Genomic DNA, 222,206 nt, shown 5'->3' on the forward strand with positions numbered 1-222,206 from the left:
AGTCGCGTAGGCGGCCATGGCGTTCTGGGCATTGTGCGTGCCACGCAACGCGCCGACGCGGCCCACCGAGAAGCGATGGACGACGGCGCCGGCCTTCATGCGGACGATATCCGCGCCGTCGAGGTGGAGACCATCGGACAGCGGATTGCGGATTGATATGCGCACGACGGAGCGGCCCGCCCTTTCGGCGCGGTCGGCCATGGCCTGACTGTGGCGGTCATCGATACCGATCACCGCGGTCCCGCCCGGCTGAACGCCCGCGATCAACCGTTCCTTGACCGCGGCGTAGTCATCGAGCGTGCCGTGGCGGTCGAGATGGTCCGGCGTGACGTTGAGGCAGAGCCCGACCGAGGGGTCGATGGATGGCGTCAGGTCGATCTGGAACGAGGAACATTCGATGACGTGGAAGCGGCCCCTGGCCGGCGGTTCCAGCGACAGGATGGCCGTGCCGATATTGCCGCCCATCTGTGCGTCGCGGCCGGTCTTTTCGAGGATATGCGTGATCAGCGCCGTGGTGGTCGACTTGCCGTTGGTGCCGGTGATGGCGACGAAGGGGGCTTTCGGGGCGTTGGCGCGGCGCTCGCGGCAGAACAGTTCGATGTCCCCGACGACCTCCACGCCGTTCGCCTGAGCGAGGCCGACGCTCCAGTGCGGGGCGGGATGGGTCAGCGGCACGCCGGGAGCGAGCACCAGCGCCGCGACCGACGACCAGTCGATGCCGCGCAGGTCGGCGGTCTCGTAACCGGCGGCCGCCGCCTTCTCGAGCGAGACGGGGCTGTCGTCGAAGGCGATGACGCGCGCGCCGCCCGCCTTGAGCGCCGCGCAGGTGGCAAGGCCCGAACCGCCCAGCCCGAAGACGGCGACATTGGCGCCCTTGAACGTCGCGACCGGAACCATGTCAGCGCAGCTTCAGGGTCGAGAGGCCCGCAAGCGCGAGAACGAAGGCGATGATCCAGAAGCGCACGACGACCTGTGGCTCCGACCACCCCTTCTTCTCGAAATGGTGGTGGATCGGCGCCATGCGGAAGACGCGCTTGCCGGTCAGCTTGAACGACACGACCTGCACGATGACCGAGACGGCTTCGAGCACGAACAGGCCGCCGACGACCAGCAGCACGATCTCGTGCTTCACCGCGACCGCGATAGTGCCGATGAGGCCGCCGAGAGCGAGCGAACCGGTATCGCCCATGAAGATGTGGGCGGGCGGCGCGTTGAACCAGAGGAAGCCGAGCCCCGCCCCGATCAGCGCGCCGATGATGACGACGATCTCGCCGGTGCCGGGCACATGGGTGATCTGGAGATAGTTCGCGAAGACGGCATTGCCCGAGAGGTAGGCGATGACGCCGAAAGTGCCGGCGGCGATCATCACCGGCACGATGGCGAGACCGTCGAGACCGTCGGTGAGGTTCACCGCGTTGCCCGAACCGACGATGACCAGCGCCCCGAAGACGATCATCAGGTAGCCGATATTGATCGACAGGTCCTTGATGAAGGGAAAGAAGACCTGGGTGCCCAGCGGCTCGCGGGTGATGGACATGACCGCGGTGACGGCGAGGCCGGCGATGACGAATTCCAGCGCGAGGCGCGCCCGGCTCGAGAAGCCGGCATGGGTCTGCTTCGTCACCTTGAGGTAGTCGTCGTAGAAGCCGATGGCGCCGAAGCCGAGCATGACGAACAGCAGGATCCAGACATAGGGGCTGCGCAGGTTGGCCCAGAGCAGGGTCGAGACCATGAGGCCCGAGAGGATCATCAGACCGCCCATCGTGGGCGTGCCCTTCTTCGCCTGATGCGATTCAGGACCGTCGGCGCGGATCGGCTGGCCCTTGCCCTGTTTCAGGCGCAGCAGCTGGATCAGGCCCGGCCCGAACAGGAAGACGAAGATCAGCGCCGTGAAGATCGCCCCGCCGGTGCGGAAGGTGATGTAGCGGAAGACGTTGAGCGGGGAGAAGACGCTCGAATATTCGGCGAGGAATGCGAACATCGGTCTCAATCGTCCTTCGGGTCGTCGGTGCGCTCCCGGGCCGGCCGGGAGCCGGCCCGCCGTGCGAAAACACACGCGACAAGAAACTCTTGCCGTTTCCAGAGGTGGAAACGACCTATGCCGCGCCCTGCTGCTCGTCCGGAGCGATGGCCGGGAATTTCGCCTTCAGCGTCTCGACCAGAGGCGCCATGCGGCTGCCGCGCGAGCCCTTGACCATGACGACGTCGCCCGCCTTCAGCGCGCGGATCACCTGCGGTTCGAGCTCGGCCGCGGTGGCGGCATAGGCTCCCCGGCGGTGCGCTGGCAAGACCTTCCAGAGATTTTCCATCAGCGGACCGGAGCAGAAGACGAGATCGATACCCGCCTTATCGAGTGGCTCGGCGACCGCCGCGTGGAGCGCCGCACCCTCGCTGCCGAGCTCCAGCATGTCGCCGAGGACGGCGAGGCGACGGCCGGACGCCGCCTTTGGCGTGGTCGCGAGAACCGAGATGGCCGCGCGCAGCGAAACCGGATTGGCGTTGTAGCTCTCGTCCAGCAGCGTGAAGCTGCCGGTGCCGAGGCGACGCTGCGAACGCTCGCCGCGTCCGGCCACCGCGCGCGTCTCGCCGAGCGCCAGCGCCGCGACCGCGAGATCGACTCCCGCGAGCTTCGCCGCCGCGAGAACGGCCAGCGAGTTCATGGCGAGGTGCTTGCCGGGCGAGCCGATCTTGTAGGTGACTTCGGTGCCCATCACCCGCGCCGAGACGGTGGAGCAATTGGCGGAGAGGACGAGGCGCAGGAGCCTGACATCGGCTTCTTCGTGCTCGCCGAAGGAGACAATGGTGTCGATGCCGGCCGCGCGGGCCGCCTTCGCCAGCCGGTCGAAATGGCGGGTATCGCGCGGCAGGACGGCCGCGCCGCCATGTTCGACGCCGACGAAGATTTCCGCCTTGGCGTCGGCAATGGCCTCGATCGTACCAAGGTTCTCGATATGCACCGCCTCGATCGTGGTGATGACCGCGATGTCCGGCTTCACCATGCGCGTCAGGGGCGTGATCTCTCCGGCATGGTTCATGCCGATCTCGAAGACGCCGAACTGGCTCGCCGCCGGCATGCGCGCGAGCGTCAGCGGCACGCCGATATGGTTGTTGAAGCTCTTTGGCGGGGCATGCGTACGCCCCTCTCTCGCGAGCACGTGCGCGAGAGCCTCCTTGGTCGAGGTCTTGCCGATGGAACCGGTGACCGCGACGATCTTCGCGGCCGTGCGGGCGCGCGCGACGATACCAGCCTTTTCGAGAGCCTTGAGCGGGTCGGCCACGATCAGGTAGGCGCCAGGCGGCGCGCTCACCGCCCATTCCTCGGAGACGACGGCAACGGCCGCCCCCTTGTCGAGGGCGCTCAGCACGAAGGCATGGCCATCATGGGCATGGCCCTTGATCGCCACATAGGCCTCACCGGCTTCGAGCGTGCGGGTATCGATGGAAATGTCGGCGATGGTCGCGGCCGGCTTGCCGGTGAGGCGTCCACCCATGGCGCGCGCCAGCGCTTCGGTGGTCCAGAGAGGCTGCTGGCTCATGCGGCAGGCCCTTTCGAGGGGGAAGAGGCTGAAAAATCGCGGATCGCCTCGGCGGCGACCTCGTGATCGGAGAAGGGGAACGTCTTGGAGCCGATGATCTGGCCGGTTTCGTGGCCTTTTCCGGCGATCACCAGCAAATCGCCGGCCTCAAGGTCGCGGACGGCGGTGCGGATCGCCTCGGCGCGGTCGCCGATTTCTTCTGCGCCCCGCGCCCCGGCGAGCACTTGCGCGCGAATGGAGGCAGGGTCCTCGGAACGCGGATTATCGTCGGTGATGATGGCGCGGTCGGCCTTCTCGACGGCGATGCGGCCCATGATCGGGCGCTTGCCGGGGTCGCGGTCACCGCCGCAACCGACCACCACGACCAACTTGCGCGAAGCGAAAGGACGCGCCGCCTCCAGCACCTTTTCGAGAGCGTCGGGCTTGTGGGCATAGTCGACGACGACCGGCGCGCCATCCTTTGAGCCGACGAATTCCAGCCTCCCCTTGGCGCCTTCGAGATGTTCGAGCGCGGCGAAAGCCCGGTCCGGCGCGACGCCGCAGCCGATGGCAAGCCCCGCCGCGAGCAGGGCATTGTCGACCTGGAAACTGCCGAGCAGCGGAATGCGGACCTGCCAGTCCCGGCCGAAGGCGGCGAGGCGGACCACCTGCCCCGCTCCGTCGATCGCCTCGGAACGGATGGCGATGCCACCGACCTTGTCCTCGTCGCCACGGCCGACGGCAATGACGCGCTGTCCGCGCGCCTTGGCGGCAGCGATGAACGGGGCACCCTCCGCGCCGGCCATGATCACGGCTGTCCCGTCCGAAGGCAGCAGGTCAGTGAACAGGCGCAGCTTCGCCGCGCGATAGGCCTCGACCGTGTGGTGATAATCGAGGTGGTCGCGCGACAGGTTGGTGAAGCCTGCCGCCCTGATCCTGACACCGTCCAGCCGGTGCTGGTCGAGCCCGTGGGAGGAAGCCTCGAAGGCGACATGGGTGACGCCCTCGCCGGCCAGCGTGTCGAGCGTTGCGTGAAGCGTCACCGGGTCCGGCGTCGTCAGGCCGCCATAGACCTCGCCGGAAGGGCGCACCACGCCGACCGTGCCGATGGAGGCGGCCGGGTGGCCATCAGCCTGAAAGATCTGGCGCAGGAAGGCCGCGACGGAGGTCTTGCCGGAGGTTCCCGTAACAGCGGCTATCGTCGCCGGCTGGCGCGCGTGAAAGCGGCTGGCCGCCAGCGACAGCGTTCGCCGGGCATTGGCCACCCTGACCACCGGTACACCGGCGACCTCCGCCGGCGCATCGGCCTTGTCGGTGACGATGGCGGAGGCTCCCGCTCTCGCGGCGGCTTCGGCATAGGCCATGCCGTCCACCTTCTCGCCCTTCAGCGCGAAGAACGTCGTGTCTTCGGCAACCACGCGGCTGTCGGCGGTCAGGCCGGAAACCGGACGGCTGGCAAAAGCGGCGGGTGTTTCGTCGGCGAGGATGGTCGAAAGCTGCATGGCGGGCATTGCGAGGTGAGGCTCACTGGCATGAGCAGCAGGCACTGCGGATGCGTATTCGGACAGGCACTTCCGGCGGGCGTTGGGCGGCCTTGAGGCCGATCAGCGTCCGGGCATGCGGTAGCCGGCCTGGATCGCCTGCATGGCGGGCGGCATGTCGAAGCGCGGCTGGAGGCCGAGCAAGGGGGCGGCACGGGCGATCACCCGGCCCGCTGTCGGCGCGGCGTTGAAGCCGGCGGTGGCGAGGCCGTGCGTTTCCGGGATGCCGCGCGGCTCGTCCAGCGTGACGAGCAGGAGATAACGCGGCTGATCGGCGGGGAAGATCGCCATGAAGGAGTTGAGCAACCGGTCCTTGGCATAGCGTCCGCCGATGACCTTTTCCGCGGTGCCGGTCTTGCCGCCGACATAGAAGCCGTCGACATCGGCGCGACGGCCGGAGCCGCGCTCGGAATTGAGTCGCATCAGGAAGCGCATGGCGACCGAGGTCTCGGGCCGGATGACCTGGCGACTGGCGGCCTCCACCTGCTCCGGCGTGCGGCGCAGGAAGGTCGGCTGGATCAGCCGGCCGCCATTGATCAGCGCGGCCGTGCCCATCACCGCCTGTAGCGGGGCGACCGACAGGCCGTGACCGAAGGAGACCGTCGCCGTGGTGATGTCCGCCCAGCGGCGCGGCACCAACGGCGCGGTCGAAGGGCCGATTTCGGTGTTGACGCGGTCGAACTGACCGAGCCGGCGCAGGAAGTTGCGCTGGTGCTCGCCGCCAAGCGTCAGGGCCATGCGGCTGGTGCCGATATTGGAGGAATAGGTGAACACCTCGGGCAGGGTCAGCACGCGGCGCTGGGCGTGGAAATCCTTCACCTGATGCCGGCCGACCGACATCGGAAAGCGCGCATCCAGCGTCGAATTGATGTTGAAACGGCCGGAATCGAGCGCCATGGCGGTCGTCAGCGCCTTCATCACCGAACCCATCTCGTAGACGCCCGTCGTGATGCGGTTGGCGCGGTCGAAGCCGGCGGCGGTGGCGGGACGGTTCGGGTCGTAGTCGGGGATCGAGGCGAGGGCGACGACCTCGCCGGTATTCACGTCCAGCAGCACGCCCGACGCCGCCTTTGCCCGGAATTTCTGATGCGCCTGGATCAGCTCGTCGCGCAGGACATGCTGGATGCGCAGATCGATGGAGAGCTGCACCGGCGCCTGCGAGCGGTCGGTGACGAGGCCGGCGCGATGCAGTTCGGCGAGGCCCTGACTGTCGATGTAGCGTTCGATGCCGCCGAGGCCCTGATTGTCGACATTGACCATGCCGAGCACGTGCGACAGCGTCGAGCCGTTCGGATAGGAGCGCTTGGCCTCGCGCAGGAAGCCGACGCCGGGAATGCCGAGACGATGGATCTGGTCGCGCTGCTGCGGCGTGATTTCCCGGCGCAGCCAGACGAAGCCCTTGCCGGAGCGCAGGCGCTCGCGGACCTCGCGCTGGTCGAGATCCGGGAGAACGGCGGTCAGGAGTTCCGTCGCCTCGTCGACGTCGAAGCTGGCGACCAGCTTCTTCGGCTCGGCGAAGAGGGAGATGGTGCGCACGTCGGTCGCCAGAACCTCGCCGTTACGGTCGAGGATGTCGGGCCGCGTTGCGGAGACAGCCTCGGCGCTGCGCACGCCGGCCGCCTGGCTGCGATCATAGCGCACGACATAGAGGATCATGCTGGTCGCGATGACGGCGTAGAGCGTGCCGAAGGCCAGCATGGCGAGGCGGATGCGCGACTTGGCCTTGCGCAGGCGCCCGGATTGCGGGCCCGCCAGCACCCAGGCGAAGAACAGCCGCGCCCGCATCAGGAAGGAGAGCTTCGGCGCCATCAGCGGCCTCCTGCCGGGCGGCGCTGTGGCAGCGGCGCGCTCCCGCCGGTTGCCGGACGGACCGAGCCGGTCGCTGTCGGATCGGCCGTGCCATCCATCGCCTCCAGCATCGAGCCGATCGGGTCCGGATCGATGAACGGCTTGTCCGGCAGATTGGCGAGATCGTGCATCTGATTGATCTGCAGCGGCTTCAGGCTCAGGTGCCGCTCGGCCAGCGCCTGCAGGCGGTCGGGGCTGTTGAGATGGGCCCACTGGGCCCGCAATTCCGCAATCGCCTCGCGCTCGCGATTGATTTCGAGGCGCAGCCTGGCGACCTGTTCGGCGTGGCGCGTCGCCTCATACTTGACGCGATAAACCACCACGGCCGCCACGATCAGCGCCGCAACGACGACGATGTTGATGAAGCGCATCATCGGCGCACGCTCCTCGCAGGCGCGGCGGTTCGTTCGGCGGCGCGCAGCTTGGCCGAGCGCGCGCGCGGATTGACGGCTGCCTCGGCGGTGGAGGCTGCAACCGCCTTGCGGCCGATGAGGACGAAGGTCGGATCGGGCACCTCCGCCGCCGGCGCGTGGCGCGAGCCGCCGGCCGTCCGCGCGGAACGATCCGCCATGAACTGCTTGACGATCCGGTCTTCGAGCGAATGGAAAGTGACGACCACCAGCCGCCCGCCGGGCTTCAGGATGCGCTCGGCAGCCTCAAGCGCCGTCTCCAGCTCGCCGAGCTCGTCGTTCACCGCGATGCGCAGCGCCTGGAAGGTGCGCGTCGCGGGGTGAATGTCGCCCGGCTTGGAGCGCACGACCTTCGCGACGATCTCGGCGAGACGCTTCGTCGTGATGATCGGCGCTTCCGTCCGCTCGCGGACGATCGCCTTGGCGATGGGACGCGACAGGCGCTCCTCGCCATAGGTGTAGATGAGGTTGGCGAGCGCCGTTTCCTCGAGCCGGGCGACGAGATCCGCCGCGCTCTCGCCGGACATCGCCATGCGCATGTCGAGCGGTCCGTCGAAGCGGAAGGAGAAGCCGCGCTCGGCCTGGTCGAGCTGCATGGACGAGACGCCGATGTCGAGCACGACGCCGTCGACAGTCTCGCGGCCGTGATCATGCGCGATCTGGTCGAGCCGGGAGAACTCGCCTTCGGCAAGCATCAGCCGACCGGCGGACGAGGCCACCAGCGACGCCCCGCCGGCGATGGCGGTCGGGTCGCGGTCGATGGCGATGATATCGGCCCCGGCATCAAGAATGGCGCGGGTATAGCCGCCGGCGCCGAACGTGCCGTCGATGATCGTCTGGCCGGCCTTCGGCGCGAGGGCGGCGAGAACTTCGGCGAGCAGCACGGGAACGTGCCGGGCCTCGCCCGCCGCACCTCCGCTGATCTGTCCGCTCGCCATATGCCGCCTCTCCCGAACGGCCGTCAGAGGCCGCCGGCGGGCGCATGGGAAGCCCCGAATCGCCAGCCGCGCGAACAGATCGCGCGACGGAGGCGGCGGGACGGGCTCAGCGCTGCGAACCGGCATGGCATCACGGACGTCGTGACGATCACGCCCGCAAAGGCCGCTTCGCGAACCCGTGTCGTCAACGTCTCATTAACGCGACACGCCGTTAAGAAACGGTTTCCGTGAACGATTTGGTGACCATGAGCCGGCGGTCAGGCCGCCGGCTTCGGATGCACCCCGTCGAAGGTCGAGCGGATCGCCCGGGCGACGAAAATGTAGGTCCAGCCCTGGAAGATCAGCTCGATGGCGAGGAAGGTGCCGAGCACCCAGGTCGCAGCTTGCGGCAACTGCACCATGATGAAAATGCCCAGCAGCAGCGACAGGATGCCGGAGGCGAGCACCCAGCCCCAGACCACCAGCTCGCGCATCTGGAAGGCCATGACGATGCGCAGCGCGCCGGTCGCGACCAGCATCGCCGCGCAGAGGATGGTCAGCGCCACCACGGCCTGCAGCGGGTTGTAGAGCACCAGCGCGCCGGTCGCGATGTAGAGCGCGCCGATGACCAGCACCGCGACCCGGCTCTTCCAGCCCTCGCGCCGGAAGGCATCCGCGATCAGCACGCCGCCCGCGATCAGCATCATCGCGCCGAAGGACAGCACCGAGACGACGGTGAACAGGTTGGCCGCGACGAGCCCGAATATGCCGAGCAGGACCAGAATGATCCCCGCCCCCATCAGCCAGCCCCAGTTCTTGCGGAGCGGAACGAGATGCGAGGCCAGGGAATGGCCGGTCCTCGGCGTTGGGGGAGTGGCAGGGGCTTGCGTGGCATCACTCATGGCGGTTCCTCCGACTGTCCGGACCATGACAATGCGCCAACCGCCCACATGTTCCAAGGGTTGCAGGGACGGCCTGATCAGCGCGAACCGCGCGGCGGGATCGGGAAATCGAAGGACTGTCCGGGAAGGGGCTCGTCGCGCAGCTGGAAATGCCACCATTCCTTGGCATAGGCGCGGAAACCGTGACGCTGCATGAGGCCTGCGAGCAGTGTCCGGTTCGCCGCCGCATCGCGGCCGATGCCGGGCGCCCGGACATGCGACAGCGTGTCGAAGCAGTCGTAGGCCGTACCGAAGTCGAGGACGCCGTCGTCGATCCGCGTGCCGTACGGAGCCGCGCAGTCGCCGGTGCCGCCCGCCGACGGTGTACCGCTGCGCGCCATGCCGAGATCGACCGTCGAACCGCGCGAATGGGTGGAGCGGGACGACAGGTAGCCCCGCACGCTGAGGTCGCGCTTGTCGACGCGGGGGTAGTAGATCGCCCGCATGCGCTGGTCCGTCTCGTCGCGCGTCCAGGTCATGAAATCGGCGACCGCGCGCTGCGGCCGATAGCAGTCCCAGACGACGAGAGTCAGGCCGCGAGGCGCGATCTCTGCCTGTGCGCGGGCAAGTGCGTCGGCCGCACGGCGCGTCAGCACGCATTCCGCCGCATGATAACCCGCCGCCGGCCGGCCCATGAAGTTGCGCGAACCGGCATAGCGGATGTCCTGCCGGATCGTTGGAGCCACATCGGCTAGGTGGACGAAGCCCTGCGGCAGCGGCTGCGCCGAGGCGGCGATGGAGCAGAACACGGCCGCAAACGCTGCCGGAACCCACATGCCATCGCGGCGCTTCATCGCGCCGCCAGCAGGTCGCGCAGGGTGCGCAGCGTCGAGGCATCCGCCACGCCGTCCACCCGCTCCGGTCGCCAGTGCCGCTGGAAAGCGGTCACGACCGCCGCCGTCAGCGCATCGTAAACGCCGGTGACCTGGACGCCGTAGCCAGCCATGGCCAGCAGGGCCTGCAAGGCCTGGATCGGCGGGCCTTCCTCTCCCTGCCGGTAGGACGGGCCATCCATCAGCGGGACCGGGGGCACCCACAGCCCGAGCCCCATCTCCGCCAGCCGCTTCCAGGGAAACAGTTCGCCGGGGTCCTGCTTGCGCGTCGGCGCCGTGTCGGAATGACCGATGACGCCCGCGGGCGGGATGGCGTGGCGCGCGACGATGTCCTGCGCGAGCGCGATGACCGCCCCGATCTGCGTCTCGGGAAAGGGCCGGTAGCCGAATTCATGGCCTGGATTGACGATCTCGATGCCGATGGAGCGCGCATTCACGTCGTCGCGCCCATGCCACGAGCCGATCCCGGCATGCCAGGCCCTGCGCCGCTCGGCGACGCACTGGACGATCTCGCCGTCCTCGAAGACCACGTAGTGGCAGGAAACACGTGGCGGATTCGGGTCGCACAGGCGCTTCAGCGCCGCCATGCCGTCCCGCATGCCGGTATAGTGCATGATCAGGAGGCTCACCGGCTCCGCGCGCGCGTCGTGATTGGGCGAGGGCGCCAGCGAACGGACGAGCGGCGAATCCGGGCCGTCCATCTCGCCGTCGTCATGGTGATGGTCGTGGCCGTCGCAAGCGTCGCTCATGAGGCCGGCACCAGGCCCGTCCGGAGGCTCGGCGCAAGCGCCGCGATAACGCCCGATCTTGTCTGCATTGTCATGAATCCTGTGTAGGCCCTCGGCCGTCGCAAGCAAACCCTCGAAGGTCCGCGTCACTCCCCTTGCGCGCGCGATCGCGGCGCGGCACACGGTTCATCGTCCTCGTTCCTGCCAAGGAATCACACAATGTCGGGCCACGGCCATATCGACCCCTCCAACAAGAAGATCGCGCTGCTGATCGCCGTCCTCGCGCTGTTCCTGGCGCTGGCCGAGACGGCGGCGAAGAGTTCGCAGACAGACGCCCTCAACGCCAATGTCGAGGCATCGAACCTCTGGGCCTTCTTCCAGGCCAAGACCATCCGCATGACGGCGGTGACCACCGCCGCCGAGGACATGACAATCACCCGCGATGCCATGACCGACGCGGCGGTCAAAGCCGCCATGACCCGGCAGATCGACCAGTGGCGCGCCAACGCCACCCGCTGGAACACCGAACCGGAGACCAATGAGGGCCGGCGCGAACTGGCGGCTCGGGCGACCGCAGCCGAGAAGAAGCGTGATCTCGCCTACAAGCGCTACCACGACTTCGAGATTTCCTCGGCGGCGTTCCAGATCGCCATCGTGCTGGCCTCCGCGGCTGTCATCACCAGCGCCATGGCGCTGGCCTGGCTCGCGGGCGGGCTCGGCCTGATCGGCATCGGCTTCTCGGCCATTGGCCTGCTGAAGCCCGGCCTCATCCACCTGTTCTGACGCCGGGAGCCGTCCCATGAGAATGTCCGACATCGCCTTCAACACCGTGGACTGGGCATCGGTCGCGCCCACCCGCCACGAGGGCGATGCCGGACATGCGCTCTGGCGTACGCAGCATTTCGGCCCGGCGGAGAACCGCATCCGCGTGCGGATGGTGGACTATTCGCCGGGCTATGTTTCCGACCACTGGTGTTCCAAGGGACATGTCCTGCTCTGTCTCGAAGGCGCGCTTGAGACGACGCTGGCCGACGGCCGCGTTTTCGTGCTGAAGCCCGGCATGAGCTACCAGGTGGCCGATGGCGCGGAGGCCCACAGGTCCCGCGCGCCGACGGGCGCGAAGCTGTTCGTCGTCGACTGACACGATCCGCTCCTTCAATCCGAACCGGATGCACCGCGCAGCATTGCGAGCGCACGGTGCGCGCTCGCCCAGACGTCCGGTTTTCTCCGCGCTGGCGCTGATCGCGACAGGATATTAAGACTTTCGTATTATAGACTTTAGTCTCTAGCCTGATCGGGCTGCCGGGCGCCGCGATCGAACCCTTTCCCACCCGGACACGACAGACCCGCTTGGCAGGCATTCGCGGTTCTATGTTGCGATGCGACATTGGAAATGGTGCGCTGCGTCAGTCCATTTGCCGCATCCGGACCGAAGGAGGTCGCGATGGAAATGATCCGGCTTCGCGCTTTTCAGTCGGCGGCGCGCGACTGCGCCCTCGCGGCGCTGGCTGCACTGGCGCTGATGTATCACTGGGCCGGCGAACCGGTCTCGGCCATGAAGGCCGGCGGCGTCGGCTTCACACTGGTAGCGGTGTTCATGGTCCTGCGGGCCGTGCAGAACGCCCTGCAGGATGTCGAGTACAACGAGATCTGGATCAATCTGAAGCGCGACGAGCGGCCGCCCCGCGCCGTCGCCAAGCGGATGATCTCCAGCGCCAGCCGGCAGGCCTGCTACACGTTCGGCTGGTACGCGGCCGGCGTCTCGGTTTCGCTCTGGGCGCTGACCATCGGGGTCGGCCTCACCGGCCTCTGAGCGCCTCAGCCAAGCGCATCGCCCTTCACCAGCCCGTAGAGCGTGTGGTCCATCCACGTGCCGTTGATACACAGATATTGGCGCGCAAGCCCCTCGCGGGTGAAGCCAACCCGCTCCAGCAGGCGGACGGAAGCCTCATTGGTCGGCACGCAGGCCGCCTCGATGCGGCGAAAGCCCAGCGGCCCGAACGCATAGGGGATCAGGGTCCGGACGCCGGCGGCCATATAGCCCTTGCCGGCGAAGGCCTCGCCCATCCAGTAGCCGAGAGACACCGTCTGCGCGACGCCGCGCCGGATATTGGTCAGCGTGATGCCGCCGACCAGCGCGCCGTCCTCGTTGCGGTAGACGAACAGCGCATAGCCCTGGTCCTCGCGCCAGTCCTGCCGATAGCGCGCGACGCGGCGGCGGAAAGCGGGCTTGGTCAGGTCGTCCGGCGGCCAGGCCGGCTCCCACGGCACCAGAAACGCCCGGCTGGCGCCACGCAGACGTGCCCAGCCCTCGAAATCAGCCATGTCGGGCACGCGCAGGGTCACCTTGCGACCGACAATGGGCTCCGGCGGATCGTAGGCAAGGCCCACCGCCCGAAGCAGCGAAAGCGGTTTCGCGGCGGGCGGCCTCTGTGGCGGGGCCTTGGTCGAAGCGTTCATGTCGAACGGAATTGTTCCGCCAGCTTCGCCACCTTGTCCAGCCCGCGCTTCGGCCCGATGGCCGCGAAGGTCATCGGCGACGAGCGCACCAGCCTTGCGCCAGCCGCACGGGCGTCCTCGACCGTCACGGCATCGATCTTCGCGGCGATTTCCTCGAGGTCGAAGGTGCGCCCGAAAGCCAGCACCTGCCTCGCCATCTGGTCGGTGCGGGCGGAGGAGCTCTCCAGCGCGCCGAGCAGCCCGACCTTCATCTGCGCCTTGGCCCGGCCGACCTCGGCCTCCGTCGCGCCGTCCACGGTGGCGTGGAGCACGTCCATGGTCAGTTTCATCAGTTCGACCGCGTCGCCGGGATCGGTGCCGGCGGAGATGCCGAATATGCCGGTATCGCCATAGGACCAGTGGAACGAGTGGATCTCGTAGCAGAGGCCCTTGTCCTCGCGGACGTCCTGGAAGAGCCGCGACGACAGCCCGCCGCCGAGCAGGTTGTTGAACACGCCGACGGCATAGATGTCGGGGTCGCGGTAGCTCATGCCCTCGTAGCCGAAGACGAGGTTGGTCTGTTCCAGCGGCCGGGCAATGGTGGCGCCGCCGCCCTTGTAGACGCCCGGTTCGACATCGGGCGGCACCTCGCCGTCGAGCTTGGCGAATTTCTCGGCGACAGCCTCGACGACGCGGTCGTGATCGACCGCGCCGGCTGCCGTGACCACCGCCTTCGGGGCGCGGTAGCTGCGGCCCATATAGGCGCGCAGCTTGTCCGGGGTCGCCGAGCGCACCGCCTTCGGCGTGCCGAGAATGGAACGGCCGAGCGGCTGGTCGGGGAAGGCCGACGCGATGAACTGATCGGTGACGACATCGTCGGGATCGTCCTCGGCGGCGCCGATCTCCTGGACGATGACGTTCTTCTCCTTGACCAGTTCCTCCGGGTGGAACTGCGGGTCCGTCAGGATGTCGGAGAGGATATCGAGGCCCACGGGCAGATCCTCGGCCAGCACCTTGGCGAAATAGGAGGTGTTCTCCGAGGCCGTCGAGGCATTGAGGTCGCCGCCGACAGCCTCGATCTCCTCGGCGAGACCGCGCGGCGTGCGCTTGGTCGTGCCCTTGAAGGCCATGTGCTCGAGCAGATGGCTGATGCCGTGCTCGTCGGGGCGCTCGTCACGGCCCCCGACACCGAAGGTGACCTGGATCGAGGCGGTCCGCAGGTGCGGCATGGAATCGGTGACCACCGTCAACCCGGAGGGCAGGCGGGTCAGGCGGGTGGAGGATGGCGCGGCGGCGGGTCGGGTCATGGCCCGAACATAGTGGCCCGCCGCCGGAACCGGAAGCGGGGAGCCTCAGCCGCGCGGATCGATCGGCTTCACGGTCTTCAGGCCGAGGATATCCTCCATGATCTTCGCGCCGGCGAGAATCCGGTCCTCGCCATGCGGCCGCGCGGCGATCTGCAGGCCGATCGGCCGGCCGTCGCTGGTGAAGCCGCAGGGAAGCGAGACGGCGGGGCAGGACACGGTCGTCAGCGCATAGGCGATGGAAAGCCACTGCACATAGTCCGGGAACTTGAAGCCGTCGCATTCGGCGACGAAGCGCTGCTCGACCGGATAGGCCGCGACGATGGTGGCCGGCGTCAGCAAGAGATCGTAGCGGTCGAAGAAGGCGAGCGTCCGCTGGAGCATGGCCTGACGCTGCGCCTCGGCGCGGGTCAGTTCGTCCATGGTCAGCTTCAGGCCCTTCTCGATGTTCCAGATGACCTCAGGCTTCAGCTTGTCGCGATGGGTCTTCAGGAGCTCGAACTTGGTCGTGGCGAAGGCGTAGGCGCGCAGCACGCCGAAGCATTCGTGGATCTCGGAGAAATCGGGATGGGCCTCCTCGACGATGACGCCGGCCTCCTTGAAGCGTTTCGCCGCCTTCTCGGTGATCGCCTTCACCTCCGGATCGACCGGGGTGATGCCGAGATTGGCCGACCACGCCACGCGCTTCGGCTTCCAGCCGCCGGAGAGCGCCATGCGATAGCTGCGCTTTGGCGCGGGCAGCGAGCGCGGGTCGCGGTGATCGTCGCCACTCATGGCGTCGAGCAGCAATGCCAGGTCGGTGACGGTGCGCGCCATCGGTCCCTCGACGCCCATGGTCGAGTCGATCTTCGTGCCGGGCGTCGAGGCGACGCGGCCCGGCGAGGGGCGCAGGCCGACAATGCCGCAGAAGCTCGCGGGATTGCGCAGGCTGCCGCCCATGTCCGAACCATGGGCGAGCCAGGCCATGCCGGTCGCCAGCGCCACGGCAGCGCCGCCCGACGAGCCGGCCGCTGACAGCTTGGTGTTGTAGGGATTCACGGTGGCGCCGAAGACCTCGTTGAAGGTGTTCGCGCCCGCGCCGAATTCCGGCGTGTTCGACTTGGCGTAGACGATGCCGCCCTGGGCTTCGAGGCGTTCGACGAGGATGTTCGAGGTCTCGGGGACGTTGTCCTTGAAGATCGGCGAGCCCTGCGTCGACAGCACGCCGGCGACATCGGTCAGATCCTTGATCGGCACGGGCATGCCCTGAAGCAGGCCGCGGCCCTCTTTCGGCTTCTTCATCAGCGCGCGGGCATGTTTGCGGGCGCGATCGAAGCACAGGGTCGGCAGCGCATTCACCTTTTTGTCGACAGTGGAAATACGCTTCTCCAGCGTGTCGAGCAGGTCGAGCGGGGAGACCTCCCCCTTCTTCAGGAGCTTCAGGATGTCGGTTGCGCTCTTCTCGATCAGCGACAGATCGGCGGCCATGGATGCGTCTCCCCTCTGCAAGAGGCCGCACCGTGGCACCGCAGCGAGCGATCCGGCAAGCCAGGGTGGCCGACAGAGCGCCATGCGCGGAGCGAATGGATGAGCGCGGGCTATCCTGGCCGCGCGGCGATGGCTAGAACCGGAGGCGTTCGATCGGAGCGTACCGAGACCCGCATGACCGCCGACGACACCATTCCCGATGCCGCGCTCGACGCCGAACCGCAGGTGCGCGTCCGGCGACTGAACAAGCGCGATCTCAACCGCACCTGGGAGTTCATCAAGGCGGTGTTCCGCGAGGTGAACCGCTCGACCGTCGAGTACCAGCGGCCGAAATCGAAGAAGCGCTTCCTCGAGGTCTATGACGAGAAGGGCATCGAGCAGCTGCTGTTCGTCATCCGCCTCGGCAACAAGGAGCGGATCGTTGGCTATGCCGAATGCGCGCTGACGATCATCGGCACCGACAACTGGATGAACGAGCGCTATTTCCGCGCTCGGGAAATGCGCCCGCTCTTCGTCGAGGAACTCGCGGTGGACCCGGAATTCCAGGGGCGCGGGCTCGGCAGCTTCGTGCTGGAGCAGCTCGAGCATCTCGCCCGCCTGCGGGGGTGCACGCATCTCGTGCTGGAAGTGGCGGAGAACAACGACAATGCGCTGAAATTCTACCGGGGCCGCAGCTTCACCAAGCTCGATGCGGCGATCTTCCTCGCCAAGAAGGTCGTGTCGGACCCAGACATCCTGCCGCCGCGCCGGCTGAAGCGCCGCCAGAAGGCTGCATCTGCCGAAACCGAGGAAAGCACGGCGACATTGCCCGCGGACCCGAAGGATATGCCGCCGGAGGGGTGATACCTCGTGTTGCTAGGCTTTTCTGCTTGACACCTAGTGACACGAGGTATAGCGTTCCGAGGCATGGACCCGGAAATGCTCAAAGGCCACCTCGACACCATCGTCCTCGCCGCGCTGGAGGCGGGGCCGGCCCATGGCTACGCGGTGATCGAGGCGATCCGCTCGCGCAGCGACGAGACGTTCGATCTGCCGGAGGGCACCCTCTATCCGGCGCTGCACCGACTTGAGGCGGCCGGGCTGCTCCAGAGCGAATGGACGGTGCCACCGACGGGACGCAAGCGGCGCGTCTATGCCCTGACGCCGGCCGGGCGCGATGCGCTGGCCAAGCGCCGGACGGTGTGGGAACGCTTCTCGCAAGGGGTCAACGCCATCGTCGGAGGACGGCCATGGCCAGCCTGATCGACAGCTATCTCGACGAGCTCTCGCGTCATCTCAGCCACGATCCCGCGCTGGCGCGGCGCATGCGCGCCGAACTCGCGGACCATTTCGCCGAAGCGCTCGGTGACCGCCCGTCGGAGGCGGAGATGCAGCGCGCCGTCCAGCGCATGGGCCCTGCCCGCGCCGTTGCCGCGACACTTGCCGCCGACGGCGCGAGCCGGCAGGTGGACCGCACCTGGATCACTCTGCTTGTCGCCCTCGTTGCGACCTTCATCGCCATGCGTCTGCGCGCGCTCTGGCTGCCGCCGCTTGCCACGGACGGAACCTTCGCCGGCTTTGCGGCGCCGCTGATCGACCGCTGGGCCTTCGTCGCTGCCATCGCGGCGGCCGCGGCCGGCTACTGGGCCATGCGGCCCTCCCCGGCCGCGCCCGTTCTTGCCCTCGCCGCGCTCTGTGCCTCGGTTGCCGCCGGCATGCTGCGCATTGCGCTCGCTGCGGACTGGTCGGCCGCGCCGCTCGCCGTGGCCGCGGCAACCGTCGGCGAATGCGCCCTCGTCGGGCTGCTGCTCGCGCAGATCCTGGCACTGCGCAGAAGGCGGCGACAGGCCACGCGCCTCTCTGCCGGCTAGCCGGCGAAACGAACCCCTTCAGCCATCCGAACTTGCTACCGATCCCGGAGGGACGGCATGACCACGCTTGCCTCGCGCACACTTTCCGTCCGCCTCGCCGAGGGCTGGACGCTGACCGGCACGATCACGCTCGCCCTGCTCGCCGCATCGGCGCTCATCCATGTCCAGGCCGGTGGCGGCACGGACGGTTTCCGGGCCGTGATCCGCTTCACCGCCCGCACATCGCTCGTGCTGTTCCTCATGAGCTTTGCCGCGTCATCGCTGGTTCGACTGGCGCCATCCCGGCTGACGCGATGGATGATGCGCAACCGGCGCTATCTCGGCGTCTCCTTCGCCATGTCTCATGTCATCCACGCGGCGGCGATCATCGCGCTGGTCCGCGCCGACGCGGCGCTGTTCTGGCAGCTCAGCAACCTCGGTTCTGTCGTCACCGGCAGCACCACCTATCTCGTCATCGCGCTGATGACCGCGACCTCCTTCGATGCGGCGGTGCGCTGGGTCGGTCCCCGCGTCTGGCGCTCGCTGCACTGGTGGGGCGCGTGGTACATCTGGGTCAGCTTCGTCTTCACCAACGGCAAGCGCGTACCGATGAGCCTCTGGTATCTCGGTCCGGTCGCCCTTCTCGGCCTTGCCATGGCGCTTCGCTGGATGGCCTCACGGCGAATGGCCTAGCGATACAGATGCATCGCATTCCAGCCGTGCTTTGACACCTGCCTGTCTGATCGGCTTCATTCGCGGCATTCTCATGCTCCGGAGGCCGCCATGGCGCTGACGAACCTGCAGGTCCGCGACGTCGAAACCGTTCTGCATCCCTACACGAACCAGGCGACCGTCCGCGAGACCGGCACGCTGATCCTCGAAAGCGGCAAGGGGATTCATGTCACGGACGTCGACGGCAAGTCCTATATCGAGGGCATGTCGGGGCTGTGGTGCGCCTCGCTCGGCTACGGCAACCAGGAGCTTGCCGAGACCGCCTACGAGCAGATGAAGAAGCTGTCCTTCACGCATCTGTTCGGCGGCAAGAGCCACGATCCGGCCATCGAACTGGCCGAGAAGCTCAAGGAGAAGGCCCCCGTGCCGATCTCCAAGGTGTTCTTCACCTCCTCGGGCTCGGAGGCCAATGACAGCCAGGTCAAGATGATCTGGTACATGAACAATGCGCTGGGACGTCCGCAGAAGAAGAAGATCATCTCGCGGATCAAGGGCTATCACGGCGTCACGGTCGCCTCGGCCTCGCTGACCGGCCTGCCGGCCAATCACATCGATTTCGACCTGCCGATCTCTGGCATCCTGCACACGTCCTGCCCGCACTATTACCGCTTCGGCAAGGACGGCGAGACCGAGGAGGAGTTCTCCTCCCGCATGGCGCAGGACCTCGAAGACATGATCCTGCGCGAGGGGCCGGACACGGTCGCCGCCTTCATCGCCGAGCCGGTGATGGGCGCGGGCGGCGTGCTCGTGCCGCCGAAGGACTATTTCCCGAAGATCATGGCCGTCTGCAACAAGTACGACGTGTTCATGATCTCCGACGAGGTGATCTGCGGCTTCGGCCGGCTCGGCGAGTGGTTCGGTTCGCCCGCCCTCGGCTACAAGCCCCACTCGATCTCGATCGCCAAGGCCCTGACCTCGGCCTACATGCCGGTCGGCGCGATCATGATCCCCGAGGACATGTACCAGGCGACCATCGTGGAATCGAAGAAGGTCGGCACGTTCGGCCATGGCTTCACCTATTCCGGCCATCCGGTCGGCGCTGCAGTGGCGCTGAAGACACTGGAAATCTACGAGCGCGAGAAGATCATCGAGAAGGCCGCGGCCAAGTCGCCGCAGTTCCAGGCGCACCTGAAGGCGCTCGGCGACCATCCGCTGGTCGGCGAGGCCCGCGGCCTCGGCATGGTCGGCGCCATCGAGGTGGTTGCCGACAAGAAGACCAAGAAGGCCTTCGATCCGAAATCGGCCGTCGGCGCCCGCGCGGTGAAGATCGCCGAGGAGGAAGGCCTGATCGTTCGCGCCATGGGCGATTCCATCGGCATCTGCCCGCCGCTGATCATCACGCCGGAAGAGACCGACGACCTGTTCGACCGCCTGTCGCGCGCGCTCGACAAGACGCTGGACTGGGCGACGAAGGAAAAGCTGCTCGGCGCGTGAGCGAAAAAGACGCCACCTTTCCCCGGCGGGGAGAGGTGGCGGCTCCCCCTCCCCGCGATCCATCGCTTCATTTCTTGCGCCGCAGCGGCTAGCCTTGGAGCAGACGCAAAAGCCCGAAGAGTGCCGATGGCCCGCGATCTCGACCCCTTCAAGGTCTCGTCTCCGCGCATCTTCCTGTTCCGGATGCTGGTGTTCCTGGCGCTGGTCGGACTGATCGTCTTCGTGCTCCAGCGCGAGGTGCGCATCGCCTTCATGGCCAATCCCGGCCTCAACGGCGTCATCGTCGCGGTCGGGCTGATCGGCGTGATTCTGTCGTTCCGGCAGGTGATTCGCCTGTTTCGTGAGGCGCGCTGGGTCAACTCGTTCCGCCTCGCCGATCCCGGTATCGTCGTGGACAAGCCGCCGGTGCTGCTGGCGCCGATGGCGACCATGCTCGGCGACCGCGCCGGCCGCATGGCGATCTCGACCACCACCATGCGCTCGCTGCTCGATTCGCTGGCGACCCGCCTCGACGAGGGCCGCGAGCTCGCGCGCTATCTCACCGGCCTGCTCGTCTTCCTCGGCCTGCTCGGCACGTTCTGGGGCCTGATCGAGACGGTCACCTCGGTCGGCCGGGTGATCAACGGTCTGTCGACGCAGGGCGAGCTCGGCACCATTTTCGAGGACATGAAGCGCGGCCTCGCCGAACCGCTCGGCGGCATGGGCATCGCCTTCTCGTCCTCGCTGTTCGGCCTTGCCGGCTCGCTGGTTCTCGGCTTCCTCGACCTGCAGGCGAGCCAGGCCCAGAACCGCTTCTACACCGAGGTCGAGGACTGGCTGTCATCCACCGTGCAGGACATGGCGGTGATCAGCCCCGGCGCGGCCGGCGATGCCGCTCCCCAGGTCAGCGTCGCCGATCTCCAGCGCGCGTTCGACCGGCTGCGGGAGGCCATCGCCGAGGGCCCCTCCAACCAGCGCGCCAGCGCCGCCATGGCCAACCTTGCCGAGGGCATACAGGGCCTCGTCACCCACATGCGCTCCGAGCAGCAGCTGATCCGCGACTGGGTCGAAACCCAGGCCGGGGAGCAGAAGGAAGTGCGCCGCCTGCTTGAGCAGGTCCTGCGCGAGCGGAGCCGCACCTGATGGCCCTCTCACGCGCCCGCCGCGGCGAGCGCGGCATCGACTACTGGCCGGGCTTCGTCGATGCCCTGTCGACCTTTCTGCTCGCCATCATCTTCATGCTGTCGGTGTTCATGCTGGCGCAGTTCTTCCTGTCGCGCGACATCGCCGGCAAGGATGAGAGCATGGTGCGCCTGCAGCGCCAGATCGCCGAACTCGGCGAGCTGCTCCAGCTCGAACGCGGCCAGCGCCAGACGCTGCAGGAGGGCCTTGCCGCGATCACCGCGACGCTCGGCACCTCCGAGCAGGAGCGCGCGCGGCTTCAGGGCCTGTTGACCGATGCGCAGGGTCAGGCGGGCAGCGCCGGGACCCGGGCGACCACGCTCGAGGCCCAGATCGCCCAGCACCGCCAGACCGCGCAGGCGGCGCTCGCCCAGATCGAGCTTTTGAACCAGCAGATCACCGCGCTGCGCCGCCAGCTCGCCGCGCTGGAGGACGCGCTCGGCGCGAGCGAGGCCCGTGACCGGGAATCGCAGTCGCGCATCACCGATCTCGGCCGGCGCCTGAACCTCGCGCTCGCCCAGCGCGTGCAGGAACTGTCGCGCTACCGCTCGGAGTTCTTCGGCCGTCTGCGCGAAATTCTCGCGGAGCGCGCCGACATCCGCGTGGTCGGCGATCGCTTCGTCTTCGGGTCGGAGGTGTTCTTCGGGTCAAGCCAGGCCGAGATCGAGCCCGGCGGGCGCGCCGAGCTGGACAAGCTGGCCGCTGCCCTCCTGCAGCTCGAGAAAGACATTCCAACCGACATTCCCTGGGTGCTGCGGGTCGACGGGCACACCGATGCCCGGCCGATACAGGGCGGCCGCTTCCGCTCCAACTGGGAGCTGTCGGCGGCGCGCTCCATCGCCGTCGTCCAGTACCTGATCTCGCGCGACATCGCGCCCGAACGCCTCGTCGCCGCCGGCTTCGGCGAGTTCCAGCCGATCGACCGCGGCGACGGCCCGGAAGCGCTGGCACGCAACCGGCGCATCGAGCTCAGGCTGACCGATCGCTGACAGAGCGCCGTCAACGCCGCACCTCGTCGTGGCCGAACTTGTCCCGGCCACCCACGGCATGAACGCGCGACGCGCAGAAAGAAGGCGTGGATGTCCGGCACGAGGCCGGGCACGACGTTTAGGGCAACGGCAGAAACTCAGCTCGCGGCCGCAGTGGCCAGCTTGCTGCCGTTGAACTGGAGATCGGCGAGGCGGGCATAGAGCCCGCCGGCCGCGACGAGCTCCGCATGGGTGCCCTGCTCCACCACCTGGCCCCCATCCATGACGACGATGCGGTCGCAGTTGAGGATGGTCGCGATGCGGTGGGCGATGACCAGCGTCGTGCGTCCCTCCATCAGCCGGCCCAGCGCCTCCTGCACCAGCGTCTCGCTCTCGGCGTCCAGCGCCGAAGTCGCCTCGTCCAGCAGCAGCAGCGGCGCATCGCGCAGGATGGCGCGCGCGATGGCGAGGCGCTGGCGCTGGCCGCCGGACAGCGTCACGCCCCGCTCGCCGATGAGGCTGGAATACCCCTCCGGCATGCGTGCGACGAACTCGTCGGCATGGGCCATTCTCGCGGCCGCCACTACCTCTTCGTCGGTCGCGTCGGGGCGGCCGTAGCGGATATTGTCGGCGACCGAGGCCGCGAAGATCGCGACATCCTGCGGCACCGTCGCAATGCGTGCGCGGAGCGCCGCGGGATCGACCTCGTTCACCGGCACACCGTCGAAGCGGACGACGCCGCCCTGCGGATCGTAGAAGCGCAGCAGCAGGGCGAACAGGGTCGACTTGCCCGCACCCGACGGGCCGACAATGGCGACCTTCTCGCCGGCCTTCACCTCGAAGGTAACGCCGTCCAGCACCTTCACGTCGGGCCGCGCCGGATAGGCGAAACGGGCCGCGACGAAGGCGACCTCGCCGCGCGGCGGCTCGGGCAGCGCCAACGGCCGTTCGGGGGCGGCGACCGCCGGCTTGGTGGCGAGGATCTCGACCAGCCGCTCCGCCGCGCCGGCGGCCTGCGAAATCTCGCTCCAGACCTCGGAGAGCTGCGACAGGGAGCTTGCCGCAAACACCGCGTAGAGCACGAATTGCGACAACCGGCCGCCTGATATCGTGCCGGCCAGCACCTGCTGCGCGCCGGCCCAGAGCACCGCGACGACGCTCGCGAAGGCGAAGAAGATGATGACGGCGGTCAGGATCGCCCGTGCCTTGTTGGCGTTGCGCGCGCTGGCATAGGCCTCCTCTGCGGCGGCGGCATAGCGCTCCGTCACCAGCCGCTCGGCGGTGAAGGCCTGCATGGTCCGCACCGCCTGGATGTTCTCGTCGGCATAGGCGGTGGCGTCGGCCAGCCGATCCTGCGCGAGACGCGAACGGCGGCGAACGTTGCGGCCGAAGGCGACCAGCGGCAGGACGAGAATCGGGATCGCGCCGACGACGTAGAGCGAGAGCTGCGGGCTGGTGAAGACCATCATCGCCACCGCGCCGGCGAACATGATCAGGTTGCGCAGGGCAATCGAGACCGAGACGCCCATGGCCGACTTGATCTGCGTTGTGTCGGCGGAGAGCCGCGAGACGAGCTCGCCGGTGCGTGCCGTGTCGAAAAAGGCCGGCGACAGCGTCGCGAGATGGCCGAACACCCTGGCGCGGATATCCGCCACCACCCGCTCGCCAAGGCTGGTGACCAGGTAGAACCGGGCGGCGGAGGCCAGCGCCAGCACGGCCGCGATCACCACCATCATGGCGAAATACTGGGTGATCATGCCATCGGCCGAAAAGCCGAAATCGATCATGCGGCGGATGGCCAGTGGCACGGCCAGCGTCGCGAGCGAGGCAATGACCAGCGCTACCGCGGCCCCGGCCAGCATGGCCGGATAGCGCGTCATGACGGGAATAAAGGTCAGGAGGGGGCGAAGCTTCGGCCGGGGGGTCGTCTGCGAGGTCCCTTCCGCGGCGGGCGCGGCGATGCTCATCGGTGGAATGCTTCCCTTGTCGCAGGCGCTTATCGGACTGCCGTCACGTCTTGAAAAGAGCCGGAACTTCCGTTAATAGCGCGGCTTCTCGTCACAGGACGCACCATTTTCCTGCCGGCTTTCATCGACCCGGCCCCTTATCGCTTCGAGGACGACCATGAAGAGCGGCATCCATCCGGACTACCACACGATCAAGGTCGTGATGACCGACGGCACCGAGTACACGACGCGCTCGACCTACGGCAAGGAGGGCGATGTCCTCCAGCTCGACATCGACCCGAAGTCGCACCCGGCCTGGACCGGCGGCTCGCAGCAGCTGATGGATCGCGGCGGTCGCCTGTCGCGCTTCAACCAGAAGTTCGGCGGCATCGGCGCGCTGAAGAAGTAAGATTCTTCGCTCATCAGGGCGATGCGAAAACCCCGGCCTCGGCCGGGGTTTTTGTTTGTCCGGAAGGATCTGGTGGGGTCAGCGCGCCATGGAGACGGGCGCGCCGGTGGCGGTCGCGCCCGAATAGGCGCCGCCGCCCTGCGGCGAGAGGCGGGCCGCGACCCGGCCGCCCGGCTGCAGCAGCACCACCTCGGAGCCGCGCTGCTCCCATGCATTGATGCGCGCGAGCGATGGCGCGCGGCAGTTCTGCGGGCTTGCGCGGTAGAACTCGAACAGCGGCGTCGAGGTCAGCGTGATGCGGCAGCGGTCGCCGGCATCGGTCACAGTCCAGGTGCCCGCGATCGAGGTGGCGGAGGAAACGGTCGGGCGCTCCTGGCGAGGCATGGCGGAGACGACGGGAGGCTGCGCGGCCGGAGCGCCGCCCCGCTGCGGCTCCGGCTGCATGATCTGCGGCTGGGCGCCGGGTTCGCTCGGCCTCAGCGCCGGTTCGATCGCCGAGGGGCCGACATCCGAGCGCCCGGCGACGGTAGGCGGCGCGATCTCGCCGCTCTCGACCGTCCCTGTCTCGCCCTGCTGCCCGCCGGGAATGACGTCCTGGTCGGCTGCCGAGGGGCGGCGCTCTGGCGCCGGCGGCGGAAGATCGGAGCGACCGAAGCCGCGATCGATCCGCTCGGAGCCGCTCGGCGGCACCGAGGCGGTGGAAAAGTCGCCGAAGCGCGCGGACGAAGTGCATCCGGCGAGCGCGACGGAGGCAAGGACGAGAATGGCAGGGCGCATGGCCATGGACGGTGTCACCGGATAGGAAGCCGCGCGAGAGACGCGAACCTGCCAAGTTTCGCCGCAACCGGCGGCAATTCCGTGGCGGGCCCGGGCCAATTCGCGACGATGTCGCCCATCTGGTTAACCGATCGTTGAGGCTTCCGCAGCCGGTTTCTCGCGGCTCTCGCCACCGAATGACGACCAGTCGGTCCTCACCGTCGCCAGCATCACCGCGGCCAGCGCGGCGAAGACCACGACGGAACCGGTCAGCAAGGCATAGTCCTCCGATGCGAGCACCACGTAGAGCAGGCCGTAGGCGGCCGCGAGCTCGACGCCGACGACCAGCCCCTCCCGCGCGCGCCGGAAGGCAAGACCGACATAGAGCGAAACGAGACCCGCCACCGCAGCCGTCGCCAGTGCATAGGCCGACGCGAAACCGATATGCTCGGCGAAGGAGAGCAGCAGCAGGTAGAAGACCGTCAGCGCCGCGCCGACCATCAGATACTGGACGGGATGGAACGAGCGCCTGGTCGCGACCTCCATCAGGAAGACCACGACGAAGGCCGCGCCGATCACCAGGATGCCGTATTTCAGCGCGCGCTCGACGAGATGGTAGATGTCGACCGGCTGGAAGAACCGCACGCCCGAGCGGGCATTGACGAGCCGCTGGAACAGGCCGGCCTCGGCCAGCGCGACCTGTGCCACCGGCCGGGCGTAGTGCGGGATCGTCCAGTTCGCGGTGAAGCCGTCGGCGCCGAGATCGCGGGCATTCGGCAGGAAGGCGCCGAAGAAGCTCGGATGGCCCCAGTTGGATTTCAGCGCGACGGTCGAGGTCCGGCCGATCGGCGCGACGCCGAACGAGCGCGAACCCTTGAGGTCGAATTTCGCGGCGACGTCGAAGGGCTGGGCGCCGTCCACGCCCGCCAGCGGCGCCGACAGAACCGGCGCCTGGAACGGAATGGCGCTGCCGGGCTCCAGGGCCACGGCGCGATCGCCCACGCGCACCTCGATCTCGCGCTCCAGCCCGCGCGGATCGGCGACGTGGAAGACCAGCGTGGCCTCCTCCCAGACCGGCGCGATGGCCGCCGCATCGAAACGGGCGAGGTCCACCATGCCGAACCGCGCCTGGATCGCCATCTCGCCGCGCCAGACCGGCACCTCGAAGATGCCGCGCCGGCGATGCTCGACATTGATGTCGCCGGTCTGGCGGTAGGTCTCCGGCAGCACCGAGACGACGCGCCTGACGGTGCGGACCACACCGTTCTCCTGCACCCGCGTCACGTAGGGCAGCAGCAGGATGGGGCCGACGACCGTCTGCTCGCCGGCCCAGGCGCCCGCGACCTCCCGGACCACCTCCGCCGCGCGCTGCGAGCGCTCCCCGCGCAATACCGACAGCGCCAGCAGCGGCACCACCAGCGGCATGGTGAGGATGGCGATGCCGATGAGCTTGGCGACGGGCGAACGGACGAGCGAGGGGCCTGGCGGCATGACCTGATCTCCAATGGCGATGCGTCAGGTCACGCGGCCGCGACGGCACCCGAGAGGTCGCAAGTCGAATGGCGCGAGGATTTTTCACGGCGGAACCATGGCACGCGGAAAGCGCGTCAGGTCATGGATACAACTCGGGTCCGCGTCGCTTCAATACGCAATGTTCCCTATTTGTTCTCAAGAATGTTCGGCATATTCTGACATCGCTCAATGCCGCATTCACGGGAGGTGCCAATGGCGAAGAACGAGCGAACGGGCAAGTCGGCGGCGTCGACCGCATCCAAACTGCTGCGGGATCCAAAGTCCGCGACCCCGGCTCAGATCAAGAAGGTCGCGGCATCCGCGCTCACGCAGGCGCCGAACAAGAAGAAGTAGGCCGTCAGACCTGGCGGGCGACCATCATCTTCTTGATCTCGGCGATGGCCTTGGCCGGGTTCAGGCCCTTCGGGCATGCCTTCGAGCAGTTCATGATCGTGTGGCAGCGATAGAGGCGGAACGGATCCTCGAGATTGTCGAGGCGCTCGCCGGTGGCCTCGTCGCGCGAGTCGATCAGCCAGCGATAGGCCTGGAGTAGGATGGCCGGCCCCAGATAGCGGTCGCCGTTCCACCAGTAGCTCGGGCAGGAGGTGGAGCAGCAGGCGCAGAGAATGCACTCGTAGAGGCCGTCGAGCTTCTCGCGGTCTTCCTTCGACTGCCGCCATTCCTTCTCGGGCTGGGCGGTGGTCGTCTTCAGCCAGGGCTCGATCGAGGCGTGCTGCGCGTAGAAGCGGGTGAGGTCGGGAACGAGATCCTTGACCACCGGCATGTGCGGCAGCGGGTAGATCTTCACCTGCGCGCCCTTCACCTCGTCCATGCCCTTGGTGCAGGCCAGCGTGTTGGTGCCGTCGATGTTCATGGCGCAGGAGCCGCAGATGCCCTCGCGGCACGAGCGGCGGAATGTCAGGGTCGGGTCGACCTTGTTCTTGATCCAGATGAGGCCATCGAGAACCATCGGACCGCAATCGTCGCGGTCGACATAATAGGTGTCGATGCGCGGGTTGGCGCCGTCGTCCGGGTTCCAGCGGTAGATGCGGAACTCGCTCAGCCGGTTCGAGCCCGCCGGTTTCGGCCAGGACTTGCCCTCGGTGATCCGGGAATTCTTCGGAAGCGTGAACTGAGCCATAGGATATCTTTTGCAGTGCCGAACCGATCAGGTCCGCACTTCCCTTCAAGCCTCGGGGCTGGCTTGTCAATCGGGTCTTTTGTCGGGACGGCGCTGCGGGCGTCAGCCGCGCATCCACCAGATGACGGCAAGGCCCGCCACCGCGGCGATGAGGCCGACGATGCGCAGCTGCTGATCGGGCGTCAGGCGCATGGTTTCCAGCGCATCGCGGACGCGGTTCGGGAAGGCCGCCAGAATCAGCCCCTCGATGACGAGGACGAGGCCGATGGCGACGATGAGATCTTTCATGTGCGGAACAGTCGTGGAAACGAAAAAGGCCGCCGCAGATGCTGCGGCGGCCCGGAAGGCGCGTCAGTTGCCGGATGGCGCGGGTTGGCCCGGAGCAGGCCCGGCGCCGCGGCGACCGGACGGATCGCCGAAGAAGCGGAAGAAGTCCGAGGTCGGCGAGATGACCATGCGCGTGTCGCCCTGGCGCATGCTCTGCTCGTAGGCCTGCATGGAGCGGTAGAACGAGAAGAAGCCAGGATCCTTGCCGAAGGCCTCGGCGAAAATCCGGTTCCGGTCGGCATCGCCGGCGCCGCGCAGCTCTTCCGAGCGGCGGTTGGCCTCGGCGAGGATGCCGACGACCTCGCGGTCGGCGCGTGCGCGGATGGTCACGGCCTGCTGGTTGCCGGTGGCGCGCAGGTCCGCGGCCTCCTGGCGGCGCTCCGTCTGCATCCGGTTGAACACCGCTTCCTGGTTCAGCTGCGGCAGGTCCACGCGGGTCAGGCGCAGGTCGACGATCTCGACGCCCAGCGTGGTGGCCTCGCGGTTCACCTCTTCCTGGATGCGGTTCATCAGCCGGTCGCGGTCCGTGCGGATGAGCTGCGACAGCGTCGCGCCGGCAATGACGTTGCGCAGCGAGGCGTTGACGAAGCTGACCAGGCGGGTGTTGGCGTTCGGCACGGTCCGCACCGTCTGGAAGAAGCGCAGCGGCTGGGTGATGCGGTAGCGCGCGAAGGCGTCCACGTCGAGGTTCTGCCGGTCGGTCGAGAGCACCGTCTGCACCGGCAGATCGAGGTCGAGAATGCGCTTGTCGACCACCACGACGTTCTCGATGAACGGCACCTTGAAATAGAGGCCCGGTTCGCTGATCGGCTGGCGGGTGACCTCACCGAAGCGCTGCACGATGGCGTGCTGGGTGATCTGGACGACGAAGAACGAGTTGGCCAGCGCAAACAGCGCAGCCGCGACGATGATGCCGAGGGCGAGCTTGAAGGAAGAGTTCATCGCTGGACCCTCGGGGTGGTGACGGCCGGAGCCTGTGCCGGCTGCGGCGGCTGCGTCTGGCCGCGGCGCATCAGCTGGTCGAGCGGCAGGAACGGCTGAACGCCCGGGGCGCCCGGCTGCTGGTCGATGATGATCTTGTCGGTCGAGCCGAGGACGCGCTCCATGGTCTCCAGGAACATGCGCTCGCGCGTCACGTCGGGCGCGCGGCGGTATTCCTCATAGACCTGGCTGAAGCGGCTCGCCTGACCGTTGGCCTCGGCGACCACGCGGTCGCGGTAGGCCTCGGCCTCCTGCAGGATCTGGGCGGCGCGGCCGCGCGCTTCCGGCACGACCTGGTTGGCATAGGCGCGCGCCTCGTTCTGTACGCGATTCTGGTCCTGCTGGGCGGCGTTGACGTCAAGGAACGCGCCGCGCACCTGCGCCGGCGGCAGGGCCGACAGCAGCTGGACGACGCGGATATTGATGCCCGAACGGTAGTCGTCGAGGATGCGCTGCATGATCTGGCGCACCTCGGTCGCAACCGCCGCCTGCTCGGTGGTCAGCACGTTCTGGATGTCGCGGCGGCCGATGGCCTCGCGCAGCGCGCTTTCCGCCACCGCCTTGACCGTGCCTTCCGGGTTCTGGAGCTGGAACACGAAGTCGGCGACGCGCGCCGGGTTCACGTCCCACTGAACCTCGAGGTCGATGTCGACGATGTTATTGTCGCCGGTGAGCATGAGGCTCTCTTCGAGCACCTCGCGGTTGCCGCCGCGCGGCCCGCCGCCGGAGCGGTAGCCGATCTCGGTGCGGCGAACGTCGGTGACCGGAACCCGGTAGACCGCGCCGAACGGCGACGGCGGGTTCCAGTTGAGGCCAGGCGCGGCATTGCCGACATGGCGGCCGAACACCGTGTTCACGCCGACCTCGTTCTGGCTGACCGTGTAGAAGCCGGTCAGGCCGTAGATGATCAGGCCGAGGACGGCGATGAGCGCGATGCCCTTGGCGCCGATATTGCCACCGCCGCCGGGAAGCACGTTCTTCAGGCGCTCCTGGCTCTTGCGGATCAGTTCCTCGAGGTCCGGCGGCTGACCGCCGCCTCCCCCGCCGCCGCTCCCGCCACCCTGCGGGCCCTGCCCCCAGGGACCGCGCGGGCCGCCGCCACCGCTGCCGCCGCCGCTCCCGCCGCCCCACGGGCCGCCGCCTTGATTGTTCCACGGCATGAAGTTCGTGTCCCTACTGACTGCGCCCGGCCGGGCACCGAGAGGCGCCATCGGCGCCGCAACTGCCGTTGGGATATAGAAGAGGCGAGGCCCGCTTTCAACGCGGGGGCCGCGTGAAACGGCCCGGCTTCACCGGCTTGGTGAACGGCAGAGGGGTGAAATCGCCCTTCGGGCGGCCCGGGAAGGTCTGTTACGCGGCTCGTCACGTGCGGCTTTCAGCCGCTGGCGCGCCGATAGTCGATAATGCGGAACGGGTGGCGGTCGTCGGGCCCGGCCGGATGGGTGGCAACCTGCATTCCCGTCCATACGGCCTGGTCGATGGTCGGAAAGAAGACATCGGCCGCCGGAGCGGCATCGACATGCGTGATCAGCAGCCGGTCCGCGAGCGGCATGGCGAGGGCGTAGATCTCGGCGCCGCCCATGACCACGATCTCGCCGACACCGGTGCGCAGGGCCTCGCCATGGGCCACCGCCAGGGCGGCGTCGAGCGAAGGCGCAATCACGACGCCCGGAATGGCAAGATCCGGTTGACGCGAGATGACGATGTTGAGGCGCTTCGGCAGCGGTTTCGCCAGACTTTCAAAGGTCTTGCGGCCCATGATGACGGGCTTGCCGAGCGTCGCCGCGCGAAAATTCGCCATGTCGGTCTTGAGGCGGAACAACAAGGCATTGCCGTTGCCGATGCCGCGGTCGGAGGCAAGCGCGGCGATGAGGAGGATCGGGCTCACGATGCAGCCTCGTGGCGCATCCATTTGGCTTCCAGCGCCGCCTCCGCGTCGATGCCGAGGCGCTCGGCAAGCGCCAGCGCGAAGCCCATGACGTCCGCCAGTTCCTGCGCCATGGCCGTATGGGCCCCGTCGCCGGCGAGCTTGCGGCGAGACCGTCCGCTTGCCGCGAGATAGGCCTGAACGAACTCGCCCAGCTCCTCCTGAAGCTTCAGCACCAGCCAGTCCTCGCCCGGAGCGATGCCGAACGCAGCCTCGTAACGTCGGGTGATCTGCTCACATCTGGTTTGAAGGCTGGCCAGTTTCACTGGTCACACCGCGACCGGAGCCTTGATATGAGCGTCGGGCTCATAGCCGGTCAGCGTGAAATCCTCGAACGCGAAGCCGAACAGATCCGTCACCGCCGGATTGAGCGTCATGGTCGGGAGGGGCTTCGGTGCGCGCGAAAGCTGCAATTTCGCCTGTTCGATATGGTTCGCGTAGAGATGCGCGTCGCCCAGCGTATGGACGAAATCGCCGGGCTTCAGGCCGGCGACCTGGGCGATCATCAGGGTCAGCAACGCGTAGCTCGCGATATTGAAGGGCACGCCGAGGAAGATGTCGGCCGAACGCTGGTAGAGCTGGCAGGAGAGTCGGCCGTCCGCGACGTAGAACTGGAACAGACAATGGCAGGGCGGCAGCGCCATGCGGTCGACATCGGCCGGGTTCCAAGCCGAGACGATCAGCCGGCGGGAATCCGGGTTGCGCTTCAGCATGGCCAGCACATTGGCCATCTGGTCGATGGTCTGGCCGTCAGGCGCCGCCCAGGAGCGCCACTGCCGACCGTAGACCGGGCCCAGGTCACCGTTGGCGTCGGCCCATTCATCCCAGATGGAGACGCCGTTCGCCTTGAGATAGGCGATGTTGGTGTCGCCCTTCAGGAACCACAGCAGCTCGTGGACGATGGACTTCAGGTGCAGCTTCTTGGTCGTGACCATCGGAAAGCCTTCCGACAGGTCGAAGCGCATCTGGTGGCCGAACACCGACAGCGTGCCCGTGCCGGTGCGGTCTTCCTTGCGCGCGCCCGTGTCGAGCACGCGCTGCATGAGGTCGTGAAACTGGCGCACCGTCGCACCTTCGGGCGGGAGGCGATTCTCTGGACGCCCATCATATAGCGACTGCGCCGACAGTTGGCAGCATCGCAGCCGGCAGGCCCACAGCTTTGCGCCGGCCCAAACAAAACCGGCGCGGACATTGGCCCGCGCCGGTCGAGACTTGCCTGCCGGTTGGACCGGCCGGTCACTCCACGAAGACGGTGTCGCGCTTCTTGGTGATCGACGGCAGCAGGGAGAGCACCACCAGGATCACCGCGATCGCGATCAGCGCGGCCGAGATCGGCCGATTGACCACGTCGACGAAGACCGACCAGTCGCCGCGCGACATCAGGATGGAGCGGCGCAGGTATTCCTCCATCAGCTTGCCGAGCACGAAGCCCAGCAGCAGGGGAGCGACCTCGAAGCCCATCTTGAGGAAGGCGTAGCCGACCAGGCCGAAGAAGGCCGTGATCATCACGTCGAACGGGTTGTTGTTCACCGAGTAGATGCCGATGCAGCAGAACATCAGGATCGAGGGGAAGAGCATCCGGTAAGGCACCTTCAGCAGCTTCACCCACACGCCGATCATCGGCAGGTTGATGATGAGCAGCATGAGATTGCCGATCCACATCGAGGCGATCATGCCCCAGAACAGATCGGGCCGCTTCTCCATGACCTGCGGGCCGGGCACGATGCCGTGAATGGTCATTGCGCCGACCATCAGGGCCATCACCGCGTTCGGCGGGATGCCGAGGGTGAGCAGCGGGATGAACGAGGTCTGCGCGCCGGCATTGTTGGCGCTCTCGGGACCGGCGACACCCTCGATGGCGCCCTTGCCGAAGCGCGAGGGGTCCTTGGCGATCTTCTTCTCGAGCGTGTAGCTCGCGAAGGGGCCGAGCACCGCGCCGTTGCCGGGCAGGATGCCGAGTGTCGCGCCGAGGCCGGTGCCGCGCAGCACAGGCATGATCGACTGTTTCAGTTCCTCCCAGTTCGGCAGCAGGCTGCCGATGCGGTTCCTGAGGACGTCGCGCGTCTCCGGGTTCTCGAGATTGCGGAGGATCTCGGCGAAGCCGAACATGCCCATCGCAATCGTCGTGAAATCGATGCCGTCGGACAGTTCCGGCCAGCGGAATGTCATGCGGTCCGCGCCCGTCTCCAGATCCTGGCCGACGGTGGAGAGGATCAGACCGCAGAGCACCATGGCGACGGCCTTCACGACCGAACCGCGGGCCAGCACGACCGCGAAGATCAGGCCCATGACCATCAGCGAGAAATATTCCGCCGGACCGAACAGCAGCGCGACACGGGTCAGCGGCGCGGCCAGCGCGGCAATGACGATCGTCGCGACACAGCCCGCAAAGAAGGAACCGATGGCCGAGATGCCGAGGGCCGCGCCCGCGCGCCCGTTGCGCGCCATCTGGTGGCCGTCCAGCACGGTGACGACCGACGTCGCCTCGCCCGGGATGTTGACCAGGATGGCGGTGGTCGAACCGCCGTACTGCGCGCCGTAATAGATGCCGGCCAGCATGATCAGCGCGCCGACCGGATCGAGCCCGAAGGTGATCGGCAGCAGCATGGCGATGGTGGCGATCGGGCCGACGCCCGGCAGCACGCCGACCAGCGTGCCGATGAGACAGCCGAGCAGGCAGAGGCCGATGTTTTTCAGGGTGAGCGCTACGCCGAAGCCCAGCGCCAGATTGGCGAACATATCCATGACGTCACCACCCCGCCCACGGCGCCACGGGGATCGGCAGGCGCAGCGCAACCTTGAACAAAAGGATGCAGAAGGCCGTCATGCTCGCCGCGAAGACGATGGTCTGGAACCAGTTGCGCTCCGTCGTGGCGAGGCTGGCGAGCACCAGCGTCAGCGGGCCGGCCACGATCAGGCCGAGCGGCGGGATGAGATCGGTGCGGCCGATACCGGGAATGTTCAGCGTGGTGCCGCGGATCGTCGCCGCGAACACGAGGACCGAGCCGAGCACGAAGACCGGTCCGCGGATCGACCAGGCCTCGAGCCGCGGGCCGACCACCGTCAGCGCCTGCACGATGATGATCGAGCCGACCGCCATCAGCAGGAACGACAGCCCGCGCGGAAACGATCCGGGCCCCAGATTGGCCCCGCGGCCACCCGTCAGGTTCGACGACGCCCAGAGGCAGAACAATCCGAAAGCGACGATGAAGAGCCCGGCGAACATATCCTGCGGACTCTTGACCAGACCACGCGATTCCGCAGCCGTGTTGACCTTGTCTTCCTGCATCTGCTCCCGCTCCCAGCACCCTTGCAATCGGCCGTCCCGGCCCGGTGCTTTCCGCGCGGGGATGACATCACGCACATCGGCCGATGACAAGCGCCAACAGCATGATCGGATGGGGAAAAGGTGGACGGAAGGGCCGCCGGCCCGCTCCGTCACGCAGGTCGTGCGGGCCGCGAGCGGTAGTGATCAAGCACGAAAAGCCGGATCGAGGACGACAGATTGCCATGCGTCCGGTCGCCGTCGATATGACTGACGACCTCGGATAGCGTCTCGCGTCGCTCGGAGGCAATCTCCTTGAGGGCGTTCCAGAACTCGTCTTCCAGGCTGACGCTGGTTTTATGGCCCTCTACAACGATGGACCGCTTGACTACATGGCTCTTCATACCGGCCGTCACTCCGAACGCTTGTGAGCATCGAGGCGCCGCGCCTCCAGCTCTTCGCGGGCTTCATCCAGCTTGCGCTCCGCCGACGGCCTGCCGAAGCGCAGGCGATTGGCCTGTGCCTCGGACTTTGCGGTTTCCCCAACCCTCTGCTTGCGCGCTCGCCGGAGATTAACAACGTCACCCATCATTCGGTTCCATAGCGAAATACCGACTCGCGCATTGACCATCGGAGAGGCGGGCGGAGCATCCCGCCTTGCCGGCGGATCCGCGCACGACCTTTCCCAAAATGTGTAATCATCACGGCCCCGCGAGAAAACCTTCCCGAGATACCGTTACGTCAGGTCGTCCTTGGAGGCCGACCTGTGAAAGACTGGCAAATGAAATAGGCGCAATTGTCCGCAGACGCCCTGCCCCGCAGAATCCAAGCCCGCTTGCGGGCGGTCCGCCGGTTACTTCTTCCGGAATTTGTCGAGGCTGACGACCTCGGCCCCGCCGGTTTCCGGCTCCCGCGCAGCCTCCTCGCCGGTGGCCTTCGGCGCACGTTCGGCACCGACCTCGCGGGGGGCTGACTTCTGCGGCACGGCGGCTTCGACGGTGGCGAGGCTTGCGGCGGCCGGCGGCGCGACCTCCCGCACCGTCGCCTCCCCCTGTTCGCCGTCCTCGGCGCCGGCGACCTCGAACTGCAGGCCGAACTGGACCGACGGATCGAAGAAGCCCTTCACCGCCTCGAACGGGATCAGCAGTCGCTCGGGAATGCCGCCGAAGGACAGGCCGACCTCGAATGTGTGCTCGGTGACGACCAGGTCCCAGAACTGGTGCTGCAGAACGACCGTCATCTCCTGCGGATATTTCTCGCGCATACGGTTCGACAGCCGGACGCCGGGCGCCCGCGTGTCGAACGTGATGTAGAAATGGTGGTCGCCAGGCAGGCCTTCACGCGCTGCATCGACGAGCACGCGCTTGACGACGCCGCGAAGCGCATCCTGAGCCAGAAGGTCGTATCGGATAAGATCGGTCGGCATGTCTTGATCGGGCCGAGCGCCCTGTTGCCCCTGCCGCGCCCTGCATCACCTGTCTGCCGCGGCGCGGATCGCGGAAGAAGTGGAGGCTTCTGTTGCCAGGTGCCTCCGAACCCCGCCTTACAGTGCTACCCGCAAGGACTTTGATTTCGGTACCATTACCGCATTACGCGGCAACGGCCACCGGAGCATAGTTGTCGTTGGCAACTATTGAGACGGCCCGATAACGGCGGAACCATGCCGAGCAAAAGTCCACCCTTTACACCCTCGTCGATCCTGTTTCGCCCCCATCACCAACGCCGCCTGGGCGGCCCTGATGGTGGAGGCGCCGGGTACTGCCCCCGGGTCCGAAAGGCTTATTGCGATGGCCGTTTATCGCCATAGCCGGGTTGCCCCGGCGCACTGAATATAGGCGAGCCGGAGGCGCGGCGAAAGAGCATCAGCGACGCATGCCGGGCGCAGGACCAACTTCGACGGGTGCCGGCAGCGGCGGGAGGATCGACATCGGCGCGCCGGCATTCGGCGCCCCGGCACTGGGCGCGGCCGGCGGGCGGGCGCCGTCGAGCGCGCGGCGCACCACTCCGGGCAGGTCGCTGCCGGCCTGAGGCGCGGCGGGCCTCGCCGGGCGATGCGCTTCCGCCGGTCGGCGGGCCGGCACGGGAACGCCCTCGCGTGACGGCTCCGGCTCGGCCGGCGTCGCCTGTTCGGCCGGCGGCAGAAGGTCCGGCGACAGGTCCGGAACCGGCGGCAGGGGCACCACGACCGGCGGCGGCGGATGCGCGGTGAAACGGCTGAAGGCCCGCTGGCGTGCACGTTCGAGCCGGTCCGATTCGGACATCTGGATGCGCAGGGCGGCACGGTCGACGAGCCGCAGGCCGAGCCAGCCGGAGACATCGTCGGTATCGATCCGCCTCGTCGCCTGCCCGGCCGTGCCGTCGAAGCGCACGACGATGGCGGGAACGGCCTCATCGTCCCGGCCGCGATCCGGCGTGACCCTGACGACCGAGGCGAGGCGGCCTTCGGCGAGGTCGAGGCTGCCGCTCCAGGCGAGACGGCCGCCGGGTCCGGGAAAGATCGTCTCGGCAAGGCGCAAGGTCACGCCCGACAGCGTCAGCCGGGAGGTCGCGGCTGCGATATCGACAGGCGCCTCCAGCGCCTGCGCCAGCACGGCGCCGAAGGCCATGTCGCTCAGCGGCCGGCCGAGATCCTGCGCCACCTCCGCCTGACGGGTGGCGCGGGCCAGTGCCCCGAGGCTGACGCCGCTCGCACGCATGGCCGACCACGCGATGCCGCCGGTGCCCTGCAGGCTGGCGACCAGAGCCGCCGGGCTGGCGCCGTCACCGGCAAGTTCGATGGCGAGCCGCCCCTGCCCCGCGGCTCCCGGCCATCCGAGGCTGGCGGGCACGCCGTCCAGCGTCAGGTTGCCGGCAAGGATTGAACGCAACGGGCTGCGGTCGAGGCTGAGATTGCCGGACAGGCGGGCCGGTCCCATCGTCGCGGCCAGCTGGGTCAGGCTGGCGCGCGCGCCCCGGCGCGAGAGCCTGGCCGCAAGGCCGGTCATCGGCGGCGCATCGCCCATGAGCACGCGCTCGACAGTGAGGTCCAGTTCGGCGGCGATGGCGTCGGTGGCCAGCATGCCGAAGGCGGCATCCGGAAAGCTGCCGGAGGCAGTATCGATCAGCCAGGCGGGCCCCGAGACCAGCGCGGCCAGCGCCTCGCCCGATAGCGTGCCGAGGCGCAGTCGCCCGGCGGCCTCCAGGCCATTGCCGCGCAGTTCGGCCTCGACAGTGGTCGGGCCCACCTGCCCGCGCAGCGTCTGTGTCTGCCACGCTGTCCCCCGCGAGGTCGCCCGGAGATCGAGGCGCGCGGGCAGGCGGCCGGCGAGCTCGGCCGGCACGCCCAGCAGCGGCATGACCGGAGCAAGGTCGGTCGAGGCAAGCGACGCCGTATGGACGCCGCGCGCCGTGCCGGCAGTCTCGCTCGACACGGTGATTTCGGTCCCGGCGGCGGATGCGGCGCCCGAAACCTTCAGGCTTGCGGTGTCAGGACGCTCGACCGTGACCGAGAGGCGGGCGGGCGCGCCGGGCGTCGCGCCATGAGCGGTTCTGCCGGCGATCAGCGCATAAATCTGGTCGGCACGGGGAGACGAGACGTTCAGTTGCACCCGGCCGAGCAGCGTCTCCGGGCGCTCGATCTGTCCGGAGCCCGCGGCATCGACGGTCAGCGTGCCGCCGCCGACCCGCCCGTCCAGCCGAAGGCCGAGCGCGGAGCGTCCGCCCGCCGCGAAAGTCATGGCGAGGTCGGCATCCGCTAGCGAGGGCGCCCGCTCGCGCAGCCATGCCGCCGCCTGCGCGGTCACCGGGCTGCGCGAGAGAAGCACGACGAGACTGTCGACATTGGCCGCCCGGAGCCGACCGGACAGGCGTCCGACCAGCGGACCGCCGATGCCGTCAAGCCGGCCGGCCATGTCCATGCCGAAACCGGCGAAATCGGCGATGCGGATGCGCTCGGCGTCGAAGGTCCGCCCGTCCGTCGCGACCGACAGATCGAGCCCGCGCGCCGCCAGTCCGGCGAGGCGCACCTGTTCCGCCCGAAGCTGGAGCCGGGTATCGGTGGCCGGGTCGAGCCTTGCGCCCGCGCCGCGCGCGAGCCTCAGCAGCAGGTCGAGGTCGAGCGCGTCGGCCGCAAGGTCGAGCGCCAGCGCGTGGCGGCCGAGCGCCGGCACGTCGAGGGTGATGCGCCCGCGCGCGGTGCCGGCCGGCGACGAGAGTTCAAGCTTATCAAGGGAAAGTCTGCCGGGCTCCGCGACGACATCCGCTGCCAGGCGGACCGGATCGTCCAGCGTGCCTTCCGGGGTCGGCAGGGCGTCGAGCCACGACATGAGCGCGGCCGGCCGCATCGCCTGCACGGCCATGACGCCCGAGAAGCCGAGATCGGGAGCAAGCATCGCGCGGCCCGACGCCTCGAGGCTCGCGCCGCCCGGCAGGCGCGCGGCGAGGCGTTCGACCCGCCAGCCGCCGTCGTCGGAGCGGAGATCGCCGCGAAGGTCGGCGAGCTGGCCGCCCGACAGCACAAGCCCGGCAATGTCGAAGCCGACCGAAACCGGCCGCGACGTCCGCCCCAGCCCCGGCGCCTCGCGCACCAGCGCGGCGATGACGTCGCGCGGCGTCGTGGCGGAGCCGGGCGCCGGCTCCGCGAGCCGGTCGAGATCGACCTGGCGGGCGGAAAGCACCATCTCGGTCTCGCCCGCGCCGCCGAGGCCGATCCGCAGCGAGCCCGTCGCCCGCACGGCACGGTCGTCGGCCCCCACCTGCGTATCCATCTTTTCGAAGACCACCGCATCGGCGGTCGCCGCCGCCTTGCCCGACAGCCGCCAGGGCAAGCGGCCCGCCATGCCGGCAAGAACGATATCGCCGTCGAACCGCGGGCGCTCCTGCGTGGCGACCAGCCCCTCCGCATCGACCGTCAGGCTGGTTTCCCTGTCGGTGGCGCGCAGTCGCATCGCGAGAGAGCCGGCATCGGTCAGCGCGGCGGTCAGATGGACTGCCACGGCGCGCTCGCCGGTGACGACCGAGCCTTCGAGCCGCAGCGGCCCCTTCACCCCGCGCGATTCGCCGGTGAGCATCATGCGCTCGGCGATCAGCGTCGGCGGCGCGCCGGCCTGCGCCAGCGACAGCCGGGCATTCTCGACGAGAACCTCTTCCGCAGGCAGGAAACTGGTGGCTGCCTGCGATCCCGCGACCACGATATCGGCATCGCGGACATGGACCGAAGTCAGCGAGACATTGCCGCGCAGCAGCGGCGCGACGCGCAGTTCGGCGCGCAGGCGGCCGATGCGCGCCCGCCCCGATGCATCGTCGAGGGCGATGTCGCGTGCGTCGATCTGGATCGTCGGCAGGAGGCGGATCGACAGCTCGCCGCCGATCGTGACCGGCCGCCCCATCAGGCGTGAGGCTTCGGCCTCGACCTGCGGGCGATAGGCGTTCCAGTCGATCAGCAGGGGCGCCGCGAGCGCCGCCACGATGGCGGCGATCAGCGCGAGACCCACGGCGAGCAAGGTGTTCTGCAAACCGGCGCGCTCCCCGGAGACGGCGTCAGCCCCGAATTTAGGACTTGCCAGGGCTCACGGAAACCCTCGTTCGCACGGATCAGCGGACGAAAGTGCCCTGCCGGCCGAAACCCCAGCCGAAATTGCTGCTGGGCGAGGCCGGCTGCAGCATCTGGACGGTTTCCGGCCGTGGCCGGCAGACCCGGCGGGTCCAGCGCGGATCGTGGCGGGCGAGGTCAAGGTGGAAATGGTCGTAGTGGAAGGCGTCGGAGCCCGGGCCGAGAACCGTGGTGAAATGGTCGCAGGCACGCACGAAGATCTCGCGCAGGAAGCCGGACTCGGCGGTCTCGCCGCGCCAGTGCTGACGGATCACGACCGTATGGCCGCTGGACAGGACGAAAGCGAAGACGTCGAGCGCGTTGCCGAAGGAATGCTCGGACATGCGGCCCGAGCGGCCGCCGCGTATGCCACGGCAGGAATAGGAACCGGCCCTGACCTCCACGACCCCGGCGCCGAACCAGCGCTGCGCCGCCGGCTGCACGACATTGTCGATCCAGCGGTCGACGGTCGGCACCATCTGGCAGGCGAGAGTCTGGGGGCGATTGTAGGACACCTGCCCGCGCGCCTGCGCGGACACGCGCAAGGGATAGTCCATCCCGCATGTGCCCGGACCGTTGATCGTATTGGCCCGCTGGACGAACTGCGTCATCTGCACCGCGCCGGACGACATGCAGCGGCTCTCGAGGTCCGATCGCCACTGCTCGCGCCGCTCATAGGCATAGCGTCCGCAGGCGGCGATGGTGATCCCAGCAACCGCAACGGCAAACCATTTGAGGGCCCGGCGACCACGGCCCTGTGTGCCGAACGCAACACTCATCGGCAAATTCCGAAAAATCGGGGGATGTCCCTAATACGGCGTTCATCATGGCGGCCGGGGGTTAGCGCGAGCCGAAGAAACGCGGTGAACGGGAGCCGAAGAAACGGCGTGAGCGATCGGTAAACGCCGCGCGCCGCGCCGGGACGCTTCCCACGCGCGGGGCAATCGCCTAGTCAGGTCGCATGCCCTCCCGCTTCAACGATGCCGCCCTCGTCGATGCCCTCGGCTCCCTCGCCTCGGAGGCGGGCCGGCGGATCATGAGCCATTATGGCGGGGCCGCCCGGATCAAGAGCGACGGCTCGCCGGTGACCGCCGCCGACCACGAGGCGGAAGAGGTGATCCTCGAGGGGCTGGCGCGGCTGCTGCCGGGCGTGCCGGTGCTGGCGGAGGAATCGGCCGCCGCCGGCCGGCTGCCCGACAGCACCGACCTCTTCGTCGCGGTCGACCCGATGGACGGCACGCGCGAGTTCATCGGCGGCAATGGCGAGTTCACCGTCAATATCGCGCTGATCGCGGGTGGTACGCCGGTCGCCGGCATCGTTGCGGCGCCAGCGCTCGACCAGTTGTGGCTCGGGCTCGGGCAGACCGCCGAGGCGATGCGGCTCGCGCCCGGCAGGCCCATCGCGGATGCCACCGACCGGCGCCGGATCGCCACCCGCCCCCTGCCGCCGGAGGGCCCGCTGGCTTTGGTCAGCCGCTCCCATCCCGACCTGGACAGCGAGGGATACCTCGTCAGCCACGGCGTTGCCGGTCGCCTGCCGGTCGGTTCGTCGCTGAAATATACGATGATCGCCGAAGGCCGCGCCGACCTGTCGGTGCGGTTCGCTTCGATCAGCGAATGGGACATCGCCGCGGCCCACGCCGTGCTGCAGGGCGCGGGCGGCATCATGCGCCGGCCGGACGGCGCGCCTCTGGTCTATGGCCGCGCGGACAGGTCGTTCCGCACCGACGCCTTCGTGGCGAGCAGCGCCGCATTCCGGGAGCGCTGGCCGTTTCCCGATGCCTGATGCGGCACCCTGCCACACGATTTGATCGCTCCCGCGCAGCCGGCGAAATCGGCGACGGCGGCGGCAGGCGTGGACGGCGGATCGATAAGCTGACTGGATCACTCAGCAATTCACACCGATTGCAATCGTTCTAATTGTTGTTTTGACGAATTCTAATGTTTGCCCAAGAGCTTGCGGCATTTTCGGACCAAGATAGGATGCCGGCAATCGGATCAACCCGTCCGGTTCCCGTCATTCAGACGTTGCGCCAGCCGCCGGGATGCCGTCGGCACCGCGCGCGCCTCGTGTCCCGAACCATCATCCCCAAGCGCGGAGTTTCACCGTGACGCCGACCTTCAACCGCCGCACCTTCCTTGGCAGCACCGCACTGCTCGTCGCTTCGCCAGCCATCCTGCGCGCTCAGGCGCGGACGCTGAACCTCTACTCGTCGCGCCACTACGACACGGACGAGGCGCTCTATTCCGACTTCACCAAGCAGACCGGCATCGCGGTGAACCGCGTCGAGGCCGGCGAAGACCCGCTGCTGGCGCGCATGCAGAGCGAAGGCGCCAATTCGCCCGCCGACGTGCTGATCACCGTCGATGCCGGGCGCATCGAGAAAGCGCGCGGCCTCGACCTGCTGCAGCCCTTCGCGTCGGAAGCGCTGGCCAGTCGCATCCCCGCGCATCTGCGCGACCCCGACGGTCACTGGTTCGGCTTCTCGACCCGCGCGCGCGTCCTGCTGGTCGCCAAGGACAAGGTAGCCGACGGCGCCATCCGCACCTACGAGGACCTCGCCGACCCCAAGTGGAAGGGCAAAGTCGTCATCCGCTCGTCCACCAACGTCTACAACCAGTCGCTAACCGGTTCGATCCTCGCCGCCCACGGCGCGGAGAAGACCGAGGCCTGGGCCAAGGGCGTCGTCGCCAATCTGGCGCGCCCGCCGCGCGGCGGCGACACCGACCAGATCCGCGCGGCCGCGGCCGGCGAGGGCGACATCGCCGTCGCCAACACGTACTACTTCGCCCGCCTGGCGCGGTCCGAGAAGCCGGAAGACAAGGCCGTCGTGGAGAAGCTGCGCGTCGTGTTCCCCAATCAGGGCGACCGTGGCACGCACGTCAACATCTCGGCGGCCGGCATCGCCCGTCATTCCAAGAACATCGACGGGGCCAAGGCGTTCCTCGAATATCTCGCGACGCCCTCGGCGCAGCGCTATTTCGCTTTCGGCAACTCGGAATATCCGGTGGTCGCGGGTCTCGAGCCGCCGCCGCAGGTGGCCGCCTGGGGCGCGTTCAAGCAGGACCAGCTCAATGCCCGCGTCTTCGCCCGCAACAATGCGGAAGCGCTGAAGATCATGGACCGCGCCGGCTGGAAGTGATGGCTTGACCGACGCCGCCCTCCCCCCTCTTTCGGGACCGATCGCGCGCCCGGCCGTCACGGCCGGGCGTCGCGCGTTCATGGTGCTCGCCATGGTCGTCGCCGCGCTCGTCGCCGCGCCGATCGTCGCGGTCGCCCTGAGCGTGTTCCAGCCCTCGCCCGGCACGTGGTCGCACCTGATCGACACCGTGCTGGCCGAGATCGTCTGGAACACGATCCTGCTGATGGTGGTCGTCGGCGCCGGCACGGCGCTCATCGGCGTCGGCACCGCCTGGCTGGTGACGCTCTGCCGCTTTCCGGGCTCGCGCGCGCTCGAATGGCTGCTGCTCCTGCCGCTGGCCATGCCGGCCTACATCATCGGCTATGCCTATGCCGATGCGCTGGCCTTTGCCGGCCCGGTCCAGAGTGCCCTTCGCGCCGCCTTCGGCTGGTCGCGCGGCGACTACTGGTTCCCGGACATCAACAATGTCGGCGGGGTCGGCGCGCTGCTGACGCTGGTGCTCTACCCATATGTCTACCTGCTGGCGCGCGCGGCTTTTCTCGACCAGTCGACCTGCGTGCTGGAAGCCGCCCGCACGCTCGGCTCCGGCCCCTGGGGCGCCTGCCTGCGCGTCGGGCTTCCCATGGCCCGCCCCGCCATCGCCGCCGGCGTGGCGCTGGCGCTGATGGAGGCTCTGGCCGATTTCGGCACCGTCCAGTATTTCGGCGTCAACACGTTCACGACCACCATCTACCGGACCTGGTTCGGCATGAGCGAGCGTGCCGGCGCCGGGCAGCTGGCGACCGCCCTCCTCGCCTTCGTCCTGCTGTTGGTCGCGATCGAGACCCTGGCGCGACGCAACCGCCGCTTCGGCACCAGCGCCCGCCGGCACCGCCCGCCGGCGAGGCTGCATCTCGGCCGGCTTGCCGCACTCGCCGCCTTCCTTGCCTGCCTGCTGCCGATCCTCCTCGGCTTCGTCCTGCCGATCGCCGCCCTTGTCCGGCTGCACGCCGAGGGCGGCGACGCCCTGTTCGGCGAACGCTTCCTCGTCTATGCGCGCAATTCCTTCATCCTCGCCGGCTTGGCCGCCGCGATCATCGTGACTGCCGCCGCCGCGATCGGCTACACGACGCGCCTCGCGCCGGGACCGGCGACGCAGACCGCCGTGCGCATCGCCAGTATCGGCTATGCCGTTCCTGGCACTGTCATCGCGGTGGGCGTACTGATCCCGCTCGGTGCCCTCGACAACCTGATCGACCAGACCACCCGGGCGGCGTTCGGCACGGGCACCGGCCTGGTCTTCTCCGGTGGCGTCATTGCTCTCATCTACGCCTATCTCGTCCGCTTCCTCGCCGTGGCGATGGGTCCGGTCGAAGCGGGCCTGCACAAGATACCCGGCACGTTCGACGCCGCGGCGCGCACGCTTGGCGCGACCACGCGCGAAGTGGCACGGGTGATCCATGTTCCGCTGATGCGCCGCTCGCTTCTGACGGCCGGGCTGCTCGCCTTCGTCGACGTGCTGAAGGAACTGCCGGCGACCGCCATCGTCCGCCCGTTCAACTTCGATACGCTGGCGGTCAGGGTCTACAATCTCGCGTCCGACGAGCGGCTGGCGCAGGCATCCACCGGCGCGCTGGTGATCGTCGCCGTCGGGCTCGTGCCGGTGATCCTGATCACGCGCATGGTGGCGAAGGAACAGGCCACCGGCGGGCGTTCCAGTGGCACGAGCTAGCGACGCGCGCGAAAGAACTCCCTGAGGAGTTCCGCGGCGGCCGTCTCCGACATGCCGCCATAGACCTCGGGCCGGTGATGGCAGGTCGGGTCCGAATAAAGGCGCACGCCGTTCTCCACCGCGCCGCCCTTCGGATCGGCGGCGCCGTAATAGAGCCGGCGGATGCGCGCGAAGGAGATCGCGCCGGCGCACATCGGGCAGGGTTCCAGCGTCACATAGAGGTCGCAGCCGGGCAGGCGCTCGCTGCCGAGGGCCTCGCAGGCGGCGCGGATCGCCACGATCTCCGCATGGGCGGTCGGGTCGCGATCCGTCAGGGTCCGGTTGCCGGCAGCGGCGATGATCCGCCCCTCGCTGACGATCACCGCGCCGACCGGCACCTCGCCGCGCGCGGCAGCCGCCTCGGCCTCGCCAAGGGCGATCGCCATGGGCTTTCCGGCCGAATCGGGGGCATCACTCGCCATCGGGGATCGTTCGTGCTACATCGCGCCATTCCTGCCGGGGCGCCCGGCCGCGCACGCCGGATGGCGCCGCGATAACCCGATCCCACGAGATACCCATGCCCCGCAAGAGTGACGATGATCGTCCGGCCACCAGCCGGACGCGAAAAACCGATTCCGACGCCCCGAAAAAGACCGCCAAGGCCGCTGCCGTCGAGGTCGTGACCGAGACGCCGAAGCGCGCGAAGAAGGCCGCTGCCACGGAGGTTGCCGCCGAGAAGCCGGCGCGTGCCAAGAAGGCCGCCGTCGCGGAGGCCGCTGCCGAAAAACCGAAGCGCGCGAAGAAGGCCGCGGCGGAGCCGGTGGTCGAGACGCCGAAGCGCACGAAGAAGGCTGAGGCCGCCGAGGCGCCGGCCGTAGCGGAAGCGGCGGAGGCCGCTCCGAAGGTCAAGCGCAGCCGCAAGGCCGAGGCCCCCACCGTCGCTGCGGCGGAGCCGGAAGCCGCTCCCGCAAAGCCGGCCAAGCGCGCGAAGAAGGCCGCCGAGCCTGTTGAAGAAGCCCTGCCCGACGATATTCCCGCCTTCCTCGACGATATCGACGAGGACCCGGTGGTGAAGGCGCTGGCCGCCGAAGCCGGCATCGAGAAGCCGAAGCGCGCACCGCGCGACCGCGACGAGGACGACCGCCGTCCGCGTGGCCGCGATGACAAGCCGCGCCGGTTCGAGGATCGCGAGCGCGGCGACCGCCCGCGCTTCCGCGACCGCGAGGACCGCAACAGCGTGCCGCGCGAGCGCGACCGTTCGTTCGAGCCGGTCAACCGCGGCGAGGAGCGCATCGCGCGCGTGCTGGCGCGCGCCGGGCTCTGCTCGCGCCGCGAAGCCGAGGAATGGATCGAGGCTGGCCGCGTCAGCCTCAACGGCGAGATCCTGACCTCGCCCGCGACCAACGTCACCGAGCGCGACGTGATCCTGGTCGACGGTGAGCGCCTGCCCGAGCGCGAGCGCACCCGCCTCTGGCTCTACCACAAGCCCGCCGGCCTCGTGACGACGACGAGCGACCCGGAAGGCCGCGACACGATCTTCGACGCCCTGCCGGAAGACCTCCCGCGCGTCGTGACGGTCGGCCGCCTCGACATCAACACCGAAGGCCTGCTGCTGCTGACCAATGACGGCGGCCTCGCGCGCGTTCTCGCCCTGCCCGCCACTGGCTGGCTGCGCCGCTACCGCGTGCGCGCTCACGGCACCATCGATCAGGCGACTCTCGACCGCCTGCGTCACGGCATCGAGGTGGACGGCATCGAGTATGGGCCGATCGAGGCCGAACTCGACCGCATCCAGGGCACCAATTCGTGGCTGACCCTGTCGCTGCGCGAAGGCAAGAACCGCGAGGTGAAGAACGTCCTTGGCGCCATCGGCCTCGACGTGAACCGGCTGATCCGCGTCTCGTTCGGGCCGTTCCAGCTCGGCGAACTGCCCGAGGGCGAGGTCGAGGAGATCCGCACCCGCGTGCTGCGCGACCAGCTCGGCGAGGAGCTGTCGGAACTGGCGGGCGTCGAGTTCGACCGTCCGGTCTTCGAGCGCGTCGGCGAGCGCGACGAGCGCGGACGCGGCGGACGGCAGCAGCGCGACGAGCGCCCGCGCCGGTTCGAGGGACGCGACGAGCGGCCTCGCCGCTTCGAGGATCGCGGTGACCGGCCGAAGCGCTTCGGCGACCGGGACGAGCGACCGGGCCGCTTCGGCGACCGGGACGACCGGCGCGGCAAGTTCGGACGCGACGATGACCGTCGGGGCTCGTTCGGTCGCGACCGCGAGGACGGCGACCGGCCGCGCGGCAAAAGCCCGGAGCACAAGTTCGGCAACCGCGCCCGCATCTGGCGTGACGGCGAGGCCGTGCAGTTCGGGCCGCGCAACAAGGCGCGCCCGGGCTACAAGGGCGGCCGCGACGCCGAGGGCGGTGAGCGCGACTTCAAGCGCGGCGCTCCGGTGACCGATTCCAAGGGCCGGCGCGTGCGCGTCGAGAAGGTCGGCGGCGACGATCAGGCCGTGCGCGAGGAGCGTCGCTTCGACGAGCGCCCGCGCCGCTTCGACCGGGACGAGCGCCCGCGCGGCGACTTCAAGCCGAGGGGCGACCGCCCGTTCGGCGACCGTCCGCCGCGGGATCGCGACGGCGACGAGCGTCCGCGCCGCGATTTCAAGCCGAGGGGCGACCGCCCGTTCGGCGACCGTCCGCCGAGGGATCGCGACGGCGACGAGCGTCCGCGCCGCGACTTCAAGCCGAGGGGCGACCGCCCGTTCGGTGATCGTCCGCCGCGCGATCGCGACGGCGACGAGCGTCCGCGCCGCGATTTCAAGCCGAGGGGCGACCGCCCGTTCGGCGACCGTCCGCCGAGGGATCGCGACGGCGACCGCCCGCGCGAGTTCAAGCCCTGGGGCGACCGTGATCGTGGCGATCGGCCGGAGCGCGGCTTCAAGCCGAGGGGCGAACGTTCGTTCGGCGAGCGCTCGTCCGACGACCGAGGCGGCGACCGCCCTCGCGGCAAGTCCTTCGGCGACAGGCCGAGTGGCGGCAAGTCCTTCGGTGGCGGCAAGTCCTTCGGCGGTCGTGGTGACCGGCCGGGCGGAGACCGTCCGCGCGGCGGCAAGCCGTTCGGCAAGGGCCGCCCCGGCGGCGGTCGGGACCGCTAACCCTTGCGGGTTGTCGGGGGCAAATATCGCGGCCGCGTACTGGCCGCGCCGAAGTCGGACGCGATCCGCCCGACTTCCGATCGCCTGCGCGAGAGCCTGTTCAATGTGCTCGCCCATGGCTACGGGAATGCCTGCGAGGGAGCGCGCGTGCTGGACCTGTTCGCAGGCACCGGTGCGCTCGCCATCGAGGCGCTGTCGCGTGGCGCCATCTATGCCGCGATGGTTGACCAGAGCGCGGAGGCCCGCGGCCTGATCCGCGCCAATGTCGATGCGCTCGGCCTGTCCGGCGTCACCGGCCTGCTGAAGCGCGATGCGACGAAAATGGGACCGCTCGCCCCGTTCGAGCGCTTCTCGCTGGCCTTTCTCGATCCGCCTTACCGCAAGGGGCTCGCCGAACTCTGCCTCGGCAGCATCGCCGGCGGCGGCTGGCTCACGGCCGATGCTCTTGTCGTGGTCGAGGAGGCGGCGGACGTCGCTGTCGCAACGCCCGCCGCGTTCAGTCTCGTCGAGAAGCGGGAGGCCGGCGACACGCAGCTTCTGTTCCTGCGGCCGGCCTGAGCCAAATTCCTTCTCTATCGCCTTTTCTTGACGCGAACCGGTTTCCGCTTCGCTCGAAAATGCGCTTGCCCTATTTCTTCAGGAGATCCCTGATCTCGGTGAGCAGGGTCACCTCGGCCGAGGGCGGCGGCGGCACGGCCGGCGCGGCCGCTGCTTCCGCCTTCTTCAGCCGGTTCATGGCCTTGATCACCATGAACAGCACGAAGGCGATGATGATGAAGTTGATCGCGATGGTGATGAACTTGCCGTAGGCGATCACCGCGCCCTGCTTCTGCGCATCGACCAGATTGGTCGCGTTCACCGCGCTGGAGAGCGGCAGGAAATAATTGGTGAAGTCGAAGCCGCCAATGGCGCCGAGGATCGGCATGAACAGATCGCCGACGACCGATTCGACGATCTTGCCGAAGGCCGCGCCGATAATCACGCCGACCGCGAGGTCGACGACATTGCCCTTGAGGGCGAACTCCTTGAACTCCTGCAGCATCGCCATGATTCGACTCCTGTCCCTGGCAGTGGCGGGCCGATGACGATCCGCGATACGGCGTGGCTTGGCAATGGCGCGCGGGTTCGCCCGACCGGCCCATGGACAGCCAAGGGGCCGCGTGGGAACGTTGCGGCCGCCAGGGAGGCACGCCGACACCCGCCATGAGCATGGGTTTCGTCATCATCGTCACGGCGCTCGCCTATCTCGGAGCGCTGTTCCTCGTCGCCTATTGGGGCGACCGCCGGCGCGCGCGCGAACAGGCGCTGCGACAAAGCCAGGCCTGGATCTATCCGCTCTCGCTCGCGGTCTACTGCACGTCGTGGACCTTCTTCGGTTCGGTCGGCCTCGCCTCGCGCAACGGCTTCGATTTCCTCGCCATCTATGTCGGCCCGATGCTGCTGTTCGCGGCCTTCTGGCCGCTGATCCTGCGTGTCGTGCGCATCGCCAAGACGCAGAACATCACCTCGGTCGCGGATTTCATCGGCGCTCGCTACGGCAAGAGCCAGGCCGTGGCCGCCATGGTTTGCCTGATCGTCACCGTCGGCACGATCCCCTACGTGGCGCTGCAGCTGAAGGCCGTCTCGGCCTCGCTGATGACCACGATCAAGCCCGACGAGATCGTCAACGTCACCCACGAGCTGCCGTTCTTCGGCGACATCGCGCTGGTGGTGGCCATGGCGATGGCGGCCTTCGCCATGCTGTTCGGCACGCGCCATGCCGATGCGACCGAGCATCAGGACGGCCTGATCCTCGCGGTGGCGGCCGAGTCGATCGTCAAGCTCATCTGCTTCCTCGCCATCGGCATCTACGTCACCTACGTGATGTTCAACGGTTTCGGCGACCTGTTCGGGCGCGTGGCGGCGCGCGCCGACATCATGAACGCAGTGATCCGCTGGCCGGACGCCTCGACTTTCCTGACCATGAGCGTGCTGTCGTTCTGCTGCGGCATCCTCCTGCCGCGCATGTTCCATGTCGGCGTGGTCGAGAACCATTCGGAGGCGGAGATCAGGCGGGCGAGCTGGCTGTTTCCCGCCTATCTCATCCTGATCAATCTCTTCGTCATTCCGATCGCGGTCGCCGGGCTGCTGGTCTTCCCGGCGGGCACGATGGACAGCGACATGACGGTGGTGGCGCTGCCAATGTCGCGCGGCAATGAGATCATGACGCTTGCCGCCTTCATCGGCGGCCTGTCGGCGGCGACGGCCATGGTCATCGTCGCCAGCGTCGCCCTGTCGATCATGATCTCGAACGACATGGTCATTCCGGCGCTGCTCAACCTGCGGGGACGGCTGCCATCGGCCCAGGGCGGCGCCGACGAGCGCAGCGACCTCGGGCCGACGATCCTCAAGATTCGCCGGACGATCATCCTCACCGTGCTGATCGCGGCCTATCTCTACTATCGCGTGGCGGGCGAAGCGCAGCTCGCCTCGATCGGCCTCCTGTCCTTCGCCGCCGTCACGCAGCTGGCGCCGGCCTTTTTCGGCGGGCTGTTCTGGCGGCGGGCGACGGCACGCGGCGCGGTCATCGGCATGGCGATCGGCCTCGCCATCTGGACCTATACACTGCTCCTTCCCATGCTGGTCACCACCGGCGCGCTGCCCGCAAGCCTCGTCTCCGACGGACCGCTCGGCATCGGCTGGCTCCGGCCGCAGGACCTGTTCGGCCTGACGGGCCTGCCGCCGCTCGCCCATGGCGTGTTCTGGTCGCTGCTCGCCAACGTCCTGCTGTTCGTAGGCCTGTCGCTGCTGCGCCGCCCGTCGAGCATCGAGACGTTGCAGGCCAATGTCTTCGTCCCCGTCGAGCAGGCCGACTACGCGCCCTCGTTCCGGCTCTGGCGCTCGGCCATCACCGTCGACGAGGTGCGCAACACCGTCGCGCGCTATCTCGGCGCCGAGCGAACCACGGCGGCCTTCGAGAGCCACGCGGTGGAGCGCGGCGTGCCGCTGGAAGGACAGGCAGAGGCCGATATCGACCTGCTGCGCTATTCGGAGCGGCTGCTCGCCTCGGCCATCGGCACGGCGTCGTCGCGCCTCGTGCTGTCGCTGCTCCTCAAGAAGCGTTCCGTCTCGACCACGGACGCGCTCAAGCTGCTCGACGACGCCAATGCCGCCATGCAGTACAACCGCGAGGTGCTGCAGACGGCGCTGGAGCATGCCCGCCAGGGCGTCAGCGTGTTCGACAGCGACGGGCAGCTGATGGTGTGGAACCGGCCCTTCGCCGAGGTGCTCGCCCTGCCGCCGGAGACTTTGCACATCGGCGCGGGTTTCGACCGCATCCTGCATGCCCTCGCCGTGCGCGGCGAGTTCGGCCGGGGCAATATCGACGCGCTGGTGGCCGACAGGGTGCACCGCCTGCTCAATGCCGACGAACCACAGATCGAGCGCCTCGTTCGCCTCGGCCTGGTGCTTGAGATTCGCGCGGCGCGCCTGCCGGACGGCGGCGTGGTCACGACCTATACCGATGTGACCGCCTCCGTCGCCGCGGCGGAGGAACTCGGCCGCGCCAACGAGACGCTGGAGCGCCGCGTGCGCGAGCGCACCGAGGAACTGACCCGGCTCAACGGCGAACTGGCGCAGGCCAAGGCCGAAGCCGACGAGGCGAACCTGTCGAAGACGCGCTTCCTCGCCGCCGCCAGCCACGACATCCTCCAGCCTCTCAACGCCGCGCGCCTCTACACGACCAGTCTCGTGGAGCGCGGCAACGAGGGCGACGAGAAGCGCCTGATCGAGAATGTCGACGCCTCGCTCGAAGCGGTGGAGGAAATCCTCGGCGCGCTGCTCGACATCTCGCGCCTCGACGCCGGCGCGATGAAGCCGGAGATCGCCAGCTTCCGCATCGACGAGCTGTTCCGCCAGCTCGCCGTGGAATTCTCGCCCATCGCCCAGCAGAAGGGGCTGAAGCTGACCTTCGTGGCGTCGTCGCTGGCGGTCCATTCGGATCGGCGGCTGCTGCGCCGCCTGTTGCAGAACCTCGTCTCGAACGCGATCAAATATACCGGGAGCGGCGGCGTTCTCGTCGGCTGCCGGCGGCGCGGCAAGCGCCTGTCGCTGGAGGTCCACGATACCGGACCGGGCATTCCGCAGAACAAGCAGCGCATCATCTTCCACGAATTCCAGCGGCTGGAGGCGGGCGCCAAGACCGCGCGCGGCCTCGGCCTCGGCCTGTCCATCGTGGAGCGTATCGCCCGCGTGCTGGAACATCGCCTGACGGTGAAGTCGAAGGTCGGCAAGGGCTCGTCCTTCTCGGTCGCGGTGCCGATCGCGCCCGCCTTGCCGGCCGTGGCGCCGGGCCCGGCCCCCGCTCCGCTCGCCGCCGCGCCACTGGACGGGCTGATCGTGCTCGCCATCGACAACGAGCCGAAGATCATCGAGGGCATGAAGGCGCTGCTGCGCGGCTGGGGCTGCCACACCATTCCGGCCTCCGGCTGGCGCGACGTTCACGACGCGCTGAACGAGAGCCTTGTCACCCCCGACGTGGTGATCGTCGACTACCACCTCGACGAGGGCAACGGCCTCGACGTGGTGACGCAACTGCGCTGGCGCTTCGGCAATTCGCTGCCCGCGATCCTGGTCACCGCCGATCGCAGCCAGGAGGTGCGCGAGCGCGCGCAGGAGCGCAACGTCCATCTCCTGAACAAGCCGCTGAAGCCGGCGGCGCTCCGCGCCCTGCTCACCCAGTGGCGCGTGCAGAAACAGGCCGCCGAATAGTCCTCAATCGGCGCAGGCTGCAGCCATGAAAGCTTCGATGCGCGCCATGCACCTGTCGGTGTTCGTGCCCGGGAAACCGATGAAGACGTGGCAGCCGGCCGGATAGGCCTCAAGTTCCGCGCCGTTGCCGGCAGCCGCCCAGCGCTGCGCCATGAACAGGCTGTCGTCCGCGAGCAGGTCGCGTGTCCCGACCGTGAACAGCGCCGGCGGCAGGCCCTTCAGGTCCGCATGAATCGGCGAGATGTCGGGATCGCGGACATCTCCTCCCCGGAGCAGAAAATGCCGCACGAACATCTCGATGTCGCGCGTGGTCAGAACCAGCTTCTCCGTGCCCCAGCGGCGCGCCGACGGCGTCATGGCGAGGTCGTAGCAGCCGGCATGCAGGTTTGCCCCGCGGAACGGCATGATGCCGTGGCGGTCGCGCAGCCTGAGCAGCGTCACCGCCGAGAGATGCGCGCCGGCACTCTCGCCGCCGATCACCAGCCGGTCGGTGCCGAAGCGCGCCTTGGCCTCGCGGGCGATCCAGAGCGCGGCGTCCTCGCAGTCGTCGGGACCGTGGGGATAGGGAAATTCCGGTGCGAGGCGGTAGTCGACCGAGACGCAGGCCATGCCCGCGCGGTCGGCGAAGCGCTCCAGCCAGGCATCCTGCCCGTCGGCGGTGCCGAGAACCCAGCCGCCGCCATGGATGTGGAGATAGACACCCTTCGGATCGGCAGGCGCGATGATGCGCAGACCGATCGGCCCATGCCGGCCCTCGATGGTCAGCGTCGTCGCGCGCGGCGACAGGATCGGCGCCGGAAAGGCCCCCCGTCCCTCGCGGCGCATCTCGCGGATGACGGCGGGCGGACGCGTCCAGTTGTCCCAGTTCTCCAGCCGCTTGAGGATCGCCGCGTTGACGGCGAGCGCGTCGGCCGACGCGTTGGCCGGATCGAAGGGCGAGGGATCGAAGACAAGGGCACTGGATGCGAACGAGTTGGACATGGGCACCGCCGGTTGCAGGGCGGTGATCAAAGCGCGCCAGCGGCCGCGCCGCAAGGCGACCAGCCGACGGAGCGTCAGCGCCGTCCGAACAGCCGCTCGATATCGGCCAGCGACAGCGATACCGAGGTCGGTCGGCCGTGGTTGCACTGGGAGGAGCCGGGCGTCGCCTCCATCTCGCGCAGCAGGGCATCCATCTCGGCGGGCTTCATCAGACGCCCCGCGCGCACCGAGCCATGGCAGGCCATGCGCGAGGCGACCGCGAGCAACCGCTGCTCCAGCGGATCGGTCGTGTCCCATTCCGCGAGATGTTCGGCGAGGTCGCGGGTGAGCGCCTCGGCATCCACCTCGCCCAGCATGGCCGGCGTCTCGCGCACCGCGACGGCTCCCGGCCCGAACCCCTCGATGACGAGGCCGAAGGCGGCGAGATCGTCGGCGCGGGCAAGCAGCCGCGCCGCGTCGGCGGGGTCGAGCTCGACCACGACCGGGATCAGCAGGGCCTGTCGCGCGATGCCGGCCTCGGCCATGTGCCGCTTCATCCGCTCATAGACGAGCCGCTCGTGCGCGGCGTGCTGGTCGACGATGACAAGGCCGTCGCGCGTCTGGGCGAGGATGTAGGTGCCGTGCAACTGCGCGCGGGCGGCACCGAGCGGCAGGTCCGCGACGATCTCCGGCACGGGACCGGCAGCCGCGCGGGCATCGGCGGCCGGGGCCATGTCCATGGCGAAGGCCGGCTGCGCGCCCTCCGCGAAGCCACCCGCGAAAGGTCGGAAGGCGCTGGCGCGCCAGTCGCGCAACGGCGCCTGCGATCCGCCATGAGGCGCGCGCCCGGCGGGCTGGCGAAAGGCGGTGACGGTCGCCGCACCGAGGGTCGAGGCGGTGGTCGGGGCGGCGCGCGCAATGGCGTCGCGGATCGCCCCGACGATCAGGCCGCGCACCAGCGCGGAATCGCGGAAGCGCACCTCTGTCTTGGCGGGATGGACGTTGACATCGACCTCGTGCGGATCGAGTTCGATGAACAGCACGGCCGCAGGATGCCGGTCGCGCGGCATCACGTCGGCATAGGCGCCGCGGATCGCGCCCAGCACCAGCCGGTCGCGGATCGGCCGGCCGTTGACGAACAGGAACTGGCTGGCGGCTGTCGCCTTGTTGAGGGTCGGCAGTCCCGCGAAGCCGTAGAGCCTGACACCGTGCCGCGAAACATCGACGGCCATGGCATTGGCGGCGAAGTCGCGGCCGAGGATGTCGCCGATGCGGGCGAGCAGGCCGGCCTCGCCGAAGGGCTGGGCCGGCCATGTGCGCGTGCCGCCGTCATCGTCGGCCAGCGACATAGCGACGGTCGGATGCGAGAGCGCCAGCCGCTTCACGACATCGGCGATGGCGGCCGCCTCGGCACGGTCGCTCTTCAGGAATTTCAGCCGCGCGGGGGTTGCCGAGAACAGGTCCTCGACATCGATCCGCGTGCCCTTCGCGAGCGCCGCCGGCATGGCCTCGCCCTTGGCGCCGGCATCGACGGTGAGCGCCCAGGCGTGCGGCTCCCCGGCATGGCGCGTGGTCAGGGTGAGGCGGGCGACCGCGCCGATGGAGGGCAGCGCCTCGCCGCGGAAACCGAGGGTCCGGATGTCGAGCAGATCGTCGCCGCGCAGCTTGGAGGTCGCGTGCCGTTCGACGCAGAGGACGAGGTCGTCCCGCGTCATGCCCGAACCGTCGTCGCTGACGCGGATCAGCCGACGCCCGCCACCGCCCGCGACGATGTCGATGCGCGATGCGCCGGCATCCAGCGCGTTTTCGGTGAGTTCCTTGACGACGGCGGCCGGCCGCTCGATCACCTCGCCGGCGGCGATGCGGTTGACGATGCCTTCGGGAAGCTGGCGGACGATCATCGTCTCATCCTAGCGGCACGGCCGGCGTTCGTCAGGAACGGTCGCGGATCAGCGCCCTGAGGCCCTGGCCGAGACCCGGCTTGCGCGGTTCGCGCGCGGCGGCCCCTGCCGCCAGAACCGCAGCGCCGAGGGTCTGCGGCGCGGCGGCCGGCTGGCGAACCTCCGGCTGACGGATATCGGGCCTGGTACGCGCGGCGGGCGTTGCCTGCGCGGCCTGCATCCCCGCGGGTTCGGCGCCCGAGAGCACATCGGCGCGCACGGGGCGCGGCGGCGAGAACAGCAGCCCCTGGGCGAAGCGCACCTCGTAGTCGAGCACGTCGACGACCATGGCCTCGGTATCGATGCCCTCGGCGATCAGGTCGAGCCCGTAGCGCGCGAACAGGCCCGCGAGATCGGCGACGTGAATCTCGGCGCCGGCATCGATCGCGCGCGAAATCATCAGGTCGGCCGGCACCTTCACATAGCGGAAGCCCTTGTCCGCAAGATCGCGCGGCTCGATCCGGAGATCGCGGACGCCGTCCATCGAGAAACGGAAGCCCTTGTCCGACAGCCCGCGCAGCGTTTCGACGTCGAGCGGCGACAGCGAGCGAACGGCCTCCTGCTCGACGCCGATGACCAGCGAGCCGGCGATGGAGCGCGCGGCCTCCAGCGAGGCGACAAGCTCCGTGGAGAAGGCGGCATCGGCCAGCGACGATCCGGCGACGTCGCAGAACAGGCTGACGTCGCGGTTGCGGGCCGTCAGGCGGCGGACCACCTGGATGCAGCGGCCGAGGATTTCGGCGTCGAGCGCCGGCATCAGCCCGGATTCGTCGGCCAGCCTGCGATAGTCGGCCGGCGCGAACACCGCGCCCTCGGCGCTGCGCAGGCGCACGGAGGCCTGATAGGCGCGGACCTTGCGCTGCGGCAGGGTGACGATCGGCTGAAGGAACAGTTCGTAGCGGCGGGCGCTGATCGCCTCGTCGATGATCGCGATGGCGTCCGGTCGCGACAGGCCGGCAAAGGCCGCCGGCAGGTCGTCGGCGCGATGGGCGGGCGCCTTCTGGCGGTCGATCTGGCGCTGAAGCGCCTCGGCCTCGCGGCGCAGCGCCGGAGCGCTGGCGGACGGCGGCGCGGCAGCCGGGGGAACCGGCGCGGCGACGCGGCGCGGCTCGGCTGCGGGAGCCGGCTCGCGCCGCTGCACCGGAACAGGTTCCGCCTCCATCGGCACGGTGACGCGCAGGATGGCCGCCTCATGGATCTGCAGCGTTTCGGCGAACTGCTTCACGAGATGACCGAGTTCCTTCATCTCCTCGGCGATCGGCTGGGTCGCGGCCCTGGCCTGGTCCGGTCCGGAGGTCTCGACCTTCTCGATGCGGCTGGCCATGTCCTCGACATCGCGGGCAAGACCGGTGGCGGAACGCGCGAGATCGACGAGCCTTGCCTCCATCGCGAGGCGGTCGGCGGAACGTTGCGCGCCGAACTGGCCGATCACCATCGCAAGCAGCAGGCCGAACCCGATCGCCGCCGACGCACCGGCCTCGAGGGAGGCGGCGGCGTAGGCCAGCACGGCGGCCGAGGCGGCGATCGCCACCATGCAGAGCGCGATGAAATGGGAACCCGAGCGGGGCATGGCAGGGCGGGACGGTCGTTTCCGGTTGGACTTCCGGCGAAGCTTGCCCCGAATCCGTCTGATTCGTCTCGCCCGCGCACGCCATTGCCGCCGGATATCCAAGGCCATAGCCTCGCCTCGCCATACCGGAGTCGAGCCATGCCGACCTTTTTCGATCCGCCCACCGTCCACGCTCCCGCGCCGAGCTACCGCCACGGGGCGCTGCACGCGCTTTCAGGCCGCCGGCTGGTCATTTCCGGGCAGGTGGGCGTTCGCCCCGACGGCACGACCGCCGAGGGGCTCGAGGCCCAGTTCGAGCAGTGCCTCGACAACCTCATCGCAGTGGTCGAGGCAGGCGGCATGACCATCGCCAACCTCACCAAGATCGTCACGCTGGTGACGGTGCCGGACGCGCTGGCGACCTTTCGGGCGGTGCGGGCACGCAAGCTCGGCGATCATGTTTGCGCCGCAACCTACATTCAGGTCGCGGGCCTCGCACGTCCCGATCTGCTGGTGGAAATCGAGGGCGAAGCCGTTCAGGACTGACCAGAATATAGGACAAGTCCTCCGTCTTTGGTCCTATTGCGCTGCAGCATGAACGCCGGAACAGTGTCGGCCCTTTCCCGAGGAGGCACGCCGATGCCGACGCGTTCGATCCGCTCCCTGGCCTTCGAGGACCTGTCGGTCGGTCTGTCCGAGCTGGTGTTCAAGACGGTCACCGATCAGGACGTCGTCGGTTTCGCCGACATTTCCGGCGACCAGAACCCGATCCACCTGAACGAGCTCTACGCCTCGAAAACGCGGTTCGGCCAGCGCATCGCCCACGGCCTCTACACCGCGAGCCTGATCTCGGCGGTGATCGGCACGCGGCTGCCGGGACCGGGCGCGGTCTATCTGTCGCAGACGCTGAACTTCAAGGCGCCGGTGAAGATCGGCGATGTCGTGCGCGTCCATGTCGAGGTGGCCGAGCTGATCGACGCGCGCCAGCGCGCGCGTCTCGTGTGCGAGTGCGCGGTGGACGCGACGGTGGTGCTGGACGGCGAGGCCATCGTGCGCGTGCCCTCGCGCGCGGAACTCGTCGCCGCCGCTTGACGCGCCGGACGGCGCTCGGCAGGGTCCGGCGGCCTTTCGACCGGACAATTCTTGCCAAGACCGCTCCATGCCCCTGATCCTGCCGCCTCCGCGGCCGCGCGCTGATTTTCCGGTCGTCACCCGCGACCGCCGCCTGCCGGACCCGCTGCGCGGCGGCGTCGTGGCCGTGGGCAATTTCGACGGCGTGCATCTCGGCCACCGGCATGTCCTAGCGGAAGCACGGGCGCTCGCGGCGAAGGCCGGCAGCCCGGCCGTGGCGCTCACCTTCGAGCCGCATCCGCGCGCCTTCTTCCAGCCGGCGCAGCCGATGTTCCGGCTGACGAGCCCCGAAACGAAGGCGCGCCTGCTGGCAGCCGAGGCCATCGACGCCGTCGCCGTCGCCGCCTTCGACGCGCCCTTCGCCGCGCTTTCGGCCGACCAGTTCGTCAGCGACGTGCTGATCGACTGGCTCGGCGCCTCGCACGTGGTGGTGGGCCGCGACTTCCACTATGGCGCGGGCCGGGCCGGATCGCCGGGGATGCTGCGCGAGGCGGGGAGCAAGCAGGGCTTCGCGGTCACCGAGGTCGGCGCCCTGCTGCGCGAAGGCGCGCCCGTATCCTCGTCATCGATCCGCACCGCGCTGTCCGGCGGCGACCTCGCCACGGCCCGCGACCTGCTCGGCCGCGACTGGTTCGTGACGACCGAGGTGATCCACGGCGACAAGCGCGGGCGCGATCTCGGCTATCCCACGGCCAATCTGCGTCTTGCCCCCGGCACCGACCTGCGTTTCGGCATCTATGCCGTGAAGCTCGGCATTGACGGCGTCTGGCGCGACGGCGTGGCGAGCTTCGGCCGCCGGCCGACCTTCGACAATGGCGCACCGCTTCTGGAGGTCCATGTCTTCGACTTCGCCGGCGATCTCTACGGGCGGAGCGTCGATGTCGTGTTTGCCGGCTTCATCCGCGACGAGCTGAAGTTCGACGGGATCGAGGCGCTGGTGGCGCAGATGGACCGCGACAGCCTCGCCGCTCGGGACATCCTGAAAAGCGCGTGACGCGACGGGATCCGTGCGCGCCGCCGGGCCAGGCGACGGCTGGCCGGAGAGGCCCCGCGCCGGCCTGATCACGGCTGCGAATAGCCCCGATCAAAAGCCTCCATTGGAACGGCCGGAGCGTTTAGGATAGCGCTCAAGCCGTTATCTCCGGAGCGGCGCGGCTTTTCCCTAATTGGCTGAACCGCTCTGGACCGTTGGTTGGTCGCATTGTCTTCACGAGAACGGGTATCCGCCTCGTTCGACAATGCGCTAGCGGGAGCCCGCCATGTATGTGCCGCCGCTGTTCGCCATGGACAATGACGAGGAACTCCTCGCCTTCTGTCAGGCCTTTCCCTTCGCCGCGCTGGTCACGTCCGGCGCAGACGGCCTGTTCGCGACCCATCTGCCGGTCGTCCTGAAGCGCGGCGCGGCGGGCGTCGGCCACGCCTTCTTCGGCCATCTGGCGCGGGCCAATCCACACTGGCAGCGCGCGGCCGCAGGCTCCGAGGCTCTGCTGATCTTCTCGGGACCGCAGGCCTATGTAACGCCCTCCTGGTATGCCACCAAGAAGGAGACGGCGAAGGTGGTGCCGACCTGGAACTATGCCGTGGTGCACGCGCGCGGCACGGTGTCCTGGCCGACCGACACCGCTTTTCTCCGTGAGAATCTCGCCGACCTCACCGACCAGCACGAGGCGAAGTTCGAGCACCGCTGGGCCCTGTCCGATGCGCCCGACGACTTCGTCGCCATGCAGATGCGCGCCATTGTCGGCATGCGTTTCGAGATCACCGCGCTCGAGGGCAAGGTCAAGATGAGCCAGAACCGGCCGGCGGCCGACGTGGACGGCGTGGTCGCGGGCTTTGCCGGAGCGGCGGACCCGATGGAGCAGGAAGTCGGGCGCTGGGTGGAAAAGAACCGGCGGCGCTGACGGTAATAATTCTTGTCGTGCGATTTTTTACCTAGACTAGCGTAACGCTGCATGCTATCTGTTGTGGCATGTTCCCGGAGTTGGGTTCACGGCCGGATCGGCCTTTCCCGCCCCAACGACTGTCGCCAGCACGCCATTCCCGGCCGAGCAAAGGGAAGGGAATCCAGACTTGTCCCGCCTCGGGGCCGCGAGATGACCTTCTCCTGTGGGGAGAAGGTGGCGCCGGATGAGAGGTAGGGCTCTCCTGACGGCCGCCAGCGCCATGCCGCTCATGGCGTGACGGAGCATGTCGAGGCCCGAACCCCTCACCCGCTTGCTCCGCAGGCACCCTCTCCCCATGGGAGAGGGTCCGGTCGCGCTGTGCCAAGCGCCCGCCGCGGTCAGCCCAGCCCGAAGGCGCGCGTCAGCGAAGCCGCGACCAGGCCGGCGAACAGGATCAGGCCGGCATACTGGTTCGACTTGAACAGCCGCAGGCAAAGGTCGGGATCCGCGATGTCGAGCCGGCCGACCTGCCAGACGAGATGCGCCGCGAAGGCGGCAAGCCCGACATAGGCGACCACAGGCGCGCCGAGCGACCAGAGGGCCATGGCGAACAGAAGAGTGGCGCCGGCATAGAAGGCGGCGAGGATCGGCCGGGTCCGCTCGCCGAACAGCAGGGCGGTGGAGCGGACGCCGACAATGGCGTCGTCCTCGCGGTCCTGATGGGCGTAGATCGTGTCGTAGCCGATGACCCATAGGATCGAGCCGGCATAGAGCAGCAGGGCCGGCGGATCGAGTCGGCCGAAGGCGGCGGCCCAACCCATCAGCGCGCCCCAGGAGAAGGCGAGGCCCAGCACCGATTGGGGCCAGGACGTGATGCGCTTCATGAAGGGATAGATCGCGACGATGGCGAGCGAAGCGATGCCGACCATCCACGCGAAGGGGTCGGCGAGCGCCAGAAGGACCAGAGCGCCGACCACGACCTGCGCGACGAGGAAAAGCTTGGCCTGGCCGGCGGTGACCTGCCCGGCCGGCAACGGGCGCGAGCGCGTGCGCTCGACCATGGCGTCGATGTCGCGGTCGACGAGGTCGTTGTAGGTGCAGCCAGCGCCGCGCATGGCGACCGCGCCGATGGCGAAAAGCGCGATGTGCCAGAGGTTGGGCAGCGGCTTGCCCATGGCGATGGCGGCAAGCGCCGACGACCACCAGCAGGGCAGGACGAGCAGCCAGAAGCCGATGGGGCGATCCGCGCGGGCGAGCCTAAGATAGGGACGCCAGCCGGGCGGCGCCCAGCTATCGACCCATGAGCCGCTGACGGCATCGGCAACGCGGCCATCGGCGGCGGACATGGCGGCTCAGAGCGCGCCGGGCGTGCGCAGGTCGAGCTGCGGCCTGCGGCCGGCATTGGGCGCGAAGGGATTGGCACCACCGCCGCCGGCTTCCGCCTGCCGCCGCTGGCGCTCGAGCTGGGCCACGCCGTTGCAGGCCTGCGTGCGGTTGCGCGACACGTTCGTCACGCCGGTATTGACGTCGTTGACGATCTGCTCGGGCAGGCGGCAGAAATCCGCGTTGGTCTGCACCCACTGCTGCAGCCGGCGGAACGAGTTCTGGGCGTTGGTCAGCGCCTGACAGGCGCGCTGCGCATTGGCGCGAGCCTGCTCGTAGGAGGTGGGACGGCCGCGCGGCATGGCCGCCTGCGTTTGCTTCATCACCTCCTGATGGGCGGCGATGAGCGGCTGGAACTCCGACTGGCAGATCTCGTTCGCCATGGCGGAACCGCCGGCGAGCATCGCGGCGGCGAACACGGCCAGAGGAATGCGATTTGGCAGGCGACGGCTCATCGTTCGGCCCCCGAGAAAACGTCCGCAGCGCGACGAAGGTTGCGTGAAATCGGCAGTGTTCATACCAATCGGCCGACTTCGTGGCAATGTGACGATGGGCCCCGCGCACCGCTGCCACATCTGGCGGGCGGCTCGCGGCGCCGAAATGGACGGGCAGAACCGATGGCTTCCTACGATTTCACCTCTGTCCGGCTGTTCGTGGAGGGGCCTCTGGCGGCGGGCGGCGAGATCGAGACCGGGCGCGACCAGGCCAATTATCTCCTGAATGTGATGCGCCTCGCCGAGGGCGACGCGGTTCTGCTGTTCGACGGCGCGAACGGCGAATGGCGCGCGCGCCTGCGCAGGGACGGCAGGAAGGCCGTGCGGCTGGTGCCGGAGGAGCAGATGCGGCCGCAGCCGCCGGCGGGCGACCTCTGGCTCCTGTTCGCGCCGCTGAAACACGCGCGCTTCGACTATCTGGTGCAGAAGGCAGTCGAAATGGGCGCATCGCGGCTCCAGCCGGTGATCACCCAGCACACGCAGGTCGCGCGTGTGAACACGGAGCGGATGCGCGCCAACGCGATCGAGGCGGCGGAACAATGCGGCGTTCTGGCCGTTGCCGAGTGCCATGATCCGCAACCGCTTGCCAAAGCCCTGGATGGATGGTCGCCCGGCCGGCTGCTCGTCTTCTGCGACGAGGGAGCCGCCTCGGCCAATCCTGTCGAGGTTCTGGCCCCTTTCCGGGGCCGGAGCGGCGGCGTCGCGGTGCTTGTCGGCCCGGAGGGCGGTTTTTCGCAGGACGAGCGCGCCATGCTGCACAAGCGGGCCGATACGGTCGCGATTTCGCTCGGACCGCGCATTCTGCGCGCCGATACGGCTGGTGTCGCCGCCCTCGCCGTGGTGCAGGCGACACTGGGCGACTGGCGCTAGTTCGCCAACAGGGAAGCTCGGCATGCCGCGAAGCATGCGGCGATGCTCAAAGGGGCAGTCCGGTCAACGAATTTAAGTTCACGCAATCTTTCAAAGCGTTACAGAAATGCGGCGGCGCGTGTCCGGATCGGGCCACATTTTCGCCCGCCGCCGCTTCAGCCTGTCGCTCGCCGCGGCCCGGTGTGACTGGGGTCGGCCACGGCCATGCACAACCGTCTCCTGGCGGTGGATATCAATAAATTTAGCCATGGCATCATGGAGATAGGTCATGACGGATACTCGTCGATTCGGGATCGAGGAAGAATTTTTCGTGGTCGATGCGGAGACCAAGGCGGTCATGCGGCGCATGCCGCAGGGTTTTTTCTCCACGGCCAAGGATCGGCTCGGCGACCGCGTGACGAGTGAGATGCTGCAGTCGCAGGTCGAGCTGACCAGCTCGGTTCATTCGACCGCCTCGGCGGCGCGCAACGAGATCCAGGCGATGCGCGGCACGCTCGGCGAGGTCGCGGCGGCGCACGGTCTCGCCATCCTCGGCTCGGGCACCCACCCCACCGCCATGTGGGCGACGCAGCGGGCGAGCGAGGCCCCGCGCTACGACAATGTCATGCACGATCTGCAGATGCTCGGGCAGCGCAACATTGTCTGTGGCCTGCATGTCCATGCCGAGTTCGACGACCTGTCGCGCCGCGTCGACGTGATGGGGCGGATCATGCCGTTCATCCCGCTGATCATCGCGCTGTCGACGTCCTCGCCGTTCTGGCAGTCGCGGGCGACCGGGCTGATGGGCTACCGCCTCGCGGCCTATGACGAGCTGCCGCGCACCGGACTGCCGGAGCTGTTCAAGTCGCAGGCGGAGTACGACGACTACGTCGCGCTGCTGGTCGAGGCGCGGATCATCGAGGATTCGAGCTATGTCTGGTGGGCGGTGCGTCCCTCGCGCCGCTTCCCGACGCTGGAACTGCGCGCGCCCGACAGCTGCACCCATGTCGAGGACACGCTGGCGATCGCCGCGCTCTACCGTTCGCTGGTGCGCCACCTGCTGCGCAATCCCGAGCTCAACGGCGCGCTGTCGCCGGTTTCGCGCGCCATCGCGCAGGAGAACAAGTGGCGGGCGCAGCGCTACGGCATTCACGGCTCCTTCGTCGACGAGGTCAGGCGCACCACCATCGCGGTGCCGGACCTCGTGAAGGAACTGACGGGACAGATCGCCGAGGATGCCGAGGCGCTCGGCTGCGTGGACGATCTCGCGCGGTGCATCGACATCTGCGAGCGCGGCACCTCGGCCGACGGCCAGCTCACCGTCTGGAAATCGGCGCTGAGCCTTGCCGAAACGCCGCATGACGCGCTGCGGGCGGTGAAGACCTGGATCGCCCACCAGACGCTGCAGTGATCGACGTAGGGGAATGCCGGTTCGCTACCAGCGTTCCCCGCATCGCCGGAAATGCGGACCGCGTGGCGCGGGATCAGACCAGTTTCCCGTCGGCGAGACGCCGGCGGCCCGCGCGGCTGACCGGCAGGGTCGGTCCGCGCGCGAGAACGATGCCCGCCCGCCCGAGGCGTGCGGAGCCATCGGCGAGCGCGGCATGGGCGATCCAGTGGGAGCGATGAACCTGAATGCCGGCCTCGGAACCAAGGGCGGCCATGCCAGCGGCGAGGCTCATGAGCACCAGCGCCTCGCCTCGCGCCGTATGGACGCGCAGATAGTGGTCCTCGGCGCTGAGGGCCACGATGGTCGCGCTACGCAACGGCAAAGGCAGCTTGGCCCGCAAGGGATCGTCGGCGATGGCGGGAGAGGGTTCCGGTTCCCGAAGCGCCGGCAAGACAACCGCGACCGGCGCCGGCGCGGTCATCCAGTTTCGCACGGCGTGAACCAGCAGGCTCGCCACCACATTGATCAACGCGGCCTGCACGCACAGATCCGCGAAGGTGACGTGCGGCAGAACCTGCGGCGCCCATAGCTGGAGAAAGCCCGAGACGATCAGGGCCGCGGGAGGCCCGAGCACGACGGCGATCGCCAGCGCCCCCCATAGCGGAACAGGACCACGGAAGACGAAGCGCGCCACCAGCCCGTTGGCGATCACGGCCAGGGCGCTGATGGTGATCATGCTCGCGGTGTAGTGGAGGAGCCTGACGGGCAGGCCCATGCCCAGATAGGAACCGAACGGGCCGAGGACGCCGAGCAGGATGCCGAGGGCAAGGATGGCAATGAACAGGCGAGAGCGGAGCGGGGCTGCTGCGCCGTTCGTCCGGGAGGCGGTCGCATCGGTCATTGGCGAAGAAATCGTGCCGTTCGCGAAGTTGGCGCAGACTAGGGCCGGGGTCGCGGCTAGGCAATCGCGACCTGCCCACCGGACCCCTCGCCCATGCGCTTTCTGATCGCCCTCCCCCTTGCCATCGCCCTTCTCATCGTCACGGGCCTTGCCGCCGTCATCGCACTGTCGCGACCGAAAGCGCCGCCGCCGATGCCGGCCATGGAGGCGGCGGGACAGATCATCGGCCGCCAGATCAACGACCTGCCGCCCTATGCCTTCCTCACCGCCCGCGACGGCACGCGGCTCGGCTACCGCTTTTTCGAGGGACGCCCGGGCGGCGGCATCGCCGTGGTGGTCCACGGCTCGACCGGCCTGTCGGCCAGCATGGGCAGCGTCGGCCGCGCGCTCGCCGCAAAGGGCATCGCCTCCTACGTGCTCGACCTGCGCGGCCACGGCGAGAGCGGTCCGCTCGGCGATATCGGCTATCGCGGCCAGCTCGAGGACGACATGGCCGATCTGCTCGCCATGATCGACCAGCGCCACCCCGGCGAGAAGCGCATTCTGGTCGGGCACTCGCTGGGCGGAGCCTTCGCCTTCCGGATCGCCGCCGGACCGCTCGGCGAGCGCTTCGATGCCACGGTCGCGACCTCGCCCTTCCTGTCGCCGGAGACCTCGGTCAGCCGGCCGAATTCGGGAGGGTGGGCGGATGCGGCGGTCCCCCGCATCCTCGCGCTGACGCTTCTGGACGCCGTCGGCATCTCCGCCTTCGGCGGCCTGCCGGCCGTCGCCTATGCCGTGCCGCCCGACGCGCCGGGCAAACGCGCAAGCATCTATTCGCACCGGCTGCTGGCGAATATGAGCCTGCCGCGCGACTGGCGGGCGATGCTGGCGACCATCCGCAAGCCGGCCGCGATCCTGATCGGAGCCGATGACGAGCTGTTTCGCGCCAGCGCCTATGCGGCCGCCGTGACGGCAGCCAATCCGCGCATCGCCGTCGAGGTTCTCCCGGCAACGGACCATATGGGAACGACGTTGCAACCGGGGCCGCTGACGCAGCTGGCGGAAACGGCGGCGAGGCTCAGGGATGCCGCGCCGGCGCGATAGGGATCAGAACAGACTGCCCTGCCCTTCCGGCTTCTTCTTCACCGGGCGCGGCTCGGCGGACTTCACCGGCTTTGGAGGCGCATCGCCGTCGGCGGTCGCCGCCACCCGGCCATCGGTGAACTCGATGGTCAGCGCCTGCCCCGACGCCACGGCCGACGCCGTCCTCAAGGGCTTGCCGGCCGCATCGCGCACCAGCGCGAACCCCCGGCCGAGCACGCCCTGATAGGACAGCGCGGCCAGCAGCTTGGCGGCGGCCTCGAGCCTGTCCGTCCGGCGCTTCATCAGAAGGTCGAGCGCGCGGGGCGCGCGGGCGAAGAGCTGGTCGAGCCTCTCGCGCGAACGGCCGAGGCGGTCGGTCTGGGCGCGGGCATAGACGCCGAGCGAGCGCGACAGCCGCGCCGACAGCGTATCGAAAAGCTGGCGGCGGGTATCCGTCCGGCGGGAGAGCGCCGCCGCAGCGCGGGCACTGAGCGCGTCGATCCGGTCGCGGGAACGGTCGATGCGAAGCTTCAGCAGGCCCGGCGCGAGACGCCCTGCCGCGCGGACCAGCCGCATGCGATGCGCGCCGGCATTGGCCGCAAGCGCATTGGGCAGGCGCTCGGCGGCGGCATCGAGCCGCTGGCGGGCCGCTTCGAGCAGCCGCTCGGCATCGGGCAGCGCGCGCGTGGCAGCCCGCAACTCGGTGCGGCGGCCCTCCATGCCGCGCGCGACCGCCGTGACCATGCGGCGGCCGAGACCGGATGTTTCCGCGATCAGGTCGGAGCGCACAGGCACCGCCATTTCCGCCGCCGCCGTGGGGGTCGGCGCGCGCCGGTCTGCGGCGTAATCGATCAGCGTCGTGTCGGTCTCGTGGCCGACCGCCGAGATCAGCGGGATGGCGCTCTCGAAGGCGGCGCGCACCACGATTTCCTCGTTGAAGCCCCAGAGGTCCTCCAGCGAGCCACCGCCGCGCGCGACGATCAGCACGTCAGGGCGCGGCAGGTCGTCGTCCGGCTGGATGGCGTTGAAGCCACGGATGGCGGCGGCGACCTCCGCCGCGCTGCCCTCACCCTGCACGCGCACCGGCCAGACCAGCACGGTGCGCGGGAAACGGTCCTCCAGCCGATGCAGGATGTCGCGGATGACGGCCCCGGTCGGCGAAGTGACGACGCCGATCACCTCCGGCAGGTAGGGCAGAGCGCGCTTGCGGGCGGCATCGAACAGCCCCTCGGCGGCGAGTTTCTTCCGCCGCTCCTCCAGCAGCGCCATGAGCGCGCCGACGCCGGCCGGCTCCAGGCTCTCGATGACGATCTGGTATTTGGACGAGCCCGGAAAGGTGGTGACGCGGCCGGTGGCGATGACCTCCAGCCCCTCCTGCGGCTTGATCGGCAGCCGCCCGTAAGTGCCCTTCCAGATCACCGCCTCGATGGTGGCGCGGTCATCCTTCAGCCGGAAATAGGCGTGGCCCGAGCTGCTCGGACCCTTGAAGCCGGACACCTCGCCGCGCAGGCGCACATAGCCGAAAGCGTCCTCGACCGTCCGCTTGATGGCGGCGGACAGCTCCGAGACGGAGACCTCGCGCATATTGGAGGGTGCGATGTCGGACATGGGCTTGAGCGAATCCGTTGCCGGGCGCGGCAATCCTGTCTAGACGCTGGCGCAACGACGGTGAAGCGGGCGAGGGCGGAGCAAGACATGAACGTGCTTCTGATCGGCGGCGGCGGCCGCGAACATGCCCTCGCCTGGGCGCTGTCGGCGAGCCCGCTCCTGACCTCGCTGCATTGCGCCCCCGGCAATCCCGGCATCGCCGAGTTTGCGACGCTCGCGACGATCGATGTCGCCGACCATCCGGCCGTCATCGCCTATTGCCGGCAGCACCAGATCACCTTCGTCGTGGTCGGGCCGGAAGCGCCGCTGGTCGCGGGCCTCGCCGACGATCTCGGCGCAGCTGGCATCAAGGTGTTCGGCCCGTCGAAGCTGGCGGCGCAGCTTGAAGGCTCGAAGGGCTTCACCAAGGACCTCTGCCGGGAGTTCGGCATTCCGACCGCCGCCTATGAGCGCTTCACCGAGGCCGGGCCGGCCAAGGACTATGTGAGGCGCATGGGCGCGCCCATCGTGATCAAGGCCGACGGGCTCGCCGCCGGCAAGGGCGTGGTCGTCGCCATGACGCTCGACGAGGCGCTCGCGGCGGTCGACATGATGTTCGACGGCGGGCTCGGGGAAGCTGGCGCCTCCGTGGTGGTCGAGGAGTTCATGACCGGCGAGGAGGCCTCGTTCTTCGCACTCTGCGACGGCGACCATGCGCTGGCGCTGGCGACCGCGCAGGACCACAAGCGCGTCGGCGACGGCGATACCGGACCGAATACCGGCGGCATGGGCGCCTATTCGCCGGCCCCCGTGATGACCGAGGCGATGGTGGCGCGGACCATGGCCGAGATCATCCGGCCGACGCTCGCCGCCATGAAGGCCAGGGGCTGCCCGTTCAAGGGCGTGCTGTTCGCCGGGCTGATGATCACCGCCGAGGGGCCGAAACTGATCGAATACAATTGCCGCTTCGGCGATCCCGAATGCCAGGTGCTGATGATGCGCCTGAAGGACGACCTCCTGACCCTGCTCCTCGGCGCGGCGGACCGGCAGCTCGCGACCATGAGCGCACGCTGGTACGACGACGCCGCGCTCACCGTGGTCATGGCCGCGAACGGCTATCCCGGCACGCCTGAGAAGGGCACGGTGATCCGTGGCATCGATCGGGCAAGGGCGCTGGAGGGGGTCGAGGTGTTCCACGCCGGCACGGCGGAGAAGGACGGCGCGATCGTCGCCAATGGCGGCCGCGTGCTGGCGGTGACCGCGACGGCCAAGACGGTGACCGAGGCGCAGCGGAAAGCCTATGCGGCGGTCGATCTCATCGACTGGCCGGGCGGCTTCTGCCGCCGCGACATCGGCTGGCAGGCGGTGGCGCGGGAGAAGGCGGCGCTCGGTGAGCGCTGACAGTGGCCCTCACGGGCAGCGCACGTAGAGCACACTGTCGTTGGCCGGCCCCCGGTAGGTGATGCGCAGCGAGTTCCCCTCGCGCCGCAGGACGATGCGGTCGCGCTGCGTCATGCCCTCGACCTGGCAGGTTCTGGCGACCCGCCATTCCGGCGAGGCCCCCTCGATGCGGGTGAAGCGGCAGGAATTCTCCATCCCTTCCATGCCGCGAGCGGTCAGCCGGATCGGCAATTCGTCGGTCGTGCCCGGCCGGTTGCGGCACCAGCTGGCCTCAGCCGCCCAGCGGCCGACATAGCCGGGCGCGCTGGCGGGCTGGGCCAGGGCATCGCTCGAGCCGCCCGGAATGGCGGCCAGCGCCGCGATTGCAATCGGAAGCGCTTTCAGGGGCACGGAGATCTCCCTTCGCTGACATTGCACAGTGACGTTACGTAATATGCGGCCCTCCGCACAGTGGCCGATGCCGGACGGAACGTCGCATGGCACCATTGCCGGCGATGTCGGTTATGGTTTCGACACCACGACCAAGGAGCGCGCATGTCCACCGCTGACCTCTTTCCCGGTTTCGAATCGCACTGGATCGACACCTCCATCGGCCGCATCTTCGCGCGTTCGGGCGGGTCGGGCCCGCCGCTGCTGCTGGTCCACGGCTTCCCGCAGACCCATGTCGAATGGCACCGGATCGCGCCGGAACTCGCCAAGCACTTCACCCTCGTCCTGCCGGACCTGCCGGGCTATGGCTGGTCGGTCGCACCGCGCGGCGGGCCGGATCACTTCCCCTATTCCAAGCGCGCCATGGCCAAGGTCCTGATCGAGGCGATGGAACAGCTCGGCCATATCCGCTTCGCGGCGGTCGGCCACGATCGCGGCGCACGGGTGACCTACCGCATGGCGCTCGACCATCCCGGCCGGGCGGAGCGCGTCGCCCTCATCGATATCGTGCCGACCTATGTCATGTGGCAGCGCATCCGCGCGGCGCCCTCGCCGAAAACCGAACACTGGCTGTTCCTGTCGGGCCCGGAGGGCGTGCCCGAGGCGGAGATCGGCAAGAACCCGATCGCCTATCTCGAATCAAAGCTGGCGCTCTGGTCCAAGGACGGCACGCTGGCGGCCTACGACTGGCGCGCGCTTCAGCACTATCGCGACTCGTTCAACGATCCCTCGCGCATCCACGCCTGCTGCGAGGACTATCGCGCCGGCGCGACGGCCGATCTCATCGCCGACGAGGCCGACATCGCGGCAGGCCGCACCATCGACGTGCCGGTCCATGCGGTGTGGGGCAGCGCCGGCATCCCCTCCGCCGGGGCGAGCCCGCTGGAGGCATGGAAGCAGCTGGCGCCCAGGGCGACCGGCCAAGCGGTGGATTCAGGGCATTTCGTGCCGGAGGAAAACCCGGCGGGCTGCCTGAAGGCGCTGCTGCCGTTCCTCAGGGAAACGAGGCTAGAACCGGGTTAGGGTTTTGTTTTTCGCGGCCTCTTCACGCGAACGGGTATCCACTTCGCTCGAAAGCGCTCTAGCCGAGGCCGATGCCCTTCCGCGCCCGCGCGCTCACCTGCGCGCGGAAGAGATGCCCTTCCGCGCCCGCGCGCTCACCTGCGCGCGGAAGAACGGCGTCCAGCCGAGCAGCCAGCCCGGCGTGCCGAGCGCCTGCCGCGACCATTTCCAGAAGTCGAACGCGTCGCGGTGATCGACGATCAGGCCGTTCCGGCAGGTCATCGCCGCCGTCACCTCGTTGACCACCGGCCGGCCGGTCTGACCGAACGTGTATTCGGCGGTCCACCTTGTGGTCACGGTCGCGGCGTCGTCTGCCACGATGTCGTAGGAGATCGCGAGGTCGGTGGCCCGCCCGACCAGCACGCGCCACATGAAGCGCGCCTGCCGCGCGTCGAGCCGCCCGAAGACCGGGTCCTCGAAAGCGGCGTCGTCCGCGTAGAGTTCGCCCATGGCCTTGGCGTCGCGGGCCGCGAAGGCCTCGTAGAAGGCTTCCGCCACCGCGCGGGGCGTCGTGCCGGTCATGCTCGTCCTCCCGTTTCGCGCGAGCCTGACGCGGAAGCGCGCGCCCGGCAAGCGGCACCTGAAGCGCTGGTCGCGCTTGACCCGCCTGCCCTCGCCGCTTAACCCGCAGGCCATGAACGACACCGGCGCCCCGCAGCTCGCTTTGCCCCCCGTCATCGACGGCCTCGCCGCCATTGCCGGCAAATACGACCTCGTCTTCACGGACGTCTGGGGCGTGCTGCACAACGGCATGAAGGCGCATCCGGGCGCCTGCGAGGCACTGGTCAACATCCGCAAGGCCGGCGTGCCGGTGGTGCTGATCACCAATGCGCCGCGTCAGGCGCCGGTGGTGGTCGGCCAGCTCGACCGGCTGGGCGTGCCGCGGGCCGCCTACGACGCCATCGTCACGTCGGGCGACATTTCCCGCGACTATATCCGCACCCGGCCGGGCCAGCCGGTGCACCATGTCGGGCCGAAGCGCGATCTCGTCGTGTTCGAGGGCCTCGACACGCGCCTCGTGGATATCGAGGAGGCGGCCTATGTCGTCTGCACCGGCCTCGTCGACGACCGCACCGAGACGCCCGACGACTACCAGGAACGTCTGGAGCGGATGAAAGCGCGCGGCCTGTTCTTCCTGTGCGGCAATCCCGACAAGGTGGTCGAGGTCGGCCACGACCTGATCTTCTGCGCCGGCGCCATCGGCGACCGCTACCAGTCGATGGGCGGCGAGGTGCTCTATGCCGGCAAGCCCTACGAGCCGGCCTACGAGGCCTGCTGGCGCTATGCCGAGCGGATCGTCGGCAAGCGGTCGGACGCCTCGCGCGTGCTCGCCATCGGCGATGCCATGCGGACGGACGTAGCGGGCGCGGTGAGGATGGGCATGGACTGCCTGTTCCTCGCCGAGGGCATCCATGCGGAGGTTCTGCTCGGCCCTCAGGGGATCAAGCCCGAGGGGCTCGCGGCGCTGATCGCCGAGACCGGCCAGCACCCGCGCTACGTGATGCGCAAGCTCGTCTGGTGACGCAGCGGCCTATTTGAACAGCGCGTCGATGTCGTCCTGCGCGGTCTTGGCCTTGGCCGGCTTGTCGAACAGCGCGTCGACATCGTCCTGATCCACACCCTCCCCGGCCAACTGGGGGCCATGCAGGATGTTCTTGATCTTGCGCTCTTCGCGCCGCTTTTCCTCGTCCGACATGTAGCCGTCGGCATCGGCGGCGTTGATCGCTTCGGCGAAGCGCGAGACGCGGCTCTCGATGTGCTTCAGCGTCTCGATCACCTTGGCGACGCGCTGGCCGGTAATGTCCTGGAACGAGCAGGCCTCGAAGATCAGCATCATGCGCTCGTCGACCATGGCCTTGTAGCCGGGATCGGCGGCATCACCGGCCATGACCTCTTCGGCTGCTCCCATGATCGAGTCGGTGGCCTTCTCGGTCGCCTTGACGATGGCGTCCAGTTCCTGGCCGGCAGCCGGGATGCGGCTCTGCTTGAGGTCGTTGGGCTGCAGGCGGCCGATTTCCTGCTTCATGTTGGTGATGAAGGAAGCGATGTCGGACAGCTCGCGGTAGACCGAATTGTCGATCGCGCGGAAGAAGGTGGAGAGCGATTCCACCGTGACCTCGGCGAGCGCGACCACGTCGGCGAGCGACACGTCGCGTTCCCGCTTGGTCCGGACGAATTCGACGATCCGGTCGAGATGCTCAGTCGAAACGCTCTTCATGGCGCCGATGGTTCCCTGGGGCGGCAAAGCGACGTGCCGCCCGGTCGTCTCGGGGCATCGGTTCGGCACGCAGCCAGCCTCGCCCCATCCCGTCCGGCCGCCCCCGCGAAACCGGCCATCCCCTCATGCGCGTCCGTCGATCAATCCGCGAAGACGGCGTCGATCTTGGCCTTCAGCGTCTGGGCGTTGAACGGCTTGACGATGTAGTTGTTCACGCCGGCCTTCTTGGCGGCGATGACGTTCTCGGTCTTGGATTCCGCCGTCACCATGATGAAGGGCGTGCGGGTCAGGCCGGAATCGGCGCGAACTTCCTTGAGCAGCTCGTAGCCGGTCATCGGCTCCATGTTCCAGTCGGAGATGACCAGGCCGTACTTCTTCTCTTTCATCTTGGCGAGCGCGGCCGAGCCGTCCGACGCGTCATCGATGTCGTCGAAGCCGAGCTGCTTCAGCAGATTCCGGATGATGCGGATCATCGTGTTGTAATCGTCGACCACGAGGATCGGCATCGAAAGATCAACGGCCATCAAACAGCTCCAAGACCGCGGCGCCGCATCCTGCTACGCCGTTCCCGAAATTCGCCAGCACCGCAAAAAGCGCGGCTTCCGGCGGTAAAATGCTGTGCCAGCCTTGAAGAAGCGGTTAACGGGCGGTGCCGCGATGCCCGAAAAACGGCGGCAATCCGGCGCGCCGGCAGCACATTGCCTTCAGGGTTACGGAATGGTTGGCGCGGCGTGGATGCTCGCCTCGCTGGCATCAGGGGGCTATAGGAACCTGATGACCCACTCCGACGACCAGCCGCTTTCAACCGGACTGAAGGGCCGCTGCCAGCGCTGCGGCGAGGGTCGGCTTTTCGACGGCTTCCTGACCGTGCGGCCACGGTGCGAGGCCTGCGGCCTCGACTATTCCTTCGCCGATTCCGGCGACGGGCCCGCCGTCTTCGTCATTCTCTTCGCGGGCTTCATCATCTGCGCCATGGCGCTGGTGGTGGAGGTGAAATACCAGCCGCCCTTCTGGCTCCATGCGGTCATCTTCGGTCCGCTCGTGCTCATTGTCTGTCTTGGCATGCTGCGGCCGCTGAAAGGCCTGATGATCGCGCTCCAATACCGGCACAATGCCCGCGAGGGACGGCTCGACAGGGACGGACCGGCAGGCGGCTGACGACATGACCCCCTCGGATCCGGCTCCCCTCGCCTCCCGCCTGCGCGGCCTCGCCGCGCCGGGGCTGGCCGCGCTCGCGGCGCTCGCCATCCTGCTGTCGCTGGGCACCTGGCAATTGTCGCGGCTCGCCTGGAAACAGGGGCTGATCGCGCAGGTCGAGGCGCGGGCGAGGGCCGCGCCGGTGCCGCTCGCGGCGCGCGCCGGCTGGCCGCAGATGACGCCGGAGCGCGACGAATATCGCCGCGTCACGGTGACCGGCACGTTCCGCCACGACCGCGAGGCCTATCTCTACCATGTCGCCGGCGACAGCCGCCGGCAGGATGCGGGCCGGCCACGGGGCCAGGGCTATTTCGTCATGACACCGCTGACGACGGCCGATGGCGCGACCGTCATCATCAACCGCGGCTTCGTGCCGACGGAGCGGCGCGACCCCGCCACGCGGCGCGAGGGACAGGTGGAGGGCATGGTCGCCGTCACCGGCCTGATCCGGTTTCCCGAGCCGCGCGGCACGTTCGCGGCGACCGACGACGATTTCCGGCGCATTTTCTATACCCGCGATCTCGCGAAGATGGCCGGCGTGATGAGCGCCCGGGACGCGGCGCCCTTCTCCATCGATGCCGACGCGACGCCCGTGCCGGGCGGATGGCCGCAGGGAGGCGAGACGCTGCTGTCCTTCCCCAACCGGCACCTCGAATACGCCCTGACCTGGTACGGCCTCGCGCTGACGCTGATCGGCGTGTTCGCCGCTTTCGCGCGCCAGCGGCTCAGGGGCCGCCCCTGAACGAGGCCGGCCTTTACGACGCCATTACGGCTTCCCGCCCAATCGATATGGCGGCCAGACGCCGGCCAGACGCATATCCCGTGGCGACCCGAAGGAGGTCGTCATGCCCTACATTCCCGTCCGATCCAGCCCCGCCAAATGCCTCCGGCCGCATATCGCCGCCCGCGCCAACTCTCCCGCGCGGCCCGCATGGGGCTGGGCGCTGCCGCTGATCCTGATGGTCGCCGCGCTGATGGTGCCGGTGCTTGCCGGCCTGTCGCTACGCGCCGCGCTCTTCACGCCGGGCTGAGGGAGGTCGCCATGGGACAGGCCTGCCCGTTTCCCGCCACCCGCCTCTTTCTCGTCTGCCCGTCGGCCGATGGGCTGTGGATCGCCCGCGAGGCGAACGGCCTTGCCGAAGGGCTGTTCCGCAGCCGCAAGGATGCCGTCCGCTTCGCCCTCGTCGAGGGCGGGCACGACAATGTCGTCTGCTTCTCCGACGATCCCGGCGTCTCGTCCTTCGCCGCGCGGCCATGACCTTCGGCATCATGCCGGCCGCGGCAACGACGCCGCGGCAGAAGGCCATCGCGAACACGGAACTGACGACGGCGATCTTCGAGGCCTTCGTCGAGGCCGTGGAACCGCTGATCCGCGACCATCTCGCGCGCGGCCTGCGCGACCACGGCGCGATCGCGTCGGCGCTCAACCGGCGCGGCATACCCTGCTGGGGCCGCGACCGGTGGTGCGCGACCGACATCCGCATGGTGCTGAGCCATGCCGGTTCCGGTCCCGATGCGGCGGGGGCGACGCCGCCGCGCGGCTGACTACATGCCCTGCGGCTTGCCGACGACGACGACCAGAAGCTTCGGATCGCCCAGCAGCCGCTTCGCCACGCGCCTGACGTCCTCCAGCGTCACCGCCTCGATCAGATCGTTGCGGCGGTCGAGATAGTCGGGCCCGAAGCCGTCGAGCTGGATGCGGATGAGGTTGGAGGCGATCTGGGACGAGGTCTCGAAGCGCATCGCCCAATTGCCGATCAGGAAGCGCTTGGCCTGTTCGAGCTCGATGGTGGTCGGCCCCTCGGCACCCATGCGCCGCAGTTCGGCCTCGATGACGGACAGGCTCTCGGCGGCGCGGTCGCTGCGCGTCGAGGTGCCGCCGCTGAGCAGGCCCGTGCCCTCGAGCGTGATGAGGCTGGACGAGATCGAATAGGCGAGGCCGCGCTGCTCGCGCACCTGGGTATAGAGGCGCGAGGAAAAGGAGCCGCCGCCGAGGATGTGGTTCATGACGAAGGCGGCGATGAAGTCGGGATCGTCGCGCTTCAGGCCCGGCAGGCCGAAGGCGATGATCGCCTGCGGAATGTCCATCGGCACGACGCGCCGCTCGCCGGCCGCGGCCATCGCGATATCGGGGACCGGCGTCAGGCTCGTTCCCGCCGGCAGCGCGCCGAACACATCGTCCAGCAGGGGACCGAGTTCGGCGGCCGTGATGTCGCCGACCACCGCGACCTTCAGCCGGTCGCGCGCGACGATCCGGCGATGCATGGCCCTGAGGTCGTCGGCGGTGATGGCCCCGACGGCCTCCAGCGTGCCGGTGTTGCGTCGCCCGTAGGGATGGTTCGGGAAGGCGGTGGCCGAGAAGGTCTCGCTCGCCAGCGAATTGGGATTGGTCGAGGCGCGGCGGATGCCGGAGAGGACCGATTCGCGCACGCGCGCCAGCGGCGCGGCGTCGAAGCGCGGCTTGCCGAGCGCCAGCTTCAGCAATGCGAAAGCCTCGGCGCGGCTTTCGGTGAGCGCGCGCACCGAGCCGGTCAGCGCGTCGCGGCCGGCCGAGAAGCTCATCTCGATGGCGCGCTCCTCCAACCGCCGGTGGAAGGTCTCGGCGTCGATGTCGCCGGCGCCCTCGTCGAGCATCTGCGCCATGAGACTGGCCGTGCCGGGCCGGTCGGCGGGGTCCTGCGCCGTGCCGCCGCGCATGGCGAAGGACAGCGCAAGCATCGGCAGATGCGTCTGGCGCACGAGCCAGGCCTCGATGCCGCCGGGCGAGACGACGCGCTCGATGCGGCTCGAATGGCTTGCCGGCTGCTGGGCCGCCGCGGGGGTGGTCGGGGTCAGGGCGGCCATGGCGACGATTCCGAGGACGAGGGTGCGGGCGGCAGCGAACATCAGCTCCGTTCCTCGCGGACCAGCTCGCCCGTGACGGCGCGGCTGAAGTCGAAGGCGCGCCGGGCGACGGCGTCGACCTCGGCGCGGGTAACCGCGGCGATGCGCTGCGGCCATTGCTGGATATCGGCGATGGAGGCGCCGCAGGTGAGCGAGGCGCCATACATGCGCGCCATCGAGGCCTGGCTGTCCTGCGAATAGACGGATTCGGCGATGAGCCGCGTGCGGGCACGCGCCAGTTCCTCGTCGGTGACGCCGTGGTCGGCGAGGCGGACGGCGACATCGGCCATGGCGGCCTCCAGCCGTTCGAGCGGCACGCCCGGACGCGGCGAGGCATAGACGCCGAAGCGGCCGTCGCCGAGGGCCGAGCCGGAATAGAAGCAGCCGGCGCCGACGGCGAGCCCCTGATCGGTGACAAGCGCCTTGTAGAAGCGGCCGTTTGGACTGGAACCGGCGATCTGCGCGAGGATTTCCAGCGCCTCGGCCTCGCCCGGAGCGGCGGTGCGGTAGGACCGCACAATGCTGGTCTTGGAGAGGCTCGGCTGGCGCACGCGCGCATCGGCGAGCCGCACGCGATCCCCGGCTTCGCGCGCCGGCCCCGGGGGCCGGGAGCGCGGCTGGATGGCCGGATTGGCGTCGACGCGGCCATAGGTTTCCTCGGCCATGCGGAAGACCTCGTCCGGCGTCACATCGCCGGCCACCACGAGGATGGCGTTGTTCGGACCGTAATGGCGGCGGTAGAAGGCAAGCGCATCCTCGCGGGACAGGGCGGCGATCTCGTTCGCCCATCCGATGATCGGGATGCCGTAGGGATGGCCCTCGCCCCAGAGCCGGTTCAGCAGGCGCTCGGAGAGCCGTGCGCCGGGATCGTTGTCGGTGCGCTGGCGGCGCTCCTCCTGGACGACGTCGCGCTCAGGCAGGACAACCTCGTCGGTCAGCACGATGTTGGCGATGCGGTCGGCCTCGAAATCCATCATGACCGGCAGCTGGTCCGCGACGACGCGCTGGAAATAACCGGTATAGTCGTAGGAGGTGAAGGCGTTCTCGTTGCCGCCGGCGGAGGTCACCGCGCGCGAGAACACGTCCTTCGGATTGCGCTTCGTGCCCTTGAACATGAGGTGCTCGAGGAAATGCGCGAGCCCGGACTTGCCGTGCACCTCGTCGGCCGAGCCGACGCGGTACCAGAGCATGTGGGTCGCCACCGGAACGCGGTGGTCGGGAATGGCGACGACCTCAAGCCCGTTCGCAAGCCCATGCCGGAAGACGCGCTCGACCGGCACCTGGCCGAGAGCAAGACCGGGCACCAGCGCCGGAGCGGCGGCAAGACCTGTCGTGAAGGAGCGTCGCGTCATCAGCATCAACAGACCCTGGAGGTGGCATGCGCCGGCACGCACGCCGTCGCCGAAAAGGCACCGGAGCGAAGTGAGCCATGGATGCGGATCGCCGCATCATGACAAGAGCGTGATGATGTCGGTGCGAACAAGGGCCGAATCAAGACCCAATCGCGTGCCCGGCAAAGCAAAGGGGCGGCCGAAGCCGCCCCTTCAAGGCAAGACCGCCGGGAGCGCCGGGGTCAGTGGCCGGCGCCAACCGCGCCCGCGAGCGCCCGGCCGGACCAGTCATAGGCCCAGACGTAGATCGCCGCGAACAGGAACAGCCAGACCACGTCGACGAAGTGCCAGTACCAGGCGGCCGCCTCGAAGCCGAAGTGCTTTTCCGGCGTCAGGTGCGTGTCGCGATAGAGGCGCAGCGCGCAGATGAACAGGAAGATCGTTCCGACGATGACATGGAAACCGTGGAAACCGGTCGCCATGAAGAAGGTGGCGCCGTAGATGTGGCCCGAGAAATTGAAGTGGGCGTGGCTGTACTCATAGGCCTGGATGCAGGTGAACAGCACGCCGAGCAGCACCGTGAACCACATATACATCTTGGCCTGCTCGCGCTCGCCGGTGACGATGTAGTGGTGGGCGGCGGTGACCGTGGTGCCCGACAGCAGCAGGACCATGGTGCCGAGCAGCGGCAGCTGCAGCGGATAGAAGGTCTCGATGCCCTTCGGCGGCCAGTGGCCGCCGGTCAGCTCCGTGCGCTGGAACTGATGGACCTCGCCGGGGAAGAGGGCGGCGTCGAAAAACGCCCAGAACCAGGCGACGAAGAACATCACCTCGGAGGCGATGAACATGATCATACCGTAGCGCAGGTGCAGCGAGACGACGCGGGTGTGGTCGCCCTGCTGGCCTTCCTTGATGACGTCCGCCCACCAGCCGTACATGGTGTAGAGCACGCCGATCAGGCCGGCGAAGAAGACCACCGGGCCGAGCTTGATGCCCGCCAGCGGCATGGCCTTCATCCACATGACCGCGCCGATCGCCATGACGAAGGCCGACATGGAGCCGATGAACGGCCAGGGGCTGGGCGGCACCAGGTGGTAGTCGTGGTGTTTGGCGTGGGCCTCGGCCATCGCAGGTCTCCGTATCCTTACTCGCCCGGCGGGCTGCCGCCCGCCGACCCTTGTTCTTCTCAGTTCGTTCGCGTGCCACCCGCGGCCGCGCCCTGCTGCTCGGCGAGGGGCCGCGGCGGCTGGTTCTGGCGGAAGAAGGTGTAGCTCAGCGTGATGGTGTTGGTGGCCTTGGCTTCTGCGTCGTCGGCGATGGCCGGATCGACGAAATAGACCACCGTGAATTCGCGCGACTCGTGCGGTTGCAGCGTCTGCTCGGTGAAGCAGAAGCATTCCAGCTTGTTGAAGAAGCGGCCGGTCTCGGCGGGCGCGACATTGTAGGTCGCCATGCCGGTGACCGGCTGATCCGAGGTGTTGGTGACCGTGTAGGTCATCGTATGCGTCTCGCCGGCACGCACGGTCTGGCGCGCGGTATCGACGCGGAAGCGCCAGGGCAGGCCCGGGCCGACATTGGAATCGAAGCGGATGTCGATGGCATGATCGACGATGCGGTCGGCCGGACGCTCCGCCCGCATGGTGGTGCCGCCGAAGCCGGTGACCTGGCAGAACAGGTTGTAGAGCGGCACGGCGGCATAGGCCGCGCCGAACATGAAGACGCCGAAACCGAAGGCCGAGAGGCCGACCTTGACGTCGCGCTTCCAGCTGCGGGGGGTGGCGGCCACGGGTTCGCTCATCGCAGCCTCACATCGGACGCTGGAGCATGGCCGGACCCTTTACCAGGGTGATGACCCAGAACATGACGCAGAGGCCGGCAAGCGCGATGGCGATGGCCACATTGCGCTGGCGCTGGCGCTTCTTTTCCTCGGGGGTGAGGACGATGCCGGGCTCGCGGGACTTGTCGGACATGGCGGCCACCGCTCAGAACAGCCGCGCGACCACGCCCTGCTCGACGAGCAGCACGGCGAAGAGCGCGAACAGATAGACGATGGAGAAGGCGAACATGCGACCCGCGGCCTTGCGGGCGGGAACGCCCTCGCGCTTGCGGAAGATCTCGACCGCCAGCCAGAGCATGGCGAGGCCGCCGACCAGCGCGGTGGCCGCATAGGCCACGCCGGCAAAGCCGAGGAACCAGGGCGCCATGCCGAGCGGCGCGAGCAGCACCGTATAGATCAGGATCTGGCGGCGCGTCTCGGCCTCGCCGGCGACGACCGGGAGCATCGGCACCCCGGCGCGGGCGTAATCCTCGGACTTGATCAGCGCCAGCGCCCAGAAATGCGGCGGCGTCCAGAAGAAGATGATCAGGAACAGGACGATCGATTCCACCGAGACGGAGCCCGTCACCGCGGCCCAGCCGATCATCGGCGGGAAGGCGCCGGCCGCGCCGCCGATGACGATGTTCTGCGGCGTCCAGCGCTTCAGCCAGATCGTGTAGACGACGGCGTAGAAGAAGATGGTGAAGGCGAGGAGACCGGCCGCGAGCCAGTTGGCGACGAGGCCGAGGACCAGCACCGAGAAGGCCGACAGCACGAGGCCGAAGGCCAGCGCCTCGCTCGGCGAGACCCGGCCGGCCGGGATCGGGCGGTTGGCCGTGCGGGTCATCTTCGCGTCGATGTCGGCGTCGTACCACATGTTGAGCGCGCCGGAGGCGCCCGCGCCGACGGCGATGCAGAACAGGCTGATGGCGGCGAGAATGGGATGCAGCGAGCCGGGCGCGACGACGAGGCCGGTCAGCGCGGTGAAGATCACCAGCGACATGACGCGCGGCTTCAGGAGTTCGATGAAATCGCGCGGCTCGGCCTGGCTGACGAGCGCCGCGCGGTTCACCGGGTTCGTGTCATCGACGAGGGACAAGATCTTGCTGCGTCTCGTTCGGCGGCCCCGAGGGCTGCCCTTTCAGGGATGAAGCCCGGGGCCTTGGCTCCGGGCTTCGGGGAATGTCGTCTGCGGCTCAGCGGATGCGCGGGAGCTGCTCGAACTGGTGGAACGGCGGCGGCGAGGTCAGCGTCCATTCCAGCGTCGTCGCACCCTCGCCCCACGGATTGTCGCCCGCGAGCTGCTTGCGCGAGAAGGCGTGGAAGATGCCGAACAGGAAGATCGCGACGCCGACGGCTGCGATGTAGGAGCCGATCGAGGACACGTAGTTCCAGGTCGCGAAGGCGTCGGGATAGTCGACGTAGCGACGCGGCATGCCCTGCAGGCCGAGGAAGTGCTGCGGGAAGAAGATCAGGTTGACGCCGACGAAGGTCACCCAGAAGTGCAGCTTGCCGATGAACTCGGAGTACATGTAGCCGAACATCTTCGGGAACCAGTAGTACCAGGCCGCGAAGATCGCGAACACGGCGCCGAGAGACAGCACGTAGTGGAAATGCGCCACGACGTAGTAGGTGTCGTGCAGCGCGCGGTCGACGCCGGCATTGGCCAGCACGACGCCGGTAACGCCGCCCACCGTGAACAGGAAGATGAAGCCGACCGCCCAGAGCATGGGCGTCGTCATGCGGATGGAGCCGCCCCACATGGTGGCGATCCAGGAGAAGATCTTCACGCCGGTCGGCACCGCGATGACCATGGTGGCCGCCACGAAATAGGCCTGCGTCGTGACCGACAGGCCCGCCGTGTACATGTGGTGGGCCCAGACGATGAAGCCAACCACGCCGATCGCGACCATGGCGTAGGCCATGCCGAGATAACCGAAGATGGGCTTGCGCGAGAAGGTCGAGATGATGTGGCTGACGATGCCGAAGCCCGGCAGGATCAGGATGTAGACCTCGGGGTGGCCGAAGAACCAGAACAGGTGCTGGAACAGGATCGGGTCGCCGCCGCCGGCCGGGTCGAAGAAGGTGGTGCCGAAATTGCGGTCGGTCAGCAGCATGGTGATCGCGCCAGCGAGAACCGGCAGCGACAGCAGCAGCAGGAAGGCGGTGACCAGCACGGCCCAGGCGAACAGCGGCATCTTGTGCAGCGTCATGCCGGGGGCGCGCATGTTGAAGATCGTGGTGATGAAGTTGATCGCGCCGAGGATCGACGAGGCGCCGGCAATGTGCAGCGACAGGATCGCGAAATCCATGGCCGGACCCGGATGGCCGATGACCGAGGACAGCGGCGGATAGGCCGTCCAGCCGCCGCCGAAGCCCTGGGCGCCGGCCGGACCCTCGACGAAGAGCGAGATGATCAGCAGGCCGAAGGCCGGGGGCAGCAGCCAGAACGAGATGTTGTTCATGCGCGGGAAGGCCATGTCCGGCGCGCCGATCATGATCGGCACGAACCAGTTGGCGTAGCCGCCGATCAGCGCCGGCATGACCATGAAGAAGATCATGATCAGCGCGTGGCTGGTCGTGAACACGTTGAACGTGTGCGGATTCTTGAAGATCTGCATCCCCGGCTCCATCAGCTCCATGCGGATGCCGATGGACAAGGCGAAGCCGATCAGGCCGGCGAAGATCGCGAAGACAAGGTACATCGTGCCGATGTCCTTGTGATTGGTCGAATAGACGTAGCGCCGCCAGCCGGTCGGGATGGCGTGATCGTCATGACCGTGATGGTCATGAGCATGGTTTTGGCTGTGGTCGGCGGTGGCGTGAGCCTGAGCCATATCGTCAAGTCCTCGACAAGAGTCGTCTGCTGTGCGGTGCGCCGGTGTGTCAGCGCGCCTGCGTGATCTCGTTGGCCGCGACCTGCGTCGGCTGCGGCACCGATGCGAAGCGCTTCTTGGCGTCCTCGACCCAGGCGGCGAAAGCCTGTTCGGAGACGACGCGCACGGCGATCGGCATGAAGGCGTGGTCCTTGCCGCAGAGCTCGGAGCACTGGCCGAAATAGATGCCCTCGCGGGTGGCGCGGAACCAGGTCTCGTTCAGGCGGCCCGGCACGGCATCGACCTTGATGCCGAAGGACGGGACGGCAAAGGCGTGGATCACGTCGGAGGCGGTGACCTGGACGCGCACGACCTTGTTGACCGGGACGACGATCTCGTTGTCGACGGCCAGGAGGCGCGGAACCTCGCGGGCCGGGGTGCCGCGAGCGATGCGCTCGGCGCGCTCGGCATCGGTCTGCATGATCGAGACGAAGGAGAAATTGCCGTGGTCCGGATAGTCGTAGGACCACTTCCAGGTCGACGCCGTGGCCTTGATGGTCAGGTCGGCGCGCGGGATCACCTGCTGCTGGTAGAGCAGGCGGAACGAGGGAATGGCGATGATGATGAGGATCAGCACCGGGATGACGGTCCAGGCGACCTCGATGCCGACATGGTGCGTGGTCTTGGACGGCACCGGATTGCGCTTCTCGGAGAAGCGGTAGAGGCACCAGCCGAGCAGGCCGGCGACGAGAATGCAGATCACGGTGATGATCGGCAGCAGGAAGCCGTTATGGAACCACTCGATGAAATCCATGATCGGCGTGACCGATTCCTGGAAGCCGATGCCCCGCGGCACCGGCTGCCCGAGGCCCTGCTGGGCGAAAGCAGGATCGAGAACCGCCACCAGCGCCGCGACGGCGGCGAGCGCGACCGCTCCGCCCTTGACCGCCGACGCGCCGTTCCGCATCGCCAAACGCATCTTCATCCGCTCCATAACCTCGGCCCGTGGGCTGCTTTGGCCCCGGACCGGCTCGTTCTTGTCCGCCCGGCCGATCGCGACCTTGCGGGCCCTTCGCGTTCCGGCCGGGCGCCGGTCACAAACGACCGCGCCGCAAAGGCTGCCGGGAGGGCTTTCGGCCCCCTTGAAACACAAAAACGCCATGCTCGCAATGCGACCGTTGAGAGCCGTTCCAGACAGAGGAGCGGCCTCAGCTTGAAGGCGTTATAAACTCCTGGTGCACTGCGTGAAATCCGCCGAAAGGCGACGCAGCCGCTCGTATTCGGCATGACGCATCGGCATTTCGCACATAATCTTGACAGGTTCGCGGGGGAATGGTCCGTCCCCTATCGGCTGGCGCCTGCGCGGCGGCCCGGCGATTCGTCCGCCGGCCGGGCGGAAGCGCCCGGTCGCGGCGGGCAGGCGGCCCGAAATTGTCTGCGGGCCCTGGCGGGCGATCCCCTGGAGTGACGGATGACCAACAGGACCATGCGGCAAGGCGCAGCCCGGCTCGGGGCATTCGGACTGGCGGTCGCCCTGGCGACCGGCATCGGCGCGGGCGCGGCCCTCGCCCAGGGCGCGGTGCGCGCCACCCACGGCGACTGGCAGGTGCGCTGCGATACGCCGCCCGGCTCGCGGGCCGAACAGTGCGCGCTGGTCCAGAACGTCGCCGCCGAGGACCGGCCCAACGTGGCGCTGACCGTCATCGCGCTGAAGACCGCCGACGGCCGGGCCCGGCTCCTGCGCGTCCTCGCCCCGCTCGGCGTGCTGCTGCCCTCGGGCCTCGGCCTCAAGATCGACACCACCGATGTCGGCCGCGCCGGCTTCGTGCGCTGCCTGCCCTCGGGCTGCGTCGCCGAGGTGGTGATGGACGACAACCTGCTCGGCCAGCTCTCCAGTGGCCAGACCGCGACCTTCATCATCTTCCAGACGCCGGAAGAGGGCATCGGCGTGCCGGTGTCGCTGAACGGCTTCAAGGCCGGCTTCGAGGCCCTGCCCTGACGAAGCCCGCCGCCGGGCTCGCATCGGCCATGGTTAGGCACTAGATAGCCCGGACCACATCCATTCGTCCGGAGCCGCCATGGCCGACCATTCCCTCCTCGCCCGCGCCGAGCTCGACCCGGCAAAGGCGCGCGCCATCCTGGCCGAGGCGCTGACCGGCGCCGACGACGGCGAACTGTTCGTCGAATACAAGCAGTCGGAATCGCTGGTCTTCGACAATGGCCGGCTGAAACAGGCGGGCACCGACAACAGCCAGGGTTTCGGCCTGCGCGCCGTGAAGGGCGAGGCGGTCGGCTATGCCCATTCCTCCGACGTCTCCGAAGCCGCGCTGAAGCGCGCGGCCGAGACCGTCCGCGCCGTCGCCGGCGGCTATTCGGGAACGCTGGCGCCCGGGCCGATCCGCTCCAATGTCCGTCTCTACGGCGATGAGAACCCGCTCGATGCCCCCGCCTTCGCCGAGAAGGTCAGGCTGTTGGAAGCGATCGACGCCTATGCCCGCGCCCGCGACCCGAAGGTCCGGCAGGTCACGGCCTCGGTCGCCGGCTCCTGGCAGGTGGTCGAGATCCTGCGACCGGACGGCGAGCTCTATCGCGACGTGCGCCCGCTGGTGCGACTCAACATCACCGTGGTCGCCGGCTCCGGCGAGCGGCAGGAGGTCGGCTCGCACGGCTTCGGCGGCCGGGCCGGCTATGCCGAGTTCATTGCCGAAGGGCGCTGGAGGCATGCGGTCGACGAGGCCGTGCGGCAGGCGCTCGTCAACCTGGAAAGCGTCCCCTCGCCCGCCGGCGAGATGGATGTCGTGCTGGGGCCGGGCTGGCCCGGCGTCATGCTGCACGAGGCGGTGGGCCATGGCCTCGAGGGCGACTTCAACCGCAAGGGCCAGTCGGCCTTCGCGGGACTGATGGGCGAGATGGTCGCGGCTAGGGGCGTCACCGTCGTCGACGACGGAACCATAGCCGACCGGCGAGGCTCGGTCTCCATCGACGACGAGGGCACGCCCTCGAACCGGACGGTGCTGATCGATGACGGCCGCCTCGTCGGCTACATGCAGGACCGGCAGAACGCCCGCCTGATGGGCGTCGCCCCGACCGGCAACGGCCGGCGCGAAAGCCATGCTCACGTGCCCATGCCGCGCATGACCAATACCTACATGCTCGAGGGCAGCCATACGCGCGACGAGATCCTCGCCAGCGTGAAGAACGGTCTCTATGCCGTGAACTTCGGCGGCGGGCAGGTGGATATCACCTCCGGCAAATATGTCTTCGAGTGCACCGAAGCCTACCGGATCGAGAACGGCCGGATCGGCGCGCCGGTCAAGGGCGCGATGCTGATCGGTTCCGGCCCTGCCGACATGAAGCGCGTCACCATGGTCGGCAACGACATGAGCCTCGACACCGGCATCGGAACCTGCGGCAAGGCGGGCCAGTGGGTGCCCGTCGGCGTCGGCCAGCCGACGCTGAAGATGGAGCGCATCACCGTCGGCGGCACGGGCTGACGGCGCGTTGCCGCGTCGGTCATGCGCATGTATCCTGCGCATGACCGGGCCAGAAGGGGAGCGAGGCATGCTGGATCGCCTGCATCGCAAAGTGCCGTCGGCCAAGCGCGCCGTGAATCTCTCGCTCTCGGCCGATCTCGTCGAGGAGGCGAAGGCGCAGGGCCTCAACCTGTCACAGTTCGTGGAAGAGAAACTGTCCGAGGCCGTCCGCGCGGAACGAGCCCGACGCTGGAAGGAAGAGAACCGCGCGGCGATCGAGGCGCATAACGAGGAAATTCGGAAGAACGGGCTCTGGGCCGAAGAATTCAGGCCCTGGTAGCCTGCCGTGGCCAATCAGTTCGACGTCCTCCCGAATCCGGCAAGCTCGCGCGGCACGCGTCCCTATATCGTCATATTGCAGGCGGACCTGATCGACGACACCGAACTCGTCCTTTGCGCGCCGTTGATACCGGCGGGAGATCTGGCCCAGACATTGATCCTGCACCCGCGCGTGCACGTGAAAGGCCTGCCGTTTCATGTCCTCATGGATGAACTGGCACCCTTGCCGCGCCGCCGCCTGAAGTCTCCGGTCGGCTCGCTCGCCGCCGACCGCGGCTCCATCGCCCGCGCAATCGACCTGTTGTTTTTTGGCATCTAGTCGCGGCCGACATCGCACGCTTGAGAACTTGCGGGTGTTGCATCGAAAAGTGCGGCATAGATTAAGAGAGCTATCTCCTCCGACCGTTCCGCGAGCGCATGGCCGACGTTCACTCCCCCACCGCCTTCGTCGTCCCCGCCGTCACGCTGCTTGCCGCGGCCGTCGTCGCCGTCCCGCTGTTCAGGAAGATGCAGCTTGGCTCGATCCTCGGCTATCTCGCCGCGGGCCTCGCGGTCGGCCCCTTCGGTCTGGCGCTTGTCAGCGACGCCTCGACGATCCTGCACGTCGCCGAACTCGGCGTGGTCATGTTCCTGTTCATCATCGGGCTGGAAATGCGACCGTCGAAGCTCTGGGGCCTGAGGAAACAGATTTTCGGGCTCGGCCTGTTGCAGGTCGGCGTCTGCGCGGCGCTGCTGACGCTGGTCGGCGTCGCAGGCGGATTTCCCCTGACGGTGTCCTTCGTGGCGGGCGCCGGCTTCGTGATGACCTCGACCGCCATCGTCATGCAGACCCTGGAGGAGCGCGGCGAGCTGAACACGCCGCCGGGCCAGAAGATGGTCTCGATCCTGCTTCTGGAAGACCTCGCCATCGTGCCGCTGCTGGCGCTGGTCGCCTTCCTCGCGCCAGCCGTCACCGGCGGCGCCGGCTCGGACATCGTCTCGCGCCTGACGGCAGTGGCGGTCGGCCTCGGGTCCATCGCCGCGCTGGTCCTCGCCGGCCGCTACCTGCTCAATCCGATGTTCCGCTTCCTCGCGGCCTACGGCGCGCGCGAGGTGATGACGGCGGCGGCGCTGCTGGTCGTGCTCGGCTCGGCGCTGGCGCTGCAGGTCGGCGGGCTGTCCATGGCCATGGGCGCCTTCCTCGCCGGCGTGCTGCTGTCCGAATCGACCTTCCGCCACCAGCTCGAGGCCGACGTCGAGCCGTTCCGCGGCATCCTGCTCGGCCTGTTCTTCATGGCGGTCGGCATGTCGCTCGACGTGTCGGTGGTCGCCGCCAACTGGCGGCTCGTCGCCGTCTATGTCTTCGCCTACATGATCGCGAAGGCCATCGGCATCTATCTGGTCGCTCGCGTGCTGCGCTCCAGCCACGCTGAGGCGCTGGAACGCACGATCATGATGGCGCAGGGCGGCGAGTTCGCCTTCGTGCTCTATTCCGCCGCGCTTGGGACCGGCCTGATCGACGGACAGGCCAATGCGGTGCTGACCGCCATCGTCATCATCTCCATGGTGCTGACCCCGCTCGCGCTGATCGGCCTCAAATACGTCCTGCCAGCCGAAACGCCATCGGCCGACGGCCTCGAAGTCGCCGACGGTCTCTCCGGCGAGGTGCTGCTGATCGGCTTCGGACGGTTCGGCCAGGTCGTGTCGCAGGCGCTGCTCGCCGAGCGCGCCGAAGTGACGATCATCGACAATGATGTCGAGATGATCCAGGCGGCCGGCAATTTCGGCTTCCGCATCTATTATGGCGACGGAACGCGGCTCGACGTGCTGCGCGCGGCGGGGGCCGGCCGGGCCCGTATGATCTGCGTCTGCGTCGACAAGCCGGAAGCGTCCGGGCACATCGTCGAGCTGATCAAGGCCGAGTTCCCCTTCGCCAAGCTGTTCGTGCGCTCCTTCGACCGGCAGCAGACGCTCAAGCTGCGCGAGGAGGGCGTCGATTTCGAGATCCGCGAGGTGGTCGAAAGCGCGCTGATCTTCGGCCGCGAGGCGCTGGTGACGCTGGGCATCGACCGCGAGATCGCGCGGCAGATCATCGCCGATCTGCGCAAGCGCGACGCCGCGCGGCTCGAACTGCAAATGCACGAGGGCATCCAGGCGGGCCGCCACCTGATGCACCAGCAGGTGCAGCCGGCGCCGCTGACCCAGCCGGTGCGCAAGGCGACGGCGCTCAATGCCGAGGCGGAAGACGTGCTGTCCGACGAGACGCGGTATTCGGGATGAACCGGCCAGCAGCCGGCGGCGTGCCGGCCAAGTTCACCCAGGGCTCGACGATGCGCCATGTCATCGTCATGACCGCGACCGGCTCGATCGGCCTGGTGGCGATCTTCGTCGTCGATCTCCTGAACCTGTTCTACATCGCCCAGCTCGGCGAGCAGGAGCTGGCGGCGGCCATCGGCTATGCCGGGACGCTGCTGTTCTTCCTGACTTCCTTTTCCATCGGCCTGTCGATTGCCGGCACGGCGCTGGTGGCCCGCGCTCTCGGCGCCGGCGACCGCGAGAAGGCCCGAAGGATCGGCACGTCGAGCCTGTTGCTCGTCGCCATCAGCATGACCGCGCTGTCGCTCTGCCTCCTGCCGTTCTCGGCGAAGCTGCTCGGCCTGATCGGCGCGACCGGCCGCACGCTCGCTATCGCCGACCGCTTCCTGTGGTTCGTCATGCCGGCGACCGGCTTTCTCGGCCTCGGCATGATGTATTCGTCGATCCTGCGCGCGGTCGGCGACGCCCAGCGCGCCATGTGGGTGACGCTGGCCGGCGGCGTGGTGACCGCCATCCTCGATCCGATCCTGATCTTCGCCCTCGGTCTCGGCGTGGACGGCGCGGCGATCACCTCCATCATCTCGCGAATGGCCATGGCGGCGATCGGCCTGCATGGCGTGACCTATGTCCACCGGCTGACCACGCGCCCGACGCTCGCCGGCATCGCCGCCGACATCCGCCCGCTCGCCGGCATCGCAGTGCCGGCCGTGCTCACCAACATCGCGACGCCGGTCGGCAACGGTGTCGTCACGGCGATGATCGCCCGCTACGGCGACAGCGCCGTGGCCGGATGGGCGGTGCTCGGACGGCTGGTGCCGGTCGCCTTCGGCGCCTTCTTCGCGCTGTCCGGCTCGGTCGGCCCGATCATGGGCCAGAATGTCGGCGCGCGGCTGTTCTCGCGCGTCCGCCAGACGCTGGTCGACTCGCTGATCTTCCTCAGTCTCTACGGCATAGCGGTCTGGCTGGCGCTGATGGCGCTGTCTCCGCATATCGTGGCGCTGTTCGACGCGACCGGCGGCGCGGCGGCGGTGATCAGCTTCTTCTGCGTCTATGCCTCGCTCGGCTGGGCTTTCAACGGCGCGGTGTTCGTCGGCAACGCCGCCTTCAACAATCTCGGATTTCCGACCTACTCGACCGCGCTCAACTGGGGGCGGGCGACCGTCGGCACCATCCCCTTCGCCTATGGCGGCGCCTGGCTGATGGGTCCGGCGCGCGGCGCGGAGGGCATCATCGCCGGGCAGGCGGTGGGCGGCATCCTGTTCGCGATCCTGTCGATGATCGTCTGCTTCCGGGTGATCGACAGGATCGCCCTGCGCGCGCCGGACGAACCGCCTCTGCCGCCGGCCTCGCCCTCGGCGCAGTCGCCCTTCACCTCCGGAAAGGGGGCCACCGCCGGCTCGTGACGGGCCGGCGACGGCATGGTTAGATGCATTCCAAGGGCTGAAGAATCGGCCGGCGGGCCGGCCGGCCCGAAGCGATGGGAGCGCCGACCATGTTCAATCTCGCCGATATCCTGGCGCAGGCCCAGAATAATCAGGGTTTCGACGCCCTCTCCCGCCAGCTCGGCATGGCGCCCGACCAGATCAGGACGGCGATGAACGCGCTGCTGCCGGCCTTCTCGCTGGGGCTCAATCGCGCGACCCAGTCGCCGGCCGACATGGCGAACCTGTTCGGCCTGTTCACCAGCGGGCCGAACTACGCGCAGATGTTCGAGAACCCGCTGGCCGCCGGCCAGTCGATGATCACGGCGGGCCAGCAGGCACTGACGCGCATCTTCGGCTCCCAGGACCTCACCCAGGCCATCGCCCAGCAGACCGCGATGGCGACCGGCATGGGCCAGGAGATGATGAAGCAGGTCATGCCGATGATGGCCTCGCTGTTGATGGGCGGCCTGATGAAGGGGGGCATGAGCGGGCAGAACCCGCTCGGCGACCTCATCACGCAGACCATCGCGCGGCTGATGCCGCCCATGGCGCCGGGCACGGCCGATCCCGTCGGCGGGATGATGGGCATGTTCACCAATTTCTTCGGCGGCGCGGCCAAGCCAGCGGCCGGCATCGGCGGCCTGCCCGGGCTCGACCAGCTTGTCGAACTGTCGCGCCAGATGCAGGCGGCCAATCCACTGCTCAACGGCTCGCTGACCAATCCGCAGCCGGCGGGCGAGGCCTCTGGCCCGAGGACGATCGGCCAGCAGGCGGCCGACACCTGGACGGCGACGATGGGACGCCTGTTCGAGACCGGGCGCGACATGCAGGACCAGCAGCTGGCGCAGCTCGAGAAGCTGTTCGCCGATTTCGGCCGCAAGCCGCAGGCCGGAGCCTGAGGGCCGGGCCGGCGGCCGCCACATGAACGAAGTTTAACTCGGGTTCCGGCCAGAGCCGGCGTAGATTCTCCCGACTGCTGTTCGGGGGCGAACGCTTTTCCGGAGACCGACCCATGAGGACCAAGATCATTGTCGCGGGCGTGCTGGCCACCATGGTCACCGCCGCCGTCGCCGTGGCGCAGACGCCGCCGCCTCCCGGCCCCGGTGGCCCGCCCGCAGCAGGCAACCCCGATCGCCCGGGCCGGTTCGGCCGCATGATGCAGATGTCGCCGGAGGACCGCGCGGCCTTCCTCGATGCCCGCATAGCGGGGCTCAAGGCCGTGCTGCGGCTGACGCCCGAGCAGGAGCGTCACTGGCCCGCCTTCGAGGCGGCGCTGCGCGAGGGCGCGGCCCTGCGCGCCCAGCGGATGACCGAGCGCATGCAACGCTGGCGCGAGATGCGTGAAAACCGCGACGCGGCCCGTCCCGACCCGATCCAACGCCTGCGCGCGGCCTCCGAGCGAATGACCGCCCAGGCCGCCGTGATGAAGAAGATCGCCGATGCCGGCGCGCCGCTCTACGCCTCGCTGGACGAGAGCCAGAAGCGCCGCGCCGAGCGCATCCTGATGCGGCGCGGCGGCATGATGGGCGGACCGGGCATGATGGGTGGTCCGGGCATGATGCATCGCTGGGGTCGCGGCGGCGATGACGGCCAGCGGCGCGGCCCGGGCGGCGAGGGCGGCCGGCTCTGACCGGCACGCCGACTCGAACTGCCGCCGATTACCACTCCACGGGCCCGCCACGCGCGGGCCCGTTTCGTTTCGGGACGTTTCCGAACACTTTGGAAGGATTGTCGAAACCCGGCATTTACCCTGTTCGCGCACAGTCAGCGGCCACATATCCACGGTCCGCGTGAGGGGTCGCCCGGCCATGCCGCATGAATTGGGTCCAGAAGGACCAGCGCGTCGCGTTCTCGTCATCGATGCCGATCCGGCCGCGCGGCGCATGGCCCTGCAGGCGCTTTCGGGGTTCGCGCGCTGCATGGAGGCGAGCGACGAGGATGCGGCGCTCGCGGCGCTCGACCGCTCCGAACCCGACCTCGTCGTCGCCTGCCTCGACCAGGGTCCCGCGACCGACCCCGGGCTCATCGAGACCATCCGCTTTTCCGGCTATGAGGGACCGATCCTCGCCACCAGCGCGCGCGGGTCGCTCACCGTCGCCGTCGAGGCCATGCGCGCGGGCGCAAGCGACGTCGCCGTGAAGCCTGTCGCGGGGGCCGACCTCGTCCGTCGCGCAACCCTGCTGATCGAGAGCGAGGCCAAGGCCCGCCCTGTCGTGCCCCAGCGCCGGACGCAGCCCGATTTCGAAGGCTTCATCGGCGCCTCCGGCCCGATGAAGGCCGCCTACGAGCAGATCCGGCGCATTGCGCCGTCGAAGGCCCCGGTCTTCGTCACGGGCGAGAGCGGCACCGGCAAGGAAGTGACCGCGCAGGCGCTGCACGCCCGCTCCGGCCGGCCCGCCGCACGATTCGTCGCGCTGAACTGCGGCGCGATCCCGAAGGACCTGATCGAGAGCGAGATTTTCGGCCATGTGAAGGGCGCCTTCACCGGCGCCACGGAGGACCGCGCGGGCGCGGCCGAGCTCGCCGACGGCGGCACGCTGTTCCTCGACGAGATCTGCGAGATGGACCTCGCGCTCCAGACCAAGCTGCTGCGCTTCATCCAGACCGGCGAGGTGCGCCGGGTGGGCGATACGCGCATCCGCAAGGTCGACGTACGCTTCGTCTGCGCCACCAATCGCGATCCGCTGGCTGATGTCGCGGCGGGGCGGTTCCGCGAGGACCTCTATTACCGGCTCTGCGTCCTGCCGATCCACCTGCCGCCGCTGCGCCAGCGGGGCGCGGACGTGCTGGCGCTGGCGGAAGCCTTCCTCGCCCGCTTCGCGCAGGAAGAGGGCCGCCATTTCCACGGCTTCGACGAGGCTGCCGCGCGGATCGTCGCGGCCTTCCCGTGGCCCGGCAACGTGCGCCAGCTCCAGAACGTCATCCGCCGCCTCGTCGTCATGCATGACGGCGACTGGGTGACGGCGGCGATGCTGCCGCTGGCGCTGGCCCATGGGTCGCAGCATCAGCCGCGCGCCGCCATCGCGGCCGTGCCGGTCGCGAAGCCGGCGGTCGAGCCGTTCTGGCTGCAGGAGCGGCGGATCATCGAGGACGCGCTGGCCGCCTTCGACGGCAACCTGTCGCGCGCGGCGGCGGCGCTGGAGATCAGCCCGTCGACCATCTATCGCAAGCGCGAGGGCTGGGCGCGCGAGGGCCTCGCCAAGGCAGGCTGACCCGGCCCCGGAGCATTTCCGCTCTTCTCCGGATCGCGGAAAATCTCCGTGCTATTGCCTTGTTGCGTTTTGCACGCTGATCGCGCGCTTCTCTTCACGCGAACCGGCGCCCGCGTCGCTCGAAAACGCTCCGGGGGTTGCCGGAGGGAAGCCGCCGCGTTTAAGTCGGGGCGATGCAGAACCGATCGATCCGATATGCGGCGCTGATCGCCGCGACCGCCGGCCTTGCCAGTCTTGTTTTCGTCGATGCCGCCGAAGCCCAGCGCCGCCGCGAACCGGCGCGCCCACGCCAGCCGACGCGCGCCGAGATCATGCTCTACCAGCGCTTTCCCGTCGGCACGCGCCTCGCCGTCGTGTCAATCAACGGCCGCCGCCCCGTGGCGACCGACCGTCCCGCCTTCACCTTCACGAGCGGCTTCCGCATGACCGGTTTCGGCGGCTGCAACCCGGTCAATGCCGACTATCGCCGCGCCGGCCCGAGCGACATCCGCTTCGGCCCGCTCAATTTCATCGAGCGGCGCTGCGGCGGCGAGATCGACCGGCAGGAACGAGCGATCTTCTGGGCGATCCAGGGCGCGCGCGCATGGCGTCCGCACGGACTGCGCGGCATGACCTTCACGGGCCTGCGCGGCACCGTCACCTTCGAGCCGGCGTTCTGATCAGGCATCGACCAGGCCCGGCCGTCCCGCCTCGACCACCAGAGACTTGCGGGTCAGGACCGGCGAACCGGCGACGCTGACCTTCGGAACGACCCGGAAGTCGGCCTGCCATTGCCGGGGCGTGACCCGGTGCAGAGAGTAGCCGCGCTCGTTGCCGGCGAATTTCAGATGAGGGTTGTCCGCCCGCAGCATTCGATCATTGCGGAGCAGCGCCCGACCATCGCCCCCCGACGATATCGATGTCGCAAGGAACTCGACGCCGATGCAGGGGGATGCGGGATCGCGACCGTCGCGGTGCAGGTCGAGGGCCAGGCCAATATGAGCATCGCCGGTCAATACGACCGGATTCGCCCGCTCGACGCGCCGCAACATGGCGAGGACACGCTCCCGCCCGGCCGCAGCTCCGTCCCATTTGTCCATGTCGCCGGCATGGCGCTCCTGTGTCGTCGAACGCCCGAAGGACCTCCAGTCCATGGCGGCGAACAGCACCTGCTGGGCGAGAACCTGCCAGACGGAGCCTCCCGCGCGCAGCACGCCGTCCAGCCAGTTTTCCTGCGCCGCTCCCAACAGGGTTCGAGAGTCCTCCAGCGCCTCGTCGCACCCGGCGCGAATGCCATCGCCGCAGGGTTGCGGCGTGCGGAAGCTGCGGGTGTCCAGAACCGCCAGGGTCGCCAGCCTGCCGAAGCCGAACGCGCGGTAGGCAACGAGGTCGGGACCCCGCGGGAGGGCGCGACGACGGACCGGCATATGCTCGTACCAGGCCTGAAAAGCCGCCGCCCGACGGATGAGGAACCTGTCGGAGGCCGTGCCGCGCGGGCCGCTGTCGCCGGCCCAGTTGTTGGCGACCTCATGATCGTCAAAGCTCGGCAGGAACACACAGGAAGCGTGAGCCGCCTGCAAATCCGGATCGGTCTTGTAGAGCCCGTAGCGCCTCCGGTAGTCCGCCAGCGTCCGGCACGGTCCGAAACCATCCGGCATGGCGCGTATCACGGGCCGGCCGCCGGGCTCCGCGGCGACGCGGCCATATTCGTAGATGTAGTCGCCGTAGTGGAAGACGAAGGCGATGTCCTCCTCGGCAATGCGCCGCCACGCCGTGAAGAGCCCCTGCTCCCAGCGCTGGCAGCCGGCCGTGACGAAGCTCAGCGCGGAGAGATCATCGCCACGACGTGGCAGCGTCCTGGCCCGCCCCACCGGGCTGTCGATGCCGGCGACCCGGAAGCGGTAGAAGCAGACGCGTCCCGGCGGCAGGCCCGCCACCTCGACATGGACGGCGTGGGCCAGTTCCGGCACCGCCATCGCCGTGCCAGCCCTCAGAACACGGCGAAACTGCTCGTCCGCCGCGACCTCCCACGATACCTCGACCGGCAGGTTCGGCATGGCGCCATCCGCGTTGAACGGCTCCGGCGCCAGTCGCGTCCAGATGACGAAGCCGTCGTCCGACGGCTCGCCCGAGGCAATGCCAAGCGCGAACGGATAGGCGGAGAACCGCACCTGCGCCGACGCCTCCCGCGCCAGTCCGGCAACGCACAGTCCCGCGCCGACGGCTCTGGCCATCATGTCGCGCCGGTCAAGCCGGGATGAGGCTCCGAACAGCCAGTCCATCAGAACCGCGCCTCCGGGGCCGCCGGCGACACGGCGCGCCTCAGGCCTTCGCCATGGCCATCAGCGGCGCGTCGGCAGCGACATGGACGCCGTCCTCGCCCCTGGCGAGATGGACGCGCCGGTCGTGGAAATTCGCCAGCGTCGAGCGGTGACCGATGGAGACGATAGTGGCGTTCGGCAGCCACTCGCGGATCGCGGCGTAGAGGTTGGCCTCGCCCGCCTCGTCGATGGCGGCGGTGGCCTCGTCGAGGAACAGCCAGTCCGGCTTCGACAGCAGGGCGCGGGCAAGCGCGAGGCGCTGCTGCTCGCCGCCCGACAGGATCTGGTGCCAGGCGGCCTCCTCGTCGAGGCGCGAGCCGAGGGCCGCGAGGTTCACCGCCTCCAGCGCGCGGACGATGTCGGCATCGTCATAGGCACCGCGCTCGGCCGGATAGGTGACGGCATCGCGCAGGCTCGCAACCGGGAAATAGGGCCGCTGCGGCAGCAGCATGATGTCCGCGCCTTCGGGCGTCGCGACCCTGCCCGAGCCATGCGGCCAGATGCCGGCAATGGCGCGGAACAGCGTCGACTTGCCGGAGCCCGAGGGGCCGGTGACCAGCACCCGCTCGCCGGGATTGACGGTGATGTCGGGGGCGGAGACCAGCACCTTGCCCTCGGGAAGGGTGACCGACAGGCCGGACAGGGCCAGCGCCCCGCCCGCCTTCCCGGTGGCGATCGACGGCGCGGGCGCGACCCTCGCCGACGCGGCAGAGGCCTCGAAGCCGGTGAGGCGGTCGATCACCGACTTGTAGTCGGCAAGCGAGGCATAGAGGTTGGTGAAGATCATCAGCGCGGATTCCACCCGCCCGAAAGCGCCCGCGGTCTGGGTCAGCGAACCGAGCTGGACCGCGCCGGAGAAATAGGCCGGCGCCAGCATCACGAACGGGAAGATCACCGAGGCCTGGTTGACGAAGGTCGTGAACCAGGTGAGCCGCTTGGTGTATTTCATATAGTCGAACCAGTTGGCGACCACATTGGCGAAGCGGCGGGCAAGGCCCTGACGCTCGGCGGCCTCGCCCTTGAGCAGGGCGATCTGCTCGTCGTTTTCACGCACCCTGACGAGGCTGTAGCGGAAATCCGCCTCGTAGCGCTGGCGCAGGAAATTGATGCCGATCAGCGCGCGGCCGATGAGATGGGCGCAGACCGTGCCGAACACGGCGACGGCGAGCGCGGCCCAGACGAGATAGCCGGGAATCGATTCCAGGTTCACGCCGAAGACCTGATAGCGGAAGCTGGCGGAGAGACCCCAGAGGATCAGCACGAAGGCGTAGAGTGACAGGATCGCCGAGAAGAAGCGGATGACGAGGGCCAGCGTGTTGTCGGTGAACATGCGGATGTCTTCCGCGATGCGCTGGTCGGGGTTGTCGGCCTGGCTGCCCTTCAGCCGCATGCGGTAATGGCCGCCATCGGCCAGCCAGTGGCTGGCGAGACGCGCGGTCATCCAGCGCCGCCAGCGCATCTGCGTCCACTGGGTCAGGTAGAGCTCGTAGACGGCGAGGATGACCCACAGAAACGCGACGATGGTGAAGTAACGCAGTTCGATCCAGAAGGTCGCCTCCGCCCGCTCCTGAAGCGCGGTGTAGAAGCGGTTGTTCCACTGGTTGAGCAGGACGGTCGCCAGAACCTGCGCGATGTTGATGGCGAGCAGGATGAACAGCAGCGCATGGGCGACATAGCGCTCCTGCACCCGGAAGGAGAGGCCGAAAGGCAGTTCCACGGTGCCAAGGTCGCGCGCCTCGAAGAAGGGATCGGCGAGCCGGGTGATCTGGCGGATCGTGGCGAGGAAGGAAATCCCGTAGACGACCAACGCGAAGATGACGGACAGCAGGATCGAGGCGCGGGTCGGCAGATAGGGGCCGAGATAGTCCGGCAGCGCGCCCGCTTCCTTGACCAGCAGCAAGGCCAGCGCGGACAGGTGCCAGACGACGAGGAAGCCGATGATCGCCCGCACCATGGTCGAGGTCGAGCGCGCGAGGAAGGCCACGGCGCCGGCGACCAGCGTCAGGCAATAGACCCACCAGGGCAGATCGAGCCGGCCTGCGAGGGAACTCGCGCCGACGAGAGCGCCGGCAAGTCCTGCGACGATGGCGATGGGCAGCATGGGCGTTACCGGGAGCGGTTCGGGTCGGGAAATCGGGCGGGACGCGGCAGCCACTATGGATCACGCGGCATGCGGGAAGGAAAGGCCGGACTCAGGCGGGCGCGGCGGCCAGAGCCTGCCGCAGATCCTCCTCGGTGACGAGGCGCATGGCCTTCAGCACCTTCACCGCCTCGGTGGCGCGGCCGAGGCGCATGATCAGCACCACCGTCTCGGCATCGCCGCATTCGGGATGGGAACAGGCGATCTCGCTGACGGTGACGCCGTCGTCCTCGGAAAGGGCGAGATGGGCGCGGACCATCGCCGACAGCCGGCGCGATGCATCGGCCGTCTCGGGATCTGCCCCCCTGCGATTGAAGAAGAAGCGCGCCATGACACCGCCTTGTCGGGGCGAGTTATGGCCGATCCGTGGCGTCGCGCCAAGGTCGTTGTGGCGTTGCAACAATCGCGGGCAGGTCTCACGGGGTGTTGATGGCGCGCAAGCCGAGCGAAAACCCGGCGGCCGCGAGGTCCTGCGGGAAGGCGTCGCCGGCGAGATAGGCGAGTTCCCTCTCGCGGGGTTCATGAACGGGGTCGACGCGCTTCAGCGCCGCGTCGACATGGCCGGGATGGACCATGACGAGGCTGCCATCGGGCAGCGCCGGCAGGAAGCCGCGGAAGATGGCCGGAAACGTCCCGGCCCGCGCGAAGTCATAGGCTCCCGAAAAGGCAGGATTGGTGGCGATGCCGCGCGCGGCGGCGGCCCGCGCCAGCCCGCCGGACAGGCCCGCGATGATCCGGCCCTTGAGGCCCTGTCCGGCGCCGTGAGGACCGCGGCACTGACGGACCCAGGCATAGGGAGCGTGACGCTTCGCGGCATCCAGCACGAGATCGCGGATACCGGGCAGGAGATGGGCGTGCTGGTGGCCGTCGACGAAGTCGGGCGCCCGGCCGAGGGCCGACCGGAACGCGCCGAACTGCGCCCCGATCTCGGCGGCGACGGCCGCGCGGTCCAGACGGCGCAGGAAGGCGGCGGCCATCAGCGGCGCGATGGAAGGCCAGAATGCCGGCAGGTCCGGTGCGGCGAGCGGCGTCAGGCCGCCGGTAAGGGTGACGTGCAGGCCGATCTGGAAGCCGGGCGGCGCGGCGGCCAGCAGCGCCTCCGCCTCGGCTGCGAGGTCAGGCCCCGGCGTCATCACCGAGGTCGCGTTGAGGCGGCCGGCGGCGACAAGCTCGCGGATGGCGCGCGAGACGCCCGGCGCGAGCGCGTAATCGTCGGCGCAGAGGATCAGGCGCTTCATCGGGTGACGGACATGGTCTGGTCGGTCAGTCGCCCTGCGCCAGCGGGCCGCTGTCGCGCGCGCCCGGCTGGTCGGCCGCCCGCTTCAGTGACTGGTCGCCAACGAGATAGACCGGGCGCCCCTTCAGCTCCGACAGGATCTTGCCGATATATTCGCCGAGCACGCCGATCATCAGCAGCTGAACGCCGCCGATGAAGGTCACGGCCACGAACAGCGAGGGATAGCCGGGAACGGCATGGCCGAAGACGAAGGTCTCGACCACGATGGCCAGCGCATAGAGCAGCGAGGCGGCGGCGAGCAACGCGCCGAGCAGGCTGGCGATGCGCAGCGGCACGATGGAGAACGAGGTCAGCCCCTCAAGCGACAGGGTCATGAGGCCCCAGAAACTCCACTTGGCCTCGCCCTGCTCGCGCGGGGCAGGCTCGTAGGGAATGCCGATCTGGCGGAAACCGACCCAGCTCGACAGGCCCTTGAAGAACCGGCCGCGCTCCGGGAGCATGCGCAGGGCAGCAGCAGCGCGCGGGGACAGCAGGCGGAAGTCGCCGGCATCGGCGGGTATCCTGTGCTTCACGCCGGCATTGACCAGCCCGTAGAAGGCGCTGACGAAGAGCGTGCGCAGGCGCGGCTCGTCGCGGCGGTGAGCCTTGTAGGTGAAGACAACGTCGTAGCCATCGTCCAGCCAGCGCGAGATCAGCGTCTCGGCGACCGAGGTCGGGTGCTGGCCGTCGGCATCCATGAAGATGACCGCGCCGTAGCGGGCATGATCGAGGCCGGCGAGAAGCGCCGCCTCCTTGCCGAAATTGCGCGAGAAGGACACCACCTGCACGTCCGCGCCGTCGGGCTTGAGCCCCTGCGCCACCAGTGCCGTGCCGTCGCGCGAGCCGTCGTCGACGTAGAGAATCTCGACAGCGAGCCCGCGCGTCTCCTTCAGCTTGCGCGCGAAGGCGGTCAGCTTGGCGTGGGTATGGGGCAGCGCCTCGGCCTCGTTATAGGCCGGAACGACAATGGTGAGGCCGAAGGGAGGCTCGGCCCCGGGAAAGGCAATCACGCGCCTGTCACTGGTCATGTGGTCAACGGCTTCGCGCCGCTCCCGGAAAGGTTCACCATGATGCACCGTGTTCACGGCCGCGTGAAGGGTTGCCAGACCGGCTCGGCTGATTGATGACCGAAAAGCGTGTAGACGACGACCGCATGATGAACGACGGACAACAGAATCGCAGCGAGCGCCCCGGTCTTGCGGCCCGGCTGGTCAGCGAGGCGCGCAAGATCGTGTCCTTCGGGCTGATCGGCGCCGTCAACGGGGTGGTCAATTACGCCGTCACCGTGGGGCTGACGCTGTTCGTGCTGGCGCGTTTCGGGCTGGCGACGGACGATGTCGCGCTCGGCGTCGCCAAGGCGCTCGGCTGGGCGGTGGCGGTGACCAATTCCTACCTGCTCAACACCATGATCACCTTCGCGGCAGAGAGCGGCCGGCGGTTGAGCTGGCGCACCTATGGCAAATTCGTCGCGTCCGGCACGCTGGGGCTGACGGTGGAGGTCCTGAGCTTCCTCGTCGCCGTGCGCTACCTGCCGCTGACGCTGGCGGCGATCGTGCCGATCGGCTTCGCCTTCGTCGCCAATTTCGCCATGACGCGCTTCGTCGTCTTCCCCAATCGCTGACGCCAGCCGGAGCGCGCAACGCCATGGCGATGGACACGCCGCAGAAGACGTTTCCGCCCTTCGCCGACGAGGCTGCCGTGACGGCCGTCATCGAGGGATTCCGGGCGCGCAGCCTGCCCTTCGCCGACTGGAGCCATCAGGCCCATCTCGCGGTCGGCCTCTGGCATGTCGCGACATTCGGCGAGGAAAGGGCAAGGCCGCAGCTGCGTGACGGCATCAGCGCCTACAACGTCGCGGTCGGCCGGGTGAACGACGACATGCGCGGCTATCACGAGACGGTGACGTTCTACTTCGCCTGGGCCGCGGCGCGACACCTCGATAACGATCCGCCCGGCAGCCTGGTCGAGCGCGTCAACCGCTTCGTCGCCAGCCCGCTCGGCGGCAAGGAGGGCATCTTCCGGTTCTGGAGCCGCGAGAGCCTGTTCACGCCACGGGCAAGGCTCGGCTGGCTGGAGCCGGACCTCCGTCCGCTCGATGCCGCGGTGCTGATGGCGCCCGCCGGGAGCTGAAGGCTTTTCAAAAGCTGCCGGATCGGTTCTGGTCGGGCCATCGACCGCAAGCGAAGCCGGAGAGCCATGTCCGCCCGTCCCCTGCCCCGTCCCCGCAGCGATTTCCGCTGGTTCGCCCCGATCCAGACCCGCTGGTCGGACAATGACCAGTACGGCCACGTCAACAATGTCGTCTATTACTCGTATTTCGATACGGTGGTGAACGCCTTCCTCATCAACAAGGCGGGACTGGTGCCGGTCACGGGCCCCTGGATGGGCCTCGTCGTGGATACGCGCTGCTCGTTCTTCGCGCCCGCGAGCTATCCCGAACCGCTCGAAGCGGGCCTCGCCTTCGCCGAGCGCGGCCGGTCGAGCCTGCGCTACGAGATCGGCATTTTCCGCGCCGGCGGCCCGGAAACGCTGGCGCACGGCCATTTCGTCCATGTCTATGTGGATGCGGCGAACCGCCGGCCGATCCCGCTCCCCGAGAGCCTGACGGCCGCCATCGACGCCGCGGCGGCCGGCTGAGGCGACCTGACGTTCAGGAATTGTTTGCCTTAATTGCGCTAAGGATAACGGCTAGAGTGCCTCAACCCACAGGAAGCATTCCCCTCGGTCATGATCTCGTCTCTCGCTCCCCGGCTCGTTCGCGCCGCGCTGTTCAGCGCCGCGGCATCGTTCGCCATGGCCGATGCGATGGCGCAGACACAGCCGCAGGCCGAGCAGACGCCGGCCGCGCCCGCCGCTTCTGCCGAGCCGCCGCCGGCGCTCGCGCCTTCCATCCCTGCCGCTCCGCCGACAGCGGCCGCTCCCGACGGCCAGCAGCAGGCCGCTCCGGTGCCGCAGCGGCCCCGCCCGCAGCGCCCGCCGCCGCCCCCGCGCGTGACGGCGATCTCCTCCGATCCGCAGCCGACCTATGCGCCGCAAACGGTCACGACGACCCAGCGGGCGCTCGAAAGCTACCGCCGCATCGCCCAGGCGGGCGGCTGGGGCGTGCTGCCGGCTGCGACCCGCCTCGCCAAGGGCGCACGCGGCGCCCCTGTCGCCCTGCTGAAGCAGCGGCTCGCGATCGAGGGTGATCTGAGTGCCGGAGCCTCGCCGGGCGAGACCTTCGACGAGACCACCGCCGAGGCGGTGAGGCGCTTCCAGCGCCGCGTCGGCCTGCTGCCGTCCGGGGTGGTGGCGGCGGCGACCATCCGCCAGCTCAACATCCCCGCCGAGGCCCGCGTGCGGGCGCTCGAGAAGTCGCTGGAGCGGCTCGCCGACAGCCGCTTCGCCTTCGGCCAGCGCTACGTGATCGTCAACATTCCGGCCGCCGCGGCCGAAGCCGTCGAGGGCGGCGTCGTGCGCCGCCGCCACGTCGTCATCGTCGGCAAGACCGCCCATGCCTCGCCGATGGTCGAATCCCGCCTGACAGTGGTGAACTTCAATCCGACCTGGACGATCCCGACCTCGATCATCAAGCGCGACATCATCCCGCGCATGCGGCGCAATGCGGCGACGCTCGCCAACATGCGCGTGCGCATCCTCGACCGCTCCGGCAACGAGGTGAACCCCGCCTCCATCGACTGGACCACCGAGCGGGCCGTCAACTACACGCTCAGGCAGGATCCCGGCCCCGGCAATTCGCTGGGACGCGTGCGCATCGACATGCCGAACACGGAAGCGGTGTTCATGCACGACACGCCCTCGCGCGGGCTGTTCCAGTCGGACAGCCGCTCGCTGTCGTCGGGCTGCGTGCGCGTCGCCGACGTCTCGGACTTCGTGACCTGGCTGCTGACACCGCAGGGCTGGACCAAGGAACAGGTGGTCGAGGGCATGACCGAGACGCAGCGCCGCGACGTGCGCCTCGCGCAGGCCGTGCCCGTCTCGTGGGTCTATCTCACCGGCTGGGCCGCGCCCGACGGCACCGTGCAGTTCCGCGACGACATCTACGGCTGGGATGCGCCGGGCGCGCCGCCGCAGCGCGTCGTCAGGCCGGCCGAGCGCCCGCCGCAGGCCCCGGCGCAGATCGCGCCGCAGGTGCAGCAGGCGCCGCCGCCGCAGCGCAATTTCCTGGAAGGCCTGTTCGGCGCGCCGCCGCAGCCGGGACGCCAGCCCTCCGCCGACATCCGCTACTGAGGCCGGCCGTGCCGCTCACCAATCGCGTCGATCCCTTCGGTGCGATTGCGGCTGTGCCCGATCGCGGGCTGATGTACGGCAACCGGGGCGGCCGCTTCCACCGCGACGACAAGACCATCGGGGCTCGGCCGTGGGCATCCCGGCAATGGATTTGCTGCGTGCTGTCGTTCAAGGGCCGTAGGCGCGCGCCGCTGATGGGCAGCGGCTTCACCGAACTGTTCTTCCTCGACGAGGTGACGGCGCTCGCGAGTGGCCATCGCCCCTGTTTCGAGTGTCGGCGGGCGGATGCGACGCGCTTCGCGGCGGCATGGGCGAGGGCGAAGGGCTTGCCAGCACCGCCGAAAGCGCCGGAAATGGATGTCGTGCTCCATGCCGAGCGGCTGGACGGGCGGGACAAGCGGGTTCACGCCGCTGATATCGGGGACTTGCCGGACGGCGCGATGATCGCGCGGGATGGCCGGGCGTGGGCGGTGCGCGGCGATGTGCTCCTGCCCTGGTCGTATGGCGGCTATGGTGCCCGCCAAGGGCGAGGATCGGGATCAGCTGCGGTGCTGACCCCACCAACGATGATCGCGGCGCTGCGGAACGGGTTTGAGCCGGTCTGGCACCCGAGCGCAGGCTAGAACAGTCCCTCGATCTGGCCCTGTTCGTTGAGATGGATGCCCTCCGCCGCCGGCAGTTTCGGCAGGCCCGGCATGGTCATGATCTCCCCGCATATGGCGACGACGAAGCCGGCGCCCGCCGCGAGCCGCACCTCGCGCACCGGCACGACATGGCCGGACGGCGCGCCGAGCAGGGTCGGATCGGCGGAGAAGGAATATTGCGTCTTGGCCATGCAGACCGGCAGGTCGCCGTAGCCGGCGGCCTCGAAAGCGGCAAGGTCCGCCGCCGCCTTGGGCGCGATGGCGACCTCCGCGGCACGGTAGATGCGCGTCGCGATGGTCAGGATCTTGCCGGCGAGCGGCATGTGATCCGGGTAGATTGGCTGGAAATGCGCCTTGCCGCCCTCGCAGAGCTCCACGACCTTGCGGGCGAGTTCCTCGGCGCCGGCAGCGCCATCCGCCCAGTGGCTGCACTGCACCGCCTCGACGCCGAACTCGTCGCGGCAGATGTTGGCGATGAGCTGGTGTTCGGCTTCGGTGTCGGTGGTGAAATGGTTGATCGCGACGACAACCGGCAGGCCGAAGGCGCGGACGTTCTCGACGTGGCGACCGAGATTGACGATGCCGGCGCGGAGCGCGTCGAGGTTTTCGCGGGCGAGGTCGATCTTGGCGACACCGCCATTCATCTTCAGCGCGCGGACGGTGGCGACGACGACGGCCGCATCGGGCTTCAGGCCGGCCTTGCGGCACTTGATGTCGAAGAACTTCTCCGCGCCGAGATCGGCGCCGAAACCGGCCTCAGTCACCACGTAGTCGCCGAGCTTCATGGCCGCGCGGGTGGCGATGACCGAGTTGCAGCCGTGCGCGATATTGGCGAAGGGGCCGCCATGGATCAGCGCGGGCGAACCCTCGATGGTCTGGACGAGATTCGGCCGGATGGCGTCCTTGAGCAGCACGGCCATGGCGCCGGCCGCGTTGAGGTCGCCGGCGGTGATCGGCTTCCTCGCGCGGGTATAGGCGACGACGATGCGGGAGAGCCGCTCTTCGAGGTCATCGAGGTCGTTCGCGAGGCAGAAGCAGGCCATGACCTCGGAGGCGACGGTGATGTCGAAGCCGTCCTCGCGGGCATAGCCATTGCCACCGCCACCGAGGCCGTTGGTGATGGCGCGCAGTGCGCGATCGTTCATGTCCATGACGCGCCGCCAGACGATCTTGCGCGTGTCGATGCCGAGCGAATTGCCCCAGTAGACGTGGTTGTCGACGAGCGCCGCCAGCAGGTTGTGGGCCGAGGTGATGGCGTGGAAATCGCCGGTGAAATGGAGGTTGATCGCCTCCATGGGCAGGACCTGCGCCTTGCCGCCGCCGGTGGCGCCGCCCTTGGTGCCGAAGACCGGCCCGAGCGAGGGCTCGCGCAGCGCGATCACCGTGCGCTTGCCGATACGGTTCAGGCCGTCGCCGAGACCAACCGTGGTGGTGGTCTTGCCCTCTCCCGCCGGCGTCGGATTGATGGCGGTGACGAGGATCAGCTTGCCGTCCGGCCTGTCCTTCAGCGACGCCAGATAGTCAGCGTCCAGCTTGGCGATGTGGCGACCATAGGGCTCCAGCGCGTCGGCGGGAATGCCCGCGGCCCCGGCGATCGCGGCGATGGGCTTCATGGTCGCGGCGCGGGCGACGGCGAGGTCATGAGACATGAGCGATGATCTGCGCTGTGGAAGGGCCGGCTTCACGATAGTTGCGGGCGGGATTAAATCGACGCGCGCCGCCCATGCAAGGGGACAACCCATAAGAGCGGCCGGATGACGCGGCAGAGGCGGAATGAGCGGGGGACAAGCATGGGCAGCGCGGCAGGGATCGGCGCCGGGATCATTGGCGTGGATTGGGGCACGACCTCGTTTCGCGCCGCATTGATGGACGGGACCGGCGCGATCCTCGACCGGATCACCGGCAAGCAGGGCCTGCTCGGCGTCGAGAACCGCGATTTCGAGGGCGTGCTGGAACGGGCGCTGGCCGGCTGGGACGCGGACAGGACGCTGTCCGTGGTCGCCTCCGGCATGGTGACGAGCCGCACGGGCTGGCTGGAAACGCCCTACCTGCCCTGCCCGGCCGGGCCGGCGGAACTGGCGGCGGCGCTCAGCCGGTTCGATACGAAGGGCGGACGGCGCATCGCCTTCGTCACCGGCATGAGCTTCCGCCACGCGGACGGCGCGCCCGACGTGATGCGCGGCGAGGAAACGCAGATCGCCGGTCTCGGCATTGCCGGCGAGCGGCTCGCGGTCATGCCCGGAACCCATTCGAAATGGGTGAGTGTGTCGGGTGGGCGCATCATCGGCTTCAGGACCGCGATGACCGGAGATGTCTTCGCAGCGGTCAAGGACCATACGGTGCTGAAACTGACGACGGCGGAATCGACGGGCTCCACGGAAGCCTTCGCGGCTGGCGTGCGAACAGGCGCGGCGGATGACGGGGCGGGCCTGCTTGGCAAGCTGTTCCGGCAGCGGGCCGGCTCGCTGCTCGGAGACTTCCCGGCCAACGAGACGGCGGAGCGGCTGTCCGGCCTCCTCATCGGCGCGGAGATCGCCGAGGCGCGGTCGTTTGCTCCCGGTGTCGGCGGCCCCGTGCTGATCGTTGGCGGTGAGGAACTCGCGGCGCGCTATCGGGCGGCGTTCGAGGCGCTCGGGATGGCGAGCGAGGTGGCGGCGCCGGACGCGGCCTTTGCCGGGCAGTTCAGGATCGCAAAGGCGGCGGGACTGGTGTGAGGCCTAATCCATTCCCGGCTTGCCCTGCCGCATCTTCTTGACGCCGGAGCGCTTCTGCTTGCCCTCCAGCCGCCGCTCCTTCGAGGCTCGCGTCGGCCTGGTCGCGATGCGGCGCTTCGGCCGGACGGCAGCCTTGGCGACCATCTCGACGAGCCGCGCCAGCGCATCCTCGCGATTCATGTCCTGCGAGCGGAAGCGGTCGGCCTGGATGACGATGACGCCGTCCTTGGTCAGCCTCGATCCGGCGAGCGGCACGAGCCGCGCCTTGACGTCGGGCGGCAGGGCGGAGCCCGCAAGGTCGAAGCGCAGCTCGCAGGCTGTCGCGACCTTGTTGACGTTCTGGCCGCCGGGCCCGGAGGACCGGACGAAATTGTAGGCGATGTCGTCCGGGTTCAGGTCGAGGAAGGGCGTCACGGCAATCATGGCGCCCTCCCCCGTTCGTTTTGCGCGGTAAAGCCTTACGCGGCCTTGGCGCGGGCGTCGAGCTTCGACAGGCGGTCGAACAGATAGTCGACCTCGGCACGCGCCTTGGCGGAGAGCGGCGCGCCCGGCTTGCGCTGGGCTTCCGAGGCGATGACGCCGCGCTTCTTGAGGAGGTACTTGCGCACAGCGAGGCCCGCGCCCGGCTGCTGCTCGTAGCGGATCATCGGCAGATGGGCGTCGAACAGGTCGTGGGCCTGATCGCGCTTGCCGGCCTTCTGGAGCTTCACGACATCGACCAGCATGTCGGGGAAGGCGTAGCCGGTCATGGCGCCGTCGGCGCCGCGCTCGCATTCGAAGTCGAGGAACAGGCCGCCATTGCCGCAGAGGATCGAAACGTGGCGCTGCGAGCCGTCGGCCTCGAAGCCGCGCAGCGTCGAGATCTTCTCGAGACCCGGCCAGTCCTCATGCTTGAGCATGACGCAGGAGGGCAGTTCCTGAATGATCGAGCGGATGACCTTCGGGCTCATCTGCACGGAGAAGGTCAGCGGGAAATCCTGGATGCAGAAGGGGATGTCGTCGCCGATCGCGTCCACCGCCTGCTTGTAATAGGTGAGGATCTGGTCGTCGGTGCGCAGCGTGTTGGGCGGCGCGATCATGACGCCGGCGGCGCCGGCGTCCATCACCGTGCGCGCGAGCGACTTCATGGCCGCGAAGCCCGGCGCGGAGACGCCGACAATGACCGGCATGGACGGGCCGGCGCGCTTGATGATCTGCTTCGAGATCCCGACCGATTCCTCACCGGAGAGCTTCGGCGCCTCGCCCATGACGCCGAGAATGGTCATGCCGTCGCAGCCGCAGGCGCGATAGAAATCGACCATCGAGTCCGTCGATTTCTCGTCGATCCGCCCGTCCTCGTGGAACGGCGTCGCCGCGATCACATAGACGCCGCTCGCGATGGAAAGGTCGATGCCGTTGGCCTTCATGGCTGCTTCCTCGGATGGGTGGGCAATTTTCGCGCTGCGGATCGCATGAACGGAGGCCGGGGTCAAAGGCCGCCGCCGCAGGGCTGGCCTGATGCGGGATGCATCAGGGCTTGTAGGAATGCTCGGCGCGAGCGGCCTCCGCCTGCACCTCCTTCAGGAAGGCGCGCACGACGCGCTTCATCGGCTGATGCCGTGCGGTGAGGGCGAAGGCCTCGATGGGCACGCGCGGCGACAAGGGCCGCGCGGCGAGCTGGTAACGGCCGCCGACGACGGCGAAGGAATCGACCACGGCGATGCCGACGCCGCTCTCGGCGAGCAGGCAGGCCGTGGAACTGTAGCGCGTCTCGATCATCGTCCGCTCCTGCAGGGCGGGCGTCCAGAAGCCCTGGTGGAGCGCCACACCGAGCGGCGTGCCCGGCTCGAAACCGATCAGCGGATAGTCGGCAAGGTTGCGGGCGGAGACTTCCGAGCGGTCGGCCAGCGGATGGTCGGGCGGACAGACGCAGACCATCTGCCCCGACGAGATCGGGCTCGCCTCGGTGCCGGCGCGCTGCTGCGGCGCAAGCGAGAAACCGACATCGGCAAAGCCGGTCTCGACGCCTTCGACGACGCCCGGCGTGCGACGCACGTCGAAGAAAACGTGCATGTCCGGCCGGTTGCCGAGGAAAGCCTTCAGCGCACGCGGCACGAGGGCATTGGCCAGAGCCGGGGTGGACAGGACGCGCAGGCTGCCGGTCCGCGTGTCGCGCAGATCCTTCAGCTTCTGCGAGAAGGCCCGGTAGAGCGAGAAGATCGGCTCGGAACCGCGCATCACCTCGCGTGCCTCGTCGGTCGGCACGAGGCGATTGCCGACGCGGTCGAACAGCGGCACGCCGAGCTGGGCCTCGATCTGCCGGATCGCATTGGAAACGGCGGGCTGGGAGATCGCCAGCGCCTCCGCCGCGCCGACCGTGGTCTGGCAGCGGATCACCTCCCGGAAAATTTCCAGCTGTCGCAGATTCAGCATGCGGCGTTCCTCGTGCCCGCGCGGCAGGCAATATAATCTCTAATTATATTCGACCGTCCATTTTTCATTGTCGCTGATATTGAGGCCTCTCCCCACCCGTGATTTCGTTGCGGCTTCCGCCGACAGAGCGGTGTTACCGGACAGAGGGGTTCGTCACATGATCCGCCACCTGATCGCCGCCGCAGGCCTCGCGGCCCTCATGGCCGCGCCCGCCCATGCTCAGGCGCCGATGCGCACCGCCGTCGACGGCACCTTCGCGCCGCACGCCTTTCCGAACCTTGCCGGCGGCGGCGTGCAGGGCTTCAACATCGACCTCGCCCGCGAGATCGCCAAGCGCCTGAACCGGCCGATCGAGATCACCGCGACGCAGTTCTCGGGGATCATTCCGGGTCTCAATGCCGGCACCTACGACTTCGTCGCCGCCCCCGTCACCGCCACCAAGGAGCGCGCCGAGAGCATGCTCTTCACCGAGGGCTATCTCGACACCGACTTCCGCCTCGTCACCCGCCGCGGCGACGCGCCGATCACCGACCTCGCCTCGCTGCGCGGCAAGACGGTCTCGGTCAATCGCGGCTCGGCCTACGAGATCTGGGCGAAGTCGATGGAAGCGACCGTCGGCTGGACCGTCGAGGCCTTCGGCACGCAGACCGACGCCGTTCAGGCGGTGATCGCCGGGCGCGCCGTCGCCAATGTCACGGCCGAGACGGTCGCGGCCTTCGCGGTGAAGAACAACCCGCAGATCAAGCTCGACTACCTGCACAAGACCGGCCTCGTCTGGGCCATTCCGGTCCGCAACGGCGACACGGCAATGCGCGACTCCATCGAGAACGCCATCGAGTGCATGAAGAAGGACGGCACGATGGCGACGATCTTCGAGCGCTGGTTTGGCATCAAGCCGCGCCCGGACTCGGCCGCCGCGACCATCTTCCCGGGCTCCGGCATTCCCGGCATGGCCGGCTATGTCGCCACCCCGCGCGAACCGCGCTGCTGATGTCCTCCCTGCTTGAGGTCCGGGGCCTGAGAAAGAGCTTCGGCGGCACCGAAATCCTGCGCGGCATCGACTTCTCCGTCGCCGCGCAGGAGCTGGTCTTCGTCATCGGGCCTTCGGGCTCGGGCAAGTCCACCATGCTGCGCTGCTGCAACCGGCTGGAGGAGCCGACGGCCGGCCACGTCCTCGTCGACGGGGTCGACCTGATGGCGCCCTCCACCGACATCAACGCGATGCGGCGGCAGATCGGCATGGTGTTCCAGGCCTTCAACCTCTACCCGCACATGACCGCGCTCGGGAACGTGACGCTGGCGCTGCGCAAGGTGCTGGGCAAGCCGCGCGAGGAGGCCGAGGCCGTCGCGCTCGCCGCGCTCGACCGCGTGGGCCTCAAGGAGAAGGCCGGCAACTACCCCTCCGAACTCTCCGGCGGCCAGCAGCAGCGCGTCGCCATCGCGCGAGCGCTGTCGCTCGAGCCGAAGATCATGCTGTTCGACGAGCCGACCTCGGCGCTCGATCCGGAGCTGGTCGGCGCCGTGCTCGGCGTCATGCGCGACCTGAAGGCGGCGGGGATGACCATGGTCGTGGTCAGCCACGAGATGCGCTTCGCGCGCGACGCGGCCGACCGCATCGTGTTCATGGCGGACGGGCAGATCGTCGAGCAGGGCACGCCGGCCGAGGTGTTCGGCAATCCGCAGCACCCGCGGGCGCGCGAGTTCGTGGCGGAGCTGTCGCGGTGACCGGGCTCGACCGTTTCCGCGACGCCTTCCTCAAGCCGGAACTGATCGAACGCTACCTGCCGGACATCCTGTCGGGCATCGCGGTGACGTTGCAGATCGCGGTTGCCGTGGTCATCACCGGCCTTGCTCTCGGCCTCGTGCTGGCGATCGTGCGCAGCTACGGCTACCGGCTCGCCAACGCGCCGATCATCGTCTTCGTCGACGTGTTCCGGGCACTGCCGCCGCTGGTCGTCATCCTCATCGTCTATTTCGGCCTGCCCAATCTCGGCGTGAACATTCCGAGCTTCGCGGTGCTGTGGCTGGTCCTGTCGCTGGTGCTGGCGGCCTTCGCCGAGGAAATCTTCTGGTCGGGCCTCATCTCGGTGCGCCGGGGGCAGTGGGACGCGGCGCGCTCCACCGGCCTCTCGCACTGGCAGGCGCTGACCTCCGTGGTGCTGCCGCAGGCGATCCGCATCTGCGTGCCGCCGCTGACCAACCGCACCATCGCCGTGACCAAGAACACCGCGCTCGGCACGGTGATCGGCGTCGGCGAGATCATGAACCAGGGCACCTCGGCCATGTCGCTGTCGGGCAATGCGACGCCCCTCATGATGGCCGCCATCGCCTATATCGCGATCTTCGTGCCGGTGGTCGCGCTCGGCTCGTGGATCGAGCGGCGCTTCGCCTGGAAGAAGGCGTGACGCCATGGACATCTTCCTGTTCCAGTTCTTCAACCTCGACATCATGCGGCAGGCGCTGCCGCTGATCCTCGACGGCGCGAGGATGACGCTGCTGCTGTGCCTCGCGGTCATCCCACTCGGGCTCGTGGGCGGCCTGATGGTGGCGACCGGCTCGATCTCGACCTCGCGCATCACCCGCATCCTGACCAAGGGCTATGTCGATTTCTTCCGCGCCGTGCCACCGCTGGTGCTGCTGCTGGTGATCTATTCCGGCCTGCCCTTCGCGGGTATCCGGCTGTCGCCGTTCATGGCGGTGTGCATCGCCTTCTTTCTCAACGCGTCGAGCTTCTACGGCGAGATCTTCCGGGCCGGCGTCGAGTCGGTCGGCAAGGGGCAGTGGGAGGCGGCGCGTTCGACCGGCCTCACCTGGATGCAGACCTATCAGAGCGTGGTGCTGCCGCAGGCCAGCCGCAACGTGCTTCCGGACCTCGTGTCGAACACGGTCGAGGTGATCAAGCTGACCTCCATCGCCTCCGTCGTCTCGTTCACGGAACTGCTCTACGCGGCCGACATGGCGCGCTCGGTGACCTACAACACCTCGCCCATCGTGCTGGCCGCCATCCTCTACCTCGCCGTTCTCTGGCCCGTCGTCCGGCTCGTCAGCCGGCTGGAGCACAGGCTCGGTCACTGACCCCCGATCTGCCCCGCAGGAGTGCCGCCATGGCCCGCATCGTCACTGTCGCCGCCGCCCAGCTCGGCCCCATCCAGCAGGCCGAGGGCCGCCAGAGCGTCGTCGCCCGAATGATCGCGCTGATGGAGGAGGCGCATGCCCGAGGCGCCAACTTCATCGTCTATCCGGAACTCGCGCTGACCACCTTCTTCCCGCGCTGGTACGAAGAGGACCGGTCCAAGATGGACCACTGGTTCGAGGCGGCGATGCCGAGCCCGGCGACGCAGCCGCTGTTCGACAAGGCCAGAGCGTTCGGCATGGCGATGAGCTTCGGCTATGCGGAACTGACGCCGGAGGGCCGGCACTTCAACTCGTCGATCCTCGTCGATCGCAACGGCGCCATCGTCGGCAAGTACCGCAAGACCCACCTGCCCGGCCATGTCGAATACGACACCGAGCGCAGCCACCAGCATCTGGAGAAGCGCTATTTCGAACCGGGCGACACCGGCTTCCCCGTGTGGAACTTCGAGGGCGGCCTGATGGGCATGGCGATCTGCAACGACCGCCGCTGGCCGGAAACCTACCGCGTCATGGGCTTGCAGGGCGTCGAGATGGTCGTGCTCGGCTTCAACACGCCCTCGGTCAACTCGCAGCGCGGCGCGGAGGGCCTGGATGACCGGCTGTTCCATCATCGCCTGTCGTGCCAGGCCGGCGCCTACCAGAACGCCACCTGGGTCGTCGCGGTGGCGAAGGCCGGCACCGAGGACGGCAACCACCTGATGGGCGGCACGCTGATCGTCGATCCCAATGGCAAGATCGTCGGCGAGCTCGACCATGAGGACGACGGCATCCTCGTCCATGCCTGCGACCTCGACGATACCGTGTTCGGCAAGGAGACGATCTTCGATTTCAAGCGCCATCGGCGGGTCGAGCATTACGGCCTGATCACCGAGCGCACCGGCGTCGGCGCACCGCTGGGGCGCTGACTGCCGCAACGGCAGGCATGCCCGCGATTTCGGCAGACTGCGGGGATTCCGGTCACCGTCAGCGGAATTTCCCTGTCGAAATGGCAGCGATCTGCGGGGCTAGCCGTGGCACGTGAATTGTATGCAACGCCTCCAGGTCACGAATCCGGAGGCTCGTCATGGCTCGCAGTGCCCTTTCCCGTCGCACCGTCCTGAAAGGCGCGGCACTCGCCGCCGGAGCCGCCTCGCTGCCCGGCATGGTGGCCGGTCAGGCTGCCGCGCCGCTGCGCATCGGCATCTCGCTCTCCGACGTGCCGCGCATGTGGGGCGGACCGGAAGGCGGCTTCGAGGGCATCCGCTTCGGCGGCTACATGGCGTTCGACGCGCTGATCAACTGGGACCTGTCGAAGGCCGACGCGCCTTCGACGCTGACGCCCGGGCTCGCGACCGCCTGGGCCGTCGATCCCGCCGACAAGAAGCGCTGGCTGATCACGCTGCGCGAGGGCGTCACCTTCCACGACGGCACGCCCTTCGATGTGGACGCGGCCATCTGGAACCTCGATTCGATCTTCAAGGCCGATGCGCCGCAGTTCCACCAGCCGCGCGTCGGGCTGGTGCGCTCGCGCCTTTCCTCGCTGGCGGCCTACGAGAAGGTCGATGCCAAGACCATCGCCATCACGACCAATGTCGTCGATGGCATGTTCCCCTATCAACTCTCCTTCATGTGGTACGTCTCGCCCGCGCGCTGGAAGGAACTCGGCGGCGACTGGCAGAAATTCACCCAGCGGCCGGCCGGCACCGGCCCCTACAAGGTCGTCTCGGTGACGCCGCGCGAGCGCGTCGAGCTAGAAGCCAACACCGCCTACTGGGATGCGAAGCGCGTGCCGAAGACCGGGCGCACCGTGCTGCTGCCGATTCCCGACGGCAATGCCCGTATCGCCGCGCTGCGCGCGGGTACGATCGACGTCGCCGAAACACTGCCGCCGGACGCCATCCCCTCGCTGAAGGCGGCGGGCATGCAGGTGGTCCAGAATTCCTATCCGCACATCTGGTCCTGGCGGCTCAACGTCAACCCGGGAACGCCCTTCGCGGACGTGCGGGTGCGCAAGGCGGCCAATCTCGCCATCGACCGCGAGGGCATGGTGCAGTTGCTCTCCGGCACGGCGCGGGCCGCCAAGGGCAAGGTGCTGCCGGGCGATCCCTGGTACGGCAATCCGACCTTCGACATCCGCTACGACGTGGAGGCGGCGAAGAAGCTGATGATCGAGGCCGGCTACGGCCCGAACAAGCGGCTGGACGTGGTCGCGGTCATCGCTTCCGGCGGCGGCGGGCAGATGGTGCCCATGCCGATGAACGAGATGATGCAGGAGAACCTGAAGGACATCTTCATCGACGTGAAGTTCGAGGTCGTCGATTTCACCACCATCATCAACATGCTCAGGGGCGGCACGCGCTCCGACCAGCAGAAGGGCTTCCACGCGCTGAATATCGCCATTCCCTCCATCGACCCGACAACCGGCTGGGTGATCTACGATTCCGCGCTGACCAATCCGCGCGGCGTCAACTGGGGCTGGTACAGCAACCCCGCAGTCGATGCGGCCATCAAGGCGATGCGCGAGGCTTTCGAGCCGGGCGCGCAGAACGAGGCCATGGGCAAGCTGCACACGCTGCTGGTGGACGATGCGGCGGCGCTGTTCGTGGTCCATGACCTCAACCCGCGGGGCCTGTCGCCGCGGGTGAAGGGCTTCGTGCAGGCGCGCAACTGGTTCCAGGACTACACGCCGATCACCATCGGCCCGGCGGCGTGAGCCTCAGGCGCGGGTGCGCACGGTGAGGCTTACAGCCGCTTGAACCGGTGGCCGACCTCGACGGTCTCGAAGACGACGCGGTGGGGCCGCAGCCCCTCCGGCAGCAGGCCGCGAAAATGCGCCGACAATTCCTGCCGCGTGACCGAGGCACCCTCGCGCAACTGCACCCTGACCTCGATATGCTCGCCGGTGATCGGATTGGCGCCGGCCATGGCCTTGGCCAGCGCGACGGCCGGGTGCAGCAAAGCGGCACGCTCGATCTCGCCGGGCAGGATCTTGCGCCCTCCGACATTGATCACTTCGCTGGTACGGCCGACGACGCGGATGAACTCGCCGCGCGCCTCGACCACGTCGCGGGTGTCGTACCAGCCGTCCGCCGCGAACGGTGACGGGGCGTTGAGATAGCCGAGCATGCGGCCGGCCGCCCGTATCTCCAGCACGTTGTCGGCGTCGCGGATGCGGGTCTCCACGCCCTCGCCGCCGACCTTCATGAACAGGCTGTCGCGCGCTTCCGACTTCACGCGGAGGATGCCGAGTTCGGACATGCCGTAGGTCTGGCGCAAGTCGATGTCCGGCAGGCCCGCGCACAGGCGCCCGAGCGTCGGCTCGTCCATGCGCTCCGTGCCGTAGGTGATCACCCGCAGCGAGCCCCCTGCGAGCCGCGGCACGAGCCCGCCGATGAGGAGCATGCGCAGGAAGGTCGGCGTCGTCGGCAGAAGCTCGACGCCATGGGCGAGAATGTCCGCCGCGACGGCCTCTGCAGTGCGCCGGCTCGGCACCACGACCTGGCCGTTGTTGAACAGGGTGTGCAGCAGCGTGTTGATGCCGCCGATATGGTCGAACAACAGGAAACTGAGCGTGACCAGCGCCTCGCGCGGCGTGCGGAACCGGGCGAGGAACAGTTCCAGATCATGCAGGATGGCCTTCGGACGGCCTGTCGTGCCTGAGGAAAACAGCACGAGGCCGGCATGGCCCGCATCGCGCAGCCGCGCCAGCATGGGATTGTCGAGGCCCGATTGGGATTTGCGCGTCACCTCGCCGCCCTCGATCACGGCATTGACCGCGGCCGCTTCGTGGAAATAGGCGTGATCGGCCTTCGTCTCCGACGTCAGGGGCACAAGAATGGCCTTGCGGTCGATCAGGCCGAGCAGGGCCGCGATGCTCCGGGGATCGAAATCACCGACAAGGGCGACGACATCGCCGGGCGCGATCGCCGACAGGTCGATGCGATCGGCCGCCGCGATGTCGGCGAAAGTCAGGTCGCCGGCCGTCGAGCGCAGGATCGGCCGCTCCGGATCGGCCTGCCGGCTCCGGATCTCCGCGATCAGCCCGCTGTCCCCGTCCCGCGCCATAGCCTTGTCCGTCACGCCCCGCCGATGCGGACGACCTCGCCCGACACCATGGCGGCGGCATTCGAGAGCAGGAAAGCGACGACGTCCCAGACATCGTCCGGCGTGCCCTTGCGCCTGATGACCTGCCGCTCGACCAGCGCGTCGATGGCGGCCGGCGGGACCTTGGCAATGAGATCCGTATCGATAGGTCCCGGTGCGACGCAGTTCACGGTGATGCCGAAGCCGGAGAGTTCCCGCGCGAAGGTGCGGCTGAAGGCCTCCACGCCGGCCTTGGACGCGACATAGACCGACTCCCCGGCCAGCGCGAGCGGCACGGCGATGGTGGAGAAATTGACGATGCGCCCGCCCTTGCGGCGCACGAGCGCGGGGGCGAAGGCCTGCCCGACATGGATGGTGCCGAGCAGGTTCGTGCGCACCACCTTCTCGGCGGTCGCGGCGGGGGTCATCAGCGTGAGGTTCATGGCCGCGATGCCGGCGGCATTGACCACGCCCCAAAGCTCCACATCGCGCCCGACGGCCGAGGCCGCAGCCTTCACGGCGGCGGCATCGCCGATGTCGCAGGCATGAATCGGAAACGGTGCCTCGACGGAATGGCGGGCGAGCCCGATGACGCGATAGCCGGCGGCGAGCGCACGTTCGGCAATGTGGCGGCCGAGGCCGCGGCTGGCGCCGGTCACGACGAGCGTGCGGCTCACGGGCCGGCGCCCTCCATCTGGCGCTCCATGAAGGCGGCGAGAGCGCCGATGGTCTCGAACGGGCTGCGGGTGGCGGAAAAGGCCTTGTCGTTCATCCAGTCGAATGGCTTGCCGAAACGCTCGGCGGCAAAATCCTCGAGCGCCAGCATGATCTCCAGGAGGCCACCGGAATCGACCAGCGCCGCATCGCCGACCAGCGGAGCGGCATCCGTCAGGTCCGCGCCGTCCCCGCCATTGATGTCGACGATCAGTTCCTTGATCCGCGCCGTGATCTCCGCGAGCGGCGTGGCCGGGGGATTCTCCTCGATCACGGATTCCTCGATTCGCTCATCCGACGGTGCGAGGCAGATGTAGCCTGCGCCCGATCACGCGGCAACGACCCGCGCGGGCGAGGCCCGGTTCAGACCCTGAGCTTGCCGAGCTGGCCGAGAAGCCCGGCGGTGGAGCCGTCGATATCCGCGCCCGGCTGCGCCCGACCGGCGACCACCGGCTCGAGCGCGGTTGCCAGTTCCTTGCCGAGTTCGACGCCCCACTGATCGAAGGCGTTGATGCCGAGCACCGCGGCCATGACGAAGACCTTGTGCTCGTAGAGCGCCACCAGCATGCCCAAAGTCGAGGGGTCGAGCTTGCGGTAGAGGAAGGTCGTCGACGGCCTGTCGCCGGGGAAGACCCGGTGCGGGGCGAGTTCGTCCGCCTGCTTCCCGGAAACGCCCTTGTCGAGAAGCTGCGCCCGCGCCTCCTCCAGCGTGCGCCCCCTCATCAGCGCCTGGCTCTGGGCGAGGCAGTTGGCGATCAGGAGATCGTGGTGCTTGCGGCCGCGCTCGTGTGGCGAGGCGGCGATCAGGAAGTCGCAGGGCACGACTTCGGTGCCCTGATGGATGAGCTGGAAGAAGGCGTGCTGCCCGTTGGTGCCCGGCTCGCCCCAGATGACCGGGCCGGTGGCGCGATCGACCGCCGCGCAGGCCAGCGTCACGCCCTTGCCGAGGCTTTCCATATCGACCTGCTGAAGGTGCGCGGGAAAGCGCGCGAGGCGCTGGTCGTAGGGAATGACGGCATGGCTCGCATGGCCGCAGACATTGCGGTGCCAGATGCCGATGAGGCCCATCAGAACGGGAAGGTTGCGCGCGAGCGGCGCGGTGCGGAAATGCTGGTCGACCCGTTCGGCGCCGGCGAGAAAGGCCGTGAAGTGCCGGGGGCCGATGGCGATCATCAGCGCGAGGCCGACCGCCGACCAGACCGAATAGCGGCCGCCGACCCAGTCCCAGAAGCGGAACATGCTGGCCTCGGGAATGCCGAAGGCCTTCACCGCCGAAAGGTTGGTCGAGACCGCCGCGAAATGATGGCCGACCGCCGCCTCGCCGAGCGCCTGCGCCAGCCATGCGCGCGCCGACGTGGCGTTCGTCATGGTCTCGACGGTGGTGAAGGTCTTCGACACCACGACGAACAGCGTGCGCGCGGGATCGAGCCCCTTCAGCGTGTCGGCGATATGCGCGCCGTCGACATTGGAGACAAAACGCACCGCGAGCCCGCGTTTCGCATAGGGGCTCAGCGCCAGCGCCGCCATGGCCGGCCCGAGGTCGGAGCCGCCGATGCCAATGTTCACCACGGTCGAGAAGCGCTTGCCCGTGGCCCCGCGCAGGGCGCCCGAGCGCACGGCATCGGCAAAGGCGAAGCAGCGCTCGCGCTCGGCGGCAACCTCGGGCATGACGTCGCGACCGTCGGTGGGCATGGGCGCGCCGGAGAGATTGCGCAGCGCGACGTGGAGGACGGCGCGGTCCTCGGTCGTGTTGATCCGCTCGCCCGCGAACATGGCGTCGCGCCTCGCCTCCACACCGGTCGCGCGCGCGAGATCGGCGAGCAGGCGGACCGTCTTCGCGGTGAGATGCGTCTTGGAATAGTCCATCAGCACCGGACCGAGCTTCGCGGAGAAGCGCGCGAAGCGCCTGGCGTCCTCGTCGAACAGCGATGCTATCGGCTTGCCCGCCTGCATGCGGCGATGCTCTTCCAGGGCCTCGAAGGCGCGGGCGACGACTTCGGTGGCGACGGCTGCGGTCATGGGGTTCGGATTTCCGGTCTCAGACAAATTGCGGCGCGACCATCGTCAGCCATCGTGACCAGATGATGATCGCCGATGCCCGCCGAAAAGGCGATCATGCCGGCCGCGCAAAAGCCGCGAAGGCGACGGCGATCTCCAGATAGATGTGCCGCTTGTATGGCACGACCAGGTCCGCGACCCGGTCGAGCCGCTCCCACCGCCAGATGTCGAATTCGGGCGCCTCCCCGGCAGCGGGGCTCGCCAGGTCGATCTCGCGCTCGTCGCCGGCGAATCGGAAGGCGAACCACGTCTGCGCCTGCCCGCGCCAGGCGGTAAGGGGATGCGGAGGCCCGCAATAGGGCGGCCAGTCATAGGTGACCTGCCGGCCGAGCGTAGCGATATGCGATACGGTCTCCATGCCGGTTTCCTCGCGAAGTTCGCGCCGAACCGCAACCGCGGGGTCCTCGCCAAAGCCGATGCCGCCTTGCGGAAATTGCCACTCAAAGCCCGGGAAAATCACCTCCGGACCGTCATCACCGAGCCGCCGCGCCAGGAATACAAGGCCGCGCCGGTCGAACACGACAGCGCCAACATTCGGCCGGTAGGGTGCGTCATCGGGGCGCATGCGCGACATTCCGCGGACTTGAGCGCAACGTCCCCATGGACAAGGAACGCGACCTGCTTACTTTCCGTGCAGCGTCAACAGGCATTCGATGGCAAGACCTCTCGCAATCAACCGTCATGATCGCATTCGCGACTATCTGGACGAAACCGGCTCCGTGACCGTCGCCGAACTGGCGGACGAACTGAACGTGTCCCGCGAAACGATCCGACGCGACCTCAAGCTGCTGTCCGACCGCAGCGAGCTCGATATCGTCCACGGCGGCGCGGTCCGCCGGCAAGGCCCCGCGGATGCACCCTCGCCGCTGCGCGCCGCGGACAATAGCGGCGGCAAGGCCGCCATCGCGCGTGCCGCGGCTGCCCTCGTCGAGGACGGCATGGTGGTGCTGCTCGATTCCGGCGCGACGGCGCTCGCCGTCGCCGAGGCACTGACCGCCAAGACGCGGTTGACCATCATCACCAACGGTCTCGCCAATGCGGTGCTTCTGGCCCGCGTGCCGGGATTCCGGGTGGTCATGCTCGGCGGCGAGGTCGATGCCAGCGACGAGGGTTCGGTCGGCATCGATACGATCGAGATGCTGAAGAACTATCGCGTCGACGTAGCCTTCGTGGCCGCGGGCGGCATCGCGGCCGACGGCCAGCCGACCGATTTCACCCGCGTCTGGGCCGAGCAGCGCCGGCGCATGGTCGCCGCCGCCAAGCGGGCCTATTTCATCATCGATTCCTCGAAATTCGAGCGCGAGACGCCGGTCCGCATCGAGGGGATCGACAGCGCCACCGGCATCATCGTGGACCAGTCGCCGGAGCCGCCGCTGGTGACGGCCGTCACGGCGCGCGGGCTGGAAATGCTGGTCGCCTGAGGCATTTTGCGGCAGCCCGCCGCTTTCGGCCGCCATCACGGTCAATTGCGCGCGGTCAGGTCGGCCGCGCCGAGTTCCGCCGACAGGTAAAGAACCAGCAGCGCCAGCAGGATCTGCCGGCCGCAGGACCGGCGGAAGGCGTCGCCCGCCAGCACATCGCCACGCTGCATCAGCCGCACGTGCCGAAAGCGGCAGGCGAAGGCGCCGAGCAGCATGACGGCGACCAGCGCGGACTTGGCGATGACCACCACGCCATAGCCGGACTGATGCAGCCGCAGGGGCGGACCAGCCATGGCGAAGGCCGCCCAGACGCCCGTCGCCAGCGCCAGAACCGCGAAAATCATGGCCTGCCGCGACCAGACGAGCAGCGTCTCCGCAGCCGAACGCGGGTCGCGGCGCAGGGCGATGTTGCGCAGCGGGAACAGACAGCCGAACCAGAAGGCGACCGCCGCCAGATGCACGGCCATGAGCGCCACGGCCTCCTGCCGCTGGCGGAGAGCCGGAGCATGGCCGGATAGCGCGAGGGCAAGCACGACCAGCGCGACACCGGCTGTCGCGATACCGGCTCCCCAGGTCGTCCGGACCCGCGAGAACAGCAGCAGAACGAGCCCCGCCGCCTTGATCAGCGCGGCATCGCCGAAGGCCGAGCGCAGCATCTCGCCATAGAGCGGCCAGCGGGCCGCGCCGTCCCTGATCCCCGAGAGTTCGATGGCGCGGAACGGCCAGAGCGCGGCAGAAGCGAGCACAGCCAGAAGCCAGAACAGGATCAGCCAGCGCCGCGCCGCGCGCGCCTCGTCGGTGGTCAGATGCTCGCTGAGAAAGACCAGGAACAGCGCCGTGCCGCAGGCGCCGAGCGCACCGACAAGCGCCAGCCAGCGCACCGCCACGCCCAGCGCGCGGAGCGGATCGCCCGGCCCCAGCAGCAGTTCCAGAATCATCGCCCCGTTTCCCCCGCTTCAGATTGCGGGACGACGGAACCTCCAGGCAAGGGCGAGCGTCGCTCCGAACGAGATCAGCGATATCGCGAAGAGCAGCGCGAAACCCCAGACTGGTCCGACGAGATCGAGCACGGCTGCATAGGCCGTGGGGGCCGCAGCGGTGACGATCAGGCCCGGCGTCGCGATGGCGGCCAGCACGCCCGCATAGCCGTGGCGGCCGAACAGGACCAGCGGCACCGCTCCCTTCACGATGGTAACGAGGCCGAGCGAGACGCCGAACAGGATGTTGAAGGCCAGGAAGGCGGGCACCGCGACGCCGCCAGCCGCGAGCGGCGCAAAGGCCAGCACCATGATGCCGGTGGAGATGTTGGCGAACAGGAACGGGTCGAGGTTCTTGCCCCAGAGGATCTCGGCAAGCCGGCCGAGGGTCTGGAACACGCCGCGGATCGAGGCGATCCACACGGCGGTCGCGGCCACCATGCCGAGGCTGACCGCCGCGGGGATGAGATGGACCGACAGCGCCGTGGTGATGAAGGAGTTGCAGGCCATGGCGATGGTCAGCATCAGCACGGCGAAGGCGCGCTTTTCCGCCGGGACAAGCGGCTCGGGATCGGGCGCCGTGGCTTCGCCGCCATTGACGCCGCCCGCGACCGCCGCGCCGGGCCGGGGCAGCAGCATGTGCAGCGGCGTGCAGATGACGAGGACCGACAGCGCACAGACGAGCCAGGCGCCGCGCCAGCCGATGGCCTCGTTGGCATAGTGGCAGATCGGCCAGTAGATCGAGGAAGCAAGACCGCCGAACAGCGTCAGGATCGAGATCGGCCGGCGCGCCTTCATGCCGTAGATCTCGACCAGCGTGGCGAAGGCGGCATCGTAGAGGGTCAGCCGCGAGGCGAGCCCGAGGATGACCCACGCGGCGACGTAGAGCACGGGGCTGGTAACCTGCGACAGGAGGCCGAGGCCAACGCCGCCAACCAGCGAGCCCAGCGTCAGCGTCACCCGGCCGCCGCGCTTCTGGATGAAGGCGGCGACGGGCCTGGAGACGATGCCGCCGACCAGCAGCGACACCGAGAAGCCGGCGAAGACGAAGGTCATGCTCCAGCCGAGCTCCTGCGCCATCGGTTTCGCGAGAACCGAGATGCCGTAGAAGATCGTCCCCCAGGAAATGATCTGGGTGAGGCCGAGGGCGGTGACGATGGTGGGGAAGGACTGGAGCATGAAGGGCCGATCAGGACTCAGCGAGCCAATAGGTATAATAATCTAGACGACTCGGCAATCGCCGTTCCACCGAACTTCCGTGCGTCGCGAGCGGAGCGTCAGCATCCATGGAAGCCGGCGCCGGGGATCGGCGCGAACATGACGATGCCGAGCACGCGCGGCGGCGTCGCCGGCTCCAGGACAATGGCGGCCCCCTCCGGGAGCGCGCGGCCGCCGACAGCCTCGCCCAGCACCATGATGGCCGGCGTGCGATGGCCCACGAGCACGCGGTTCGCGCCGGCGCCGACCGGCGCGGACAGCAGCCGCCGATGCTCGCCAAGGACCCAGTCGAGCCGGCTTCCCGAGAAATCGTCCGCCGTCAGCGCGTCGGTGATCCGGACGCGACCGCCGCCGAACGCCTCCGTCGCGGTGTCGGCGGCGCGGAACACCGGGCCGGCCAGAACCGGCCTCTCGACCCGCACGCCGAGCTCGGTCATGGCTTCGCCGATGCGGCGGGACTGCGCGCGGCCAGCTTCCGAAATGTTGCGCTGACCGTCGCGGTCGCCGATCCGGAAGGAGCGGTCGCAGGGCATGCCGGTCGTGTCCGCGTGGCGGAAGAACAACACCAGCCCGCCGCGCCGCAGAGCTTCGAGCAGCGGCCGGGCTTCCGGCGACGTGGCCGCGACGGGCACCAGTTCGCGCGCCGGGGCCGGCCCGGTCGCGACAGCGAGCAAGGCAAGCGCCAAGCCGATCCATCCCGCCCGCATATCGCCCCCTTGCCGCCGCTACGTAGGTTCCGACACCGGCCCATGCGGCGCAAGCGCCGGGAACCGGGTCGCCGCGCATGACGGCGCGACCGCGCGCCGCCTTGGCCTTCGACCCGTCAACCGATAAACACGCTGCCGACACCAGGCGCATGACGACGCCCGGACCGCCAAGGGGAAATCGCAATGCCGCGCACGGCGCCGACACGCAGGACCATCAATCTCTGGGCCGCAGCAGCGCTGACGGGCGCCGCGGCCATCGCCGGCATGGCGGGCCGCGCCGAGGCGCAGGCGCCCTACCCGAACCGGCCCATCCGCGCCATCGTGCCCTTCGCTGCCGGCAGCGCCACCGACATCGTCGCGCGCACCTTCGGCGACCAGATCTCCAAGACCCTCGGCCAGTCGATCGTCATCGAGAACCGCCCGGGCGCCAACGGCATGATCGGCGCCAATGCGGTCGCGAAGGCAGATGCCGACGGCTACACGATCCTGATCGGGACGAACTCGACCAATGCGGCGGCGCCAGCGCTCTACAACAACGTGCCGTTCGACATGCACAAGGACTTCCAGGCGGTGTCCTTCCTGTGCTCCGTGCCGCTCATCGTCGCGGTCTCCAACGAGACGCCCGCGCGCACGCTGCGCGAGTTGATCGACCTCGCCAAGAGCCGGACGGACCTCACCTTCGCCTCGGCCTCCGCCTCGCAGCGCGTCTCCACCGAGATGCTGCTGACCATGACCGGCATGAAGATGACCCACGTCTTCTACCGGCAGGGGCCGGCGGCGATGCAGGATCTGATCGCGAACCGCGTCACCCTGTTCACCGCCGATCTCGGCGTGATGCTGCCGCAGGTGCGCGCCAATACGGTGCGGGCCCTCGCGGTCACGTCGCAGGCACGCTCGCCGCAGATGCCGGACCTGCCGACCGTCGACGAGGCGGCCGGCACCAAGGGCTACGAACTCATCGCCTGGTTCGGCATGTTCGTGCCGGCCGGCACGCCGCCAGAGGCCGTGCGGAAGCTGAACGCCGCAGTTCGGCAGGCCGCGGTCGCCCCCGAACTGGTGCGCGCCCTGTCCGACAATCTCGGCATGCAGATCGCGCCGTCCTCACCCGACGAACTGACCCAGCGCGTGCGCGTCGAGGCCGACAAATGGGCCGAGGCCGTGCGCGTCGCAGGCATCGAGAAGCAATGATCCGCGTCGCGACCAGGGCCGATCTGCCGCGCATCTCCGCAATCCGCATGGCGGTGAGGGAGAACGTGCTGTCCCGGCCGGAGAAAATTACCGCCACGGTCGAGCATCTGATCGACCGCGACGGCTTCTGGGTGTTCGAGGAGGCCGGGGCGATCCTCGGCTTCTCCTCGGCCGATCCACGCGACGGTTCGATCTTCGCGCTGTTCATCGATCCCGCCCACGAAGGGCGCGGCGCGGGGCAGGCGCTCATCGCCGCCGCCTGCGCCTCGCTCGCACGAGCCGGTCACGCCGTCGCCAATCTCTCGACGGAGGAAGGCACGCGCGCCGATCGCTTCTACCGGCAGAACGGCTGGACCGATGTCGGGCGCACCGACAGCGGTGAAGTCATCTTTCAGAAGCCGATCGGCTGATCGTGTCCGGCGACTGGCGGCCTGTCCGTGACAGGGCTATCCTTGGCGCATGAGCCGTCACGCGGATGACCTCGCCCACGCCATCACGCCCGAGGTCGTGCTGAAGGCCTATGCCTGCGGCATCTTCCCCATGGCCGAGGGCGCCGACGATCCCGGCCTCTACTGGGTCGAGCCGGAACATCGCGGCCTCATCCCGCTGGATGGATTGCAGGTGACATCCCGGCTTGCGCGCACCGTGCGCTCCGGCCGTTTCGACATCCGCATCGACCATGATTTCGACGCGGTGATCGACGCCTGCGCCGCGCCGGCCGAAGGACGCGGCACGACCTGGATCAACGGCCGCATCCGCAGCCTCTACGGCGCGCTGTTCCGGGCCGGCCATTGCCACACGGTGGAGGCCTGGCGCGACGGTCGGCTGGTCGGCGGGCTCTATGGCGTCAGCCTCGGCGCGGCCTTCTTCGGCGAGAGCATGTTCCACCGCGAGAGCGACGCCTCCAAGGTGGCGCTGGTCCATCTGGTGGCGCGGCTCATCGCCGACGGTTTCCAGTTGCTCGACACCCAGTTCGTCACCGAGCACCTGCGCTCGCTGGGCGCGATCGAGGTGCCGCGCGCCCGCTACCAGCGGCTCCTAGAAGCGGCCGTCGTGCAGCGCGCGGACTGGCATGCCGAGCCGCTCGATCCGCCGGCGGCGCTCGAACTCATCCGCATCCACACCGAAGCGTCCGCATGACCATCAGACCTGCCACGGACGGCGACGGCCCCGCCCTCGCGCGCCTGATCGCGACCGTATTCGCCGAGTATCCGGGCTGCCTGTTCGTGGATGCGGAATTTCCGGAACTCGCCGCGCCCGCCAGCCACTATGCCGGCCGGGGCGGCCGGCTGATGGTCGCCGAGCGCGACGGCGAGGTCATCGGCTCGCTCGCGGTGGTCATGACCGGGGTCGCGGGCCTCGCGGAACTGTTCAAGGTCTATGTCGCCGCCGACGCGCGCGGCTCGGGTCTGGCGCAGAGGCTGTTCGAGGCGGGGCTTTCCCACGCGAAGGCCCGCGACGCGAACGCCATGATCCTGTGGACCGACACCCGTTTCGAGCGCGGCCACGCCTTCTACGAAAAGCTCGGCTTCCGGCGCGAGCCGGTGATGCGCTATCTCGCCGACGAAAGCGCCAGCTGGGAATATTGCTTCCGCATGCCGCTCGCCTGACCCTTGCGGGACGGGCGCGGCGGACCTGCGCCGCATGCGCTGGACGGGGCGGTGGACGACGGGCAAAGCGTAGATATGCCGCCGTCCTCCACGGATTCCCGCAAACCCGCGCCGGTCACGCTTGCCGGCATGATCGAGGGCGCGCGCCTTTGCGTGCCGCTTCTGCCGGGGATCCTCATCTTCGCCGCCGCCCTGGGGGCGGCCTCCGCCGAGAAGGGCCTGACGCTCGGCGAAGCGACGCTGATGAGTTTTGCCGTCTATGCGGGCGCCTCGCAGCTTCTTGCCCTCCAGCTCTGGCCGCAGACCTTCACGCCCGCGGCCATCGCCGCCATCGTGGTGGTGACCATGGCGGTCAACCTGCGCTTCCTGTTGATGGCGGCCTCGCTGCATCCCTGGCTGTCGCGGGCGCCATCGGGCCCGGTCCATCTCGGCCTTGCCTGCCTGACCGACGCGAACTTCATCGTCGGCTCGCGCTATCACGCCAATGGCGGCGAGGATGCCGGCGTGTTCGTCGGCGCCGGCCTGTTCATGTGGGTGATCTGGACGCTGGCGACCGTCCCCGGCCACCTGCTCGGCTATCTCCTGACCGATCCACGGCTGCTCGCCGTCGACATGATCCTGCCGCTGACCTTCACGGCCATGGCGGTCGGTCTGTTCCGCCTGCGCCGCGACCGGATGGTCTGGCCGATCGCGGCGGTCTGCGCCTTTCTCGCCGAGCGGCTGATCAGCGGCTACTGGTTCATCATCGTCGGTGCCATAGCCGGTTCTCTGGCAGCGGGGTTCCTGCGTGACCGCCGCTAGCTGGGCCGGGCCCGTCACCGCGATCCTCGCCATGGCGGCGGCGACCTATCTGGTCCGCTTCGCCGGCTACTGGATCATGAGCCAGGTGCCACTGACGCCGTTCGTGCGCGCCGCACTCGAGGCCCTGCCCGGCGCCATCATTGTCTCGACGGTGGTGCCGCTGGCCATGCGCGAGGGGATCGACGCCTGGCTCGGCATCGCGGCGGCTGCGGCGGCGATGATCCTCATCCGCAAGGATGTCGCGGCGCTCGGCCTCGGCGTCGCGGCTGTCATCGCCGCGCGGCAGTTCGGCTTCTAGAACCGGGGACGCCGCCGCGGCATCCTACGGCTTGACCCCGATCAAGGAGCGGCGCCCGCGCCGCCTCCATCATGGGTGGACTTTTCCGGAAGAGGCAATCTTCGATGGCAACGCTCCCCTCTGGTTTTCACCGCATTCGCCTGAACCTCGCGCGTTCGCCCGGCTTTCCGGAAGGCTCCAGGCAGCACGGGTATGAGTTCATTGCCCCGCTCGGCTCCTCCGGTCACATCGATGCCGATGCGTGGAAGGGCCACCGCGCGCTGTGCAAGGTGCGTCGCTTCTGGGCCGGCGAGGACGATCTGCACGGCCTGCTCGTGCGCAGGGCCGGCGGCTCCAGGGGCGCGACCTGGACCTTCGACTACGATCCCGAGGCGGACGACGATGACGAGGCTGGCTTCCGGTTCGGCGACCATGCATTCCAGATCGGCGAATATGTCTCGATCCGTGACGACGACGGCGAGATGCTAACATTCGTCGTCACGTCGACCGATGCCGTCTGACGCTCAGCGCAGGGCCGCCAGCAGCGTCTCGTAGAGCGGATTGTCCCTGGCGAAGACATAGTCCAGCTCCGTCACCGAGACCGTCTCGGCACCCTTCTCGCGCAGGAAGCGGGAAAGGGCGAAGATCGTTTTCGGCGGGCAGTGCAGCGTCAGCATGCCCGACGAGGTCGGGCCGCCGAACGGCGTCTCGACGCCGAACCGCTCGCGCGCCTCGGCCAACAGCCGGTCATCCGCCGCGCGGAAGCGGGTGCGGACTTCCTTGACCTTGCGCGCGCGCGCCTCGGAGGCGATGCGGTCGAGCATGTCGGCGGCGCTCGCCAGCGCGCGGTCGCTCCACTGGGCCGTGCGCGAGGCGACGAGATGCGCCTCCGACTTCATGATCACGCCGTCATCCAGCACTTTCAGTGCATTGGCGGCGAGCGTCGCGCCGGTGGTCGTGATGTCGACGATCAGCTCGGCGGCACCGGCCGCCGGCGCGCCTTCGGTGGCCCCCGCCGACTCGACGATGCGGTAATCCGCGATGTCGTGGCGGTCGAAGAACGAGCGGGTGAGGTTCAGATATTTCGTGGCGACGCGCATGCGCGTGCGGTGGCGCGCGCGGTACTGGCTCGCGACATCGTCGAGATCGGCCATGGTGCGGACATCGATCCAGGCCTGCGGCACGGCGACCACGACATCGGCGCGCGAGAAGCCGAGGGGCGTCAGGGAGACCAGCCTGTCCTCGGGCTCCGGTGTCGCCTCGTGCATGAGGTCGAGGCCGGTGAGGCCGAGATGGACATTGCCGGCGACCAGTTCGCGGGCAATGTCGGAGGCCGAGAGAAAGGCGACCTCGACATGGTCGAGGCCGGGAATGGTGCCACGATAGTCGCGCACGCCGCGCCCCTGCATCGGCTTCAGGCCGGAACGGTCGAGGAAGCCCTGTGCCGCCTCAAGAATGCGGCCCTTGGAGGGAATGGCGAAGACGAGCGTGGGGGAGATTTGCGTCATGCCCGCCCCCCGGCGACCGCGAGGCGCTCGACCCAGAAGGCACAGCCGACCGCCGGCACCTTGAGGTCGAGCCCGAGCTTGGCCGTCATCATGTCGGTGAGCCGGTCGTAGCGGCCACCGCCCACCAGCGGCTTGCCGGCACGGCCGCTACCGTCGTGAATCTCGAAGACGAGGCCGGTATAATAGTCCACGTCGCGGCCGAACCGCGTGGAGAACTTCGCCGCCGACAGATCGACGTCGGCAGCCGCAAGCAATGCGTTGCGCTCGGCGAGACGGTTGATGGCGGCCGCCATGTCGAGCCCCGCCCTGCTCGCGATCTCCCGCAGTTTCGCCTCGGCGGAAACGGGGTCGGTGTCGAGGCCAAGCACCTGCTCGACCACGGCGACCTTGTCCGCCGCGAGCCCGCCAGTGCCGAGCGCCGCCTGTTCGAGGAAACGCTCCGCGATATCGGCGGCCGAACGCCCGCCGACCGTCGTGATGCCGGCGATCGACAGAAGGTCGGTGACGAGTTCGCGCGCCGCCTTGGGGTCCGAGCCCTCGAGCGCAGCCAGGAGGCCGGCATGGGTCGGCCCCTGCGAGGCGGGCTCGGCAAGGCGCCGGAGGTCGTCGGCCAGCATGCCGGAGCGGCGGAAATCCTTGGCGAGGCGCCGCCGCCAGACGGCGGGCAGGCCCAGCGCGCCGATCAGGCTAAGGAAGATGCCGACATCGCCGAGAACGAGCTGCAATGGCCCGTCCGTATAGACGCGCGCCGCCTTCAGGGCGATGGCGATGACCTCGGCGTCGGCCGCCTCGCGGTCGGCCCGGCCGAGCAGTTCGATGCCGGCCTGATTGAATTCGCCGGCCATGCCGGCGCGGTGGCGGAAGACCGGGCCGAGATAGGAATAGGCGGCGGCCTCGCGGGCTTGCGGACCTTCCAGATGAGCCTGAACGACCGGGATGGTGTAGTCGGGACGCAGGCAGAGTTCGGCGCCGTCGGCGTCGGTGGTGAGATAAAGCCGGCGCGCCAGCGCCTCGCCGACGAGATCGCGGACGAGATCGGCCGGCATGAGCAACGGCGGCTCGGCACGCACGAAACCGGCCTCCGCCAGCAGGGCGGCGAGGCTGATGTCGAGGGCGGAGAGAGATGTCGTCGCGGTGGGCATTTCCGGCGGGTTCTAGCGAGTATTTCTTTCGCTTGTGTAGCGCGAGGATCGGGAATGGTTCGCGCAACGGGATTTCGGCATTGCTGTAGCGGGGTCAGGCGGGAAGGTCGAGCCCCTCGTCCCAATAGGGCACCGGGCCGTAGAGGGTCGCGAGCCAGTCGACGAAGACGCGCACCTTCTGCGGCAGGAAGCGACGGGTGGGATAGACGGCGTGGACGCCGACACGGCGCGAGGCGCGCCATTTCGGCAAAACCGCCGTCAGCCGGCCGTCGCTCAGCTCCGGCCCGACGTCCCAGGTCGACCGAAGCGCGATGCCAATGCCGGCGAGCACGGCCTCGCGCACGACCTCCGAGGAATTGGTGCGCAGCGGCCCGTGCAACCGAACGATCTGCGGCCCGTCCGGGCCTTCCAGACGCCAGGTGTCGGAGTTGTGCGAGAGCAGCGCGTGGGAGGAGAGATCCGCCAGCGACTGCGGCGTGCCGCGCGCCTTGAGATAGCCGGGCGTTGCGACCAGCAGGCGGTGATTGGGCGCGAGCCTGCGGGCGACGAAGGAGGAATCGTCGAGTTCGCCGATGCGGACGGCGACGTCGTAGCCCTCGCCGACGATGTCGACGAAGCTGTCCGAGAGTTCGAGATGGACGATGAGATCGGGATTGGCGTTGAGGAACGTGCGCAGATGCGGCGCGATGTGCAGGCGGCCGAAGGAGGTGGGCGCGGAGACACGCAGCATGCCGCGCGCCAAATTCGAGCGGCGCGTGACGAAGGCCTCGGCCTCGTCGATGGAGGCAAGGATCGCCGCGACCCGCTCGTAATAGCCCTGCCCCGCCTCGGTCAGCGACAGCTGGCGCGTGGTGCGCTGAAGCAGCCGCGTGCCGAGCCGCTCCTCCAGCCGCTTGATCCGCTTGGAGATGACCGCGGGCGACAGGCCAAGCTCGCGCCCGGCCGCCGACATGCTGCCGGCGGTGACGACGCGCGCGAACACGTCGAGATCGGCGAAAGGCGTCACGGCAGGCCCCGCATCTTTTCCCCAGTGGAAACAATCTTGCCGCCGCTTGCGCCATTCCGCCAGCCCCGGCGCGCGCTATAATCACTCCAAACGCCACCCCCATGGATCTGTGGCAAGAGGGCGGAGAGCCATGACCATCGCCTTTCCGGAACCGCGGGCGGACGTGCTCGCCAAGCGCGACAAGGTGATCGCCGCGCTCAAGGCGATCGTGCCCGGCGAGGGCGTGATCACCGAAGAGAACGAGCGCCGCGCCTTCGAGACCGACGCGCTGACCTCCTACCGCCGCATACCTATGGTGGTGGTGCTGCCGGAGACCACCGAGCAGGTCGCGGCGATCATGAAGCTATGCCATGCCGAGGGTGTGCCGGTGGTGGCGCGCGGGGCCGGCACATCGCTCTGCGGCGGCTCGATCCCGCAGGAGGACGCGGTCGTCCTCGGCGTCGCCAAGATGAACCGCGTGCTCGATACCAATTTCGCCGACCGCACCATGCGGGTGCAGGCGGGCATCACCAATCTCGCGATCTCCGGCGAGGTTGCCCATGCCGGTTTCTTCTACGCGCCGGACCCCTCCAGCCAGCTTGCCTGCACCATCGCCGGCAATGTCGCGATGAATTCCGGCGGCGCGCACTGCCTGAAATACGGCGTCACCGCCAACAACATTCTCGGCCTGAAGCTGGTGACGGTGGAAGGCGAGGTCGTGGAGATCGGCGGTGCAGCCCTCGATTCCCCCGGCTATGACCTGATCGGCCTGTTCGTGGGGTCGGAGGGCCAGCTTGGCGTCGTCACCGAGGTCACCGTGCGCATCCTGCGGTCGGCGGAAGGTGCCCGGCCCGTGCTGTTCGGCTTCAACGAGATCGCGGCGGCGGGCCGGACGGTTGCCGACATCATCGGCGCGGGCATCATCCCGGTCGCCATCGAATATATGGACCGCGAGGCGATCCACATCTGCGAGGCCTTCGCCAAGGCCGGCTACCCGCTCGACGTCGAGGCCATGCTGATCATCGAGGTCGAGGGCTCGGACGCCGAAATGGACGCGACGCTTCAGCGCATCGTCGAGATCGCCAGGCGCCACGGCGTCTCGGTGATCAGGGAATCGAAATCGGCGATGGAGACGGCCGCCATCTGGAAGGGGCGCAAGTCCGCCTTCGGCGCGACGGGACGCGTTGCCGACTACATCTGCATGGACGGGACGATACCCACCGGCCGCCTGCCGGATGTGCTGGAGGGCATCGACCGGATCGTGAAGGGCTACGGCTTGCGGGTCGCCAACGTCTTCCACGCCGGCGACGGCAACCTGCATCCCCTCGTCATGTTCAACGTCAACGACCCCGCCGAGCAGGTGAAGGCCGAACATGCCGGGGAGGACATCCTGCGGCTGTGCGTGGAGGTCGGCGGCTGCCTGACCGGCGAGCATGGCGTCGGCATCGAGAAGCGCGACCTGATGCGCGAGCAGTTCACCGAGGTCGATCTGCTGCAACAGACGCGGATCAAGACGGCGCTCGACCCGAAATGGATCCTGAACCCGGCCAAGGTGTTTCCGCTGGATGCGCCGCGAGATCTTTCTTCGAAGGAAGCGGCATGACCGTGCATGTGCCTGCTTCGGCCGACGAGCTCGCCGGGATCATCACCGATGCCCGCGCGACCCAGACGCCACTCGCCGTCGCGGGCGGCAAGACCCGCACCGGCCTCGGCCGGCCGGTGCAGGCGGCGGCCGAAATCTCCACCGCAAAGCTGGCCGGCATCACGCTTTACGAACCTGCCGAACTGGTGATCGCCGCAAAGGCGGGAACGCCGCTGCGCGAGGTCATCGAGACGCTGGACGCGCGCGGGCAGCGTCTGCCGTTCGAGCCGATGGACCACCGCCGGCTTTACGGAACGACGGGCGAACCGACGGTCGGCGGCGTCGCGGCCGGCAATGTCTCGGGACCGGCGCGGATCAATCTCGGCGCGGCGCGCGATGCCATGATCGGACTGAAATTCGTCAATGGGCGGGGCGAGGACATCAAGTCCGGCGGGCGGGTGATGAAGAACGTTACCGGGCTCGATCTCGTGAAGGCGCTAGCGGGCTCGCACGGCACGCTCGCCGTGTTCCACGAGGTCTGTTTCAAGGTGCTGCCGAAGGCGGAGACCGAGCGCACGCTGGCGCTGACTGGGCTGGACGATATCAGGGCCATCGAAGCTCTTTCGGTAGCGCTCGGCTCGCCGTTCGAGCCGACCGGCGCTGCGCATCTGCCGGCGGAGAGCGCGAGCCGGGCGCGCACGCTGATCCGGATCGAGGGCGTGCCTTCGTCGCTCGATTACCGGGCAGGGCAACTGTCGAAGCTGCTGAAAGCCCACGGCGCGCTCGACGCGCTGGCCGAGGCGGAAGCCGCGACGCTCTGGGCCGATATCCGCGATGCCGCTTTCTTCGCGGGCGTGCCGAACCCGGTCTGGCGCGTCTCCGTTGCTCCGTCGAAGGGCGCGGCGCTCGGCGCGGCGCTGACGGCGCGCGGCGCGCGGGTTTTCTACGACTGGGGCGGCGGCCTCGTCTGGGCGATGCTGGCTGGCGACGATCCGCAATCCGCCTTCGTCCATGCCGGAGCGTCGCGCCATGGCGGCTACGCGACGCTCGTCCGCGCCAGCGAACAGGCGCGCCTTGTCGCCGATGTCTTCTCAGCGCCGACCGCGCCACTGATGGCGCTCCAGAAAAAGCTGAAGACGAGCTTCGACCCGGACGGGATCCTCAATCCCGGCCGCATGTATGCGGGCCTCTGAACCATGCAGACGAACTTCACGCCCGAACAGCTCGCGGATCCGGCCATGGCGGCGTCGGAGAAGATCCTGCGCACCTGCGTCCATTGCGGCTTCTGCACCGCGACCTGCCCGACCTACCAGCTGCTCGGCGACGAGCTCGATTCCCCGCGCGGGCGCATCTACCTGATGAAGGAGATGTTCGAGACGGGTAAGCCGGCGACGCCCGAGGTGGTGAAACATGTCGACCGCTGCCTCTCCTGCCTCTCCTGCATGACGACCTGCCCGTCGGGCGTGCACTATATGCACCTCGTCGACCATGCGCGCGCGCATATCGAGGCGACCTATCGCCGGCCATGGCAGGACCGCCTGATGCGAGCCGTGCTCGCCCGCGTCCTGCCCTATCCGAACCGGTTCCGGCTGGCGCTGGCGGGCGGCTTCCTCGCCAAGAAGACGCTGTCGGTCGTCTCCATGCTGCGCTGGAGGGGCCGCGCGGCCGTCGCGGTCGGCCGCAAGGCGGTCAGGCCTGTTTCAGAGCGCGTCGGCCTCCTGAAGCGCTCCCGCGCGATGATCGACCTCGCGCCCGACCGCCTGCCGGCCCGCTCGCATCTCGACCGCGGCGGCGCGCACCCGGCGGCGGGCGAGAAGCGCGGCAGAGTCGCGCTGCTTCAGGGCTGCGCACAGTCGGTGCTCCAGCCTTCGATCAATGAGGCGACCGTGCGGCTGCTCACCCGGCGTGGCGTCGAGGTGGTGTTCGCGAAGGGCGAAGGCTGCTGCGGCGCGCTGGTCCACCATATGGGCCGAGAACACGAGAGCCACGCACAGGCGAAGCGCACCATCGACGCCTGGATCGCCGAGATGGGCGGGGCCGGCCTCGACGCCATCGTCATCACGGCGTCGGGCTGCGGCACGACGATCAAGGATTATGGCTTCATGTTCCGCGACGATGCCGCCTATGCCGCGAAGGCCGCGCGGGTGTCGGCCATCGCGAAGGACATCACGGAATACCTGACCGAACTCGGGCCGGCCATCCCACCGCGCGAGACCGGCCTGACGGTGGCCTATCACTCGGCCTGTTCCATGCAGCATGGGCAAGGGATCAAGGACGGACCGAAGAACCTGCTCAAGGCCGCCGGCTTCACGGTGAAGGATCCGCCGGAGGGGCACCTCTGCTGCGGTTCGGCCGGCGTCTACAACATCATGCAGCCGGAGATCGCCGTCGCGCTGCGCGACCGCAAGATCGCCAATATCGACAAGACGCGGCCGGACCTGATCGCGGCCGGCAATATCGGCTGTATCACCCAGATCGCCAACGGCTACGAGGAGCGGGACCGAGCGATCCCCGTTGTCCACACCGTGGAACTGCTCGACTGGGTGTCCGGCGGACCGATGCCGGACGCGATGGTACGGGCGGGGTTCGGCGAACTGCCGGTGGCGGCGCTGCAGGCGGCCGAATAGCTAGGCCGCCTTCTCCCGCGCGTCGGAGAAGGCCTCCAGCGCATCGCGCAGCGCGACGATCTGCTCGCGCAGCGCAGCGATCTCCGGCATCGAGCGACCCATGGCGCAGCCGATGGCGAAGGGCACGCCTTCCGCCTTCTCGCGCAGCGCCCTTCCCGCGTCGGTAAGCCCGACGCGCACCGAGCGCTCGTCCCTGATGTCGCGGGAGCGGACCAGCAGCCCGGCGGCTTCCAGGCGCTTCAGAAGTGGCGTCAGCGTGCCCGAATCGAGGCCGAGCCTCGCGCCGATCGCCTTCATCGGCAGGCCGTCCTGTTCCCACAAGACCATCATGCTCAGGTATTGCGGGTAGGTCAGGCCCAGCCGCTCCAGATGCGGCTTGTAGGCACGGTTGAACGCGTGGCTCGCCGAGTAGACCGCGAAACACAGATGGTCCGAGAGCTTCAGCTCGCGCCTCCTTCCGGCCATGACCACCTCCCGTCGCCTTGATGAGCACGTCATTCAATTGCGCGAAATCGATCAGCGCGCCAGTCGACGATTATGCATTGTGCACAATCTAATTTTACGCAATATACCACATGCGGCGTCGCCTGGCGCCTTGACGCCATTGCGGGAGACGCATCATGAAAGTCCTCTACACCACCAAGGGTTCGGCCACCGGCGGTCGCACGGGTTCGGCCGGCAGCGAGGACGGCCGGCTGAAGGTGACGCTCGACACGCCGAAGGAACTCGGCGGCAATGGCGGCGAGGGCACCAATCCGGAGCAACTCTTCGCGGCGGGTTACTCGGCCTGTTTCCTCGGCGCGCTGAAGTTCATCGCCGGCAAGGCCAAGGTGCAGCTGTCGCCCGACACGAAGGTCACCGCGACCGTCGGCATCGGTCCGCGCGACGACGGCCGTGGCTTCGGCCTCGACGTGGCGCTGCAGGTTGCCGTCCCGGGCTTCGACAAGACCGTCGCCGAACAGCTCGTGGAGCAGGCACACCTGGTCTGCCCCTATTCCAACGCGACACGCGGCAATCTCGACGTGAGGCTGTCGGTGGCCTGAGCCACGTCCGACCTGGGCGTCATGGCCGGGCTTGTCCGGGCATGACGTTGCCGCGTTCCGGCGCTCAGACGGCCCCGATCGGCTCGGCTATATCGTACTGCTTCAGGAAATCCGCCACGTCGGCGTCGGTCACCTCGCCCGCCGCGATGGCGAGCGCGCGGTTGCCGATCAGCGCCCATTTGTCGAAGGGGATGGCGCGCATGATCCGCGCGCGCAGCACCGGCATCGCGGCCCGCAAGCTCGAAACGCTGATGACATCGCGCTCGCGATGGAAGTCCCGCTCCTTGCGGGCGAAGCGGCGGTTGGTGCCGGTCTCGATCTCGTAATTGGCGAAGCCGAGCCCGGTCTTGAGGTATTTCATGTGCCAATAGGCGAATCCGGCGAAGACCCGCCGGAAATGGTACTTGCGGAAATCCTCGAAGCGCCGGTCGTGGACGAAATAGGCATCCGGCGTCATCGCGAAGAAGCCGATATCGCCATTGCCCGAGAAGGGCGTGCCGGCATGAACGCCGACGCGGCCATCCTCGCCGGCGGCGAGATTGAGGCCCGAGAAGCAGTTCATGCGGCCGGGCGCGAGGCCGTCGCGCCTGAGCGCGTCGACCATCGGCCGGAGCAGCCGGTCGAAGGCGATGTGATCGTCGTCGAGCTTCACGACGATGTCACGCGTGGTCTGCGCCAGCGCGAAGTTGGAATAGTTGACGACGCTGGCGGGCGATGCGCCGGGCTCGGCCGCGTGTTCCGCGGAACCGGGAGGATGGACTCGCGGCAGGTAGTGGAAGAGCTTCAGCTTGTCGGGGCCGAGCTCGTCCTGGAGGCCCGCGAGGATCGCCTCGGTATCGTCGGTGCACTGGTTGTAGACCGCGACGATCTCGTCGACATAGGGCGCATGGCTGCGAATGGTCGGCGCGATGAAATCCGCACCGTTCTTCGTGCGGACGAAGGCGGAAATGCCCGGCCGGCGCGCGGCGACCCTCAGGTCGTCGGGCACGAAGGAATAGGTTTCGACGGACGTGATCTGCGCCATAGCGTCTGGAAAAGGACCTTCGCGGAAAATCGCCGGAGCCGTGCGCCTTTAGACGCCTGAGGCACGAAAAGCCAGCCCGCGCAATCTTTTCGGTCATGGAAAAAGTGATCGTCACCTTCGTCCATTCAAGCAAAGGCCGACCTCGCGTATGGTTTTGAACAGAGCGGTCGAAAAGACCCCATCCGCCAGCGAGGAGACTTCACCGATGACCAGCATCAATCCCATGCCCGGCGTTGCGATCAAAGGCGCGATGGGACCGCGCTTCGAGGACATCCTCACCCCCGAGGCGGTGGCCTTCGTCGTCGACCTCCAGCGTACCTTCAACGAAACCCGCAAGCGCCTCCTGAAGGTGCGCGCCGAGCGGCAGAAACAGTTCGACGCCGGCGCCCTCCCCGATTTCCTTGCCGAGACGAAGCATATCCGCGACGGCGACTGGACGGTCGCGCCGATCCCGGCCGACCTTCAGGATCGTCGCGTCGAGATTACCGGCCCGGTCGACCGCAAGATGGTCATCAACGCGCTGAACTGCGGCGCGAAGTGCTTCATGGCCGATTTCGAGGACGCCAACTCGCCGACCTGGACGAACCAGATCGAAGGCCAGATCAACCTCAAGGACCGCTGGGCCGGCACGCTCGCCTTCACCGATCCGAACTCCGGCAAGTCCTACAGGGTCAACGACAAGGTGGCGGTGATCATCCCGCGCCCGCGCGGGTGGCACCTGCCGGAGGTTCATGTCCAGGTCGACGGCGAGGACATGTCCGGCTCGCTGTTCGATTTCGGCCTCTACGTCTTCCACAACGCCAAGGCGTCGATCGCCCAGGGGTCCGGCCCCTATTTCTACCTGCCGAAGATGGAGAGCCATCTGGAGGCGCGCCTCTGGAACGATGTCTTCGTCCACGCACAGGAGAAGCTCGGCATCCCGAAGGGCACGATCAAGGCGACCGTGCTGATCGAGACCCTGCCGGCGGCCTTCGAGATGGATGAGATCCTGTTCGAGCTGAAGGACCATATGGCGGGCCTGAATGCCGGCCGCTGGGACTACATCTTCTCGTTCATCAAGAAGCTCGCCCGCAACAAGGCCTATGTGCTGCCCGATCGCGGACAGGTGGTGATGAGCAAGGCCTTCCTGAAGGCCTATGCCGAGCTGCTGGTGAAGACCTGTCACAAGCGCAACGCCTTCGCCATGGGCGGCATGGCGGCGCAGATCCCGATCAAGAACAATCCCGAGGCCAATGCCGCCGCCTTCGCCAAGGTCAAGGCGGACAAGGAGCGCGAGGCGACCATCGGCCACGACGGCACCTGGGTCGCCCATCCCGATCTCGTGCCGGTGGCGATGGAGGCGTTCGACCGGCTGATGCCGCAGCCGAATCAGGTGGGCAAGCAGCGCGACGACGTGACCGCCAGCCAGACGGCGCTGCTCGAAATCCACGAGGGCAACAAGACGGAAGCCGGCTATCGCGAGAACATCCGTGTCGGCGTCCAGTACATCGAAGCCTGGCTGCGCGGCCGCGGCGCGGTGCCGATCTACAACCTGATGGAGGACGCGGCGACGGCGGAAATCTCGCGCGCGCAAATCTGGCAATGGACGAAATACGGCGTGGCGCTGGAAGGCGGCATCGTCTGCACGCCGGCCTTCTTCGAAAAGGCGCTGGCCGAGGAGATGGACAAGGTGAAGGCGGAGGTCGGAGCGGACGCCTATGCCGGAGGCCGCTTCCCCGATGCAATCGCTCTGTTCAAGACGCTGTCGCTTGCGCCGGATTTCGAGGAGTTCCTGACACTCCCGGCCTACCGGATGCTTGGCTGAAGCTCTGGCCGCGCGGCACGGCAACCTCTTGTAAAGAGATACCGTTAGGGAACCCGTCAACCGGCTGTGGCGTGATTGCCACAGCCGGCTTTTCTCGGCGAAAGCGGCCGGAATTGCACTTCGAATAGGCATTTTCGGCCTGTTTGCCTGGTATTTCGCCTTGTCCCGACTGCCCCATGCGTGACGTCATTGTGTCCAGTTTGTGATGGTTCCGATTCATCGCAACTCGACAACGGCGTCGCCCCCGCAGGAGCAGAACATGATGCGCAAAGCAGTCCTCGCAGGCCTCGTGGCCGCAACCTTCGTCGGACCGGCGCTCGCCGCCGACGTCGCGGCTCCTGCGCCGATCGCGGCGCCTGCGCCCTGGGCTTTCGACTTCGCCTTCGGCGGCAAGCTGATGTCGGACTACAATTTCCGCGGCATTTCGCAGTCGGCGCGCGGCCCGGCGATCAACGTCTACGGCGAGGCGCGCTACGGCTGGCTCTATGCCGGCGCGGCCTTCTGGACCACCAAGCTGCCGAACCGTCCGGTCGGCGAGGTCGATCTCTACGCCGGTATCCGCCCGGTCATCGGCGACGCCACTTTCGACCTCGGCGTGATGTACTACCTCTATCCGAACGAGACGCAGTTCCGCACCGACATCGTGACCCCGCCGGGCGCCTTCGCCGGCATCTGGGCGCCCGCGCGCACCAACTTCGTCGAGGTCTACGGCAAGGTCGGTTACGACTTCACGCCCCAGCTGAACGTCGGCGCGGCCGTCTATTTCGCTCCGAACTGGCTCGGCACCGGCGCCTCCGGCACCTATGTCGAGGCCAACGCCAAGTACAAGCTGCCGAACGACTTCGCCATCTCGGGCGCCGTCGGCCACTACTTCCTCGGCACCACGACCGTGTTCCCCGGCGCCAATTTCAACATCCAGGACTATTTCTACTGGAACGCCGGCATCTCCTGGACCTACAAGGACGCCGTCACCCTCGACCTGCGCTATCACGGCACCAACCTGACCGCGGCCCAGTGCTTCGCGACGACCGGCGACTATCGCGGCGTCCTGACCGGCACGGCGAAGTCCTCGTGGTGCGGCCACAGCGTCGTCGCGACCCTCTCGGTCGATCTTCAGTGGTCGAAGCTGCCTTACCGCTGATCACGGCAGGCGGACTGAAACACGAAAGGCCGGGGTTCACCCCGGCCTTTTCGTTTGCGGCGCGCCAGTCGGGGCCCTTACCCCCCTGCGACTCGCCGCCACGCCCCCTTGACGCCTCTGGCGTTCCCTCACGGCATATCCCATCTTCTCGTCGCTCGACCGGCCTGCCGCGGCACGACATCAGACTGCAACGCGGCGGTGACAGGAAGGGCGCATGCGGGGGCGACCCGCCACGAACATTCCTCCCGGAGGATATTTCCCCATGAACCAGCAGGAACGCGATATTCTCGCCGGCCTGTTCGACCGCCTGAAATCGGCCGAAGGCCAGCAGCGCGACCCCGAGGTCGATGCCTTCATCAGGGATCGCCTCGTCCAGCAGCCGGGCGCCATCTACGCCCTGCTCCAGTCGATGTACGTCTCGGACCAGGCGCTGAACGATCTCTCGCGCCAGAATCAGGACATGCAGGGCCAGTTGCAGAACCTTCAGGGTCAGATCGGCCAGATGGAAGGCGAGCTGTATCGCCTGCGCCAGGCGCCGCCCCCGCAGCAGCAGGGCGGCGGTTTCCTGTCCGGCATATTCGGCTCCAAGCCGGCCGTGCCGCCCGTGCCGCCGCGGCCGCTCAACCCGCAGATGGCCCCGCCGCCCCCCGGTTTCGGCCAGCCGCAGGGCGGCCCGCCGCCCGGCTATGGCGCACCGCCGCCGCGCGGCCCATGGGGTGCTCCGCAGGGCGGCCCGCCGCCCGGACCTTACGGTGCACCGCCTCCGGGCCCCTATGGCCAGCCCATGGCGCCGCAGGGCGGTCCGATGCAGGGCGGTCCTTGGGGCCAGCAGGCTCCTCCTCCGCCCCAGCAGGGTGGCGGCGGCGGCTTCCTTGCGACCGCCGCAACGGCGGCCGTCGGTGTCGCCGGCGGCATGCTGGCGGCCAGCGCCATCTCGTCCATGATGGGTGGCGGCCGCGCCAATGCCTCGCCCGCCCCCGCCTCGCCGTCGTCCTCGACACCGGCCGGCGGCACGCCGGGCGCCGGCAACCAGACCTCGGCCGAGAAGAGCGCCGACCAGGGCGCGACGCCGGCCTCGGCCGCGGAGCAGAGCGCCGAGAAGGGCGGAGCCGACCAGGGCTACGACAAGGCCAGCTACGATCAGGGCGGCTATGATCAGGGCTACGACAAGGGTGGCTACGATCAGGGCGGCGGCTATCAGCAGGCCTCCTACGACAATGGCGGCTACGAGGACGGCGGCTATGACGATTTCGGCGGCGACGACGTCTGATATCGCCTCCGCATGACTTTATGGACGGCCGCCCCAACGGGCGGCCGTTCTGCATCCGGGCTCCATCGCTGGACTTATGGCCGCGCGGGTGGCATGAACCGGACCATACCCGCACCCGACCCGCAGGCAGGCGATGAAGGCCTTCTTCCTCAAGTTCTTCACCTGGTGGAACAGCCAGACCTTCGGCACGCAGCTGACCATCTGGCGCTACGGCGTGTTCGTCGGCGAGGACGAGGCGGGCAACAAGTACTACCGCTCGCGGTTCGCCAAGGATCCGGCCATGGGCCATGAGCGCCGCTGGGTCGTCTATAACGGCGTCGCCGAGGCGTCGCGGATTCCGCCGGGCTGGTGGGGCTGGATGCACCACCGCACCGACACACCGCCGACGGAAGGCAGCTACAGCCCCCGCGAGTGGCAGAAGCCGCACCGCGAGAACATGACCGGCACGGCCATGGCCTACCGGCCGCCGGGCTCGACGCTGGCCGCCGGCCGACGCCCGCAGGCCACCGGCGACTATCAGGCCTGGACGCCCGGCCAGTAAGCTCCGCATCGCTGCGGCATCGTTCCGCCATTTTCCGGGCGTCTATGCTGCCCGGACGACTATGACGGCAGGATCGCACTTGGCCCGAAACCTCTTGGCCCCCTTCCCTCCGGCCCGCTCTCTTGTCATCGGCGCGCTCGCCGGCATCGCAGCGCTCGGGGCAGCGGGCTTCGCGTTGCCGCACGCCACCCCCGAGGCGCTCGCCCAGCTGCAGCTCGGGCCGCCGTCGGGCCAGCCCCAGCAGCGCCCCGCCCCGACGCCCGGCCAGACCGGACCGGCGCCCCGGCCCCAGCAGCGTCAGGCGCGGCCGGCAACGCCCTCCGACACGCCGCCGAGCCAGCCGGACGCGCCGCGCGACCGCCGCCGCGCCCTTCCCGGCGAAACCGTGGCGCCCGCGCCGGACGAGACGGTGATCGCGCCGCCGCGCCAGCGGATCAACAACCAGACCGCCGTCTTTTCCGGGCTCGACAAGATCACCGGACGCATCATCGCCTTCGACGTCGCCATCGACGAGACGGTGCAGTTCGGCGCGCTGCAGGTGACACCCAAGGTCTGCTACACGCGCCCGCCGACCGAAACGCCGCAGACCACGACTTTCGTGGAGGTCGACGAGGTGACACTGGGCGGCGAGGTCCGCCGCATCTATGGCGGCTGGATGTTCGCCGCGAGCCCCGGCCTCTCGGGCGTCGAGCATCCCGTCTATGACGTGTGGCTGACCGACTGCAAGCAGACCGCGCCGGTGGTTCCGGGGCAGGCCCAGTCCAGTCCGCAGTCATCCGCGCCGCCGCCCGGCCGCTGACGCAGCCTCGACCATGCTCCGTCGCCGCGCCTTCCTGGCCCTTCCCGCGCTCCTTCCCGCCGCAGTGGCGGAAGCGCACTCATACCGGCAGGGCGAGCTGATGATCGGCCATGCCTGGTGCCTGCCCTCGACCGGCGCCACCACCAAGGCCTTCATGCCGCTGGCCGTCTCCGGGTCGAGAGGCGACGTGCTGGTGCGCGCGACGACCCCGGTCGCCGAAGCGGTGGCCTTCCACCCGACCGCTGGCCAGCCCGCCGCCGCGCGCTGGGAGATCGCGCCGCGCCGGCCAGTGGGCATGCGCGCCGACGGTCCGCACCTCATGCTGACCGGGCTCAAGCGGCCGCTCGCGGTCCGCGACCGCTTTCCGCTGACCTTGGTGTTCGAGAACAACGGCGCTAAGGACATCGAGATCTGGGTCGAGAGCTCGCCCTATTCGGGCTGACGCCTCGCTTCGACCAGCCGCCGCCTCCGGAGAATGCCCGATGCGTTCCATCGCGCTCGACAGCCTGCCCCATGACCGCGTGTACAAGATCCTGTGCTCGCTGGTGGTGCCCCGACCGATCGCGCTGGTCTCGACGCTTGGCCCCGGCGGCATCGTCAACGCCGCACCCTTCTCGTTCTTCAACGTGTTCTCGGAAGCGCCGCCGCTGGTCGTCCTCGGCCTGCAGCACCGGGCCGACCATTCGCCGAAGGACACCACCGTCAACATCCGCGCGAATGGCGAGTTCGTCGTCAATCTCGTCGACGAGCCGCTCGCCGACGCGATGAACCTCTGCGCGACCGATTTTCCGGCCGAAATATCCGAGCTCGCCGCGATCGGCCTGACCGCCGCCGCCTCGCTCAAGGTCGCCCCGCCCCGGGTCGCGGAAGCGCCCGCCGCGCTGGAATGCGTGCGCGAACTGTCGCTGAATTTCGGCCCGCAGCGGGAGCTGCTGATCGGCCGGGTGTTGCATGTCCATGTCCGCGAGGACGTGATGGACGAGCGGTTCAATGTCGATATCGATGCCTACAAGCCGATCGGCCGTCTGTTCGGCAACCTCTACTCGCACCAGCAGGACGTGTTCGCGCTCGAACGCGTGAGCCATGCCAGCTGGCAGACGCGCAAGGCCGCGGAGTAGCGTCAGGCGGCCACGATCTCGCCGGCGGCACTCTGCGCCTCGGTCTCCAGACTGGCGATCAGGGCTTCGAGCTGTGCTGCGGGGCGCGGCGCGCTGATCAGATAGCCCTGTACTTCCGTACAGCCGCAATGGCGCACGACGGCGAGTTGCTCGGCGGTCTCGACGCCTTCGGCGGTGGTATCGACATTGAGGCTCGCGCCCAGCCCCGCCATCGCGCGGACAATGGCGGCGTTGTCGCGGTTCCGGTCGAGATCGGCGATGAAGGACCGGTCGATCTTGATCTTGTCGAACGGGAACGAGCGCAGGTAGCTGAGCGAGGAATAGCCGACGCCGAAATCGTCCATCGCGATACGGATGCCGTGCGCGCGCAGCTCGTGCAGCATGGCGATGGTGACGTCGTCGTTCTGCAGCAGAACCGCCTCGGTGATCTCCAGTTCGAGACGAGCGGGAGCAAGGCCCGTCTCGGCCAGCGTCTCCATGACGAAACGGACGAGCCGGCGGTTCTTGAACTGCACCGGCGAAAGGTTGACGGCGACCTTCAGCGGCGCAGGCCAGCGTGCTGCCTCGCGGCAGGCCTCGCGCAGAACCCATTCGCCGATCGGCAGGATCAGTCCGGTCTCCTCGGCGAGCGGGATGAAATCGGCGGGCGAGACCGGTCCGCGGGCGATCTGGTTCCAGCGCAGCAGGGCCTCGAAGCCCGAGAGCGCGCCGCTCTGCGCACGCACCTGCGGCTGGAAGGCGAGCGAGAACTCGCCGGCCGAGAGCGCCTGCCGAAGGTCGAGCTCCAGTTCCCGCCGCGCCTGAAGCCGGCGGCTCATGTCCGGTTCGAAGAAGCGGAACATGCCGCGCCCCTCCGACTTGGCGCGGTAGAGCGCGAGGTCGGCGCATTTCAGCAGATGGTCGCCCGCCGTGCCGTCTTCCGGCGCGACCGCGATGCCGACCGACAGGCCGGTATTGATCAGATGCCCGTCGATGACGAAGGGATCGGTCATGGTCCGCACGAGGCGCCGGGCCAGCGTCTCCGCCGACTGCGCCGTGGCCGAGCGGAGCAGGATTGCGAACTCGTCGCCGCCGAGCCGCGCCAGCATGCCGGTGCGGCCGACCACCTTGGCGAGGCGATCGGCGACGGCTGTGAGGAGCTGATCGCCGATGGGATGGCCGAGCGTATCGTTGACCGCCTTGAAGTGATCGAGGTCGAGGCAGAGCAGCGCCAGCGGCTCGCCGGTCGCCTCGGTCTCGAGCAGCCCCTCCGCCATGCGTTCGCGGAACAGGACGCGGTTCGGCAGGTCCGTCAGCGCGTCGTGATGCGCCATATGCGCGATATGCTGTTCGGCCTTGCGGCGCTGGGTCACGTCCTCGTGGACTGCCACCCAGCCGCCGTGCTCCATCGGATGGTACAGAACCTCGATGATGCGCCCATCGGCGAGTTGCCGGTGCGACAGGTACTGGCCTGCCGCGAGGCGCTCGAAATAGCCCGCGACGATGTCCTCCGCCGTGACACCGCGATAGTTGCCGCGCGCCACGCTGTGCTCGACGATGGCCAGCATTGTCGAGCCGGGCCGCACGATGTCGGACGCCATGCCGTACATGTCGAGGTAGCGGCTGTTGCAGACGATGAGGTTCAGGTCGGCGTCGAGCATGGCGAGGCCGTGGGCCATATTGTTGAGCGCGGCGTCGAAGCGGCGATGCTGCTCGCGCAGCGCTTCCGCGGCGCGTTCCTGCGCCGTGATATCGTCGAAGGTCGTGACCCAGCCGCCGTTGGCCATGGGTTCGGCACGCATCTCGATGATGCGCCCATCCGCTAGCGTGCGATGAAGCGTCGAATCCCTGTTCTCGACCAGACGCTCGATGAACTCGCGATAGACGGCATCGGCATCCCAGCCTTCCTCGTGGATGCCTTCGCGCACGCTGTTGCGAACGAGCTCGATCAGCGGCGTGCCGGGCAACGCTTCATGCTCGCTGAGACCATAGATTTCGAGGTAGCGGCGGTTGCGCACGACGACGCGGAAATCCTCGTCGTAGACGCAAAGCCCCTGGGCCATGTTGCCGAGGGTGGCGTCCATGACGAGGTTCTGATGGTGAAGGCGCGCCATCGTCTCGGCCTGAACGGCGGCGGCGCAACGCTCCTCGGTAACATCCTCGAACATGCCCAGCCAGCCGCCGCCATCCATCTGGCGCAGGGTGCAGGCGATCGTCCGCCCGTCGGCCAACGGCTGGTCGTAGCTCTGCACACCGCCACGGGCGAGGATGGACATCCGCCGGTCGTAGAGTTCCTGCGCGGTGGAGTGGGGATAATTGCCGTTGGCGATGCCGTGTTCGAACATCTCCATCAGTGTGACGCCGGGCCGCGCGACGGCGGGGTCCGAGCCGAACAGGGAGATGTAGTCCGCGTTGCAGACGATCAGCCGGTTGCCGGCGTCGAACATGCAGAGGCCCTGCGACATGGCGTTGAGCGCCGTGTCGAAACGCTTGTGCTGCTCGCGCAGCTCCAGCGCTGCCCGCTCCTGATCGGTAACGTCCTCGCAGGTGAAGACCCAGCCGCCATCCGGCATGGGACGGGATCGCGCCGCCATCAGCCGGCCGTCCGGCAGAACGCGAAGACCATGGTCGCCGCCACCGGCGATGCGCAGACGCGAGGCGGCCAGAACCTCGTCCAGCAGCAGGTCGGGATAGTGACCGAGGCTGATCGCATGGGCGAGGATGTCGCGGAACGTCGTGCCGGTGCGCACGATGGCCGGCTCGAAGCCGAACAGGTCGATGTACTGCGTGTTGCAGATGATCAGCCGCTCGTCGGCATCGAACATGGCGAGGCCGTGGCTCATGTTGGCGAGCGCCTGACCGAAGCGGCGATGCTGTTCGCCGAGCGCCTCGGTCGCTTTCACGCGCGCGGTCACGTCCTCGCAGGTGAAGACCCACCCGCCCCCGGGCATGGGCCGGCGGCAGACCGACAGGCGGCACGTGCCGGTGAGTTCGACGACGCCCGTGTACTCGGCCCCGGTCAGCCTCCAGGCGCGGGCATCGGCAACGACCTGATCCAGCGTCTGTCCCGAATAGAAGCCGCGCTCCAGCGCGTGGGCGAGCACGTCGATGAGATGGATGCCGGGGCGGATGATGGCCGGGTCATAGCCGAACAGGCTCATATACTGCGCATTGCAGACGATCAGCCGCTCGTCGTCGTCGAACATGGCGAGGCCGTGGCTCATATTGTCGAGCGCCTGCCCGAAGCGGCCAGCCTGGGCCCGCAATTCAACCTCGAGCCGATGCTGCGCCGTGATGTCCTGGTGAGTCGCGACCCAGCCGCCGTCGCCCGTGGGCCGGTAGCTGATCGAGATCACCCGGCCGTCGCGAAAGCGCTCGTAGCGCACGAAGGGCTCGCCGCGCGCGATCAGGACCCGCCGGCCCCGCCACGCCTCGTCGAGAGTCATGCCGCCGAGCCGATCCATGGCAGCGCTGTAGCGCAGCAAATCCAGCATCGTGGCGCCGGGCCGGACCATCTCCTCCGGCATGTCGAACAGATCGCGCATCCGGCGATTCGACAGGCGGATGACCAGCTGCGCGTCGAACACGCAGAGTCCATGCTCGACCGCATCGAGCGCAATCGCCTGCAGCGTGGCCTGCGGCGTTTCGTCCGTCCCCTCAAGGCCGTCGCCGCTTACCCGCAGCGCCGTGATGCTTCTCTCAGCCAAAGTGAAACCGCCGAAATGCCGACGCCGACGGCGAAGATTACCGGCGATAGCAACAACGCATGGTTAATGCCGGTAGCATGACCTGTCCGTGCGCTCGCGGCGGCAGACGTGAGTCTGCTCACTTGCGATATATGTAATAATATTACATAAATGAGATCGGCGGGTTTGCGGTGGCGCGCGATTCCTGCTTTGGTGCCTTCATCTTCGGTGCTCCCGTCAATGGGAGTGAAACGGGAATGCGGTGCGCGCCTCCGGGCGCAATGCCGCGGCTGCCCCCGCAACTGTAAGCGGCGAGCGCTCCTCGAACGAACCACTGGCAAGGGACCCACAGTCCACGGCCGGGAAGGATCGGGAGAGCGCGTCGACCCGCGAGCCAGGAGACCGGCCGGAGATCGAGTGAACCCCAAGCCGGCGGTGGGCCGGAAGGAGCTAACTGATGCCTCGTCTCCCGATGCCGGGCCGCGTGCCCGCGCTCGTCTCCCTTCTGTCTGCCGCGGTGGCCAGCCCCCTGTCGGCCCAACCCGCCGCGCCGCCTGCGACCCTGCTCGACGAGATCGTCGTGACCTCCACCGGGCGGCCCGAGCCGCGCAGCCGGATCACCGGCACGGTGCAGGTCATCGAGGGCGAGCGGATCGCCCGCTCGCAGGCGCGCTCCGTCACCGATCTGCTGGCCGAGAATGCCGTCGGCTTCTTCTCCGAATGGACCCCCGGACAGACCTCCATCAACATCCGGGGCGGCTCGTCGGACGGCCAGGGCAAGGACTTTCGCAGCCAGGTTCTGGTGCTGATCAACGGCCGCCGCGCCGGCACCGCCAACATCTCCAAGCTCTCGCCGGCCGACGTGGACCGCATCGAAGTGATCCGCGGCCCTGCCTCGGTCATCTACGGCTCCGGCGCGATGGGCGGCGTCATCAACATCATCCTGAAGAATGGCCGCAACACGCAGGGCAATTTCGCGGAACTGTCGGGCGGCTCGTGGGGTCTTCTCTCGGGACGCGGCCACATGGCAGGGCAGCAGGGCGGCAGCGACTTCTATATCGGCCTGTCCGGCGCGCGGCGCGACAGCTATTCGTCGGGTGCCGGCGGCGGGCTGATGGGCAATACCCAGTACCAGCGCCTCGGCATCACCGGCGCATTCGGCCACCAGATCAACGAGTTCAACCGGGTCGACGTCACGGTGCGCTCGGACGGCATCTACGATGCCGGCTTCCGCGGTTCGTCGTGGAGCACGTTCAACCGCGACCAGCGCACCAATGCCTCGTTCGACTTCGTCTATTCCGGACGCACGGCGACGGACTTCGCGCGCTGGACCTCGCACAGCTATCTCGTCGAGGACCAGGACATCTTCCGCTGGGCCTCGCGCGCGGGCGGGACGCGGCTCGACATCAATCGCCGCCACCTCTCCATCATGGGCACGAAGTTCGAGCCGATCTTCAATCTGCTGCCCGGCAACGAACTCCTGCTCGGCATCAATCTGGAGCGGAGCTGGCTGCGCTCGGCGCGCTATCGCGAGGCGATCACTCCGCCCTACACCATGCCGCAGGTGGCGCCGCAGGATGCCAACCAGACCGACTCGCTGATGGCCTTCTACGCGGAGAACAGCCAGCGCCTGTGGGACGACCGCGTCGTGCTGCGCGCCGGCCTGCGCCACACCCGCGGCTCGACGAGCTTCGACCCGACGCCGAATCTCGCCAACCAGTCGACGGGATCGCGGCCCTACAGCGCGACCACATATACGGTGGGCGGCACGCTCCGCGCGACGGAAAACCTCTCGTTTCGCTCGGGCGTCGCCACCGGCTTCCGCGCGCCGACGGCGACGGAGCTCGCCGGCGACTACACCGTGCTCGCGGGCGGCCAGATTTTCGGTAATCCGGGCCTCAGACCCGAAACCAGCCGGCAATACGAGATCGGCACCACCTTCTCGTGGAACGGATTGAGCATCGACGCGGCGCTGTTCCAGAACACAATCTCGCACCGGATCATCTCGCGGCGGCGGGCCGGGCCGCTGAACATCTCGGACTACGTCAACAATCCCGGCGATATCGTCATTCGCGGCGTCGAGGTTCAGGCGAGCCTCGATGTGCTGCGCGCGGTCGCCGCCCAGCCGAACGGCTGGCACTGGTCGCTCTTCGCCAATGGCGGCTACAATTTCGACATGCGCGATTTCGGTGCCGCTCCGACCGCCAATTCCCGCCAGGTGCAGCGGGCCTACAAGTATCAGGTCGCCGTCGGCACCCGGTTCGGCCAGCGCACCGGCGTCGCCATGCCGTGGAGCTTCTCGGTGACCGGCATCCTGCGCGGGCCCATCTGGTACGACACGGAGGAGACGCTGGTGGCGGGTGCCGAACCTTCGACCAGCTTCATCCATCAGAAGCCGGCCTTCTGGGTCTGGAACGCGCGGCTGGAGGCCGAACTTCGCCCCGGCCTGACCGGATTCGTGGCGATGAACAACATGTTCAACGTCAACCAGCACGCACTGTTCATCGCGCTGGACCGGTCGCCGTTCATCGGCAGCCCCACCGTGTCCAACACCAACGGCATCGGCAATCCCGGCAATTCGATGCCGGGCCGGGAGCTGGTGGCCGGTTTGCAGGCGCGGTTCTGATGCGTATCGGCGCGGCCGCCACTCTCCTTCTCGCGCTTGCGGCCCCGGCCGCGGGCGAGCCGGTGACGGTGGCCGACGCCCTCGGGCGGCAGGTGACGCTGGAGCGCCCGCCGCAGCGGCTGGTGACGATCTTCGCCTCCAACACGGAACTGGCGGCTGCGGTCGGGCTCGCCGACCGCATCGTCGGCATCGAGAGTTTCACGCGCTTTCCGCCGGAGGTTGTCGGCCGCCCGCAGGTCGGCGGACGCCTTGGCTTCTCGGTGGACCGCGTGGTGCGCCAGCGGCCCGACCTCGTCGTCGTGACGCCGGCGCGGCAGGCGGTGCATCAGCTCGTCGATCCCATGGAGCGGCTGGGCATCCCGATCATCGTGGTCACGCATCGCAGCGTGGACGAGGTCTTCGCCAACATCCGCCTCGTCGCTAGGGCGGCAGGCGTCGAGGCGCGGGGCGACGCGGTGGCTGGCACGCTTCAGGCTCGCCTCGATGCGGTCACGCGCCGCCTGACCGGGCGCGAGCGGCCGCGTGTCGTGATGATCACCGGCCGCGTCGCGACGGGGCTGATGCTCATCGCGCGGCCCGGCAGCTACACTGCGGACGCCATGGTCGCGGCCGGCGCGCGGCTCGCCTTCGACCAGCCTCAGATGCTGCCGCAAGTGTCACCCGAGGCGATCCTGCGCTCCGATCCCGACATCGTGCTGTTCGCCGGCTCCGAGACCGACCGGCGGGAACTCTTCTCCCGGCCCGGCTGGCAGCATCTGCGTGCCCTGCGCGAGAACAGGGTACTGACCGTCTCCCGCGCAGAGTTCCTCATTCCCGGCCCCCGCGTGGTCGATGGCATAGAGAAGCTCGCGGCCGTGCTGCATCCGGACGCGCCGCGATGATCCGTGTCTGGACGACGCTCGCGGCGCTGCTGGTCGTCGCTATCCTTCTCGGGCTCGCCGCCGGCCACGACTGGGCCGGTCCGACCGAGATTGTTCGCGCGCTCAGCGGCGACCTATCGCTCGACAGCCGGCTCATCGCCGACTGGCGGCTGCCGCGCGTGCTGGCGGCGGCCGGCGTCGGCGCGCTGCTCGGCCTCGGAGGCTGCCTGTTCCAGGGCCTGTTCCGCAACCCGCTGGCAGAGCCCTATCTGCTCGGCTCGGCGGGGGGAGCCGCCATCGGCGCGACGGTCGCGCTGCTCGTGCCGCTCGGCATCCCGCAGCACTGGCTCCTGCCGGTGCTCGCCTTTCTCGGCGCCTGGGGCGCGACGCTGCTGGTGCTCGGCGTCTCGCGCGTCGCAGGCGCGGTGGACGCAGCCGGCCTGCTGCTCGCCGGCGTCGCGGTCGCCGCCGTGCTCGGCGCCTTGCGCTCCTTCCTGATGCTGGCTTTGTCCGACGAGACGGTGAGCCTGCAGGTGGTGCTGAGCTGGACGCTCGGCGGCATCCAGACACCGGGCTGGGGCGGGCTCGCACTGCTCGGCCTGCTCACCCTCGCCTGCTTCCTGGTGGCGCAGCGAACGGCGCGCGGGCTCGACCTTCTCGGCCTTGGCGAGGCCATGGCCCATGGCTTCGGCCTCGACGTGAAGCGCTTCGTGGCGCTCGCCGTGCTGGTCGGCGCGGCTGTCGTGGCGGTAGCGGTGTCCTTTGGCGGGCTCGTCGCCTTTGTCGGCCTCGCGGCGCCCCACATCGCGCGCTGGCTGGTCGGGCCGCGCCACGGGCGGCTGATCCCCGCATCCGGCCTCGTCGGCGCCATCGTCGTCGTGCTGGCGGATGCCATAGCCCGTTCCGCCCTGCCGCCGGCCGAAGTGCCGCTCGGCCTCATAACGGCAGTCGCGGGCGGGCCGTTCTTCCTGATCCTGCTCGCGCGGAGGCTGAGGGCATGAGCCGGATCGACGCGACGGGGCTCCTACTCCAGCGAGGTTCCAAGATGGTTCTCGACGGCGTCGATTTCGACGCCGGTCCGACAGGAGCCATCGCCGTGGTCGGGCCCAATGGCGCGGGCAAGTCGAGCCTCGCCAAGATCCTCGCCGGGCTGATCACCGACCATGCGGGCACCGCGCGCATTGCCGGCCGCCCCGTCGCCTCGCTCACGGGTCCGGAGCGCACCGCGCTGATCGGCTACGTTCCACAGAGCTTTCATCCGCATTGGGACATCACGCCGCGCATGCTGGTCGAGATGGGCGCGGAGCGCAGCACGACGGCCGATGCCGCAGCGATCACGGCTGTGCTCGCGGCCCGGGAGATCGGCCCGATCGCCGACCGTCGCTGGTCGGCGCTGTCGGGCGGCGAGCAGGCGCGCGCGCTGCTGGCCTCCGTCGAGGTGACCGACCCGCCAATCCTGATCGCCGACGAACCGGGCGCGAGCCTCGACATCCGCCACCGGATCGACCTCGTGCGCGGCTTCGCCGCGCGCGGGCGCGAGCGGCTGGTCATCGTCGTGCTGCATGACATCGAACTCGCGACCACATGGTTCGAGCGGGTGGTGGTGATGGATCAGGGCCGCGTCGCCGCCGACCTGCCGAGCGCGGAACTCGCCGGCAGCGATGTGCTGCCCCGCGTGTTTCGCGTTCCCTTCGAGACCGTCACCGTGGACGGCGTTGCCATCGCGCGACCGGCATCCGGGCGGCACGCATGAGCGCGCCGATCCGCATCGACCTTGCCGGCTGGACGCGGGAGGCGACCTTCGGCGACCACCGCGCCTTCCTGTCGATCTTCGAGGAGGCCGACCGCCTCGGCTTCGACGGCGTCTGGTTCAACGAGTTCCATTTCATGGACCCGCCGATCCCCTATCCGTCCACGCACCTGCTGGCCGCCGCGATCTTCGCGCGTACGGAAAGGCTGCGGGTGGGTTCCTCGGTGCTGGTCCTGCCGATCCACCATCCGCTGATGCTCGCGGAGGAAATCGCCCAGCTCGACGGCCAAAGCGGCGGGCGGCTCGATATCGGGGTCGGGCGCGGCACCTCGGCCGATACCTTCGCCTCGCTCGGCATCCCGCATGCCGAGGCGCGGCGGCGGTTCGAAGCCTCGCTGCGCATCATCCGCGCGGCGCTGACGAAGGGCCGCGTCACCTCCAACGAGGGGCCGTGGCGGTTCCCCGAAACGGTCATCGGGCCGGGTCCCGCGCAGCGACCGCATCCCCCGATCTATGTCGCGGGCTCGACCGCCGAGACGCTCGACTTCGCGCTCACGGAAGACCTGCCGCTGCTGCTCAGCCTCGAGCCGCCGGAAGGCCGCCAGCTCGCCATCTACAGGTCGCTGCTGGAACGGAGCGGCAGGCACGGCGCGCTCGGCCGTTCGACGCTGGCGCGCTACGTCAATGTCGCGCCGAACGCGGCGGCGGCGGAAGCCGCGCTCGACGGCCTGCTCGATGCGCTGCACGTGCGCCGGCTGCATTTCGCGGCCCTGCGCGGCGAGAAGCCGGAGCATGTGAAGCGGCCCGACCGCGAGACCGTGCTGCGGGACCAGTTCGTCCACGGCACGCCCGAGGCTTGCGTCGCGCAGATCCGGCGGCTGGCGGACGGCACGGGCATCCGGCATCTGCGCTGCATCTTCAACGGCAACGGCGTGCTGTCGAACGCGACGACGCTCGCCGCCATGCGCCTGTTCGCAGGCGAGGTTCTGCCGGCGCTGCAGGAGCATCCACCGCTTCGGGCGGTGGGGGATTAGGCGCCGAGGGAGCGCGCCAGCGGCCAGCCAGCCTCGGCCGCAAGGCGCGCGGCGGATTCGGCAAGGCGCTCACCCTCGAGCCGGCGCTGGCCTTCGTCGAACAGCAGCCGCCCGCCGCGCTTCCTGATCTCGCCCCCGACCATCACCGTGTCGACATTGCCGACATGGGCCTGTTCGACGATGGAGAAGACGGGGTCGTGGACCGGGAACAGGTTGAGGTCGCCCGCGCGCAGCATGACGATATCGGCCTTGAGGCCGGGCGCGAGGCGGCCGATGGCCTTGTCCATCATCAGCGCCTTCGCGCCTGCCGTCGTCGCCCAGCCGAGCGCCGTGCGCGAGGGGATCATCGCGTCCTGTCGCTTCGCCCTCAGGCCCTCGTTGCGGGCGAAGAGCAATGCAGTCTGCATCTCGCGCCAGAGATCGCCGGCGACCATCGCCTCGACATCGACGCCGATGGAGGGCTGGTGGCCGCGATCCATGACCTTCCGCAGCACGGAGTCGGTCGGGTAGTCGTGGAACTCGTTGGTGGTCGTCGCGGTGATCGTGCAGCCGGCGTCGAGAAGGCGGTGAACTTCGTCCGCCGTCAGATGATTGCAGTGGACGAGGTTGTGGTCAGGCCCGAGCAGGCTCATGGCGGCAAGACGGTCGTAGCCGTCTGGCGTGACCGCATTCGCATGGCTGCGCGTGACATGCGAGGAGGCGACGAGGCCGAGGTCGCGGGCAAGCCGCACATTGTGCAGCGAGGCTTCCCAGTCGGCCCAGTGCGGCCCGGCGATGCCGAGCGCCAGCGTGACGAGGCCCGGCCTCGCGAAGCGGCTTTTCATCAGCGCCTCGACCCGCTCGCGGGGATGCAGGCGGCGCGACGGCATGGCGCCGGGCACAGCCGGTTCGCGCAGGCCGTCGCCGTGGATGAACACAGCGCGGATGCCGGCATCGACGAGCGCATCGACGGAGCGCTCCGCCTGTTCCAGCGAACGGAGATTGTGGGAATAGTCGGCGAGCGTGGTGACGCCCTGATCGAGCTGGTTCAGCGCGCCGAACAGCGTGCCGAGATAGTTGTCCTCCGGTCCAAATCGGACGGCGGCATTACCATAGAAATTACGGAAATAGTCCGGGCCCAGCCACTCCGAGCCGACCGCGCGAAAGCCGGCCTGGAACGTATGCAGATGCATGTTGATCAGGCCCGGCATGACGATCATGTCCGAGGCATCGATCAGCTCGTCATGCGGCAGGTCGAGCCGCTGCCCGACCGCCTCGACGGCATCACCGGCGACGAGAATATCCGCGCCCTTCAGCGTGCCGAGCCCGTCATCCCCGGTGACGAGCCAGCCGCAGCGAATGAGCCTGCGCGTGACCGTCGCCATGCTCCTATCTCCCGAAAGGCAAGTAACCTGCCTCGTCCATGATGCGATCAACCGAGATGGCAAGCTCCGCCATGCGCTGGCGGCGCACGGCGTCCGGGAAGACCAGCTTGCCGTCCTTTTTCCTGACGACGCCGTCGATCAGCACAGTGTGGACATTGCCCTGATTCGCCTGTTCGACGATGGAGAGCACGGGGTCGTGGACCGGGAACAGGTTGAGGTCGCTGCCGTCGAGCAGGACGATGTCGGCCTTCTTGCCCGGCGACAGCGTGCCGATGCGATCGGCGAGGCCGAGGGCCTCCGCGCCGCCGATGGTCGCCCAGGCCAGTGCCTCGCGCGAGCGGATCGGCACGACCGAGAAGGCCGGCTTCTTGTCCCGCGCATTCTCGCGCTGGCAGACGGAGAGCGCGTAGAGCAGCGCGATCTGCATCTCGCGGAACATTTCGCCGGAGACGCGCGGCTCGACATCGACGCCAAGCGAGCAGGTGCCGCCGAGCGCCTTGACGCGGCCGACGAGCGGATCCCCCGCATAGCCGCGCAGCTCCGTCTGCACCGTGGCGCAGAAGGTGACGCCCACATCGAACAGGCGCTTCAATTCGTCGTCGGAGAGGTAGTTGCCGTGGACGACGCTGTGATCCGCGCCGACAAGCCCTTCCTCGATAAGCGGGTAATAGCCGCGCGGATCGACAGCCAGCTCCGGCCGCTTGGTGGCATGGGTCGAGGAGCGCAGGCCCATCTCGCGCGCGAGACGCAGATTGATCCGCGTCGGCTCCATCTCGGCCCAGTGCGGGCCTGCAACGCCGAGCGCCATGGTGACAAGCGCGCCGTCATCGGCAAGGCGCTTGCGGATGTGGGTCACGCGCTCGCGCGGATTGATACGCTTCTCGAAGGGCTCGATCTTCTCGCGGTCGGGCGGCAGCTTGCCCGCGCCCATGGTGAAGACAGCGCGGATACTGGCATCCTGAAGCGCGTCGATGGAGCGTTCGGCCTGCTCGGTCGAGGTGATGTTGTGGCAGTAGTCGTTGAGGGTCGTGCAGCCGCCGTCGATCTGGTTCAGCGCGCCGATGAGGTTGCCGAGATAGTTGTCCTCGGGGCCGTATTGCGTGGCCATGCCGCCATGCAGGTACTTGAAATATTCGCCATGCGCCCATTCGCAGCCGATGGCCCGGAGGCCCGTCTGCCAGGTGTGCATGTGGGCGTTGACGAGGCCGGGCATGGCGATCATGGCCGGCGCGTCGATCACCTCGTCGGCAGCGCCGCCGAGGTTCTTGCCAATGGCGACGATGCGGTCGCCCTCGATCAGGATCTCGGCGTCCTTCAGGTCGCCGATGGCCGGATCCATCGAAACGATCCAGCCGCATTTGATAAGTTTGGTCGCCATCGCGTCAGGCCGCCTTCAGCGTGAAATTGCCGGCGCGCATGATGCGCTCGATGGAGGCGAGAAGCTCCGCCTTGCGCTTCGCCAGCACGTCGTCGCGGAACACGCGCTTGCCGCCCTCTTTCCTGATCACGCCGTCGATGATGACGGTGTCGACATTGCCGCCATGGGCCTGGTCGGTGATCGACAGAAGGGGATCGTGGACCGGGAACAGGTTCAGGTCGTTCGCCCGGAGCATGACGATATCGGCCTTCTTGCCGGGCGTGATCGAACCGATCTGGTCTTCCATGCCCATGGCGCGGGCATTGCCGATGGTCGCCCACATCAGCGCCTCGCGCGACCTGATCGGAATCGACTGGAACGGCGGATTGCCGGCCGCCTGATTGTCGCGCAGCGAGGCCCAGCGGGCGTGCAACAGCGCCGCCTGCATCTCGCGGAACATCTCGCCAGTGACGATCGGCTCGACGTCGATGCCGATGGACGGCATGCCGCCGAACTTCTTCACCCGCAGCGTGACCGGCTCGGCCGCATGGCCATGCAGCTCGACCAGCACCGTGGCGGTGATCGAGGCGCCGGCCTCCACGAGCGGTTGAAGCTCCTCGTCCTCGATGTAGTTGCCGTGGACGAGGTTGTGGTCGGGGCCGATGAGGCCGGCCTTGACCAGCTTGCCATAGCCGCCGGGCGCGACCTGATCCGGAATCTTGCGAGTCGCGTGCGAGGTCGACATGAGCCCCAGCTCGCGGGCGAGTTTCAGGTCCTGTTCGGCGACCTCGTGGGTGCCCCAATGGGGACCGAGGATCGCCATGGAAAGGGTCACAAGCTGGTCGTCGGAGGTGAAGCGTCCTTTGCGCAACGCTTCGATCCGATCGCGCGGATGCGGGACGTGGGTATAGGGCAATTCGCCGGGCCGGGTCGGCGGCTTGGCGGTGCCGTGCGCGAAGAGGGCGCGGATGCCGGATTCCTCCAACCCGTCCACCGAACGTTCGGCGTGCTCCAGCGAGATGATGTTGTGACACCAGTCCCAGATGGTGGTGACGCCGCCGTCGATCTGGCCGAGCGCGCCGATCAGGTTGCCGATGTAGTTGTCCTCGGGGCCGTAATGGGTCGCGAGATTGGCGTGGATGTTCTTGTGGTAGTCCGGCCCCAGCCATTCCGAGCCGATGGCGCGAAGGCCCGCCTGCCAGGTGTGGATATGGGCGTCGATCAGGCCCGGCATGACGATCTTGTCGCGGGCGTCGATCACCTCGTCGGCATCGGCCTCGATGCCCTTGCCGGCGGCGACGATGCGGCTGCCCTCGATCAGGATGCGCGCGTTCTTGTGATCGCCGACCTTGTCGTCCATCGAGACGAGCCAGCCGCACTCGATCAGGGTCCGTTTCATGGGGGATTCTCCCGGGCCGCCATGCAGCCCTCTATCCAATTGGTCGGATCAGCGGGCGCGGATCAGTTGGCGCGCCAGCGGTTGACGAGGCCGCCGAGCCGGTCCTGCCCCTTGGTCAGCAGGATGCCGAGCACGGCGAGCAGCAGCAGGATCGCGAAGACCTGGCCAGTCTCCAGCACCTGACCGGCCGCTTGAAGCTTGGCGCCAAGACCGTAGCGCGCCGTCTGCATCTCGGCTGCCACAACGAGGATGATCGAGATGCCGAGCGCGAGGCGCAGGCCGCCGAAAATGGCCGGGATCGCCGCCGGCAGCACGACCTTGCGCTGGATCTGGACGGTGCTGGCGCCGAGATCGCGAGCCGCGAGGATCAGGCCCTCGTCGCACTGGCGCACGCCGATGATCGTATTGACGAGGATCGGGAAGATGCAGCCGAGCGCTGACAGAGCGATCTGGAACGAGTTGCCAGTGCCGAGCCAGATCACCAGCAGCGGCACGAGGGCGATCTTCGGCACGGGGTAGAGCGCGGCGACGAAGATGTCGGCGATGGCGTAGATGCGCTTGGACATGCCCATCAGCAGGCCGAGGCCGATGCCGATGAACGCGGCCAAGAAGAAGCCGCCGAAGATGCGGTAAAGCGTCAGGCCGAGGTCGTAGACGAGGCCCTTGGTCGCGAACAGCTCGTAGAGCGTAACGACCACGACGGAGGGACGCGGCAGGAACAGTTCGGGGATCGAGCCGAACATGACGGAGACTTCCCAGAACACCAGGAAGCAGGCCATGGCGACCGGGCCATACCACCAGGTGTCGTCGCGCAGCCGCTCGTCGGCGACCGGCGGGGATGCGGGCTTGTCAGCCTGGAAAGCGATCGATCGGTTCACGTCGGTCATGTTCGCAAGCCTTCAGTTCATCATCGACTTGCGGACTTCGTCGCGCAGCAGTCCGTAGATTTCCGAGAACAGCTCGCCGAAGCGCTTGTCGTTCTGCACGTCGATGCCGCGCGGGCGCGGCAGGTCGACATCGAGGCTGGCGGCGATCTTGCCGGGCCGGGCGGTCATCACCACCACATGGTCACCGAGGAAGATCGCCTCCTCGATGGAATGGGTGATGAGGATGACGGTCTTGGCGCTCTTCTCGACGAGGGCCGAGAGTTGTTCCTGCAGGTAGAGGCGCGTCTGCGCGTCCAGCGCGCCGAAGGGCTCGTCCAGGAACAGGATATCCGGCGACATCACCATGCCGCGGGCAAGGCCGACGCGCTGCTTCATGCCGCCCGAGAGCTGGCCGGGATAATGGTTCTCGAAGCCGGAGAGCTCGACCGCCTTGATCGCTTCCATCGCCTTCTCGCGGCGCTCGGCCGTCGGGACGCCCTGCAGTTCCATGCCGAAGCCGACATTGTCGACCACACTCCGCCACGGCAGCAGGTTGAACGACTGCCAGACGGTCGCCATGCGCGGAGCTTCGCCCGGTGTCAGGGCGCCAGCGCCGTTCCCGTAGAGGAACTTCACGTCACCCTGGCTCGCCTTGACGAGGCCGCGCATGATGAGGAGGAGCGTCGACTTTCCGCAGCCCGACGGCCCGACGATGGAGGTCACCTTGCCGGCCGGAAACCGGCAGGTCACGTCGGTGAGGGCTGTGGTCGGCGGCCGCGTCCTGGACAGGAAGCGGTGCGACAGACCCTCGATGGAAATTGCCTCGAACTGCATCGTGAAGACGCGCCTCCCAGCGCGATAAGGAATCTGCCGCGGGGATCAGATGAAGGGGTTCTTGTCGTCGAGGCGCTTCTTCGCCTCGCGGATGGCGCGGTCGTCGAAGATCTGGTTCTCCGGCACCATGCGCTGCAGGAGATCGGTCTTCTCGTGCCAGAACTTCTGCTGTCCCAGGATGGACGGCATGTTCGGCAGTCCGTCGACGGTCATGTAGGTCCAGCGCTGACGCGTGGAGTTGATGACTTCCGGCGTCAGGCCCGTGCCTTCGGCCATGATCTTGAGAACTTCCGGATTGCCAGTGCGAGCGGCATCCATGAAGTCGATATTGCCCTGCATGATCGCCATGGAGAAGCGGACCGCCGCAGAGTGCCTCTCGCGCAGGAATTTCTCGCTGGCGACCGAGCAGGCCAGCACGAAATCAGGGGCGATTTCGTCGCTCCAGGTGGCGATCTTGCCGACGCCGCGGTTCTGGGCGGCATAGGCGCCCGGCAGTGGCATGTTGAGGATGTCGATACGGTTCTGCTGCATCAGCGGCAGGCTGACCTGCGGCGACATGCCCCAGTTCCAGTCGGCGTCCTCGAACTTCAGGCCGGCGCGCTCGAGGCCGACCGTATGCAGGTAGTGGGCAACGCTGCCGCGCGAGGAAATGCCGATCTTGGCGCCCTTGGCGAGCTTGTAGCCATCGACGGTGCGGAAGCCCTTCTCCCACATCTCGTTGGAGACCATGATCGAGTTCGAGCCCCAGCCCGGCGCTTCGCGGCCGCGCTCGAAAAAGAGGCGCAGGCCCGCCCCCTTCGACATCAGGTTGAACAGGCCGGCCGAGAGCGTCGCACCGGTGATGTCGAGTTCGCCCGCGGCGAGCGCCGGCATCGACAGGGAGCCATCGACGTGGCTGGTCGGGACTATCTCGATGTTCAGTTTCTTGAAGTAGCCTTTGGCCTGGGCGATGTAGTAGGGGCCTGCCGAAATATAGGGCGCAAAGCCCATGCGGATGCGCGCGGGCTCCATGAAATCGGTCTGCGCCATGACCTGCGGCGCCGTGAGGAAAGTGGCGCCCGCTGCCGATGCCTGAACGAATCCGCGCCTCGTGAACGTCGTCATGTCCATTCTCCCCATTCTGTCGCCCATAGGTCGATGACCCATCATGCAAACGATTGCATAGAATTGCAATGCATCGTTTCGACCCGAGCCTTGCGTCTGCTGCAGTCAAGCAAATCGCGGACCGGGCGCCGTGCGGGGCAGTAACGGAGAGGTTTGTCCGCAGGCATTGCCCTTCATGACAATGCTGCGGCTGGCAGCGATCCGCTGCTCGCTTTTGCTGGCGATCGGTTGCAACGTTCACAGCCGATGAGACGCCGCCTCGCTGGCGGCGCCGGCAATGGGCGCATCGAATCCCGGCTGCGGAACGGCTCGCGCCTCAGCGCGTCAGGCGCACGTTCTGAAGCGACTGGGCGATGTTCTTGAACACTTCCTGCAGCGACGTGCGGTCGGTCGCATCAAAGGCATGGGCCGACGAACTTGCACAGTTGCGCATCGCCGTCCTCGCCGTCGGATCAGTGATGTCGAAGGCGATCGTGTAGATCTCGATCTGCTGGGATTTGGCGTAGGTGCAGATCGCGTTCATGTCGGAATAGGTCTGCGCCAACTGGGCGGCCTGACTTGCCGCATTACCGCTAATGGCGACGTGACGGCCATCCGAGGCGCGATACTGCAATGTGTTGGCGCCATCCGTCATGAGCACCATCACCTTGCGGGGACGGCGGTTCTGAGAATCGTAGGCGCGCCCCTCGGAGAACGGCGCAGTCGGCGACAGGACATTGACGCCCCAGATCAGACCGGTGGGAATGTAGGTCGACGGCTTGTAGCCACCGACATTGACCACCATGCCGCGGATCGCCGCCGTCACGGTCGACAGGCTGGTCGACAGCGGGATGATCGGGTTGAGGCAATTCTGGCTGGTCGCCAGATAGCCCGGATAGGGTGTGGATGGCTGGGCATCGGTCAGGCGCAGCGTGCCGGTGTTTCGCGAGCCGACGCAGCCGAACCAGCGGTAGCGGGTGGTGCCGCCCCCCGAGCATGACTCGTAGGGCGGAACCGTCTGTTCGGTGCAGGTCTGCGGCGTGCAGTCATAGGTCTCGACGCTGCCATCGACTGTCCGTGTGCAGGTCTTGGCAGGGCCTTTGGTGCAAACGGAGCGCGTCGTCTTGGTGACGCAGGTGCGTTGTGAGGTCACGTCATAGTCGGCGGGAACCGAGACCCAAGTCGCGTTGCGATTGGCGGTGCCGACATTGACATAGTCCGCGTAGGGTACGACGCCGATCTTCACGTCGACCGAGGGATCGCGCCACAACGTGGTGACAAGTTCCGCGGCGGACTCCTTCAGCGCCACGAGTTTGGCGCCCGCCATGGACCAGGTATTGTCGAGCACGAGAACGAGTTCGGTTGAGCCGTTCAGCGCCCGGATCGAATTGGCGTTGACGCGGTAACTCAACTGGCTGTAGCCGGCCAGCTGCAGGAAAGCGGGGGTGATCGTGCCATCGACGATCAGGGTGACTTCGCGCTTCGTCGCGTCATAGCGGAAGGTCGTGATCCGCGCAGCGTCGGCATTGGTGCCCGCGGTGTTCCCCTGAAGGTAGTTGGCGGCGACCGCGCTCATGGCGGCTTCTGTTTCGATCCGCGATCCCGCGGCCGCCAGCGCGGCGGCATCCGCGGCAGCCTGGGCGGCAGCCTGGGCGGTCGACAGGCGGGCATAATCGACGCCGGCGCCAACCAGCAGCATGATCGGGATGATCGCGATGCCGAAGAGCACCGCGACGACGCCCGACTCCTGCTTGCGGAAGCGGTGAAGGATCGAAGCCATCGTGAACATCCCCGAGCGAGCGACGGCCCACTCTCGGAGATGTTTGTTTAAATTTGCGGAATCGGATGCTTCACCAGGATACCGTTTTTCGCCCTTTACTTGCCATTCCTCTGCGTCTTCACGCCACATGCCGGCCCAATAGCGCGCGGCAGCGCTACCGGATCAGCCCCGCAGGAACGCGATCAGCTCCGCGTTGAACGGTTCCGGCGACGTTGCCGAGAAGCCGTGACCGCCGCTCTCCACCATCCACAGGCGCGCGTTGAGCAAGCCATCGGCGAGACGCTGTGAAGCGGTCCACGGCACGAGGACGTCGTCGCGCGAGGCGGCGACGAGGGTCTGGTGCGGGATAGCTCGCAATTCGTCCGCCATGTCGAAGGCGAGCAGCGCGGCGATGCGCTTCTCGATCGTGTCCGCGCCCTGGAAATGGGCGATGCCGTGCCGCACCTCGGCGTCGACCGCTTCGGCGTTCGCCGAGAGCCAGGCGGCGGAATAGAGGAAGATCGGCTGGGCGTTGACATAGGCCTCGACGCCGACGTGCCGCAACAGATTGAGCCGCATCGCGAAGCAGCGCGCGGTGTGAGAATCGGCGGCGGCCCAGGCGTTGACGGGCACGAGCTTGCGTACGCGCGCGGGCGCGCGTCGCGCGAGCTTCAGGCCGACAATGCCGCCAAGCGCATGACCGACGAAATGGCAGCTGTCGATGCCGCGAGCATCGAGAATCTCGACCACGTCATCGGCCATGGCCTCGATGGAATAGCCATCGGGCAGCGGCTCCCTGCTGCCGCCCGTGCCGCGCTGGTCGTAGACGACGACGTGGAAATGCTCGGCCAGCGCCGCGATCTGCGGGCGCCAGAACGCGCCGGCGCCGCCGAGGCCCGCCGACAGGAGGACGCACTCCCTGTCGGGTGAGCCGAAGCTCTCATGATGCAGCATGATGATGTCCGTCCGTCAGGCGGCGAGCTCGATCCCGAGCTCGGACCAGATCGTCTCGAAAAGCTGGTTGAAGCGCGGCAGCGTTCGGATCTTCAGCGGGTGACGCAGTTCCGGCGCGATATCGACCTGGTGCACCGCCTTCACCCGGCCCGGGCGGCTGGTGATCACGACGATCCGGTCGGCCATGGTGATGGCCTCGCCCACGTCGTGCGTGACGAGCACGACGCTGCACTGCCGCTCGCGGATGATGCGCATCACGTCCGACTGCAGGATGAGGCGCGTCTGGCTGTCGAGCGCCGAAAACGGTTCGTCGAGCAGGATCACCTCGGGAGAGAAGGCCAGCGTCCGCATGAAGGCGACGCGCTGGCGCATGCCGCCGGACAGCGCCGACGGATAGGCGTCCTCGAAGCCCTTGAGGCCATAGGCCTCGATCAGCGTCTGGGCGATGCCGGCCGCCTCGCGCGAGGACGTGCCGCGCACTTCAAGGCCGATGGTGACGTTGTCGCGGACAGTACGCCAGGGCAGGAGCAGGTCCTTCTGGAGCATGTAGCCGACATGGCCGGTCGCATCGTGGACCGGAACACCGTCGACCGCGATGTCGCCGCGCGTCGGCTTCAGCAGGCCGGCGATGATGTTGAACAGGGTGGTCTTGCCGCAGCCGGACGGGCCGACGATGGCGACCACCTCGCCGCGACCAACCTCGAAGCTGATATCGGCGATGGCCGTCACGGCTTCCGGCGTGTCGGGATTGAAAGTCATCCCGACATTGACGGCCTGCAGGACGGTCGCGGATTCATGCGGCATGGACATCCTCCCGGGCGGTCGCGTGGTCCGCGAGGAACGCGGCGATCGTCTCGTTGAACAGGTCGGGCTCGGTACGGGACAGCGCGTGCCCCCCGCGCGGCACCGTGACGAGCCGGGATCCGGCGATGCCGCCGGCCAGAAGCTCGGACGAATAGAGCGGGGTCAGGATGTCATCCTCGGCCACCAGCACCATGGTCGGGCAAGCGATCCGCGACAGGTAGGGCCTGCCGTCGAAGGCCATGATGCCGGCCACGCGCGCGTCCAGGATGGAGGCAGGAGGCGACGCGGACGCCGCCGACGCGGCCTCCTGATCGAGCGCCGCCTTCCGGTCCTTCACGTAGTAGGGCGGATAGAGGAACACCGGCGTCGCGCGGTGATACTCGGCCTCGCCCCCGTCACGCAGGATGCGCCGGCGCAGGTCGAGGCACATCTCCATCTGACCGTCGAGGACGGCCCAGCTCGCGTAGAGCACGAGGCTCGCGATCCGGTCGGGCGCATTGGCGGCGACGACCTGACCGATGGCGCCGCCGGTGGAATGACCGACCAGATGGGCACGGTCGATCTCCAGGTGGTCCATCAGGCGCAGAAGGTCGTCGGCCATGCCCTCGACCGAATAGCGACCCTCGAAGCGCGAACTGCCACCCGTGCCGCGATGGTCGTGCAGGATCACGCGGCAATTCCGGGAAAGCGCTGCGACATTCGGCGCCCAGTAGCCGGCGGAGCCGCCGAGACCCGCGACGAGGAGGACGGGATCGCCCTCGCCGGTCACTTCATAGGCGATGTCCACGTCGCCAAGTTTCGCGATCGGCATGATGCGTCCTCACCGCCACTTCAACAGGCGTTCGGCTCGGCCAACGAACCAGTCGAGCACGAGCGCGAGGATCATCAGGGCGAAGATGCCCGCCCAGACGCCGTTGAGATTGTAGAGCGTGCCGGCATAGTAGATGTGCTGGCCGAGGCCCTGTTCCGCCGAGATGTACTCGCCGACCACGGCGCCGATCATCGCGAAGCCGATGTTCAGGCGGAATGCCGAGGCGATCCACGGCACGGAGCCGGGAACGATCACCATCCGGAAGATCTGGAAACGCGTCGCCCCCAGAGCCTTGAGCATGCGGACATAGTCGTTGTCCACTTCCTGGCTGCCGGCATAGCTGGCGATCATGGCGACGATGAAGGTGATGATAGCGGCCACGGCGATCTTCGATTCGATGCCGATGCCGAACCAGACGATGATCAGCGGGGCGAGCGCGATCTTCGGCAGGCCGTTGAGCGCCACCATGATCGGGCGGATCACCGCCGCCGTCGTCGGCGACAGCCAGAGGGCAAGGCCAGCTGCCGAACCGAACAGACTGCCGATCAGGAAGCCGATGACCGATTCCTGCGTGGTCACCCAGGTATCGATCAGCAGCTTGCCGTCGGTGACGCCCTTGACGAATTCGCGGACGACGCCGCTGGGCTGGCCATAGATGTAGACCGGGATCCAGCCGGCGCGGATGGCGACTTCCCAGATGGCGAAGAAGCCCGCGATGACGAGGACCTGGTAGATGAGGATGCGGCCGGTGCCGGGCAGCAGGCGCCGCGCGGCCGGGCGTGCGGGAGCGCTGCCGCGGCTGTCAGCCACGGCCCGCCCCGTCGTCTCGACGCTCGTCATGGTCAGCTGCCGACATAGGCCGTGGTGGCGATCTCGACGAGGAATTCCGGGCGGACCAGCGGCGCCTGGATGCAGTAGCGCGCGGGCGGCGCTTCCGGGAAATACTCCTTGTAGACCGTGTTCATGGCCGCGTAGTCCGCGAGGTCCGTCAGGAAGATCTGGTTGAAGACGACGTCCTTCAGCGTGCCGCCGCCAGCCTCGACCACCGACTTGATGCTTTCGAGGACATGACGGGTCTGGGCCGCGGCGTCGCCGACCGCGAGCGTCTCGCCGTTGGGACCAATGGCGAGCGTGCCGGAGACATAGATGAAGCCGCCGGCCTTGCTGCCCGGGCTATAGGGGGCGAGCGGCGGGGCGGAGCCCGGCGGAATGATCGGCTGAACGGCCATCTGTCTTCTCCCTGAACTGGTTCTTGTTGGTCAGGCCGCCACAGCGGCGACGCCGTCGCATGCGCGCACGACATCGTCGGTCACGGCCGACCAGCCGAAAAATTTCTCGACGTTGTAGATGGTCGCCTGCTGGATGAAATCCGGCCCAGCCTGGAAACAGGCGTCATGGACGAGAACCGGGAAATACTCCTTGAAGAAGGCGTCCCGGATCGTCGATTCCACGCAGACATTGGTCGCCACGCCGCAGACCAGCAGCGTGTCGATGCGGCGGCTGCGCAGGATGCTGTCCAGCTGGGTGCCGGCGAAGCCGCTGTAGCGCGGCTTCGGCACCACGATGTCGGCCGGATCTGGCGTGAGGCCCTCGACCAGCGCGTAGTCCCAGCCGCCCTTGGTCAGCAGCTTGCCGGAGAGTTCCTGCCGGGTGCGCATCAGCTTGAGCGAATTGCCCTTGCGCTGGTTGACGGAATCCGGACCGCCGGCCTCCTTCAGTTCGGGGTCCCAGCCATTCTGGAGCCAGACTACCTGAGCGCCCGCCCGCCGCACGCTGCGCGCCAGCCGGTCGATCGTCGGGATGACCTGGTCGGCCGGCGACAGGTCGACGCCGAGATGGCCGAAATAGCCGCCGGGCGAGCAGTAGCCATTCTGCATATCGACAATGATCAGCGCCGTGCGGAGCGGATCGAAGGACAGGCTCTCGGGGCTGGCGGCGAGGGTGATGTTCATGATTGTCCTGCTTGTCAGCTCGGGCGGCCGACCTTGGCGGTGGCACGCTCGGCAAAGCCGTTGTCGACCATTTCCTCGTAGGGCCGGGTCGTCCTGATCGCGCCGCCGGCCAGTTCGAAGGCCATGTCGGCCTCCCATTCCGCCTTGGAAATGGTCGGATTCTTCGGAATGGCGCTGGACCGCCTGAGGAGATTGTCCGCCGCCGACCGGATGACCGCCTCGGAGACCTGCGAGAACTCGGCGACCGAGCTCTTCACGAACAGTTCGTTGCCGTCGGCATGGAGTGCGGCCTGAGCCTCGGCGATGGCGTCGCAGAAGGCCTGGACCAGCTTCGGATCCTTGTCGATCAGGTCGCGCTTGACCATGGCGGTGGTCCAGGACAACGGGCCGATAATGTCCGAGAACGAGAAGACCGGTTCGAGATTGAACTGCTGCTTGGAAATGCTGACGTCCCACTCGAACATGGTCGCGACATCGGCCCGGCCGTCGAGGACGGCCTGCGCCTGCGCGCCGTTCGGGAGCTGGAGGAAGCGAACGCCGGCCTTGTCGGGCTCGAAGCCGCCGCGCTCCTTCATGGCGAAGGTCGGCGTCTGGATGGTCGAAGACGGATAGCGCAGGGTCGCGATCGTCTTGCCGCGGAAATCGCCGATCGCCTTGATCGGCGATCCGGGTTTGGCGACCGCCCACATGGCGACGCCGCCGACGATCTTGGCGACGTTGACGAGCTTGGCGCCCTCGTTGGCTGCGTTAACCGACATGCCCGCGCCGGTCACCGCGAAGGAGGCATTGCCGGAGAGCACGACCGGCACGGCGAGCGCGATGCCGCCGGCCGAGGACACCGTCACGTCGAGCCCGTGCTTGCGGAAGAAGCCACCGTGCTTGGCCGCATAGACCGACACGTACATGCCGAGATGGATGGCTTCGGTAACACGCACGGGGATCGCGGCCTGCGCAAGCGCCGGGCTGCCGAGCTTGCCGAAGACGGCCGCCAGCGCGCCGGCGCCCGTGCCGAGAACGACCGTGCGCCGGCTGGCGAGGGCAAGCGCCGGAGCGGCAGGGCGGTTCGGATTTTCGGTCTGCATGTGCAATCCCCTCTTCTGATTGAGGGGAAGCCTAGATGGCCGGGCGTGTTGTTCAAAGACGAGAATTGGTCATGCGATCTTGACGAAAAGGCAACACCTCAACGATTGCGCACCTGGACATCGACGAGGTTCTGGATCTGCGCGACCAGCACTTTCAGGAAGTCGGCGGCAGCATGGGACAACGGCCTGTCGCGATGGATGCTGACGCTGGAGCGGGACGTACGGAACTCCCGGTCGGAGATGGGAATGGCGATCAGCGATCCCGCCGCCAGTTCCCGCACCACGGTCAGCGCCGGCATGAAGGCGATGGCATTGCCTGTCGCGGCAAGGGTCTTGGTGAGTTCGAGGGAATTGGTGGTGACCAGCACGCGCGGATCGTAGCCGCGGTTTGCCACCGCCGTATCGAATACCTGACGGAGGCCGAAGCTCTGGACGGGAAGCGCGAGCTGCTCGGTGCACAGCTCGGCGAGCGACAGGCTCTCACGGCCGGCATAGCGATGGGACGGCGCGACGAGGCAGGAAATGCCCTCCTTGAACTCCGCCACGACCTCGATCTCGGGACGCGACACAGCGTTGAAGGTGATGCCGATATCGGCTTCGTCCTCCAGCAGCGCCTCGACGATCCGGTCGGTGGAGTCGGTGTATACCCGGAACGAGATGTTGGGATAGCGCTGGTTGAAGTCGGACAGGATGCCCGGCAGCAGACCGGTGACGAAGCCCTCGATGACCCACAGGCTGATCCTGCCCCGCCGCAGCCCCATCAGGTCGTCGATACCGGAACGGGCCCGCTCCAGGTCACGGAAGACGCGATGGCTCTGGCGCGCCAGCACCTCGCCGGCCGGCATCAGCCTCACCCCGGTCTTGAAGCGCTTGAACAGTTCGGTGCCGAGCTCCGCCTCCAGCAGCGCGATCTGGCGGCTGACGGCCGACGGCGCGACATGGAGGCGGTCGGCCGCCTTGCGGATCGAGCCAAGGCGGGCGACCTCGTTGAAATAGCGAAGGGCGAGGAATCTCAACTGCCGTGCCTCCAGCCGCGCATGGATATGCAGCGTCCTTAGCACAGGAGCACCGCGCTTCAGGCGCGATCAGCGGCACGCTGCCCAGCCCTCCGCATGCCGGCGCCGCGATCTGCGTTGCGATGCGGCCGTGAAGCAGCCCGGCCGGTTTCGCCTTCAGGTTCGCTCTGTCAGGAAGGCACCCCGAAAACGGGCGTCGGCAGCCCCTCGAACCGCGCCTTGAGCTGGATCGCCAGGTAGCGCGAGTAGTGCCGCGACTGCGCGAGATTGCCGCCGTGGAACCAGAGCCCCTCCTGCGCGGTCGGCTTCCACATGTTGCGCAGTTCGCCGACCCAAGGTCCGGGATCGCGCGCCGTGCCGGACCCCATGCCCCAGCAGGGCCCGACCCTGTCGGCAACCTCCGGCGAGATGAGTTCGGCCGCCCAGCCGGTCATGGAGCCGTAGCCGGTGGCATAGACGACGAGATCGGCGGGCAGCCTCGTCCCGTCGTCGAGCAAGACCGCATCCTCGGAAAGACCTGCAACGCCGACGCCGCTTCGCAAGGCGATCTGCCGCGTGGCGATGAGTTCCGATGCGCCGACGTCGATGTAGTAGCCGGAGCCCCGACGCGGATACATGAGCCCGAGGCCCGTCTCGTCCTCGCCGAAGGTCAGCTGGAAGCCGACGGCGCGCAGCGCATCATAGAACGCCGCGTCGTCCCGCTTCATGCGTTCGACAACCGGTTTCAGGAACTGCGGCAGCACGGCGAAGGGCGTCGAGGCGACCGTCAGGTCGGCCTTGTCGACATCGATGCCGGCCCTCAGCGCCGCCTCGGAATAGAGCGACCAGCCGAGCCGCTGCACCGTCTCGGATCGCACGACCAGCGTCGGCGACCGCTGGATCATCGTCACCTCCGCGCCATGCTCCCAGAGGCCGGCCGCTATGTCGTGGGCCGAGTTGTTCGCGCCGACGATCACGCAGCGCTTGCCGGCATAACCTTCGCCGCCGGAATGAGCGCTGGAATGGTGCTGGATACCGCGAAACAGATCCTGTCCCGGAAAGTGTGGCACTTGCGGCTTGCCGGACATGCCGGTGGCCAGCACGAGATGCGTCGGGCGGAGGGTCACAAGCTCGCCGGCGCGGTCGACCTCGACGGTCCACTCGCCACGCGCGGCATCGTAGGCCGCCTTCCGGCAGGTCGTGCCCGTCCAGAGATCGAGTTCCATGATCGAGGCATAGGCCTCGAGCCAGTCGCCTATCTTGTCCTTCGGCGTGAAGACGGGCCAGTGATCCGGGAACGGCAGGTAGGGCATGTGGTCGAACCAGACGGGATCGTGCAGGCAGAGCGAGCGGTAGCGGTTGCGCCACGCGTCGCCCGCCCGCGGGTGCCGGTCGACGATCAGGGCCGGCACGCCGATCTGCTTCAGGCGCGCGCCGAGGCCAAGACCGCCCTGGCCGCCGCCGACGATCAGCACATAGGGCTGCCGATCATAACCGAGCCGGGCATCGGCAGCGCGCTGGTCGGCCCAGGTGGCGCGGTCGCGCACGGCGCCATGCGTCGTGCCCAACGACCGCGTTTCGCCGCTCTTCTCCTCGTACCCCTTCAGTTCGCGCAGCGTCGTCAGCAGGGTCCAGCAGCGGCCGTCCCTCACGCGCGCGTGCCCGCGCCCGCGCCCGACCTTCGTCTCGAAGGTGAACCAGAACTCGACGCCGGCGTCGGACGTGCGCGGCTCGCCATCGAGCGTCCATGCCGAGGCTCTCGTATCCCGCCCCCGGCTCGCCAGCATGGCGGCGATGGCGGCCCGCCCCTCCAGCGTCGCGATGTTCCAGGTGAAGGCGACGAAGTCACGCCAGTAGCATTCGTCGAGGAAGAGCTCTGCCGCCCTGGCCGGGTCATCGCGCGAGAGAAGCTCGGAAAAGGCCGAAAGCCAGCGCGACGCCTCGCCTCGTGCATCCATTGCCAGCCGCCTCCCCGCATCCTGTCAGGATCATCGTGCGGCACCGCAGACGCAGCCGGCAATGCGCCCGAATGACGGGCTGGCGTGCACGCTGGCGCAAGGCTGTCCCGCGCGTGACGGTACGGCGCCCCCGCGCATAGGATGAGCCATCCACCGTCGGAGATGCGCCATGCATGCGTCCGCCTCGACCGCGCTCGCGAATTCAGCCGACACCGCCCTGCGCCTCAGGGCGCGGCAGGTCATCCCCGGCGGCCTGTGGGGCCATCTCAATGCGGCGAACCTGCCGGAAGGCTATCCGCAGTTCTTCGCGCGCGGCGATGGCTGCCGCGTCGTCGACGTGGACGGGCGCGAGTTCATCGATTTCATGTGCTCATGGGGGCCGATCGTCCTCGGCCATCATCATCCGGCCGTCGAAGCCGCGGCACGCGGGCAGGCAGCGCTCGGCGATACGCTGAACGGTCCCGCGCCCGTACTGGTGGAACTCGCCGAACTGATGGTCGACATGATCCCTCGTGCCGACTGGTGCCTGTTCGAGAAGAACGGCGGCGATGCGACGACAGCGGCAGTGACCATCGCGCGGGCCGGGACAGGCCGAAGGAAGCTGCTGGTCGCGCGCGGCAGCTATCATGGCGCAGTGCCGTGGTGTTCGCCATCGCTCGCCGGCGTCACGGCCGAGGATCGCGCCCATGTCCTCCACTACGACTACAACGACATCGCCAGCCTCAAGGCCGCGGTGGAGCAGGCGAGGGGCGACCTCGCCGCCATCCTCGTCACGGCCTTCCGGCATGACATGGCGAAGGCGCTGGAACTGCCCGACCCCGCTTTCGCCCGGCGCATGCGCGAACTCTGCGACGAGGCTGACGCAGCCCTGATCCTCGACGACGTCCGCGCCGGGTTCCGGCTGCATCTCGGCGGCTCATGGGAGACGATCGGGGTCGCGCCTGACCTTGCCGCCTACAGCAAGGCCATCGCCAACGGCTATCCGCTCGGCGCCATCACCGGGCGCGACCGATGGCGCGAGGCCGCGACGAAAATCTTCACCACCGGCTCGTTCTGGTGCGAGGCCGTGCCGATGGCGGCGGCGGTCGCGACGCTGACGGAGCTGAAGCGCATCGACGGGCCGGCGGTCATGGCGCGGATGGGGCAGCGACTGCGGGACGGGCTGGATCGGCTCGCCGCGAAGCACGGGCTTTCGATCTCCCAGAGCGGGCCGCCGCAAATGCCGCTGATGCTGTTCGCCGACGATGCCGGCTTCGCCAGGGGCTCGGCCTTCTGCAGCGCGGCGCTGAAGGCCGGCGCCTACTTTCACCCGAAGCACAACATGTTCCTGTCGTGCGCTCATACGGAAGCGGACATCGACCGCGCGCTGGACGCGGCGGACGAGGGCTTCGCGGCAGTGGTGCGGATGGGGTGAGGCTCACGCCAACGCGTCGAGCGCCTTGACCAGCACCGGATGAGGCTGCGCGAAGCCGAGCGCCGCCTCGATGGCGAGGCCGGCTTCGAGGATCAGCCGCTCCGAATATTTCGGCCCGACCACCTGCAAGCCGATCGGCAGGCCCGAGGCCGACAACCCGCAGGGCGCGGTCGAGGCCGGCTGGCCGGTCAGATTGAACGGCAGGGTGAAGGGCACGCTGTCGCGCCAGCGGTCATAGGCCTGACAGTGATAGATCGTCTCCACGGGCGGCGCGACATGCGGCATGGTCGGCGTCAGCAGGAGGTCGTAGTCGCGGTGGAAGGCAGCGAACTCGCGGCCGAGCGCTGCCCGCGCCGCTTCGGCATCAAGCAACTGGTCGATGGTGACCGCCATGCCTCGTTCGGCGAGGTCGCGGAAGGTCGGGTCGAGATCGTCCCAGCGCTCCCTCGGGATCAGGCGCATGCGACGCGCGAAGGCGCCGATCCAGTAGACCTCGAAGCGGCCCTTCAGCTCGCCGATGGGCGAGGCTACCTCGGTGATGGTGGCCCCGTAGCTGCGTAGCCTCTCGACCGCGGCATCGACGACGGCGCGCACCTCCTCGTCGGGGCCGAAGCCGCCGAGGACCGGGGCATAGGCGATACGCAGGCCCTTGAGCTTCGGTTCGAGGCCGGTCAGCCAGCCGGGGGCCGTCGGCGGCAGCGCGAACCAGTCGCGGTCGTCAGGGCGCGCCATGACGTCCAGCGTCGCGACGGCGTCCTCGACCGTCCTGGTGATCGGCCCGCCGGAGACGAGGGTCGCGAACATGCCCTCCTGCGGATGATGGGGCACACGGCCGAAGGTCGGCTTGAGCCCGTAGAGGCCACAGAGATTGGCGGGGATGCGGATGGAGCCGCCGCCATCGTTGCCGAAGGCGATGGTGCCGATGCCGGCCGCCACGCAGGCAGCCGCGCCGCCGCTGGAGCCACCCGGCGAGGTCGCGATGTTCCACGGGTTGCGCGTCGGCCCATTCTGCAACGGCCCGTCGGTCAGCCCCTTCCAGCCGAATTCCGGCAGGCGCGTCTTGCCGAGAATGACCGCGCCCGCCTCGCGCAGGCGCGCAACCACCGGCGAATCCGCCGAGGCGGGCGTATCCGGCGTCGTCAGCGAGCCATGCCGGGTCGCAAATCCCGCGACGTCGACATTGTCCTTGATGGTCACGGTGACGCCGTCGAGCGGCCCCGTCGGGCGACCGGCGGCCCAGCGGGCGTCGCTCTCCTGCGCCGCCTTCAGCGCGCCATCGACATCGACGACCTGCATGGCGTTCAGCACGGGATCGACGCGGGCGATGCGCTCCAGATGCAGGCTCGCGATCGTGCTCGGCTTGGCGGTGCCGGCGGCGTAACGCGCGCCGAGTTCCGCGACGGTCAGGAAACAGTCCGCGTCTTGCATCGGGGAAATCCTCAGGCCGCCTTCGGCCGGTGCTGCGCCCAGGGGCGCGTCAGTTCGAGCAGCGAGGCGAAGCGCAGGACGTCGGTGTCATGCCCCCAGCGCCCGACGATCTGGATGCCGGTCGGCAGGCCGTCCGCGCCGAAGCCGGAGGGGATCGAGACGGCGGGATGGCCGGTCAGGTTGAAAGGGTACTGGTAGGAGGTCCAGCCCTGCCGGGTGATGCCGCATTTGACCCCGTCGACCTCGACCTCGTCGTTGGCGGCATCGAAACCGACAGGCAGGGCCGTGCGCGAATTGGTCGGCATGACCAGCATGTCGTAGCGGTCGAACAGGCTCTGGATCTGCCGGAACAGTTTCGTGCGGGCGAATTGCGCGTTGCGGAAATCGGCGAGGCTGAACATGGCCCCGCGCTGCATGAAGGCAAGCGTCACCGGGTCCATCTGGTTCTGCCATTTCGGCAGGAAGGGCGCGCAGAACACCGCGAAATTCGACTGGTAGAGGATGCGCCCTTCGAGTTCGATCCAGTCGATCGCGTCGGTGACGTCCTCGACATCCGCACCGAGCCCTGCCCAGGCATCGAGCGAGGCGCGCGTGTTGGCGAGCACGTCGGCCGCGACGCGGGGGTTGGCGCATCTCTCGATGTAGCCGATCCGGACACCCGAAAGATCCTGCCCGATCAGCGTCGGCGACAGCCGGCGGCGATCCTCATTGCCCTGCGTCCAGGGGTCTTTCGCCGTCGCGCCCGTCAGGACGGCGTGCATCACCGCCGCGTCGGTGACCGTGCGGGCGAGCGGCCCGGCATAGATATTGTTGCCGAAGGCGTCGCGGGTCGTGTCGTAGGGCACCGCGCCGAGCGTCGGCTTCAGCCCGACGAGCCCGCAGCAGGCGGCAGGTCCGCGCACCGAGCCCGCGCCATCGGTGCCGAGCCCCAGCGGACCGAGCCCTGCCGCGACGGCGGATGCGGCGCCGCCGCTCGATCCGCCGGGCGTACGATCGAGATTCCACGGATTGCGCGTGATGCCGAAGCTCGGCCCGTCGGTCAGGCCCTTGTTGCCGAATTCCGGCGTCGTGGTCTTGCCGACGACGATCGCCCCGGCTGCGCGCAGACGGGTGACGAGGATGTCGTCGCCCGCGGCGACATTGTCGGCGAAGATGGCCGTACCGTGCCTGGTCTTGACGCCGGCGACGTCGACGAGATCCTTGATATGGACGGGCACGCCGTGCAGAGGCCCGAGCGGCCCGCCGGCCGTGACCGCCGCCTCGGCCTGCCGGGCATCGGCCAGCGCCTGGTCGGCCATGACCGTCACGAAGCAGTTGAGGCGCGGCTGTTCGCGCTCGATCGCCGCCAGCACCGCCTTCGCGTACTCGACCGGCGAGAGCTTTTTCGCGCGTATCAGCGCCGCCGCCTTCGTCGCGGGGGTGAACAGGAGATCGGCATCCGGCATGGCGGCTCCTCGCGCGATATCGGCGCGTGGTAGGAGGCCCCCGGGGGCCGCCACGCCGCTCCTCGCGGGCGCAATCTTGTGGCGCGACTTTCCTCCCGTCCAGCCGACTGGAGACCGAACGAGCCTTCTGCAAGGCAGGCCTGCGATGGAATGATCTCCTCCTCCGCCGATTGCGCGACGGCGTGGTCCAGCTAACCTTCGGGGGCCTATCGACGTGCATCCTCTCGGGGCCGCCCGGCGGCCTCCCCGGCTTTTTCGAAGCAAGCGAGGAGACTGCCATGGCCTATCCGACCATCACCCGCAGGAACGCGCTCGCCGGTGCAACGGCCCTCGGCGTCGCCGGCATCATCAGGCCCCGGGAAGCGCGCGCCGAGACGACGCTGACGGTGGTGCTGGAATCCGAGGTCGTGATCTTCGACCCGCATTTCACCACCGCCGCGATCACCCGCACCTTCGGCTACCACATCTTCGACACGCTGTTCGCGATGGACGGCATGGGCGAGATCCGGCCGCAGATGGTGTCGTCCTACGACACGTCCCCCGACAAGCTGACCTGGACCTTCACCCTGCGGGACGGCCTCAAATGGCATGACGGCGCGCCGGTCACCGCCGCCGAATGCGTCGCCTCGATCAACCGCTGGGCACCGCGCGACGCCATCGGCCGGATGCTGCGGGCGGCGACCGCCGCCATGGCGGCGAAGGACGACAAGACCTTCTCCATCGTCCTGAAGGAGCCCTTCCCGCTGATGCTGCCGGCGCTCGGCAAAGCCAACGCGCCGCTGCCGGTGATGATGCCGATGCGCTTCGCCTCGACCCCCAGCGACCAGCGCATCACCGTGCCGCCGGTCGGCTCCGGACCGTTCCGCTTCCGCGCCGATCTCTGGAAGTCCGGCAATTCGATGATCCTCGAGCGCAATCCCGACTACGTGCCGCGCGCGGAGCCTGCCGATTTCCTCGCCGGGGGACGCTCGGTGAAGATCGACCGGCTGGACCTGCGCGTCATGCCCGACCAGATGACCGGCGCCAGCGCCCTCATCAAGGGCGAGATCGACTACATGCAGTATCTGCCCTTCGACTCGCTGTCGCTGCTGCGCCGGGCGCGCGACGTGAAGCTGCTCGGCATCGGCGGCATCCACCAGTTCCAGGGCAATTTCCGGCTCAATCACGAATTTCCGCCGTTCAACGATCCGGCCGTGCGGCGGGTGCTGTGGAAGCTGGCGGACCAGTCATCGATCCTCTCGGCCATCGGCATCCCAGCCGAGTTCCGCGCGCCGCAATGCCCGTCGTTCTGGATGTGCGACGCGCCGCTTTCGACCACTGCTGGATCGGAGGTCGCGAAGGTCGATATCGAGGCGGCGCGGGCGGCGCTGAAGGCAACCAGCTATGCCGGGCAGCCGGTGATCATCCTGGAGGTGGCCGGCTCGATCAGCCAGACGGCGGCGCAGGTGCTGAGCCAGAACATGAAGGATGCCGGCTTCACCGTCGACGCCCAGACGATGGACTGGGGCACGGTGCTGGCCCGCCGCGCCAAGAAGGACGGCTGGTCGATGTTCTCGGTCTATTCGAACGGGACCGACATGATTTCCCCGCTCAACCACTTCTACATCGCCTCGACCTGCGCGGATTTCCCCGGCTGGTCCTGCGACACCCGCATTCCCGACCTGCTCAAGGCCTTCGCGCGGGCGGACGATCAGGCCGGGCGCAAGAAGGTGGCCGAGGAAATCCAGAGGATCGCCTATGAACTGACCCCCGCTGTCATGTGGGGCCAGTTCACCATCCCCGCCGGATACCGGTCGAACCTGCGCGACCTGCCGCAGTCGTCCTATCCGATGTTCTGGGACGTCTCCCGGCAATGACCCGGCCGGCCGGCGGCCCGCACTATGTGGCCCGCCGGGCGTGCTTGCGATGATCGCGCGTCCTGATCGTCCGCCCGTCTGGCTGATGCGGGACGGCTCGCGCAAACCTGTCGGATGGGCTGGCAGCGAGGGCACGAGCGGGAACGCTTCGTGATCAAATGTCCTACGTAGGACACGCCGCGATGTCCTACGTTCTCGTCTCGTTCTCTTCGGGAAATCTGTCGCAAACCCATATGCCGCATAGGGTTGCGAATGGTGGGTGATGAAGGACTCGAACCTTCGACCCGCTGATTAAGAGTCAGCTGCTCTACCAACTGAGCTAATCACCCACGCCGCAGGGCAAGCCATGCGGGAGCCGGGTGACTAGCAGAGCCCGGACCCGCTGTCCAGAACATGGCAGGGACTTTTTGTGCATGGCCGCAATTGGCCATCGCGAAACGTCAGTCCGTTCGGGGCCAGAGCCATGCCGCGCCACGCACGCCGGAGGAATCGCCGTGCCGCGCCTTCACGACGGGCGTGGTGCAGGCGTCGGAAAAGACGAAGGAGCGCATGGCCGGCGGCAGGTCGTCATAGAGCGGCATGACATTGCTCATGCCGCCGCCCATGACGATCACGTCCGGGTCGATCAGGTTGACCACGTGCGCGAGCCCGCGCGCGAGGCGCGAGACATAGCGGTCGTAGGAGGCCCGCGCCTCTCCATCGCCGGCCACGGCCATGGCGACCACTTCCGGCGCCGGCACGGCCCGACCCGTGGCGCGCCTGAAATCCTCAGCGAAGCCGGTGCCGGAGACCCAGGTCTCGAGGCAGCCATGCTGGCCGCAATAGCAGGCCGGCGCGCCCAGCACCTCGTCGACGGAGGGCCATGGCAGCGGATTGTGCCCGAACTCGCCGCCGATCAGGTGCCGGCCGCGCAGCACCTTGCCGTCGATGACGATGCCGGAACCGGCGCCCGTGCCGATGATCAGGCCGAGGACGACGCCCTGCCCGGCCGCGGCGCCGTCCACGGCCTCGGACAGGGCGAAGCAGTTGGCGTCGTTTTCCAGCCGCACCTCGCGCCCGAGCGCTTCGGACAGGTCGCGGTCCAGCGGATTGTCGATCAGGACGGTCGTATTGGCATTCTTGACGAGGCCGGTGGCCGGCGAGACGGCGCCGGGGATGCCGACGCCGACCGTGCCGGCCCGGCCCGTCTCCGCCTCAGCACCCGCGACGAGGCCGGCAATGGCCTCGACGATGGCGCGGTAGTCGTGGCGCGGGGTCGGCGTGCGGCGGCGGTGAAGCTCGCGCCCGTCATCGTCGAGCGCGAGAACCTCGATCTTGGTGCCGCCGAGATCGACGCCAATCCGCATGCCGGACCGCCTACTCGGCCGCGACGATGCCGTGCTGCGGATGCAGCCGCTCGTGCTTGGCGATCAGCTTGTTGAGCGCCGAGAGATAGGCCTTGGCCGAGGAGACCAGCGTATCGGGGTCGGCGCCCTTGCCGGTGAAGGTGTTGCCGTTCGCCTGGAGCCGCACCGAAACCTCCGCCTGCGCATCCGTCCCCTGGGTAACGGCGTGCACCTGATAGAGTTCCAGCACCGCCTCGTGCGGCACGATGGCCTTGATCGCGTTGAACACGGCATCGACCGGGCCGTTGCCCGAGGCCTGCACGGTCTTGTGGACGCCGTCGAGGTCGAGCGTCAGGGTCGCGGCCTGCGGCCCCATCGTGCCGGCGACGACCAGCAGCGAGATGACCTTCATGCGGTCCTGGCTATGGGCGATCTTCTCGTCCACCAGCGCCTCGATATCCTCGTCGTAGATCACCTTCTTGCGGTCGGCGAGCTCCTTGAAACGGACGAAGGCGTCTTCCAGCTGGTTGTCCGACAGGCCGTAACCGAGATGTTTCAGCTTGTCCTTGAAGGCGTTGCGGCCGGAATGCTTGCCCATGACCAGCGAGGTCGATTTCACGCCGACGGAATCGGGCGTCATGATCTCGTAGGTCTGCGTGTTCTTCAGCATGCCGTCCTGGTGGATGCCGCTCTCGTGGGCGAAGGCGTTCCGGCCGACGATGGCCTTGTTGTACTGGACAGGGAACGAGGTCACCGTCGAGACGAGCTTCGACGCGCGGGTCAGCATCTTGGAGTCGATGCCGGTCTGGTAGGGGAAGATGTCGTTGCGCGTCTTGATCGCCATGACGATCTCTTCCAGCGCCGCATTGCCGGCCCGCTCGCCGATGCCGTTGATGGTGCATTCGATCTGGCGCGCGCCGCCCTCGATGCCGGCGATGGAATTCGCCACCGCCATGCCGAGATCGTTGTGGCAGTGAACCGAGAAGATCGCCTTGTCGGCGTTCGGCACGCGGTTGCGGACCATCTCGAACAGCGCCTTGTATTCGTGCGGCGCGGTGTAGCCGACCGTGTCGGGGATGTTGATGGTGGTCGCGCCGGCCTTGATCGCCGCCTCGACGCAGCGGCACAGGAAATCGTGCTCGGTGCGGGTGCCGTCCTCGGCCGACCATTCGACGTCGCCGACATGGTTGCGGGCGCGGGTGACCGAGGCGATCACCATTTCCAGCACCTGGTCCGGCTCCTTCTGGAGCTTGTGCTTCATGTGAACCGGCGAGGTCGACAGGAAGGTATGGATGCGCGGCCGGCGGGCGTGGCGCACCGCTTCGCCGGCGCGGTCGATATCGGCCATGCCGGCGCGGGCGAGACCGGCGACCGTGGCGTTCTTGATCCGCCTGGCGATGGCCTCGACCGCCTCGAAATCGCCGTTGGAGGCGATGGGGAAGCCGGCCTCGATGATATCGACGCCCATTTCATCGAGCAGGTCGGCAACCTGCAGCTTCTCTTCCAGCGTCATGGTGGCGCCGGGGCACTGCTCGCCGTCGCGCAGCGTCGTGTCGAAGATCAGAACGCGGTTCTTGTCGGATACGGCCGAGGGCGTCTGGCTGGTGGCGGTCATGGGTCTTACTTCCTTCTGTCGGCCTGCGGCGGCTACGCGCCTCACATCGCAGGCCCTGGAGTTTCAGGTTGCGTTTCGTGATCCCCTGAGCGCCAAGGCCGGACGGCCCTGCCGGAGCTCAGGGGCGAGTAAGCAGAAGGAGCGAAAGCGAGGCCGTGGCGCTGAGAGCGCGGATATCGATCGGCAGCTGGGCGCGAGCGATAGTCACGAAAGGTCCTCGACAGATGCGGCCTCGCAGCCGCCGTTAGCCTCTTGCCTAGCCGATCCGGGGGGATCGTTGCAAGGGGCCCCATCGTGCAGGAGCTATGGCTAAGGGCGGATGAAGCAGCGAACGGCCGGCCGGCGCGCGCCGTGTTTACCAACGGGGCGTTCCCGGAACGAACAGTGCCCGAATCGCTGATATCGCGATGTTCCCGCTTGGTGCCGGGCGGCCCTAAGTCAGCATGCATGCGTGTTTCGGCGGTTGCGGCGGTCGAATGGAGCGACAAGGCGAAACGTCCGCACGAGACGCCCGCGGGCTCGCCGCGTTAACCCGGCCGTGCCGAACCGGGACGCAACCCCCGGTCGGCCGCTGGATTCTTTCCTGCGCCTAGGACTTACGCGCGCGCGATTCCGCGTAGATGTTGATCAGCACGCCGCAGACGACGATGGCGGCGCCGACCAGAACGGCGAGTTCGGGCGTCTCGTCGTAGAGCAGCCAGCCGACGATCGCGATCAACGGCACGCGCATGAAGTCGATCGGGGTCACCACGATGGCGTCGCCGTGCCGGAAGGCGTTGGTCAGGCAGTAATGCGCGGTGAAGCCACCGATCATGATGCCGACCAGCGGCAGCCACTGGCTCCAGTCGACCTTGCCGAGGAACCAGACAGGCTGGCCGATGAAAGCGTTGCCGGCGAGGTTCAGCGGCAGCTGGATGACGTTCATCCAGAACATGATCGTCCAGGTGGAATCCGTGCCGGTCAGGAACTTGGTGGTGGTCTGCTGCACGCCGAAGCAGACGGCCGCCGCCGCTACCAGCAGCGCCGCCGGGCGGAAGCTGTCGAGGCCGGGCCGCAGGATGACCATGACGCCGACGAAGCCGAGCACGAGCGCGGCCGCGCGCGCGGGGGTCATCCGCTCCCCGAGGAAGATGACGGCGAAGATCGCCACCCAGGCGGGGGTAGTGAACTCGATGGCGAAGACGGTGGCGAGCGGCAAGAGCGTGATGCCATAGGCCCAGAGCGCCTGCCCGCCGGTATGGATCGTGTTGCGCAGCAGGTGAATGCCGAATTTCGGCGTCCGCAGACGGTAGCTCGGATCGGGCGCGAGCACCGCCATGGCGACGCCGATGGCGAGGCCGCCCATATTGCGCAGCGCGAGGATCTCGAACACGGTCAGTCGCGACTGCATCGCCCGGATGGCGAGGGCGATGGCGCAGAACGAAATCAGCGTGCCCGCCATCCAGAGGACGACTTTGGCGAAGTTGCGCTGGGGCGGCAGGGACATGGTGCCTCGGCGGAATGCGGCGGGGCGACCAGTTCTAGTGGCGCGGAAGCGGACGGTCTTCCGCGATTTTTGCAGCCCCTCCCCTTCGCGGTTGACGCGGGGGCCGGTCATGACTATAGACGCCGATCCGTGGCGGCTCTGGGCCGCCGCTCTCGTTTTCCCGCGCCCCGGTCGGACGATCGCAAGATCTGACCTTGCCAGGGCCAGCTGCCGGACAGAAACCATGGCCAATACGGCTTCCGCCAAGAAGGCCGCCCGTGTGATCGCGCGGCGCACCACTGTCAACCAGGCCCGCCGCTCGCGCGTCCGCACCTTCCTGCGCAAGCTCGAAGAGGCCATCGCCACCGGCGACAAGACCGCCGCGACCGCTGCCCTCAAGGCCGCCGAGCCGGAGATCATGCGCGCTTCGCAGAAGGGCGTGATCCACAAGAACACCGCCTCGCGCAAGGTCTCGCGCCTCGCCAGCCGGGTCGCCAAGATCGGCGCCTGAGCCGCCGCTTCACGCAGCTTACCTACCGCTTCCGAAAGCCCGGCCCATGGCCGGGCTTTTTGCTTGTGGCCGGAGCCGGTCCCATACCCCTGCGGGTGCCGTTACGGAGCCGTGGCGATTCCGCCACAGGAACGCGTCAACCCAAATATTTCTCCAACCCACCCTCCGTGCCACGTAAGGCGGTCTTCATCCGGCTCATCATCTGGCAGGAAAAGGGGACGTGAATCAGATGCTTAGCCGGACGACAGTTTGTTGCACATCCGAAACATGCGAGAAGGCGGTCGCCAACTACCATCCCGCCTTGCCTTCGATGCCGCCCCCGCGACCCGCCCCGCCGGGACGGTGATTCGGAATGTGCCGATTCATCAGTGGGTTGAAATCGCGCGGCGCGGAGTCGCAAAAGGGACCTTGAGTCAAGCGCCGCGCCTTAACCATTTATTAATGGAAACCGATTGCCGGGCTCGGAGCCCCTGTGTATCAATCTAAGCACTCGGGGGGAGCCACCCCGGTTTCATCGAAGAGCCCGACATGCCAAGCCCGCGAAAGACGGGTCAGGCGAAGCTTTGTCTCGAAAGAGATAAAGTTGAGCCACGGTCAATGTCTGTATTCGACGATGCCGCCGGAGTTGGATCGGGGACCGCCATGGTCGATTGACCATGCGGAAGCCAAACAATCGAGATGACAACTTGGTTCTGGAATGAGGCGCACGGGTGCAACGGCATCCGCGCGGAACGATATGTCGTCTGCAACTGAAGCCACATATGCCGGTGACGTGACGCCTGCGGAGTGCTGGAGCGTGATCGGCAGCGATGCCCCGGCGCACCTCGTCGATGTCCGCACGACGGCCGAGTGGGCCTATGTCGGCTCGCCCGACATCAGGGCCGCCGGCAAGGAGGCGATCCGCCTGGAGTGGCAGGTTTTCCCCGCCATGAACGTCGATGCCGATTTCGCCGCCAAGCTTGCAGGCAAGCTCAATGCCGCCGGTGCGCCAAAGGATGCGCCGCTCTATTTCATCTGCCGCTCCGGCGTGCGCTCCAAGGCCGCCGCCACCGCCATGACCGCAGCAGGATATAGCCGCTGCTACAACGTGGTGGGCGGCTTCGAGGGCCCTCCCGACAGCGACGGCCACCGCGGCCGGGTGTCCGGGTGGAAGGCCGAAGGGCTCGCCTGGACCCAGTCCTGACCGCGTCGCCCGCATTTCCGTTTCTCGCGTCCCACCCCGTTCCTTTTCCTCCAGAGCCTTTGATGGAGACCGTCGTGTTCGCCACATCCGAACTCGTTCGCGAAACGACCGATGAAAGAGCAGAAGCCATGGATGACTCGATGCGCGCCCGCGCGATCTGGGAGCGCGTCAGGCGCCGCCTGCGCGCCGAGCTCGGCGAGGACGTCTTCTCGAGTTGGTTCAAGAGCATCGAGATCGACCAGGCCGACGGCAGCGCCATCCGTCTGTCGGTTCCCACGCGCTTCCTGAAGAGCTGGATCGAGAACCACTACAAGGACAAGATCATCGGCCGCTGGAGCGAGGAGGCCGAGAAGCCCGTCGAGATCGAGCTGACGGTGCGCTCCGCCAGCGTGCGGCAGGTTGCTCGTCCGAAGACGGCCGAGGAACCGCGCCAGGTGGCATCCGCCCCCGTCGGCCGCCCCGCCGCGCCCGCCATGGCGATGACCGGCCACGAGGCGCTCGGCGGTTCGCCGCTCGATCCGCGCCTGACTTTCGACAGCTTCGTGCAGGGCCGCTCCAACACGCTCGCCCGCGCGGCCGCGATGCAGGTAGCCCAGTCGCGGATCACCGATCCCGTCCTATTCAACCCGCTCTACATCCACGCCGGCGTCGGCCTCGGCAAGACGCACCTCCTGCAGGCCATCGCGGGCGCCGCCCAGTCGGCCGGCAGGCGCGTGCTCTATCTCACCGCCGAGAAGTTCACCTTCGGCTTCGTCGCCGCGCTGAAGAACCAGACCGCCATCGCCTTCAAGGAAGCGCTGCGCAGCATCGACCTCCTGGTGATCGACGATCTCCAGTTCCTTCAGGGCAAACAGACGCAGGCCGAGTTCTGCCACACGCTGAACGCACTGATCGATGCCGGCCGGCAGGTCGTGGTGGCCGGCGACCGCCCGCCCTCCGACCTTGAGAATCTCGACGAGCGGGTGCGCTCACGTCTTGCCGGCGGCCTCACCGTCGAGATCGGCGCGCTGGACGAGAACCTGCGCTTCGACATCCTCAAGCAGAAGCTCGCGCAGGCGCAGGCCCAGCATCCCGGCTTCGACGTTCCGGCTGCGGTGATGACCTATGTGGCGCGCAACGTCACGCAGAACGGCCGGGACCTCGACGGCGCCTTCAACCGGCTCATCGCCACCAACCGTCTGACCAACCAGGCCGTCACGGTGGAGATGGCCGAGCGGTCGATCCGCGATCTCGTCCGCGTCGCCGAGCCGCGCCGCGTCAAGATCGAGGACATCCAGAAGATCGTGGCGCAGCACTACAATGTCAGCCGCTCGGACATCCTGTCGTCGCGGCGCACCGCGACCGTGGTCCGGCCGCGCCAGATCGCCATGTATCTCGCCAAGACCATGACGCTCCGCTCGCTGCCGGAGATCGGCCGGCGGTTCGGCGGCCGCGACCATACGACCGTGCTGCACGCCGTCCGCAAGATCGAGGGCCTGGTCGGACAGGACCAGGGCCTCAACGAGGAAGTGGAAATGCTGAAGCGCCGCCTCAACGACTGAGGCGGCCGCAGGTCAGCACTGGCCGCGGCCACGCTGGAAGGAACGCGAGTCGGCGCGCGCGGCATCGAGGGCGCGCATGGCGTCGCCCTGCGTACGCGCGCTGGCGAAGGCGTTCTCATAGGCGGTGACCCCGAGCGGGGTCATCGGTCCGGAATCGAAGCCGACGCGATAGAGCCGCTGGTTCAGCCGCGGGTCGTAGCCGACCGCCTCGACCGCCCGGACGCAGAATTCGCCGAAGGGCACGGTGCGGATCGACACGGTGGCGCGATTGAGCGGATCCTCAAGCTGCGGAACCGGTCCGCCGCCATGATCGACACCGCCGGACCATTGCGCGAGCGCGGGCGCCGAGAGGGCGAAGGCCGCAACGGCGGCCAGCAAAGCGCGGTTACGAACGTTGGTCATGGGCCTCTCCTCAAGCACGTGAATCGTCGCCGCCCCGGACAATGGCGGTTTCGACCCGCCATGCGCCCAATGTAAGGCGTGGCCGGAGGGCTCGCCAGATGCGATCCCGGCCGTCCCGCCATGCGGCCGAAGCAACGCCTCAGGCCGTGACCTCGGGGAGCTCGCACCGGCCGCGATGGGCGCCATACTCGTCGAGCGCCTCCAGCATCAGGTCCTCGTAGGCTGCGAGCGCCGCCGCCTCCGCCGCCTCCAGCGCGCCCATTTCGTGACGAAACGGCGCGAAGACCCGTTCGAACTCGGCGCCGCGCCGCACCATCTCCTGCTCATCGGAGATCAGTCCGGCGTGCCGCTCCTCGGCCATCCGACGCTCGAATGCCTCCATCTGCCGGCCGGCCGCATCGAGATGTGGGGCAACGGCATTCCGCGCGGGGGCGATGATGTCGTCATAGGTGCGGCGGGCGCGCGACCAAGCCGCCTCGAAGAGCCTGTCGGCAGGAGTTTCCGGCGAAACCCGCCGAAACGTCTCCGCGACCCATTGCGCCACCGACCGCGCATCGTCCGGCATGGCGAGCCGGCCGATCAGGCGGCGCTTGTCGAAGGCCAGGAGCTGGGGCACCGCGTCGACGCCGTAACGCTGCCGGAAGCCGAGCGCCTCCTCGCCGTCGAGCGCGACGACGCAGACCGCGTCCGCAAGGGCCATGGCGAGCCGAGCAACCACCGGGCGGAGCAGGCGGCAGGCCGGCGACCAGTCGGTGGACAGCACCACGAGCACCGGCTCGCGCGACGCGGCGAGAAACGGGTCGAAGGCGCTTTCGCGCAACATCTCCACCCTGCCGCAGATCGAAACCTCGCCCGTCATGACGGACCTCCCATGCCATTGACCTGACGGTGGGTAGCGGCGAGACGACCTCCGGGGCATTGCAGCGGGTTGCAGCGGGTTGCGGGCACTTGGCGGAAGCGGCCCCGGAGGACCAGGTTTCGCGGGCTGATGCCACGAGAGGCATTGAAAAGGCGGGAAAAGCGCGCCCCCCGGCCTGCCCGCCCTTGAAACATGCTGCGGCGCGGGGTTGACTGTCCGCCCCAATTTCCGGGCTGCCGGCCGGCGGCCCCGTCCAGCGTATCGGAGCACCATTGATGAAGGTCACCGTCGAACGGGCCCAGCTCCTGAAATCCCTCAGCCACGTCCATCGCGTGGTCGAGCGCCGCAACACGATCCCCGTCCTGTCCAATGTGCTGATGAAGGCCGAAGGCTCGACGCTGCGCCTGAAGGCCACCGATCTCGACATCGACATCGTGGAGAACCTGCCGGCCGAGGTCGCCGCGCCCGGCGGCACGACGGTTCCCGCGCACATGATCCACGACATCGTCCGCAAGCTGCAGGACGGCTCGCAGGTCCAGCTCGAAATGGCCGGCGACAAGGGCACGCTCACCGTGCGCGCTGGCCGCTCCCGCTTCACCCTGCAGACGATCCCGGAAAGCGATTTCCCGGATATCGCGGCGGGCGAGATGAGCCATTCGTTCAAGGTGCCGGCCAAGAACCTGAAGCGGCTGATCGACAAGACGCAGTTCGCGATCTCGACCGAGGAGACGCGCTACTATCTCAACGGCATTTTCCTGCATGTCGTGGACAAGGGCGGGCAGAGCCTCCTGCGCGCGGTGGCGACCGACGGCCACCGCCTCGCCCAGGTGGAGTTCGAGGCGCCGGAAGGGTCCGCCGGCATGCCCGGCGTCATCGTGCCGCGCAAGACGGTCGCCGAGGTCCAGCGCCTTGCCGACGATCCGGATGCGGCGGTTGCCGTGGAACTCTCGACCGCCAAGGTGCGCTTCCGCTTCGGCGAGACGGTGCTGACCTCCAAGCTCATCGACGGCACCTTCCCGGACTATGCCCGCGTCATTCCCGCCGCCAACGACAAGATCCTGACGGTGGAGAAGGGCGACTTCACCGCCGCCGTGGACCGCGTCTCGACCGTCTCGTCGGAGCGCGGCCGCGCCGTGAAGCTGTCGGCCTCCGACGGCCGGCTGACGCTGTCGGTGACCAATCCGGACTCGGGCAGCGCGACGGAGGAGATCGAGGTCTCCTACGAGGCCGACGCGCTCGATATCGGCTTCAACTCCCGCTACCTACTCGACATTGCCAGCCAGGTGGACGGCGACACGGTGGAGCTGAAGCTTGCCGATCCCGGCTCGCCGACGCTGATCCACGACCCCGCAGGCCCCGGCGCGCTCTACGTGCTGATGCCGATGCGAGTGTAAGGCCCATGGCGGCCCGCATCATCGACGGCAAAGCCGCCGCGCAGGCGGTGTTGGCGCAGGTCAGGACGGCCGCGAGCGCCTTCACGGCGACGAAGGGACGGCCGCCGGGCTTGGCCGTGGTGCTCGTCGGAGAAGATCCGGCGAGCCAGGTCTATGTCCGCAACAAGAGCCGCGAGGCCGAGGCCGCCGGCTTCCGCTCCGAGCAGCACAGCCTCGCCGCCGCGACGACGGAGGCGGCCCTGCTGGCGCTGGTCGGCAAGCTCAATGCCGATCCGGGCATCGACGGCATTCTCGTTCAATTGCCGCTGCCGAAGACGATCGATACCGAGCGCGTGCTGATGGCGGTCGATCCCGCCAAGGACGTCGACGGCTTCCACCCGATCAATGTCGGCCTGCTCGGCACCGGCGCGACGGCGAAGGCGCTGGTGCCCTGCACCCCGGCCGGCAGCCTGATCCTGATCGAAAGCGTGCTCGGCCCATCGCTGGCGGCCAAGAACGCCGTCGTGGTCGGCCGCTCGAACATCGTCGGCAAGCCGATCGCGCAATTGCTGCTCCAGCGCGACGCGACGGTGACCATCGCCCATTCGCGCACCGCCGACCTCGCCGCCGTCTGCCGCCAGGCCGATGTGCTGATCGCGGCGGTCGGGCGCCCCGAAATGATCCGGGGCGACTGGGTGAAGGACGGCGCCGTGGTCATCGACGTCGGCATCAACCGCATCCCCGCCCCGGAGAAGGGCGAGGGCAAGACCCGGCTCGTCGGCGATGTCGCGACCGCCGAGGCGGCGGAACGGGCCAGCGCCATCACGCCCGTTCCGGGCGGCGTCGGCCCCATGACCATCGCGCTGCTGATGGCCAATACGGTGGCGGCGGCGCATCTGCGCGAGGGCCTGCCGCGCCCGACCTTCTCGGCCTGAGGACCGGCCATGGCGACAAGCTTCGTCGTCATGGGATCGGGCGCCATCGGGTGCCATGTCGGCGGCCGGCTGGCCGCGAGCGGCGCGTCGGTCGTGTTCGTGGCGCGCGGTGCGACGGAGGACAGCCTCAGGGATCACGGCCTCGTCGTCAGCGCGCTCGACGGGTTCCGGGCGGAGATCGCGCCGGACCGGATGAAGGTCGCCGGGACAGCGGCGGAGGCCGCCCGTCTCATCGACGGCGATGCGTTCACCCTGCTCTGCACCAAGGGCGGCGCGACCGCCGCCGCCGCGACCGAACTCGGCGCGGCTTTTCCGGCGGGAACGCCGGTCCTGTCGCTGCAGAACGGCGTCGAGAACATCACGCGGATCAGGGCGGCGGCGCCCCTGCTTTTGCCGATCGCAGGCATGGTGCCGTTCAACGTGACGCTGGACCGGAGCGCCGACGGCCGGATCACCGCCCACCGCGCCACCTCAGGCGGCCTCCATGCCGAAGACCTGCCGGCGACGCGCGCCGTGCTGCCGGCCTTCTCCAAGGCCGGCCTGCCGGTGACGCTGACCGACGACATGGCGGCGATCCAGTGGGGCAAGCTGCTCCTGAACCTCAACAACCCCGTCAACGCGCTCTCCGACCTGCCGCTGCGCGAGGAACTGACCGACCGCGACTACCGGCGGGTGCTCGCCGCATTGCAGACCGAGGCCATGGCCGTGATGCGCGCGGCCGGCATCCGGCCAGGCAAGGCAGGCGCGGCGCCGCCATGGATCATCCCGCACATTCTCCGGCTGCCGACCTTCGCCTTCTCGCGAATCGCGGCGAGCATGCTGGCGATCGATGCCCGGGCCCGCTCGTCCATGTGGGACGACATCCAGGCGGAGCGCATGACCGAGATCGACGATCTCTGCGGCGCCATCGTCCGGCTGGCCGAGAAGAACGGCGCGAAAGCACCGAAGAATGCCGCGATTGCCGGGCTCATCCGCAGGCATCGCCGTGGCCAGCGGATCGACGGGCCGGCCCTGCTGCGGCTGGTCGAGGCCGCCTGAGCCGGCCCTTGCGTGGTCGCGTTTTCTTCACGCGAACCGGTACCCACTTCGCTCGAAACGCTCCAGGCCCGTCACGCAACCTTGATTTTGCCGCTCCGAGGCTCGATATGCGGGCCAACTCATTCCACGACAGGCGAGTTGCCATGACCAACCCGAAGAACGGGCACGACGCTATGCCGGCCGGCGATCTCCACGAGAACCCGATCGGCACCGACCCCGCGACCGACGTGCCGCAGCACGAGGAAGCCACCGACGCGACGGCGGCGCTGCTCGATGCCGCGCGGGCCGAGGCCCGCGACATGAAGGACCGCGCGCTGCGCACGCTGGCCGAGATGGAGAACCTTCGCAAACGCACCGAGCGCGAGGTGGCCGACGCCCGCACCTATGGCGTGACCTCGTTCGCCCGCGACATGCTGAGCGTTGCCGACAACATGCGCCGCGCCTTCGACAGCCTGCCGGCCGAGGCGAAACCCGCCGACGGGCCGCTGAAGGCCTTCCACGAGGGCATCGAGCTGACCGAGCGCGAATTGCTGAAGACGCTCGAGAAACACGGCGTGAAGAAGATCGAGCCCGACGGTCAGAAGTTCGACCCGAACCTGCATCAGGCCATGTTCGAGGTGCCGAACCCGGACGTGCCGAACGGCACCGTCGTCCAGACCGTGCAGGCCGGCTTCGTCATCGGCGAGCGCGTGCTGCGCCCGGCCCTCGTCGGCGTCTCGAAGGGCGGCCCGAAGGCGGCGGCGCAGGCGACGACGTCCGAAGCCTAGGGCTTACTCGACCTTTTCCAGCAGGCGGCGGGGCGCACAGCGAAGGCCCGCCTCCTGCTCGCAGCTGGCGAAGGAATAGAGGATCGCGCCGGCCTTGCCGATGAGGTTCTCGACCGGCACGAAGCCCATGCTGGCGAAGCGGCTGTCGGAGGAATTGTCGCGATTGTCGCCGAGCATGAACAGGCGGCCCTCGGGGACGACCTGTTCCTCCATGTCGCCGCTCGCGGAGCGGCGGTCGCGCAAGAGGATCGTGTGCGACTGCGCGCCGGGGAAGGTCTCGCGGAACGCCGCGACCGACACGACGCGGCCATCGGCATCGCGGTAGCTCCAGCGGCCGGCATCCTGCAGCGGCACCTGCTCGCCGTTCAGCCAGAGCCGGCCGTCGCGGATCGCCACGCGGTCGCCGGGCAGGCCCGCGATGCGCTTGATGAAATCCTCCGAGGTGCGCGGGTGGCGGAACACGACGACGTCGCCGCGCGCCGGCATGGCGCCGGGAATGCGCCCCGTTTCCCCGGGAAAGCGCGGCAGGTATTCGCCGCCCACCAGCGAATAGCGCGAGAAGCCGAGCGGGAACTTCAGCGCCGCGACGCGGTCGCCGACCTCCAGCGTCGGCACCATGCTCTCGGACGGGATATGATAGGTCGCGAAAGCGAAGGACCGAAGCACCACGACGATGGCAAGCGCGCCGATGATCGTGTTGGCGAGGTCGCGAATCCTGGACATGCGGCGGAGCGGTCCTTCTGTCGGGACGGGTTCATTCGACCGCGATTGCGGCAGGCGTGGGGCAGTCCATTTCTAGGATTTTTGTCCTTGACAGCGTAACGCTGGTCCGGTACATTTCAGGCACGTTCGGCAAGTGCGGCCGGGCTCACCTCCCCGCCAGCAATTCCCTGATCTTCGCGACCATTTCGTCGCGCTTCGCCGCGAACTGCGCGGGTCGCGCCGCGCGCCACTCGGCATTGTCGGTGATGGATTTGGCCGCCTCGGCGCCGGCGACGAGGTCCTTGATCATGACCTCGCCGGCCTCGCGCTCGTTGGAGCCCTGGATGATCACGGCCGGCGCGTTGCGGCGGTCGGCATATTTCATCTGCGGTTTCATGCCGGAGGAGCCGAGATACATCTCGGCGCGGATGCCGGCATTGCGGAGTTCGGAGACCATGCCCTGATAGTCGGCGATACGGTCGCGGTCCATGACGAGGACGACGACGGGGCCGACGGGCTTTCCGGCGCCGAGCTTGCCGAGGGATTTGAGCGCGGCGGCGAGGCGGGAGACGCCGATGGAGAAGCCGGTGGCCGGCACCTCCTCGCCACGGAAGCGGGCGACGAGACCGTCGTAACGGCCGCCACCGGCGACCGAGCCGAAGCGGACGACCTGCCCCTCGTCATTGGTGACGGGAAAGGTCAGCTCCACCTCGTAGACGGGGCCGGTGTAATATTCGAGGCCACGGACGACGGAGGGATCGATGACGATGCGGCCATCGTCGTAGCCGGAAGCCGCGAAGAGCGTCGCCATGTCGCCGAGCTCGGCGACGCCGGCAGCGCCCCGCCCCTCGCCCGCAGCGACCTTCGTCAGATTGGCAATGGTGGCCGCGCCGTCCGCGCCCTTGGCCGCCGTGAATGCCAGCACCCGCTCGATCGCCGCGTCATCTAGCCCGGCGCCCTTGGTGAAGTCGCCGCTCTCGTCCTTGCGGCCGGGGCCGAGCAGCAGCTTCACGCCATCGGGGCCGAACTTGTCGAGCTTGTCGATGGCGCGCAGCACGGTCAGCCGGCGGCCGGCATTGTCCTCGCCGCCGAGGCCGATGGCCTCCATGACGCCGTCGAGCACCTTGCGGTTGTTGACCTTCACGACGTAGTCGCCGCGCTTGATCCCAAGGCGCTCCATCGTGTCGGCCGCCATCATGCAGATCTCGGCGTCGGCGGCCGGCGACGCGGAGCCCACCGTGTCGGCGTCGAACTGCATGAACTGGCGGAAGCGGCCGGGTCCGGGCTTCTCGTTGCGGAAGACGTAGCCGGCGCGATAGCTGCGATAGGGCTTGGGCAGGGCGTCGAAATTCTCGGCGACGTAGCGGGCGAGCGGCGCGGTCAGGTCGTAGCGCAGCGACAGCCACTGCTCGTCGTCGTCCTGGAAGGAGAAGACGCCCTCGTTCGGCCGGTCCTGATCGGGCAGGAACTTGCCGAGCGCGTCGGTGAATTCGACCGCCGGGGTCTCGACGGCGTCGAAGCCGTAGAGTTCGTACACCTCGCGGATGGTGCGCAGCATGGCGTCGACGCCCGCGATCTCGGCCGCGTCGCGGTCGACGAAGCCGCGCGGCAGGCGAGCGAGCGCGGCGGCCTTTTTCTTGGGGTCCGGCTTGTTGGCGGCATCCGACATGGGGCAATCCGGCAAAATGACAGGGGCGTTTGCTACCGCACCGGGGCCGGACTGTCGACCTTCGCGCCTACTGCCTGATCGAAAACGCCAGATCGAAAGAACTCTGCTTGTTGCCGACACGGTCGCGAACCGTGGTGCGGACCACATATTCGCCCGGCTCGATGCCGGTGAAGGAATAGGTCACGTAGAGAAAGAACTCGCGGTTCCTGCGCCGGCTGGCCGTGGCGATGGTGTTGAAGGCCTGCTGCGCCACCAGCGACTGGCCGTCGGCGCGGCGCAGTTCGAAGTCGAGCACGAGGTCGGTGCGGAAGATGTCGCCCGATTGCCGCCAGCCCTGCCCGGCAAGCTCGGCATAGACGAGCAGCGGCTGGCGCACGGCGAAACTGGTGGAATCGCGCGGATTGAACACGCCGTAGCCCTGCGGCTCCTCGGCGACGAAGGTGGCGCGGCGGATGGTGAGCGGCATCTTCTCCGCGACGATGGCGGCGGCCTCGTCCAGCGCGTCGAGAGCTTCAACCGCCCGGCCGGCGGCGGCGGCCTCCTGCGCGCGGCGGGTCTCGGCGGAAATCTCCACCGGGGTCGGCCCGATGGGCGCGGGCGCGACGCGGTCGGGCGCCTGCTGGGTGGGCGTCACCTGCTGCGTCGCCTGCGCCAGCGCGCCGGGTGATGCCAGAAGAGTCAGGGCCAGAAGGCTTGCAGCCAGAAGGCCGGCGCAGGCGGCGGAAAGGAGGGCGGTCGGATGCATGGGCGGATCGGGCCTCCGGTCGAATCGCCTGCCCAAGATAGCATGCGCGGGGGCGCTGCCGAGGCGGCGCATTGCCGCCGCCGGATACCGTCAAGCGATTGAACGCCTTGCCCTTTCGCCTGTTTCGGGGGCATCGGACGAGGCAGCAATGTGGCCGCGCCATGGCATAAAGACGGCGTTGCCCCTTCCGAAACCGCAATGCGATCGTTATGTCCCGGCTCTATCCGGGCCGGGGCGAGCCATGCTTATCTCCCCGCCCTCGTTGCCGCAGCCGCATCAGGACCGCTCTATGGCCCGCGATACCGTCGACCTCACGCCGATCGAATCCCGCGACGAACTGGTGGCCTGGATCGAGAAGGGCGTGAAACCGAAGGAACGCTTTCGCGTCGGCACCGAGCACGAAAAGTTCGGCTTCTACGTCAAGGACAAGGCGCCGGTGCCCTACGAGGGGCCGCGCGGCATCCGCACCATCCTCACCGGCATGGAGGGACTGCTCGGCTGGGAGCCGATCCTCGACGGCGAGAACATCATCGGCCTCGCCGACGTGACCGGCGGCGGCGCGATCTCGCTGGAGCCGGGCGGGCAGTTCGAGCTCTCCGGCGCGCCGCTGGAGACGATCCACCAGACCTGCCGGGAGGCGAACGCGCATTTCGCGCAGGTGAAGCAGATCGCCGATCCGCTGGGCATCGGCTTCCTCGGCCTCGGCATGAGCCCGAAATGGACCCGCGCCGAGACGCCGGCCATGCCGAAGTCGCGCTACCAGATCATGACGCGCTACATGCCGAAGGTCGGCAATCTCGGCCTCGACATGATGTACCGGACCTCGACCGTGCAGGCGAACCTCGACTTCGCGTCGGAAGCCGACATGGTCAGGAAGCTGCGCGTGTCGCTGGCCTGGCAGCCGATCGCGACCGCGATCTTCGCCAATTCGCCGTTCACCGAAGGCAAGCTCAACGGCTACCAGTCGTTCCGCTCGGCGGTGTGGATGGACACCGACAACGACCGCTCAGGGATGCTGCCCTTCGCCTTCGAGGACGGCATGGGCTTCGAGCGCTATGTCGACTACGCGCTCGACGTTCCCATGTATTTCGTCAAGCGCGGCGACACCTATCACGACGTCGCCGGCACCTCGTTCCGCGACCTTCTGGCCGGCAGGAACCCGGCTGTGCCGGGCGAGCGGGCCGTGCTCTCCGACTGGGTGAATCATGTCGGCACGATCTTCCCGGAGGTCCGGCTGAAGCGCTATCTCGAAATGCGCGGCGCGGATTCGGGGCCGCTGTCGCGCATCGTCGCGCTGCCGGCCCTGTTCGTCGGGCTGCTCTACGACGACGGCGTGCTGGACGCCGCGTGGGACATCGTCAAGGACTGGACGGCCGAGGAGCGGCAGAAGCTGCGCGACGACGTGCCGAGGCTCGGCTTCAAGGCGGAGATCCGCGGGCTGACGGCCGGGGAGCTGGCGCGGCAGATGCTGACGCTGGCGCGCACGGGCCTGCGCCGCCGCGACAGGCTGGACGAGGATGGCTGCGACGAGACGCGCTATCTCGACCCGATCCAGGCGATCGTCGATGACGGCCGCACGCCGGCCGAGGTACTGATCGAGAAATATCTCGGTCCGTGGCAGGGCCAGATCGACCGGGTGTTCGAGGAACAGGCGTACTAGCCTGCCTCACTCCGCCGCCTGAACGTGCTCCGTCAGGTTGTCGAGGCTGGAGACGACGTGGTCGGCGAGCGCTTCCGCCAGCGCCGACATCTCGTGCGGGTTGCGCAAGAGGGCGACGGAGACCGACGGCAGGGCCGGGAAGCCGTCCGAGGGCTGGAGCACGCGCATGCCCGGACGCAGCGCCGATTCCGGCAGCACGGAAACCGCGAGGCCAGCCATGACGGCGGCGCCCACCGCCGCCGCGTTCCAGCTCGCATAGAGGATGCGGTAGGAGCGGCCAGCCGCCTCCAGCCGCTCGGTGGCGGCGCGGCGCCAGTCGCAGGTCGGCCGGCCCACGGCCAGCGGCACGGGATCGTCGCAATGGACCGCGACGCGGGCCGACGACACCCAGAGCAGCTGCTCGCGGCGGAACACGAGCGCCGGCCCCTTCTCGGCGCGGTGGGTGATGATCGCGATGTCGAGCTCGTTGGACTGGACGCGCTCGGACAGCATCGGGGAGGGCTCGCAGACGACGGTGACCTCGGCGCGCGGGTTCGAACGTGAGAAGCGGGCGAGGATTTCCGGCAGGTAGCGGTCGGCATAATCGTCGGGCACGCCGAGGCGCACGCGGCCGGTGAGTTCGGCCGCGGCGAAGGCGGAGACCGCCTCCATGTTCAGCTTGACGATGCGGCGGGCATAGTCGAGCAGCCGCTCGCCGTCCTCGGTGAGCCGCGAGGCGCGGCCGTCGCGCTCGAACAACGGCTTGCCGATGCGCTCCTCCAGCCGCTTCATCTGCATGGAGACGGCCGACTGGGTCTTGAACACCACGTCGGCGGCGCGCGTGAAACTCCCGGTATCGGCGATCGCCATGAAGGTCCGGAGCTGGTCGATATCGAGCAGAATGGCCATGGCGATCCCCTGACAGCATCGCATCATCAGTTGTGATGTCTCACATTAAAAACATTCGCTTCAATGATCAATCGTCCCGTGACATTCTTTCCCCATCGGCAACTGCCTCCGGAAACCGGGCTTCGACCCGGCCGCACGCGTCTCTCGGCGCGGGCCCGGGAACCTGTTTGCCGCGCCCGCTGACCGAAAAGGAGAAGTCCCATGCCGATGTTCGCCACCACGTTTTCTTCCGCCGTTCTCTCGGTGGTCGCCGTCGTGCGCCGTCAGGCCGAGGTTCTCCGCAATTGGCGCGAGGCGCGACTGAGCTACCGCACGCTCTGCGAGATGGACGGCAAAACGCTGGCCGATCTCGGCCTGACGCGGAGCGACCTTCGAGACGCCACGGTGGCCGGCTTTTTCGGCGATCCCACCGTGATCGTCGCCGCCCGCGCCAAGGAGCGCCAGTGGCGCCGGGGCGCGACAGCCAGGACGCTGGCCGGCCCCTCGCTCGTCCCGGACATCGCGCCGGGCCTGCGCCAGCAGCCCGTCGCCTGCGGCTGACCCTCTTTGCGGGGCACTTTCCCGCGCCCCGCACAGCCTGTCCCGGGCAAGGCCGTCCCCTCGCTCGACGCCCGGGACCCCTCCAGCCGCCGCGGTCCTCCGCGGCGGTTTTTTTTCGAGCCGGCCTCCACGCCGCGGCAACGCATGGTTGCGAAGCGGCCGCGCCCTACCCCCTCCCTACCCAACCCGCTAGAGCAGAGGCCATGATGTTGCCGGCCCTGCCCACCGACCCTGTCTTCTACGCCGTCGGTTTCGCGGCCACCTTCCTCATGGGCCTCGGCAAGGGCGCCTTCGGAGGCGGGCTCGCCATTCTCGGCATTCCCCTGCTGGCGCTGGTCATGGACCCGATCCAGGCGGCCATCGTCACGGCGCTGCTGGTCGCCTTCATGGACATGTTCGCGCTCGGCTCGTTTCCGCGCAGCGCCTGGTCGAAGCCGGACCTCGTCTGGCTGATGCCGGGCCTGCTGGCGGGCCTGTTCGTCGGCTTCCTCGTCTTCGAATATGTCGACCGGCGTCTGGTGGCGTTCTCCATCGCCGTAATCACGCTGATCTTCACCGCCCATTATTTCGCCCGGCGCGGCAAGCCGCCCACCGCCATTCCGGTCTCGCCGCCGCTGGCGCTCGCGGCCAGCGCCGGGGCCGGCTTCACCACCTATATCGCCCATGCCGGCGGGCCGCCCATGGCGCTCTACCTGCTGCGCCGGGGCCTGACCAAGACCGCCTATGCCGCGACCACCATCGTCATCTTCACGGTCGGCAATCTGGTGAAGCTGCCGGGCTACATCTGGTCCGGCCTCGGCGAACCCGGCGTCTTCGCCAAGGCGGTGGCGCTCAGCCCCATCGTGCCCGTGGGCGTGCTGATCGGCCGCAGGCTGCACGACCGCCTGCCGCAGCAGCGGCTCTATTCGCTCTGCTATGTCCTGGTCGGCCTCGCCGGCCTCAAACTCCTGTGGGACGCCTCGCGCGCCTTGCTGACAGCATGACCCTTCCTCCGACGAAACTGGCCGCCCTCGCCTCGCGCGGGCCGATGCCCTTCGTGGTCGCCGCCCTCGGCATCTTCCTGCTGTCGGCCATGGACGCGCTGATCAAGGGCGTGGCGACCGCGCACCCGACCGCACAGATCGTGTTCATGCGCTATGCCTGCGGCCTGCCGTGGGCGCTGCTGTTCTTCGCCATCGCCCGGCCGCCGGCGCCATCGGCCGAGATGGTGCGCGCCCACGTGCTGCGCGGCGTTCTGGTGGTGATCACCGCCTTCCTGTTCTTCTACGCGCTGGCGACGCTGCCGCTGGCCGAGGCCATCACCCTCACCTTCCTGTCGCCGCTGTTCCTCGCCGTGCTGGCCGCGATCATCCTGAAGGAGCCGATCCCGCCGGCCGTGCTGATCGCCATCGTCGTCGGCTTCGTCGGCATGACGGTCATCGTCGCGGGCAAGGTGGGCGGCGGCCAGTTCGACCTCGTGCGCGTGCTCGGCATCGGCGCGGCGGTGTCGTCGGCCCTCGCCTATGCGGCCAACCTGGTGCTGCTCAGGAAGCGCGCGCAGACCGACCCGTTCGGCCTGATCATCCTGTTCCAGAACCTGTTTCCGCTGATCATCATCGCGCCGTTCGCCTGGCTGGTCTGGGAGACGCCGGAACTGAGGTCGTGGCTGATCTTTCTCGGTATCGGCGGCTTCGGCCTCGCCGGGCACCTGTGCATGGCCTGGGCGTTCCGGCACGCCAATGCCGGGCCGCTGGGCGTGCTGGAATATACCGCGCTGATCTGGAGCGCCGGCCTCGGCTACCTGTTCTTCGCGGAGATCCCGGCCTGGACCACGTGGGCGGGCGCCGCGCTCATCGTCGCCGCCTGCCTCGCGGTGATCCGGAAGTAGGGTCAGGCCGGCGGGCGGGCGTCGAAGATCAGGCAGGTCTCGGTGGCATGGGCGATCAGGCGGCCCTTGCCGTCGATCAGCTTCGCCTCGGAGGTCGCGATGCGGCCGCCGGCATGGATCACCTTGCCCTCGCAGCGCACCAGGCCGGTCGCCGGCGTCAGCGCGCGAACATAGTTCACCTTCATCTCGACGGTCGTGTAGGCCTGTCCCGCCTTGATGATCGTGTGGACGCAGCAGCCGAGCGCGGAATCGAGGATGGTCGCGGTCCAGCCGCCATGGATCGTGCCCAGCGGATTGAAGAAGTCGGCGGTCGGCGTGCCCTCGAAGACGGCGCGGCCCGGCTCGGCCTCGGTGAGGATGAAGCCCATCGATTTCGCGATCGGCGGCGCCGGGTACTTGCCGGAGAGCATGCCATTGAGGAAATCAATGCCGTCTTGGCCCGTCGCCTCGGCGGCATCGACGACGCCATAGCGGATGGCGGGGCTGGCGGGTCCGTCGGTCATGCTGGGCTCCGGGGGAAACGATATATCGTGTATCTGCACGATACTTGGCTGACGCCTTCACAGTCAACATCGCCGCAGCCGCGTGAATGTCAGCAGGCCGGCATGGCCGAGGCGGGGACGACCGTCAGGCCTCGCAGTCCTTCAGCGCCCGGCGGATGGTGCGCAGACCCTCGCGGGTCTCGGTCCAGACCTGCACGCCGACGGCGCTTTCCATCTTGGCGTGCTCGGCCTCCCAGAGCGGAATGGCGGCGGCAAGCAGGCTGAGGCCGTTGGCGGTCAGTTCGGGGCGGACGGCCCGGCCCGGGCCGCTCGAGACGCGCACGAGATCGAGCGCTTCCAGCCGCTTGAGGTTGCGCGTCATGGTCGTACGGTCGAGCGCCAGCGCGTCGGACAGCGCCGTCACCGAACCGGTCTTGGCGGCCGCGAGCGCGGCCAGGATGTTGAACTGGGTGACCTCGACGCCGAGCGGCGCAAGCGCCCGGTTATAGGCGCGCGTCACCGCATGGGCGGTCATCCGGGTCTGATAGCAGATGCACGAGCGGCCGATCCGGATCAGCGTCGACTGGTCGGGCAGGCCCGCGCCCGCTCCCGCCTGCGGGCGGTCCGCATCGGCTGTCGGAGCAAGAGAGGTCGGGGGCGTCGTCATGTCGTCACGATCCGGCGGGACAAGGCCCGCGTCAAGGCCGAAGCCGGGTATCGATCATGTAGGAACTGGCCGTCGGATTAACCATCCCGCAAGGCTTTCTTGACTCTTCCGCGGGGCCATCCTATCTCACCGCCGGCTCGTTAGCAGTCACGATCGCTGAGTGCTAACAGACCGGCCGACAGGCCTATCCAGTATTTTGCGGCTCTGAAGCCGCTCATGTCAGGGACCAAAAACCCATGAAGTTCCGTCCGCTGCACGACCGCGTGGTCGTCCGTCGCCTCGAGGGCGAGGAGAAGACCAAGGGTGGCATCATCATCCCGGATACCGCGAAGGAAAAGCCCCAGGAGGGCGAGATCCTGGCGGTCGGCCCGGGCGGCCGCGACGAGGCCGGCAAGCTCGTCCCGCTCGACGTCAAGAAGGGCGACAAGGTGCTGTTCGGCAAGTGGTCGGGCACCGAAGTGAAGATCGACGGCGTCGACCTCCTCATCATGAAGGAGAGCGACATCATGGGCGTGATCGCGAAGTAAGCGCGAACCCTTCCCGCCACCCCAATCAGTTCTTTCCCAAGGAGTAAGCCACAATGGCTGCCAAGGACGTGAAATTCTCCCAGGACGCGCGCGAGAAGATGCTGCGCGGCGTCGACATCCTCGCCGAGGCCGTGAAGGTCACGCTGGGTCCCAAGGGCCGCAACGTCGTGATCGAGAAGTCGTTCGGCGCCCCGCGCATCACCAAGGACGGCGTCACCGTCGCCAAGGAGATCGAGCTCGCCGACAAGTTCGAGAACATGGGCGCCCAGATGGTGCGCGAAGTGGCCTCGAAGACCAACGACCTCGGCGGCGACGGCACCACCACCGCCACCGTCCTGGCCCAGGCGATCGTCCGCGAGGGCGCCAAGTTCGTCGCCGCCGGCATGAACCCGATGGACCTGAAGCGCGGCGTCGACATGGCCGTGCTCGACGTGGTCAAGTCGCTTGAGAAGTCGGCCAAGAAGGTCAAGTCCTCGGCCGAGGTCGCTCAGGTCGGCACCATCTCCGCCAACGGCGACGCGCTGATCGGCGAAATGATCGCCAACGCGATGCAGAAGGTCGGCAACGAGGGTGTCATCACCGTCGAAGAAGCCAAGTCGCTGGACACCGAGGTGGACATCGTCGAGGGCATGCAGTTCGACCGCGGCTACCTGTCGCCGTACTTCATCACCAACGCCGACAAGATGATCGCTGATCTCGAGGACGCCTACATCCTCATCCACGAGAAGAAGCTGACCGGCCTCCAGGCCATGCTCCCGGTCCTCGAGGCCGTGGTGCAGACCGGCAAGCCGCTGATCATCGTCGCCGAGGACGTCGAGGGCGAGGCTCTCGCCACGCTCGTCGTCAACAAGCTGCGCGGCGGCCTCAAGGTCGCGGCCGTGAAGGCTCCGGGCTTCGGCGACCGCCGCAAGGCCATGCTGGAGGACATCGCGATCCTCACCGGCGGCCAGGTCATCTCCGAAGACCTCGGCATCAAGCTTGAGAACGTCACCCTCCAGATGCTCGGCCGCGCCAAGAAGGTGCTGATCGAGAAGGAGAAGACGACGGTCGTCGACGGCGCCGGCAAGAAAAAGGACATCGAGGCCCGCATCGGCCAGATCAAGGCGCAGGTCGAGGAGACCACCTCGGACTACGACCGCGAGAAGCTCCAGGAGCGTCTGGCGAAGCTGGCTGGCGGCGTTGCCGTGATCAAGGTTGGCGGCGCCACCGAGATCGAGGTCAAGGAGAAGAAGGATCGCGTTGATGACGCGCTCAACGCCACCCGCGCGGCCGTGCTGGAAGGCATCGTCCCCGGCGGCGGCGTCGCTCTCCTGCGCGCCAAGGCCAATGTCCAGAAGCTGAAGTCGGAGAATGCCGACGTTCAGGCCGGCATCAACATCGTCCTCAAGGCCATCGAGGCGCCGATCCGCCAGATCGTCGAGAACGCCGGTGTCGAAGGCTCGATCGTGGTCAACAAGATCATGGAGTCGAAGTCTGCCACGTTCGGCTTCAACGCCCAGACGGAAGAGTATGTCGACATGCTGGACGCTGGCATCGTCGATCCGGTGAAGGTGGTTCGCACCGCCCTGCAGAACGCCGCTTCGGTGTCGTCGCTGCTGATCACCACCGGCGCCATGATCGCCGAGGCTCCGAAGAAGGACGCCCCGATGCCGGCCATGCCGGGCGGCGGCATGGGCGGCATGGACTTCTGATCCATCCACCATTCGCATACGGAAGGGGCGCCCTCGGGCGCCCTTTTTGTTTGTGCCGCCCATCCGCCTGAAGTAGCGCGAGCCGGGCAAGCCCGGCGCGCGCGGGCAGCATGGACTTCTGAGTCCATCCACCATTCGCATACGGAAAGGGCGCCCTCGGGCGCCCTTTTTGTTTGTGCCGGATTCCGTGAGGTGGCCGGCCGAGATCAGCTCAGCCGCAAGAGGCCGAGCGGACGATGCTCGCCGCGCCGAGCCCGAAGGTCAGGCGGTTCGGCCGGTAGTCGCGCGTGCACATGGCGCAATAGCGCACGATCACGCCGCGGGGGCTGCGGAAGCGGGCGCGCACCACGCGCTCCGGCAGGCCGACGAAGCGACGCGCCATTGGCAGCGCGCGCTGGCAGTTGCGGATGCCGCCCCGGAAATCGGCATGCGGCTGGGCCATGGCCGGGCCGGCAAGGGCGAGCGTCGCGGCCATGGACAGGACGGCGAGGAACGGACGGAGGATCATCGGGCGCACTCCCAGAGATGGATGGACCGCGCCTGCCCGTTTCAGGTTAGCGCGCGGTCATTATGTGACATTTTGCCACAGTTTCAGCGGCCTCCGCGGCAGGCAGCGGAACCCGCCACGGCGTGCCAGACTGAACATGCAGGGAATCGGGATTCAACCCGACCGCGCCAGGACAAGGGAAACGTCATGGACAGCATTTTCGACAGCCCCCCGCTGAACAATGCCGCGAAGCTCGCGGCACGCGTGCTGCTTTCGATCATCTTTCTGGTCAGCGGCTTCGGCAAGATCACCGGCTATACCGGGACGCTCGCCTACATGGCCTCGGCCGGCGTGCCCGGCGCGATCCTGCCGCTGGTCATCCTGGTCGAGATCGCCGGCGGGATCATGCTCCTCGTCGGCTACCAGACGCGCCTCGTGGCGCTGGTTCTCGCCGCCTTCACGCTGGTCGCCGGCGTGCTGTTCCACATGCAGTTCGGCAATCAGGGCCAGATGATTCACTTCATGAAGAACCTGGCGATCGCCGGCGGCTTCCTGCAGCTTTTCGCCACCGGGCCAGGCCTCTGGTCCGTCGACGGGCAGAAGCGATCCTGAGGAACGGGGCGGGCGCGGCTATCAGACCGCGCCCATCTCCTCGCGGACGCGCGCAGGGCCCATTCGTGACAGCATGCATCCGCCGCCGGCAGGCAGTCCGGCGGCAGCGAACGCGGCGCGATCAGCCCGGCGGGGACCGCGCCGGCTGGCGCTGCTGCTCGTCCGAGACGATGCGGCCATCGACGAGGTGAACGCGCCGGTCCATGCGGTCGGCAAGCTCCATGGCATGGGTCACCGCGACGACCGTGCGGCCGTCCCTGTCGACGAGGTCGCGCAATATTCCGAACACCTGCTCCGACGACTTCGAATCCAGACTTCCCGTCGGCTCGTCGGCAAGAATGACCGGCGGATCATTGGCGAGCGCGCGGGCAACCGCCACGCGCTGACGCTGGCCGCCCGAAAGCTGGTCCGGCCGCTTGGCGAGGTGATCCTGAAGGCCGAGGGCGGCGAGAAGGTCCTCGGCGCGCTCCTTCATCTGCCGCATGGGCAGCCGGCCGAGCGCCCTCATGGGCAGCATGACGTTCTGCGTGGTGGTGAATTCCGGGAGCAGGAAATGGAACTGGAAGATGAAGCCGAGGGTCGCAAGACGCACCGCCGCGCGCTCGTCGTCGTCGAAATGGCTCGTGTCGCGTCCCTCGACCAGCACCTCGCCGGTTGTCGGGATATCGAGCAGGCCAAGAAGGTAGAGCAGCGACGACTTGCCCGACCCTGAGGGGCCGGTAATGGCGACGAACTGCTTCCGGCCGATGACCAGATCGATATCGGCGACCAGCGTCACCGGCACCGTTCCCGGCAGGATTCGCGTCGCCCCGCGCATCTCGATGATGGGCAAGTCGCCCTGGTTCGAGGCGCGCTTCTCGCGCGAACCGGCGCCCGCATCGTCCGACAAGGCTGTCATCACGTCGCTCCCCGGATGATCTCGACGGGATGGACCCGGGCGGCTTTGCGCGCCGGCAGGAAGCCGGCAATGATCGAGGAAGCCAGCGCCACGCCGCCCGCCACCGCATAGTGCAACGGCGCGACGACCAGCGGCAGGTGCGTCGCATCGGTGAAGCCGGTGCGGATCTCGATCGACAGCATCGCCTGTGTCAGCGCGAAACCGAGCACCGAGCCGGCAAAGGCCCCGGCAAGGCCGATGGCCAGCCCCTCGACGATGAAGATGCGCCGGACGGTCGACTGCGTCAGACCCAGCGACTTCATGATGGCGATGTCGCGGCTCTTCTCGAAGGTGATCGTGGAGATGATGTTGTAGGTACCGAACGAGGCCACCAGCAGGATCGCGCCGACAACCGTGTACATGATGATGTTGCGGATGACGAAAGCCGACATCAGATCCTCGTTCGCCTCCTGCCAGGAGACGGTCTTGAGGCCGGTATCGGCGGCGATGCGGTCCGCGACGGCCTTGGCGCCCATGGGATCGTTCAGGCGAATGCGGATCTCGTTGATGAGGCCGGTCTGTTCGGCCAGAACCTGCGCGGTCTTGATGAGCACGTAGGACGTGCCCTCGTCGACGGCGCGGACGCCGGACCGGAAGATGCCCACCACCTGACCCGTCATGACCTTGCCGGTGCCGGCCGACATCGAGATGTTCGAGCCGATGCGCGCGCCCAGCTTCTCCGCGAGGCGATCACCGAGGATGATGGCATTGGTGGCGCGGAACAGCGCGGGGAGCGAGCCCTGCCGCATCTGGTTGACCAGCTGCGACACTCGCGGCTCGCGCTGGGGGTCGATGCCGACGATGACCGAGGTCACGTCCTTGCCGGCATAGCGCAGGATGCCGCGCGCCTGGACCGACGGCGTCACCGATCCCGGAACCCAGCTTTCCAGCGCGGCAATGGTCGCGATCGGATTGTTGATGCCACGGCGGCGGGTGGACGGCGTCAACCCGCGGATCTGCGCGGCATCGAACATCGCCTCGGCCGGCTGGCGCGGCGGCTCGCGGCGCTCGTCGTTGATCGACACGTGCGGCATGGCATTGATCAGGGTGCGGACGAAATCGTCCTGCGAACCCTGCATCAGCGCCGCCATCATGATCGAGAAGCCGACGCCGATCGCGACACCCAGGACGGCCACCACGGTCTGCCGGAAGCGGGCCGATATGTGGGTCCAGGCGATGTCGAGGACGAGATTCATGACGCATCTCACCTATGGGACGACGCGCACCCGCTCGCCGCCGCGCCAGCCCGCATTGGCCGGGACGGCGATCGCATCGCCCGCGGCGACCCCGCTCCGCAACTCCGTCAGCCGCGTGCCGCGAATGCCCGTCTCGACCGGCCGGCGCACGAGGCGGCCGTTGTCCACGGTGAAGACGGCCCCCGCCACCACCGCCTCGTTCGGCACGAGCAGCACGTCCTTCGCCTCCCGCGCGATGATGTTGGCCTCCACCGACATGCCGAAATGAAGCGGCGTATCGTCGGGCAGCGCGATCCGGATCCGGAAGGTCTTGGTCGCCGTGTCGCCCAGGGGCGTGATGTCGCGGACGGTCCCCTCGAGCGGGTGGTCCTTGAAGGCGTCCGTTCGCAGGAGAACGGCCTGCCCGACCCTGACCCGCGGAATGTCCTCCTCGGCGACATCCGCCGTCACCTGCAGGGGCCGGGGATCGCCGACGCGGAAGAGGATCTGGCCGACATCGGCGATCTCGCCGACCTCGCCGTCCTGCCGCAGCACGATGCCGGCTCTGGGGGCGACGATCTGGTAATTGCCCAGCCGCTCGTTGGTGGCGGAGACGAGGGCACGGATCTGGGCGAGGTCGGCGGTGGCCTTGTCATAGGCCTGCTGTGTCGCCACACCGCGCTGCAGCAGCTGGCTGACGCGCTCGACCTCGCGGAGCGAGAGCGCAAGCCGCGCCTGCTGCTCGGCGAGATTGGCACGGACCTCCCGGTCATCGAGGCGCGCCAGCACGTCGCCCTGCTTCACCGCGCGCCCCTCGCAGGCGCAGTGCTCCATGATGCGTTCGCGGGCCATGGATGCCATCTTGGCCCAACGCACCGGCTCGACGACGCCGGTGGCATAGACGATCTCGGCCGCCGTGCCGCGGCTCGCGGGCTGCAGCCGCACCTCCTGGCCGCGCCCATAGCGCCACCATAGCCCACCGCCGGCGAGCCCCGCGAGCAGCACAAGGACAATCCCGGAGCGGAGCTTCATCGCATGCTTCCCGAAGCGGCGGACCACACGTGGCGGATGTGGCCCAAAGCCGCGACAGATCATACGGTCATGCTGGACGACCTGCTCGCGGAAGCGGCGAAGCCGTCAGGCCACGCCCATTTCCTCGCGAATGCGCTCGCGCAGCGCATTGATCGGCGACAATCTGCCATTGTCGTTGACGTGCCAGAAGGTCCAGCCGTTGCAGGCCTGAGCGCCCTGCACCAGCGCACCGATCTTGTGGATCGATCCGACCTGCGGACCGGCCATCAGCGAGCCGTCGGGGCGGACCGTCGCCTGGTAGCGGCGCTTGTCGTCGGTCAGCACGGTGCCGGGCGCGATCATGCCACGCTCGATCAACGAGGCGAAGGCGACGCGCGGCGCCTCGCGGGCCGTCGTGAAGGAGGCGAGCGCGGCTTCGGCCAAGGGTTCCACGGAGGCGATGCGCGCCTCGGCCGCTGCGGCATAGGCAGGATCGCGTTCGATCCCGATGAACCGGCGGCCGAGGCGCTTCGCGACGGCCCCGGTCGTACCGGAGCCGAAGAACGGATCGAGGACGACGTCCCCGGGCTTGGACGAGGACAGCAGCACGCGGGCGATCAGCGCCTCGGGCTTCTGCGTCGGGTGGACCTTGCGGCCGGCCTCGTCCTTCAGGCGCTCCTCGCCGGTGCAGAGCGGGATGAACCAGTCCGAGCGGACCTGGACATCCTCGTTGCCGGCTTTCAGCGCCTCGTAATTGAAGGTGTAGCGGGCCTTGGCGTCGCGCGAGGCCCAGATCAGCGTCTCGTGGGCATTGGTGAACCGGCGGCCGCGGAAGTTCGGCATCGGGTTCGCCTTGCGCCAGATGACGTCGTTCAGCACCCAGAAGCCGAGGTCCTGGAGGGCCGTGCCGACGCGGAAAATGTTGTGGTAGGAGCCGATGACCCACAGCGCGCCATCCGGCTTCAGCACCCGCCGCGCGGCCTTCAGCCAGGCCTTCGTGAAGGCGTCATAGGCGGCGAAGCTCTCGAACTGGTCCCAGTCATTGTCGACCGCATCGACGAGGCTGTCGTCGGGCCGGTGCAGGTCGCCCTGGAGCTGGAGATTGTAGGGCGGATCGGCGAAGATGAGATCGACCGAGGCGGCCGGCAGCGCATCGAGCGCCGCGACGCAGTCGCCGAGGATGATGCGGCCCGAGAGGCCGAGGCCCATATCCGGGGCGATGGAGGGCGAACGGATCGCCCGCACGCGGGCACCTGATCGGGCGATTCCGTTCAAACTCAACGACATGGGTGGCACCGAGAACGCAGAACAAGACCGTCGATACGCATTCGCGAGATTGGCCGGGCAGAGTAAACGACGACTTAAGCGCTTCAATTTTCTCTGAATTTATTCTGTCACCGAAAGGTAAACGTGAACGCTACGTAAACCTGAATACACCGTTAATCGTTGTTTCATCGCGGGAGTTGCACGGTCCCGGCGGCGGCGGCATGATCCGCGCGGCAGACGAGGGAATGGCCATGCGCTGGGAAGACCTGCGACGCTCGGACAATGTCGAGGACCGCCGTGACGGCGGAGGCGGAGGCGGCGGCGGCTCCCTGCCCGGCGGCGCGGCCGGGCTCGGCATCGGCGGCATGATCGTGGTGGGGCTGATCTCCTATCTCACCGGCATCAACCCGGCGATCCTGCTCGGCGGCTATGACGCGGCGACCGGCGGCAGCCAGCGCCGCGTCGAGCAGCAGGCGCCGCAGAGCCGTCCCGGCGAGCGGCCGGCCGACCAGATGGGCGATTTCGTCGCCGCCGTGCTCGGCTCGACGGAGGACGCCTGGCAGAAGATCTTCCAGGAGGCGGGCCGCCGCTACCAGGCGCCGGGCCTCGTCATGTTCCAGCGCGCGACGCGCTCGGGCTGCGGGGCGGCGCAGTCGGCGATGGGGCCGTTCTATTGCCCCAACGACAACAAGGTCTATCTCGACACCTCGTTCTTCGGCGAGATCACCACGCGCTTTCGCGGCTGCTCGGGCGACGAGAACGCCTGCCGCTTCGCCTATGCCTATGTCGTGGCCCACGAGGTCGGCCACCACGTGCAGAACCAGATGGGCGTGCTCCAGCGCGTCCAGCAGGCGCAGCGCGCGTCGGGCGACGAGGCGCAGAGCAACGCGCTTCAGGTGCGGGTCGAGCTGCAGGCGGACTGTTTCGCGGGCGTCTGGGCCTATCACACCCAGCAGCGCTACCGCTTCATCGACGAGAACGACGTGCGCGCGGCGCTGCAGACCGCCGCCGCCATCGGCGACGACATGCTCCAGCGGCGCAGCCAAGGCTATGTCGTGCCTGACAGCTTCACGCACGGCTCCTCGGCGCAGCGTCAGCGCTGGTTCACGACGGGCCTCCGGAGCGGGCAGATCTCGAGCTGCAACACGTTCCAGGCGCGGGAATTGTAGGCTGCGGTTGCGATAGGGCCCTTGCCTATCACGTCATGCCCGGCCTCGTGCCGGGCATCCACGTCCATCTTCATTGTGGTGTTCAAGTCGTGGATGGCCGGGACAAGCCCGGCCATGACGAAGAAGCCGTGCCTCTTCAAGCAGCGCTCAAGCACTACGCCGGCACCCTCGCCCCCGCCGGAATGGTTGGCGGCGCGGCGTTGAGCTGCCCGATGGCGAAGCCGGCGGCGGCCTTGTAGCCGGCCATGAAGCCGGCGCGCTCCTCAGCCGGGATCACGTCGTCGATCGCCTCGAACACGCCGCCGCAGCGCTCGTCCACGAGGTTCAGCAGCCCGAAGGGCCCGGCGCCCCGGTTGCGCAGGACGAGCTGCGAGATGGGCCCGCACAGAGCCGCGTCATAGGCGGCCAGCGCGGCCGGCGTGACGCCATGGGCGACCATGGAGGCGCCCAGCACGCGCGCGTCGACGATGGCCTGGCTCGCGCCATTGGAGCCGGTCGGATACATGGCGTGAGCGGCATCGCCCATGAGCGCCACCGGCCCGTCCACCCAGGTCGGCACGGGATCGCGGTCGATCATCGGGTTCTCGTAGGCCCCATCAGCGCCGCGGATCAGGGCGGGCACGTCCAGCCAGTCCCAGGTCCAGCCGCCGAAATGGTGGATGAAGTCGGCAATGCCGACCTGCCGGAACCAGCCCTGCTGCTTCCAGCCCTCGGCATTGTCGATGGTGACCTCGGCGATCCAGTTGATCATGGCGAGGCCGGTCGCCGGATCGGGGTGGGAAATCGGGTAGAAGACGACGCGCTGGCGGTGAGTGCCGAGCCCGACGAAGGACGCGCCGGAGCGGATCGGCTTCGCCATGGTCGTGCCGCGCCACATGAGCGCGCCGCCCCAGTGAATCGGCGGCTGCGCGGGGTGCATCCGCGCGCGCACCGCCGAATGGATGCCGTCGGCGCCGATCAGGAGGGTGGCGCGGAGTTCCGAGACGGAACCGCCCGCCTCGACCGCAACGACGACCTCGCCACCTTCGATCCGGTAGCCCGTGACGCGGCTGCCGAGACGGACGGAGCCGGCCCCCGCGCGCTCGACCAGCGTGCGATGGAGCAGCATGTGCAACTGGCCGCGATGGACGGAATATTGCGGCCAGCGGTAGCCGGCGAGAAGGCCGCGCGGCTCGGAATAGATGTCGCGGCCGTTGAGGCCGACCAGCGCCCATTCCCGCGCGGGGACGCCGACCCGGTCGAGTTCGGCCTCGCCGATGCCGAGGTCGGCAAGCTCGCGGACGGCATTGGGCTGGAGGTTGATGCCGACGCCGAGCGGGCGCATCTCCTGCGCCGATTCGAGCACGAGGCAGGGCACGCCGATCTGGTGCAGCGTCAGCGCGGTCGCGAGGCCGCCAATGCCGCCGCCGGCGATGATGACAAGGGGAGAGGTCATGCGTCGCGCCCGCCAAGGGAAATGTCAGGGGCGCCACTATGGCGTCAATCGCCCGGCTCGCAAGCCGGCCGGTGCAAACTGACGACCTAGAAAGCGCCGCCTACCCACGTTCTATCCGCATCACTCAAAGCTACTCTGTGTCGAGATCGACAGCACATATCGACTAGCGACGAGGCGCGAGCGTAGTAGCCGCAAGGCTGGTATCCTGTGAACCGAACGGGGGGAGGCAATGACACCTGACGCTTGGCGCGCTGAGTACCAGAAGAATCGCTATCTTCGAGAAACTCATCCGGAACGGCTTGCGGAACGCCTCGACGCCCTGACAACAAATCTTTGGTCAACCGACGCCGCAGGCGATGTCACGCCCCCCCGTCACGCCGCACATAGAGCCAACATCCTGCGCCTGATTCTGCACGTCATCCTAGAGCAGATGGAAAGGGATGGAACTTCCCAGATCGAATTCAACGAGAAAGCGCTGCGAGAGGCTGCAGTTGGCGCCTACGCCCCTCCTGCACTCAAGTCACCATTCGTCGGCCCGCCGTCCTGCTACGCCAAATTTGGAAAACGGCACCACATCCAGAGCTCGTTCGAGCGTGGCATCTTTCGTATCGCGCCTGCGAGCAGCTATGATGACCCCTCACTCAATCCGGCCCAAGCCGACAAAGAGCTAGAACACTTTACAGTAACCCCAAACGAGCAACTTCTCTTTAAGGTTTACGCACTCGATCCACTGGGCGGCGAAGTCGAAACTCCGGTCAAACCATTGGAGCTCTTCCGCTTCATGCAGGTCCCCGATTATTATGTCTGGTGCTGCGCGCTTGGGTACGACGCGCGTCTGTTCCACGAATTCAAGGCAGACGCTGCGCTGGTGGTTCGCGACAAGGGGGTGTTCCGCAAAAGATTGGAAGCTGCTGTATCTGATATTCACCCAAACATCACCATGCTTCACGGCTCGCTTTCATATTACGACCCCTATCAGACAGCACGCTCCCTGTTGAAACCAATATTCAGCAAAAACTTCAAATATCTGTACCAGAACGAATATCGTTTTGCTTGGCGCACATCTCTGGGCACCGATAAGTTGGAACCTTTCAACATCGAGATCGGGCCGATGTCCGATATAGCCGAACTCTACGAAACCACTTAGCTCGCCTCACCCGTTCAGGCTCTGCCCCGGCCAGCCCTCGGCGGCGATCTTGGAGGCGGCGATGACAGCCTGGGTGCGGCTGTCGACACCGAGCTTGGTCAGGATGGCGGAGACGTGAGCCTTCACGGTGGCCTCGGAGACGGTCAGCTCATAGGCGATCTGCTTGTTGAGCAAGCCCTCGGACAGCATCATCAGCACGCGCACCTGCTGGGGGGTGAGACTGGCGAGCCGGGCCGCGAGGCGGGCGCTCTCCGAATCGCCCGAGGCGAGGTCGATGTCGGGCGGGACATAGGTGCCGCCGTCGAGCACGGCCTGGATGGCGGCACGCATGGCCTCGGTGCCGAGCGTCTTGCCGATGAAGCCGGAGGCGCCGAATTCGAAGCAGCGGCGGATCACCTCGGTATCCTCGGTGGCCGAGACGATGACCACCGGCACGCCGGGATGCTGGGCGCGCAGATACATGAGGCCCGAGAAGCCCTTGACGCCGGGCATGGCGAGATCGAGCAGAACGAGATCGATGTCGGGATCGGCGCCGATCAGCTCGGACATCTCGGTGAAGGAGCCGGCCTCGGCGATGGCGAGGCGCGCCGGCAGCCCGGAGACCGCCTCGCGCAGCGCGCCGCGAAAGAGGGGGTGATCGTCGGCAATGACGATCCTGAAGGATGCGGTCGTGTCCAAGTCTCTGCCCCTGACGTTTCCCCTCCGGCTCTTGGCTGTCGATTCCTGCAGGCCGGTTGGCCGAATTGTCCCCGCTTGGCGCGAACAAGACAAGTGCGCACAAGAGATTAGACGCAAACCGGCAGGAACGGCCGGGTTCCCACCGCATCGGCAGGAATGTCACGCTGCCCGCGCGATGGAACCGGAGCCCCGGCCCGGCGATTGACAGTGGGAGGCGGCAGGGTTCTGCTAGCCCTTGTCCGGGCCGCTGGGGCCTCATGACTCGCTTTCTCAAGGCTCCTCCGTGGCGCGACAGGCTCTTCTCCCCCTGGCACTGGCCCTCCTGATCGGCGGAGCGGGAAGCGCTGGAGCCGTGATGCGCGGCGAGCCCGCGCGCGACCCGAACGGAACGCGCCGCTCCACCGTCCTCATCGAGACGCCCGAGGGCATCTGCACCGGCGCCATTGTCGGACCGGATCTCGTCCTGACCGCCGCGCACTGCGTCTCGGCGCGCGGACGTTACCGCGTCCGCTATCTCGACCGCTCGTTCCGGCGGGTGAACGTCGCGGTGGCGCGCACGGCCGCCCATCCCGGCTTCGACCCCGCCCATGGCTTCGCCTCCGACGATGTCGGCCTGATCCAGATCGCCCGACCGTTCGGCTCGGATGCGCGGCCTGCCACCCTGCCCTCCGCCGGCTGGGGCGTCTCGTGGTTCAGCGGCGGCGCGACCGGCGAGGAGCTGATCATTGCCGGCTTCGGATCGACGGAACGCTCCCGCGCCCGCGACGGCGTGCTGCGCGAGACGCTGATGCGAACGTCGGAGCCGAGCGTGCCCGGCCGCGGCTTCGCCGGCCTGACCGGCGGCGAGGGCCAGAACCGCACCGGCATGTGCGTCGGCGATTCCGGCGGGCCGGTCTATCGCCGCGAGGGCCGCAGCTTCACCGTCATCGGCATCCTCAAGGGCGGCACCACCGATCCCGGCCGCGAATGCACCTCGACGCCGATCTTCGTTCCCGTCCGCGACTATGTCGGCTGGCTGCGCCAGACGGCCGCCAGCTGGAACTCGACCATCGGCGTCACCGGCGCGGTGGAGATGCGGCAGTAAAGATCAGGCCGCGTCCGCCAGCCCCCGCTTGACCAGCAGCGCCTCCGGATCGGGCTCCCGGCCACGGAAGGCGACATAGGCTTCCAGCGGGTCGCGCGTGTTGCCGGCCGAATAGACGTAGAGGCCGAGCCGCTCGGCAAGCTTCGGGTCGAAGACGTCGCCGGCCTGTTCGAAGGCGGCGAAGCCGTCGGCATCCAGCACCTCCGACCACATGTAGCTGTAATAGCCGGCGGAATAGCCGTCGCCCGAGAAGATGTGGGCGAAATGCGGTGTGCGGTGGCGCATGACCATGCCCTCGGGCATGCCGATGCGGGCGAGTTCCGCTTTCTCGAAGGCGACGGGATCGATGCCCTCGGCGCTTTCCAGCGAGTGGAAGGCCATATCGACCAGCGCCGACGACGTGTACTCGACGGTCGCATAGCCCTGATTGAAGGTGCGCGCGGCGATCAGCCGGTCGATCAGCTCCTTCGGCATGGGCGCGCCGGTCTCGGCGTGAACGGCATAGGCGCCGAGGATTTCCGGGCGTTCCAGCCAGTGCTCGTAGAGCTGCGAGGGGAACTCGACGAAATCGCGCGCGACCGAGGTGCCCGAGAGCAGCGGATAGGTCACGTCGGACAGGAGGCCGTGCAGGCCGTGGCCGAATTCGTGGAACAGGGTGCGGGCATCGTCGAAGGAGAGCAGCGCCGGCTTGCCCTCGGCGGGCTTGGCGAAATTCATGACGTTGACGATGATCGGCAGCACGTTGCCGGACAGCTTTTCCTGGCTGCGGAAGGCGCTCATCCAGGCGCCAGAGCGCTTGGTGGTGCGGGCGAAATAGTCGCCGAGGAACAGGCCGAGGCTCTCGCCGCCACGGACCATCTCGAAGGCGCGGACATCGGGGTGATAGACCGGCACGTCCGCTCGCGGGCGGAACTCGACGCCGAACAGGCGGCGGGCCACCTCGAACGAGGCCTCGATGATCCGGTCGAGCTGGAAATAGGGCTTCAGCGCGGCTTCATCGAGAGAATGGCGCTGCTGGCGCAGCTTCTCGGCATAGAAGCGGTAATCCCACGGTTCGATCGCATCGTTCATGCCCTCGGCGCGGGCGATCTCGGCGAGATCGGCGCGCTCCCTGGCGGCGCGGATGACCGCCTTGCCCCAGACGCGATCAAGCAGCGAGCGGACCGATTCCGGCGTCTTGGCCATGGTCTCGTCGAGCTTGAAGGCGGCGAAGGTCGGATATCCCAGCAGGTTCGCCCGCTCGATGCGCAATTTCACGGTCTCGGCGACGATCGCGGTATTGTCGGTCTCGCCACCCATCTCGCCGCGCTTCACCCATGCCCTGAACACGGTCTCGCGCAGGTCGCGGCGCGGAGAAAGCGTCAGGAACGGCTCGACCATGGAGCGGCCGAGCGTCATCACGTAGCCGTCCTTGCCGCGATCCTTGGCGGCCTGCGCCAGCGCCGATTTCAGGAAGTCCGGCAGGCCGGCGAGATCGGCCTCGGACAGAGCGAGCGTCCACGTGGACTCGTCCTTCAGCACGTTCTGCGAGAAGGATGTGCCGAGCACGGCGAGGCGCTCGGTGACCGCGCGCATCCGCTCCTTCGCGGTCTCGTCGAGCGCCGCGCCACCGCGCACGAAGTTCTTGTAGGTCTTCTCCAGCACGCGGACCTGTTCGGGCGTCAGATGCAGGTGGTCGCGCCGTTCGTGCAATGCCCGGATGCGCGCGAAGAGGCGGGGATCGAGCGCGATGGCGTTGGAATGCTGCGCGAGGACCGGCGCGATGTCGCGCTGGATCGCCTGAATGGCATCGGTCGCGTCCGAGCCCGCGAGGTTGAAGAACACGCCGCAGACGCGGTCGAGCGCGTGGCCGCCGGTCTCAAGAGCATCGATCGTGTTGGCGAAGGTCGGCGCATCCGGGTTGGTGGCGATGACCTCGACCTCGGCGCGATGCTCGGCCAGCGCCCGGTCGAAGGCGGGGCGATAGTCGTCGATGGCGATCTCCGGGAAGGGCGCGATCCCGAACGGCGTGGCCCAGGGGCGGAAGAAGGGGTTTTCGGTGCTGTCGGTCATGGGGCCAATGTGGAGGCCCAAGGCGACGGGCTCAAGACCGGTCGGCTGATATGCTGATCCGAATGTGAAACGCGTCGTTCATCGTCATGCCCGGCACAAGGCGGGGCATGACGGATTAGCGCGGCGTCATGTCACAAAATCTTCGCGCCGAAATTGGTCTTCGGGTCCATGTCGGCGGTGAGGCGACCGGTCGGCTCGGCGGCCCAGCCGCCAGTGCGCTTCAGCCAGCGGCCCGATCCGGCCTTGGCGACGAGGTTGCCGTTCGCCACGACCTCAGCGCCACGCCTGACCACCGTGACCGGCCAGCCGGTGACCGTTGTCCCGGCGAAGGGCGTGAAGCCCGTCAAGTCGTGCATACCTTCGTCGGTGATCGTCACCTTCCTGTTCGGGTCCCAGATGGCGATGTCGGCGTCGAATCCCGGCGCGATCTGGCCCTTTTTCGGCAGGTTGTAGATCTGCGCCGGCTGGGTCGCGGTCAGGTTGACGAAGGCTTCGAGGCCGCGGCCGTCGAATTCGGGACGGCCCTTCGAGACCATGGCGTCGAACATCAGCGGCAGGCGCACTTCGAGGCCCGGCAGGCCGTTGGCGATCTGCTTGAAATTGGCGTTCGGGCCGGCCGAGAGCTTGCCGGTCTCGTCGAAGCGGTAGGGCGCGTGGTCGGAAGTGACCGTCTGGAGGTCGCCCAGCGCCAGCGCGCGCCACAGCGCTTCCTGGTCGGCGGCCTCGCGCGGCGGCGGCGAGCACATCCATTTCGCGCCTTCCATGCCGGGCTTGTCGAGGTCGTGCTTGGTCATGAACAGATATTGCGGGCAGGTCTCGGCGAAGACCTTCAACCCCTGCGCCCGCGCGTCGCGGATGACCTGCGCTCCCTCGGCGGTGGAGACGTGGAAGATCATGATCGGCTGGTCGATCAGCGCCGAGAGGGCGATGAGGCGGGTGAAGGCCTCGGCCTCGGAGCCCCGGGGATGGCTGATCGCGTGGTATTTCGGCGCGACGTAACCCTTCTTCACGAGGCGCTTGCCCATCCACGAGATCATGCCGTGGTTCTCGGCATGGACGCAGACCAGCGCGCGGTTCTCGCGGGCGGTGAGCAGCACGTCGAGCAGCGGCTCGTCGTCCACTTTGATGAGGTCGTAGGTCATGAAGACCTTGATCGAGGCATGGCCCTCCTTGATGAGGGCCGGCAAATCCGTCTCGATGGTCTTCTGATCGGGATTGGCAACGATCATGTGGAAGGCGTAGTCGATCAGCGCGCCACGGTCGGCGAGCCGGGCGTGGTCGTCGACGACCTTCCTGAGGTCGAGCCCGCGATGCTGGGCGGCGAAGGAGACGACCGTCGTGTTGCCGCCGAAGGCCGCCGAGGTGGTCGCGCTCTCGAACGTGTCGGCGTTGAGAAGGCCGCCGGCCGAGACCTGCTCGATATGGGTGTGGGTGTCGATGCCGCCGGGCAGGACCAGCTTGCCCGTGGCGTCGATCTCGCGGGCACCCGCGGGGAGGCCCTGCCCGATGGCGACGATGGTTTCGCCCTTCACGGCGACATCGGCGGAAAAGCTGCCGCCCGCCGTGCCGACGGTGCCGCCGCGGATGACGAGATCATAGGGCGAGGCTGACATGTGCGTCTCCGGCTGGACGGGGGTCTTGAAGGCGCGGACAATAGACACACACCAGCTTCGGGCGGAATTCCATGTCGCGCAGACCTCGTATCCTCGTCATCAACCCGAACTCCAACGAGGCCGTCACCGAGGGCCTCCGCCAGGCCGTGAAGCCGCTGACCTATGCGGAGGGGCCGGAGATCGTCTGCGAGACGCTGGCCGAGGGGCCGTTCGGCATCGAGACGCAGGAGCACGTCGAAAGCGTGGCGATCCCGCTGCGCCGCAGGGTCGAGGCGAACAACGAGGCCGACGCCTTCGTCATCGCCTGCTATTCCGATCCCGGCCTGCATGTGGCGCGCGAGGGCACGTCGCGGCCGGTGTTCGGCATCGCCGAATCCGGCGTGCTGACGGCGCTGGCGCGCGCCGAGCGCTTCGGCGTCATCGCGATCAAGTCGCGGTCGATCCCGCGCCATATCCGCTATCTCCGCCAGATGGGGCTGATGGACCGCCTCGCCGGCGAACGCGCGCTGGAAATGTCGGTGGCCGAGAGCGCCTCCGGCGAGGGAACACTGGGACGGATGATCGAGGTCGGCCGCCAGCTCAAGGAACTGGACGGCGCCGGCGCCATCGTCATGGGCTGCGCCGGCATGGCGCGCCACCGGAAGCCACTGGAGGAGGCGCTCGGCATTCCGGTGATCGACCCGACGCAGGCGGCGGTGACCATGGCCATCGGCACGATCGCGGTGGGCTGAGACGGGTAGTGCCCACGGGGCTTGAACGCCTCGGCGGCCAGCCATAGTGTCGCGCCCGGCTGATACGGCCTGCCGCCCGCGCCTTCTCCGGAAGGTCCGGTGAACGTATCGACACACAAGCGCTCATCACCGATCCCGATCATGGACAGGCGACAGCGTCAGCAATGCGGGCCCTGATCGAGAAGTTCGCCTGAACCGACGAAGGATCGGCGCCCATGCGCTCGTTTCACAATGCCAAGACCATGGCCAAGACCCTGCGTGAGGAACTGGCGGCCCAGTCCCTCGACATCAGCCATAGCCAGGCCCTTGAACTCACCGCCCACATGTTCGGGTTTGCCGACTGGAACACCTATGCGGCTGTCATCGCCGCCGAGGAGGCCGAGACCGAGGCGGCAAGGACATCCGGCCTCAAGTTCAAGCCGGCCATTCCGATCATCCGCTTCTTCGACGAGGCCAAGGCGCGCGAGTTCTATCTCGGCTTCCTCGGCTTCGCGGTGGACTGGGAGCACCGCTTCCACCCCGGCGCGCCGCTCTACATGCAGCTTTCGCGCGGCGACCTGCTGATCCACCTGTCCGAGCATCACGGCGACGCCAGCCCCGGCGCGAACTGCTTCTGCCGGATGGAGGGAATCGAGGCCTTTCACGCCGAGCTCCTGGCCAAGAACTACCGCAGCAACCGACCGGGCCTCGAGAAGGCCGACTGGGGGCTGGAGGTGACGGTCAACGACCCGTTCGGCAACCGCATCCGCTTCTGCGAGCAGCGGCACAACTGAGCGGACGGCGGCGGGGACTACCCCGCCGTCATTCCGCCGGCGCGCCCGCCTATTGACGCGGGAGTCGCGGCACCCGAACGTGGGCCACCATGCTCAGCTATATCATCCGGCGCATCCTGCTGATGGTGCCGACCATTCTCGGCATCATGCTGATCTCGTTCCTGGTGGTGCAGTTCGCGCCGGGCGGGCCCGTCGAGCGCGTCATCGCCCAGCTCACCGGCAACGACGTCTCGGCGACGCAGCGCGTCTCGGGCGGCGGGGCCGATTCGGCGGCGACCGCCGCGGCGGCGGGCGAGGTCGGCGCCACCGGCTATCGCGGCGCGCAGGGGCTGGATCCGCAGTTCATCGCCCAGCTCGAAAAACAGTTCGGCTTCGACAAGCCAGCGCATGAGCGCTTCCTCATGATGATCTGGAACTATGCGCGGTTCGATTTCGGCAAGAGCTATTTCCGCGACGTTTCGGTGATCCAACTGATCAAGGAGAAGCTGCCGGTCTCGATCTCGCTGGGCCTCTGGCTGACGCTGCTGACCTATGTGATCTCGATCCCGCTCGGCATCGCCAAGGCCATGCGCGACGGCTCGCGCTTCGACGTCTGGACCTCGGGGATCATCATCATCGGCTATGCGGTGCCGGGATTCCTGTTCGCGATCCTGCTGATCGTCGTCTTTGCCGGCGGCTCCTTCCTCGACTGGTTCCCACTGCGCGGCCTGTGGTCGGACAACTGGGCGCAGATGAACCTGTGGCAAAAGGCCGTCGATTACGCCTGGCACCTGACGCTGCCGCTGACCGCCATGGCGCTCGGCGCTTTCGCCACCATGACGCTCCTGACCAAGAACTCGTTCCTCGAGGAAGTCCGCAAGCAATATGTCATGACCGCGCGGGCCAAGGGCCTCGACGAGCGCGGCGTGCTCTACGGCCACGTCTTCCGCAATGCCATGCTGATCGTCATCGCCGGCTTTCCCGGCGCCTTCGTCCATGCCTTCTTCACGGGATCGCTGCTGATCGAGACGATCTTCTCGCTGGACGGGCTGGGGCTGCTCGGCTTCGAGAGCGTCCTGAACCGCGACTATCCCGTGGTGTTCGCGACGCTGTTCATCTTCTCCCTCGTCGGGCTGGTCGTGAACCTCATCTCGGACCTCATGTACACCTGGGTCGATCCGCGCATCGACTTCGAGGCACGGGAGGTCTGAGCGATGGATGCGACCACCGCCCGCCTTGCCGACGCGCCCGCCGCAAGGCGCCCTCGCCTCTCGCCGCTCAACCAGCGCCGCTGGGCCAATTTCAAGGCCAACCGGCGCGGTGCCTGGAGCCTTTGGATCTTCCTCGTCCTGTTCGTCGTGACGCTGTTCGCGGAGGTGCTGGTCAACGACCGGCCGCTGTTCGTCCGGCTCGACGGGCAGAATTTCTACCCCGTGCTGTTCAACTATTCGGAGAAGCAGCTGGGCGGCGAGTTCGAGACGCCCGCCGACTACAAGGACGCCTTCCTGCTCGACCATTTCGACGAGCGGAAGGCGACCGTTCTCTGGCCGCCGATCCGCTACAATTCGTCGGCGACGGTGAAGGACCCGCTAACGCCCTTCCCTTCCGCGCCGACATGGATGCAACGCGACAAACTGCCGGACTGCGCGGCGGCCGAGGCGATGCCCAGGGGACAGCGGCCGCAGGGGGCGAGCTATTGCGCGCTCGGCAACTGGAACTGGCTCGGCACCGACGATCAGGGCCGCGACGTGGTGGCGCGCATCGTCTACGGCTTCCGCATCTCGGTTCTTTTCGGCCTGGCGCTGACGCTGGTATCCTCGGTCATCGGCGTCGCCGCAGGCGCGGTGCAGGGCTATTTCGGCGGCTGGACCGATCTCCTGTTCCAGCGCTTCATCGAGATCTGGACGGCGATCCCCTCGCTCTATCTGCTGCTCATCATTTCGTCGGTGCTGATCCCCTCGTTCTTCGTGCTGCTCGGCATCCTGCTCTTGTTCTCGTGGGTGTCGCTGGTTCATGTCGTGCGGGCGGAATTCCTGCGCGCCCGCAACTTCGAATATGTCAACGCGGCCCGCGCGCTCGGCGTCGCGGCGCCGACCATCATGACGCGGCACCTGCTACCGAACGCCATGGTCGCGACCATCACCTTCATGCCCTTCGTGCTGTCCGGCTCGGTGATGACGCTGACGGCGCTGGATTTCCTCGGCTTCGGCCTGCCGGTCGGCTCGCCGTCGCTCGGCGAACTGCTGCAACAGGGCAAGTCGAACCTGCAGGCGCCGTGGCTGGCTCTGACCGGCTTCTGCACGGTGGCGCTGATGCTGTCGCTGCTGATTTTCGTGGGCGAGGCCGTGCGCGACGCGTTCGATCCACGCAAGACGTTCGCGTAATGCGGGGATTTGTGCACGAGGCTGTGGTACGATCGGCCCATGAACGAGGTCGTGCGCAAGATCGTCTCTGTTGCCGACCTTCCCGAAAATCTGCGGGAAGGACTCGACCCCGCGCGGCCCGTGGAGATCGTGCAGGAAGCGTCCGGTCATCCCACGGCCTCGCAACGGCTGCGGCGGATGACCGAGGGGCTGCCCTTCCGGCGTCTCGAAAGCGGCGAGGAGGCCGTGGAGCGGGTGCGCCGCATTCGCGACGGCGGTCCGATCTGAATGGCGCCGAGGCTCTATCTCGACGCCAATTTCTTCATTCGGCTGGTGGAGAGTTCGCGCGGCCAGAACGATCGGCACGAGCGGCTCTGGGACATCATCGAATCCGGGCGCCTCGAAGCCCTGACCAGCTGGCTGAGCTGGAGCGAGGTGCTCGTCGTGCCGATCCGCAACGGCGACGGCGATCTGGTGGCCGTTTACGAACGACTCTTCACCGGCGAGACCGCACCGCTTCTGTGCAGGGACATCGACAGGCCAGTTCTCCGCGAGGCTGCGTCGCTCCGGGCGCGCTTCCCGGCGCTGAAATCTCCGGATGCGATCCACATCGCGACCGCCGGGGGGCACGGTTGCGACTGGTTCGTCAGCGCCGATACCCGGCTGCAGGGCATCAAGGGGCTCAACTGTCTCAACCCGGACCGCCCGAGCGAGATCGACCGCTTCCTTGCGGCGCTGCCGTGACGACATTGCCATGATGCCGGTGCGATGACCGAAGCCCCTCTCCTCTCCGTTCAGGACCTCTCCGTCGCCTTCAGGCAGGGCGGCAGGGACAGTCTCGCGGTCGACCGCATCTCCTTCGATGTCAGACGCGGCGAGACGGTCGCGCTGGTCGGCGAATCCGGGTCGGGCAAGTCGGTCTCGGCCCTGTCGGTGATGAAGCTGCTGCCCTATCCGGCCGCCTCGCACCCTTCGGGCCGCATCCTGTTCAAGGGCACCGACCTGATCACGGCTGACGGCGCCGCGATGCGGGCCGTGCGCGGCAACGACATCACCATCGTCTTCCAGGAGCCGATGACCTCGCTCAACCCGCTTCATACGGTCGGCAAGCAGGTCGCGGAGACGCTGGTCCTGCACCGGGGCCTGAGCGAACAGGCCGCGCGGGCGCGGGCGGTGGAGCTGCTTGGCAAGGTCGGTATCCCCGACCCCGAGCAAAGGCTCGACAGCTATCCGCACCAGCTTTCCGGCGGCCAGCGCCAGCGCGTCATGATCGCCATGGCGCTGGCGAATGAGCCGGACCTGCTCATCGCCGACGAGCCGACGACGGCGCTGGACGTGACGGTGCAGGCGCAGATCCTCGCGCTGCTCAAGGATCTCCAGCGCGAGAGCGGCATGGCGATCCTGTTCATCACCCACGATCTCGGCATTGTCAGGAAGCTGGCGGACCGGGTCTGCGTCATGCGCCACGGCAAGATCGTCGAGCAGGGGCCGGTCGGCGACATTTTCGAGCGGCCGCAGCATCCCTACACGATCGAGCTGATGGCCGCCGAGCCGAAGCCCATGGCGCGCGCCCTGCGGGACGATGCGAAGACCGTGATGCAGGCCGACGACCTGAAAGTCTGGTTTCCGGTGAAGCGCGGCCTGCTGCGCCGCACGGTCGGGCACGTCAAGGCGGTGGACGGCATCTCCGTCTCCGTGCGCGAGGGCCATACGCTCGGCATCGTCGGAGAGTCCGGTTCGGGCAAGACGACGCTCGGCCTCGCCCTGCTCAGGCTCATTTCCTCGCAGGGCCCGATCGTGTTCATGGGCCGGCCGATCCAGGGCCT

At 68.2% G+C, this 222,206-nt stretch carries 219 protein-coding genes, 1 tRNA gene, 1 other RNA gene and 1 riboswitch (2 of these 222 running past the window's edge); of the genes, 106 read left to right on the forward strand and 115 right to left on the reverse strand.

Annotated elements, in window-relative coordinates; genetic code table 11:
- From murD to JNK84_RS08720, 10 genes are all read right to left on the reverse strand, one after another.
- On the reverse strand, positions 1–897 hold the 5' portion of the coding sequence (gene murD, locus JNK84_RS08675; RefSeq protein WP_293422923.1) for a UDP-N-acetylmuramoyl-L-alanine--D-glutamate ligase. Its footprint begins 498 nt before the window's first position; 897 of the gene's 1,395 nt are visible here — the first part of the coding sequence; it begins with the start codon at positions 895–897; its stop codon lies off the left edge, out of view.
- Position 898: 1 nt separating this feature from the next.
- Complete coding sequence (gene mraY / locus JNK84_RS08680) at positions 899–1,981, reverse strand: phospho-N-acetylmuramoyl-pentapeptide-transferase (protein ID WP_293422926.1); 1,083 nt, start codon at positions 1,979–1,981, stop codon at positions 899–901.
- A 115-nt stretch (positions 1,982–2,096) separates the two neighbouring features.
- The gene (locus JNK84_RS08685) at positions 2,097–3,536 is read right to left on the reverse strand and encodes a UDP-N-acetylmuramoylalanyl-D-glutamyl-2,6-diaminopimelate--D-alanyl-D-alanine ligase (protein ID WP_293422929.1); all 1,440 of its coding nucleotides are present in this window, start codon (positions 3,534–3,536) and stop codon (positions 2,097–2,099) included.
- The gene (locus tag JNK84_RS08690) at positions 3,533–5,017 is read right to left on the reverse strand and encodes a UDP-N-acetylmuramoyl-L-alanyl-D-glutamate--2,6-diaminopimelate ligase (protein ID WP_293422932.1); all 1,485 of its coding nucleotides are present in this window, start codon (positions 5,015–5,017) and stop codon (positions 3,533–3,535) included. The genes JNK84_RS08685 and JNK84_RS08690 overlap by 4 nt, the downstream gene beginning before the upstream one ends.
- 102 nt (positions 5,018–5,119) lie before the next feature.
- Positions 5,120–6,865, reverse strand: coding sequence for a peptidoglycan D,D-transpeptidase FtsI family protein (locus tag JNK84_RS08695; protein WP_293422934.1), 1,746 nt, complete (start codon positions 6,863–6,865; stop codon positions 5,120–5,122).
- Positions 6,865–7,278 carry a cell division protein FtsL gene (ftsL, locus tag JNK84_RS08700; RefSeq protein WP_441343215.1) on the reverse strand — a complete coding sequence of 138 codons (414 nt, stop codon included), beginning with the start codon at positions 7,276–7,278 and terminating at the stop codon, positions 6,865–6,867. The genes JNK84_RS08695 and ftsL overlap by 1 nt, the downstream gene beginning before the upstream one ends.
- Positions 7,275–8,252 (reverse strand): 16S rRNA (cytosine(1402)-N(4))-methyltransferase RsmH, encoded by a 978-nt coding sequence (gene rsmH, locus JNK84_RS08705; protein ID WP_293422936.1) that lies wholly within the window; start codon positions 8,250–8,252, stop codon positions 7,275–7,277. The genes ftsL and rsmH overlap by 4 nt, the downstream gene beginning before the upstream one ends.
- A 257-nt stretch (positions 8,253–8,509) precedes the next feature.
- Positions 8,510–9,133: an HdeD family acid-resistance protein gene (locus JNK84_RS08710; RefSeq protein WP_293422939.1), complete on the reverse strand. Its 624-nt coding sequence runs from the start codon at positions 9,131–9,133 to the stop codon at positions 8,510–8,512.
- A 77-nt stretch (positions 9,134–9,210) separates the two neighbouring features.
- Positions 9,211–9,966: a M15 family metallopeptidase gene (locus JNK84_RS08715; RefSeq protein ID WP_293422942.1), complete on the reverse strand. Its 756-nt coding sequence runs from the start codon at positions 9,964–9,966 to the stop codon at positions 9,211–9,213.
- Complete coding sequence (locus JNK84_RS08720) at positions 9,963–10,754, reverse strand: peptidoglycan recognition protein family protein (protein WP_293422945.1); 792 nt, start codon at positions 10,752–10,754, stop codon at positions 9,963–9,965. Before JNK84_RS08720 ends, JNK84_RS08715 begins: the two co-directional genes overlap by 4 nt.
- 198 nt (positions 10,755–10,952) lie before the next feature.
- Between JNK84_RS08720 and JNK84_RS08725 the strand changes: the two genes are divergently transcribed.
- From JNK84_RS08725 to JNK84_RS08735, 3 genes are all read left to right on the forward strand, one after another.
- Complete coding sequence (locus JNK84_RS08725) at positions 10,953–11,516, forward strand: DUF4337 family protein (RefSeq protein ID WP_293422948.1); 564 nt, start codon at positions 10,953–10,955, stop codon at positions 11,514–11,516.
- A gap of 16 nt (positions 11,517–11,532) precedes the next feature.
- Positions 11,533–11,874 (forward strand): DHCW motif cupin fold protein, encoded by a 342-nt coding sequence (locus JNK84_RS08730; protein WP_293422951.1) that lies wholly within the window; start codon positions 11,533–11,535, stop codon positions 11,872–11,874.
- A 309-nt stretch (positions 11,875–12,183) separates the two neighbouring features.
- Entirely contained in the window at positions 12,184–12,546 is a 363-nt protein-coding gene (locus tag JNK84_RS08735) for a hypothetical protein (RefSeq protein ID WP_293422954.1), read from the forward strand.
- 5 nt (positions 12,547–12,551) lie between these two features.
- On the opposite strand, the gene JNK84_RS08740 is transcribed toward JNK84_RS08735, so the two are convergent.
- From JNK84_RS08740 to JNK84_RS08750, 3 genes are read right to left on the reverse strand one after another with little or no spacing between them, the layout of a single operon-like run.
- A complete protein-coding gene (locus JNK84_RS08740) occupies positions 12,552–13,193 on the reverse strand; it encodes a GNAT family N-acetyltransferase (protein WP_293422957.1) in 642 nt (213 codons plus the stop codon).
- Positions 13,190–14,479 (reverse strand): M16 family metallopeptidase, encoded by a 1,290-nt coding sequence (locus tag JNK84_RS08745; RefSeq protein WP_293422960.1) that lies wholly within the window; start codon positions 14,477–14,479, stop codon positions 13,190–13,192. The genes JNK84_RS08740 and JNK84_RS08745 overlap by 4 nt, the downstream gene beginning before the upstream one ends.
- 45 nt (positions 14,480–14,524) lie before the next feature.
- The gene (locus JNK84_RS08750) at positions 14,525–15,943 is read right to left on the reverse strand and encodes an amidase (RefSeq protein ID WP_293422963.1); all 1,419 of its coding nucleotides are present in this window, start codon (positions 15,941–15,943) and stop codon (positions 14,525–14,527) included.
- Between the two features lie 174 nt (positions 15,944–16,117).
- Here JNK84_RS08750 and JNK84_RS08755 point away from each other — a divergent pair, with 174 nt between their 5' ends.
- From JNK84_RS08755 to JNK84_RS08785, 7 genes are all read left to right on the forward strand, one after another.
- Positions 16,118–16,786 carry a GNAT family N-acetyltransferase gene (locus JNK84_RS08755; protein WP_293422966.1) on the forward strand — a complete coding sequence of 223 codons (669 nt, stop codon included), beginning with the start codon at positions 16,118–16,120 and terminating at the stop codon, positions 16,784–16,786.
- A 75-nt stretch (positions 16,787–16,861) separates the two neighbouring features.
- Entirely contained in the window at positions 16,862–17,185 is a 324-nt protein-coding gene (locus tag JNK84_RS08760) for a PadR family transcriptional regulator (RefSeq protein WP_293422969.1), read from the forward strand.
- Positions 17,173–17,793 carry an HAAS signaling domain-containing protein gene (locus JNK84_RS08765; RefSeq protein ID WP_293422972.1) on the forward strand — a complete coding sequence of 207 codons (621 nt, stop codon included), beginning with the start codon at positions 17,173–17,175 and terminating at the stop codon, positions 17,791–17,793. Before JNK84_RS08760 ends, JNK84_RS08765 begins: the two co-directional genes overlap by 13 nt.
- Positions 17,794–17,850: 57 nt before the next feature.
- Positions 17,851–18,465 carry a ferric reductase-like transmembrane domain-containing protein gene (locus tag JNK84_RS08770; protein WP_293422975.1) on the forward strand — a complete coding sequence of 205 codons (615 nt, stop codon included), beginning with the start codon at positions 17,851–17,853 and terminating at the stop codon, positions 18,463–18,465.
- Between the two features lie 90 nt (positions 18,466–18,555).
- On the forward strand, positions 18,556–19,938 hold the full coding sequence (locus JNK84_RS08775; protein ID WP_293422978.1) for an aminotransferase: 1,383 nt from the start codon (positions 18,556–18,558) through the stop codon (positions 19,936–19,938).
- Between the two features lie 126 nt (positions 19,939–20,064).
- Positions 20,065–21,060, forward strand: coding sequence for a flagellar motor protein MotA (locus tag JNK84_RS08780; RefSeq protein WP_293422981.1), 996 nt, complete (start codon positions 20,065–20,067; stop codon positions 21,058–21,060).
- Entirely contained in the window at positions 21,060–22,088 is a 1,029-nt protein-coding gene (locus JNK84_RS08785; RefSeq protein ID WP_293422984.1) for a peptidoglycan -binding protein, read from the forward strand. Before JNK84_RS08780 ends, JNK84_RS08785 begins: the two co-directional genes overlap by 1 nt.
- Before the next feature lie 137 nt (positions 22,089–22,225).
- Here JNK84_RS08785 and JNK84_RS08790 read toward each other — a convergent pair whose 3' ends face one another.
- Positions 22,226–24,034, reverse strand: coding sequence for an ABC transporter transmembrane domain-containing protein (locus tag JNK84_RS08790; protein ID WP_293422987.1), 1,809 nt, complete (start codon positions 24,032–24,034; stop codon positions 22,226–22,228).
- A 157-nt stretch (positions 24,035–24,191) separates the two neighbouring features.
- On the opposite strand from JNK84_RS08790, the gene rpmE reads away from it, so the two are divergent.
- Complete coding sequence (gene rpmE / locus JNK84_RS08795; RefSeq protein WP_293422990.1) at positions 24,192–24,422, forward strand: 50S ribosomal protein L31; 231 nt, start codon at positions 24,192–24,194, stop codon at positions 24,420–24,422.
- Positions 24,423–24,500: 78 nt separating this feature from the next.
- Here the strand turns inward: rpmE and JNK84_RS08800 are convergent, their stop codons facing one another.
- Both JNK84_RS08800 and creD read right to left on the reverse strand, forming a co-directional pair.
- Positions 24,501–25,205: an AprI/Inh family metalloprotease inhibitor gene (locus JNK84_RS08800; RefSeq protein WP_293422993.1), complete on the reverse strand. Its 705-nt coding sequence runs from the start codon at positions 25,203–25,205 to the stop codon at positions 24,501–24,503.
- A gap of 117 nt (positions 25,206–25,322) precedes the next feature.
- Positions 25,323–26,669: a cell envelope integrity protein CreD gene (creD, locus tag JNK84_RS08805; RefSeq protein WP_293422996.1), complete on the reverse strand. Its 1,347-nt coding sequence runs from the start codon at positions 26,667–26,669 to the stop codon at positions 25,323–25,325.
- A gap of 234 nt (positions 26,670–26,903) precedes the next feature.
- Here creD and JNK84_RS08810 point away from each other — a divergent pair, with 234 nt between their 5' ends.
- Complete coding sequence (locus tag JNK84_RS08810; RefSeq protein ID WP_293422999.1) at positions 26,904–27,044, forward strand: hypothetical protein; 141 nt, start codon at positions 26,904–26,906, stop codon at positions 27,042–27,044.
- Between the two features lie 4 nt (positions 27,045–27,048).
- Here JNK84_RS08810 and JNK84_RS08815 read toward each other — a convergent pair whose 3' ends face one another.
- The 15 genes from JNK84_RS08815 to JNK84_RS08885 form a co-directional block, all read right to left on the reverse strand.
- Entirely contained in the window at positions 27,049–27,831 is a 783-nt protein-coding gene (locus tag JNK84_RS08815; RefSeq protein WP_293423002.1) for a succinate dehydrogenase iron-sulfur subunit, read from the reverse strand.
- Positions 27,832–27,933: 102 nt separating this feature from the next.
- Complete coding sequence (locus tag JNK84_RS08820) at positions 27,934–28,119, reverse strand: DUF2065 domain-containing protein (protein WP_293423005.1); 186 nt, start codon at positions 28,117–28,119, stop codon at positions 27,934–27,936.
- A 63-nt stretch (positions 28,120–28,182) separates the two neighbouring features.
- Entirely contained in the window at positions 28,183–29,100 is a 918-nt protein-coding gene (hflC, locus tag JNK84_RS08825; protein WP_293423008.1) for a protease modulator HflC, read from the reverse strand.
- Positions 29,097–30,299 (reverse strand): FtsH protease activity modulator HflK, encoded by a 1,203-nt coding sequence (hflK, locus tag JNK84_RS08830; protein WP_293423011.1) that lies wholly within the window; start codon positions 30,297–30,299, stop codon positions 29,097–29,099. Before hflK ends, hflC begins: the two co-directional genes overlap by 4 nt.
- Before the next feature lie 215 nt (positions 30,300–30,514).
- Entirely contained in the window at positions 30,515–31,027 is a 513-nt protein-coding gene (locus JNK84_RS08835) for a dihydrofolate reductase (RefSeq protein ID WP_293423013.1), read from the reverse strand.
- Positions 31,024–31,332 carry a MazG-like family protein gene (locus tag JNK84_RS08840; RefSeq protein WP_293423016.1) on the reverse strand — a complete coding sequence of 103 codons (309 nt, stop codon included), beginning with the start codon at positions 31,330–31,332 and terminating at the stop codon, positions 31,024–31,026. The genes JNK84_RS08835 and JNK84_RS08840 overlap by 4 nt, the downstream gene beginning before the upstream one ends.
- Before the next feature lie 3 nt (positions 31,333–31,335).
- Positions 31,336–32,130: a thymidylate synthase gene (locus JNK84_RS08845; protein WP_293423019.1), complete on the reverse strand. Its 795-nt coding sequence runs from the start codon at positions 32,128–32,130 to the stop codon at positions 31,336–31,338.
- 172 nt (positions 32,131–32,302) lie between these two features.
- Positions 32,303–33,811 (reverse strand): tripartite tricarboxylate transporter permease, encoded by a 1,509-nt coding sequence (locus tag JNK84_RS08850; protein WP_293423023.1) that lies wholly within the window; start codon positions 33,809–33,811, stop codon positions 32,303–32,305.
- A 4-nt stretch (positions 33,812–33,815) separates the two neighbouring features.
- Positions 33,816–34,355: a tripartite tricarboxylate transporter TctB family protein gene (locus JNK84_RS08855; protein ID WP_293423026.1), complete on the reverse strand. Its 540-nt coding sequence runs from the start codon at positions 34,353–34,355 to the stop codon at positions 33,816–33,818.
- Between the two features lie 149 nt (positions 34,356–34,504).
- Positions 34,505–34,735 (reverse strand): ribbon-helix-helix domain-containing protein, encoded by a 231-nt coding sequence (locus JNK84_RS08860; RefSeq protein ID WP_293423029.1) that lies wholly within the window; start codon positions 34,733–34,735, stop codon positions 34,505–34,507.
- A gap of 8 nt (positions 34,736–34,743) precedes the next feature.
- Positions 34,744–34,962, reverse strand: a complete 219-nt coding sequence (locus tag JNK84_RS08865; protein ID WP_367272280.1) for a DUF4169 family protein — start codon at positions 34,960–34,962, stop codon at positions 34,744–34,746.
- 222 nt (positions 34,963–35,184) lie between these two features.
- The gene (locus JNK84_RS08870; protein ID WP_293423032.1) at positions 35,185–35,757 is read right to left on the reverse strand and encodes an SspB family protein; all 573 of its coding nucleotides are present in this window, start codon (positions 35,755–35,757) and stop codon (positions 35,185–35,187) included.
- A gap of 78 nt (positions 35,758–35,835) precedes the next feature.
- Positions 35,836–36,192: a transfer-messenger RNA gene (ssrA, locus tag JNK84_RS08875) on the reverse strand.
- A gap of 1 nt (position 36,193) precedes the next feature.
- The gene (locus tag JNK84_RS08880; protein WP_293423035.1) at positions 36,194–39,823 is read right to left on the reverse strand and encodes an AsmA family protein; all 3,630 of its coding nucleotides are present in this window, start codon (positions 39,821–39,823) and stop codon (positions 36,194–36,196) included.
- Positions 39,824–39,902: 79 nt separating this feature from the next.
- Complete coding sequence (locus JNK84_RS08885) at positions 39,903–40,679, reverse strand: extensin-like domain-containing protein (protein WP_293423038.1); 777 nt, start codon at positions 40,677–40,679, stop codon at positions 39,903–39,905.
- A 182-nt stretch (positions 40,680–40,861) separates the two neighbouring features.
- Between JNK84_RS08885 and JNK84_RS08890 the strand changes: the two genes are divergently transcribed.
- The 3 genes from JNK84_RS08890 (at position 40,862) to JNK84_RS08900 (ending at position 44,754) form a co-directional block, all read left to right on the forward strand.
- Positions 40,862–41,686, forward strand: coding sequence for a 3'(2'),5'-bisphosphate nucleotidase CysQ family protein (locus JNK84_RS08890; RefSeq protein WP_293423041.1), 825 nt, complete (start codon positions 40,862–40,864; stop codon positions 41,684–41,686).
- A 322-nt stretch (positions 41,687–42,008) separates the two neighbouring features.
- Entirely contained in the window at positions 42,009–43,043 is a 1,035-nt protein-coding gene (locus tag JNK84_RS08895; RefSeq protein WP_293423044.1) for a Fe(3+) ABC transporter substrate-binding protein, read from the forward strand.
- 4 nt (positions 43,044–43,047) lie between these two features.
- Complete coding sequence (locus JNK84_RS08900; RefSeq protein WP_293423047.1) at positions 43,048–44,754, forward strand: ABC transporter permease; 1,707 nt, start codon at positions 43,048–43,050, stop codon at positions 44,752–44,754.
- Here the strand turns inward: JNK84_RS08900 and JNK84_RS08905 are convergent.
- On the reverse strand, positions 44,751–45,179 hold the full coding sequence (locus tag JNK84_RS08905) for a nucleoside deaminase (RefSeq protein ID WP_293423050.1): 429 nt from the start codon (positions 45,177–45,179) through the stop codon (positions 44,751–44,753). The two genes, JNK84_RS08900 and JNK84_RS08905, sit on opposite strands and share 4 nt — an antisense overlap.
- 791 nt (positions 45,180–45,970) lie before the next feature.
- Here JNK84_RS08905 and JNK84_RS08910 point away from each other — a divergent pair.
- Positions 45,971–47,875 (forward strand): pseudouridine synthase, encoded by a 1,905-nt coding sequence (locus tag JNK84_RS08910; RefSeq protein WP_293423548.1) that lies wholly within the window; start codon positions 45,971–45,973, stop codon positions 47,873–47,875.
- A 3-nt stretch (positions 47,876–47,878) separates the two neighbouring features.
- A complete protein-coding gene (rsmD, locus tag JNK84_RS08915; RefSeq protein WP_293423053.1) occupies positions 47,879–48,433 on the forward strand; it encodes a 16S rRNA (guanine(966)-N(2))-methyltransferase RsmD in 555 nt (184 codons plus the stop codon).
- Between the two features lie 70 nt (positions 48,434–48,503).
- Here the strand turns inward: rsmD and mscL are convergent, their stop codons facing one another.
- On the reverse strand, positions 48,504–48,917 hold the full coding sequence (gene mscL, locus JNK84_RS08920; RefSeq protein ID WP_293423550.1) for a large conductance mechanosensitive channel protein MscL: 414 nt from the start codon (positions 48,915–48,917) through the stop codon (positions 48,504–48,506).
- Positions 48,918–49,078: 161 nt separating this feature from the next.
- Here mscL and JNK84_RS08925 point away from each other — a divergent pair, with 161 nt between their 5' ends.
- Entirely contained in the window at positions 49,079–52,624 is a 3,546-nt protein-coding gene (locus JNK84_RS08925; protein ID WP_293423056.1) for a hybrid sensor histidine kinase/response regulator, read from the forward strand.
- Between the two features lie 3 nt (positions 52,625–52,627).
- Here the strand turns inward: JNK84_RS08925 and JNK84_RS08930 are convergent, their stop codons facing one another.
- From JNK84_RS08930 to JNK84_RS08940, 3 genes are all read right to left on the reverse strand, one after another.
- A complete protein-coding gene (locus JNK84_RS08930) occupies positions 52,628–53,605 on the reverse strand; it encodes an alpha/beta hydrolase (RefSeq protein WP_293423059.1) in 978 nt (325 codons plus the stop codon).
- Positions 53,606–53,679: 74 nt separating this feature from the next.
- Entirely contained in the window at positions 53,680–55,485 is a 1,806-nt protein-coding gene (mutL, locus tag JNK84_RS08935) for a DNA mismatch repair endonuclease MutL (protein ID WP_293423061.1), read from the reverse strand.
- Between the two features lie 31 nt (positions 55,486–55,516).
- A complete protein-coding gene (locus tag JNK84_RS08940; protein WP_293423064.1) occupies positions 55,517–57,094 on the reverse strand; it encodes an EAL domain-containing protein in 1,578 nt (525 codons plus the stop codon).
- A 138-nt stretch (positions 57,095–57,232) separates the two neighbouring features.
- Between JNK84_RS08940 and JNK84_RS08945 the strand changes: the two genes are divergently transcribed.
- The 4 genes from JNK84_RS08945 to JNK84_RS08960 all read left to right on the forward strand — a co-directional run bounded on the left by JNK84_RS08945 (position 57,233) and on the right by JNK84_RS08960 (position 60,105).
- A complete protein-coding gene (locus JNK84_RS08945; RefSeq protein ID WP_293423067.1) occupies positions 57,233–57,619 on the forward strand; it encodes a RidA family protein in 387 nt (128 codons plus the stop codon).
- A 93-nt stretch (positions 57,620–57,712) separates the two neighbouring features.
- Positions 57,713–58,165 (forward strand): MaoC family dehydratase, encoded by a 453-nt coding sequence (locus JNK84_RS08950; RefSeq protein WP_293423070.1) that lies wholly within the window; start codon positions 57,713–57,715, stop codon positions 58,163–58,165.
- Positions 58,166–58,232: 67 nt separating this feature from the next.
- Positions 58,233–59,198: a bifunctional riboflavin kinase/FAD synthetase gene (locus JNK84_RS08955; protein WP_293423073.1), complete on the forward strand. Its 966-nt coding sequence runs from the start codon at positions 58,233–58,235 to the stop codon at positions 59,196–59,198.
- A gap of 265 nt (positions 59,199–59,463) precedes the next feature.
- Entirely contained in the window at positions 59,464–60,105 is a 642-nt protein-coding gene (locus JNK84_RS08960; protein ID WP_293423076.1) for an FMN-binding negative transcriptional regulator, read from the forward strand.
- Positions 60,106–60,485: 380 nt separating this feature from the next.
- On the opposite strand, the gene ubiA is transcribed toward JNK84_RS08960, so the two are convergent.
- Positions 60,486–61,433, reverse strand: coding sequence for a 4-hydroxybenzoate octaprenyltransferase (ubiA, locus tag JNK84_RS08965; protein ID WP_293423079.1), 948 nt, complete (start codon positions 61,431–61,433; stop codon positions 60,486–60,488).
- Positions 61,434–61,439: 6 nt separating this feature from the next.
- A complete protein-coding gene (locus JNK84_RS08970; RefSeq protein ID WP_293423082.1) occupies positions 61,440–61,925 on the reverse strand; it encodes a hypothetical protein in 486 nt (161 codons plus the stop codon).
- A 162-nt stretch (positions 61,926–62,087) separates the two neighbouring features.
- Here JNK84_RS08970 and JNK84_RS08975 point away from each other — a divergent pair, with 162 nt between their 5' ends.
- Positions 62,088–62,834, forward strand: coding sequence for a 16S rRNA (uracil(1498)-N(3))-methyltransferase (locus JNK84_RS08975; protein WP_293423085.1), 747 nt, complete (start codon positions 62,088–62,090; stop codon positions 62,832–62,834).
- A gap of 90 nt (positions 62,835–62,924) precedes the next feature.
- Here the strand turns inward: JNK84_RS08975 and JNK84_RS08980 are convergent, their stop codons facing one another.
- Positions 62,925–63,104 carry a hypothetical protein gene (locus JNK84_RS08980; protein ID WP_293423088.1) on the reverse strand — a complete coding sequence of 60 codons (180 nt, stop codon included), beginning with the start codon at positions 63,102–63,104 and terminating at the stop codon, positions 62,925–62,927.
- Between JNK84_RS08980 and JNK84_RS08985 the strand changes: the two genes are divergently transcribed.
- A complete protein-coding gene (locus JNK84_RS08985; protein WP_293423091.1) occupies positions 63,103–64,224 on the forward strand; it encodes a carboxylate-amine ligase in 1,122 nt (373 codons plus the stop codon). The two genes, JNK84_RS08980 and JNK84_RS08985, sit on opposite strands and share 2 nt — an antisense overlap.
- A gap of 73 nt (positions 64,225–64,297) precedes the next feature.
- Here JNK84_RS08985 and JNK84_RS08990 read toward each other — a convergent pair whose 3' ends face one another.
- On the reverse strand, positions 64,298–65,104 hold the full coding sequence (locus JNK84_RS08990; RefSeq protein ID WP_293423094.1) for a LytTR family DNA-binding domain-containing protein: 807 nt from the start codon (positions 65,102–65,104) through the stop codon (positions 64,298–64,300).
- A 93-nt stretch (positions 65,105–65,197) separates the two neighbouring features.
- On the opposite strand from JNK84_RS08990, the gene JNK84_RS08995 reads away from it, so the two are divergent.
- On the forward strand, positions 65,198–66,190 hold the full coding sequence (locus tag JNK84_RS08995) for an alpha/beta hydrolase (RefSeq protein ID WP_293423097.1): 993 nt from the start codon (positions 65,198–65,200) through the stop codon (positions 66,188–66,190).
- 3 nt (positions 66,191–66,193) lie between these two features.
- Here JNK84_RS08995 and xseA read toward each other — a convergent pair whose 3' ends face one another.
- The gene (gene xseA / locus JNK84_RS09000; RefSeq protein WP_293423100.1) at positions 66,194–67,777 is read right to left on the reverse strand and encodes an exodeoxyribonuclease VII large subunit; all 1,584 of its coding nucleotides are present in this window, start codon (positions 67,775–67,777) and stop codon (positions 66,194–66,196) included.
- Between the two features lie 87 nt (positions 67,778–67,864).
- Between xseA and purD the strand changes: the two genes are divergently transcribed.
- Positions 67,865–69,157: a phosphoribosylamine--glycine ligase gene (gene purD / locus JNK84_RS09005; protein WP_293423103.1), complete on the forward strand. Its 1,293-nt coding sequence runs from the start codon at positions 67,865–67,867 to the stop codon at positions 69,155–69,157.
- A 9-nt stretch (positions 69,158–69,166) separates the two neighbouring features.
- Here the strand turns inward: purD and JNK84_RS09010 are convergent, their stop codons facing one another.
- Positions 69,167–69,547, reverse strand: a complete 381-nt coding sequence (locus JNK84_RS09010; RefSeq protein WP_293423106.1) for a hypothetical protein — start codon at positions 69,545–69,547, stop codon at positions 69,167–69,169.
- Between the two features lie 144 nt (positions 69,548–69,691).
- On the opposite strand from JNK84_RS09010, the gene JNK84_RS09015 reads away from it, so the two are divergent.
- On the forward strand, positions 69,692–70,609 hold the full coding sequence (locus JNK84_RS09015; protein ID WP_293423110.1) for an alpha/beta fold hydrolase: 918 nt from the start codon (positions 69,692–69,694) through the stop codon (positions 70,607–70,609).
- A 93-nt stretch (positions 70,610–70,702) separates the two neighbouring features.
- On the opposite strand, the gene JNK84_RS09020 is transcribed toward JNK84_RS09015, so the two are convergent.
- Complete coding sequence (locus tag JNK84_RS09020; protein WP_293423113.1) at positions 70,703–71,170, reverse strand: nuclear transport factor 2 family protein; 468 nt, start codon at positions 71,168–71,170, stop codon at positions 70,703–70,705.
- Between JNK84_RS09020 and JNK84_RS09025 the strand changes: the two genes are divergently transcribed.
- Positions 71,169–72,170 carry a TIGR01459 family HAD-type hydrolase gene (locus JNK84_RS09025; protein ID WP_293423116.1) on the forward strand — a complete coding sequence of 334 codons (1,002 nt, stop codon included), beginning with the start codon at positions 71,169–71,171 and terminating at the stop codon, positions 72,168–72,170. The genes JNK84_RS09020 and JNK84_RS09025 overlap by 2 nt on opposite strands.
- Positions 72,171–72,179: 9 nt before the next feature.
- On the opposite strand, the gene JNK84_RS09030 is transcribed toward JNK84_RS09025, so the two are convergent.
- A complete protein-coding gene (locus JNK84_RS09030) occupies positions 72,180–72,866 on the reverse strand; it encodes a protein phosphatase CheZ (protein WP_293423119.1) in 687 nt (228 codons plus the stop codon).
- A gap of 140 nt (positions 72,867–73,006) precedes the next feature.
- A complete protein-coding gene (locus JNK84_RS09035; RefSeq protein WP_293423122.1) occupies positions 73,007–73,390 on the reverse strand; it encodes a response regulator in 384 nt (127 codons plus the stop codon).
- A gap of 250 nt (positions 73,391–73,640) precedes the next feature.
- Here JNK84_RS09035 and JNK84_RS09040 point away from each other — a divergent pair, with 250 nt between their 5' ends.
- From JNK84_RS09040 to JNK84_RS09060, 5 genes are all read left to right on the forward strand, one after another.
- Positions 73,641–74,024 (forward strand): DUF983 domain-containing protein, encoded by a 384-nt coding sequence (locus JNK84_RS09040; protein WP_293423125.1) that lies wholly within the window; start codon positions 73,641–73,643, stop codon positions 74,022–74,024.
- A 4-nt stretch (positions 74,025–74,028) separates the two neighbouring features.
- Positions 74,029–74,805, forward strand: a complete 777-nt coding sequence (locus JNK84_RS09045) for an SURF1 family protein (RefSeq protein WP_293423128.1) — start codon at positions 74,029–74,031, stop codon at positions 74,803–74,805.
- A 103-nt stretch (positions 74,806–74,908) separates the two neighbouring features.
- Positions 74,909–75,094 (forward strand): hypothetical protein, encoded by a 186-nt coding sequence (locus tag JNK84_RS09050; RefSeq protein WP_293423131.1) that lies wholly within the window; start codon positions 74,909–74,911, stop codon positions 75,092–75,094.
- An 11-nt stretch (positions 75,095–75,105) separates the two neighbouring features.
- Positions 75,106–75,321, forward strand: a complete 216-nt coding sequence (locus JNK84_RS09055; protein WP_293423134.1) for a hypothetical protein — start codon at positions 75,106–75,108, stop codon at positions 75,319–75,321.
- Positions 75,318–75,608 (forward strand): hypothetical protein, encoded by a 291-nt coding sequence (locus JNK84_RS09060; RefSeq protein ID WP_293423137.1) that lies wholly within the window; start codon positions 75,318–75,320, stop codon positions 75,606–75,608. The genes JNK84_RS09055 and JNK84_RS09060 overlap by 4 nt, the downstream gene beginning before the upstream one ends.
- Here JNK84_RS09060 and JNK84_RS09065 read toward each other — a convergent pair whose 3' ends face one another.
- From JNK84_RS09065 to coxB, 8 genes are all read right to left on the reverse strand, one after another.
- Positions 75,609–76,949 (reverse strand): M16 family metallopeptidase, encoded by a 1,341-nt coding sequence (locus tag JNK84_RS09065; protein ID WP_293423140.1) that lies wholly within the window; start codon positions 76,947–76,949, stop codon positions 75,609–75,611.
- Positions 76,949–78,304 carry a M16 family metallopeptidase gene (locus JNK84_RS09070; RefSeq protein ID WP_293423143.1) on the reverse strand — a complete coding sequence of 452 codons (1,356 nt, stop codon included), beginning with the start codon at positions 78,302–78,304 and terminating at the stop codon, positions 76,949–76,951. The genes JNK84_RS09065 and JNK84_RS09070 overlap by 1 nt, the downstream gene beginning before the upstream one ends.
- A 215-nt stretch (positions 78,305–78,519) precedes the next feature.
- Entirely contained in the window at positions 78,520–79,404 is an 885-nt protein-coding gene (locus JNK84_RS09075; RefSeq protein WP_293423146.1) for a cytochrome c oxidase subunit 3, read from the reverse strand.
- A gap of 59 nt (positions 79,405–79,463) precedes the next feature.
- Complete coding sequence (locus JNK84_RS09080; protein WP_293423149.1) at positions 79,464–80,075, reverse strand: cytochrome c oxidase assembly protein; 612 nt, start codon at positions 80,073–80,075, stop codon at positions 79,464–79,466.
- A 7-nt stretch (positions 80,076–80,082) separates the two neighbouring features.
- The gene (locus JNK84_RS09085) at positions 80,083–80,247 is read right to left on the reverse strand and encodes a CoxF protein (RefSeq protein ID WP_293423152.1); all 165 of its coding nucleotides are present in this window, start codon (positions 80,245–80,247) and stop codon (positions 80,083–80,085) included.
- A 12-nt stretch (positions 80,248–80,259) separates the two neighbouring features.
- Positions 80,260–81,192, reverse strand: coding sequence for a heme o synthase (locus tag JNK84_RS09090; protein ID WP_293423155.1), 933 nt, complete (start codon positions 81,190–81,192; stop codon positions 80,260–80,262).
- 97 nt (positions 81,193–81,289) lie between these two features.
- Complete coding sequence (gene ctaD, locus JNK84_RS09095) at positions 81,290–82,930, reverse strand: cytochrome c oxidase subunit I (RefSeq protein WP_293423158.1); 1,641 nt, start codon at positions 82,928–82,930, stop codon at positions 81,290–81,292.
- 49 nt (positions 82,931–82,979) lie between these two features.
- The gene (coxB, locus tag JNK84_RS09100) at positions 82,980–83,888 is read right to left on the reverse strand and encodes a cytochrome c oxidase subunit II (RefSeq protein ID WP_293423161.1); all 909 of its coding nucleotides are present in this window, start codon (positions 83,886–83,888) and stop codon (positions 82,980–82,982) included.
- A 492-nt stretch (positions 83,889–84,380) separates the two neighbouring features.
- Here coxB and JNK84_RS09105 point away from each other — a divergent pair, with 492 nt between their 5' ends.
- The 10 genes from JNK84_RS09105 (at position 84,381) to JNK84_RS09150 (ending at position 94,311) form a co-directional block, all read left to right on the forward strand.
- The gene (locus JNK84_RS09105; protein ID WP_293423164.1) at positions 84,381–84,908 is read left to right on the forward strand and encodes an invasion associated locus B family protein; all 528 of its coding nucleotides are present in this window, start codon (positions 84,381–84,383) and stop codon (positions 84,906–84,908) included.
- A gap of 79 nt (positions 84,909–84,987) precedes the next feature.
- Positions 84,988–86,403 carry a metalloprotease TldD gene (tldD, locus tag JNK84_RS09110; protein WP_293423167.1) on the forward strand — a complete coding sequence of 472 codons (1,416 nt, stop codon included), beginning with the start codon at positions 84,988–84,990 and terminating at the stop codon, positions 86,401–86,403.
- A 67-nt stretch (positions 86,404–86,470) separates the two neighbouring features.
- Complete coding sequence (locus tag JNK84_RS09115; protein WP_293423170.1) at positions 86,471–86,722, forward strand: type II toxin-antitoxin system CcdA family antitoxin; 252 nt, start codon at positions 86,471–86,473, stop codon at positions 86,720–86,722.
- A 6-nt stretch (positions 86,723–86,728) separates the two neighbouring features.
- Entirely contained in the window at positions 86,729–87,040 is a 312-nt protein-coding gene (locus JNK84_RS09120) for a CcdB family protein (protein WP_293423173.1), read from the forward strand.
- A 98-nt stretch (positions 87,041–87,138) separates the two neighbouring features.
- On the forward strand, positions 87,139–88,980 hold the full coding sequence (locus JNK84_RS09125) for a monovalent cation:proton antiporter-2 (CPA2) family protein (protein ID WP_293423176.1): 1,842 nt from the start codon (positions 87,139–87,141) through the stop codon (positions 88,978–88,980).
- A complete protein-coding gene (locus tag JNK84_RS09130) occupies positions 88,977–90,419 on the forward strand; it encodes an MATE family efflux transporter (RefSeq protein WP_293423179.1) in 1,443 nt (480 codons plus the stop codon). The genes JNK84_RS09125 and JNK84_RS09130 overlap by 4 nt, the downstream gene beginning before the upstream one ends.
- 89 nt (positions 90,420–90,508) lie before the next feature.
- Positions 90,509–91,339: a DUF937 domain-containing protein gene (locus tag JNK84_RS09135; RefSeq protein ID WP_293423182.1), complete on the forward strand. Its 831-nt coding sequence runs from the start codon at positions 90,509–90,511 to the stop codon at positions 91,337–91,339.
- A 113-nt stretch (positions 91,340–91,452) separates the two neighbouring features.
- A complete protein-coding gene (locus tag JNK84_RS09140; protein WP_293423185.1) occupies positions 91,453–92,070 on the forward strand; it encodes a Spy/CpxP family protein refolding chaperone in 618 nt (205 codons plus the stop codon).
- A 178-nt stretch (positions 92,071–92,248) separates the two neighbouring features.
- Positions 92,249–93,652, forward strand: a complete 1,404-nt coding sequence (locus tag JNK84_RS09145) for a sigma-54-dependent transcriptional regulator (RefSeq protein WP_293423188.1) — start codon at positions 92,249–92,251, stop codon at positions 93,650–93,652.
- Positions 93,653–93,825: 173 nt separating this feature from the next.
- Positions 93,826–94,311, forward strand: coding sequence for an META domain-containing protein (locus JNK84_RS09150; RefSeq protein WP_293423191.1), 486 nt, complete (start codon positions 93,826–93,828; stop codon positions 94,309–94,311).
- On the opposite strand, the gene JNK84_RS09155 is transcribed toward JNK84_RS09150, so the two are convergent.
- The 5 genes from JNK84_RS09155 to JNK84_RS09175 all read right to left on the reverse strand — a co-directional run bounded on the left by JNK84_RS09155 (position 94,312) and on the right by JNK84_RS09175 (position 100,396).
- The gene (locus tag JNK84_RS09155) at positions 94,312–95,913 is read right to left on the reverse strand and encodes an alkaline phosphatase D family protein (protein WP_293423194.1); all 1,602 of its coding nucleotides are present in this window, start codon (positions 95,911–95,913) and stop codon (positions 94,312–94,314) included.
- A gap of 40 nt (positions 95,914–95,953) precedes the next feature.
- Positions 95,954–98,053, reverse strand: a complete 2,100-nt coding sequence (locus tag JNK84_RS09160) for an ABC transporter ATP-binding protein/permease (RefSeq protein ID WP_293423197.1) — start codon at positions 98,051–98,053, stop codon at positions 95,954–95,956.
- Between the two features lie 91 nt (positions 98,054–98,144).
- A complete protein-coding gene (locus JNK84_RS09165) occupies positions 98,145–98,423 on the reverse strand; it encodes a hypothetical protein (RefSeq protein ID WP_293423201.1) in 279 nt (92 codons plus the stop codon).
- A gap of 85 nt (positions 98,424–98,508) precedes the next feature.
- Positions 98,509–99,330, reverse strand: coding sequence for a ChbG/HpnK family deacetylase (locus JNK84_RS09170; protein WP_293423204.1), 822 nt, complete (start codon positions 99,328–99,330; stop codon positions 98,509–98,511).
- A gap of 25 nt (positions 99,331–99,355) precedes the next feature.
- A complete protein-coding gene (locus JNK84_RS09175; RefSeq protein WP_293423206.1) occupies positions 99,356–100,396 on the reverse strand; it encodes a glycosyltransferase family 2 protein in 1,041 nt (346 codons plus the stop codon).
- A gap of 128 nt (positions 100,397–100,524) precedes the next feature.
- On the opposite strand from JNK84_RS09175, the gene JNK84_RS09180 reads away from it, so the two are divergent.
- The 5 genes from JNK84_RS09180 to JNK84_RS09200 all read left to right on the forward strand — a co-directional run bounded on the left by JNK84_RS09180 (position 100,525) and on the right by JNK84_RS09200 (position 104,221).
- Positions 100,525–100,989, forward strand: coding sequence for a GtrA family protein (locus JNK84_RS09180; protein WP_293423208.1), 465 nt, complete (start codon positions 100,525–100,527; stop codon positions 100,987–100,989).
- A gap of 23 nt (positions 100,990–101,012) precedes the next feature.
- Entirely contained in the window at positions 101,013–101,498 is a 486-nt protein-coding gene (locus tag JNK84_RS09185) for a hypothetical protein (protein ID WP_293423210.1), read from the forward strand.
- A 66-nt stretch (positions 101,499–101,564) separates the two neighbouring features.
- The gene (locus tag JNK84_RS09190; RefSeq protein WP_293423212.1) at positions 101,565–102,005 is read left to right on the forward strand and encodes an acyl-CoA thioesterase; all 441 of its coding nucleotides are present in this window, start codon (positions 101,565–101,567) and stop codon (positions 102,003–102,005) included.
- A 90-nt stretch (positions 102,006–102,095) separates the two neighbouring features.
- Positions 102,096–103,598: a L,D-transpeptidase family protein gene (locus JNK84_RS09195; protein ID WP_293423214.1), complete on the forward strand. Its 1,503-nt coding sequence runs from the start codon at positions 102,096–102,098 to the stop codon at positions 103,596–103,598.
- 8 nt (positions 103,599–103,606) lie between these two features.
- Entirely contained in the window at positions 103,607–104,221 is a 615-nt protein-coding gene (locus JNK84_RS09200) for a hypothetical protein (RefSeq protein ID WP_293423216.1), read from the forward strand.
- Here JNK84_RS09200 and JNK84_RS09205 read toward each other — a convergent pair.
- Positions 104,218–105,891 (reverse strand): formate--tetrahydrofolate ligase, encoded by a 1,674-nt coding sequence (locus JNK84_RS09205; protein WP_293423218.1) that lies wholly within the window; start codon positions 105,889–105,891, stop codon positions 104,218–104,220. The two genes, JNK84_RS09200 and JNK84_RS09205, sit on opposite strands and share 4 nt — an antisense overlap.
- A 141-nt stretch (positions 105,892–106,032) precedes the next feature.
- Between JNK84_RS09205 and JNK84_RS09210 the strand changes: the two genes are divergently transcribed.
- Positions 106,033–106,956 (forward strand): 2-dehydro-3-deoxygalactonokinase, encoded by a 924-nt coding sequence (locus tag JNK84_RS09210; protein ID WP_293423220.1) that lies wholly within the window; start codon positions 106,033–106,035, stop codon positions 106,954–106,956.
- 3 nt (positions 106,957–106,959) lie between these two features.
- Here JNK84_RS09210 and arfB read toward each other — a convergent pair whose 3' ends face one another.
- From arfB to JNK84_RS09225, 3 genes are all read right to left on the reverse strand, one after another.
- Positions 106,960–107,379, reverse strand: a complete 420-nt coding sequence (gene arfB, locus JNK84_RS09215) for an alternative ribosome rescue aminoacyl-tRNA hydrolase ArfB (RefSeq protein ID WP_293423222.1) — start codon at positions 107,377–107,379, stop codon at positions 106,960–106,962.
- A gap of 35 nt (positions 107,380–107,414) precedes the next feature.
- Positions 107,415–108,362 carry a dihydrodipicolinate synthase family protein gene (locus JNK84_RS09220; RefSeq protein WP_293423224.1) on the reverse strand — a complete coding sequence of 316 codons (948 nt, stop codon included), beginning with the start codon at positions 108,360–108,362 and terminating at the stop codon, positions 107,415–107,417.
- Between the two features lie 103 nt (positions 108,363–108,465).
- Positions 108,466–109,368: a LysR family transcriptional regulator gene (locus tag JNK84_RS09225; RefSeq protein ID WP_293423226.1), complete on the reverse strand. Its 903-nt coding sequence runs from the start codon at positions 109,366–109,368 to the stop codon at positions 108,466–108,468.
- A 157-nt stretch (positions 109,369–109,525) separates the two neighbouring features.
- Between JNK84_RS09225 and JNK84_RS09230 the strand changes: the two genes are divergently transcribed.
- The 6 genes from JNK84_RS09230 to JNK84_RS09255 all read left to right on the forward strand — a co-directional run bounded on the left by JNK84_RS09230 (position 109,526) and on the right by JNK84_RS09255 (position 115,195).
- The gene (locus tag JNK84_RS09230) at positions 109,526–110,359 is read left to right on the forward strand and encodes a transporter substrate-binding domain-containing protein (RefSeq protein ID WP_293423228.1); all 834 of its coding nucleotides are present in this window, start codon (positions 109,526–109,528) and stop codon (positions 110,357–110,359) included.
- A complete protein-coding gene (locus JNK84_RS09235) occupies positions 110,359–111,093 on the forward strand; it encodes an amino acid ABC transporter ATP-binding protein (protein ID WP_293423230.1) in 735 nt (244 codons plus the stop codon). Before JNK84_RS09230 ends, JNK84_RS09235 begins: the two co-directional genes overlap by 1 nt.
- Entirely contained in the window at positions 111,090–111,773 is a 684-nt protein-coding gene (locus JNK84_RS09240) for an amino acid ABC transporter permease (protein WP_293423232.1), read from the forward strand. The genes JNK84_RS09235 and JNK84_RS09240 overlap by 4 nt, the downstream gene beginning before the upstream one ends.
- 4 nt (positions 111,774–111,777) lie before the next feature.
- Positions 111,778–112,443 carry an amino acid ABC transporter permease gene (locus tag JNK84_RS09245; RefSeq protein WP_293423234.1) on the forward strand — a complete coding sequence of 222 codons (666 nt, stop codon included), beginning with the start codon at positions 111,778–111,780 and terminating at the stop codon, positions 112,441–112,443.
- Between the two features lie 29 nt (positions 112,444–112,472).
- A complete protein-coding gene (locus JNK84_RS09250; RefSeq protein ID WP_293423236.1) occupies positions 112,473–113,408 on the forward strand; it encodes an N-carbamoyl-D-amino-acid hydrolase in 936 nt (311 codons plus the stop codon).
- A 158-nt stretch (positions 113,409–113,566) separates the two neighbouring features.
- Positions 113,567–115,195, forward strand: a complete 1,629-nt coding sequence (locus JNK84_RS09255) for an ABC transporter substrate-binding protein (protein ID WP_293423238.1) — start codon at positions 113,567–113,569, stop codon at positions 115,193–115,195.
- Positions 115,196–115,224: 29 nt separating this feature from the next.
- Here the strand turns inward: JNK84_RS09255 and JNK84_RS09260 are convergent, their stop codons facing one another.
- The 5 genes from JNK84_RS09260 to JNK84_RS09280 form a co-directional block, all read right to left on the reverse strand.
- On the reverse strand, positions 115,225–116,547 hold the full coding sequence (locus JNK84_RS09260; RefSeq protein WP_293423240.1) for a class I adenylate-forming enzyme family protein: 1,323 nt from the start codon (positions 116,545–116,547) through the stop codon (positions 115,225–115,227).
- An 11-nt stretch (positions 116,548–116,558) separates the two neighbouring features.
- Positions 116,559–117,242, reverse strand: a complete 684-nt coding sequence (locus tag JNK84_RS09265) for an SDR family NAD(P)-dependent oxidoreductase (protein ID WP_293423242.1) — start codon at positions 117,240–117,242, stop codon at positions 116,559–116,561.
- Positions 117,239–117,553 (reverse strand): acyl carrier protein, encoded by a 315-nt coding sequence (locus JNK84_RS09270; protein ID WP_293423244.1) that lies wholly within the window; start codon positions 117,551–117,553, stop codon positions 117,239–117,241. The genes JNK84_RS09265 and JNK84_RS09270 overlap by 4 nt, the downstream gene beginning before the upstream one ends.
- An 89-nt stretch (positions 117,554–117,642) precedes the next feature.
- Positions 117,643–119,298 (reverse strand): glucose-6-phosphate isomerase, encoded by a 1,656-nt coding sequence (gene pgi, locus JNK84_RS09275; RefSeq protein ID WP_293423246.1) that lies wholly within the window; start codon positions 119,296–119,298, stop codon positions 117,643–117,645.
- A 94-nt stretch (positions 119,299–119,392) separates the two neighbouring features.
- Positions 119,393–119,911 (reverse strand): RNA pyrophosphohydrolase, encoded by a 519-nt coding sequence (locus JNK84_RS09280; protein WP_293423248.1) that lies wholly within the window; start codon positions 119,909–119,911, stop codon positions 119,393–119,395.
- A 79-nt stretch (positions 119,912–119,990) separates the two neighbouring features.
- On the opposite strand from JNK84_RS09280, the gene JNK84_RS09285 reads away from it, so the two are divergent.
- The gene (locus tag JNK84_RS09285) at positions 119,991–120,758 is read left to right on the forward strand and encodes a DeoR/GlpR family DNA-binding transcription regulator (RefSeq protein ID WP_293423250.1); all 768 of its coding nucleotides are present in this window, start codon (positions 119,991–119,993) and stop codon (positions 120,756–120,758) included.
- Positions 120,759–120,799: 41 nt separating this feature from the next.
- Here JNK84_RS09285 and JNK84_RS09290 read toward each other — a convergent pair whose 3' ends face one another.
- From JNK84_RS09290 to JNK84_RS09300, 3 genes are all read right to left on the reverse strand, one after another.
- Positions 120,800–121,696 carry a copper resistance D family protein gene (locus tag JNK84_RS09290; RefSeq protein ID WP_293423252.1) on the reverse strand — a complete coding sequence of 299 codons (897 nt, stop codon included), beginning with the start codon at positions 121,694–121,696 and terminating at the stop codon, positions 120,800–120,802.
- An 18-nt stretch (positions 121,697–121,714) separates the two neighbouring features.
- On the reverse strand, positions 121,715–122,914 hold the full coding sequence (locus JNK84_RS09295) for an MFS transporter (RefSeq protein ID WP_293423254.1): 1,200 nt from the start codon (positions 122,912–122,914) through the stop codon (positions 121,715–121,717).
- Between the two features lie 98 nt (positions 122,915–123,012).
- Positions 123,013–123,639 (reverse strand): hypothetical protein, encoded by a 627-nt coding sequence (locus JNK84_RS09300; RefSeq protein WP_293423256.1) that lies wholly within the window; start codon positions 123,637–123,639, stop codon positions 123,013–123,015.
- 204 nt (positions 123,640–123,843) lie between these two features.
- Between JNK84_RS09300 and JNK84_RS09305 the strand changes: the two genes are divergently transcribed.
- The 7 genes from JNK84_RS09305 to JNK84_RS09335 all read left to right on the forward strand — a co-directional run bounded on the left by JNK84_RS09305 (position 123,844) and on the right by JNK84_RS09335 (position 128,057).
- On the forward strand, positions 123,844–124,848 hold the full coding sequence (locus JNK84_RS09305; protein ID WP_293423258.1) for a Bug family tripartite tricarboxylate transporter substrate binding protein: 1,005 nt from the start codon (positions 123,844–123,846) through the stop codon (positions 124,846–124,848).
- Positions 124,845–125,258 (forward strand): GNAT family N-acetyltransferase, encoded by a 414-nt coding sequence (locus JNK84_RS09310; protein WP_293423260.1) that lies wholly within the window; start codon positions 124,845–124,847, stop codon positions 125,256–125,258. The genes JNK84_RS09305 and JNK84_RS09310 overlap by 4 nt, the downstream gene beginning before the upstream one ends.
- A gap of 49 nt (positions 125,259–125,307) precedes the next feature.
- Positions 125,308–125,988: a leucyl/phenylalanyl-tRNA--protein transferase gene (aat, locus tag JNK84_RS09315; RefSeq protein ID WP_293423262.1), complete on the forward strand. Its 681-nt coding sequence runs from the start codon at positions 125,308–125,310 to the stop codon at positions 125,986–125,988.
- Positions 125,985–126,458 (forward strand): GNAT family N-acetyltransferase, encoded by a 474-nt coding sequence (locus tag JNK84_RS09320; RefSeq protein WP_293423264.1) that lies wholly within the window; start codon positions 125,985–125,987, stop codon positions 126,456–126,458. The genes aat and JNK84_RS09320 overlap by 4 nt, the downstream gene beginning before the upstream one ends.
- Positions 126,459–126,533: 75 nt before the next feature.
- Positions 126,534–127,259: an AzlC family ABC transporter permease gene (locus tag JNK84_RS09325; protein WP_293423266.1), complete on the forward strand. Its 726-nt coding sequence runs from the start codon at positions 126,534–126,536 to the stop codon at positions 127,257–127,259.
- Complete coding sequence (locus JNK84_RS09330) at positions 127,246–127,557, forward strand: AzlD family protein (RefSeq protein ID WP_293423268.1); 312 nt, start codon at positions 127,246–127,248, stop codon at positions 127,555–127,557. The genes JNK84_RS09325 and JNK84_RS09330 overlap by 14 nt, the downstream gene beginning before the upstream one ends.
- A 104-nt stretch (positions 127,558–127,661) precedes the next feature.
- On the forward strand, positions 127,662–128,057 hold the full coding sequence (locus JNK84_RS09335; RefSeq protein ID WP_293423270.1) for a hypothetical protein: 396 nt from the start codon (positions 127,662–127,664) through the stop codon (positions 128,055–128,057).
- A 3-nt stretch (positions 128,058–128,060) separates the two neighbouring features.
- Here JNK84_RS09335 and hisG read toward each other — a convergent pair whose 3' ends face one another.
- From hisG to JNK84_RS09350, 3 genes are all read right to left on the reverse strand, one after another.
- The gene (gene hisG / locus JNK84_RS09340; RefSeq protein ID WP_293423552.1) at positions 128,061–129,035 is read right to left on the reverse strand and encodes an ATP phosphoribosyltransferase; all 975 of its coding nucleotides are present in this window, start codon (positions 129,033–129,035) and stop codon (positions 128,061–128,063) included.
- A gap of 5 nt (positions 129,036–129,040) precedes the next feature.
- Positions 129,041–130,186, reverse strand: coding sequence for an ATP phosphoribosyltransferase regulatory subunit (locus tag JNK84_RS09345; RefSeq protein ID WP_293423272.1), 1,146 nt, complete (start codon positions 130,184–130,186; stop codon positions 129,041–129,043).
- 94 nt (positions 130,187–130,280) lie between these two features.
- On the reverse strand, positions 130,281–131,192 hold the full coding sequence (locus tag JNK84_RS09350; RefSeq protein ID WP_293423274.1) for a LysR family transcriptional regulator: 912 nt from the start codon (positions 131,190–131,192) through the stop codon (positions 130,281–130,283).
- A gap of 130 nt (positions 131,193–131,322) precedes the next feature.
- Here JNK84_RS09350 and JNK84_RS09355 point away from each other — a divergent pair, with 130 nt between their 5' ends.
- The 3 genes from JNK84_RS09355 to JNK84_RS09365 are packed head-to-tail and all read left to right on the forward strand — an operon-like array spanning position 131,323 to position 135,380.
- Positions 131,323–132,774 carry an FAD-linked oxidase C-terminal domain-containing protein gene (locus JNK84_RS09355; protein WP_293423276.1) on the forward strand — a complete coding sequence of 484 codons (1,452 nt, stop codon included), beginning with the start codon at positions 131,323–131,325 and terminating at the stop codon, positions 132,772–132,774.
- Positions 132,771–133,946: an FAD-binding protein gene (locus JNK84_RS09360; protein ID WP_293423278.1), complete on the forward strand. Its 1,176-nt coding sequence runs from the start codon at positions 132,771–132,773 to the stop codon at positions 133,944–133,946. The genes JNK84_RS09355 and JNK84_RS09360 overlap by 4 nt, the downstream gene beginning before the upstream one ends.
- A 3-nt stretch (positions 133,947–133,949) precedes the next feature.
- A complete protein-coding gene (locus JNK84_RS09365; protein ID WP_293423280.1) occupies positions 133,950–135,380 on the forward strand; it encodes a heterodisulfide reductase-related iron-sulfur binding cluster in 1,431 nt (476 codons plus the stop codon).
- Here the strand turns inward: JNK84_RS09365 and JNK84_RS09370 are convergent, their stop codons facing one another.
- Positions 135,381–135,845, reverse strand: a complete 465-nt coding sequence (locus JNK84_RS09370) for a MarR family winged helix-turn-helix transcriptional regulator (RefSeq protein WP_293423282.1) — start codon at positions 135,843–135,845, stop codon at positions 135,381–135,383.
- Positions 135,846–136,000: 155 nt separating this feature from the next.
- On the opposite strand from JNK84_RS09370, the gene JNK84_RS09375 reads away from it, so the two are divergent.
- Entirely contained in the window at positions 136,001–136,423 is a 423-nt protein-coding gene (locus tag JNK84_RS09375) for an organic hydroperoxide resistance protein (protein ID WP_293423284.1), read from the forward strand.
- A 64-nt stretch (positions 136,424–136,487) separates the two neighbouring features.
- Here JNK84_RS09375 and JNK84_RS09380 read toward each other — a convergent pair whose 3' ends face one another.
- Positions 136,488–137,447, reverse strand: coding sequence for a glycosyltransferase (locus tag JNK84_RS09380; RefSeq protein WP_293423286.1), 960 nt, complete (start codon positions 137,445–137,447; stop codon positions 136,488–136,490).
- 205 nt (positions 137,448–137,652) lie between these two features.
- Between JNK84_RS09380 and aceB the strand changes: the two genes are divergently transcribed.
- The 7 genes from aceB to JNK84_RS09415 all read left to right on the forward strand — a co-directional run bounded on the left by aceB (position 137,653) and on the right by JNK84_RS09415 (position 144,120).
- Positions 137,653–139,251, forward strand: coding sequence for a malate synthase A (gene aceB / locus JNK84_RS09385; protein ID WP_293423288.1), 1,599 nt, complete (start codon positions 137,653–137,655; stop codon positions 139,249–139,251).
- A gap of 259 nt (positions 139,252–139,510) precedes the next feature.
- Positions 139,511–140,392: a TorF family putative porin gene (locus JNK84_RS09390; protein WP_293423290.1), complete on the forward strand. Its 882-nt coding sequence runs from the start codon at positions 139,511–139,513 to the stop codon at positions 140,390–140,392.
- A gap of 262 nt (positions 140,393–140,654) precedes the next feature.
- A complete protein-coding gene (locus JNK84_RS09395; protein ID WP_293423292.1) occupies positions 140,655–141,662 on the forward strand; it encodes a DUF2076 family protein in 1,008 nt (335 codons plus the stop codon).
- A 133-nt stretch (positions 141,663–141,795) separates the two neighbouring features.
- Positions 141,796–142,203 (forward strand): NADH:ubiquinone oxidoreductase subunit NDUFA12, encoded by a 408-nt coding sequence (locus JNK84_RS09400; RefSeq protein WP_293423294.1) that lies wholly within the window; start codon positions 141,796–141,798, stop codon positions 142,201–142,203.
- Between the two features lie 94 nt (positions 142,204–142,297).
- Entirely contained in the window at positions 142,298–143,002 is a 705-nt protein-coding gene (locus tag JNK84_RS09405) for a DUF2155 domain-containing protein (RefSeq protein ID WP_293423296.1), read from the forward strand.
- Between the two features lie 13 nt (positions 143,003–143,015).
- The gene (locus JNK84_RS09410) at positions 143,016–143,444 is read left to right on the forward strand and encodes a copper chaperone PCu(A)C (RefSeq protein WP_293423298.1); all 429 of its coding nucleotides are present in this window, start codon (positions 143,016–143,018) and stop codon (positions 143,442–143,444) included.
- Between the two features lie 40 nt (positions 143,445–143,484).
- Positions 143,485–144,120: a flavin reductase family protein gene (locus tag JNK84_RS09415; protein WP_293423300.1), complete on the forward strand. Its 636-nt coding sequence runs from the start codon at positions 143,485–143,487 to the stop codon at positions 144,118–144,120.
- Between the two features lie 2 nt (positions 144,121–144,122).
- Here JNK84_RS09415 and JNK84_RS09420 read toward each other — a convergent pair whose 3' ends face one another.
- Positions 144,123–147,686: a PAS-domain containing protein gene (locus JNK84_RS09420; protein ID WP_293423302.1), complete on the reverse strand. Its 3,564-nt coding sequence runs from the start codon at positions 147,684–147,686 to the stop codon at positions 144,123–144,125.
- Between the two features lie 9 nt (positions 147,687–147,695).
- Between JNK84_RS09420 and JNK84_RS09425 the strand changes: the two genes are divergently transcribed.
- The 6 genes from JNK84_RS09425 to JNK84_RS09450 all read left to right on the forward strand — a co-directional run bounded on the left by JNK84_RS09425 (position 147,696) and on the right by JNK84_RS09450 (position 154,055).
- Positions 147,696–147,887 carry a hypothetical protein gene (locus JNK84_RS09425; protein ID WP_293423304.1) on the forward strand — a complete coding sequence of 64 codons (192 nt, stop codon included), beginning with the start codon at positions 147,696–147,698 and terminating at the stop codon, positions 147,885–147,887.
- 107 nt (positions 147,888–147,994) lie between these two features.
- A riboswitch (cobalamin riboswitch) is annotated at positions 147,995–148,210 on the forward strand.
- 32 nt (positions 148,211–148,242) lie between these two features.
- Positions 148,243–150,411 carry a TonB-dependent receptor gene (locus JNK84_RS09430; RefSeq protein WP_293423306.1) on the forward strand — a complete coding sequence of 723 codons (2,169 nt, stop codon included), beginning with the start codon at positions 148,243–148,245 and terminating at the stop codon, positions 150,409–150,411.
- A complete protein-coding gene (locus JNK84_RS09435; RefSeq protein WP_293423308.1) occupies positions 150,411–151,292 on the forward strand; it encodes an ABC transporter substrate-binding protein in 882 nt (293 codons plus the stop codon). The genes JNK84_RS09430 and JNK84_RS09435 overlap by 1 nt, the downstream gene beginning before the upstream one ends.
- A complete protein-coding gene (locus JNK84_RS09440; protein WP_293423310.1) occupies positions 151,289–152,272 on the forward strand; it encodes a FecCD family ABC transporter permease in 984 nt (327 codons plus the stop codon). The genes JNK84_RS09435 and JNK84_RS09440 overlap by 4 nt, the downstream gene beginning before the upstream one ends.
- Positions 152,269–153,024, forward strand: a complete 756-nt coding sequence (locus JNK84_RS09445; protein ID WP_293423311.1) for an ABC transporter ATP-binding protein — start codon at positions 152,269–152,271, stop codon at positions 153,022–153,024. Before JNK84_RS09440 ends, JNK84_RS09445 begins: the two co-directional genes overlap by 4 nt.
- Positions 153,021–154,055: an LLM class flavin-dependent oxidoreductase gene (locus JNK84_RS09450; RefSeq protein ID WP_293423313.1), complete on the forward strand. Its 1,035-nt coding sequence runs from the start codon at positions 153,021–153,023 to the stop codon at positions 154,053–154,055. Before JNK84_RS09445 ends, JNK84_RS09450 begins: the two co-directional genes overlap by 4 nt.
- Here the strand turns inward: JNK84_RS09450 and JNK84_RS09455 are convergent.
- From JNK84_RS09455 to JNK84_RS09530, 16 genes are all read right to left on the reverse strand, one after another.
- Positions 154,052–155,419: an amidohydrolase family protein gene (locus JNK84_RS09455; protein ID WP_293423315.1), complete on the reverse strand. Its 1,368-nt coding sequence runs from the start codon at positions 155,417–155,419 to the stop codon at positions 154,052–154,054. The genes JNK84_RS09450 and JNK84_RS09455 overlap by 4 nt on opposite strands.
- Before the next feature lie 4 nt (positions 155,420–155,423).
- Positions 155,424–156,797: an amidohydrolase family protein gene (locus tag JNK84_RS09460; RefSeq protein WP_293423317.1), complete on the reverse strand. Its 1,374-nt coding sequence runs from the start codon at positions 156,795–156,797 to the stop codon at positions 155,424–155,426.
- 4 nt (positions 156,798–156,801) lie between these two features.
- Complete coding sequence (locus tag JNK84_RS09465; protein WP_293423319.1) at positions 156,802–158,175, reverse strand: amidohydrolase family protein; 1,374 nt, start codon at positions 158,173–158,175, stop codon at positions 156,802–156,804.
- Positions 158,176–158,237: 62 nt separating this feature from the next.
- The gene (locus JNK84_RS09470) at positions 158,238–159,062 is read right to left on the reverse strand and encodes an ABC transporter permease (protein ID WP_293423321.1); all 825 of its coding nucleotides are present in this window, start codon (positions 159,060–159,062) and stop codon (positions 158,238–158,240) included.
- A 12-nt stretch (positions 159,063–159,074) separates the two neighbouring features.
- Positions 159,075–159,875 carry an ABC transporter ATP-binding protein gene (locus JNK84_RS09475; RefSeq protein ID WP_293423323.1) on the reverse strand — a complete coding sequence of 267 codons (801 nt, stop codon included), beginning with the start codon at positions 159,873–159,875 and terminating at the stop codon, positions 159,075–159,077.
- A gap of 45 nt (positions 159,876–159,920) precedes the next feature.
- The gene (locus tag JNK84_RS09480) at positions 159,921–160,979 is read right to left on the reverse strand and encodes an ABC transporter substrate-binding protein (RefSeq protein ID WP_293423325.1); all 1,059 of its coding nucleotides are present in this window, start codon (positions 160,977–160,979) and stop codon (positions 159,921–159,923) included.
- Between the two features lie 316 nt (positions 160,980–161,295).
- Positions 161,296–162,738, reverse strand: a complete 1,443-nt coding sequence (locus tag JNK84_RS09485; protein ID WP_293423326.1) for a TadE/TadG family type IV pilus assembly protein — start codon at positions 162,736–162,738, stop codon at positions 161,296–161,298.
- A 162-nt stretch (positions 162,739–162,900) separates the two neighbouring features.
- Positions 162,901–163,671 (reverse strand): pyrimidine utilization protein D, encoded by a 771-nt coding sequence (gene rutD, locus JNK84_RS09490; protein ID WP_293423328.1) that lies wholly within the window; start codon positions 163,669–163,671, stop codon positions 162,901–162,903.
- A 15-nt stretch (positions 163,672–163,686) separates the two neighbouring features.
- On the reverse strand, positions 163,687–164,475 hold the full coding sequence (locus tag JNK84_RS09495; protein ID WP_293423330.1) for an ABC transporter ATP-binding protein: 789 nt from the start codon (positions 164,473–164,475) through the stop codon (positions 163,687–163,689).
- Positions 164,465–165,286: an alpha/beta fold hydrolase gene (locus JNK84_RS09500; protein ID WP_293423331.1), complete on the reverse strand. Its 822-nt coding sequence runs from the start codon at positions 165,284–165,286 to the stop codon at positions 164,465–164,467. Before JNK84_RS09500 ends, JNK84_RS09495 begins: the two co-directional genes overlap by 11 nt.
- 9 nt (positions 165,287–165,295) lie before the next feature.
- Complete coding sequence (locus JNK84_RS09505) at positions 165,296–166,126, reverse strand: ABC transporter permease (protein WP_293423332.1); 831 nt, start codon at positions 166,124–166,126, stop codon at positions 165,296–165,298.
- Positions 166,127–166,128: 2 nt separating this feature from the next.
- Entirely contained in the window at positions 166,129–166,515 is a 387-nt protein-coding gene (rutC, locus tag JNK84_RS09510; protein ID WP_293423334.1) for a pyrimidine utilization protein C, read from the reverse strand.
- Positions 166,516–166,545: 30 nt separating this feature from the next.
- A complete protein-coding gene (locus tag JNK84_RS09515) occupies positions 166,546–167,238 on the reverse strand; it encodes an isochorismatase family protein (protein ID WP_293423336.1) in 693 nt (230 codons plus the stop codon).
- A 14-nt stretch (positions 167,239–167,252) separates the two neighbouring features.
- Entirely contained in the window at positions 167,253–168,320 is a 1,068-nt protein-coding gene (locus tag JNK84_RS09520; protein ID WP_293423338.1) for an ABC transporter substrate-binding protein, read from the reverse strand.
- 98 nt (positions 168,321–168,418) lie between these two features.
- Positions 168,419–169,336, reverse strand: a complete 918-nt coding sequence (locus JNK84_RS09525; protein ID WP_293423340.1) for a LysR family transcriptional regulator — start codon at positions 169,334–169,336, stop codon at positions 168,419–168,421.
- 170 nt (positions 169,337–169,506) lie between these two features.
- Positions 169,507–171,273, reverse strand: a complete 1,767-nt coding sequence (locus tag JNK84_RS09530; RefSeq protein WP_293423342.1) for an NAD(P)/FAD-dependent oxidoreductase — start codon at positions 171,271–171,273, stop codon at positions 169,507–169,509.
- Between the two features lie 169 nt (positions 171,274–171,442).
- Between JNK84_RS09530 and JNK84_RS09535 the strand changes: the two genes are divergently transcribed.
- Entirely contained in the window at positions 171,443–172,687 is a 1,245-nt protein-coding gene (locus JNK84_RS09535) for an aminotransferase class III-fold pyridoxal phosphate-dependent enzyme (protein WP_293423344.1), read from the forward strand.
- Positions 172,688–172,690: 3 nt separating this feature from the next.
- On the opposite strand, the gene JNK84_RS09540 is transcribed toward JNK84_RS09535, so the two are convergent.
- Entirely contained in the window at positions 172,691–174,115 is a 1,425-nt protein-coding gene (locus JNK84_RS09540) for an amidase family protein (RefSeq protein WP_293423346.1), read from the reverse strand.
- An 11-nt stretch (positions 174,116–174,126) separates the two neighbouring features.
- Positions 174,127–175,560, reverse strand: a complete 1,434-nt coding sequence (locus JNK84_RS09545; RefSeq protein WP_293423348.1) for an amidase — start codon at positions 175,558–175,560, stop codon at positions 174,127–174,129.
- Between the two features lie 278 nt (positions 175,561–175,838).
- Between JNK84_RS09545 and JNK84_RS09550 the strand changes: the two genes are divergently transcribed.
- Positions 175,839–177,416 (forward strand): ABC transporter substrate-binding protein, encoded by a 1,578-nt coding sequence (locus JNK84_RS09550; protein ID WP_293423350.1) that lies wholly within the window; start codon positions 175,839–175,841, stop codon positions 177,414–177,416.
- A gap of 253 nt (positions 177,417–177,669) precedes the next feature.
- Here the strand turns inward: JNK84_RS09550 and JNK84_RS09555 are convergent.
- The 4 genes from JNK84_RS09555 to JNK84_RS09570 form a co-directional block, all read right to left on the reverse strand.
- Positions 177,670–177,745: transfer RNA gene (locus JNK84_RS09555), tRNA-Lys, on the reverse strand.
- 111 nt (positions 177,746–177,856) lie between these two features.
- A complete protein-coding gene (locus JNK84_RS09560) occupies positions 177,857–178,762 on the reverse strand; it encodes an ROK family protein (RefSeq protein ID WP_293423352.1) in 906 nt (301 codons plus the stop codon).
- A 10-nt stretch (positions 178,763–178,772) separates the two neighbouring features.
- Positions 178,773–180,356, reverse strand: a complete 1,584-nt coding sequence (locus JNK84_RS09565) for a 2-isopropylmalate synthase (RefSeq protein WP_293423354.1) — start codon at positions 180,354–180,356, stop codon at positions 178,773–178,775.
- A gap of 589 nt (positions 180,357–180,945) precedes the next feature.
- Positions 180,946–181,842 carry a DMT family transporter gene (locus JNK84_RS09570; protein WP_293423356.1) on the reverse strand — a complete coding sequence of 299 codons (897 nt, stop codon included), beginning with the start codon at positions 181,840–181,842 and terminating at the stop codon, positions 180,946–180,948.
- A gap of 223 nt (positions 181,843–182,065) precedes the next feature.
- Here JNK84_RS09570 and rpsT point away from each other — a divergent pair, with 223 nt between their 5' ends.
- The 3 genes from rpsT to dnaA all read left to right on the forward strand — a co-directional run bounded on the left by rpsT (position 182,066) and on the right by dnaA (position 185,056).
- Positions 182,066–182,332, forward strand: coding sequence for a 30S ribosomal protein S20 (gene rpsT / locus JNK84_RS09575; RefSeq protein WP_293423358.1), 267 nt, complete (start codon positions 182,066–182,068; stop codon positions 182,330–182,332).
- Positions 182,333–183,068: 736 nt separating this feature from the next.
- Entirely contained in the window at positions 183,069–183,515 is a 447-nt protein-coding gene (locus JNK84_RS09580) for a rhodanese-like domain-containing protein (protein ID WP_293423360.1), read from the forward strand.
- 128 nt (positions 183,516–183,643) lie between these two features.
- On the forward strand, positions 183,644–185,056 hold the full coding sequence (gene dnaA, locus JNK84_RS09585) for a chromosomal replication initiator protein DnaA (RefSeq protein WP_293423362.1): 1,413 nt from the start codon (positions 183,644–183,646) through the stop codon (positions 185,054–185,056).
- 12 nt (positions 185,057–185,068) lie between these two features.
- On the opposite strand, the gene JNK84_RS09590 is transcribed toward dnaA, so the two are convergent.
- Complete coding sequence (locus JNK84_RS09590) at positions 185,069–185,458, reverse strand: hypothetical protein (RefSeq protein WP_293423364.1); 390 nt, start codon at positions 185,456–185,458, stop codon at positions 185,069–185,071.
- A gap of 139 nt (positions 185,459–185,597) precedes the next feature.
- Positions 185,598–186,317, reverse strand: a complete 720-nt coding sequence (locus JNK84_RS09595; protein ID WP_293423366.1) for a thioredoxin family protein — start codon at positions 186,315–186,317, stop codon at positions 185,598–185,600.
- A 275-nt stretch (positions 186,318–186,592) separates the two neighbouring features.
- Between JNK84_RS09595 and dnaN the strand changes: the two genes are divergently transcribed.
- The 4 genes from dnaN (at position 186,593) to grpE (ending at position 190,430) form a co-directional block, all read left to right on the forward strand.
- Positions 186,593–187,711 (forward strand): DNA polymerase III subunit beta, encoded by a 1,119-nt coding sequence (dnaN, locus tag JNK84_RS09600; protein ID WP_293423368.1) that lies wholly within the window; start codon positions 186,593–186,595, stop codon positions 187,709–187,711.
- Positions 187,712–187,716: 5 nt separating this feature from the next.
- Positions 187,717–188,625, forward strand: a complete 909-nt coding sequence (gene folD, locus JNK84_RS09605; RefSeq protein ID WP_293423370.1) for a bifunctional methylenetetrahydrofolate dehydrogenase/methenyltetrahydrofolate cyclohydrolase FolD — start codon at positions 187,717–187,719, stop codon at positions 188,623–188,625.
- Positions 188,626–188,634: 9 nt separating this feature from the next.
- Positions 188,635–189,663: a 2-dehydropantoate 2-reductase gene (locus tag JNK84_RS09610; RefSeq protein WP_293423372.1), complete on the forward strand. Its 1,029-nt coding sequence runs from the start codon at positions 188,635–188,637 to the stop codon at positions 189,661–189,663.
- Between the two features lie 173 nt (positions 189,664–189,836).
- Positions 189,837–190,430: a nucleotide exchange factor GrpE gene (gene grpE / locus JNK84_RS09615; protein WP_441343224.1), complete on the forward strand. Its 594-nt coding sequence runs from the start codon at positions 189,837–189,839 to the stop codon at positions 190,428–190,430.
- Positions 190,431–190,433: 3 nt separating this feature from the next.
- Here the strand turns inward: grpE and lepB are convergent, their stop codons facing one another.
- From lepB to JNK84_RS09630, 3 genes are all read right to left on the reverse strand, one after another.
- The gene (lepB, locus tag JNK84_RS09620) at positions 190,434–191,153 is read right to left on the reverse strand and encodes a signal peptidase I (protein WP_293423375.1); all 720 of its coding nucleotides are present in this window, start codon (positions 191,151–191,153) and stop codon (positions 190,434–190,436) included.
- A 145-nt stretch (positions 191,154–191,298) separates the two neighbouring features.
- Positions 191,299–192,801, reverse strand: a complete 1,503-nt coding sequence (gene hisS, locus JNK84_RS09625; RefSeq protein ID WP_293423376.1) for a histidine--tRNA ligase — start codon at positions 192,799–192,801, stop codon at positions 191,299–191,301.
- A 67-nt stretch (positions 192,802–192,868) separates the two neighbouring features.
- Positions 192,869–193,546 (reverse strand): hypothetical protein, encoded by a 678-nt coding sequence (locus tag JNK84_RS09630; RefSeq protein ID WP_293423377.1) that lies wholly within the window; start codon positions 193,544–193,546, stop codon positions 192,869–192,871.
- Positions 193,547–193,835: 289 nt separating this feature from the next.
- On the opposite strand from JNK84_RS09630, the gene JNK84_RS09635 reads away from it, so the two are divergent.
- Positions 193,836–195,206, forward strand: coding sequence for a glutamate--cysteine ligase (locus JNK84_RS09635; protein ID WP_293423379.1), 1,371 nt, complete (start codon positions 193,836–193,838; stop codon positions 195,204–195,206).
- A 6-nt stretch (positions 195,207–195,212) separates the two neighbouring features.
- On the opposite strand, the gene JNK84_RS09640 is transcribed toward JNK84_RS09635, so the two are convergent.
- Positions 195,213–196,094 carry a LysR substrate-binding domain-containing protein gene (locus tag JNK84_RS09640; RefSeq protein ID WP_293423380.1) on the reverse strand — a complete coding sequence of 294 codons (882 nt, stop codon included), beginning with the start codon at positions 196,092–196,094 and terminating at the stop codon, positions 195,213–195,215.
- A gap of 201 nt (positions 196,095–196,295) precedes the next feature.
- On the opposite strand from JNK84_RS09640, the gene JNK84_RS09645 reads away from it, so the two are divergent.
- From JNK84_RS09645 to JNK84_RS09655, 3 genes are all read left to right on the forward strand, one after another.
- Positions 196,296–196,634, forward strand: coding sequence for a DUF1127 domain-containing protein (locus JNK84_RS09645; protein WP_293423382.1), 339 nt, complete (start codon positions 196,296–196,298; stop codon positions 196,632–196,634).
- A 203-nt stretch (positions 196,635–196,837) separates the two neighbouring features.
- Positions 196,838–197,617 (forward strand): sulfite exporter TauE/SafE family protein, encoded by a 780-nt coding sequence (locus JNK84_RS09650; protein WP_293423384.1) that lies wholly within the window; start codon positions 196,838–196,840, stop codon positions 197,615–197,617.
- Positions 197,614–198,501, forward strand: a complete 888-nt coding sequence (locus JNK84_RS09655; protein ID WP_293423386.1) for a DMT family transporter — start codon at positions 197,614–197,616, stop codon at positions 198,499–198,501. Before JNK84_RS09650 ends, JNK84_RS09655 begins: the two co-directional genes overlap by 4 nt.
- A gap of 2 nt (positions 198,502–198,503) precedes the next feature.
- Here the strand turns inward: JNK84_RS09655 and JNK84_RS09660 are convergent, their stop codons facing one another.
- Both JNK84_RS09660 and JNK84_RS09665 read right to left on the reverse strand, forming a co-directional pair.
- Positions 198,504–199,004: a PaaI family thioesterase gene (locus tag JNK84_RS09660; RefSeq protein WP_293423388.1), complete on the reverse strand. Its 501-nt coding sequence runs from the start codon at positions 199,002–199,004 to the stop codon at positions 198,504–198,506.
- A gap of 124 nt (positions 199,005–199,128) precedes the next feature.
- Positions 199,129–199,650 (reverse strand): MarR family winged helix-turn-helix transcriptional regulator, encoded by a 522-nt coding sequence (locus tag JNK84_RS09665; RefSeq protein WP_293423390.1) that lies wholly within the window; start codon positions 199,648–199,650, stop codon positions 199,129–199,131.
- A 236-nt stretch (positions 199,651–199,886) separates the two neighbouring features.
- Between JNK84_RS09665 and groES the strand changes: the two genes are divergently transcribed.
- On the forward strand, positions 199,887–200,177 hold the full coding sequence (gene groES, locus JNK84_RS09670; RefSeq protein WP_106749553.1) for a co-chaperone GroES: 291 nt from the start codon (positions 199,887–199,889) through the stop codon (positions 200,175–200,177).
- 53 nt (positions 200,178–200,230) lie between these two features.
- Entirely contained in the window at positions 200,231–201,868 is a 1,638-nt protein-coding gene (gene groL, locus JNK84_RS09675) for a chaperonin GroEL (protein WP_293423398.1), read from the forward strand.
- Between the two features lie 211 nt (positions 201,869–202,079).
- Here groL and JNK84_RS09680 read toward each other — a convergent pair whose 3' ends face one another.
- Positions 202,080–202,376 (reverse strand): hypothetical protein, encoded by a 297-nt coding sequence (locus JNK84_RS09680; RefSeq protein WP_293423400.1) that lies wholly within the window; start codon positions 202,374–202,376, stop codon positions 202,080–202,082.
- A 195-nt stretch (positions 202,377–202,571) separates the two neighbouring features.
- Between JNK84_RS09680 and JNK84_RS09685 the strand changes: the two genes are divergently transcribed.
- On the forward strand, positions 202,572–202,967 hold the full coding sequence (locus JNK84_RS09685; protein WP_441343225.1) for a DoxX family protein: 396 nt from the start codon (positions 202,572–202,574) through the stop codon (positions 202,965–202,967).
- Positions 202,968–203,088: 121 nt separating this feature from the next.
- Here the strand turns inward: JNK84_RS09685 and JNK84_RS09690 are convergent, their stop codons facing one another.
- The 4 genes from JNK84_RS09690 to JNK84_RS09705 form a co-directional block, all read right to left on the reverse strand.
- Positions 203,089–203,784 carry an ABC transporter ATP-binding protein gene (locus JNK84_RS09690; protein ID WP_293423554.1) on the reverse strand — a complete coding sequence of 232 codons (696 nt, stop codon included), beginning with the start codon at positions 203,782–203,784 and terminating at the stop codon, positions 203,089–203,091.
- A gap of 80 nt (positions 203,785–203,864) precedes the next feature.
- Complete coding sequence (locus JNK84_RS09695) at positions 203,865–205,100, reverse strand: ABC transporter permease (RefSeq protein ID WP_293423404.1); 1,236 nt, start codon at positions 205,098–205,100, stop codon at positions 203,865–203,867.
- Positions 205,101–205,112: 12 nt separating this feature from the next.
- A complete protein-coding gene (locus JNK84_RS09700) occupies positions 205,113–206,111 on the reverse strand; it encodes an efflux RND transporter periplasmic adaptor subunit (protein ID WP_293423406.1) in 999 nt (332 codons plus the stop codon).
- 105 nt (positions 206,112–206,216) lie between these two features.
- Complete coding sequence (locus JNK84_RS09705) at positions 206,217–207,299, reverse strand: site-specific DNA-methyltransferase (RefSeq protein WP_293423556.1); 1,083 nt, start codon at positions 207,297–207,299, stop codon at positions 206,217–206,219.
- Positions 207,300–207,607: 308 nt separating this feature from the next.
- Between JNK84_RS09705 and ypfJ the strand changes: the two genes are divergently transcribed.
- Positions 207,608–208,525 (forward strand): KPN_02809 family neutral zinc metallopeptidase, encoded by a 918-nt coding sequence (ypfJ, locus tag JNK84_RS09710; protein WP_293423558.1) that lies wholly within the window; start codon positions 207,608–207,610, stop codon positions 208,523–208,525.
- A 154-nt stretch (positions 208,526–208,679) separates the two neighbouring features.
- Here ypfJ and JNK84_RS09715 read toward each other — a convergent pair whose 3' ends face one another.
- A complete protein-coding gene (locus JNK84_RS09715) occupies positions 208,680–209,960 on the reverse strand; it encodes a flavin-dependent oxidoreductase (protein WP_293423408.1) in 1,281 nt (426 codons plus the stop codon).
- Positions 209,961–210,189: 229 nt separating this feature from the next.
- On the opposite strand from JNK84_RS09715, the gene JNK84_RS09720 reads away from it, so the two are divergent.
- Positions 210,190–211,107 carry a hypothetical protein gene (locus tag JNK84_RS09720; protein ID WP_293423410.1) on the forward strand — a complete coding sequence of 306 codons (918 nt, stop codon included), beginning with the start codon at positions 210,190–210,192 and terminating at the stop codon, positions 211,105–211,107.
- A gap of 6 nt (positions 211,108–211,113) precedes the next feature.
- Here JNK84_RS09720 and JNK84_RS09725 read toward each other — a convergent pair whose 3' ends face one another.
- Positions 211,114–211,785, reverse strand: coding sequence for a response regulator (locus JNK84_RS09725; RefSeq protein WP_293423412.1), 672 nt, complete (start codon positions 211,783–211,785; stop codon positions 211,114–211,116).
- A gap of 355 nt (positions 211,786–212,140) precedes the next feature.
- Here JNK84_RS09725 and JNK84_RS09730 point away from each other — a divergent pair, with 355 nt between their 5' ends.
- Positions 212,141–212,869, forward strand: coding sequence for a S1 family peptidase (locus JNK84_RS09730; RefSeq protein ID WP_293423414.1), 729 nt, complete (start codon positions 212,141–212,143; stop codon positions 212,867–212,869).
- Between the two features lie 3 nt (positions 212,870–212,872).
- Here JNK84_RS09730 and JNK84_RS09735 read toward each other — a convergent pair whose 3' ends face one another.
- Both JNK84_RS09735 and hydA read right to left on the reverse strand, forming a co-directional pair.
- Positions 212,873–214,921 (reverse strand): M3 family metallopeptidase, encoded by a 2,049-nt coding sequence (locus JNK84_RS09735; protein ID WP_293423416.1) that lies wholly within the window; start codon positions 214,919–214,921, stop codon positions 212,873–212,875.
- A gap of 131 nt (positions 214,922–215,052) precedes the next feature.
- The gene (gene hydA, locus JNK84_RS09740; RefSeq protein WP_293423418.1) at positions 215,053–216,534 is read right to left on the reverse strand and encodes a dihydropyrimidinase; all 1,482 of its coding nucleotides are present in this window, start codon (positions 216,532–216,534) and stop codon (positions 215,053–215,055) included.
- A gap of 71 nt (positions 216,535–216,605) precedes the next feature.
- On the opposite strand from hydA, the gene JNK84_RS09745 reads away from it, so the two are divergent.
- From JNK84_RS09745 to JNK84_RS09775, 7 genes are all read left to right on the forward strand, one after another.
- Entirely contained in the window at positions 216,606–217,265 is a 660-nt protein-coding gene (locus JNK84_RS09745; protein WP_293423420.1) for an aspartate/glutamate racemase family protein, read from the forward strand.
- A 215-nt stretch (positions 217,266–217,480) separates the two neighbouring features.
- Positions 217,481–218,038 carry a glyoxalase superfamily protein gene (locus JNK84_RS09750; protein WP_293423422.1) on the forward strand — a complete coding sequence of 186 codons (558 nt, stop codon included), beginning with the start codon at positions 217,481–217,483 and terminating at the stop codon, positions 218,036–218,038.
- An 89-nt stretch (positions 218,039–218,127) separates the two neighbouring features.
- On the forward strand, positions 218,128–219,228 hold the full coding sequence (locus tag JNK84_RS09755; protein WP_293423424.1) for a microcin C ABC transporter permease YejB: 1,101 nt from the start codon (positions 218,128–218,130) through the stop codon (positions 219,226–219,228).
- Between the two features lie 3 nt (positions 219,229–219,231).
- Entirely contained in the window at positions 219,232–220,401 is a 1,170-nt protein-coding gene (locus tag JNK84_RS09760) for an ABC transporter permease (RefSeq protein WP_293423426.1), read from the forward strand.
- 39 nt (positions 220,402–220,440) lie between these two features.
- Positions 220,441–220,668, forward strand: a complete 228-nt coding sequence (locus JNK84_RS09765) for a hypothetical protein (protein WP_293423428.1) — start codon at positions 220,441–220,443, stop codon at positions 220,666–220,668.
- Positions 220,669–221,124, forward strand: a complete 456-nt coding sequence (locus tag JNK84_RS09770) for a type II toxin-antitoxin system VapC family toxin (protein WP_293423430.1) — start codon at positions 220,669–220,671, stop codon at positions 221,122–221,124. It abuts the gene before it with no gap.
- 24 nt (positions 221,125–221,148) lie between these two features.
- Positions 221,149–222,206, forward strand: the 5' portion of a protein-coding gene (locus tag JNK84_RS09775; RefSeq protein WP_293423432.1) for an ABC transporter ATP-binding protein. The gene runs 571 nt beyond the window's last position; 1,058 of the gene's 1,629 nt are visible here — the first part of the coding sequence; its start codon is at positions 221,149–221,151; its stop codon lies off the right edge, out of view.

The organism is Phreatobacter sp. (assembly GCF_016793595.1).
GTDB lineage: Bacteria > Pseudomonadota > Alphaproteobacteria > Rhizobiales > Phreatobacteraceae > Phreatobacter.

Excerpts from the sequence above, each read along its gene's own strand:
- JNK84_RS09355 (WP_293423276.1), top strand. The coding sequence starts at position 131,323 with ATGACCATCGCCTTTCCGGAACCGCGGGCGGACGTGCTCGCCAAGCGC.
- JNK84_RS09050 (WP_293423131.1), top strand. The coding sequence starts at position 74,909 with ATGCCCTACATTCCCGTCCGATCCAGCCCCGCCAAATGCCTCCGGCCG.
- ubiA (WP_293423079.1), bottom strand. The coding sequence starts at position 61,433 with ATGTCCGCCGCCGATGGCCGCGTTGCCGATGCCGTCAGCGGCTCATGG.
- JNK84_RS08985 (WP_293423091.1), top strand. The coding sequence starts at position 63,103 with ATGACGGATACTCGTCGATTCGGGATCGAGGAAGAATTTTTCGTGGTC.
- JNK84_RS09375 (WP_293423284.1), top strand. The coding sequence starts at position 136,001 with ATGAAAGTCCTCTACACCACCAAGGGTTCGGCCACCGGCGGTCGCACG.
- JNK84_RS08980 (WP_293423088.1), bottom strand. The coding sequence starts at position 63,104 with ATGACCTATCTCCATGATGCCATGGCTAAATTTATTGATATCCACCGC.
- hflC (WP_293423008.1), bottom strand. The coding sequence starts at position 29,100 with ATGAACTCTTCCTTCAAGCTCGCCCTCGGCATCATCGTCGCGGCTGCG.
- JNK84_RS08745 (WP_293422960.1), bottom strand. The coding sequence starts at position 14,479 with ATGACCCGACCCGCCGCCGCGCCATCCTCCACCCGCCTGACCCGCCTG.
- JNK84_RS09445 (WP_293423311.1), top strand. The coding sequence starts at position 152,269 with ATGAGCCGGATCGACGCGACGGGGCTCCTACTCCAGCGAGGTTCCAAG.
- JNK84_RS09730 (WP_293423414.1), top strand. The coding sequence starts at position 212,141 with ATGCGCGGCGAGCCCGCGCGCGACCCGAACGGAACGCGCCGCTCCACC.
- JNK84_RS09760 (WP_293423426.1), top strand. The coding sequence starts at position 219,232 with ATGGATGCGACCACCGCCCGCCTTGCCGACGCGCCCGCCGCAAGGCGC.
- JNK84_RS09390 (WP_293423290.1), top strand. The coding sequence starts at position 139,511 with ATGATGCGCAAAGCAGTCCTCGCAGGCCTCGTGGCCGCAACCTTCGTC.
- hisS (WP_293423376.1), bottom strand. The coding sequence starts at position 192,801 with ATGTCGGATGCCGCCAACAAGCCGGACCCCAAGAAAAAGGCCGCCGCG.
- JNK84_RS09250 (WP_293423236.1), top strand. The coding sequence starts at position 112,473 with ATGGCCCGCATCGTCACTGTCGCCGCCGCCCAGCTCGGCCCCATCCAG.
- JNK84_RS09030 (WP_293423119.1), bottom strand. The coding sequence starts at position 72,866 with ATGAAGAGCGTTTCGACTGAGCATCTCGACCGGATCGTCGAATTCGTC.
- JNK84_RS09745 (WP_293423420.1), top strand. The coding sequence starts at position 216,606 with ATGTCGCGCAGACCTCGTATCCTCGTCATCAACCCGAACTCCAACGAG.
- JNK84_RS09205 (WP_293423218.1), bottom strand. The coding sequence starts at position 105,891 with ATGTCTCATGACCTCGCCGTCGCCCGCGCCGCGACCATGAAGCCCATC.
- JNK84_RS09450 (WP_293423313.1), top strand. The coding sequence starts at position 153,021 with ATGAGCGCGCCGATCCGCATCGACCTTGCCGGCTGGACGCGGGAGGCG.
- JNK84_RS09145 (WP_293423188.1), top strand. The coding sequence starts at position 92,249 with ATGCCGCATGAATTGGGTCCAGAAGGACCAGCGCGTCGCGTTCTCGTC.
- JNK84_RS09660 (WP_293423388.1), bottom strand. The coding sequence starts at position 199,004 with ATGACCGACGGACCCGCCAGCCCCGCCATCCGCTATGGCGTCGTCGAT.
- JNK84_RS09430 (WP_293423306.1), top strand. The coding sequence starts at position 148,243 with ATGCCTCGTCTCCCGATGCCGGGCCGCGTGCCCGCGCTCGTCTCCCTT.
- JNK84_RS09190 (WP_293423212.1), top strand. The coding sequence starts at position 101,565 with ATGTCCGCCCGTCCCCTGCCCCGTCCCCGCAGCGATTTCCGCTGGTTC.
- JNK84_RS09565 (WP_293423354.1), bottom strand. The coding sequence starts at position 180,356 with ATGACCGCCACCAGCCAGACGCCCTCGGCCGTATCCGACAAGAACCGC.
- JNK84_RS09310 (WP_293423260.1), top strand. The coding sequence starts at position 124,845 with ATGATCCGCGTCGCGACCAGGGCCGATCTGCCGCGCATCTCCGCAATC.
- JNK84_RS08765 (WP_293422972.1), top strand. The coding sequence starts at position 17,173 with ATGGCCAGCCTGATCGACAGCTATCTCGACGAGCTCTCGCGTCATCTC.
- JNK84_RS09185 (WP_293423210.1), top strand. The coding sequence starts at position 101,013 with ATGGCGATGGACACGCCGCAGAAGACGTTTCCGCCCTTCGCCGACGAG.
- JNK84_RS08850 (WP_293423023.1), bottom strand. The coding sequence starts at position 33,811 with ATGGATATGTTCGCCAATCTGGCGCTGGGCTTCGGCGTAGCGCTCACC.
- JNK84_RS08940 (WP_293423064.1), bottom strand. The coding sequence starts at position 57,094 with ATGCCCCGCTCGGGTTCCCATTTCATCGCGCTCTGCATGGTGGCGATC.
- JNK84_RS09640 (WP_293423380.1), bottom strand. The coding sequence starts at position 196,094 with ATGGCCATTCTGCTCGATATCGACCAGCTCCGGACCTTCATGGCGATC.
- JNK84_RS09400 (WP_293423294.1), top strand. The coding sequence starts at position 141,796 with ATGAAGGCCTTCTTCCTCAAGTTCTTCACCTGGTGGAACAGCCAGACC.
- JNK84_RS09435 (WP_293423308.1), top strand. The coding sequence starts at position 150,411 with ATGCGTATCGGCGCGGCCGCCACTCTCCTTCTCGCGCTTGCGGCCCCG.
- ftsL (WP_441343215.1), bottom strand. The coding sequence starts at position 7,278 with ATGATGCGCTTCATCAACATCGTCGTCGTTGCGGCGCTGATCGTGGCG.
- JNK84_RS09700 (WP_293423406.1), bottom strand. The coding sequence starts at position 206,111 with ATGAAGCTCCGCTCCGGGATTGTCCTTGTGCTGCTCGCGGGGCTCGCC.
- rsmH (WP_293422936.1), bottom strand. The coding sequence starts at position 8,252 with ATGGCGAGCGGACAGATCAGCGGAGGTGCGGCGGGCGAGGCCCGGCAC.
- JNK84_RS09485 (WP_293423326.1), bottom strand. The coding sequence starts at position 162,738 with ATGGCTTCGATCCTTCACCGCTTCCGCAAGCAGGAGTCGGGCGTCGTC.
- aceB (WP_293423288.1), top strand. The coding sequence starts at position 137,653 with ATGACCAGCATCAATCCCATGCCCGGCGTTGCGATCAAAGGCGCGATG.
- JNK84_RS09070 (WP_293423143.1), bottom strand. The coding sequence starts at position 78,304 with ATGCTGATGACGCGACGCTCCTTCACGACAGGTCTTGCCGCCGCTCCG.
- JNK84_RS08730 (WP_293422951.1), top strand. The coding sequence starts at position 11,533 with ATGAGAATGTCCGACATCGCCTTCAACACCGTGGACTGGGCATCGGTC.
- JNK84_RS09055 (WP_293423134.1), top strand. The coding sequence starts at position 75,106 with ATGGGACAGGCCTGCCCGTTTCCCGCCACCCGCCTCTTTCTCGTCTGC.
- groL (WP_293423398.1), top strand. The coding sequence starts at position 200,231 with ATGGCTGCCAAGGACGTGAAATTCTCCCAGGACGCGCGCGAGAAGATG.
- JNK84_RS09155 (WP_293423194.1), bottom strand. The coding sequence starts at position 95,913 with ATGGACTGGCTGTTCGGAGCCTCATCCCGGCTTGACCGGCGCGACATG.
- JNK84_RS09140 (WP_293423185.1), top strand. The coding sequence starts at position 91,453 with ATGAGGACCAAGATCATTGTCGCGGGCGTGCTGGCCACCATGGTCACC.
- JNK84_RS09665 (WP_293423390.1), bottom strand. The coding sequence starts at position 199,650 with ATGACGACGCCCCCGACCTCTCTTGCTCCGACAGCCGATGCGGACCGC.
- JNK84_RS09040 (WP_293423125.1), top strand. The coding sequence starts at position 73,641 with ATGACCCACTCCGACGACCAGCCGCTTTCAACCGGACTGAAGGGCCGC.
- JNK84_RS08715 (WP_293422942.1), bottom strand. The coding sequence starts at position 9,966 with ATGAAGCGCCGCGATGGCATGTGGGTTCCGGCAGCGTTTGCGGCCGTG.
- JNK84_RS09535 (WP_293423344.1), top strand. The coding sequence starts at position 171,443 with ATGCATGCGTCCGCCTCGACCGCGCTCGCGAATTCAGCCGACACCGCC.
- JNK84_RS09395 (WP_293423292.1), top strand. The coding sequence starts at position 140,655 with ATGAACCAGCAGGAACGCGATATTCTCGCCGGCCTGTTCGACCGCCTG.
- JNK84_RS08790 (WP_293422987.1), bottom strand. The coding sequence starts at position 24,034 with ATGAGCATCGCCGCGCCCGCCGCGGAAGGGACCTCGCAGACGACCCCC.
- ctaD (WP_293423158.1), bottom strand. The coding sequence starts at position 82,930 with ATGGCTCAGGCTCACGCCACCGCCGACCACAGCCAAAACCATGCTCAT.
- JNK84_RS09015 (WP_293423110.1), top strand. The coding sequence starts at position 69,692 with ATGTCCACCGCTGACCTCTTTCCCGGTTTCGAATCGCACTGGATCGAC.
- JNK84_RS08710 (WP_293422939.1), bottom strand. The coding sequence starts at position 9,133 with ATGAGTGATGCCACGCAAGCCCCTGCCACTCCCCCAACGCCGAGGACC.
- JNK84_RS09210 (WP_293423220.1), top strand. The coding sequence starts at position 106,033 with ATGGGCAGCGCGGCAGGGATCGGCGCCGGGATCATTGGCGTGGATTGG.
- JNK84_RS09285 (WP_293423250.1), top strand. The coding sequence starts at position 119,991 with ATGGCAAGACCTCTCGCAATCAACCGTCATGATCGCATTCGCGACTAT.
- dnaN (WP_293423368.1), top strand. The coding sequence starts at position 186,593 with ATGAAGGTCACCGTCGAACGGGCCCAGCTCCTGAAATCCCTCAGCCAC.
- JNK84_RS08975 (WP_293423085.1), top strand. The coding sequence starts at position 62,088 with ATGGCTTCCTACGATTTCACCTCTGTCCGGCTGTTCGTGGAGGGGCCT.
- JNK84_RS09580 (WP_293423360.1), top strand. The coding sequence starts at position 183,069 with ATGTCGTCTGCAACTGAAGCCACATATGCCGGTGACGTGACGCCTGCG.
- JNK84_RS08885 (WP_293423038.1), bottom strand. The coding sequence starts at position 40,679 with ATGAGTGTTGCGTTCGGCACACAGGGCCGTGGTCGCCGGGCCCTCAAA.
- JNK84_RS09160 (WP_293423197.1), bottom strand. The coding sequence starts at position 98,053 with ATGCTGCCCATCGCCATCGTCGCAGGACTTGCCGGCGCTCTCGTCGGC.
- JNK84_RS09035 (WP_293423122.1), bottom strand. The coding sequence starts at position 73,390 with ATGGCCGTTGATCTTTCGATGCCGATCCTCGTGGTCGACGATTACAAC.
- JNK84_RS08890 (WP_293423041.1), top strand. The coding sequence starts at position 40,862 with ATGCCCTCCCGCTTCAACGATGCCGCCCTCGTCGATGCCCTCGGCTCC.
- JNK84_RS08785 (WP_293422984.1), top strand. The coding sequence starts at position 21,060 with ATGGCCCTCTCACGCGCCCGCCGCGGCGAGCGCGGCATCGACTACTGG.
- mutL (WP_293423061.1), bottom strand. The coding sequence starts at position 55,485 with ATGATCGTCCGCCAGCTTCCCGAAGGCATCGTCAACCGCATCGCCGCC.
- JNK84_RS09550 (WP_293423350.1), top strand. The coding sequence starts at position 175,839 with ATGGCCTATCCGACCATCACCCGCAGGAACGCGCTCGCCGGTGCAACG.
- JNK84_RS09255 (WP_293423238.1), top strand. The coding sequence starts at position 113,567 with ATGGCTCGCAGTGCCCTTTCCCGTCGCACCGTCCTGAAAGGCGCGGCA.
- JNK84_RS09305 (WP_293423258.1), top strand. The coding sequence starts at position 123,844 with ATGCCGCGCACGGCGCCGACACGCAGGACCATCAATCTCTGGGCCGCA.
- JNK84_RS09360 (WP_293423278.1), top strand. The coding sequence starts at position 132,771 with ATGACCGTGCATGTGCCTGCTTCGGCCGACGAGCTCGCCGGGATCATC.
- mscL (WP_293423550.1), bottom strand. The coding sequence starts at position 48,917 with ATGCTGCAGGAGTTCAAGGAGTTCGCCCTCAAGGGCAATGTCGTCGAC.
- JNK84_RS08870 (WP_293423032.1), bottom strand. The coding sequence starts at position 35,757 with ATGCCGACCGATCTTATCCGATACGACCTTCTGGCTCAGGATGCGCTT.
- JNK84_RS09230 (WP_293423228.1), top strand. The coding sequence starts at position 109,526 with ATGATCCGCCACCTGATCGCCGCCGCAGGCCTCGCGGCCCTCATGGCC.
- JNK84_RS09235 (WP_293423230.1), top strand. The coding sequence starts at position 110,359 with ATGTCCTCCCTGCTTGAGGTCCGGGGCCTGAGAAAGAGCTTCGGCGGC.
- JNK84_RS08750 (WP_293422963.1), bottom strand. The coding sequence starts at position 15,943 with ATGGCCGCCGATCTGTCGCTGATCGAGAAGAGCGCAACCGACATCCTG.
- JNK84_RS08735 (WP_293422954.1), top strand. The coding sequence starts at position 12,184 with ATGATCCGGCTTCGCGCTTTTCAGTCGGCGGCGCGCGACTGCGCCCTC.
- JNK84_RS09505 (WP_293423332.1), bottom strand. The coding sequence starts at position 166,126 with ATGACGAGCGTCGAGACGACGGGGCGGGCCGTGGCTGACAGCCGCGGC.
- JNK84_RS08810 (WP_293422999.1), top strand. The coding sequence starts at position 26,904 with ATGGCGAAGAACGAGCGAACGGGCAAGTCGGCGGCGTCGACCGCATCC.
- JNK84_RS09645 (WP_293423382.1), top strand. The coding sequence starts at position 196,296 with ATGCCGATGTTCGCCACCACGTTTTCTTCCGCCGTTCTCTCGGTGGTC.
- JNK84_RS09085 (WP_293423152.1), bottom strand. The coding sequence starts at position 80,247 with ATGTCCGACAAGTCCCGCGAGCCCGGCATCGTCCTCACCCCCGAGGAA.
- JNK84_RS09465 (WP_293423319.1), bottom strand. The coding sequence starts at position 158,175 with ATGAAACGGACCCTGATCGAGTGCGGCTGGCTCGTCTCGATGGACGAC.
- JNK84_RS09195 (WP_293423214.1), top strand. The coding sequence starts at position 102,096 with ATGATCTCGTCTCTCGCTCCCCGGCTCGTTCGCGCCGCGCTGTTCAGC.
- JNK84_RS09125 (WP_293423176.1), top strand. The coding sequence starts at position 87,139 with ATGGCCGACGTTCACTCCCCCACCGCCTTCGTCGTCCCCGCCGTCACG.
- JNK84_RS09425 (WP_293423304.1), top strand. The coding sequence starts at position 147,696 with ATGCTCGACCGCATCGAGCGCAATCGCCTGCAGCGTGGCCTGCGGCGT.
- JNK84_RS09115 (WP_293423170.1), top strand. The coding sequence starts at position 86,471 with ATGCTGGATCGCCTGCATCGCAAAGTGCCGTCGGCCAAGCGCGCCGTG.
- JNK84_RS09045 (WP_293423128.1), top strand. The coding sequence starts at position 74,029 with ATGACCCCCTCGGATCCGGCTCCCCTCGCCTCCCGCCTGCGCGGCCTC.
- JNK84_RS09065 (WP_293423140.1), bottom strand. The coding sequence starts at position 76,949 with ATGTTCGCTGCCGCCCGCACCCTCGTCCTCGGAATCGTCGCCATGGCC.
- JNK84_RS08970 (WP_293423082.1), bottom strand. The coding sequence starts at position 61,925 with ATGAGCCGTCGCCTGCCAAATCGCATTCCTCTGGCCGTGTTCGCCGCC.
- JNK84_RS08925 (WP_293423056.1), top strand. The coding sequence starts at position 49,079 with ATGAGCATGGGTTTCGTCATCATCGTCACGGCGCTCGCCTATCTCGGA.
- rpsT (WP_293423358.1), top strand. The coding sequence starts at position 182,066 with ATGGCCAATACGGCTTCCGCCAAGAAGGCCGCCCGTGTGATCGCGCGG.
- tldD (WP_293423167.1), top strand. The coding sequence starts at position 84,988 with ATGGCCGACCATTCCCTCCTCGCCCGCGCCGAGCTCGACCCGGCAAAG.
- JNK84_RS09540 (WP_293423346.1), bottom strand. The coding sequence starts at position 174,115 with ATGCAAGACGCGGACTGTTTCCTGACCGTCGCGGAACTCGGCGCGCGT.
- JNK84_RS09500 (WP_293423331.1), bottom strand. The coding sequence starts at position 165,286 with ATGCCGATCGCGAAACTTGGCGACGTGGACATCGCCTATGAAGTGACC.
- JNK84_RS09060 (WP_293423137.1), top strand. The coding sequence starts at position 75,318 with ATGACCTTCGGCATCATGCCGGCCGCGGCAACGACGCCGCGGCAGAAG.
- JNK84_RS09345 (WP_293423272.1), bottom strand. The coding sequence starts at position 130,186 with ATGCCCACCGCGACGACATCTCTCTCCGCCCTCGACATCAGCCTCGCC.
- coxB (WP_293423161.1), bottom strand. The coding sequence starts at position 83,888 with ATGCGTTTGGCGATGCGGAACGGCGCGTCGGCGGTCAAGGGCGGAGCG.
- folD (WP_293423370.1), top strand. The coding sequence starts at position 187,717 with ATGGCGGCCCGCATCATCGACGGCAAAGCCGCCGCGCAGGCGGTGTTG.
- JNK84_RS09415 (WP_293423300.1), top strand. The coding sequence starts at position 143,485 with ATGCGTTCCATCGCGCTCGACAGCCTGCCCCATGACCGCGTGTACAAG.
- JNK84_RS08990 (WP_293423094.1), bottom strand. The coding sequence starts at position 65,104 with ATGACCGATGCGACCGCCTCCCGGACGAACGGCGCAGCAGCCCCGCTC.
- JNK84_RS09720 (WP_293423410.1), top strand. The coding sequence starts at position 210,190 with ATGACACCTGACGCTTGGCGCGCTGAGTACCAGAAGAATCGCTATCTT.
- JNK84_RS09220 (WP_293423224.1), bottom strand. The coding sequence starts at position 108,362 with ATGAAGGCCAACGGCATCGACCTTTCCATCGCGAGCGGCGTCTATGTG.
- JNK84_RS09175 (WP_293423206.1), bottom strand. The coding sequence starts at position 100,396 with ATGACCAGTGACAGGCGCGTGATTGCCTTTCCCGGGGCCGAGCCTCCC.
- JNK84_RS08685 (WP_293422929.1), bottom strand. The coding sequence starts at position 3,536 with ATGAGCCAGCAGCCTCTCTGGACCACCGAAGCGCTGGCGCGCGCCATG.
- JNK84_RS09635 (WP_293423379.1), top strand. The coding sequence starts at position 193,836 with ATGGCCCGCGATACCGTCGACCTCACGCCGATCGAATCCCGCGACGAA.
- groES (WP_106749553.1), top strand. The coding sequence starts at position 199,887 with ATGAAGTTCCGTCCGCTGCACGACCGCGTGGTCGTCCGTCGCCTCGAG.
- rutD (WP_293423328.1), bottom strand. The coding sequence starts at position 163,671 with ATGCTGCATCATGAGAGCTTCGGCTCACCCGACAGGGAGTGCGTCCTC.
- JNK84_RS08755 (WP_293422966.1), top strand. The coding sequence starts at position 16,118 with ATGACCGCCGACGACACCATTCCCGATGCCGCGCTCGACGCCGAACCG.
- JNK84_RS09320 (WP_293423264.1), top strand. The coding sequence starts at position 125,985 with ATGACCATCAGACCTGCCACGGACGGCGACGGCCCCGCCCTCGCGCGC.
- JNK84_RS09570 (WP_293423356.1), bottom strand. The coding sequence starts at position 181,842 with ATGTCCCTGCCGCCCCAGCGCAACTTCGCCAAAGTCGTCCTCTGGATG.
- JNK84_RS08820 (WP_293423005.1), bottom strand. The coding sequence starts at position 28,119 with ATGAAAGATCTCATCGTCGCCATCGGCCTCGTCCTCGTCATCGAGGGG.
- JNK84_RS08815 (WP_293423002.1), bottom strand. The coding sequence starts at position 27,831 with ATGGCTCAGTTCACGCTTCCGAAGAATTCCCGGATCACCGAGGGCAAG.
- pgi (WP_293423246.1), bottom strand. The coding sequence starts at position 119,298 with ATGACCGCAGCCGTCGCCACCGAAGTCGTCGCCCGCGCCTTCGAGGCC.
- rpmE (WP_293422990.1), top strand. The coding sequence starts at position 24,192 with ATGAAGAGCGGCATCCATCCGGACTACCACACGATCAAGGTCGTGATG.
- JNK84_RS08775 (WP_293422978.1), top strand. The coding sequence starts at position 18,556 with ATGGCGCTGACGAACCTGCAGGTCCGCGACGTCGAAACCGTTCTGCAT.
- hydA (WP_293423418.1), bottom strand. The coding sequence starts at position 216,534 with ATGTCAGCCTCGCCCTATGATCTCGTCATCCGCGGCGGCACCGTCGGC.
- xseA (WP_293423100.1), bottom strand. The coding sequence starts at position 67,777 with ATGTCCGACATCGCACCCTCCAATATGCGCGAGGTCTCCGTCTCGGAG.
- JNK84_RS09470 (WP_293423321.1), bottom strand. The coding sequence starts at position 159,062 with ATGACCGACGTGAACCGATCGATCGCTTTCCAGGCTGACAAGCCCGCA.
- ypfJ (WP_293423558.1), top strand. The coding sequence starts at position 207,608 with ATGCGCTGGGAAGACCTGCGACGCTCGGACAATGTCGAGGACCGCCGT.
- JNK84_RS09025 (WP_293423116.1), top strand. The coding sequence starts at position 71,169 with ATGCTCGTCCTCCCGTTTCGCGCGAGCCTGACGCGGAAGCGCGCGCCC.
- JNK84_RS09080 (WP_293423149.1), bottom strand. The coding sequence starts at position 80,075 with ATGAGCGAACCCGTGGCCGCCACCCCCCGCAGCTGGAAGCGCGACGTC.
- JNK84_RS08770 (WP_293422975.1), top strand. The coding sequence starts at position 17,851 with ATGACCACGCTTGCCTCGCGCACACTTTCCGTCCGCCTCGCCGAGGGC.
- JNK84_RS09150 (WP_293423191.1), top strand. The coding sequence starts at position 93,826 with ATGCAGAACCGATCGATCCGATATGCGGCGCTGATCGCCGCGACCGCC.
- JNK84_RS09480 (WP_293423325.1), bottom strand. The coding sequence starts at position 160,979 with ATGACGACGTTCACGAGGCGCGGATTCGTTCAGGCATCGGCAGCGGGC.
- JNK84_RS09750 (WP_293423422.1), top strand. The coding sequence starts at position 217,481 with ATGCGCTCGTTTCACAATGCCAAGACCATGGCCAAGACCCTGCGTGAG.
- JNK84_RS09165 (WP_293423201.1), bottom strand. The coding sequence starts at position 98,423 with ATGGCGCGCTTCTTCTTCAATCGCAGGGGGGCAGATCCCGAGACGGCC.
- JNK84_RS08955 (WP_293423073.1), top strand. The coding sequence starts at position 58,233 with ATGCCCCTGATCCTGCCGCCTCCGCGGCCGCGCGCTGATTTTCCGGTC.
- JNK84_RS09135 (WP_293423182.1), top strand. The coding sequence starts at position 90,509 with ATGTTCAATCTCGCCGATATCCTGGCGCAGGCCCAGAATAATCAGGGT.
- JNK84_RS09765 (WP_293423428.1), top strand. The coding sequence starts at position 220,441 with ATGAACGAGGTCGTGCGCAAGATCGTCTCTGTTGCCGACCTTCCCGAA.
- JNK84_RS08930 (WP_293423059.1), bottom strand. The coding sequence starts at position 53,605 with ATGTCCAACTCGTTCGCATCCAGTGCCCTTGTCTTCGATCCCTCGCCC.
- JNK84_RS09075 (WP_293423146.1), bottom strand. The coding sequence starts at position 79,404 with ATGGCCGAGGCCCACGCCAAACACCACGACTACCACCTGGTGCCGCCC.
- JNK84_RS09365 (WP_293423280.1), top strand. The coding sequence starts at position 133,950 with ATGCAGACGAACTTCACGCCCGAACAGCTCGCGGATCCGGCCATGGCG.
- JNK84_RS09475 (WP_293423323.1), bottom strand. The coding sequence starts at position 159,875 with ATGCAGTTCGAGGCAATTTCCATCGAGGGTCTGTCGCACCGCTTCCTG.
- JNK84_RS09170 (WP_293423204.1), bottom strand. The coding sequence starts at position 99,330 with ATGAAGCGCCTGATCCTCTGCGCCGACGATTACGCGCTCGCGCCGGGC.
- JNK84_RS08720 (WP_293422945.1), bottom strand. The coding sequence starts at position 10,754 with ATGAGCGACGCTTGCGACGGCCACGACCATCACCATGACGACGGCGAG.
- JNK84_RS09245 (WP_293423234.1), top strand. The coding sequence starts at position 111,778 with ATGGACATCTTCCTGTTCCAGTTCTTCAACCTCGACATCATGCGGCAG.
- JNK84_RS09290 (WP_293423252.1), bottom strand. The coding sequence starts at position 121,696 with ATGATTCTGGAACTGCTGCTGGGGCCGGGCGATCCGCTCCGCGCGCTG.
- hflK (WP_293423011.1), bottom strand. The coding sequence starts at position 30,299 with ATGCCGTGGAACAATCAAGGCGGCGGCCCGTGGGGCGGCGGGAGCGGC.
- JNK84_RS09595 (WP_293423366.1), bottom strand. The coding sequence starts at position 186,317 with ATGACGGGCGAGGTTTCGATCTGCGGCAGGGTGGAGATGTTGCGCGAA.
- JNK84_RS09020 (WP_293423113.1), bottom strand. The coding sequence starts at position 71,170 with ATGACCGGCACGACGCCCCGCGCGGTGGCGGAAGCCTTCTACGAGGCC.
- JNK84_RS09295 (WP_293423254.1), bottom strand. The coding sequence starts at position 122,914 with ATGCTCCAGTCCTTCCCCACCATCGTCACCGCCCTCGGCCTCACCCAG.
- JNK84_RS09650 (WP_293423384.1), top strand. The coding sequence starts at position 196,838 with ATGATGTTGCCGGCCCTGCCCACCGACCCTGTCTTCTACGCCGTCGGT.
- JNK84_RS09225 (WP_293423226.1), bottom strand. The coding sequence starts at position 109,368 with ATGCTGAATCTGCGACAGCTGGAAATTTTCCGGGAGGTGATCCGCTGC.
- JNK84_RS09460 (WP_293423317.1), bottom strand. The coding sequence starts at position 156,797 with ATGGCGACCAAACTTATCAAATGCGGCTGGATCGTTTCGATGGATCCG.
- JNK84_RS08950 (WP_293423070.1), top strand. The coding sequence starts at position 57,713 with ATGCCGACGCGTTCGATCCGCTCCCTGGCCTTCGAGGACCTGTCGGTC.
- JNK84_RS09560 (WP_293423352.1), bottom strand. The coding sequence starts at position 178,762 with ATGCGGATTGGCGTCGATCTCGGCGGCACCAAGATCGAGGTTCTCGCG.
- JNK84_RS09690 (WP_293423554.1), bottom strand. The coding sequence starts at position 203,784 with ATGCGCGGGGCGACGCGAATCCTGCCGGGAACGGTGCCGGTGACGCTG.
- JNK84_RS09515 (WP_293423336.1), bottom strand. The coding sequence starts at position 167,238 with ATGAACATCACCCTCGCCGCCAGCCCCGAGAGCCTGTCCTTCGATCCG.
- JNK84_RS09610 (WP_293423372.1), top strand. The coding sequence starts at position 188,635 with ATGGCGACAAGCTTCGTCGTCATGGGATCGGGCGCCATCGGGTGCCAT.
- JNK84_RS09260 (WP_293423240.1), bottom strand. The coding sequence starts at position 116,547 with ATGGCGCGGGACGGGGACAGCGGGCTGATCGCGGAGATCCGGAGCCGG.
- JNK84_RS09370 (WP_293423282.1), bottom strand. The coding sequence starts at position 135,845 with ATGGCCGGAAGGAGGCGCGAGCTGAAGCTCTCGGACCATCTGTGTTTC.
- JNK84_RS08725 (WP_293422948.1), top strand. The coding sequence starts at position 10,953 with ATGTCGGGCCACGGCCATATCGACCCCTCCAACAAGAAGATCGCGCTG.
- JNK84_RS09630 (WP_293423377.1), bottom strand. The coding sequence starts at position 193,546 with ATGCATCCGACCGCCCTCCTTTCCGCCGCCTGCGCCGGCCTTCTGGCT.
- JNK84_RS08740 (WP_293422957.1), bottom strand. The coding sequence starts at position 13,193 with ATGAACGCTTCGACCAAGGCCCCGCCACAGAGGCCGCCCGCCGCGAAA.
- JNK84_RS08960 (WP_293423076.1), top strand. The coding sequence starts at position 59,464 with ATGTATGTGCCGCCGCTGTTCGCCATGGACAATGACGAGGAACTCCTC.
- JNK84_RS08945 (WP_293423067.1), top strand. The coding sequence starts at position 57,233 with ATGCCGACCTTTTTCGATCCGCCCACCGTCCACGCTCCCGCGCCGAGC.
- creD (WP_293422996.1), bottom strand. The coding sequence starts at position 26,669 with ATGCCGCCAGGCCCCTCGCTCGTCCGTTCGCCCGTCGCCAAGCTCATC.
- JNK84_RS08905 (WP_293423050.1), bottom strand. The coding sequence starts at position 45,179 with ATGGCGATCGCCCTTGGCGAGGCCGAGGCGGCTGCCGCGCGCGGCGAG.
- rutC (WP_293423334.1), bottom strand. The coding sequence starts at position 166,515 with ATGGCCGTTCAGCCGATCATTCCGCCGGGCTCCGCCCCGCCGCTCGCC.
- JNK84_RS09655 (WP_293423386.1), top strand. The coding sequence starts at position 197,614 with ATGACCCTTCCTCCGACGAAACTGGCCGCCCTCGCCTCGCGCGGGCCG.
- JNK84_RS09130 (WP_293423179.1), top strand. The coding sequence starts at position 88,977 with ATGAACCGGCCAGCAGCCGGCGGCGTGCCGGCCAAGTTCACCCAGGGC.
- JNK84_RS09715 (WP_293423408.1), bottom strand. The coding sequence starts at position 209,960 with ATGACCTCTCCCCTTGTCATCATCGCCGGCGGCGGCATTGGCGGCCTC.
- JNK84_RS09545 (WP_293423348.1), bottom strand. The coding sequence starts at position 175,560 with ATGCCGGATGCCGATCTCCTGTTCACCCCCGCGACGAAGGCGGCGGCG.
- JNK84_RS09530 (WP_293423342.1), bottom strand. The coding sequence starts at position 171,273 with ATGGATGCACGAGGCGAGGCGTCGCGCTGGCTTTCGGCCTTTTCCGAG.
- JNK84_RS09495 (WP_293423330.1), bottom strand. The coding sequence starts at position 164,475 with ATGCCGCATGAATCCGCGACCGTCCTGCAGGCCGTCAATGTCGGGATG.
- JNK84_RS09520 (WP_293423338.1), bottom strand. The coding sequence starts at position 168,320 with ATGCAGACCGAAAATCCGAACCGCCCTGCCGCTCCGGCGCTTGCCCTC.
- grpE (WP_441343224.1), top strand. The coding sequence starts at position 189,837 with ATGCCGGCCGGCGATCTCCACGAGAACCCGATCGGCACCGACCCCGCG.
- JNK84_RS09105 (WP_293423164.1), top strand. The coding sequence starts at position 84,381 with ATGACCAACAGGACCATGCGGCAAGGCGCAGCCCGGCTCGGGGCATTC.
- JNK84_RS09590 (WP_293423364.1), bottom strand. The coding sequence starts at position 185,458 with ATGACCAACGTTCGTAACCGCGCTTTGCTGGCCGCCGTTGCGGCCTTC.
- JNK84_RS09735 (WP_293423416.1), bottom strand. The coding sequence starts at position 214,921 with ATGACCGACAGCACCGAAAACCCCTTCTTCCGCCCCTGGGCCACGCCG.
- JNK84_RS08760 (WP_293422969.1), top strand. The coding sequence starts at position 16,862 with ATGCTCAAAGGCCACCTCGACACCATCGTCCTCGCCGCGCTGGAGGCG.
- JNK84_RS08780 (WP_293422981.1), top strand. The coding sequence starts at position 20,065 with ATGGCCCGCGATCTCGACCCCTTCAAGGTCTCGTCTCCGCGCATCTTC.
- JNK84_RS08800 (WP_293422993.1), bottom strand. The coding sequence starts at position 25,205 with ATGGCCATGCGCCCTGCCATTCTCGTCCTTGCCTCCGTCGCGCTCGCC.
- purD (WP_293423103.1), top strand. The coding sequence starts at position 67,865 with ATGAACGTGCTTCTGATCGGCGGCGGCGGCCGCGAACATGCCCTCGCC.
- JNK84_RS09770 (WP_293423430.1), top strand. The coding sequence starts at position 220,669 with ATGGCGCCGAGGCTCTATCTCGACGCCAATTTCTTCATTCGGCTGGTG.
- JNK84_RS08855 (WP_293423026.1), bottom strand. The coding sequence starts at position 34,355 with ATGCAGGAAGACAAGGTCAACACGGCTGCGGAATCGCGTGGTCTGGTC.
- JNK84_RS08690 (WP_293422932.1), bottom strand. The coding sequence starts at position 5,017 with ATGCAGCTTTCGACCATCCTCGCCGACGAAACACCCGCCGCTTTTGCC.
- aat (WP_293423262.1), top strand. The coding sequence starts at position 125,308 with ATGAGCCGTCACGCGGATGACCTCGCCCACGCCATCACGCCCGAGGTC.
- lepB (WP_293423375.1), bottom strand. The coding sequence starts at position 191,153 with ATGTCCAGGATTCGCGACCTCGCCAACACGATCATCGGCGCGCTTGCC.
- JNK84_RS09455 (WP_293423315.1), bottom strand. The coding sequence starts at position 155,419 with ATGGCGACGGTCACGCGCAGGCTCATTCGCTGCGGCTGGCTCGTCACC.
- JNK84_RS09695 (WP_293423404.1), bottom strand. The coding sequence starts at position 205,100 with ATGAATCTCGTCCTCGACATCGCCTGGACCCACATATCGGCCCGCTTC.
- JNK84_RS09335 (WP_293423270.1), top strand. The coding sequence starts at position 127,662 with ATGGCAACGCTCCCCTCTGGTTTTCACCGCATTCGCCTGAACCTCGCG.
- JNK84_RS08695 (WP_293422934.1), bottom strand. The coding sequence starts at position 6,865 with ATGGCGCCGAAGCTCTCCTTCCTGATGCGGGCGCGGCTGTTCTTCGCC.
- JNK84_RS09410 (WP_293423298.1), top strand. The coding sequence starts at position 143,016 with ATGCTCCGTCGCCGCGCCTTCCTGGCCCTTCCCGCGCTCCTTCCCGCC.
- JNK84_RS09325 (WP_293423266.1), top strand. The coding sequence starts at position 126,534 with ATGCCGCCGTCCTCCACGGATTCCCGCAAACCCGCGCCGGTCACGCTT.
- JNK84_RS09440 (WP_293423310.1), top strand. The coding sequence starts at position 151,289 with ATGATCCGTGTCTGGACGACGCTCGCGGCGCTGCTGGTCGTCGCTATC.
- JNK84_RS08865 (WP_367272280.1), bottom strand. The coding sequence starts at position 34,962 with ATGGTCAATGCGCGAGTCGGTATTTCGCTATGGAACCGAATGATGGGT.
- JNK84_RS09755 (WP_293423424.1), top strand. The coding sequence starts at position 218,128 with ATGCTCAGCTATATCATCCGGCGCATCCTGCTGATGGTGCCGACCATT.
- dnaA (WP_293423362.1), top strand. The coding sequence starts at position 183,644 with ATGGATGACTCGATGCGCGCCCGCGCGATCTGGGAGCGCGTCAGGCGC.
- JNK84_RS08995 (WP_293423097.1), top strand. The coding sequence starts at position 65,198 with ATGCGCTTTCTGATCGCCCTCCCCCTTGCCATCGCCCTTCTCATCGTC.
- arfB (WP_293423222.1), bottom strand. The coding sequence starts at position 107,379 with ATGATTGCCGTGACGCCCTTCCTCGACCTGAACCCGGACGACATCGCC.
- JNK84_RS09280 (WP_293423248.1), bottom strand. The coding sequence starts at position 119,911 with ATGTCGCGCATGCGCCCCGATGACGCACCCTACCGGCCGAATGTTGGC.
- mraY (WP_293422926.1), bottom strand. The coding sequence starts at position 1,981 with ATGTTCGCATTCCTCGCCGAATATTCGAGCGTCTTCTCCCCGCTCAAC.
- JNK84_RS09705 (WP_293423556.1), bottom strand. The coding sequence starts at position 207,299 with ATGGGCCTCGGCCTCTCGGGCCGCATCATCCTCGGCGACTGCGTCGCG.
- JNK84_RS09180 (WP_293423208.1), top strand. The coding sequence starts at position 100,525 with ATGAACGACGGACAACAGAATCGCAGCGAGCGCCCCGGTCTTGCGGCC.
- JNK84_RS08860 (WP_293423029.1), bottom strand. The coding sequence starts at position 34,735 with ATGAAGAGCCATGTAGTCAAGCGGTCCATCGTTGTAGAGGGCCATAAA.
- JNK84_RS09680 (WP_293423400.1), bottom strand. The coding sequence starts at position 202,376 with ATGATCCTCCGTCCGTTCCTCGCCGTCCTGTCCATGGCCGCGACGCTC.
- JNK84_RS09380 (WP_293423286.1), bottom strand. The coding sequence starts at position 137,447 with ATGGCGCAGATCACGTCCGTCGAAACCTATTCCTTCGTGCCCGACGAC.